Below are 228,088 nucleotides of genomic sequence, written 5' to 3'. Positions count from 1 at the left end.
CCTGATGTCAGATCCGTACGGCGACGGGCGAACCGCGTCAGCCGCCACCTATCCCTGTGGCGGCTGCGGCGCCCGCGTGGAGTTCGCGCCCGGCACGAACGTGCTGCAGTGCCCGTACTGCGGTTTCCGTCAGGAGATCACGGCCAGCAGCAGGCAGGTCCGGGAGATCGCGATCGAGGACCTGGACGTGCTGGCCCGCAAGCCGGTCGGGCAGCTCGCGCCGTACACATTGGTCTGCCAGCGCTGCGCGGCGAGCACGGAGACGACCGAAACCGCGGGGTTGTGCCAGTTCTGCGGCTCACCGCTGGTGATGGACGCGGCCGCGACCGGTCAGATCATCCCGGAGGGCGTGCTGCCGTTCGAGGTCGACCACAACGGCATCCGGGAGGCGCTGGGCAAGTGGGTGTCGTCGCGGTGGTTCGCGCCGTCGGCGTTCAAGAAGGTGGCCGCGGCGGAGTCGACCAAGGGCACCTACGTGCCACATTGGACGTTCGACGCGGAGGCGTTCTCGGCCTACAGCGGTCAGCAAGGGCGGCATTACTGGGTGACGGAGACCGACGGCGAAGGGCGGACGAAACGGGTCCGCCGGACGCGCTGGCACCACGTGCGGGGTGAGGTCTCCAGCGGGTTCGACGACGTCCTCGTGCCGGCCAGCACCGTGCTACCGGTCAACCGGGTGGACGCGCTGGGCCCGTGGCCGCTGCCCGAGGCCGGGCCCTACCAGCCCCAGTACCTCGCCGGTTACCACGCGCTGCGGTACGACGTGGAACCCGAGAGCGGCCTCGACGAGGCCAAGTCGCGGATGTCGCGGGAGATCCACGAGGAGTGCCGACGGGACATCGGTGGTGACGAGCAGCGGGTCGAGCGGGTCGACACCGACTTCAGCAACATCACCTTCAAGCTGATGTTGCTGCCGGTCTGGGTCGCGACGTACATGTACGCGGGCCGCAGCTGGCAGCTTCTGGTCAATGGCCGGACCGGCGAGGTCCAGGGCGAACGCCCGTGGAGCAAGGTGAAGGTCACGCTCGCGATCCTGCTCGCGGTGATCGTCGTGGCGGCCCTGGCGGTCCTGTACTTCAACGGCCACCACACCGGCGGGTCCAAGACGACGAAGCACCACTGAGGAGCTCGCCCACCGGAATTCGAATTGAACTACCGAACCACTCGGTTTGCAGGCAAGATCTGCTAACGTCCGCGACATGAACGAGCACCACCGGCCGCAAGAGGTTTGCACATCACCTGCCCAGAGCACGGACCGGGGGCTGCCACCGCCTTCAGCATTTCAGTCCGCCGGACAGGTGGACCGCGTGTGGAAAAAGGGCCGGTTCGTTCCGTTGCTCGCCGCCGTTTTCGTGTTCTTGTTCCTGCTTTTCTCCTGCTGGCTCACTCTCGGTGCTGCGGTCCACCGCCCCAAGGGAACCGGCTTTTGGGTCGTTGCGGACGTCGTCCTGGCGGCGATCACCGCCTGCTGCATCGCGGCGGCTTTCCGGCGACGGGTCACCTTGACCTCGAACGACCTGCTCGTGCGGACGTTGTTCCGGACCCGGGTGTTGCCGCTGGGCGATATAACCGAATTGCGCATCGCACGGCACCGGTCGCGCGCACGTTTCCGCTCGACCCGCGTCCGCACGGACACCTACGACCATTCACCGAACGAATTCCCCTTGTTGAAGTTCGTGAGGTTCCTGCTGCGACGACTGCACCCCGGGCAGGTGCGGATCGAAACCTCGCGAGGCGGACGGACCTGCAAAACCAAATCCTTCGGCTGGCGTCCCTGGGAAGCGATGCAAGAGATCGCAAAAGCCGCGAAAGCCGCCGGAAGCCCGATCGATCTGCACGCCACCGGACAGGGTCCGGCGGGGATCGAATGGATGTCAGAGCGCGTGCGCGACGCGCGTGACCGCATGTGAACAGAACGGGTTTGCACCGCAGCTCACGCGGGGATCTGCAAGCGGCCTGCGCTGGTTTCGGAACTGGACGACGGCTCTGGCCGGAGAGTCGGCGGGCCCCCAGCACACGCCCCGGCTGCCTCCGCTGCCGCTACCCGATCTGACCGGCGATCTCCCGCAGGTGCGGCACCAGCTTTTGCAGCGCCCGCCCCCGATGCGAATCCGCGTCCTTCTCCTCCGCGGAAAGCTCCGCAGACGTCCGCGTCTCGCCTTCCGGCACGAAGATCGGGTCGTAGCCGAAGCCGTTCGTGCCGCGCTCCTCGCGGATGATCGTGCCGGGCCACTCGCCGCGCACGACGGTCTCGGTGCCGTCCGCCCGCACCAGCGCGCAGGCGGACACGAAAGCGGCACCGCGGCGCTCGTCCGGCACGTCGTGGATCTGGCCGAGCAGCAGGTCCAGGTTGGCCTGGTCGTCGCCGTGCCCGCCGGACCAGCGGGCGGAGAGCACGCCGGGCATCCGGTTCAGCGCGTCCACTTCCAGGCCGGAGTCGTCGGCCACCGCGGGCAGGCCGGTGGCGCGGGCCGCGTCCGCTGCCTTCGCGAGCGCGTTCGCCTCGAAGGTCGCGCCCGTCTCGGGGGCTTCCGGGAACTCCGGAACCGCGTCCAGGCCGACGACCTCGATGCCGGTGACACCGGCGGCTTCCAGGATCCGCCGCAGCTCCACCAGCTTCTTCGCGTTGCGGGTGGCCAGCAGGACGCGGCTCACCGGGAGCTCCCGGGCAGTTCGCCGGGGTACGGCGCGGCCAGCGCCTCGGCCTGCTTGCGGGCCAGCTCGCCGCAGCCGTGCAGCGCGTAGTCGATCATCGTGTCCATCGTGGACCGGGTGAACGTGGCGCCCTCACCGGTGCCCTGCACCTCGACCAGGGTGCCGTGGTCGGTGGCGACCACGTTCATGTCCACCTCGGCGCGCGAGTCCTCCTCGTACGGCAGGTCCAGCCGCACCCGGCCGTCCACCACGCCGACGCTGACCGCCGCGATCGAGCACGACAGCGGCTTCGGGTCGGAGAGCCTGCGCGCCGAGCTCAGCCAGGTGATCGCGTCCGCCAGCGCCACGTAAGCGCCGGTGATCGCGGCCGTGCGGGTGCCGCCGTCGGCCTGGATCACGTCGCAGTCCAGCGCGATCGTGTTCTCGCCCAGCGCGGCCATGTCGATGCAGGCGCGCAGCGAGCGCCCGACCAGGCGGCTGATCTCGTGCGTGCGGCCGCCGATGCGGCCCTTCACCGACTCGCGCTGGCCGCGGGTGTTCGTCGCGGACGGCAGCATCGCGTATTCCGCGGTCACCCAACCCAGGCCGGAACCGCTGCGCCAGCGCGGCACGCCCTCCTGCACGCTCGCCGCGCACAGCACGCGGGTCCGCCCGAACTCCACCAGCACAGACCCGGCGGGCCAAATCTGGTAGCCGCGGGTGATCTGCACCTCTCGGAGCGCGTCGTCGCTCCGCCCGTCCGCTCTAGCCACGATCCCCACCCTAAGAGGACACGCGCGGCCGGTGGTCACGCCCCTACCAGTCGACGGTGCGCCAGTCCACGACCTTCGGCCGCGACGCGGTCTCCAGGAAGTCCTTCAGCGCCGCGGCCAGCACGCCCACCGCGACTCCGCTGCCCGCGGGGAACTCGATGTCCTCGCTGGTCAAGCCAGGGGATTCCGGGTCGCCCTCGAGCACCGCGAAGTCGTGATCGACGTCGAAGTGGCTCAGGTAGCCGTAGCCGCCATCCACCGCCGCGATGACGTCGTGGTCGAGCATCCCGGTGCTCTCGTCGGCCAGTTCGCGGTGCTCGTGCCAGATCGAGGCCGGGCCCGCGTTCGGCTCGGACAGGCGGCGGATCAGCTCGTCGACCTCGCCGGGCTCGGTGATGGTGAGCCCGTCACCGGCGTTCGCGTCGGTCTTCGACGCGATCGGCCAGACCGCCGTGATCGTCATTAGTTCCTCCAAGGACTCATCCCGCGCAGATGCTGCTCGTGTCGACGGTCGCCCGGGCGAGCGGTTGCACGGCTACGAGCCGGCCGGGACGCGCTCACACCTGGTAGCTGCGGGCGGCCTCGACCACCTCGACCGGACCGTCGAACTCCGCGGTCGCTTCCCGCAGGATCTCCCCCGCGTCGGTCCACGGCTGCAGGTGGGTCAGCAGCAGCTTGCGCACCCCGGCCTGCTTCGCGACCCGGCCCGCCTGCGCGCCGGACAGGTGCACGCCGTCCGGGCGGTCCGGCGCGTCCGGCCAGGACGCCTCCGCCAGCAGCACGTCCGCGTCGCGGGCCAGCTCGCCCAGCTCCGCGCACGGGCCGGTGTCGCCGGTGTAGGCGAGCACCCGGTCCTCGCTCCGCACCCGGAAACCCCAGGACGGGCACAGGTGATCCATCGGCAGCGCGGTGACCTCGAACGCGCCGGCACGCATCGGCTCGTCCACACCGCCGAACTCGAACACGTCGGACAGGTCGGTGTCGCCGAGCTCCGCGGAGCTCGGCGCGTACAGCCGGGCCAGCCGGTCCGCGGCCTCCGGCGGCCCGAACACCGGCAGCCGGTGCTCCCTCGCATCGAACGGCGGATCCGGGTGGTAGCGCCGCAGCACCGTCAACCCGCCGAAATCCGCGCAGTGGTCCGGATGCAGGTGCGTCAGGAACAGGCCGTCCAGCGCGAACGGGTCGGCGAAGCGTTGCAGCGTGCCGATGCTGCCGCTGCCCAGGTCGAGCACGATCCGCGAACCGGCGGACTCGACGAGGTAACCGGAGGCGGGCGAATCCGGCCGCGGGAGGCTGCCGGAGCACCCGAGAATCGTCAGCTTCACGAGACCGAGCCTGACATGGCGAACGACCGCACGGACCCGGTCGCCGACATCGGCCCCAGAAAGCGGCGGGCCAGCTTGGCGAACCGGTCCGGCTCGCCGGTGGCCAGGAACTCGTGCTCGGCATCGCCGGCCGTGCTGAGCAGGTCGTTCTCGGTGAGCACCCGCACCACGTCCTTGGCGGTCTCTTCCGCGCTGGAGACCAGCGTGACCTGCTCGCCCATCGCCAGCTGCAGCACGCCGGTCAGCAGCGGGTAGTGCGTGCAGCCGAGCACCAGCGTGTCCACGTCGTCCTGCTGCAACGGGTCCAGGTAGCCCTGCGCGAGGCCGAGGACCTGGCGTCCGCTGGTGATGCCGCGGTCGACGAACTCGGCGAACCGGGGGCAGGCGGCGGTGCTCAACCGCACTTGCGGGGCGGCGGTGAAGGCGTCCTCGTAGGCGCGCGAGCGGATCGTGGCCTGGGTGCCGATCACACCGACCCGGTTGTTGCGGGTGGTGGCCACCGCGCGGCGGACCGCGGGCAGCACGACTTCCACGACCGGGATGTCGTAGCGCTCGCGGGCGTCGCGCAGGCAGGCCGACGAGGCCGTGTTGCAGGCGATCACGAGTGCCTTCACGCCGTCCGCCACCAGCGCGTCGGTGATCGCGAGGGTGCGGGCGCGGATGTCGGCCAGCGGCTTCGGGCCGTAGGGGGCGTTCGCGGTGTCACCGACGTAGCGCACGGATTCGCCGGGAAGCTGGTCCATGACCGCGCGGGCGACGGTAAGCCCGCCCGCGCCGGAGTCGAAGATCCCGATCGGCGCGTTGCTCACGCGGACAGTGTGCCAGGCGAGGCGGGCTTGTCCGGACGACGAGTGTTGCGGGACACCAGCCACGCCGCGAGCAGCCCGCCGAGCGCGCCGCACAGGTGGCCCTCCCAGGAGATGCCGGGCTGGCCGGGCAGCACGCCCCACAACATGCCGCCCCAGTAGAAGAACAGCACCGCGGCCACCAGGATCTGCCCGACGCTGCCCAGGAAGAAGCCGCGGACCAGCAGGAACACCATCCACCCGAAGGCGACGCCGGAGGCGCCGACGTGCGTGGGCGGCGCCCCGATCAGCCAGGTGCCGAGGCCGCCGACGATCCACACCGTGGCGGTGACCGCGATGAACTGGCGTGCACCGTTGGCCAGCACCAGCCAGCCCAGCACCAGCAGCGGCAGCGTGTTCGAGATGAGGTGCGCCCAGCCCGCGTGCAGCAGCGGCGCCCACACGATCCCGTCCAGGCCGTCGACCGCGCGAGGCACGATGCCGTTGTCGTCGAGGCTGGTGGCCGGGGTCAGCTGGTCCGCGAACTCGACCGCGTAGAGCACCGCGATCAGGAAAGCCATCTGGACCGCCGCGCGCAGCGGCTGCTGCGGCAGCACCCGGGGCCGTTGCCGTGCCGGCTGGTTCGTCACCCTTCCGAGATTACCCGGATGACTCGGGTACGACCCCGGGTCGACAGCGGCGAACGTTAAGCTCCCGGCGACCGGAAGCCGTTCGCAGGAGGTGGCGATGACCGCGCGAGCCGAGTTCGCGGTGCGCGCGAACGCTTCCGTCGGCCTGAGCCCCACCTGGGACGTCGGCACCGACACCCTGCTGTGGACCGACCTGCGCGCGCACTCCGCGCATCGCTACGCGCCGGACGACACCGATCACGCCATGGACGTCCCCCAGCAGATCAGCGCGGCCAAACCGCGGACGCGCGGCGGGCTGCTGCTGCACTTCGACGAGGGCATCGCGCTGTTCGATGCGGACGGCAAGAGCCGCACCTGGCTCACCTTCTGGGCTCGGGAAGGCGTGCGCGCCGGGGAGAGCACCATCGACACGCGCGGGCGGCTGTGGGCGAACACGGTCCCCGAACAGCACGGCGGCGACGGCTGGCTGGTGCGGGTCGACGCGCGTGGCGCCGCCCACGTCGTGCTGCGCGGTGTGGCCGCGGGCAACGGCTTGGCGTTCAGCCCGGACGACACCCGGCTCTACTTCGTCGACAGCGCGACGCACCGGGTGGACGTGCTCGGTTTCGACGCGCAGTCCGGCGAGGCGGGCGGCCGCCGCCCGCTGCTGGCGATCGACGGCGAACCGGGCGGGTTGTGCACCGACGCGGACGGCTGCCTCTGGATCACCGTGCGGGACCGCGGTGAGGTTCGGCGGTACGCGCCCAGCGGCGAGCTCGACCGCACGATCCAGCTACCCGCGCAGCGCCCGACCAGCTGCTGCTTAGGCGGCGCGGACCTGACCGACCTGTACGTCACGACCGCCCGCGAAGGACTCGCCTCCCCCGGCGAAGCCGACGGCGCCGTGCTGGTCGTGCCGGGCGTGGGCAACGGGCTGCGCTCGTACTCCTTCACCGGCTGATCACAGGTCCACCACCAGCCGCGGCGACCGCGCGGGACACGCAGGCGAAAATCCGCCCCTGCTCGGCGCCGATGTCGTCCCGGTGCTCGGGCTCGCCTTCGACGACGGTGAGTTCGCAACTGCCGCAGACGCCTTCGCGGCAACCGGACGCCACGGGATGCCCGGAGTGGTTCAGCGCGTCCAGCAACGTCTCGTCCGCCGCGACCTCGACGGTTCGCCCGGAGCGGGCGCACGCCACCTCGAACGCGGTGTTCGGCGGGAAGGTCTTGGCCACCGGCCGGAAACGTTCCGCGTGCAACCGCTGCGCGGGAAACGCGGCCTCGGCAGCAGCGATCATCGACGTGGGTCCGCAGCAGTAGATCAGCGCACGCGGACCGAGTTCCCCGGCCAGCGCCGCGAAATCGGGTCGGCACTGATCTTCCGTGGCGACGATGCGCACCCGATCGCCGTGGTCGCGGCGAAGTTCGTCGGCGAACGGCATGGCCGCCACCGACCGTCCCACGTAGACCAGCGTCGCCGAGGACCCCGCCGCCACGGCCGCCCGCAGCATCGGCAGGATCGGCGTGATCCCGATCCCGCCCGCGACGAACAGGTGCTCCGGCGCGTCCCGGAGCGGAAAATGGTTGCGCGGCAACGAAATGTCCAGCGTGCGGCCCTGCCGGAGGAACCGGTGCACGTACTCCGAACCGCCTCGGCTGAGCCGGTCGTGCCGGACCGCGATGCGGTAGTGCTCCCGGTCGGCGGGATCACCGCAGAGCGAGTACTGCCGGGTCAGCCAGTTCGGCAACGCCAGATCGATGTGCGCTCCCGGCTCCCAGGGCGCCAACGGGGCGCTCGCACCGCGCAGGACGAGCGCGGCGACGTCCTCGGCCACCGGGTCGATGCGATCGAGGATCGCTTGCTGCATCGGGAAAATCCTCGTGGTCAGTACAGCTGGCGGTAGGCGGCTTCGAGCCGGTCGTTCAACACCTGGGGATCGGCTCCGAGCTCGGCGGCGACGATCTCGCCCGCGGACGGGATCTCGTTGGCCAGCGCCTGGCTGGCCGGATCCCACAGCCGGGAGCGCAGCAGCGCCCGCCCGCAGTGGAAGAACACCTGCTGCACCTCGACGATCAGCGCGAACATCGGGTCCTTGCCCTCGACCTGCATCCGCGCGAGCACGTCGGGTTCGTCGGTGGCGTAACCGCGGCCGTTGATCCGCAGCACTTCCCGCACGCCGGGGATCAGCAACAGCAACCCGATCCCGTCGTTGTCCGCCAGGTTCCGGAACGAGTCGGCGATCTTGTTGCCTGGCCGGTCCGGGATCGCCAGCGTGTGTTCGTCCAGCACCTTCACGAAACCCGGGTAGTCACCGCGGGGTGAGCAGTCCGGCAGCCCCGCCGCGTCCGCGGTGGCCAGCGACAGGAACGGGCAGTGCGCGATGAACCGGTGCGCGTGCTCGGCGATGCGGGTGCCGGACTTCGCGACCTTGAGGCCGTCGTCGGGCTCGCCGATCCGGGCGCGGATCTCGTCCAGCGGCACTCGGCGGAATCGCTCGCGGGCGCGGGTCACGACCGGAGCCGATCAGCTCGCACCGTTCGATAACTAGTTCCTTCGCAGTTCATGGCACTATTATGAGCAATTGCTCAGTTCCCGGTCTACTCGCTTTCACGGCCCGGCAGGAGGTGCCATGACATCCGGCGAGCGCAGGCTCCGGCCCCGCAAACAGCCCCGCCAGGTCCGCGCCGAACTCACCCGGCGACGCATCCTCGCCGCGGCTGCTCACGTTTTCGCCGAACACGGTTACGCCGCGGGCACCACGAACCGCATCGCCGAGCGGGCGCGGATCTCGATCGGCTCGCTGTACCAGTACTACCCGAACAAGGACGCCATCCTCGCCGAGCTGATGAGCAGGCACCTCGACGACGGAGCGGCCGCGCTGCGGCGCCAGGACGAGCAGCTGCCCGAGTCGTTCGAGGAGATCGTCCGGGGGTTCGTGCGCACGGCGATCGACAACCACCGCGAGGATCCGCGGCTGCTGCGCCTGCTGCTCGAACAAGCACCGCGCTCCCAGCAGCTGCTGGAACGGATCTCGCAGCACGAGCGGGAAAGGGTGGCGGGCGTGCGGGAACTGCTCGACGGGCATCCCGAGGTCCGGGTGGACGACACCGGCACGGCCGCCCGGCTGCTGGTGTCCACGATCGAGTTCGTCGTGCACCACCTCGTCGCCGCGCCCGACCCGATCGACGCCGAGCGGCTCGAGGACGAGCTCGTCGCCATGCTCACCCGCTACCTCACGGCCGCCGACTGACGACCTCGTCAACGGCGGAGCGGCTGGGCAGCGCTCGAGCACCGGGCACGGCGAAAACGCAAGGCCCACCCGAGCGGATCGGGTGGGCCTTGCGAAGAAATGCGGGCGGCGGGATCAGGCCCAGAGCTGGCCGTCCAGGCGTTGCGCCGCCTCGTCGAGGGTGCCGCCGTAGGCGCCGGTGGACAGGTACTTCCACCCGGCGTCGGCCACGACGAAGACGATGTCCGCGGACTCCCCGGCCGCGGCCGCCTTCTCGCCGATGGTCAACGCCGCGTGCACCACGCCGCCGGTGGAGATCCCGGCGAAGATGCCCTCGGACTCCAGCAGTTGCCGGGTGCGCCGCAGCGCGTCGTAGGACCCGACGGAGAACCGGCGGGACAGCACGCTCTCGTCGTAGAGCTCGGGCACGAACCCCTCATCGAGGTTGCGCAGCCCGTACACCAGCTCGCCGTAGCGCGGCTCGGCCGCCACGATCTGCACCCCGGGCTTGTGCTCGTGCAGGTAGCGCCCCACGCCGACGAGCGTGCCCGTGGTGCCGAGCCCCGCAACGAAGTGCGTGAGGCCCGGCATGTCCCGCAGGATCTCCGGCCCGGTCCCCCGGTAGTGCGCGTCCGCGTTCGCGGAGTTGCCGTACTGGTAGAGCATCACCCAGTCCGGGTTCTGCTGGGCGAGCTCCTTGGCGACCGCGACCGCCTGGTTCGAGCCGCCCGCGGCGGGCGAGGACACGATCCGCGCGCCGAACGCCTGCAGGATCTGCCTGCGCTCCTCGGAGGTGTTCTCCGGCATCACGCAGACCAGGCCGTAGCCCTTGAGCTTGGCGGCCATCGCCAGCGAGATGCCGGTGTTGCCGGAGGTCGGCTCCAGGATGGTGCAGCCGGTGGTGAGCCGGCCTTCCTTCTCCGCCGCCTCGATCATGGACAGCGCGACGCGGTCTTTGACCGAACCGGTCGGGTTGCGGTCCTCCAGCTTCGCCCACAGCCGCACGTCCGGTGCGGGTGACAGGTGCGGCAACCCGACCAGCGGGGTGTCGCCGAGCGCGTCGAGCAATGAGTCGTAGCGGGCCACGACGTTCGCCTCCGCCTCAGCGCATGCCGCCGGCCACGGCCGGCAGGATCGTCACGCTGTCCCCGTCGGCCACGCTGGCTTCCAGGCCACCGGAGAACCGCACGTCCTCGTCGTTGACGTAGACGTTCACGAAGCGGTGCAGCGAGCCCTCCTTGACCAGCCGGTCCTTGAGGCCGCTGTGCTTGCTGTCCAGGTCGTTGATGACCTCGGCGACCGTGTTGCCGCTGGCCTCCACCGACTTCTGGCCATCGGTGTGGGTGCGCAGGATGGTGGGGATCGAGACGTTGATTGCCATGGGGGTACCTCCCTGTCCACAGGAACTACTGAACGGAACTTGCACACGCCCGCTCGCCGAATGACTGCGGCGAGCGCGGCTCAGCCGCGGTCGGGCACCTCGTCGGTGCCGGTGTGGGCGAACATGTAGGACTCCACGATCTCCACCGGCTCCTCGGTCACCACGCCGTCGAGGATGCGGTACGAGCGCAACTCGTGGGTCTCCGGGTCCCTGGTGGACACGAGAACGTAGTGCGCATTGGGTTCCAAGGCGTAGGACACGTCGGTGCGCGACGGGTACGCCTCGGTCGCGGTGTGCGAGTGGTAGATGACGACCGGCTCCTCATCCGCCTGGTCCATCTCCCGCCACACCTTGAGCTGCTCGCTCGAATCGAAGCGGTAGAACGTCGGCGAGCGCTCCGCGTTGATCATCTCGACGAACCGCTCGGGCCGGTCCGACCCGTCCGGGCCGGCAATGACGCCGCACGCCTCGTCCGGGTGGTCCCGTCGAGCGTGCGCGACCATCGCGTCGACGAGGTCGCGTCGAATCACCAGCACAAGCACCATCCTACTATGTGGGGCACCGGTGTCCCACGATCCGGGAGGCCACGCCCCCGGCCGGTGCCGTTCGGCGGGATCAACGTCCGCCAACCATGGTTCATTCCCGCGCCGAGGGGTAGGTGCGCGTGTAGGAAGTCACCTCGCCCACCGGTTCCGCGGCCAGCACCGCGCGCACGATGGCGTGCTGCACGACGTCGGCCGCGGCGGCGCAGACCTCGTCGAGCAGCCGCGCCTCGGCACCGGCCAGCCGCTGATCGGAATCCCGTTCCCTGGACGCCGCGGGGGAACCGGTCGACAGCGCGAACACGGTGTCCCCATCGGACATCCCGTGCGCCGGCCGGATCGCGCGCGCCAGCCCGTCGTGCCCGGCGACCGCGATCCGGTGGCACTGCGGTTTGGTCAGCGCGAGGTCGGTGGCGACGACTCCGATGGTGGTGTTCACCGGGCGCTGCGCCGTCCCGTGCCGCGACGGCCGGGGGCCGAGCCGCTTGCCCGCCGCGATCTCGTCGGTGGATGGGGCGCGCAGGCCCGGATGCGGGTTCCAGGGCAACCCGGTCTCCGGGTCGATCACCGAGCCCGAGGAGTTCACGGCCATCAACGCGCCGACGGTGACCTCGCTGCCCAGCACGTCACTGGTGAACACCGCGCTGGCGGAACCGGTGCCGCCCTTGAGCGAGCCCGCGACCGCGCCGGTTCCGGCGCCGACGTTGCCCTCCCGAGCCTCGGTGGCCGAGGCCGCATCGCAGGCGCGGTGGCCGAAGGCGGCGTCCGGCCGGTTGCCCCAGTCGCCCATCGGCAGGTCGAACAGCACCGCCGCCGGGACGACCGGAACGACCTCGTGCGGCTCGGTGCCCACCGGGAAACCGTGCTCGCGTTCGCCGAGCCAGCGCATCGCGCCATCGGCGGCGGCCAGCCCGTAGGCGCTGCCGCCGGTGAGCACGATCGCGTGCGCCTGCTGCACCGCGTGGGTCGGTTCGAGCACATCGGTCTCGCGGGTGCCGGGGCCGCCGCCGCGCACGTCGACCGCCGCGGACGCGCCGCCCGCGGTGAGCACCACGCTGGTACCGGTCGCCCACTGCTCGTCGAGCCGCTGCTCGTGCCCCACGAGCACGCCGCGCACGTCGGTGATCGAGTTCCGCGCTCCTGATCGCATGCGGTGACCCTGCCCGATCTGCACCGCGGCTTCACCCCCGGCTTTCCCGAGTGAACGGACTGTTCGTCCCACTAGATTGGGCAAACGGTCCGTTCACTCTTCGCGAACCCCGGCTCTGCCGCTCTGGCGAACACCCGCGCACCACTCGCCCTGCGCGAAGTGGACCGAGTGAACGGCCTGTTGGTCCGGCTAGATTGGTCCAACGGTCCGTTCACTCCTGGAGGAAACGGCTCAGGAGGTGAGGGTTTCGACCAGGGAGTCCTGGACCCAGGTGAGCCACTGGTAGACGCCCAGGTGCTCGCGGCGCAGGTCGTCCTCCGGCGGCTCCTCGGGCATGTCCTCCTGCACGTCGAGGGCGGTGCCCAGTGCCAGCCGCACGTCGTTGATCGCGCTGAGCCAGTTGTCGGCCTGCTCACCGCTGAGCACCACCCGGCCGCCGTCGCGCGGGCAGGTCTCCAGCACCACCGCGGCGGTGCCGGTCTTGCGGTCCAGCAGCTCCGGCTCGTACAGCGAGCGCATCGCCCCGGCGGCCGCGGGCTTCTCCTCGTCGGTCTCGCCGGTTTCCGGGTCGCGCCGGTAGAAGTCCGGCAGCAGCCGCTCCAGCACCCGGTCCTCGGGCGGGGTGGACGGGCCGGTGCGGATGCCGGTGAGCTCGGCCAGCTCGTCCTGCGGGGCCTCGTCGGCCCGGGCGTCGAGCATGTCCTTGATCTGCCCGACCAGGCCGCGGATCACCGCCGCTTCCTGCTGGGACAGTTCGGCGACGACGTGCCCGTTCTTGCGCGTCCAGCCGTTCACTTGAGATCACGAGTCTTTCTGCATCGTCGCCCACAGGCCGTTGGCGTGCAGCTTCGCCACATCGCCCTCGACCTTCTCCTTCGTGCCCGAGGACACCGCGGCCCGTCCCTTGTGGTGCACGTCGAGCATCAGCTTGGTCGCGTGGTCCCGGCTGTAACCGAAGATCTTCTGCAGCACGTAGGTCACGTAGGACATCAGGTTCACCGGGTCGTTCCACACCACGGTCACCCACGGTTTGTCCTCGTTGCCGAGTTCGTTCGGCTGCGCGCGCTCCAGTTCAGCGGGCGAAGTCATGTCCCCATGTTCGCACGTGTGCGCGGGAACCGTGTCGACCGCACGGGCACACCCGGCCCGACCTGTGCGGGAGCCGCGCGGGCGGCACGTAGCCTCTGATCCATGACGGCCGCATCCAGTACCGCACTGCGCACCGATCACTACGAGCTGACCATGCTGGCCAGTGCCCTGCGCGACGGGACCGCCGAGCGGCGTTGCGTGTTCGAGGTGTTCACCCGGCGATTGCCGGACGGGCGCCGGTACGGCGTGCTCGGCGGGATGCAGCGGGTGCTGGACGCGATCGAGAACTTCCGCTTCGACGAGGCCGAGCTGACGCGGCTCGCGGAGGCCGGGGTGGTCGACGAGACCACGCTGGACTGGCTGCGCAACTACCGGTTCCAGGGCGATGTGGACGGTTATCCCGAGGGCGAGCTGTACTTCCCCGGTTCGCCGCTGCTGACCGTGCGCGGCACGTTCGCGGAAGCGGTGCTGCTGGAGACGGTGGTGCTGTCGATCCTCAACCACGACAGCGCGATCGCCGCCGCGGCCGCGCGGATGGTCTCGGCGGCCAACGGGCGCCGGATCATCGAGATGGGATCCCGCCGCACGCACGAGGAATCCGCGGTGGCCGCCGCACGCGCCGCCTACCTGGCAGGGTTCTCCGGGACGTCGAACCTGGAGGCCGGTCGCCGCTACCGCATTCCCACCATGGGGACCTCGGCGCATTCGTTCACGCTGCTGCACGACTCCGAGCGTGCCGCGTTCGAGTCGCAGATCGCCGCTCTTGGCGCGGACACGACACTCCTGGTGGACACCTACGACATTTCCCGCGGGATCGCGACGGCCGTGGAGGTCGCGGGTTCCGGTCTCGGCGCGGTCCGGATCGACTCCGGTGACGTGGGCGTGCTGGCGCGGCAGGCGCGGGAGCAGCTGGATTCGCTGGGCGCGACCGGAACCCGCGTGGTCGTCTCCGGTGACCTGGACGAGTACGCGATCGCCTCGCTGCGCGCGGAACCGGTCGACGGCTACGGCGTGGGCACTTCGCTGGTGACCGGTTCGGGGGCGCCGACGGCGGGCATGGTCTACAAGCTCACCGAGGTCGAGGGCCGCCCGGTCGCCAAGCGCTCGTCGAGCAAGGAGTCCCGCGGCGGCAGCAAATCCGCGCTGCGCAGGCACAAGAACACCGGTACCGCGATCGAGGAGGAGGTGTACCGGACCGGGGCGGGCTTCGCCGCGCCGCAGCCGGGCCCGCACGACCGCGAGGTGCCGATTCCGCTGGTGCGCGGCGGGAAACAGGTCGATGACCTGCCCACGCTGGAGGACAATCGGGAGCGCCTGCGGCACGCACTGGTGAGCCTGCCGTGGGAGGGGCTGAAGCTTTCCGGTGGCGAACCGGCGATTCCGACCGTCTTTCCGGAGAGCTGATCCCCCCGCGAGCCGAGTGGAGGAGCACGGATGAGCACTGCGCTGCTGATCGTCGATGTGCAGCTCGACTTCTGCGAGGGCGGGGCGCTCGGGGTGTCCGGCGGGGCCGGTGTCGCCGCGGCGATTTCCCGCCATGCCGCGGAGAACGAGTACGCGCACGTGGTCGCCACCCGCGATTACCACATCGATCCCGGGGATCACTTCAGCTCGCGGCCGGACTACGTGCGGTCCTGGCCGGTGCACTGCGTCGCGGGCACCGCCGGCGCGGCGTTCCACCCGGAGCTGGAGGTGGGGCCGGTGCGCGCGGTGTTCTCCAAGGGGCAGTACAGCGCCGGATACTCCGGTTTCGAGGGGAAAGATCGGCTTGGCACGCCGCTGCGCGATTGGCTCGGTGAACGCGGAGTGGACGCCGTCGATGTGGTCGGCATCGCCACCGACCACTGCGTGCGCGCCACCGCGCTGGACGCCGCGAAAGCGGGCCTGACCACGACGGTCCTGCTGTCGCTGACCGCAGGAGTCGCACCGGCCACAGTGGACACAGCTGTTCGCGACCTGCGCGCGGCGGGAGTGGCGCTGACGGGGACGCCGGTGGTGGCGTGAGGCCGGGACATCAGCAGCGGCACCGCTACAACTCGGGAAATCCCGGGGGCAGCGGGTCGAGTTCCGCGACGAGCGGCGCTCGCCGGTCCCGGTACTCCGCGCACAACGCCCGAAAACCGAGGGCACGTCCGACCGGGGCGAGCACCCCGAACAGCAAGCGCTGCACCGGCCACGGCGGTGCGGCGAACCGGACGATGTCGGCGTATTCGGCGGAGGTCACCGCATGCTGCAGCAGGCCGGGCTTGCCGTTCGAATCGGTCCTGCCGTCTTGGGCCAGCCCGTACAACTGCCGGAACACGGCCTGCTCGAAGCGATCCACCCGGCCCTGCATCCGGATCACGATCCGCGTCGGGCCGGAGTCGCCGTTCCAGAAGTAGTGCCGGGTGCCCGCTTCGGCGAGCACGCTCTCGCCCACTTCTTCGAGAATCCGCGACCGGCCGCCTGCTCGAATGCCCAGCTTGCCGCTGACCAGCACGAACCTCTCGTCGGCCGTCGGATGGTAGTGCTCGCCGACCACGGTGCCGCCGGGCTCCAGGTACAGGTCCCAGATGAGCACGGACCCGTCGCCTTCGTCGTTGCCCCGCCGGATGACGACGCGCTCACCGCAGACCGGGTTGTCGTAGACCTCTTTCGACCGGACGACCATCCGTCCCCTCCTCGATCCCGCCCCTCCTCGATCCCGGCTGGTCAGCGCTTCACCGCGAACGCCAGCCCGTCGGCGAACGGGAGGATGCTCAGGTCCACCCGCTCGTCCTCCCGGATCTTCTCGTTGAACGCGCGGATCGCCGTGGTCTCGCTGTCCTGTTCGGCCTCGTCGAGCACGGCGCCGTGCCACAGCACGTTGTCCACCAAGATCAGTCCGCCGGGCCGGACCAGGCGCAACGCGATCTCGTAGTAGTCCGCGTAGCCCTCCTTGTCGGCGTCGATGAAGACCAGGTCGAAGGAGCCGCGCCGGTCCGCGCGCCCGGCGAGTCCGGTGAGGACCCCGACGGCGTCACCGACCCGCAGGTCGACCTTGTCCTCGACGCCGGCCCGGCGGGCGTGCGCCAGGGCGATCGAGCTGGCCTCCGAGCTGATGTCGCAGGAGAGCACGCTGCCGCCGGCGGGCAACGCGCGTGCGATGGAGATCGTGCTGTACCCGGTGAACGTGCCCACTTCCAGCACGCGGGAAGCACCGAGCGCTCGCACCAGGACCCCGAGGAACTGGCCTTCCTCCGGCGAGACCTGCATGATCGCGCCGGGCATCTGCTCCGTCTCCTCCCGCAGCGCGGCCAGCGCCGCGGGTTCCCGCAAGGACATTTCGGCGATGTAGTCCTGGAGCGCGGACGTCACTTCGACCTGTACTCGCACAGGGCGACTCCTTCGATGTTCGCGGACCGCGCACCGAATCGGACGATGCCGCGGGCGCGCCAAGGCCCCGCGAATCGCTTCGGCGCGGATCATCGGAATGCACCCGGAAACCCCCATGGCACGGGTGATGCCGCCGATGTTAGCGGCGGCAAATCGAAGATCGTAATGTGATTCAGGACACTGCCGCAATTTTTCGACAAGAACTCCTTGCGTCCGGGCATCGGATCCGTCCGGTTGCCGTTCACCGCTTCAGAGCAATTATTCACCTGCACAGCGGAAGCCGCCGGAAAATCCACCGCGCGCACGTGAGCCGTTAGCACCAAACGACAACCGATCGGCCCCGGTGCGAATGTGAAATCGGAGCGCGAAGCGGTCGCGGAGCCGCATTTCGCTTGACACACCGGATGCCCCGCCCCAAACTCGGCAGCACACCGGACATCTCGGGATGTGCGGGACTGGGGAAGGAATCAGGGCCGCGCGGTCCACCGCGGAACGCAGCGCAGCGCCGTGTGCGATCGATCGACACTTCTGGCCCGACCGCGTGGCGAAGCGCCACCCAATTCACGCTTCCGCCGTTTTCGCACGCTCGTACACGGAGGGAACGATCCTTGGTAGACGCAGTGATCGTCGCAGACCTCAACGAACCGTCGGACATCCACGGAATGCACAGCGGCGAAGGCCTGGCCCGCTGGAAAGTGCTGGCTCGCAGGGGCAGTTTGTTCGGCTACTGGGAGGCGGTCGAGTGGTCCGCACTACCGCCGGGCGGGGTGAGCGGAGAACATATTCATTCGCGCACCGAAGAGTTGTACTTCATCGTCTCCGGCGACGGAGAGATGACGCTCAACGGACGGACGCACCAGGTCCGGCCGGGCCACCTCATCGTGAACGGCCTGGGCACCCGCCACGGCTTGCGCAACACCGGTGACGAGGAACTGGTCTGGCTGGTCATCGAAGTCTCGGGACCGCACACCGCGGCGGTGCTCGACACCCCGCGAGAAACACCCCGACACGAGCCGGAGAGGACAGCAATGAGCGACGCCGTGGTCATCGATCTGCGCCAGGCAGGCCAAGTGGACACCACCGAGCACCTGACCGGTCCGCTGCGGCTCGCGCGGCTGGTGCGCCTGCGCCCCGGAGAGCCGCTGGAGCTTTCCGCCGACGCCGAAGAGCACACCGTCTACACCATCGGCGGCCAGGGACGCGCACGCGGATCCTCGGAAACGGTCGCGCTCCGCTCCGGAGTGGGCCTGACGCTGCCGCTCGGCGGAACGGTTTCCATCGAAGCCGCGTCCCAGCGGGACCCGCTGGAACTGTTCGTCGTGAGCCTCGACGTCCCCGGCGCCGAGGGAGGCCGGCAATGATCGTCACCGACTCGCGCGGACTGGTGCTGACCGCCGACGAGCGCACCGGCGTGATCAGATCGCGCTGCCTGGCTCGGCGCGGAATGCTCTACAGCGAATGCGAAGCCGTGGACTACTTGCTGCTGGCGCCCGGCGCCGCGCAGGACGCGCGCGGGCAGTCCGGTGTCGAGCTGGCCGTGCTGGTGCTCGGCGGGAGCGGCGAGCTGTCCGATACCCGGCGGGACCGGCCCGCACCCCTGCGTCCCGGGGCGCTGGTGCTCGCGCCCGCGGGTTCGGGCACGGTGTTGCGCAACACCGGCGAGGTCGAATTGGAACTGCTGCTGATCGCGGTGTTCCCGGAGTCGGTGACCGGCCGGTTGCCGATCCGGAAACCCGTGGAACGGCCCGCGGGGGCCGGGGATGGGTAGCGGAATCCCCGGAGCGCGAAACGTCGACCACGTCGCCTTCACCGTGCCCGATCTGCGGCGGGCGGTCGACTTCTTCGTGGACGTGCTGGGTGCCGAAACGATCTACTGGGAAGGTCCGGTCCAGGACCTGGCCGGTGACTGGATGACTCGCAAGCTCAACGTGCACGAACGAGCGACGGCCCGGATCGCGATGCTGCGGCTGGGCCCCACCACGAACCTGGAACTGTTCGAGTACACGGCCCCGGACCAGCAGCGCCGGATACCGGAGAACAGCGACCACGGCGGTCACCACCTGGCCATTTACGTCGACGACGTGGACGTCGCCGCCGAATACCTGCGGAACCAGCCGGGAGTGCGGTTGCAGGGCGAACCGGAAACGATCGAAGAAGGCCCGCTCGCCGGGAACAGGTGGATGTACTTCACCGCGCCGTGGGGAATGCAGCTGGAAGTGGTCGACATGCCCGCGGGAATGCCCTACGAACAGCGCACCGCCGCACGCAAATACGGACCGGCCCCACGCTGGGACAACAGGGCCGAGCAAAACCGCGACGCGATCCCGAGCAGCGCCGACGCGAATGCGGCCGACGATCCGCACCCGTCCCGGAACACCGGCGCGAACCTGACAGAGAAGGAGCGTTAGATGACGCCGACCGCAACGGAATCGTTCGCGCCGTGGCGGGATCGATCCGAAGCATCCCGCAACCGCTGGACCGTAACGGCGACCCGGCCCGTCAGCTACGACGTCGCGCTCTGCGACGGCATTCTCGATCCCGCGAATCCGGCGCTGCTGCGGGCCGTTCCGCGCGGCGTGTCGCCAACGGCGCGACGACTCCTCGTGATTGATTCCGAGGTGCACCGGCACTACGGCCGTTCGTTCGCCGACTACTTCGAGCGACATTCGATCCCATCCGCCACCTGCGTGCTGAATTGCGACGAGACGACGAAGCACTGGGGCAACGTGCGCACCGTGCTGCAAGCGCTCGATCGGTTCGGCATCGACCGCCGGAACGAGCCGATCGTCGCGGCGGGTGGCGGTGTGCTGCTGGACGTCGTCGGTTTCGCCGGCAGCCTGTACCGCCGGGGCACGCCGGTGGTGCGGGTGCCCACGACGCTGATCGGTCTCGTCGACGCGGGCATCGGAGTGAAGACCGGCGTCAACTTCGACGAGCACAAGAACCGGATCGGGACCTATCACGCGGCCGATCGCGTCGTGCTGGATCCGGCGTTCCTGCGAACCGTCGACCGCAGGCATCTCAGCAACGGGCTGGCCGAGATCCTCAAGATGGCGCTGATCGGGGATCGCCGGCTGTTCGACCTGCTGGACTGGCACGGTGCCGGGCTCCTCGCTGCCAAGTTCCAGCGCGACGGCCGGCACCGGGAAGCCGCGACCGAAGTTCTCGAACGGTCCATCGGCGGCATGTTGGACGAATTGCAGCCGAACCTGTGGGAGAGCTCGCTGGAACGCGTCGTCGACTACGGTCATTCGTTCAGCCCGACGCTGGAGATGCGGGCGTTGCCGGAACTGCTGCACGGCGAAGCGGTGAGCATCGACATGGCCTTGAGCACGCTGCTCGCCGAAGCGCGAGGTCTGGTCACCGCTACCGAACGGAGCCGCGTGCTGCGGCTCATGCGCGCGCTGGAACTGCCGATCTCGCACCCGCTGTGCACCAGCGAGCTGCTGATCTCGGCGCTGGGCGACACCACCCGACACCGCGGCGGCAGGCAGCGGTTGCCGCTTCCCGTCGGCATCGGGGCCGCCCGGTTCGTCGACGACGTCGACGAGCGGGAACTCGAGGTGGCGGGCGAGTCGCTGGCTGAGCTGGCGAAGAACGGCTGATGCGCGGCCACGCGGCGATGCCCGGCCCCGCGACCGGTGCGGTGCGATGCGCCACCAGGGCGATCGCACCGCACCGGTACGGGCCGGTCCCATCAGTCCGGCAGCCGCACGGATTGGGCGTGCCGGAACACGTCGCGCGGATCGAACCGCTTCTTCACCTGCTGCAGCCGCTCGTAGTTCTCCTTGTAGTAGAGCCGGTACCAGGGCACTTGCGACTGGTTGTGCTCCGCGGAGTTCAAGTCCACGTCCGGGTAGTTCACGTAGCAGCCGTCCGTGAGCTCGTTCGGCACCGGCACCCCGCCGGTGTCCCGGTACAGGTCCGCGTAGAACCGGCGCAACCAGGTCAGGTGCTCGTCGTCATCCGCCGGGTCGTCCCACAGCACTTGCCAGTAGAGCTTGAAGTACGAACTCCGGTGCGCGAACGCGGTCGCGGACTCGGGCACCGCGTTGACCTGGGCGCCGAAGCCCTGCAGGTGCATGGTGGCGGTCGAGTTGTCGATGTCGGTGCTGGTGAGGCTCTGGTACATGGTCGCGACGTGCTTGTCCGGGAAGTTGCCGCGCATGTACCCGGATTTGTAATCGGCGCGCAACGTCGGATTGTTCAGGTCGACGTTGTTGGTGCCCAGGAAGCGCGTCGCCTGCAGCCACGGCAAGCGCTGCGCTTCGTAGCACCCGGGCATCGCGTTGTACTCCCCCATCGACGCGGTCATCGGTTGGAGCGGTGCACCGACCCCGTCCGTGATCGCGTCGAGGTATTCCGCTAGCAGGTCGTCCGCCCCCGGAAGATCGGCTTCCACCTGGGTGATCAAGCCGATCTGCCCGTTCGACCGGTGGTTGAGCACGGCCAGCCCGAACAGACCTGCGGCCCGGCTGCCCGGCCGGGAGTTGCGCACGTGCCAGTCGGCGTAGTTGTTCACGAGCCGGGTGAAGCCTGCTTCGGTGATCTCGTCCCAGGACAGCGCGGCTGCGCTGAGCAGCACGTGCCGCGGTGGGCGCGGCAGGATCTCGCCGGGTTCGCGGCCGGTCGCGCCGGGACTGCGGAACCAATAGCGGGTGATCACGCCGAAATTGCCGCCGCCACCGCCGGTGTGCGCCCACCACAGGTCCCGGTTGGGGTCGTCTTCCTCCCTCGTGGCCACTACCCGGCGGACCTCACCGCCTTCGCCGACCACGACGACCTCGACCGCGTAGAGGTGGTCGACGATCAAACCGTGCCGCCGGGCCAGCGCGCCCCATCCACCGCCGGAAACGTGTCCCCCGACACCGACCGAGTAGCAGAGGCCGCCGGGGAGGGTGACACCCCACCGCTCGTAGAGCTTCTCGTACACGTTGAGCAGGTTCGAACCCGCTTCGACGGCGACGGCGTTCATGGCCGGGTCGTAGTACACGGCGTCGAGGTGCTTCATGTTGATCACGACATCGACGTCGCTGTTGTAGACGAAGTCCTCGAAGCAGTGCCCGGCACCGTTCACCGTCATCCGCTTGCCGTCGCGGACGGCTTCCTGCACCACCGGTGCGACCTGCTCCACGGACTCGACCAGGACAACGGATTCCGGAGTCCCCGACCACCGCTGGTTGTACCCGCTGGTCAGGTCCGGGTATTGCCGCGCTTCTTTTGAAATTGTTGCCATTGCAGGAATACCTCTTCAGTCCAGTGCAGCGACCCCCAGGGCGCTGCGCGCGAGAATTGCCGACGAGCTCGCCCGTGAACCGCGGTGCTCAGGCCGCGCAGGCCCGGAACGCGATCAGGCCCCCAGAGCCTTGGGCCCGTACTCGGCCGGTGGTGCGGTTTCGGGCGCACCCCGGCTCGATGGAACTCGCCCCAGTAGTGATGACCCAGTGATGCCCAGTGCTAGTGATGCCCCCGTGCCGCTGACCCAGCAGCAGCGCTGACTTCTCCCACGAACCCCCGGTTCTCCGCACCGTTGCACGGTCGGCGGAGCCCGCTGCGCACCGGCCGTCGGATCAGGCCGCCCAGCCCCCGTCCACGGGGATCGAGGCACCGGTGATGTGGCGCCCACCGGCACCGGACAGGTGCACGACGGTGTTCGCGATGTCTTCCACCACGCCGTAGTGCCCCAGCGCGGTGATGGCGCGCTGCCCGTCGGCCCCTTCGGAATCCGCCGGGTTCATGTCCGTGTCCGTAGGCCCCGGGTGCACCACGTTGACCGTGATCCCGCGGGGGCCGAGTTCCCGGGCTAGCGCCTTGGCGAAACCGGTGAGCCCGGACTTGCTCAAGGTGTACAGGCTCACGCCGGGGAACGGCACCCGTTCCACGAACGAGGTTCCGATGTGGATGATCCGGCCGCCGCCGGACATGTGCCGCACCGCGGCCTGCGTCGTCAGGAAGGCGGTCCGCACGTGCACCGCGATGGCCTGGTCGAACTGCTCCAGCGTGACGTCCTCGATCAACCCGTAGGGGAAGATGCCGGCGCAGTTGACCAGGATGTCGAGTCCGCCGAGGCGGTCGGCGGCCTCGTCGACCGCGACGCGGGCGGAGTCCGCGTCCATCCCGTCCAGCGGCAGGGCCGCCCCGCGCACCCCCGAAGCCTCGATGTCGCGCACGACGGAATGCGCTTTGTCCTTCGAACCCGAGTACGTGATCGCCACGTCCGCGCCGTTCGACGCGAGACCGCTCGCCGCTCCGGCCCCGATGCCCCTGCTCCCGCCGACCACGAGTGCCTTCTTGCCCGCGAGCTCCGCCATCGTTCCCCCATCGATTGTTCTGTATCGGTCGATACAGAAGTAGTCTGACGTCACCACTGGTGGCCGTCAAGCAGAATTTGCGGCAGGAAGCCGCGACACCGGCCGGGGAGGGCACGAGATGACCGAACGCGGACGACCGCGGGCCTTCGACCGGGAGGTCGCGCTGCACAAGGCGATGGAGGTCTTCTGGGCCAGCGGGTACGAGGGGACTTCCATCGGCGACCTCACCGCCGCGATGGGGATCAACGCACCGAGCCTGTACGCGACGTTCGGCAGCAAGGAGGGACTGTTCCGGTCCGCGACCGAGCGGTACAACACCGTCGAGGGCCGCGCCGCGAACGACGCCCTGCACCGGGCTGCGACCGCGCGGCTGGCGGTGGAGTCCATGCTGCGCAGCTACGCGCGGTCCTACACCGACCCGGCGACTCCGCGGGGCTGCATGATCGTGCTGGCTGCGAACGTCGGCACCGCCCGCAACGCCGGTGTTCGCGAGCACCTCGCCGGGCTGCGCCGCGAAGTGCTCGCGACGCTGCGGCAACGCCTGGAACGCGGCATCGCCGAAGGCGACGTTCGGGCGGACACCGACACCGCATCGGTCGCGACCTTCTACGCGACGGTGCTGCAAGGGCTGTCCATTCAGGCGAAGGACGGCGCGTCCCTGGCGGACCTGGAAGGCGTGATCGATCACGCCATGAGCGCCTGGCCGGCGGCGCCTTCCTGACCCGCCGGGAACGGCGCAGTGCTGCGAGTGCCGGGCAGGCGGCGTAGCAGCCGCTTGCCTGCGGCCACACCCATCCATGCGTCACCGCCGACTCGCGCCGGTGTGTGCCCCGCAGCCTTGACGTGGCCGCGCGGTAACGTCGGAGAGTGCCTGGTTCTGTTCCGCAGTGGTCCGATCCGGACGTGTTCGCGCCCGACGACTCCGACGATCTTCCGCCGGAGATCGCCGCTGATCTCGCGAAGCAGGGCAGGCCGCAGCAGGCTCAGCACCGGAACGAGCCGAGCACCGCGAAACCACCGGAGCAGGTACCTGAGCTGGCCGAGCTGCTGGAGATCGCGGTCCGCTCGGTCGGCGGCACCGAGCGCGAGGGCCAGGCGCGGATGGCCGACGCCGTGGAGCACTCCATCGGATCCGGTGAGCACTTGGCCGTGCAGGCCGGAACCGGCACCGGCAAATCCCTCGCCTACCTGGTTCCCGCGATCCGGCACGCCGTCACCGCGGCCACCACGGTGGTGATCTCCACCGCGACGATCGCGCTGCAGCGCCAGCTGGTGGACCGCGACCTGCCGCGGCTGGCGACCGCGCTGGCCGAGGCGCTGGGGCGGCCGCCGACGTTCGCGATCCTCAAAGGCCGCCGCAACTACCTGTGCCTGAACCGGATCCACGGCAACGCCCCGGAAGAACCCGACGAAGGCGCGCTGTTCGACCCGTTCGCCGCCTCCGCACTGGAACGGCAGGTCAAGCGGCTGCGGGAGTGGGCGACCGAGACCGAATCCGGCGACCGGGACGAACTCGTGCCGGGCGTGACCGATCAGGCGTGGCGGCAGGTTTCGGTGACCGCGAAGGAATGCCTCGGGGTGCAGCGCTGCCCCGTCGGCACCGACTGCTTCGCCGAACGCGCCCGCGGTGAAGCGGGCCGGGCCGACGTGGTCGTGACCAACCACGCGCTGCTGGCGATCGACGCGCTCGACGACCGGCCGGTGCTGCCCGAGCACGACGTGGTCATGGTCGACGAGGCGCACGACCTGGTCGACCGGGTGACCTCGGCCGCCACCGGAGAACTCACCGGAGGCCAGGCGAAACTCGCCGCGCGGCGCTGCGGGCGCGCGATCGACCAGAGCATCGCCGACCGGCTCGACGAGGCGGCCGAAGGACTCGAAACCGTGCTGGAGGACGCGCCTGCGGAGCGGCTGGAGGCGATGCCGGAAGCGCTCGGCGGGGCGCTCACGGCGTTGCGCGACGCGGGCGCGGCGTGCATGACCGCGCTCGGGCCGGAGCGCAAGGAGGACGTCGAAGGCAGCACGGCCCGCAGGCTCGCGCTGGCGTTGACCGAGGAGCTGCACGACACCGCGGTTCGGTTGCTGGACGCCTTCGACGAACCGGAGGGCCAGCGCCGCGACGTGGTTTGGATCAGCGCCGAGCCGAACCGGCCGCGAGCGGTGAAGGTGGCCCCGCTCGGCGTCGGCGGGCTGCTGCGGGAGCGGCTGTTCGGGCAGCGCACGACGGTGCTGACCTCGGCGACGCTGGCGCTCGGCGGGTCCTTCGACACGCTGGCCCGGCAGTGGGGCCTGCCGCCGGAGCGCCAGGCGGCCGCGGCCGAGGACATGGCCAGCCGCAAGGAAGCACCCTCCGACAGCTCCAGCACCGCCTGGACCGGGCTGGACGTCGGCTCACCGTTCGAGCACCGGCGCAGCGGCATCCTCTACATCGCGCGGCACCTGCCGCCGCCGGGCAAAGCCGGGCTGCCGGACGAGTACCTGGACGAGCTCACCGAGCTGGTGCAGGCCGCGGGTGGCCGCACGCTCGGGCTGTTCTCCTCGATGCGCGCGGCCAAGCAGGCGTCCGAACAGCTGCGGGAGCGGCTGTCGACGCCGGTGCTGTGCCAGGGCGAGGACAACACCGCGCAGCTGGTGGCGAAGTTCTCCGAATCACCGGAAACCTCGCTGTTCGGCACGTTGTCGCTGTGGCAGGGCGTGGACGTGCCCGGTGACTCGCTGCAACTCGTGGTGATGGACCGCATCCCGTTCCCGCGGCCGGACGACCCGCTCGCCTCGGCGCGGCAGAAGGCGGTGTCCGCGCACGGCGGCAACGGGTTCATCACCGTCGCCGGGACGCACGCGGCGCTGCTGCTGGCCCAAGGCGCCGGGCGGCTGCTGCGGTCCGTGCACGACCGCGGCGTCATCGCGGTCCTCGACCCGCGGCTGGCGACCGCCCGCTACGGCAGCTTCCTGCGCGCCTCGCTGCCGCCGTTCTGGGCCACCTACGACCCGCAGGTGGTCCGCGGCGCACTGGGCAGGCTGAACGCGGCGGCCTCCGGCTGACGGTGCAGGAGCGGTCGCTCTCGACGTATGCGCTCCAGTCCGACGTGGAATGACGTTGACCATGCCTGCAAAACCTTCGCTGTCCGGCAAGCGCGCAGGCCGCCGAGTCGGGGTGCCGCGGTTCAAGAAAACACCCTAAGACGAACACGGTGCGTTTGTGGTCGGTCACGTTCCGTATGGTGTGGTCATGGTCGTGCGGGTGTTCTACGTCGATGACTCCGGGGCGCAGCAGTCGGGGATGAACGTGTTCGGCTGGGTGGAACTAGAGCTGCGGACGTGGAGTCAGGTGCTGCGGGGCTGGCTGGACTGGCGGCAGGAGTTGTACCGCTCGATCGGATTGGCCACGGACTTTGAGTTGCATGCGACAGATTTCGTGGGAGGTCGTTCGCGTCCGACGGGTACGGACTGGGACGCGGTGAAGGCGAACCGGTCGAGTGTGATGCGGGAGGCGTTGTCGACCGTGGCGCGGCTGGAGGGGTTGGAGGCTGGCGCGGTGTTTCTGCGGACGCCATCGGGAGTCAAACATAAGGCGGCGAAGGCGGACGCTTATGCGCGGCTGGTGCGGTATCTGGATGCGCGGTTGACCGCGGCCGGCGAGCTGGGCTTGATCATGATGGACGGGGACGGCAATGATCACTCGTACCGGACTGCGCATCGGGAATTGAAGCTGGCTACGCGCTCGGTGATCGAAGATCCGCTGTTTCATCACTCGCACCACAGCCAGTGGGTGCAAATGGCTGATCTGGTGGCGTACACGGCTTACATGCGGGTGGCGCGTGTTGAGCGCAAAGCTCATACGTGGGGTTGGTACGAGCTGCTGTCTCCCTGCGCCCGCACCGGGCCGGAGCCGCTGGATCTTGGGGGCCCCGAAGGCTGACCAACCTGAACGCTGGCGGGCCCTGAAAAGTAAGCTGGACCCGCTACCCCAAGCACATGGGACGGGTCCGCACCGACGACTATACACGGTAACCGTGGTCGGCACTAGGCGCCCTGCTGTGACGTCCGCATCCGCTGGTCAGGACTGGCAGAGTGTCCGTCACCGTCGATCTCGACGCCGGGTTTCGGTGGTCGCCTTCGATCGGAGACCGCGCACCGCACCGCGCTGGGAGGTTGCGGTTCAGGCCGGGCCGGTCGCGGCGCGGATCTCGGTGATGACCTGGTCGAGTTTGTTGAGGACGAACAGTTCGGTGGAGCCGTCCGCGCAGTCGATCCGCAGTCGGGTGCGCAGGCCGCCGTTGTACGCGGCGCGCAGGTTCAGGGTGCGCGGCTGCTTGCCGACCTCGGTGATCGCCGCCAGCGGGATGCTCCGGTATTCGCCACCGGTGTTGGCGTCGAAGGCGTGCGGGCAGAACAGCACTCGCCGGTTCGTCAGGTACAGCCTGCCGCCGGCGGCGCGGGAATTGCTCTGCGTCCGGTTCGCCCAGCGGCGCCAGGTGACGATCTCGCCGTCATCGGTGGGAGCGACGTTGCCGGGTAGTTGCGCGGTCACGACTTCCCCTTTCGGGACTCGGGTAGGGCCGGGCGCGATCTTCGCGGCAGCCGGGGAATGCGGGCAAGCCCGGCACCGCCCGGTTGTGGAGTGTCCACAATGGGACGGAACACTTTCTGTTCCGCAGGCCGAGCCGGGTAGGTTGACGCCGGACCGCGATCGGTGAGGAGTCGTCGTGCCTGGACAACGCACTGCCCCGGCCACCGAGCTGGCCCGGACCGTGGTGTTCGCGGCGTTCATCGCCGTGCTCGGCCTGTTCCCCGGGTTCTACCTCGGCGGCGCCGCGGTGCCGGTGGTGCTGCAGAACATGGGGCCGCTGCTGGCGGGCAGCATCCTCGGTGCCCGCCGCGGAGGCGCATCGGTGCTGCTGTTCCTGGGACTCGTGGTGATCGGGTTGCCGCTGCTGTCGGGTGGCCGCGGCGGCATCGCGCCGTTCGCCGGGCCGAGCGGCGGGTTCCTGCTGGGCTGGCTGCTGTCGGCGTTCGTGGTGGGGCTGATCGTGCAGCGGGCGACGCCGCGTCCGGGGCTCGCGGTGCTGCTGCTGGCGAACCTGGCCGGGGTGGCGGTGGACTACCTGGTCGGCATTCCGTACTGGGCCGCGTTCACCGGTGATCTCGGTGCGGCCGCGGTGCAATCGCTGGTGTTCGTGCCGGGTGACGCGGTGAAGCTGGTGCTGGTTTCGCTGGTCGCGGTGGCGGTGCACCGGGCGTTGCCCGCTTCGCTGAGCGGTCCTCCGGCTGCGCAGGGCGGTTCCCGGACGGCGCGGGAATGACCCTGCCGATCCTCGGGCGCCGACTCACCGCCGGCGTGTCGTGCGGTGCGGACGTTCTCGACGGCGCCGAGATCATGCGGCGCGCGCAGGGCGCGGCGGGCGAACTCGCCGGAGTCGATCGGGTGGCCGTCGACGACCCCGACCCGCTGCACCGGCTGTGCTGGCTGCTGGGCGCGGACCTCGCCGGAGCAGCGACGCTGATCGTCGACCCGGATTGGCCGCGGCCGCAGGACGTGCTGGACGAGGCGAAACCGGGCCGGGTGGTCCGCGGCCTGCCGATTCCGGGCGAGCCGCCGGAAACGCCGCGCGGCGACGAGCTGACCTGGTTCTACCTGCCCACCACTTCCGGCAGCAGCGGCACGCCGAAAGTGCTGGCGCGATCCCGGAAGTCCTGGCTGCGCAGCTTCACCGCGCTCGACGCACCGTTGCGCGACGACGATTCCGTGCTGATCCCGGGGCCGTTGAGTTCCTCGCTGTACCTGTTCGGCACGCTGCACGCGCTGCACCAGGACCGCGATGTCCGCCTGCTGCGGCGCTGGTCCGCGCGCACCGCCGCGCAGGAGTGCCTGCACGCGACGGTCGTGCACGTTGTCCCCGCGATGCTCGCCGAGCTGCTTTCGGTGTGGGAGCGGCATCCCGAGCTGCGTGCCTCCTGTGCGCTGCGGCTGATCGTCTGCGGCGGGGCCGACCTGGCGCCCGAGCTGGAGACGCGGCTGCACGCGCTGCTGCCGGGCTGCGAACTGCTGGAGTACTACGGCTCCGCGGAGACCTCGCTGATCGCGCTGCGCCGCGGCGAGCATCGGCTGCGGCCGGTGGTGGACGTGGAAATCCTTGATGCGCAAGGAAATCCGGCCAGTGAAGGCGAATTGCGGGTGCGCTCGGAGCTGGCCTTCGACGGCTACCTGCGGCAAGGCGTGCTGGAAGCCCCGGAATCGGACCGGATCAGCGTCGGCGACCGCGCCGTCCGGCACGACGACGGCGGGCTGAGCGTGCTCGGTCGCTGCAGCGCCACGATCAGCACCGGCGGGACGCTGGTGGCCGCCGAAGAGGTCGAGTCCGCGCTGCGCGGCCGGGGCGTCCGCGAGGTGCTGGTGGCCGGGACGCCGCACCCCCGCCTCGGCGCGCTCGTCACGGCGGTCGTCGAGGTCGATCCGGCCGCGCCCGCGACGCGGGAGGAGCTGCGCGCCCGGGTTCGCGAGCTGGAGCCCGTCAAGCGCCCGCGGCGCTGGCTGACCGTGCCCGAGCTGCCGCGCACCGGCTCCGGGAAACCCGCGCGCGGCGTGCTGGACGAGTGGCTGCGCAACGGCGCGCCGCAAGCCGAGGTCTTGCGCCCGAGCACCCCTTCGCAGGAACGACCGTGACCGACCGGACACCCGTGATCATCGCCGCGCGCCGCAGCCCGATCGGAGAAGTCGGTGGCGTGCTGCGCAATGTGGCGACCGATCAGCTCGCCGCTCCGGTGCTGCGCGCCGCGCTCACCGATTCCGGGCTGGACACCGTGGACGACGTGCTGCTCGGCAACGCGCTCGGGCCGGGCGGGAATCCGGCGCGGGTCGCCGCGCTGCGCGCCGGGTTCGGGTTCGAGGTGCCCGGCATGACGGTGGATCGGCAGTGCGCCAGCGGGCTCAGCGCGATCCTCACCGCTGCGGCGCTGCTGCGCGCCGGGGTCGGCGATCGGTTCCTGGCCGGTGGCGTGGAGAGCCCGTCGACCGCGCCGTGGCGGGCGTGGCGACCGCGCACCGCCGGTGAGCCACCGCGGTTCTACTCGCGCGCCCCGTTCGCCCCGGCCGACATCGGCGACCCGGACATGGGCCCGGCCGCCGACCTGGTCGCCGCCGAGGCGGGCGTTTCCCGCCGGCGCCAGGACGATTTCGCGGCGCGCAGCCACGCCCGCGCGATCGCGGCGCAGGATTCCGGCCGTTTCGACGCCGAACTCGTCGAGGTCGGCGCCGCGCGCGACGAACGCCCGCGGCGCAACTTCACCGCGCAGCGGCTGAGCCGGTTCCGCCCCGCGTTCACCCCGGACGGCACGGCCACCGCCGCGAACTCGTGCGGCGTCAGCGACGGGGCGGCCGCAGTGCTGCTCACCACCGAGGACGAGCGCCGCGGACTCGGCGTGCCCGGCCTGCGGCTGGCCGCCGAACGGACCGCGGGCGTGGACCCGAACCGGCTCGGGCTCGGCGCGGTACCCGCCTTGCAGGCCGTGCTGCAGGACCGGCCGGAGCTGGTGGAGTTCACCGAAGCCTTCGCCGGGCAGGTGCTGGCGTGCGCGGACGCGGCCGGGCTGGACGAGCGCACGATCAGCCCGGACGGCGGCGCCGTCGCGCTCGGGCACCCCTGGGGAGCGTCCGGCGCGGTCCTGGTGGTGCGATTGTTCAGCCGCATGGTGCGCGAGAACGGGCCGCGCACCGGAGTGGCGGCCCTGTCCTCCGGCGGCGGGCTGGGCGTGGCGACCGCGTGGGAGCGAGTGGATTGATCGAGTTCGAGGACGTCGCGCACTCCTACGGCGAGCACTCCGTGCTCACCGGCGTCGACCTGCGGCTGCGCGAGCCGCGGGTGGCGTTCGTCGGTGCGAACGGCTCCGGCAAGTCCACCCTGGCGCGGATGGTCAACGGGCTGGTCACGCCCACGCGGGGCCGCGTGCTGGTGGACGGGCAGGACCCGGCGAAGAACGGGCGCGCGGTGCGCAAGCGCGTCGGATTCGTGTTCACCGACCCGGACAGCCAGATCGTGATGCCGACCGCCGGTGAGGACGTCGCGTTCTCGTTGCGGCGCCGCGGAATTCCGAAAGCGGAGCGGGAGCGGCGCGCGGCCGAAGTACTCGCGCAGCACGGCCTCGGCGGGTACGAGCAGCACCCGGCGCACCAGCTCTCCGGCGGGCAGAAGCAGCTGCTGGCGCTGTGCTCGATGCTGGTGCTGGAACCGGACGTGCTGGTCTGCGACGAGCCGACGACGCTGCTCGACCTGCGCAACAAGCGGCACTTCATGGAGTTGCTGCGGGAATTGCCGCAGCAGGTGCTGCTGGTCACGCACGACCTGCACCTGCTGGAGGACTTCGAGCGGGTGGTGGTGCTCGACCGGGGACAGGTGGCCGCCGACGACTCGCCGGACGCGGCGTTGGCGCGGTATCGGGAGCTGGCCGGATGAACCCGCTCGGGCTGTACGAGCCGGGAACGACCCCGCTGCACCGGGTTCCGGCGGGCGTGAAGTTCCTGGCGCTGCTGGCGCTCGCGATGCTGATCTTCGTGTTCGCCGCGCCGACTCCGCTCGGAGTGCTCGCGGGCGCGGTGCTGCTCGGCTACCTCGTCGCCCGGGTTTCGCCGGGACGCTGCTGGCGGCTGGCTCGGTTCCTGCTCCCGCTGCTGGCGGTGATCTTCGCGTTGCAGTGGTGGCTGCTGGGGCTGGATCAGGCGATCGTGGTGGCGCTACGGCTGTTCGCGGCGCTGGCGGCGGCGAACCTGTTCACCCTGACCACCCGGGTCGACGACATGGTGGGCGCCGTCGAGCGCGGGTTGCGCCCGCTGCGGCGGTTCGGCGTCCGGCCGGAGCGGGCCGGACTGCTGGTGGGGCTGACGATGCAGGCCATCGCGGTGCTCTCGACCATCGCGGCGGAGACCCGCGAAGCCCAGCGCGCTCGCGACGCGGACCGTTCGGTCTCCGCCTTCGCCATCCCGTTCCTGGTGCGCACCCTGCGCCACGCCGACGAACTCGGGGAAGCGCTCGCGGCGCGGGGCGTCGGCGACGACTGATCGGGTCGGCTCAGCCGTGCAGGAGGTCGCTCGGGCCGGACGGGTCGTCGTCGCGCACCGGCTCGCAGGACAGCGACTCCGGGAAGCCCGCGTGGGCGAGCCGGGTGAGTTCGTGCTTGCACGCGGCGCTGGTGGGTTCCTCGCTCACCAGCTCCGTGTCGAACGCGCCGCCCAGCACCGCCACGGACGCTCCCACTGCGCACAGCGCCACGGCCGGAACGACGTTACGCAACCTCACGAGCATTCCTCTTCTTGTACGCCTTCGAGCTTCCACCGGGATGCTACGCGGAGTCGCGGGGCGCGGTCCGTGCCGCTGAGCGCGGTCCGGCGCCGCCAGGACTTTCGCCTCTGTCGGCGGGGCGGCGGCGACCGCAGGCTGGGGGTTGCCGGGAAACCGGCGGATCCGCCCGAGAGCGATCTGGCCTTGACGACTCAAGAGCCGCCGAAGACCTTGCAACCGCAAAGGTTGCCCGAGCTCTCGGGCGGGTTCTCGCGGGCGCGAATCCCACCGCTGCCCGGTTGCGCGAGCAACCGGATCAGGCCGGGAAAGTCGCTTCGCCGTTCTGACCATTCGCTTCGCGCACGCGCCGGAATCGACCGCGGCCGCTGAATCCCTCGCGACCGGACGGTTCCCCGCGTTTTCGGGGTTTCGACGCCCGGAGCGACGCAGCCCCAGCTTCCGCCGCGGCTCCTGTGCGCCGCACCGCCCGAACCGGGGCCCGAAGTGAGCGGAACCGGCCGTTTCCGGAATACTCCCCTTCTGCACCGACGAAAACCGATCCCCCGCCGCACGGCGGGGGATCGGTTTCGAGTACCGGGCTCAGCCACGCACGAGGACCTGCGGGCCGTTGTCATCATCGGTGGTCGGTTCGCACATCAGCGGACCCGGGTCACCCTGGTCGGCGAGCCGCTGGAGCTCGGCCGAACACTGCTGGGCCGTGTCGAAGTGCCCCACCACTTCTTCGGCGACGGCGGTGCCCGCACCGAGCACGGACATTCCCGCCGCGCACAAGGCCAGGGTGGCAACGGTCTTGCGGATACGCATGAGTGGTTCCTTCCGCTCGAAATCTGATTACGTTGGGAAGACTATTCGCGGCCGGGCAGACGAGCGGGCACTGTCGGCATGACACGGGGAAACCCCTCAATTCATTTCCCACGGGATTTCCCCGAAGGAGTGCCACGCACCCGACGAATCCGCCTGGATGCAGGTACCGCATCCGGCGGAAATGCGCGGAGAACCCGCCCGGCACGCGGCCATCCGGGAACGAGGCCGCCCCGGGCGGGCAGTAACGCCGAATTCGCTCCTCGGCGGGTTCACCGGGAATGACGGATGTGCGCGGCGGCCACGTCGCCGGACGAGTCCGCCGCTTCAGCCCTCCGGTCGTTCTCGCAGCGGCGCTTCGGGCTCGACCTCCACCATCGTCAGGTGCGAACCCCGCGGGGTGCCGACGATCGCGGTGATCGCGGCCGCCACGTCGGACGGGCGCAGGAAGTAGGGGTGCCGCGCGAGTCCCCAGTGCACCCAGTCCTCCAGCACCGCGGTTGCGACCTCGTCCTTCCAGGTGGTGCCCATCGCGGTCTTCGTCGGCCCGGGACGCACCAGCGACGTGCGCACGCCGGTGCCTTCCAGCTCCATCCGCATCGTCTGCACCATCGCCTCCAGCCCGGCCTTCGCGGGCACGTAGCCGCCCATCCGCGGGCGGTGGGTGCGCGCCACGTCGGAGCTGATGAACACGAAATCGCCGCGCTGCCGCCGCACCATCGACGGCACGATCGCCGCCGCCAACCGCTGCGGGCCGCCGAGGTGCACTTCGACCTGGCTGGCGAAGGTCTCCGGGTCCTGCTCGTGGATCAGCGCGGCGTCGATGTCGCCCGCGCCGGAGACGACCGTCTCCACCGGACCCAGCGAGTCCTCGACGGCGGCGACGAAGTTCTGCACCGACTCGGTGTCGGCGACGTCGAGCGGTTCGGCGATCGCCTCTCCCCCGCCCGCGCGGATCGTCGCGGCGATCTCCTCGCACAGCTGCACCCGCCTGGCGCCGAGCGCGACGGGGTGCCCGGCGGTCGCCAGCGCCTGCGCGGTGGCCGTGCCGATGCCGGAGGACGCCCCGGCCACGATGGCCGGGCGCCGCTGCGGATGGGGATCGAATCTCGGCATGTCACGCCTTCTTCCGTTCCGGTGGTGCGGTTCCGGAGCGAACGGCATGTTCGCCCGATCTGTTCGGACGAACGGTCCGTTCACTGCTCGCGGCTTCCCAGGTGAACGGACTGTTGGTCCCGCTAGATTGGACGAACGGTCCGTTCGCTCACTGCTCCCGCGGGGGCGCGGGTGGTGCGGAGAGCCCCAGTCCTGGCCCGAGGCCGGTGAGCGCGTGCCGGGCGAGCGGGACGTCGACGCCCAGCTCCCGCGCCAGCTCGATCGCGAACCGCAGGTCCTTCTCCCCCAGCGCGCGGACGTGCTCGAAGATCCCCGCCCACGGGTCGCCGTCGGCCAGCGGCGCGGCCGTGTCGCGGTGCATGATCGCGCCTGGTCCACCGGTGATCCCGTCGGTGTGCCGCACGACCCGGCCGAGTTCGACCAGGTCCAGCCCGGCCGCTTCGGCGAGCCGCTGCGCTTCCGCGGCCGCGGTGAACGATGCGAAGTGCAGCAGGTTCCTGGCGAGTTTCATCCTGGTTCCCGCGCCGATCGGGCCCGCGTGCACGACCTGCCCGCCCATCCGGCCGAACGGTTCGGCGCAGGTGGCGAAGGCGGTTTCGGGGCCGCCGACCATGATCGCCAAGCTGCCGTCCGCAGCTCCCATCGGACCGCCGCTGACCGGCGCGTCCACCAGCGCGACGCCGTGCTCGGCGGCCTGTTCGGCCAGCTCCGCAGGGGTACCGGGGGCGATCGTGGAGTGCACCGCGACGACGAGTCCGTCGCGGGCCGCGGGCAGCACCTCGGCGAGGACCGAACGCACCTGGTCGTCGTCGCGGACCATGACGCACAGCAGATCCACCTGCGCCGCCAGTTCCGCCACGTCCCGCGCGACCTTCGCTCCCGCCGCGCGCAATTGCGCCACCGGCTCGGAGGCGATGTCGAAGACCAGCAGGCCACCGGGGCGGTCCACGAGCCTGGTGGCCATCGCCTTGCCGATGTTGCCGAGACCGGCGAACCCGACCGCGCTCATCGGATCACCTGACCGCCGTCGACGTTGAAGATCTGCCCGGTCACCCACGACGCCTCCTCGGACAGCAGGAACAGGCAGGCGCCGACCATGTCCGCCGGTTGCCCGATCCGCTTGATCGCCAGCCCGCGCACCAGGTCCGCGGCCGCTTCCCCGACCTGGTTGCGGGTGGCTGCGGTATCGGTCGGTCCCGGCGCGATGGCGTTGACGCGGATGTTCATGCCGCCGAGTTCGTGCGCGAGCTGCTGCGTCAGCCCGTTCACGCCCGCCTTCGCCAGCCCGTAGAAACCGGAGTAGAGCCAGGCCGCGGTGGAGCTCTGGTTCACGATCGCGCCGCCGCCGCGCCGCTGCATGTGCGGGTGCACCGCGCGGGTCACCACCAGCGCGCCGTCCATGTTCACGCTCATGAACTTGCGGTAGTAGTCCCAGTCCACGGTCAGCAGCAGGTCGAACTCCATGTCGCCGTAGATCGCGGCGTTGTTGACCAGCAGGTCGATGCCGCCGAGCTCCTCGGTCGCGCGCGCCGCCAGTTCGGCGGCCGAATCCGGGGAGGAGACGTCGGTGCGCACGAACATCGCTCTCCCGCCGTCGCTCTCGATGGACTTGGCGCAGGTTCGCCCGGCGTCGGCGTTGAGGTCGGCGATCACCACCGATGCGCCGTGGGCCGCGAGCGCTTGCGCGTAGGCCGCTCCGATGCCCTGCGCCGCGCCGGTGACGATGGCGACCTTGCCGTCGAACCGCTTTCCCATGCCCGCTCCCGTCATCCCGGTCGGCGAACCGCCGGCGGCCTCGCCGCCGAATTCCCCGGCGGTCCCTCTGACTCCGCCATCGAATTCCCGGGCGGTCACGCCGGCTCCGCCAAGTAACCCGCCGGCGGTCACGCCGGTTCCGCCAAGTAACCCGCCGGCGGTCACGCCGGTTCCGCCAGCAGCTTGGTCTCCAAGTACTCCTCGAACCCGGCCACACCCATCTCGCGTCCGATGCCGGATTGCTTGTACCCGCCGAACGGCGCGTCCGGGCTGAACCAGAGCCCGCCGTTGACGGCCAGCGTCCCGGTGCGAACCCGGGCGGCGACGTTGCGCGCGCGCTCGATCGAGCCGCTGTCGACCGACCCGGACAGCCCGTACGGCGAGTCGTTGGCGATCCGCACCGCGTCGTCGTCGCCGTCGTGCGCCAGCACGACCAGCACCGGCCCGAAGATCTCCTCGCGGGCCACGCGGTTTTCGTTGTGCAGCCCGGAAATGACGGTCGGTTCGATCCAGAACCCCGCGTCCTTGCCCGCCGGAATCCCGCCGCCGGTGGCGAACGTGCCGCCTTCCTCGGTGGCGAGCCGCAGGTAGTCCAAGACCCTGTCGCGCTGGGCCTGCGAGATCACCGGCCCGCAGATCGTGCCCGCATCGCGCGGATCGCCCGCGCCGATCTTGCGCATCGTGCGTGCGGCGATCTCCACCGCCTCGTCGTAGCGGTCCCGCGGAACGACGAGCCGGGTCGTCAGCGCGCATCCTTGCCCGGCGTGCACGCAGACCCCGAAGGCGGTCGCGCCGACCGCGGCGCCGAGGTCGGCGTCGTCGAGCACGATCGCGGCGGATTTTCCGCCCAGTTCCAGGAAAACCTTCGCCAGCGTGGTGGATGCGGCGGCCATGATCGCGCGCCCGGTGGCCGTGGATCCGGTGAACGAAACGAGATCCACCCTCGGATCGGTGGTCAGCAGCGCCGCGACCGCGTCGTCGTGCGGTGTCACGACGTTGAACACGCCGGGCGGGATGTCGGTCCGCTCGGCCACCAGCCGTCCGAGTTCGGCACCCACCCACGGCGTGTCCGGCGCCGGTTTCAGCACGACTGTGTTGCCCGCGGCCAGCGCCGGGCCGACCTTGGCCAGGTTGACCTGGTTCGGGAAGTTCCACGGCGTGATCGCCGCGACCACGCCCACCGGCTCGCGGTGGATGGTGCGCCGGGTGGCGATCCCCATCGGCTCGGCGACTCCCAGGTCGGTGTGCCACGGGTAGCCCTCGGCCATGTCGACCGTCCACTTGAGACTTTCCACCGGCACGTCGTACTGCGGCCCCGCGGTCAGGAACGCGGGCGCACCCGCTTCTTCCGTCGTCAGCGCGCGCATCGCCGCGCCGTGCTCGACCAATGCCGAGTGCAGCTGGCGCAAGCAACGGATGCGGAATTCCGGGGAGGTGGCCCACTCGCCGAAGTCGAATGCGCGGCGCGCGGCGCCGATCGCGTCGTCGACGTCGTCGGCCGTGGCGCTGGGCGCCCTCCCGATCTCGACGCCTTCGGCAGGGTTCAGCACGGGATGGCTCCGCCCGCCGGAACCGGCAGTGAGCCTGCCGTCGATGAGTTGCCGCGGCTGCGGCGAGCCGAGGTCCGACACTGCGCCGAGGCTCACCGCGCCCCCTCCTCGACCACCGGCGGCCACACCGTGGACGGCAGGTCCGCGGGCCGGTAGTGCCCGGGCTGCGACTTGCTGTCGGTCTTCATCCGCTCCAGCAGCCCCGGCGTCGCCTTCCCGGATTCGGCCAGGCTGAGGAAGGTCCGCGCGGCGGCGCCCAGGTCGAACCAGTCGCGCTGCCACTCGAACCGGCCGTTGCCCGCGGAGTCCTGGCCGTAGCCGAACCAGCTGCCGCCGATGCCCGGCACCTCGTACTCGCGGCCGTGGTCGTCGGTGATCCCGGCGCGCTGCTTCCAGAAACCGATCACCATGCCGTTCGACTCGTCCATGACGGTGGCCACGTAGTCGTAGTGCCACCCGTCGAGCCCGGCCATCTCGGTGCCGAGCGCGTACTGCCGGATCTCCTCGCGCCCCACCGCCATGAAGTGCTCGTCCGGCGAGTACATCCAGCCGTAGGTGGCGTCTTCGGCGTAGTGGTCGGCCAGCGGTTTCCAGTCGCGGCGGCGTTCGGCCTCGCGGTTGGCGTCCAGCCAGCGCTGCCAGAACCGTTCCATCTCGGTGCGGGTGAAGCCGCCCATCGGACCCCTCCAGCCTGTGCTCGCGCCGGCGTGAGCATCGAGTGAACGGACCGTTCGCCCGATCCATTGGGACGAGCGGTCCGTTCGCTCACGGGCGGACAGTTGATTGGACAGGTGTCCATTATGCGTGCGGGCCCGGCCCCGCACAAGGGATCAGGCGATGCCGAGGCGGGCCGCGTGCCGCCCCAGGAAGGCCACCACCTCGTCGGCGGGCTTGTCCGGCAAGCCCCAGATCGCTTCGGTGACACCGGCCTGCGCCCACTCCCCGAGCAGTTCAGGAGTGGGTTTCGCGGTCGCGAGCACGTGGATCTCCGGCGCACCGGGACGTCCCGCCGCGGCCCAGGCCGCGCGCAGCCGGTCCGCGTTCGCGCGCACGTCCCGCTCAGCGGGAGTGGTCATCCAGCCGTCCGCGTGCGCGGCGATCCAGGCGAACGTCTTCGGCCCCGCACCCGCCCCGATCAGCAGCGGGACGTGCGCCTGCGCAGGCTTCGGGTAGGCCCACGACGGTCCGAAGTGGACGAACTCGCCGGAGTAGGAAGCCTCCTGCTGCGTCCACAGCGCCCGCATCGCCTCGACGTGCTCGCGCAGCGCGGTGCGCCGCCTGCCTGCCGGGACGTGGTGGTCGGCGAGCTCGTCGGTGTTCCAGCCGAAGCCCGCACCGATCGTGACCCGGCCGCCGGAGAGCCAGTCCAGCGAAGCGATCGTCTTCGCCAGCGTGATCGGGTCGGACTCCACCGGCAGCGCCACCGCCGTGGCCAGCCGGATCCGGGAGGTCACCGCCGCGGCCGCGCTCAGCCCGACCCACGGATCGAGCGTGCGCAGGTAGCGGTCGTCGGGCAGCTCCGCGCCGCCGGTGCCGGGATGCGCGGCCTCCCGCTTGATCGGGATGTGGGTGTGCTCCGGGACGTAGAAGGTGTCGAACCCGGCCTCTTCGGCGGCTTTCGCGGCCCGGTCCGGGGTGATCCCGCGGTCGCTGGTGAACAGCACTATGCCGTGTCGCAAGGGAATTCCTTTCCGCAGCAGCAGCCGGAACCCGGTGGCGAGGCCCATCGGGAGGCGACGGATCGACGGCGATTGTCATAGGTGCTTCAATGACCCTAGCAAGCGTCTGGTGGCTGCCCAAGGAAACGACTTGGCACCGCCCGGAAACCGGAGCAGTCAGCAAACCGGTCCGACCGGAACGAACGCACCGCGCGGAAGGGAGTCAGCGTGCCCGAGGTCCTACCCCCGTCCGCCATCCCGGAGCAGGCCGAGCAGTTCGACGTCGTCGTGGTGGGCTTCGGCATCGCGGGCGGCTGCGCCGCGCTGGAAGCCGCGCGCGCGGGTGCGCGGGTGCTGCTGCTGGAACGCGCCGCGACGCACGGCGGCACAACGGCCATGGCGGGCGGGCACTTCTACCTCGGCGGTGGTACCGCGGTGCAGCGGGCCACCGGGCACGAGGACTCGCCGGAGGAGATGTACAAGTACCTGCTGGCCGTGTCCCGCGATCCGGAGCCGGACAAGATCCGCGCCTACTGCGACGGCTCGGTGGCGCACTTCGACTGGCTGGAGTCGCTCGGTGTCCACTTCGAGCGCTCCTACTTCGCCGAGAAGGCGGTGATCCAGCCCGGCACCGAAGGGCTGATGTACACCGGGAACGAGCAGGTCTGGCCGTTCCGCGAACAGGCCGTTGCGGCACCGCGCGGGCACAAGGTCCCGGTGCCCGGCGACACCGAGGGCGCCAAGCTGGTGATGGACCTGCTGCGCGAGCAGATCGAGCAGGCGGGGGTGCAGGTCCGCTTCGACACCGGCGCGACCGCGCTGGTGCAGCAGGAGGACGGCCGCGTGCTCGGGCTGGCTTGGCGGCGGTTCTCCGAAACGGGCCTGGTCCGGGCGTCCGCGGTGGTGCTCGCCGCCGGCGGGTTCGTGATGAACGAGCGGATGGTCGCCGAGCACACCCCCGCGCTGGGAGCCAAGCTGTTCACGCTCGGCTCCAGCTACGACGACGGGACCGCGATCAAGCTGGGCGAGGCAGCGGGCGCCGAGCTCAAGCACATGGCGCAGCCGTTCATCACCGCGCCGTTCTACCCGCCCGGTCAGCTGGCGACCGGGTTGATCGTCAACAAGCTCGGCGAGCGGTTCGTCGCCGAGGACTCCTACCACGCGCGAACCAGCTATCACGTGCTGGCGCAGCCCGATTCGACGGCTTACCTGATCGTCGACGTCGAGCACGAGGCGAAGCCGAAGGACCCGCTGGTTCCGCTGCTGGACGGCTTCGAGACGGTCGAGGAGATGGAGTCCGGGCTCGACCTGCCGTCCGGTTCGCTGGTGAAGACGCTGACCCGCTACAACGAGCACGCCGCGCGCGGCGAGGACCCGGACTTCCACAAGAGCCCGAAGTGGCTGGCGGCCCAGGACACCGGCCCGTGGGCGGTCTTCGACCTGCGGTTGGGGCACGCGCTGTACGCGGGGTTCACCTTGGGCGGGATGCGGACCACCGTCGATGCGCAGGTGCAGCGCGCGGACGGCTCGGTCGTGCCCGGCCTTTACGCCGCAGGGGCCTGCGCGTCCAACATCGCGCAGGACGGCAACGGCTACTGTTCCGGCGTCCAGCTGGGCGAAGGCTCGTTCTTCGGCCGCCGCGCCGGGCTGCACGCCGCGGGCTCGGCGTGAGCCCGGAGGTGCAGCTTGCGAGGCGGTCCGCATGACTCTTAGCGCGAAAGGCACGCGGCTCAACCGCAGGGGCCTGGAGACGCGGCGCACGCTGCTGAAAGTCGCCATCCGCTGCCTGGCCGACGGTTCGGAAGGCGTGAGCGCGAACCTGATCGCCCGCGAGGCGGGCGTCACCTGGGGCACCGTGCAGCACCAGTTCGGCGACGCCGACGGGTTGTGGGCCGCCGTGCTGGCGCACATCTCCGAACGCAGCGATCCGCTGCTGCCGCCGCAGCACGCCGCGCTGCCGGACCGGGTCGGCGCGGTCGTCGACATGCTGTGGCGGGCGCTGGATTCCGCCGGTGCGCGCGCGATCCACCACCTGCGGCTGGCGCTGCCGCGCGACCGCGGCGAGTTGGAAGCCGAGTTCCCCCGCACCGCCGAAGCGCTCGCCGCCTGGGACGCCAGCTGGAACGAAGCCTGCGAGCGCGCCTTCGACGGGCTCGCCGTGGACAAGGTCAAGCTGCGCCGGGTGCGGGCGCTGCTGCCCGGCGCGATGCGCGGGCTGCACGGCGAGCAGGACCTGAGCACCTACCTGGACATCGACGACGCGAAGCGCGGTCTCAGCGACGCGGTGACCGCCTACTTGTCCTGAATCCGCCCCCGATCCGCCTGCGCCCGGCGTGCCCGGGCCGAGTCGATGTAGGAGAAGACCGGTGCAGCACACACCTGATTCGTTCGACGTGGTCGTGGTCGGTTCCGGCGGTGGCGCGCTGGCCGGCGCCTACCTCGCCGCCAAGGCGGGGTTGTCGACCGCCGTTCTCGAGCGCACGGCGCGGGTCGGCGGCACGTCCGCGTACTCCGGCGGTGCGTGCTGGCTGCCGGGTTCCGAGGTGCAGCAGCGCGCCGGGCTGGCCGATTCGACCGACTCCGCGCGCACCTACCTGGGAAGCCTGCTCGACGCGCCGGACTCCGGCCGGGTCGAAGCGTTCCTGGCCGAGTCGCCGCGGCTGGTCAAGGCGTTCGAGGCCGATCCGGCGCTGGAGTTCGAGTGGATCCCGTTCCCGGAGTACTTCGACGCGCCGGGCCGGGTCGGGCTCGGGCGGTCGATCCAGCCCGTCGACATCCGCCGGGACGAGCTGCCTGCCGAGGTCGCCGAGCTGGTCCGGCCGCCGGTGGAACGCGACCGCGCAGGCAGGCCGGGGCGGAGCAAGCTCAGCGGCGGGCAAGCGCTGATCGCCCGGCTGCTCACCGCGTTCGTGCGCGCGGGCGGAACTGTCCTAACAGGACACAACGTCGTCGGTTTCCACCAGGAGCGCGGGCGAGTGGCCGGTGTCGACGCGGTGGTGGACGGCGGATCCGTCCGGATCGCGGCCGAGCGCGGAATCCTCGTGGCAGCAGGCGGTTTCGAGGGCGACGCGCAGCTGCGCGACGAGCACGGCGTGCCGGGTGACGCGCGGTGGACGATGGCTCCGGCGGGCACGAACCGCGGCGAGCCGATCTTCGCCGCGGCCCGGCTGGGTGCGGCCACCGACCTGCTCGACCAGGGCTGGTTCTGCCCCGGCTTGGCGCAGCCGGACGGCGGCGGCTCGTTCGCGCTGGGCTTCCGCGGCGGGATCATGGTCGACGCGACCGGCCGCCGCTACGCCAACGAATGCCTCCCCTACGACCGGTTCGGGCGCGCCATGGCCGCCGCTGCCGAACGCATCCCGTCGTGGTTCGTGTTCGACTCCCGCGAAGGCGGCGGCCTTCCCGCGATCGCCATGCCGGAGGGCGACCCGGAGGAGCACGTGCGGGCCGGAATCCGGTTCCGCGCGGACACGATCGCCGAACTCGCCGCGGACATCGGCGTCCCCGCGCAGGCCTTGACCGGCACCGTCGAGCGCTTCAACGAGTTCGCCGCCGCCGGGGCGGACGCGGACTTCCACCGCGGCGAGGACGAATACGACGCGTTCTTCGCGGGCGGCGAACCGCTGGTCGCGATCGACCAGCCGCCGTACTACGCGGCGAAGTTCGTGCTCTCGGACTTGGGAACCAAGGGTGGTCTGGTCACCGATTCCCGCGGCCGGGTGCTGCGCGGTGACGGCAGCGCGATCGGCGGCCTGTACGCGGCCGGGAACTCATCGGCCTCGATGACCGGGGCCGTCTACCCCGCGCCCGGCGTCCCGCTCGGCACGGCGATGGTGTTCGCGTCGCTGGCGGTCGCGGACATGGCGGAGTCTTGATCGGGCGGGTCCGCTGAGCGGTTCGGCCCGGCATTTCCAGAATGAAGTTCCCCGGAACCCATGATTCGGCAAGTTCGCCCTGGAAACATATTCGCCTTTTCGGCGGTACGCGCACCCCCGTGCGGCCCAATCCGCGGATTCCGATACATTGCGCGCTCATCCAGCGAGTTAGGACGCAACGTGGACGAGCCGCATCTGGACGATCCGGATCGTTGGGCGATGCTCGGGGTGCACTGGCACGGATCGGCCGAGATCAGACCCGAAACCTCTTCTGATCCTGCCGAGGTACCGGCCGGGAACCTGCCGGAGATCGAGCCGCGCTGCCTGCGCAGCCCCGATGAAGCCATCGACTGGGTGGATGAGCTGACCCGCACGTACGCGCATCGCTACGAGGTCCGGATCCCGTACGCCGACCCGCCGCACAACGTCGGCACGGTCGCGGACGAGGCGCATTTGGAACGGGATCGCGCGGCGGATGCGCCAGTGCTCCAGCGCGGCGACAGCCTCCGCCGCGATTTCGTGCTCGCGCACACCGAACCCGAACCGGGCTTACCGCGGCAGTTGACATACCGAGTCCACCTCCGGGTGGAAGCGGTGCTCGGACCGTGCAGGCAGACCAAGCACGAAGCGGAGGAGGCCGGTCAGCGCAAACCCCAGAGCTGGTGAAAGAAGCCCTGCACGTAAGGATCTTCGAGAGCACGCACCTCGGCCGGTGAACCCGCGGCGATGGTGCGGCCATCGCGCATGAAGACGATTTGATCGGCGGCTCCGGTCTCGATGAGCAGCGCGACGTCGTGGGTGATGGCCAGCACCGCAGCTCCGGAATCGGCGTAGGCGCGCAGATTGGCCCACACCTCGTAGGCGGTGCCGAGATCGAGGGACGAACTGGGCTCGTCCACGATGAGCAGATCGGGATCGGGCAGCAACGCCGCGGCCAGCGCGGCCCGCTGGATCTGCCCGCTGGAATGCTGATCCGGATGCAGATCGAGTGCCTCGGCCGGATAAAGCGCCGCCGCGCAGGCATCCTCGACGCTCCGGCCGCCATGCAGCCGTTGCCGCTCGAATAGTTGCGCGCCAACGGTTTTCTCCGCCGCGAACGCCTCGACCCCGAATTGCGGCACCAGGCCAACGGTTCCGGCACGGAGCTTTCGCCACTGCTGCTCGTCCCGCACTGCCGTCCCGTTGATGCACACGTCCCCGGTACTGCGCGCGACCGCGGGGAGCAGACCCGTCAGCGCCGCGGCCACCATGGATTTGCCGCAGCCGGATTCGCCGAGCAGCGCGGTGATCCGGCCCGCGGGCACCACGAGGTGCACCGAGTCCAGGACCGTCTCGTTCCACCGGCCCGTGTCGACGTGCACGGTCAGATCGCTCAGCTCAGCGGTCCGCATCCGACTCCCTCCAGCGCTCGATCCGCGACCTCAACCGTCGAAGCGGCCGTCTTTGGCGGCGTTGATGAAGTCGCTGAACGCTTTCGCGGACACCTCCAGCACCGGCGACCGCGCACCGAGCTTGCTGTCCCGGACCAACCGGGCGTCCGCGACCTCGACACAGTTGTTGCCCTGCCCGCTCCGGCTCGATTTCCGCCAATGAATACCTGCGCTCATGGTGCGACTCCTTCGTACGGGTGGCTTGCAATCTCCAGGATGCTAGTGGGCAAGCGCCTGTATTCCGAGAACGAATGCGCCTGCGCCGATAAGCCGTCGGGTACTTGGTGGGCTCGTCGGCCGTTCGCCGGAATGGGTGAAGGCAGTCGAATCCGGTCGGCTCCAGACCCCGAAGCTCCACATGCTCACCAAGATCGCCGGCGCGCTCGACATCAGCGACCTCGCCGAGCTGACCGGCAACGGAGAAGCAGTCTCGATCTCCAGGTACGCGATAGGCCCCGCGCACGGCGCGCTCAACGACGTGCGGGCGGCTTTGATGGACTACCGACTCAGCTCGGATACGCGCCCGGTGGACCTGGCGCACCTGCGTGAGCGGCTTGCTGCAGCGTGGCATCTTCGCCACTCGTCACCGGACCACCGGACACAGGTCGGTGCCGTTCTGCCGAATCTCATTCGCGATGCGCAACGTGCTGTGCGGGCGCGATGGGGAGAAGAACGACGCAACGCACGACGGGTCTTGGCGGGCGTCTATCAGTTGGCGGATTTCTACGTTGCCTACCAACCCGATCCTGAGCTGGTGTGGCTCGTCGCTGATAGAGCGGTCACCGAGGGACAGGACGCTGACGACCCGTACGCGATGGCGGCGGGCGCATGGGCACTGGTGCAAGCGCTGCGCGAGTCCGGGCGTTGGGACGGGGCGATCTCGGTCGCACATGACGGTGCCGCTCAGCTTGAGCCCTACGTGGAGTCGGCGGCTGCTGACTGGCGCGGGATGGTCGGTGCGCTACGGGCGGAAAACGCCCTTACATGCGCCCGGAAAGGGCGGCATGGGGACGCCTGGCGGTATTGGGAGTCCGCGTACGAGATCGCCCGGAAACTTGGTCCGGGCTATCGCCACGTCCAATCCAGCTTCAGCCTCCCGATCATGCAAGCAACTGCCTTGAGCCTCGGAGTGGATCTGCGCCGCACATTGGGTGCGCTCTGGACATAATCTTCAATGCCGAAAGACGCTATTCGCGGTTCAGCACCGCGCTGCGAGCGGTTCCGCCAATGCCCCGATTGCCTGCGAATCCCATGACGAACGCGAAAAAGCTCCGCCCTGTTCGCAGGGCAGAGAAGACCCCGCCCTGCAAGCAGGGCGGTGACCCGGGCGAGCGGTTCTCCCCGTCGCTGCCGCCCGGGTCGGCCGGTCGGCACCTGCCAGCAACCTCCCCCGACAGGAGGTGCCGACCGCCTCCGCTCCTCGTCGATCAACAGCGCCGCGGCGAGGGTCGTACGAGCCGCAAGACAGCGAGTAGGAGTGCCCGGCCGGAGCCCGGGGCGGCCGGGCGGTACCGACTGCGCACAGGATCGATGTAGCCGGGTAGCAACACGGGCCCGATGCTCTCCGAGCACGCGGCGTGGGGCGACTAGAGTTGCGGCGCCAGCTGTCCGCCCACCCGACGCTTCCGGAGATGGCCGCGTGTCTGATCGGTTCGTTCACCTGCACGTGCACACCGAGTTCTCGATGCTCGACGGTGCTGCCAAGCACGACGCGCTGTTCGCCGAGGTCGCCCGGCTGGAACAGCCCGCGGTGGCGATGACCGACCACGGCAACATGTTCGGCGCGCACTCGTTCTACGAGCACGCCACCAAGACCGGCATCAAGCCGATCATCGGCATCGAGGCGTACGTCGCTCCGGAGAGCCGCTTCCACAAGAAGCCGGTGTTCTGGGGCAGCAGGGCCGTGACCGGCAAGAAGGCGTCCGGGGACGAAGAGGGCGGCGACGTCTCGGGCGCCGGTGCCTACACGCACATGACGATGCTCGCGCAGAATTCGACCGGGCTGCGCAATCTTTTCAAATTGTCTTCGCTGGCCTCCACCCAAGGATTCTTCCGCAAACCGCGAATGGACAAGGAACTGATCGCGGAACATTCCGAGGGAATCATCGCGACGAGCGGGTGCTTGGCCGGTGAGGTGCTGACCCGGCTCCGGATCGGCCAGAAGCAAGAAGCGATTCAGGCCGCCTCGGACTACAAGGACATTTTCGGCGCGGATCGTTTCTTCATCGAGGTCATGGACCACGGCATCCAGATGGAGCGCAACATCCGCGCCGATCTGGTCGACATCGCCCGGCAACTCGATTTGCGCACGGTGGCGACCAATGACAGCCACTACGTGACCGCCGATCAGGCCGGGCAGCACGATGCGTTGCTGTGCCTGCAAACCCGGTCGATGCTGGCCGACACCGACCGGTTCAAGTTCCAGGGCGATGGCTACCACATCAAGTCGTCCTCGGAGATGCGCGAGTACTGGGACACCGAGGTGCCCGGCGCGGCCGACAGCACGCTGCGGATCACCGACATGGTCGAGGGCTACGAAGACGCGTTCGCCGAGGCCAACCGGATGCCGCAGGCGAAGATCCAGGCCGGTCGCACCGACGTCGAGGTGCTGCGCGACGAGGTCGAGGAATTCATCCCCACCCGGTATCCGGACGGGTTCACCCAGGAATACCGCGACCAGCTCGAATGGGAGCTCAAGGTCATCACCGAGAAGGGGTACAGCTCGTACTTCCTGGTCGTCGGCGACATGATCCGGTGGGCCAAGAACAACGGCATCCGGGTGGGGCCGGGTCGCGGCTCGGCGGCGGGCGCGCTGCTGTCGTACGTGCTGCACATCATCGACATCGACCCGCTCCAGCACGGCCTGCTGTTCGAGCGGTTCCTCAACCCCGAGCGGGACTCGCCGCCGGACATTGACATCGACTTCGACGAGCGCAGGCGCGACGAGGTCATCGCCTACGCCAAGGAGAAGTACGGCGAGGAGTACTTCGCCAAGGTCATCACCTACGGCACGATTAAGACGAAGGCGGCGTTCAAGGACGCCGCCCGCGTGCACCTCGGCCAGCCCGGTTTCCAGCTCGCCGACCAGTTCAGCAAGGCGCTGCCCGCGCCGATCGCGGCCAAGGACATCCCGCTGTCCGGGATCGTCGACCCGGAGCACGAGCGCTACCAGGAGGCCGCCGAGGTCCGCTCGCTGATCGAGAACGACCAGCAGATCGGCAAGATCTTCGACACCGCGCGCGGTCTGGAAGGCCTGATCCGCAACGCAGGCGTGCACGCCTGCGCGCACATCATCTCCCGCGAGCCGCTGCTGGACGTGCTGCCGCTGTGGAAGCGCGACGACGGCGAGATCATCACCGGGTGGGACGGGCCGCAGTGCGAGGCGGTCGGCCTGCTCAAGATCGATATCCTCGGCCTGGTCAACATGACCACGATCGACGACACCGTGCGGATGGTGCGGGCCAACCACGGCACCGAGATCGAACCGCTGGACATCCCGCTGGACGACGAAGCCGCCTACGAGATGCTGGGCCGCGGCGAGAGCCTCGGCGTGTTCCAGCTCGAAGGCGGCGGGATGCAGTCGCTGCTCAAGCGCATGACGCCGACCCGGTTCGGCGACATCGTCGCCTGCGTCGCGCTGTACCGGCCGGGTCCCATGGACGTCAACTCGCACCTGGAATACGCCGACCGCAAGAACAACAAGAAGCCGGTCGAGCCGATCCACCCCGACCTCGACAAGCCGCTGGAAGGCGTGCTGGGCGACACCTACGGCCTGATCGTCTACCAGGAGCAGGTCATGGCGATCGCGCAGACCGTGGCCGGCTACAGCCTCGGGCAAGCCGACCTGCTGCGGCGGGCGATGGGCAAGAAGAAGAAGTCGGTGCTGGACCAGGAGTTCGAGCGCTTCCAGGCCGGGATGGTCGAGCGCGGGTACCGCAAGGAGGCCATCGACCAGCTCTGGGCGACGGTGCTGCCCTTCGCCGGTTACGCGTTCAACAAATCGCACGCCGCCGCCTACGGCCTGGTGACCTACTGGACCGCCTACCTCAAGGCGCACTACCCGGCCGAGTACATGGCCGCGCTGCTGACCGCCAACGCGCACAACAAGGACAAGACCGGCGTCTACCTGTCCGAGTGCCGCCGGATGGGCATCCGCGTGCTGCCGCCGGACGTGAACGAGTCCGAGGTCGGGCACGCCGCCGTGGAGGGCCGCATCCGCTTCGGACTCGGTGCGATCCGCAACGTCGGCGCGAATGTGGTCGAGTCGATCATCAAGACGCGCCAGGAGAAGGGCCGCTTCAGCTCGTTCACCGACTTCCTCGACAAGATCGAGATCACCGCGTGCAACAAGCGGGTCATCGAGTCGCTGATCAAGGCCGGTGCCTTCGACTCGCTCGGGCAGACGCGGATGGCGCTGACCCAGCACCACGAGGCGGCGGTCGACGCCGTGATCGGTCTCAAGCGCCAAGAGGCGATGGGCCAGTTCGACCTGTTCGGCGGCGGCGACGACACCGCGAGCGCCGACGACACCTCACCGCTGGCGCACCTGCAGTTCACCGAGGAGGAATGGCCGCGCAAGCAGCTGCTGGCCTACGAGCGCGAAATGCTCGGCCTGTACGTCTCGGCGCACCCGCTGGACGGGGCCGAGCGCTTGTTGCGGCCGTACCAGGACACCAGCATCGCCGAACTCGTCGGCGGTGAACGCGAGCCCGGCAGCGGCAAGGAAGAGGCCAAGATCGCCGGAATGATCTCGGGGATCCAGCGGCGGCTGAACAAGAACGGGCAGCCGTGGGCGATCGTCACGCTGGAGGACTTCGACGCCAGCGTCGAGGTGCTGTTCTTCCCGAAGTCCTACGAGATGTTCTCCGAGAGCCTGGTGGAGGACAACGCGCTCGCGGTCAAGGGCCGGGTCAACGAGCGCGAGGGCGAGATCAGCGTGTTCGCCTCGGACGCGCTGCCGGTGGACATCACCGCGGCCGAGCACAAGCCGGGCTCCGAGCCGCCGCTGGTGCTGCGCGCCGACTACAAGAAGATCAGCAAGGACACGGTCGCGGAGCTGCGCAACACGCTGGGCGCCTACCACGGCGACACCCCGGTGCACGTCCAATTGGGCACCACCCGGCTGGAACTGCCGGAGTGGCCGGTGAAGATCTGCACCGAGCTCGTCTCCGAGCTCAAGTCGGTGCGCGGCATCGCGATCGAGCGCGCGGGATCGGCGTGACGAGCCGACCACCGTGGCGGCTCCGTACGCGATCTTGCCCGGTGTTCCCCACCCGCTTTTCCGAGCGAACGGCCCGTTCGTCCAATCTATTCGGACCAACGGTCCGTTCACTCCAGGAGACCGGGTGAGTGAACGGACTGTTCGTCCAATCTAGTGGGACCAGCAGGCCGTTCACTCGTCGAGCGCGATTGGCGGACGGGCGCCGCGGGCGGCGCTCACTTCTCGTTGAGCAGGAGTGCCTGCGTCGGGCAGTAGGCGACCGCGCGGCGCACGTCGGCGTGCTGATCGGCGGCGGGGTGTTCGTCGAGGATTTCGACCGAGCCGTGCTTGGGAACCCGGAAGACCTCCGGGGCCTCCAGCTCGCACATCGCGTGCCCCTGGCACAGGTCCGCATCGACGCCGATCTCCATCAGCTCCTCCTGCGGCGGTAGCGCACGGTGCACGGCCGCGCGAGCTGCACGACCATCTTGCTGTGGTCGTTGCGGTAGCTGTCCGCGGGCTGCGCCAGCTCGAACTCGTACTCCCGCAGCAGCGCCGAGAAGATCGCCTTGAGCTGGATCATCGCGAAGTTCGCCCCCACGCAGCGATGCCGCCCGGCGCCGAACGGGATCCACGTCCACCGGTTGACGATGTCCTCCTGGCGCGATTCGGCGTAGCGGTGCGGGTCGAAGGCGTCCGGGTCGGGGAAGTCCTCCGGGATCCGGTTCGAGATCGCCGGTGTGGCGCCGACCAGGTCGTCCTCGCCGATCCGGTGACCGCGCACCGCGAACTCGTCCTTGGCCACCCGCAGCAGCAGGATCAGCGGCGGGTGCAGCCGCAGCGCCTCCTTGATCGAGGACTCCAGGTGCGGGATCTCGCGCAACGCCTGGAAGCTGATCTCGGAGCCGTCCGCGTACAGCTCGTCGAGTTCCTTGACCACAGTGGACATAACGGCCGGGTGGCGCAACAGCTCGATCAGGGTCCAGGCCGCGGTGCCCGAGCTGGTGTGGTGCCCGGCGAACATCATCGAGATGAACATGCCGGTGATCTCGTCCGCGGAGAACCGCGATTCGCCGGCCTCGTCCTTGACCGACATGAGCACGTCGAGCATGTCCCGGTCGGATTTCTCCGGCCGCGGCCCGGAAGCGCGCTTGGCCATCACGCCCTGCACGAGTGCGACCAGTCCCTCGCGGGCCTCGTCGCGGCGGCGGAAGCTTTCGATCGGCGCATAGGGGTCCACAAAGGACAACGCGTCGGTACCGCGTTCCAGCTCGTGGTAGAGCGTGGCGAACCGGCTGTCCAGCTCTTCGCGGAACTTGCGCCCGATCAGGCAGGCCGACGAGGTGTAGATGGTCAGTTCCGCGAACCAGTCCAGCAGGTCGATTTCGCCTTCGTCGCCCCAATCCGCGAGCATCCGGGCGACCTCGTCGGCGATCGTCGCGGCGTGCCCCTTCAGCTGCTCGCCGCGCAACGCCTGGTTGTGCAGCATCTCCTTGCGCCGCTCGGGCGGGGCGTCGAAGACCACGCCCGCGCCGAAGATCGGCTTCATGAACGGGTACGCCTCGCCCTGGTCGAGCTCTTCGTCCGCGGAGCGGAAGAAGAACTCGTTGGCCTGCGCTCCGGACAGCAGCACCACCCGGCGGTCCGCGAGCCGGAAGGCGCCCACGTCGCCGCATTCGCTCCGTACCCGGTTGAGCAGTCCGATCGGGTCGGTGCGCAGTTCTTCGAGGTGGCCGTGCCGGCCGGATTCGCCGGACACCAGCGGTGGCTCGGACAACGTCATGATCAACCTTTCCGGAGTCGGCGCGGTCGCACGGTCACGGGCAAGGTGGCGAATCCGCGCACATTGCTGGAATGCACTCGCTGCGCGGCTTCGGCGTCGATGTCGTAATCACGCACGCGGTGCACCAGCTGCGTCAGCGCGATCCGGGCTTCCAGCCGGGCGAGGTGCGCGCCCAGGCAGAAGTGCGTGCCGCTGCCGAAGCTGACCAGCTGCCGCCCGGTGTCCCGGTCGAGGTCGTAGCGATCGGGATCGGCGAAGGCGCGTCCGTCCCGGTTGGCCGAGCCGACCAGCAGCAGCACGCAGTCCCCGCTGGGCACCGTGCGCCCGTGGAAGTGCAGGTCCTCCGTCGCGGTGCGCGCGAGGACCTGGGTGGAGGTGTCGTAGCGCAGCGTCTCCTCGACCCAGTCCGGCACCCGCTGCGGGTCGGCCATCGGTTTGGCCAGCTGCTCCGGGTTCCGCCACGCCCAGTAGACGGCGTTGCCGAGCAGCTTCGTGGTGGTCTCGTTCCCGGCGACGACCATCAGGACCAGGAACCCGACGATCTCCTCATCGGTGAGCCGGTCGCCGTCGATCTCGGCCGCCAGCAGCGCGGAAGTGAGGTCGTCGGTCGGGCGCCGCCTGCGCTCGGCGAGCATGTCGACGTAGTACTGCACCAGTTCCAACGCGGCCGCCACCGCAGGTTCCGGCACGTCCGGTACGCCCTCTTCCCGGTGCATCACGGTGTCGGCGAGGTCGCGCAGCGCGTCGCGGTCGGACTCCGGCACGCCCAGCAGCTCGCAGATCACGTCCATCGGGAGCTTGCCCGCGAAGTCCGCGATGAAGTCGAACTCGCCGCGCTCGATCGCCGGTTGCAGGTGCAGCCGGGTCAGCTCCTCGATGCGGGGCTCCAGGCTCTTGACCCGGCGCGGCGTGAATCCCTTGGACACCAGCGAACGCATCCGGTGGTGCCGGGGATCGTCCATCGCCAGGAACGACATCGTCTTGTGCGCGTGCGGGCCGTAGGCCGCGGGGTCCAGCGTCACCCCGTTGGCGTTGGACAACCGCTCCTTGTCCCGGAAGGCCGCGACGACGTCCTCGTACCGGGACAGCGCCCAGAAACCGCGCTCCGCGTTGCGGTAGAGCGGCGCCTCGTCCCGCAGCCGCGCGCAGATCGGGTACGGGTCCTCGTGGAACTCGTAGTCGTAGGGACTGAACGTGACGGGCACGGCGGCTCCGGTGTTCGTCATGGGGTTCGCTCCACGGGTTCAGGGCCCACGGGGTCAGGAGGGCGGACGGTCCTCGACCCGGCTTGTTCCGTCCCGGGCCGTGCGCACTGGCTCAAGCGGTCGCCGGAGCGGGGAGGATATACCGGACACTTGTCCAGACAGTACTACAGCCAGATTGCGCCGAACAACCGCGAACACGCGGGAAACGGCGGGACAGCACGGGTTTCGCGCTCCAACGACGTTCTGGACAACTGAACAGACGCGTGACTACAGTGCGGTGCGCGCTGGCTCCCCAGCGTTGACCGGGCACCGCCGCCGGCCACCCCGGGGCCGCCGAGGAGGACTCGTCGTGACCGACAAGCCCACGGCCAAGAAGCGACCGACGCAGCTCGATTCGCCGCTGGTGCCGAAGATGATGCGGATCATGTCCCGGATGCACGTGCGCGTGTATCGCGCGACGGGCGGGCGCATCGGCGGGACCTGGCGCGTCGGCAGCGCACTGCGCAGCGGGGTGCCGACCTGCTTGCTCACCACCACCGGGCGCAAGAGCGGACAGCAGCGGACCAATCCCCTGCTGTACATGCGCGACGGCGACCGGGTGGTGCTGGTCGCCTCGCAGGGCGGACTGCCGCGGCACCCGAGCTGGTACCACAACATCACCGCCGACCCGGAGGTGACGATCCAGATCGGCAAGCAGGTGCTGCGGATGCGCGCGCACGAGGCGGACGAGGCCGAACGCGCCGAACTGTGGCCGAAGCTGCTCGAGGTGTACTCGGACTTCAACTCCTACCAGTCCTGGACCGAGCGCACGATCCCCATCATCGTCTGCGAACCACTGGACTGAGTTCCTGTCGTTGAGCTCGTTGCGTGGCGAAAGCGGCTCACGCCGCTTGAACAAGCCCGAACTCGATTTCCAAGACAGGCACTCAGGCGTCCACAACGGACCGGACCGCGGAGGAGCGTCCATGGAATCCCGGCGCGCACAAGGGCTCGACGTGATGCAGCAGGTCTACGGCTGGGAGGTGCAGGACGGCCCCGGCGACTTCTTCGGGACCACAGTGGACCACCTGTTCGCGGACATCTGGTCGCGGCCGGGCCTGAGCCTGCGCGACCGGCGGCTGCTACTGCTCGGCGCGCTGACCGCGCAGGGCCTCGACGACGTGGCCGACATCCAGGTGCGGGCCGCGCTCGGCAACGCCGAACTCGACGCCGACCAGCTCCGGGAGATCGCGCTTTTCCTGACGCACTACGTCGGCTGGCCGCTGGGCACGAAACTCAACACGGTCGTCGAAAAGGCGATCGGCGAGCACGACCGCTCGTAGCGCGGAGATCCACGCCGATCCCGCGGGCGGGCACCGCCGATCGCCGATCCGGGCCGGCGCAATCGGGCGTTTCCGCACGGCGCATCGGCGAGCAGTGGAAGATCAGCGGGATCGACGTGCGCTGAACCGTGGGGTCAGGATTTTCCCTGCAACACGAGTTCGGCCGTTTTGGTGAGCCGGTCGGCGACTTTGCTGTAGGAGGTGTAACCCATTCCGGCGTGCACCATGGCACCGGACCAGGCGAATTCCAGCGCGTTCAGGACATCCGGTTCGTTGCGTTCGCCGAGCGCGGTTTCCAGCCGCGTGCGGATTTCCAGCCCGATCCGCGCCCGCAAGTGCTGGACGTCCGGGTCGTCGCCGAGCAGCGCGGTGGTGCTGGCCACCGCGAGTTCCGGCTCGTCGGAAACCACCAACGCGATTTCCCGCAGCACTTCGACCACCCGCCGGGCGGGCTCCTGCGGCTGTTCGGGAACCGGTTCCAAGGATTGCAGCCGCCGCCAGAACACCTCGGCGATCAAGTGGTTCTTCGAGGAGAAGTAGGTGTACGCCGTGGCCGGCGCGACACCGGCGCGGGAAGCGACGTTGCGCACGGTCAACCCTGCGTAGCCCGATGCCCGCAGCTCGTCGACCGCGGCGGTGGTCAGCCGCCGGACGGTGTCGAGCTGCCGGGAGTTCAACCGGCGCCGGGTGGATTCGTTCGCGAGGTTTTCAGACACATGTCCAGACGCTACTGCACGCCTGCACCGGCGACAACAACGGGATGGAACCACCTGGCGGCGAGCATTCGGATGAAACCTTTCGCATAACACTGGACACGTGTCCATCAACGGGTTTACCGTACTGCTGCGAACAATTCTCCGAACGACAATTCCACCACGCGGTACGCGGTGCGGGACCACGGATCACCGCGCGCCGCAACTCCTCGGAGGCTCCGGTTGGACTCCCGTTTCGACGAGCTGGAACGCGCCGAACTCGCCGTGCTGCTGCCCGAACTGCTGCTGGCGGGGCAGCTGATCGACCGCTCCGCCATGGCGTGGTGCATCGCCGCGTTCGGGCGCGAAGGAATGACCCGGATCGCGATCGAAGAATGGATGGCGGCCAGCCCGATCTACACCCGGAGGATGCAGCGCGCGCTGCGCTACGAGGGCGACGACGTGATCACCATCTTCAAGGGGCTGCAACTCGACATCGGCGCGCCGCCGCAGTTCATGGACTTCCGCTACACCGTGCGCGACCCGTGGCACGGCGAGTTCCACCTGGACCACTGCGGAGCGCTGATGGACGTCGAGCCGATGGGCGAACGCTACGTGCGGTCGATGTGCCACGACATCGAGGACCCCACGTTCGACGCGACCGCGGTGGCCACCAACCCGAGGGCGCAGGTGCGCCCGATCCACCGGCCGCCGCGCGAGCCGGTCGACCGGCACCCGCACTGCGCGTGGACGGTGACCATCGACTCCGAGCATCCGCCGGTCGCCGAATCCGACGGGTGCCGCGCGCTGCGCGGCTGCCGGGCGGCGACCACCGAACTCGGCGCGATCGATCCGGACGACGACGGTTCGGCGGACTACTCCGGGCCGCTGCGCAGTGATCTGGTGTTCCGGGAGTTCTCCAGATCGGCGCTGGTGCGGATGGCCGACGAGGTCTGCCTGCAAATGCACCTGCTGTGCCTCGGTTTCGCGCGTTCGGTCCACAGCAGACTCGGAGCGGACGAGGCGCGGCAGCTGTGCGCCAAGCAGCTGCTCGGCATCGCGGGCATATCCGCCGAACGGTTGCACCGGGCGCTGCGACTACCGGACGGCATCGAGGGCGCGCTGCGCGTTCTCGCGCTGCACCCGCTGCTCAACCCCGCGGCCTACGTCAACGCGCACGTCGGCGACGGACTGACCGTCCACAACGGACCTGCGCACGAGGACGGTGCCTGGATCTCCTTTTGCGGCCCGGAAAACACCGCGCCGCTGCAAGCGATCGTGCGAGCCGTCGACCCGCGCCTGGACGTGGTCGTCGAAGGTTCGGACACCGACTGGTCCGCGCGGGTGCTGCGCCGCGCCGAACCGGCGGCGGAGTTCGACGAGGTCGCGGTCACCCGCGTCAGCACCGGCTCCACCTTCCGGTTCCAGCCGCGCAAATCCATCCCGATCACACCCGTGAGCTGACGAGCGGCCTGCTCGCCCGCTCCAGTTGGTCGAGCGGCCCGTTCACCCCACCACATCGCCGCCACTGGAAGGGAACGATCGGCAATGCCGGGAACGCTGTTCAACCTCTCCACGGTCTTCGACACGGTCGCGCGAACCGTTCCCGAGCAGGAAGTGCTGGTGTGGCGCGACCGGCGACTGCGGTACCGGGACGTCAACGCCCGCGCCGACGGTGTCGCCAACTACCTCGTGTCGCGCGGATTGGGCTGCTGGAGCGAGCGCGGTGAACTGCCAGGCCACGAATCCCACCAGAGCCACATCGGCCTGTACCTGCGCAACGGCAACGAATACCTGGAGAGCATGGTCGCCGCCTACCGCGCCCGCGCGGTGCCGTTCAACGTCAATTACCGCTATGTCGCCGAGGAACTGCACTACCTGCTCGCGGACGCGGGCACTCGCGGGCTGATCTACCACGCGGAGTTCGCCCCGCAGGTCGCGGCGCTGCGCGACCGGCTCCCAGGGCCGGACGTACTGCTCCAGGTCGCCGACGACAGCGGAAACGACTTAGTGCCCGGCGCCATCGACTACGAAGAAGCCGTGCGCACCCGCGCCCCCGATCGGATGCCGGACCCCGGTGGCGAGGACGCCTACGCCATCTACACCGGCGGCACCACCGGGATGCCGAAGGCGGTGCTGTGGCGCCAGCACGACATCTACCTGCGGGCGATGGGCGGCACGCCGTTCGGGACGAAGCAGCCGTACTCCTGCTACGAGGAGATCGCCGCCGCTGCCCGAGACGCAGCCGGCGGCCTCACCTTCCTCATGACGGCCCCGTTCATCCACGGTGCCGCCCAGTGGTCGGCCTTCCACATGATCACCACCGGCGGCAAGATCGTGCTGCCCGCCGACAACACGCGGCTGGACTGGGACGACGCGCTGCACGTCGCCGCGCGGGAGCGGGTGGTGAGCCTGCCCGTGATCGGCGATGCGATGACCCGGCCGATGCTGGACGCGATCGAGCGCGGCGGCCACGACCTCTCCGAGCTCGCGGCGGTGAACAACGGCGGCGCACCGCTGACGCCCGCCGTGCGCACCCGGGTGCTGGAAGTGCTGCCGGACGTGCTGCTGCTGGACGCGGTCGGCTCGTCGGAGACCGGCATCCAGATGAACCACGTCTCGGCCGCCGACGCCGAAGCCGACACCGCGGTCTTCGCGCCGGACGAGACCACCACGGTCATCGATGACGATCTCGCCGGGGAACTGCGGCCGGGCGGTGGTGAAGGATGGCTGGCCAGCAAGGGCCTCGTGCCGCTCGGATACCTGGGCGACGCAGCGAAGACCGCGCGCTCGTTCCCGGTGATCGGAGGGCAGCGCTACAGCGTGCCGGGCGATCGCGCGGTGCTGCGCGCGGACGGTCGGATCGAACTACTGGGGCGGGCCGGGCTGGTCATCAACTCCGGCGGCGAGAAGATCTTCGCCGAAGAGGTCGAACGCGCCGTCGCGGCACATCCCGCCGTGCAGGACGTGGTGGTCGTCGGAAGGCCCTCGGCCCGCTGGGGCAGCGAAGTCGTCGCCCTCGTCCAGCTCGACCCGGCCGCAGGCACCACCGACGCGGACCTGCGCGCCGAATGCGGCAACCACATCGCGCGCTACAAGCAGCCCAAGATGTTCCTGCGCGTGCCGGAAATCGTGCGCTCGCCCGCCGGGAAGGCGGACTACCGGTGGGCGCGCGAACAAGCCGCGGCAGGCTCGCCCGCAACCGGCACCGGCTGAGGTGGGCTCACCGCCACTGCCCCAGCACCGTGACGGTTCCGGGATCGACCTCGGTGAACCCGGCATCGCGCACCGCCGCGACACCGTCGCGCCGCCACGCCGCCCCGGGATCGCCGCCGGGGTCCAAGCGCGCCCACGTCCGGGCGTCGGCGGTGCGCACGGCGCACGGCAGCCCGGCGGCGAACCAGGACTCGAGTTCGTCGTCCCGCCCGGAACCGTGCAGCAACGCGGCCAGGAACATCGTCGCGTGCCCCACCTGCGCAGCAGCTTTGCCCGCGCTCATCGGGACTTCCGGGTTCAGCCACAGCACCGGCGCACCGGCGGGCGGCGGCCCCGGCTCATCCACCTCCAGCTCGCTACCGGAGATCTGCAGCCGGGTGAGTTCCTTCGGCATGTCCGCGACCCGCGTCGGCAGGAATGCGCGCACCTCGGCACCGCCGACCTCGAAGGTGCGGCCCGGCAGCTCCTGCACCGCGGCCCAATGCGAACCGCGAGCTCGCCGCGCCACCTTGCGGATGCGCCCGGAGATCCAGCGGTGCACCGGCTCGTGCCACTCCCCGCCCGTCTTCGAGCGCTCGTCCAGGCACACGCCGAGCGCGGCCGCGGCCGCGGCTTCCAGCAGCGCCGTGCGCGGCGGCGGATCGTTGCGCTCGATCCGCAGCACCATCGGCATCAGCACGACCTGCTCGGGATCTTCGTCCGAGGTGTCGGCGGTCGACTCGGTCGGCATCGCCAGCCACGAGGCGTACCTGGTCAGCAGCGGATCGAACACAGCGGCGTCGAGCACGTCCCCGATTGTCCGCTGCGCACGGGACGGCCGGGGCCGGGGGCACCGGACTTAGCGCTCGGCGGCCGCTTTCAGGCCGCGGAGGGTTTCGCGCATGCCCTCGCGGAAGGACTCGGCGAACTTCTCGCGACCGCCCGCGATCCCGTACATCGGCCGCATCAGCCAATGCCGCGTCGCGGACGTGTCCCGCTGTTCGGTCACGACAGTGCCCGCGCCGTCCGTGCTGAGCACGTAACGCCACAGCGTGTTGTGCAAACCGGTGCGGAACGAGAACTCCTGCGCGGGCTCGGCCCGTTCCACGACGTTCGGCATCGGCACGGTCAGCGGTCCGAGGCGGTTGAAACCGGTGAACCGGGCGCCGGGGACCGCGCGTCGTTCCGCACCGCGCCAGGCGCAGCGGCGCAGGTTCGGGCTCCACTCCGGCATCCGCGTGACGTCCGCGAGCAGCGCCCACACCAAGTCGGGTGCGGCCTCGATGCGGATCGATTCCTCGTCCACGGTTCCTCCCAAGCGCTGATTCGCCACCACCTGATCTCCTCAACGAAGCCACCCGGTCGCCGGTTGCGCATGCGGCGGATGCAGCAGCGGCACTGCTGGCGCGGCCGCAGGTGCGGGAGCGGATCACCGTGGGCGAAGTGAGCTGGACCGCCGTCGTCGAGGAATCGCTGCGCTGGCAGCCACCGCTGGCCAACCTGCCGATGCGCTTCGCCACCGAGGACATCGACCTGCCCGGCGGCGGCACGATCGCCCCAGGTGAACCGATCATGGCCGGTTTGCTGGCAGCGAACCGGCACCCGGACCACCACACCGATGCCGACGAATTCGACCCCGGCAGACAACCCGACGCGCGCCTCGCGTTCGGGCACGGGCCGCACTACTGCCTCGGTGCCCCGCTGGCGCGGCTCGAAGCGGAAGTCGCGCTACCGGCGATCTTCGCGCGGTTCCCGGACATCACCGGCACGGCGAAACCCGCCCGGCCGGCGATTCGTTCATCTCGAACGGCCACCGCACGCTGCCCGCGATCCTGCGGCCGTGAGCCGCGCCTTCCGCTGGAGGCGGATTGCGCGGAGCCGGCCCGGTACGCCCGAGGTGCTCACGCCTCCAGCGGAACGCGGCGCAGCACACCGTCCTCGGCGTCGGCGACCTCCACCTCGGCGCGCGTCACGCCCAGCACGAACAGCACCGCGTCCAGGAACGGGTGCGACAGCGCGGTGTCGGCCACCTCGCGCAGCGCCGGTTTCGCGTTGAACGCCACGCCGAGCCCGGCCGCGGAGAGCATGTCGATGTCGTTCGCACCGTCCCCGACCGCCACGCACTGCCCGTTCGGCACTCCGAACTCGTCGGCGAACCGCTGCAACGCGCGGGCCTTGCCCGGCCGGTCCACGATCTCGCCGAGCACCCGGCCGGTGAGCTTGCCGTCCACGACCTCCAGCTCGTTCGCCGCGCTGAAGTCCAGCCCCAGCTCGTCCACCAGGTGATCGACGATCTGGCTGAACCCGCCGGAGACGACGCCGGTGTGGAAACCCAGCCTGCGCAGCGTGCGCACCGTCGTGCGGGCACCGGGAGTGAGCTCCAGCTCGGCGGCCACCTCGTCCAGCACCGAGGCGGGCAGGCCCGCCAGCACCTTGCAGCGCTCCCGCAGCGACTCGGCGAAGTCCAGCTCGCCGCGCATCGCGCGCTCGGTGACCTCGCGGACGGCTTGCTCGCAGCCGGCCTTCGCGGCCAGCATCTCGATGACTTCGCCCTGGATCAGCGTGGAATCCACGTCGAACACGACCAGCCGTTTCGCGCGGCGGGTCAGCCCGGCGCGTTCCACCGCCACATCGACGCCGAGGCCTGCGGAGAGGTCGCCCATCGCGGTGGTCAGCGCCGCACCGGTCTGCTCGCTCAGGTCCGGCGCGGTGACCTGCAACTCCAGCCCCGTCACCGGGTAGTCCGCGACCCGCCGGATGCCGTCGATGTTCACGCCCAGCTCGGCGAGCCTGCGGGAGACCTCGGTGAAGCTGCGCGCCGAAACCGGATGCCCGAGCACGACCACGACGTGCGTGGACTCCAGCTTCGCCGGATCGCCGTCGCGCGCGCCGATCTCCACGTCGACGCTCATGCCGACGGTGGCCATCGCCTGCTCCACGGCCTCCTGCAGGTGCTCGGGGTCGCGCTCGGTGGAGACCAGCACCCCGAGCACGAGCCTGCCGCGGATCACGACCTGCTCGACGTCGACGATGTCCACCCCGTGCGCGGTGAGGGCGGCGAACAGCACGGACGTGACGCCCGGCTTGTCCTTCCCGGTCACTGTGATCAACACGGTGGTGGGGTTCGGCGTGCTCACGGCTGCCGGCACTCCTTTCCGGTGGGAACACGAGAAACCCCGGCGAGCCTCAGCGGCCCGCCGGGGTTTCGTCAGCTGAGCCAGTCCGACCCTTGCACAGGTGTGCGGTCCGGGACTAGCGCGCACATCACGTTGCTTTTTCGCGCTACTTCTCCCTGGAGTCGCGGTCGCCGCCCTGCTCCGGCGGGACGATGGCCTGCGCGGCCTTCTCCGTCGGGGCCGCCGCGTGCGACAGCGGTTTGCCGGTGAGGCCCACGTGGCCCTCCAGCCGCATCCGCTCCGCGACGTGCGGGTAGTGCAGCTCGAACGCCGGGCGCTCGGACCGGATCCGGGGCAGTTCGGTGAAGTTGTGCCGCGGCGGCGGGCACGAGGTGGCCCACTCCAGCGAGTTGCCGTAACCCCACGGGTCGTCGACCGAGACGATCTCGCCGTAGCGGTAGCTCTTGAACACGTTCCACAGGAACGGAAGCATCGAGGCGCCGAGGATGAACGCGCCCACCGTGGAGAGCATGTTCAGCCCGGTGAACCCGTCGGATTCCAGGTAGTCCGCGTAGCGCCGCACCATGCCCTCGTTGCCCAGCCAGTGCTGCACCAGGAACGTGGTGTGGAAGCCGATGAAGGTGAGCCAGAAGTGCAGCTTGCCCAGCCGCTCGTCCATCATCCGGCCGGTCATCTTCGGGAACCAGAAGTAGATCCCGGCGAAGGTCGCGAACACGATCGTGCCGTAGAGCACGTAGTGGAAGTGCGCCACCACGAAGTAGGTGTCCGAGACGTGGAAGTCCAGCGGCGGCGCGGCCAGCAGCACACCGGTCAGGCCGCCGAACAGGAACGTCACCAGGAAGCCGATGCTGAAGATCATCGGTGATTCGAAGGTCAACTGGCCGCGCCACATGGTGCCGATCCAGTTGAAGAACTTCATGCCGGTCGGGATGGCGATCAGGAACGTGGTGAACGAGAAGAACGGCAGCAGCACCGCGCCGGTCGCGTACATGTGGTGCGCCCACACCACCACCGACAGCGCCGCGATGCCCAGCGTCGCGTACACCAGGCCGTTGTAGCCGAACAGCGGCTTGCGGCTGAACACCGGGAAGATCTCCGAGACGATGCCGAAGAACGGCAGCGCCACGATGTAGACCTCGGGGTGCCCGAAGAACCAGAACAGGTGCTGGTACAGGATCGTCCCGCCGTTGGCCGGGTCGAACACGTGCGCACCCAGGTGCCGGTCGGCCATCAGGCCCATCAGCGCCGCGGTCAGGATCGGGAACGCCAGCAGGATCAGGATGCTGGTCACCAGGATGTTCCAGGTGAAGATCGGCATCCGGAACATGGTCATGCCGGGCGCGCGCAGGCACACCACCGTGGTGACCATGTTGACGCCGCCGAGAATGGTGCCCAGCCCGGAGACCACCAGCCCGGCGATCCAGAAGTCGGCACCGTGGCCCGGCGAGTGCATCGCGTCGGACAGCGGCGTGTAGGCGAACCAGCCGAAGTCGGCCGCACCGCCGGGCAGCAGGAAGCCGCTGACGACCATCAGCCCACCGAACAGGTAAAGCCAGTAGGAGAAGGCGTTCAGCCGCGGGAACGCCACGTCCGGCGAGCCGATCTGCAGCGGCAGGATCACGTTCGCGAAGCCGAACAGGATCGGCGTCGCGTACAGCAGCAGCATGATCGTGCCGTGCATCGTGAACAGCTGGTTGTACTGCTCCTGGGACAGGAACTGCAGCCCCGGCGTGGCCAGCTCCCCGCGGATCAGCATCGCCATCAGCCCGCCCACGATGAAGAAGGCGATCGAGGTGACGAGGTAGAGGATGCCGATCTGCTTGTGGTCGGTGGTGCGGAGCATCCGCGCCAGGAACGACCCCTTGACCGTTTTGCGCACCGGATAGGGGCGCGTGGCTATCGGCTCTGGCGCGACGGCCGTCACGGTGCCTCCTGCACAGTTCCTCGTGATTGCGCGGACCCGCCTGCGGGACCGCCCGACCCGGTCGGGTCGGCGCATCGTCGGCGGCGCGCCGGGTGACGACCTCGCGGCCTGCGCCCGGAACGATCGCTGCCGTCTGCGGATAGTAGTCCGGCCTTCGGGTGGTCCTGCGGCCGGGCCGTAGCCACCCTAGTCATCGCCGCGGGCGTGGTCATCGGCGTGAGATCGAACCGACACCCACACCCGCGGTGGACGCCCGGCCCCCGCGGCGGTCGATAGCCTGGCGGTGGACAAGGCCCGGCCGAGCCCGGCGACCCGCGCGGGCGGGCCGCGACGACCAACACCTTGGGAGGGCGAGTGCACCGGAGCACGATCATCGGCGCGCTGCTGACCTGCGGTCTCGCGCTCGGTGGCTGCGCGGGCGAGCAGCCCGGCCCGCCGCCTCCGGCGCCGGGAGACGCCGCCGGGGCCACCTCGCCCGAAGATGAGGCCGCCGAGGACGACCCGGCCGCCGACGACGCCGAGCACACCGCGACCGACCGGGACTTCGCGCAACAGCTGCGCACCCACCACCAGCAGGTGCTCGACGTGGCTGCGATGGCGCGGAGCAACGGCGCCGGACCGGCGCTGACCGGGTTCGCCGAGCAGGTGAGCAGGCAGCGGCAGGTCGAGCTCGGCGAACTGGACACCTGGTTGTCGGCCACGCAAGGACGGCAGTCCGGCAGCGCACCGGAGGACTCCGGCGGCCCGCACTCCCGTCTGCCCGGCGAGCTGAGCCCGGAGCTGCTGCAGCGACTGCGGGACTCGCAGGGCCCGGAGTTCGAGCGCTCGTTCACCGAGGCGATGGGCGGGCTCTACGACGGGGCGGCGCAGATCGCGCAGGCCGAGCTGGACGAGGGCTCGGCCGCGCAGATGCGCTCGCTCGCCGAGGACCTGCTGGCCCGCCACGACGCGGAACTGGCGCAGCTCAACGCCCTGTGAGCCCCGCCCGTTCCGGAGTGCGCGATCTCCGCGCCCCACAGGTCGGTCGAACGGCCCCGCCACTTGCGAACCGGTGCGCCGTGGTGGTCCGAGCGATGGGCTCTTTCGCCCCGCCGGGCCTCCACTCGGGAAGTTCCGCATTCGGAAGGCTGCGCCGGAAAGGTCCGCGGGGGATCTACCGAAAGTAAGCTACTGGCAGTAGGCTACTTCGGAGTAGGTGTTCCGCTCGAGCGCAGGGAGTGCGTATGCCGCCGAAGATGTCCGGCAAAGTCGTCCTGATCACCGGTGCCGCCCGCGGCATCGGCGCGCAGACCGCCAGGGAACTCGCCCGGCGCGGCGCGACCCTGTCGCTGATCGGACTCGAACCCGGCGAGCTCGAAGCCGTCGCGGAAGAACTCGGCGAAGGCCACACCTGGTTCGAGGCCGACGTCACCGACCCCGACTCGCTGCAGGCCGCGGTGGAGGCCACCGCGACCGCGCACGGCCGGATCGACGCGGTGATCGCGAACGCCGGGCTCGCCCCGTTCGGCACCGTGCGCAGCGGGGACCCGCATTCGTTCACCAAGACCATCGACGTGAACCTCAACGGCGTGTTCCACACCGCGCGGCTCGCGCTGCCGCACGTCATCGAGCAGCGCGGCTACATCCTCGTGGTGTCCTCGCTGTCCGCGTTCGCACCGATCGGCGGGATGGCCGCCTACACCGCCAGCAAGGCGGGTGCCGAGGCGCTGGCCAGCGCACTGGCCAGCGAGGTCGGCCACCTCGGTGTCGCGGTGGGCAGCGCGCACCCGTCGTGGATCGACACCGACCTGGTGCGGGACGCCTCCGCGGACCTGCCCAGCTTCCGCCGGATGCGCCAGCGGCTGCCGTGGCCGATGCACGCGACGACCACCGTCGAGCAGTGCGGCACCGCCTTCGCCGACGCGGTGCAGCGGCGCGCCCGGCGGGTCTACGTGCCGCGTCCGATCATGCTGATGCACTGGCTGCGCAACCTGCCCGCGTCGAAGCTGGTGACGAGGCTGATGGCGCCCACGGTGCGCAAGCTCATGCCGCAGATGGAGCGCGAGGTCGCCTCCCTCGGGCGCTCGCTGAGCGAGCGCAACCAGACGTTGCAGGGTTCGCCGAAGCAGGACGCAGCGGAGCACAGCCGGGGCTGAGCGCGCACTCGAAGCCGCTGCGAAGGCTCGGTTCGCTGTTCGCCCGGTCAGCGGCGGAGCCGCTCCGGCAACCGTGCACGCAACCGGCACCGCCGCGGAGGTTCCGCTACCCGACCAGCTACGCGAACGGGAAACCGGTGGCCGGGCACGGGTGCGGCCGGCTCGGCCACCGGCGTCAGGGCCGCCGGGCGGGCTCGCGCACGGCCCGGTGCGGCGGGATCGGAGTGCGCGCGCCCGGCGTCCGCACCGGCAGGTCGCCGGTGCCGGGGTTGCGCGGTGCCGACGCGTTCGGCGCTGCCGCGGGCCGCGCCGCTGCGGACGGTGCCAGCTCAGGGCTCGGCGCCACCTTCGAGGCCGGGCCCACCTTCGAGGTCGGCCCCGCCTTTGAGGTCGGCGCTGCCTTCGAGGTCGTCGCTGCCGCTCGGCCGGGTGCCGCCGCAGGGCTCGAGGCCGGCGCTGCCACGCCGCTCGCCGCCATCGAGTCGGGTACCGCGGGCCTGGCCGCTGCCGCAGACACCGCCGTTGCGCTCGACACCGCCATAGGCCGCGACGCCACGGACCGCGGCGCAGCCACGGACCGGGGCGCACCCACGCGGACGGTCGGCGAACCGCCGGGGCTGCTCGGCGCGGCTCGCCGCCTCGCGGGCGTGCGCTCGTGCTCGATCTTCTCGATGATCCGCCACACCGTCTGCGTGGTCTCCGGCTCGGCCGGGCGGTGCGAGGGCCCCGGCAGCGGCTCGTACCCGCTCCACCACGGGGTGCACACCAGCAGTCCGCCCAACGTGGCGCCGAGGGTGTTGAGCACGACGTCGTCGGTCGATGCGACCCGGCCGGGGATGGCGAAGAACTGCACGGTCTCGATCACCAGCGCGGTCAGCAACCCGCCGATGACGATCTTGCCGAGGCCGTCGAACCAGCGCACCCGCAGCGGCACCAGCACCGCCACCGGCACCAGCAGCACCAGGTTCCCGGCGAGCTGCACCCACGGCTCGGAGTTGCCGGACCCGGCGGTCAGCGCGGTGTACAGGTCGTCGCCGACCTCCATCTTCACCTGGTCGGCGATCTCCGGCTGCGGGTAGAACACCAGGAAGCCGGTGAGCAGCACCGCGAACACCAGCAGCGCGTCGATCAGCGGGTCGCGCAGCGGCGAGACGGACCGCAGCCGGTTGCTGCGCACCGTCCCGGACAGCGCCGCCACCAGCACCGCCGACGGGAACAAGACTGTGAACGCCGGGATGAAACCGTCGAAGGCCAAAATAATCTGCTGCACTGTGCCGCTCTTCCTCTGGCCACTGCCAGCGCCGCAACGAACGTGTCCGGCAGGCGACCGCGCGCGAGGCGGTCACCTTCTGCGCTTGCCGCGCAAGGAATCGGCGGTCGGCATTGACCGATCCAGAAGGGCCCCGAACGAAGGGCCGGGCATCTGCGACACCCGGCCCTCTCGTTCGCGCGGAATCAGCTCGCCGGGACCTGCAGCAGGTCGGCGATGGTGCCCTGCGGAGCACCCTGGATGACGCCGACCGAAGCGGCGTCCTGCAGGCCCTTCACCGCGTCGGCCGGAGTGGCGCCCTGGTTGGCTTCCAGGAACAGCGCGGCGGCACCGGCGACGTGCGGGCTGGCCATCGAGGTCCCGTCCATCGCCTCGGAACCGCCGCCGGGGACGGTGGAGGTGATGCCGACACCGGGCGCGTAGCCCTCGACGGTCTGGCCGAAGTTGGTGAACTCGGCCGAGCCGTCCTGCTCGCCGGAGGCGGCCGTGGTGAACACGCCCTCGGCGCTGGCCGGGGAGGTGTTCTCCGCGTCCTGGCCCTCGTTGCCCGCCGCGACGGCGAGGAACACGCCCTGGTTGACCAGGCCGGTGGCGGCCTCGTCCAGCGCCGGGTCCTTGCTGCCGCCCAGCGACATGTTCGCCACCGACGGGCCGTTGGCGTTCTGCGCGACCCAGTCCATGCCCGCGATGATGTCGTCGGTGGTGCCGCTGCCGTCGTCGCCGAGGACCTTCACGCCGACCACGTTGGCCTGCTTGGCCACGCCGTAGGTCTTCGAGCCGACGGTGCCCGCGGTGTGCGTGCCGTGCCCCTGCACGTCCGAACCGTCGCCACCGGTCGCGTCGAAGCCGACCTTCGCCCGGCCTTCGAAGTCCGGGTGCCCGGCGTCGATGCCGGTGTCGATGATGTAGGCGGTGGTGCCCTGGCCGGTCTGCGCCGGGGCGTAGTTGCCGTCCAGCGGCAGCGCGGGCTGGTCCAGCCGGTCCAGGCCCCACGACTCGGCCGCGCCGGCGTGCGGGTTCTCCACCTGGATGCGGAAGGTCTGCGAGACGCCTTCGACGGACTTGTTCTTGCGCACGTCCTGCAGCTGCTGCGGGCCGAGCTTCGCGGAGAAGCCGTTGAGGGTGTTGTTGTAGACGTGCTTGGTCTGCACCCCGAGGTCCTTCGCGACCTGGGCCGCGTCCACCCCCGGCTTGAGGTTCACCACGAACGAGTCGCCCGCACCGGCGGCGTTGGCCGTGTGCATGGTCAGCGGGGCCAGTTCCTCCTGCGGCGCACCTTGGGCGGGGACCGTCGCCAGCAGCAGCGCCGCGGCCGACACGCCGGCCCCGGCACCGAACAGCATTTTCTTCACGAGATTCCCTCCGTCGCGAACCGCCCGAGTTTCCCGGCCGGCGGGGCCGCCCGGCTGCGGGCCGATTCCGTTGAATTGACTTCGGATAGATCCGAAGATATCGGCCTGATCGGGCCCGGCCAGGCCGCTGGCTAGAACCCGCCATAGCCCTGCGACGTGCGGCTACCCTCACGAACTCCAGGTTGACAGGGGTCAACTGGGGTTTTCCCGAATGCTGTGCGGGCTTATCCCGGAGTTTGCCATTGCCAGAAACGATTGATCGTTGCCAGAATTCCCATCAACGGTGCGCGCGACGTGTTCTTCGGCACATGCGAAAGCGCGGGAAAAACGTGGAGAACATCGGTTGAATCCGCGGTGCTCCGGCAGATCCCGGAGCACCGCGGGCCGGCGGCTTCAGTCCCGCTTGCGGCGGAAGAACCGCAGGACCGGGTCGTAGTGCCGGTCGGCGGCGCGCTCCTTGAGCGGGATGAGCGCGTTGTCGGTGATCTGGATGTGCTCGGGGCACACGTCGGTGCAGCAGCGGGTGATGTTGCACAGGCCGAGCCCGTGCTCGTCGCGGGCCTCGCTGGCCCGGTTCGGCCCGCCGCGTTCGCGGCTGTCCAGCGGGTGCATCTCCAGCTCGGCGCCCCGCATCAGGAACCGGGGCCCGGAGAACGCCTCCTTGTTCTCCGCGTGGTCGCGGATCACGTGGCAGGTGTCCTGGCACAGGAAGCACTCGATGCACTTGCGGAACTCCTGCGAGCGCTGCACGTCGACCTGCTGCATCCGGTACTCACCGGGTTCGAGGTCCGCAGGCGGCTGGAACGCGGGCACCTCGCGGGCTTTGACGTAGTTGTACGAGACGTCGCAGACCAGGTCCTTGATCACCGGGAACGTCCGCATCGGCGTCACGGTGATCACCTCGTCGCGGGCGAAGGTGGACAGCCGCGTCATGCACAGCAGCTTCGGCTTGCCGTTGATCTCCGCGGAGCAGGAACCGCACTTGCCCGCCTTGCAGTTCCAGCGCACCGCCAGGTCCGGGCATTCGGTGGCCTGCAACCGGTGCACCAGGTCCAGCACCACCTCGCCCTCTTCGGCTTCGACGGTGTGCTCGCGCAGCTCGCCGCCCTCGGCGTCGCCGTGCCACACCCGCAAGTGCGCCTGGTAACCCATAGCCGTAACCCTTCCTCAGCCGTTCGCGGCCGCCCGATTCCTCAGCCGTCGGCGGCCCGATTAGTCAGCCGTTGGCGGCAGCCAACTCTTCTTCCGTGAAGTACTTGCCGAGCTCCTCGGTCGCGAACAGCTCCAGCAGGTCCTGGCGGACCGGGAGCTGCCGCTGCTCGCGCACGTCAACACCCCGATCGGCCATCGAGCACACCAGCAGCGCGCGGCGCCACGCCGATTCCATCGACGGGTGGTCGTCGCGGGTGTGCCCGCCGCGGCTCTCGGTGCGCAGCAGCGCGGCGCGGGCGACGCATTCGCTGACCAGCAGCATGTTGCGCAGGTCCAGCGCCAGGTGCCAGCCCGGATTGAACTGCCGGTTGCCCTCCACGGCCAGGTTCGCGGCCCGCTCCCGCAGGTCGTGCAGCCGCTGCAGCGCGGACTGCATCCGCTCCTCGACCCGGATGATGCCGACCAGGTCGTTCATCACCTGTTGCAGCTCGGCGTGCAAGGTGTACGGGTTCTGCGCGGCGTCGTGCTCCGCGGCCACGTCGAACGGCCGCTCCGCCCGCCGGGCCGCATCGTCCACATCGGACGAACGGATTTCCGGGAACACCCCGCCCGCCAGGTATTCGACGGCGCCGAGCCCCGCGCGGCGGCCGAACACCAGCAGGTCGGACAGCGAGTTGCCGCCCAGCCGGTTCGAGCCGTGCATCCCGCCCGCGACCTCACCGGCCGCGAACAACCCCGGCACGCCGGATGCCGCGGTGTCCGGGTCCACCTCCACGCCGCCCATCACGTAGTGGCAGGTCGGCCCGACCTCCATCATCTCGCCGGTGATGTCCACATCGGCCAGCTCGCGGAACTGGTGGTGCATCGACGGCAGCCGCCTGGTGATCTCGTCCGGGGTCAGCCTGCTGGCGATGTCCAGGTACACCCCGCCGTGCTCGGAGCCGCGGCCCTGCTGGATCTCGCTGTTGATGGCACGGGCGACCTCGTCGCGGGGCAGCAGCTCCGGCGGGCGGCGGTTGGTGTCCGGGTCGGAGTACCAGCGGTCGGCCTCGGCCTCGTCGTCGGCGTAGGAGTCCTTGAACACGTCCGGGATGTAGTCGAACATGAAGCGCCGGTTCTCGGAGTTGCGCAGCACTCCGCCGTCGCCGCGCACCGACTCGGTGACCAGGATCCCCTTCACGCTCGGCGGCCAGACCATGCCGGTCGGGTGGAACTGCACGAACTCCATGTTGATCAGCGACGCGCCCGCGCGCAGCGCCAGCGCGTGCCCGTCGCCGGTGTACTCCCACGAGTTCGAGGTGACCTTGAACGACTTGCCGATGCCGCCGGTCGCCATGATCACCACCGGCGCGCGGAACAGCGCGTACCGGCCCGTTTCCCGCCAGTACGCGAACGCCCCGGCGATGCGTCCGTCCGGGGCGTCCTTGAGCAGCTCGGTCACCGTGCACTCCTGGAAGACCTTCAGCTGCGCCTCGTAGTCGCCGTGCGCGGCGTAGTCGTCCTGTTGCAACGAGACGATCTTCTGCTGCAGCGTGCGGATCAGCTCCAGCCCGGTGCGGTCCCCGACGTGCGCCAGCCGCGGGTACTCGTGCCCGCCGAAGTTGCGCTGGCTGATCTTGCCGTCGGCGGTGCGGTCGAACAGCGCGCCGTAGGTCTCCAGCTCCCAGACCCGGTCCGGGGCCTCCTTCGCGTGCAGCTCCGCCATCCGCCAGTTGTTCAGGAACTTCCCGCCGCGCATGGTGTCGCGGAAGTGCACCTGCCAGTCGTCGCGGGAGTTCACGTTGCCCATCGAGGCAGCGATGCCGCCTTCGGCCATCACCGTGTGCGCCTTGCCGAACAACGACTTGCACACCACCGCCGTGCGCAGCCCGCGCATCCGGGTCTCGATGGCCGCGCGCAGCCCGGCTCCGCCCGCGCCGATCACGATGACGTCGTAGTCGTGCCGTTCGATCTCCATCCGCGCCCTCTCAGTTGAACAATCTCAGGTCGCCGATCGCGCCACTGGCGATCAGCAGCACGTACAGGTCGACCACCGCCACCGACACCAGCGATGCCCAGGCCAACTGCATGTGCCTGCCGTTGAGCCAGGTGGCCTTGGTCCACAGCCAGTAGCGCACGGGGTGCCGGGAGAAGTGGTTGATCCGCCCGCCGACCAGGTGCCTGCACGAGTGGCAGGACAGCGTGTAGGCCCACAGCAGCACCACGTTGACGACCATGAGCAGGGTGCCGAGCCCGGCGCCGAACCCGCCGTCCGCGCCGCGGAACGCGATCGCGGTGTCGTAGGTGAGCACGGCCGCCACCAGCAGCGCGGCGTAGAAGAAGTAGCGATGCGCGTTCTGCAGCTTCAGCGGGAACCGCGTCTCACCCGTGTAGTAGCTGTGCGGCTCGGTGACCGCGCACGCCGGCGGCGCCGCCCAGAACGAGCGGTAGTACGCCTTGCGGTAGTAGTAGCAGGTCAGCCGGAAACCGAGCACGAACGGCAGCACGAACACCGGCGGCGGCAGGAACGGCCCGAGTGCCGGGAACCACTGGCCCCAGTGGCTGGCGCCCGGCACGCACGCCGCGCTCAGGCACGGTGAGTAGAACGGCGCGAGGTAGTGGTACTCGGGCACCCAGTAGTAGTCGTTCATGAACGCGCGGATCGCGCCGTAGATCACGAACAGGCCCAGCGCGACGGCCGTGACCAGCGGTTGCAGCCACCACCGGTCGGTGCGCCGGGTGCGGGGCTCGGTGCGGCCGGGCGGGCGGGATGGCTCGACGCTGGACGGGTCGGTACCGGGGAGTGCGGACATTGCTGACCTCGTTGTCGGTGTCCGGTGAGTGGTCGGTGCCCCAGTGCCCGCGCCCTAATGCGGCTGCCAGCCTCCGACACCTTCGTCGTCGGAGTCCTGCCACAGCGAGCGGTCGTAGGGCGTGTCCGGGACGAGCACGGTGTCGCCGGGGGTGGTTTCCGTGCGCGGCGCGGGCAATGCCGACAGCTCGGAGAGGTCGATCTCGAGCCGTTCGACATCGTTGCTCAACCTGCGCACCGCCGCAGCGTTTCCGTAGCGGGTGCGCAGCACTCCGACGCTGCTGCGCAGCTGACCTAGGAGGCGCTGCGCATCGCTCAGTTCGGTGCTCGAAGCCATGGGCGCGAACCTCTCGTGCGGTGGTGGGCGCATCGACCTGTTCGAGAGTGCCGCGCAGTCAAGATTGTGACAAGAGCCACAAGCGCTTCCCGCGCAATTTCCCTCGACCGAGCCGGGGCCGGTAACTCAAGCAGCGCTGCCCCGCGGGGACCAGTAGTGCAGCCCAGGCCCAGAGTCGCGGGTGCGCGGACGTCTCAGGTCTCGGACACGGTTTTGGGGAAGCCGATCCAGAGGGTGTCGCGGGCGCGGGTCAGGGCGACGAGTTGTGCGCGTTCGCCGCGCTCGTGCTGGTCGCGCAGCCGGTCGTCGCCGTTGTCCCCGGCGGGTAGTTCGGGCACGAAAACCGCGCGGAATTCCAGTCCTTTCGCGCGGAACACGGTGCCGACCTTGACCTTGCCGTCGCGTTCGCCGACGTGCTCTTCCAGGTCGGCGACCGCGATGCCCGCCGTGCGCAGCACCGCGCGCCAGCGCTTGGCTTCGGACTTGCCGAAGGTGAGCACCGCGATGTCGTCCGGTGCCACCTCGCCGAGGCCGCGCAACGCGCACACCACCGCCTGCTCGTGCTCGTCCGGCGGCCCGCGCCACGGCACGACCTCGCCGCCGCGCAAGGTCGCAACGGCCTCGCGCAAGGAGAAACCGGCCGCGCCGTCGAGGTCGTCGACCTGGTTCGAGGCGTCGAACCGCTTGGCCCAATCCAGGATCCGGGAGGCGTTGCGGTAGTTGTTGCGCAGCACCTCGCCGCGCCCGCGGATCGGGATCCCGGCATCGGACAGCCGCCAGCCACCCGCGTAGATCTGCTGCTGCCCGTCCCCGACGAGCAGCAGCCGGTTCGGCCCGTCGCCTGCCATCGAGCGCAGCAGGCGCAGGCCGGTGAGCGTGATGTCCTGGACCTCGTCGACGACGACGGCGGCGGGCGGCTGGTCCAGCGGCCGGTGCTCCAGCTCGGCGTACGCCTCGGCCAGCAGGTCGTTGAAGTCGTGCAGGCCCTTCTCGCGCAGGTATTCCTCGTACTGCGCGTAGAGCCGCCACACCAGGTCGCGGTCGCCGCCGCGGTCGACCCGCATTCCCCGGCCGGTGCGCTGCACCGCCTGGTACTCCTGCGGGTCGCGCAGGCCGCGGCCCTTGATCACCCGGTCGATCTCGTCGCGCCAGTAGTCCGGCCGCGGGTTCAGCTCGCTCAGCCTGCCGTCCTTGCCGATCTTGCCCCACGCCCGGTAGAAGCAGCTCAGCACCGCGCCCTGCGGCACGCTGCGGTTGCGGCCGCGGTCCCGCAGCAACCGGCTCGCCCAGCTGTGCAGCGTGCTGAACTCGGCCCGCTCGGCCAGTTCCGGCGCGAGCCTGCGGAACAGCCGCTGCTGGATCGGCGGCAGGTTGCGCGCGTAGGTGGTGAACAGCAGCGGACCGGTGCTGCGCCTGCCCAGGTGCACCAGCCGGTGCAGCGCCACCACGGACTTGCCGGTGCCCGCGGGGCCGCTGATGCGCGCCGGGCCGCTGTAGTCGCGGCGCACCATCGCCGACTGCGAGTCGTCCAGGAACGTCAGCCACGACTCGAAGGGACCGTCCAGTGCGGCGTCGAACCGGTCGCGGGCGAGTTCGGACAGGTCGAACAGCTCGGCGCCATCGGCGGGCTCGGCGTCGGATTCCTCGCACGGCGTCAGTTCGACGAAATCGTCGCTCGCGGCCAGGTGCGCGGCCAGCGACTCGGCGTCGCGCTTGGTCAGCCGCCGCTCGCCGCGCTCCAGCAATCGGCCCAGCACGGACTCGGACACCGTGAGGTGGTGGCCGATGGAGCGCTTCGACATCTCCCGGCCTTCGGGCAGCACGACCACCGGCCGCACGACGGCTTCGCTGACCGTGCCTGCGGCCACGCGCAAGCCGAGGAACACGTCCGCGGCCGCGCGCAAGGCTTTCCGGGTTTCGTCGAGTTCCGGTTCCGCGTCCCGGACTGCGACCGCGAGCACGCCTTGCGGCCCGATCAGCAGCAAGTCGGCGCGGCCCGGCGGAGTGGCCGGGAAGTCCTTGTGCGCGTAGGTGCGCCAGCCGCGCCTGCTCTCCACCAGGAATCGGGCCAGCACCCGGCGTTTCCAGCGCGGCAACGCCGGAAATCCGGCGATGGCCCGCTCGGCCGCGCGGCGCAGGCGTTCTTCCCGGTGATTCGTGCTCGGCAATTCGCACCCCCTGCAGCGTTGATGATCAACGCTAGCGGGGCGCGTGGACGCCGGTCAGCGCTCGCCGGAGTGGATCACCCGATCGCCGGAGGGCACCTCGGCGGAAAAGGGCCGCACACCACCCGTCCGGGCCTTACGGACGATCGCGATTGCGCCATTCGCTCGGCGAGTTGCGGCCAATGGCCCATTGGTTCGGCACGATCCGTGCTGCCGACGGCGCACCGCTGCGGCGATTCGATGTGCACGGGCCCACGGAAGTGTGGTCGGAAACGACGGTCAGAAGCCGTGCACCTGCCGGCGGGCGGTTCGGTAGGCGTGCCGGACGGCTTCGCCCTGGTAGATCTTCTCCGCCGCGCAATGCTCCGAGTTCAACGGCCACTCCGGTGGAGCCGCCGATCCGGAAGCAGCCCACGCGGCCTGCTTCGCCGCGCCGAGCGCCACGTATTCCGCGCTGCGCGGCACTTCCACCGGGACGCCGAACAGCGACGGCGCCACCGCTCGCACCGCCGCTGACTCGCTGGCGCCGCCGATCAACAGCACCCGGCGCACCTGCACTCCCGTGCGGCGCAGCGACTCGATGCCGTCGGCGAGCCCGCACAGCATTCCTTCGACGGCGGCGCGCGCGAGGTTCTCCGGCGTCATGTTCGCGCCGCGCAGACCGGTGAGCGTGCCTGCAGCGGCGGGCAGGTCGGGCGTGCGCTCCCCTTCCAGGTAAGGCAGCAGGCTCAGCCCGCCCGCACCGGGCTGCGCTTCGAGCGCGAGCCGGTCCAGGCCCGCCAGGTCGGTGCCGAGCATCTCCGCGGTCCCGGTCAGCACGCGGGCCGCGTTCAGCGTGCACACCAGCGGGAGGAACCTGCCGGTGGCGTCGCAGAAACCGGCCACTTCCCCGGTTTCGTCCGCGCCGGGCTGCTCGGCGACGGCGAACGCGGTGCCGGAAGTTCCCAGCGACACCACCACGTCACCCGGACCGGCACCGAGTCCCAGCGCCCCGGCCATGTTGTCGCCGGTGCCCGCGCCGATCACCGCCCCGTCCAGCGAGCCGAAACCGGTGACCCGGCCCGCCGATTCCGCAGGACCCAGCACGTCCGGAAGCTGCGGCGTGCGGCCGCCCATCGCCTCGGTGAGCAGTTCCGGCAGCCAGCGGCCGGTGGACGGCGCGAAGTAGCCGGTGCCGGAGGCGTCCCCGCGGTCGGTGCAGGCCCGCTGCGGACGCCCGGCGAACAGCCAGCTGACCCAGTCGTGCGGCAGCAGCACCTGCGCGACCCGATCGGCGTGGTGCGGTTCTTGCTCGGCCAGCCAGGCCAGCTTGGTGAGCGTGAAGCTGGCGACCGGCACCAGCCCGGTGCGTTCGGCCAGCTCGGCGGCGCCGTAGCGCTCGATCAGCGCGCGGGCCTGCGGCGCGGAACGGGTGTCGTTCCACAGCAAGGCGTCCCGCACCGGGCTGCCCGCCTCGTCCAGCGCGACCATGCCGTGCTGCTGACCGGCCACCGACAGCGCTTCGATCGGGCCGGGCGCGTCCGCGGCGGCCTGCTCGACGGCTTCCCGGGCGGCCCGCCACCACGCCCACGGGTCGACCTCGGTGCCGACGGGGTGCACGGCTTTGCCGGTGGCGAGGACCTCGCCGTCTTCGGCGTCGGCCACCACGGCCTTCGTCGACTGGGTAGAGCTGTCGATGCCGAGAACGAGCACGGTTGGCCTCTCGAAGATCTCCCGGTCCGCGCGCGGACCATTCAGTGTTTGCAGCCGCCCGCGGACCGTCAGGGTTTGCGGCCCAGCCCGCCGAGCACCAGGTTCTGGCCGGGTTCGAGGGCGTGCATCGAGGGCCCGTCCGGCCACCAGTCTGCCGCGCGGACGAAGCCCGGCGGAACGATCTCGGTGCCGTCCAGCAGCGCGGTGATCTCCGCGGCGGTGCGGAACCGGCCGGAGCCCAGCAGCCGCAGGGCCGCGTCTTCCAGTTCACCGGCCACTTCCGCGGCAGGCTCACCGGGTTCGGGCCGATGCAGATGGCTCACCGCGACGTAAGAACCCGAAGGCACGGTTCCGAGGCAGCGCGCCACGGTGCCCCACGGATCCTGCTCGTCGTGCAGGTGGTGCAGCGAAGCGGCGTGCAGCACCGCCACCGGCCGGGACAAGTCGATGTTGCGCGCCACCACGGGGTGCGCGAACAGCTCCTCGGTCCGGGTGAAGTCGGCCAGCGCGAAGTGCGTGTGGTCGTTGTCCGCCAGCAGCGCCTTGCCGTGCGAATGCACCATCGGGTCGTGGTCGATGTAGACGACCACCGCCTCCGGATTGGCGCGCTGAACCACCTGGTGGGTGTTCTCGTCGGTCGGCAATCCGGAGCCGCAGTCCAGGAACTGGTCGATCCCGGCGACCACGGCCAGATAGCGCACCACGCGGATGAACCACTGCCGGTTGTCCCGCGCCGCGAGGTGCGCGGTGGGCGACAAGCGCCGGATCTCGTCCACTACCGCGCGGTCGACCGCGTAGTTGTCCTTGCCGCCGAGCATCGCGTCGTAGCAGCGCGCCACGCCCGGGTTGCCGGTGTCCAGCCGGCTCGTGTCGAGCGGGCCGGTTCGCTGCAGCGCAGCGCTGGGCCGGTCGGGCATCCAACACCTCGCAGCGCTTTACGACACCAAGACTGTCGCAAGCAGTATAGGCACGCCGATCGCCCGTTCCGAACAAGTGGGCGCTATCGAACCCTGATCAGCGCGCCCGCAGCCAGCTAAGCTCGATCTCAATCAGACGTGAGAGGGAGCACAGGTTGCACGTCCAGATCAACCTCAACGGCACCGAACAACGACACGAGATCGCCGATCGCACGCTGCTGGTGCACCACCTGCGGGAGAACTGCGGCCTCACCGGCACGAGCACCGGTTGCGACACCACGTCCTGCGGTGCGTGCACCGTGCTGCTGGACGGCGAGTCGGTCAAGTCGTGCACGGTGCTGGCAGCGCAGGCCGACGGGCACCAGGTCACCACCATCGAAGGGCTCGCGGACGGCGACGAGCTGCACCCGGTGCAGCGCGCCTTCCAGCAGCACCACGGCCTGCAGTGCGGTTTCTGCACGCCGGGCATGGTGCTGGCGTCGGTCTCGCTGCTGCAGGAGAACCCGGCGCCGACCGAGCGGCAGGTCCGCGACGGCCTCGAGGGGAACCTGTGCCGGTGCACCGGATACCAGGGCATCGTCGAGTCGGTGCTGGCCGCCGCTGAGGAGGGCGATCGATGATCCCCGGTTCGTTCACCTACCACCGCGCGGAGTCCGTGGACGACGCGCTGTCCCTGCTGGCCGAGCACGGCGAGGACACGAAGCTGCTCGCGGGCGGGCATTCGCTGCTGCCGCTGATGAAGCTGCGGCTGGCGGCGCCGGAAGTCGTCGTCGACCTGACCGCGTTGCGGGACCTCTCGTTCGTCGAGGACGCGGGCGACGCGGTGCGGATCGGCGCACTGACCCGGCACCACGACCTCGCGAACTCGGATCTGCTGACGCGCGAGGTGCCGCTGCTGGCGCACGCGGCGGGCACGATCGGCGATCCGCAGGTGCGCCACCGCGGCACCATCGGCGGCTCGATCGCGCACGGCGACGCGGCAGCGGACCTGCCCGCGGTGGCGTTGGCACTGGACGCGGCGCTGGTGCTGCGCGGGCCGGACGGGAACCGCGAGGTCGCGGCGAGCGAGTTCTTCGTCGACTTCTTCGAAACCGCGCTGGAGCCGGGCGAAATCCTCACCGAGATCCGGGTGCCGAAGCACTCCGGCGGCTGGGACTTCCAGAAGTTCACCCGCCGCGCCATCGACTGGGCGGTGGTCGGCGTGGCCGTGGCCGGGGACGCGGTCGCGCTGGTGAACATGGGCCCGACGCCGATGCGCGCGAGCGCGGTCGAGTCCGCGCTGGCCGCGGGCGCCTCCCCCGCCGATGCGGCCGAGCACGCGGCCGAGGGCACCTCGCCCGCCGACGAGCCCGAAGCTTCCGCCGAGTACCGGCGGCACCTGGCGAAGGTCCTGGTCCGCCGCGCGCTGGAGCACTCCCGCAGCTGACCTGTCGCCCCGCCGGGAACGGCTCGGCGGGGCGGGGTGCACCTGAAACCCGGCATCGAGCCGGTCAGCGGCCGGCGGACGTCCTGCCGGGCCGCAGGCCCGCTCCGCTGGGTCAGGCCGGGCCGTCGATGGTCAGCTCGCAGGTGACCGGTTCGCCGGGCTGTCCTCGTTCGGTCACCCGTTCCTTGCCTTCGACCAGCACCTCGCAGGTCAGGGCCGAAGCGGGCGAATCCGGCGTGACGACGAACTTCGCCGGACCGCCCATCGGCGCCCACTTCTCCCGGTGCGGCACGCCGACCGGCTCCGGCGCCTGATCCTTGGAGTCCGAAGTGGACTTCTGCACGGTGCCGCTTTCCCCGGCAGGTCCCGATACTTTCAACTCCACCTCGTAGGCGGTTTGCTCCGGAGGATTGCTGCCGCACGCGGTGAGGCCGACGAGGGCGAGTGCAGGTACGGCCAACACGAGTGAACGTTTCAAGGGATGAGCTCCTTCACGCCGAGGGCGGTCGATCCGTCGGACGACGAAGGTATTGATCACCCCGCGAGGCGCGGATCTGCCGGACGGCCGGTTTCGGCCGGAAACCTCCGCCTATCGGCCGAGGATCTTCGACTGCCAGGCCCACGCCGCGATCTCCACCCGATTCCGTACGTCCAATTTGGACTGGACGCTCGCCAGGTGGGTCTTGACCGTGCCGACCGAGAGGAACAGCTGCTCGGCGATCTCGGCGTTGGTGGCCCCGGTGGCGACCAGCCGGGCGACGTCGAGCTCGCGCGCCGACAGCGGATTGGGCAGGTCCGCGGGCGGTTCAGCCGCGGAGCGGTTGCGCAGCAACTTCACCGTGATCGCCGGGCTGACGAGCGCGTCGCCCGAGGCCGCCGCCCGCACGGCCTCGAGCAGCAGCGCCGCGCTCGCGGTCTTGAGCACGAAACCGCTGGCGCCGCCGTTGAGCGCGCGGTGCACGTACTCGTCGTCCTCGAAGGTCGTGACGACCACGACCTTGGGCGGATCGACCGCGCCCGGGACGTTGATCCGCTGCAAGGCGTCCAAGCCGTCCAGCCGGGGCATCCGGATGTCCATCAGCACCACGTCCGGCCGGAGCCGCTCGATCTGCTCCAGCGCCTCCACACCGTCGGAGGCCTTGCCGACCACCGCGATGTCGTCCTCGGCCGAGAGGATCATCTCGAAACCGGTGCGGACCATGGTCTGGTCGTCCGCGATGAGCATGCTGATCGTCACGCTGTACCTCCGTTCGACGGCAGCGGCATCCGGGCTTCGAGCGCCCAGCCGCCCTCCGCGCAGGGCCCGTCCTCGAACTCGCCGCCGACTTCGGCGACGCGGTCGCGCAGACCGCGCAGACCGAAGCCGCTCCCGGGCATCTTGCCAACCGCACCGTCGTCGCCGACGCGCACCAGCAGCTCGGAATCCGCGCGCTGGACGTCGATCCGCACGGTCGTCACGTGCTGGCCGTGCTTGCGGACGTTGGTGAGTCCTTCCAGGACGATCCGGTGCGCGGTGGAACCGATCGCGGGCGGGATCCCCTCGGTCGAACCGCGCAGCGCCAGCCGCGCGTCCGGCCCCAGCTCGCGGTTGAACCGCTCGACCATGGTGGCGATCTCGTCGATGGTGGCCAGCGGCGCAGTGGTCGGACCGTCCTCGGCGCGCAGCAGGCCGACCATGCGGTGCAGCGATTCCATCGCTTCGGTACCGGCTTCGGCGATGCCGTCCAAAGTGTCCAGTGCTTGCTGCGGTGACCGGGCGGCGATCGCCTGCGCGCCGCGCGCCTGCACCACCATGCCCGTCACGTAGTGGCCGACGAAGTCGTGCAGGTCGCGGGCGAACTCGGTGCGCTGGAGCAGCCGTTCGTGCTCGATCTCGCGCAGCCGCGCCCGGCGGGCCAGTCGCGCGGCCAGGCCGATCGTGCAGGACAGCACCACGCAGCACAGCAGCAGGAACGCGATCACCAGCTCGGTCAGCTTGCCGCGTCCGATCGCGGGTTGCGCCACGACCACCGGGATCACGACCACCGCCGCGGCCGCCACCCAGCGCTTCTCCGCCCGCCACACCACCAGCCCGAGCAGGATCAGCAGCGCGGCCGTCGGGGTGAGCACCGCCAGCGCGGCGTCGGGACGATCTTGCGACTCCCCGGGCCGGTACGCGGTGTAGTACACGGCGGCCACGATCACGGCGACGGCGATCGTGACCCCGGGCAGCGAGCGAGCGCCGGCCCGCGGAGCGATCAGCAGGGCCACCGCGGCGATCGGCCCGGTCGACATGATCACCGCGGGCGGCCACCTCGCACCGTCGAAGCCCTCGTAGATCACGTGCTCCAACAGCATCAGCGCCGGCGTAGCCAGCACGATGCCGAACAGCCAGAGCGCCGACTGCCACGCGGACTTACCGGGGAACAGCACGAGCCCGCATCCTAGACAGCCGATCTCCGCCGTTTGCATCAGCCGAAAGGCAGAGCGCTTCGCCGCGAAACCGGTCGGCGGACGGAGGTGGACCGCGCCCACGACCGGACAGGCTCCTGGACATGAGCCACAACAGCCGACCAGCGAGCACGGTCGGGACAACCGCGAATCCCGGTCCGGCCATCGCGGTCGAAGCGGTCGACCTCGTCAAGACCTACGGCACCGGCCGGACCGAAGTGCGCGCGTTGGACCACCTCTCCATCCGATTCCCCGCATGCGGTTTCAGCGCGGTGATGGGGCCTTCGGGCTCCGGCAAATCGACGTTGTTGCAGTGCGCGGCGGGTCTGGACACCCCGACCGGTGGGAGTGTGCTGCTCGGCGGCGTCGACCTGGCCACGTTGCGGGACGACGAGCTCACCCGGGTCCGGCGGGAGCGGATCGGGTTCGTGTTCCAGCAGTACAACCTGCTTCCCGAACTCACCGCGGAGGAGAACATCGTGCTGCCGGTCCAGCTCGCCGGACGCAGGCCGCAACGCGGCGCGGTCGGCGAGCTGGCCGAACGACTGGGACTGTCGGGCCGCTTGATGCACCGGCCCGCGGAGATGTCCGGTGGGCAGCAGCAACGGGTTGCGCTGGCCCGCGCGCTGCTCACCCGGCCCGAGGTCGTCTTCGCCGATGAACCGACCGGGAACCTGGACACGCGGGCGAGCGAAGAGATCCTGGGCCTGCTGCAAGCGTCGGTGCGCGAACTCGGGCAGACCGTCGTGATGGTGACCCACGATCCGATAGCCGCCTCGTACGCCGACGGTGTCGTGCTGGTCGCGGACGGGCAGGTGGTCGACACGCTCGTCCGGCCCGACGCCTCCCGGATCGCGCACTCGATGCGGCTGCTGGGGCAGGACCGATGAGCGCCGTCGTTCCGCACCTGCGTGCCGTCCGGCGGACTCCGGCGCGGTTGGTGCTGTGCGGGCTGACGATCGCCTTGGCCGCCTTGTTCATCACCGGCACGCTGCTCGGCCGGGACATGGCGATGCGCACGATCACCAGTGAGCTGACCTCGATCCCGGATGCGGCGTCCGCGGTCGTGCAGTCCCCGTCCGGATACGGCCCCGCGCAGCTGGACCGGATCGAGGACTTTCCCGGCGTGACCGAGGCGACCGGCCGGGTGAGCGGATCGGGCCTGGTCGGGAGCGTGGAGGTCGAACTGACCGCCGATCCGGGGCAGGGGCCGCTGAGCCGGGTCCAGGTCGAGGCCGGCACGTATCCGCGTGCTCCGGGAGAGGTGGCGGTGTCCGAGCGCGCCGCCGAGCGGCTGGGCTTGCACGTCGGCGACGCGGTCGATTTCGCCGTGCAGGACGGCGGGGCGCCGCACTCGTTGACGGTGACCGCACTCGTGGATTCCCCGTCAGCGGACGGAGTTGCGCTTTACGCCCCGGATCGGGAAGTGCTCACCCGCACCGCTGCGGAACTGTCGCGGGTAGACCTCACCGGGGACGTGCCCGCGATCATGCAGAGTGCCCAGCCGACGGCGATGACCGTGCTCTCCGCCGCGGACGCGCGGCAGGCCGAAGTGCGCCAGAGCCAGGACACGGTCGACCGGGTTTCCGTGCTGCTCAGCGCGTTCGTGGTGCTGGCGGCGCTCGCGTCGATCATGGTCGCGGTATCCGCCTTCCGGATCGTCTTCGCGCAGCGCATCCGGCACCTCGCCATGCTGCGTGCGCTGGGCGCCACCCGCGGTGGGCTGCGTCGGGCGCTGGTCGCTGAGGGCGCGAGCACCGCATTGATCGCGGGTGCAGCCGGGACCGCGCTGGCCGTCGGGATCAGCAGGCTCGTGCCGCTGGTCGCACCGGTCGCAGCGGCCTCTCCCTCCCCGCTGATGCTGGGGTCGGTGCTGGTGGGAGTCGTGGTCGCGGTCGTCCTCGCCGTGCTGGCCCCGGCCCGCGACGCGGCGCGGGTGTCCCCGCTGGAAGCGCTGCGGTCGACGACCCGGCCGAGCGAGCACAAGGCCGGGACGGCGACCCGGACCGTGGTCGGTGCCGCGCTGCTGGCGGTGGGGGTGCTGCTGATGGCCCTCGCGGTTTCCCAGGGACTGCTTTCGCGCTATCGCCCGGCCGGGAGCACCGAAGATCTCGTGCTGTTCGGGGTGCTGGCCGCCGCCGCGTGGTTCGGCGCGTACCTGGCGTTCGCGCCGCGTCTGGTGCGCCCGGTGCTCGCCGGAGCGCACCGCTCGGTGCGGCGGCTCGGCCCGGTCGCGACGTTGGCCGTGCGCAGCGCGGGAGGTATGCCGCGCCGGGCGGCGGCGGTGTCCTCGGTGGTGGCGCTGGCCGCGACGCTGCTCATCGCGGCGCTCACCGCCGGGGAAACCATGCGCGAGCACAACGAGGCGAGTTCGGCCGCGGAGTACACCGCGGGCATCGAGGTACGAGCCCCCGAAGGGGCAACACTGCCCGCTGACCTGCCCGGGGCGCTCTCGGCCGATCCCGCGGTGGGCACGGTCGTCCCGTATCGCGCCGTTCGGTTGCAGCTGGGTGCCCCGGGCGGATCGACGAACTTGGAAGTCTCGGACCTGCCGATCACCCAGCTGCCCAGGTCGGCGGACATTGTGGCCGGTGACGGGTCACTGCACGACCTCGGACCGGGAACGCTCGCGGTCTCCGACGGCTTCGCGAGCAAGAACCGGGTCGGCGTCGGCGATTCGGTCCTGCTCGGCGATCGCAGAATCCGGGTCGCGGCAGTGGTCGTCGGGCAGCGCATCGGCGGCTCGCAGGTCCTTGCGCACTCATCGGACCTCAACGCCCTCGGGATCGACCCGGCGCCTACCGGGGTCATGATCGACGCGGGCGGCAGGGGCATGGCAGCGGCGCAGTCCGCGGTCGGCGCCCACACCGGCAACAGCCCGGAACTGGAGATCAGCGTGCTCGACGACCTCCGCGCCGAGCAGTCCGGCCTGGTCCGGCAGGTCACCGGCAGCGCGTTGGCACTGATCGCGCTGACCGTGTTCGTCGCCATCGTCGGGGTCGGTACCACCGCGACCTTGTCGGTACTCGAGCGCGGCCGGGAAAGCGGCGTCTTGCGCGCGGTGGGCCTGTCCCGCAACGGCTTGCTCACCGTCCGGATCGGCGAGTCCGCCATGCACGGCGTGCTCGGAGTGGTCTTCGGGCTGCCGCACGGCGTCCTGCTGGGTGCACTGCTGATCACCGCACTGGTTCCGGAGGCGCCACTGGCGATACCGGTCCTCGCGTTGCCCGCGGTTTGCGGCGGACTCGTCGCGGTGGCCGCGGCGGCGGGCTTCCTGCCGTCCCGCCGCGCCAGCAGGACACCTCCGGCCACGGCGACCAGGGAAACCTGAGTCCGTCCGCCCGGAGGGTGCGTACGGCTGCTTCGGGGCTCGTCGAATCAGCAGTACCAGGGTTCGCCGATGGGCGATCCATCCGGTCGGCGGCGGAACCGCTCCAACGATGACCACGCGAGCAACGGCACCGTCGCTCGTGGCGGTTTCCTCGCGGGGACAGCGGTTTCGCCGCGCGGAGCCCGAAGGGCTCTGAGCCGTTCCACAGGCCGATCGGCCAGCGACTCCGGCCGACCGGACGACCGGGGATGACCGCGCGGTCGAGGTGTGTCCCCACCGGCTGCTGCGAACGTTCTCCTCGATCGAATTCCGCGCCAGGATCCTGCTCCACCACGGCGCGCACATCGACCGAGGGGAATGGACAAGTGCACCAAGGACGCACACCGGCGGGGAACCCGGTTCTGGTCGGCAACGGACTGGCGAAGCAGTACGGCGAGCACTGGGCACTGGGCGGCGCGGACATCGCGGTCCAGGCCGGTGAAGTGCTGGCGATCGTGGGGCCGTCCGGGTCCGGCAAGACCACGATGCTGCACGTGCTCGCCGGGATCCTGCGCCCGGACCGCGGGGAGGTCAGCCTCGAGGGGCGCCGCATCGACCAGCTCACCGAAACCAAGCGCAGCGAATTGCGCAGGCACGAGTTCGGCTTCGTGTTCCAGCAAGGCATGCTCGTCGGTGAGCTGACCGCCGAGGAGAACGTGGCGCTGCCGCTGCTGCTCGGCGGCACCGACCGGCGCAAGGCCACCGGCACCGCCCGCGAATGGCTGGCCGGGCTGGGCCTGACCGGCATGGAGCAGCGCCTGCCCGGCCAGCTGTCCGGCGGGCAGGCGCAGCGCGTGGCGATCGCGCGGGCGATGGCGCACCAGCCGAAGGTGATCTTCGCGGACGAGCCGACCGGCGCGCTGGACACCCGCACCGGCGAAGCGACGATGAGCGCGCTCGCGGGCAGCGCGAGCCGTTCCGGAGCCGCGGTCATCGTGGTCACCCACGACCGTGAGCTGGCCGCCCGGTGCGGCCGCGTGGTGGAGATCCGCGACGGGCTCATCGCGAACAACGTGCCCGCGCGCGACGGGGCGGTGGCCGGATGAACCCCGTGCAGCTGGCCTTGCGGGTGCTGCGGCACGACTCCCGCACCCGCACTTCGGCAATCCTCACCGCCCTGGGCGTGACGGTGGCGACCGCGCTGGTGCTGATCCTCACGGCACTGCCGCACGCCGCGCACGCGCGCACCGAACGCTCGTCCTGGCAATACGGGCACCCGGGCGTCTCCGACACCGGAGGGGTGGAGCTGGCCTCGCAGGACTACGTGCGGGGCGAATTCATCACCAGGCTGGACGTCTCCGGCGCCACCGGCGGCGGGAACGCCCCGAAGTACCCGGCTCCCGGCGAGGTGCTGCTGTCCCCGGCGCTCGCGCAGAAAGCTGGAGAACTGCCGGACAACGCGCTGGCCGATCGCTTCCCCGAGCGCATCGCGGGCACGATCGACCCGCAGCAGCTGCGCTACCCGGAACAGCTCGTCGCGATCGTCGGGCACCCGAAGGGCGCTCTGGACGAAGCCACCGCGATCGCGCATGGCGCTTCGCTGGTGGAAGTCGAGGCGTCGTCCGAGGACTGGCTGTTGCAGCCGATGGCGTGGTTCGGCCTGTTCGTGCTCGCCGCTCCCAGCCTGGTGCTGGTCGCATCGGCCTCGCGGCTGACCGCGGCACGCCGGGAACGCCGGATGGCCTCGTTGCAGATGGCGGGCGCGACACCGTCCCAAGTGGTCTCGACGGTGGCCGCGGAAACCGGGCTCGCCGCCGTCGCCGGAACCGTGGCGGGGCTGCTGTTCATCTGGCCGCTGCGGTATCTGATCGCCATGATTCCCTGGGGCAACGGCACCTGGTTCCTCAGCGACATCACTCCGTCGGCGTCGGCGATGCTCGGCGTGGCGATCGGCGTTCCCGCGCTGGTGGTGGCCTCGTCGGTGCTGGGCACCCGGCGGGCCGTGCGCTCGCCGCTGAGCGCGGCCACCCAGCAGCAGCGCAGCAGGCCCAAGGCGTGGCGGCTGCTGATCATCGCCGTGGTCGCCGGGCTGTTCGTGTTCGGCATGACGAAGTACGACGAGGGCGCGGGGTTCCTGGTGCTCGTCGTCCCGATCGCCGCGATCATCTGGTCGTTCTCGCTGATCGGCCCGTGGATCACCGCCACCATCGGCCGGCTGTTCAGCAAGCTGTGGCGCCGTCCTTCGGTGCTGCTGGCGGGCAGGCGGCTCATCAGCGATCCGAAGGGTGCCTACCGGTCGACCTCCGGGATGGTGCTCGCGGTGTTCATCGGGTCGATCGCGCTGACGGCGTTGCCCGCGATGACCGCGAGCGCCAAATCCTTGGGCAGCACGGACAAGGCCGGCGTGATCCTCGCGGACGTGCCCGGCAGTCAAGCGCCCGAGCTGCGGCAACGTCTCGACGCCGAGCTGGCGCAGCAGGGCGTGCAGGCCACCGCCGCCGGCTACGAGCAGGTCAGCATCGAGGGGCCCGGCGGCGCGGTCACCAACGGTCTGCTCATCGACTGCCAGGCGGCTCGCGAGGTGACCTCGTACCAGCCCTCGTGCGCGGGGCCGCCCGGCATCCATACGCCGATCGATGTGCCGAAGTCGGATCTCACCGTCACCCCGGCCATCTTGGCTTCCAACGGCGAGCCGCCCGCCACCCCGGTGCCGCAAGGAACTCCGGTCAGCCATGAGCCGAATCTGCAGACGGTGATCATCGATCGGAGCGCCGTGCCCGCGCTGGCGGGCTCGACGCAGACCACGCTGTCCGTGCTGCCACCCACCGAAGCCGACCGGGCGAAGGTGCGCACCGCCATGGCGCGAGTGGCCCCCGGCGCGGACATCGAGTCGATCGAGTCGCGCAACGTCGCAGGACAGGTCATGACCGGGGACCTGCACCGGATCACGGTGATCGGGTTGTCGATCGCGTCGGTGCTCGCGGCGGGCAGCGCGGCGATCACGGCCGCGGGTTCGGTCATCGATCGGCGACGCACGCTGGGCGCGCTGGTCGCCGCCGGAACGCAGAGCAAGGTGCTGGTCCGCGCCCTGCACACCGAGGCGGCGCTACCGGCGCTGGTCGCGGCGGGCATGGCGACCGCGGCAGGTGCCGGGGTCAGCCTCGGGTTGCTCAACGTCATGGGGCAGAGCACCACGCTGACGCTCTCGATCCTGGCCCCGATCGTGCTCGGCCTGCTGGTGGCGGCGCTGGCGGCGGCGGCGAGCGGGCTGATGCTGCGCAAGATCATCGCGGAGCCGCTCGCCGACGAGTAGCGGAATCCGCGAGCGGGGAACTCGACGACGGCGGCAAGCGCACCCTGCGCCTGCCGCCGTCGCTCGTGCACCTGACGTGGCCCGTTCGGCGACCGCCCGGCCCGGCCCCGTTGTCGTAGATTCGAGGCATGGCACCGGTCGAGCTCGGCGACGACTTCGTGACCGCCCCGGTCGCGACCTACGCGAAGCTGCGCGAGCAGGGTTCGGTGCACCGCGCGATCACCCCGGACGGCGCCGCGGTGTGGCTGGTGACCCGCTACGAGGACGTGCGCGCGGCGCTGGCCGATCCCCGGTTGTCGCTGGACAAGGCACACGCGCGGGACGGCTACCAGGGCTTCGCGCTACCGCCCGCGCTGGACGCGAACCTGCTGAACATGGACGCCCCGCGGCACACCAGGCTGCGCCGGATCACCGCGCAGGCGTTCCGGGTGCACCACCTGCGGCCGCAGGTCGCCGCACTCGCCGAAGAACTGATCGACGAGTTCGCCGACTCCGGACACGCCGACCTGATGACGGCCTACGCGGGACCGCTGCCGATCGCGGTGATCTGCGAACTGCTCGGAGTCCCCACCACCGACCGTCCCGATTTCCGCGCGTGGACCGACGAAATGCTCGCGCCGAGCAGCAGGCGCTCCGCCGCGGACGCGCTCGACTCGCTGCACCGCTTCCTGGTGGAGCTCGTCGCGGCCAAGCGCGCCGACCCGGGCGGCGACCTGATCAGCAACCTGCTCGCGCAGCGCGACCAGGAGCGGCTGACCGAGGACGAGCTGACCTCCACCGCGTTCCTGATGCTCTTCGCCGGGTACGAGAACACGGTGAACCTGCTGGGCAACGGCATGGCGGTACTGCTGTCGCACCCCGACCAGCTGGGCACGCTGCGCGCCGACCCGCCGCTGCTGCGCTCCGCGGTCGACGAGCTGCTGCGCTTCGACCCACCGCCGCAGACGGCGATCCGCCGCTTCCCGATCTCGGACGTGCGGATCGGCGGAGTCACCGTGCCCGCGGGAGAAACGGTGCTGCTGTCGCTGGTCTCGGCGCACCACGACCCCGAGGTGTTCACCGCCCCGGACATGCTGGATGTGACCCGCGGCGACAACCCGCACCTGGCGTTCGGCAACGGCCCGCACTTCTGCCTGGGCGCCCCGCTGGCCCGGATGGAAGCCGAGATCGGGTTCGAGACCCTGCTGCGGCGATTGCCGGACCTCGCGCTGGCGGTGCCGCCGGATCAGCTGCCGTGGCGTGCGTCGTTCCGCAACCGCGGGCTGCTGGAACTGCCGGTCGCGTTCACCGCGAGGTGAGCGGGCGATGGCGGGCATCTTCATCGGCACTTCGGGCTGGCTCTACCCGCCGTGGCGCGGCACGTTCTACCCGCGCGGTCTGCCGCAGCGCCGCGAGCTGGAATACCTGGCCGGGCAGCTCGGCTCCGCCGAGATCAACGGCTCCTTCTACTCGCTGCAACGACCGGAGCGCTACCGCTGGTGGGCCGAGCAGGCCCCGGACGACTTCGTGTTCGCGGTCAAGGGCAGCCGGTTCATCACGCACATGAAGCGGCTGCGCGACGTCGAGGTGCCGCTGGCGAACTTCTTCGCTTCCGGTGTTCTGGCACTCGGCGGAAAACTCGGCCCGCTGCTGTGGCAGCTGCCCGCCACGACGCGGTTCGATCCGGAACGACTGGCGGAATTCTTCGACCTGCTCCCGCGCAGCACGGCCGCTGCCGCGGAACTCGCGGGCGGACACGACGAACGACTCCGCGGCCGCGCGCTGACCGAGACCGACGCCGACCGCCCGCTGCGCCACGCGCTGGAGGCCCGCCACCCCAGCTTCGCCACCGCGGAGTGCGTCGATCTGCTGCGCGCGCACGACATCGCGCTGGTCACCGCCGACACCGCCGGAACGTGGCCGCGCATGGACGACGTGACCAGCGACTTCTGCTACGTGCGGCTGCACGGCGCCGAGGAGCTCTACGCCAGCGGCTACACCGCCGAGGCGCTGGACGAGTGGGCGGATCTGGTGCGCGCCTGGCACGCGGGGAAGAGCCCGGCGACTCCGCACACCGCCGCCGATCCCGCGCCGCGCAAGGATTCCGGCCGCGACGTGCACGTCTACTTCGACAACGACATCAAGGCGCACGCGCCGTTCGACGCGCAGGGCTTGATGCGGCGCTGTGGCGTCACGACGTCATGATCCGCTACTTGGCGGCACCGGCCGCCGGTAGGTCGCCGTATGTTCCGCGCGAATGCATCTGACGTGAGGAACACCCATGGATTTCGGCGTTTTCCTGCCGATCGGGAACAACGGCTGGCTGATCTCGGAGAACGCACCGCAGTACATGCCGTCGTTCGAGCTGAACAAGAACGTGGCGCTGGAGGCGGAGCGACAGGGGTTCGCGTTCGCGCTGTCCATGATCAAGCTGCGCGGTTTCGGCGGCAGGACGGAGTTCTGGGACCACAACCTGGAATCGTTCACGATGATGGCCGGGCTGGCCGCGGTGACCGAGCGGATCCGGCTCTACGCCTCGACGGCGGTGCTCACGCTGCCGCCCGCGATGGTGGCGCGGATGGCCACGACGATCGACTCGATCGCGCCCGGCCGCTTCGGGGTCAACATCGTCTCCGGCTGGGCCAAGAACGAGTACGACCAGATGGGCCTGTGGCCGGGCGACGAGTACTTCGAGCGGCGCTACGACTACTCGACCGAATACGTCCGGGTGCTGCGCGAACTCTGGACCACCGGAGTGTCCAACTTGGACGGTGAGTTCTTCGGCATGAGCGACTGCCGCCTGGAACCGCGCCCGTCCGGGCACGTGGACGTGGTCTGCGCGGGCCAGTCGGATCGCGGGATGCGGATGACCGCGGAGGTCGGCGACTACAACTTCGTGCTCACCCCGGGCGTCAACGCCCCGGAGAACTACGCGGAACCGGTGCAGCGGCTCGCGGCCGCGGCCGAGCGGACCGGCCGGGACGTGGGTTCGCTGCCGCTGTTCATGCTCATCATGGCCGAGACCGACGAAGAAGCCTGGGCGAAGTGGCGCTCCTACCACGCCGGCGCGGACCTGGAAGCTCTCGGCTACATGGCCGACGAGGGCGCCAAGGACGCCTCCGCGCCGGAGGGCGGCACGGCGAAGACGATCAACCTGCCGGAAGGCGCGATCAACCTCAACATGGGCACCCTGGTCGGCTCGCACGAGACGATCGCCCGCCAGCTCGACAAGGTGACCTCGATGCCGGGCGTGCGCGGGGTGATGTTCACCTTCGACGAGTTCGAGAAGGGCGTGCACGACTTCGGCCAGAAGGTGCGGCCGCTGCTCGGCTGAGCCGGCCGCACTGCTGCGGCGGGGCACAGCCGTCGCCCCGCACGATCGCGGCAGCGCGTTGACAGCGCTGCGCCGGACGCTGCATAGTTCCACCTCCAGTAGCCGTTACTTCCGGTAACAGGAGGTTTTGCGATGGTTCGGCGGGTCGTTTCCCGGGACGGTACGTCGCTGGCCGTCGTCGAATCCGGCCCGCGAACCGCGCCGACGCTGGTGTGCGTGCACGGCTATCCGGACAACCGCTCGCTGTGGGACGGCGTCGTGCAGTCGCTGCAAGACCGGTTCCACGTCGTCACCTACGACGTGCGCGGCGCGGGCGAGTCGGACAAGCCGCATCGGGACAGCGCCTACCTGCTCGACCGGCTCGCGGAGGACCTGACGGCGGTGCTGGACGCCGTCAGCCCGGACCATCCGGTGCACCTGCTCGCGCACGACTGGGGCTCGATCCAGACCTGGCACGCGATCACCGGTGACGACCTGCGCGGACGGGTCGCCTCGTACACCTCGATCTCCGGCCCGTGCCTGGACCACGCCGCGCGGTGGATGCGGTCCCGCGTGCGGGCCGGGCTGCCCGCGCTGCGCGAGCTGGTGGCGCAGCTGGCTTCCTCCGGCTACATCGGCTTCTTCCAGATTCCCAAGCTGCCGGAGCTGGCTTGGCGCAGCGGCCTCACCCAACGCCTCGTCCGCGCGCTCGACCGGTCGGCGAGCGCGCCCGAGCTGCCGGACGCGATCCACGGCTTGGCTCTGTACCGGGCGAACATGCTCCGCCGCTTCGCCCGTCCCGAGCCGCGGCGCACCGACGTCCCGGTGCAGGTGATCGCGCCGAGCGCGGACCGGTTCGTGCACCCGCCGGTGCAGACCGGCATCGCGGAGTGGGTGCCGGACCTGCGCGTTCACCGGGTTCCCGGCGGGCACTGGCTGCCGCGCAGCCGCCCGGAGACGGTGGCCGGATACGCCGCCGAGCTGGTCGAGCAGGCCGCCTCCCGCTGATCCCCGCCGCCGAGCCGGCGCGTGCGCGTGAGCCGCGGAAAGAACGTGGTTGCCTGCGACCGGGCGACTTTCATCGGCACATCGGCTGTTATATCTTCCTGTGTGTTCGTTTTAAAGAACACAGGGAGGGCTCGATGATGTTGCTCCAGCGCGCGCTGCACGGCATCGGAAGAGCGTGGGAAACCCAGCACGAGCTGCACGAACGGCGGCTGGTCGCGCGGCGGCCGTGGCAGCGCGACTACCTGCACTGGAGCCGGGACGGCGAGAACTGGTCGCTGCACGGCACATTGCTCCCACCGCGGTCGGCGCAGCCGGGCACGACGCGATCGGGCTGGTGCTGCTGCACGCATCCCCGCCGCAGGCCATGAACCCGTCGACGCGGCGGTTTCCGGTGTGCGCCGGGACCGGTTGCTACGCTCCGCGCGTCGAACTGCATTGCGAGCACGGTGCGCGGGAGGGATTGTGACGCAGGCCCAAGGCGATCCGGTGTCGCGCTCGACGGGCCGCGCGATCGGCGCGCACGTCAAGCGCATCCGCAGCGCCCGCGGCCTCACCAGTGCCGAGCTGGCCCGTCGCGCAGGCATCAGCAAAGCGGCGCTTTCCAGCATCGAAGCCGGCAGCGGCAACCCCACGATCGGCACCTTGGACGCGCTGGCGGTGGCGCTGGCGCTGCCGCTGGCCGACCTCGTGAGCTTCCAAAGCACCGAAACGTCCGTGAAAGTGCCCGGCACGCCCGGCGATCCGGACGGCCCCACGCGCGAACTGCTGCGGCGCCTGCACGGCAGCTACTCGGTCGAGATCTGGCGGCTCCGGATCCCGGCCGAACACGAAACGACGGGTGCGCCGCACGCGCCCGGAACGATCGAAAGCCTCATCGTGGCCTCGGGTGAGCTCCGCGCGGGCGCGAACGCCGATCTCGCGGATCTCGCTCCCGGTGATTGCCTGTCCTTCCCCGGCGATCAGCCGCACACGTACTCGACCGGTGCGGACCCGGCCGACATCACCGTCGTGATCGCCTCGCCGTTGCACGTGGACAGCGCCGCGCGGCAATGACCGTCACCGTTCCCGCAGCACTGCGAGGACGGCATCGGCGACACCGCGTGGATTCGCGCCGGAGAGCAGATGCGGTCCCGTCAGCCGAACCGTGCTGCACGAACCCCGGGTGTGCCGCTGCCAGGCCTCCGGCTGCTGCATCCCGCCGTCCTCGGAAGCGGCGAGCACGCGAACGTCCCCGTCCACCACCAGCCGCCGGGTCAGCTCGATGAATCCCTGCGAAAGCAGCAGATCACTCCGGATCAGCGCGTGCGCCTGCGCGGCGACGGCGGGGTCCTGCCCCAGCTCCGCAGGCGGACCGCCGCCGAGCCGGGACAGGATCGCGGCGGCGCCGTCGAGCGAATCGATGCCCGCGAGATCGATGTCGTCGCGAGTGCGCGGAGCCGGATTGGACGCGGCGATCAGGCAGGTCCCCACGCCGCGCTCGGCGAGCAGCGCCAGGCCGATGTAGGCGCCCAGGCTCTCGCCGTAAACCACCCCCACCGAGTGCGGAACCTGCGCTTGCACGTCCCGGAGAGCCCGTTCAGCCGAGGTCAGCGCGGGTTCCCGGTACCGGCGTCCGCGGCCGGGCAACTCGACTCCGCAGATCTCCACCCCGGCCCCCAGCGCCCGGCGGAGTCGGCGGAAGTAGCCCGCGCCGCAGCAGGCAGGTGGGATGAGCGCGACAGCCGGAAGCCGACCGGCCGGCGTCACGCCGCGGCCTCCTGCGCGCGGTTCTCCAGCAGGCGCCCGAACGCGGCCGCGACGACGATCAGCACCCCGCCCACGATCTGCATGAGCATCAGCCCCTCCCCGCGCAGGACGATCGCGAAGAACGCCGCGAAGACCGGCTCGGTGGACATGATGATGGCGACCCGCGTGGCGCTGGTCCGGCGAGCCGCGAACAGCTGCGCCGCGAACGCGAACGCGGTGCCCAGCACGCCGAGGTACGCGATCAGCACCCACACCCCCGGCGTGATCGCGGAAACCTGCTCGGTCAGCAGCGGACCGAACAGCGGCGACACCAGAAGGCTCAGCGCGGCGACCACGACGACCTCGACCAGCGTCACCGACAGCACGTTGAAGTCGCGATGGCTCGAGGTCCGCCCGAACGAGAAGATCTGGTAAGCGCGCACCAGAGCCGCCGCCAGGATCAGCCCATCGCCCGGCCGCACCGCGAACGGCGCCCCGGAGCTCCCCAGCGTCAACGCTGCGCACCCGAGCAGCGCTACGGCCGATAGCGCGTAGATCGCGGGCCGCTGCCGCACTCCGCCGAACACCCTGCTGTAGAGCGGCACCAGGATCACCGACAGGGTGATCAGGAACCCCGCGTTGGCAGCGCTGGTGTAGGCCACCCCGGACGTCTCCAGCAGCAGGATCGTGAACAGCAGCGCGCCGTAGAGCAGCCCGTGGCGCAGTTCGCGCCGATTCAAACGGACCCGCGCGAGAACCGCGTAGACCAGCAGCGGCAACGCGGCCGCGGCGAACCGCAGCGCGAGGAAGTTGGGGAAGGACAGGCCGGTGGCGTTGACGGCCTGCATCACGGCGTAGGACGACCCCCACACCGCCGCGACGCCGACGACCGCGAGATCCCCGGCCGATGCGGAACGGCCGAGCCGGGCCGCCCACGCTTCGTTACCGCCGGTCCGCCCCTTCGCGGTAGCGCGCGGAGTAGCCAACCTTGAGCCGTCCCTTCTTCACCTTGGCCGAGCGGACCACCAGATCGGCGAGTTCGTCCAGGTGCGAAACGTGCGTGCCGGCGCACTCGTCCAGCGAGAACTCGCCGATCCGCACGTAGCGGCGCCCGTCCGCCCAGTACGCCTCGACCGGCAGGTCCTTGTCGATCACGGCGTGCACATCGGCCTGCACCGTGGCGACGAACTCCTCGGCGTCTTCCAATGCCGTGCCCGCCTCGAACTCGATGCGGGCCTGGCCGGGAAAGTGATTGCTGACGATGTGCCGGTAATCCCGCGCGCGCACGGCCGCATCCACCAGGTGACCCGCGGTGTGCAGGGCGGCGTGCTCGAGCCGGGCGGCCCGGTCCACCGCGACGGAAACCCGCTCGCCCACCGCGGGCAGCTCCCCGGCAGGCAGCTCGGGCACGAGCGCGACCAGCGGCTGGTCGTGCTGCACCCGGACGACCGAGGCCGCTGCCCCGTTCAGCGTCGCGATGTCCGCCGGCTGGCCGCCGCCCTGGGGATGCACGATGTTGTCCCGGACGGCGAGACAGCGCTGCTCGTCGTGCAGCGCGCCGGCGATGACGGTGGTGCTGACCTCGGTCGCGTAGGTGTCGTCCAGGTACACGGCGAGTTGATGAACCACGGGATCGTTCATTTCACCGATCGTACCGTATGGTCTAACGGTCGCGCGGCGCTTCGCAGCACCGGGCCGGGCCGCGTCAAGAAGCGGTTCGAGTCCGGAACGGCGTCCCGCGCAGCGTCCGGGTGGCGATCCGGTTGTGCCCGTAGCGGTCTTCGCCGCGCGCCACGACGGCCCCGTAGTTCTCCAGCGGAATGCTCCCGCCGTACTCCTGCACCGAGTCGGTGTCCGGATAGACGCGGACCTTGGTCGGCACATATCGGGAGGCGAAGCCCATGCGATAGTTCTTGCCCTCGCTCGTGTTCGGCAGCGAAGCGTGCATCAGCGTCGACCAGAAGATGACGCACTGGCCCTTCTCCATCACCAGCGAGAAGGCGTCGGATTCGTTGGGCGTCCAGTCCGGATCGATCTGCAGCTGCCGGTAATCGTATCCGAAGAACCCCCGCGCGATCCCGTCCTTCTGCTCGGCATTGATGCGGGACTCGCTGTAGTCCATGCGCTTCGTCTCGTCGTAGTTCATCTTGTTCTGGGAACCCGGGATGATCTGCAGGCAGCCGTTCTCCCGGGTCGACTCGGTGAACGCGGTCCACACCGTGATCGTGCCCGCCCCGAAGTCGTCCTCGGACTCGCCGGGCCAGAGGATCTGCGGCTTTCCGCTCGCGTTGGCGAAGGTGTCCGCCTGGTGCCAGTCGGTTCCCTCGTCGCCCGGGTACTTGGGGAAGAACTCGGTGCGCCAGCAGAGGATGTCCGGCCCCAGCACCGAGGCGACGCGATCGACGATGCGCGCGTTGCAGACGTGCTGCGCGAGCAGGTCGATGTCCAGGTGGCGGTCGTAGTTCGCGATGTTCGTTCCGCCGGAACTGGCGTCTTCCGGGTAGGCCGCGTGCGATCGGTCCAGCGTCTGCCTGCGGACCGTCCGCCACATCTCGTCCATTTCTTCGGGGGTGTAGACGGTGATCGGGCCGATGTAGCCGTTCCGCTGGAAGAACTCCTCGTCCGCAGCGGACAGCGAGTGGTCGATGTCGAGGTTCTCGGTCACGGCAATCTCCTACCGGTGCGCTGGTCGATCGACGGAACGTCGGTTTGCGACGGCCTCGTGCAGCGGGGCCTCGTAGGTTTCCCGCGCTTCCAGGGCGACCCCGAAGGAATCGCTCAGGAACCTGTTGAGCTTGGCGAAGGTGAGCGAATGCGCACCGACGTCCAGGAAATTGTCGGAGGCGGTGATTTCGGGATCATCCAGTTCGGCGCGGAGCCACTCCACGACCGATCGTTCGATTTTCGCGGCATCGGACTTCATGGCATCGGCTTGCACGGCGCCCTCCGGAACATCTGCTCGAGTGCTGCGCGGTCGATCTTTCCGTTGTCTGTTCGCGGGATCGTTTCCAGGCGGGTGAACGCTTCCGGGATCATGTAGGCGGGCAGCCGGTCCGCGAGGGCCTGCCGCCACCTTCTGCGGGGCAGTTCGGTGCTGCCTGCGGTGAGGTATCCGCACGCGAGCCGGGTTCCGCCGTCCCCGCGCAGCGCGACGCAGACCGCCGCGGAGACCTCCGGGACGGTTTGCAGCGCGCGCTCGACCTCACCCAGTTCGATGCGGTGCCCGCGAATCTTCACCTGGTCGTCGTTGCGGCCCACGTACACCAGCCCGTCGTCTTCCCACCGCACAAGGTCGCCGCTGCGGTAGAACACCCGTCCGGACGCGGCGGTGAACTTCTCCGCGGTGAGCTCCGGCCGGCCGAGGTAGCCCGCCACCACCTGCGGCCCGGACAGCAGCAGCTCTCCCGCGTTGCCCGGCGTTACCGGCTGGTCGTGCTCATCGACGACGCGGGCGGCGAATCCTGGCAGCGGCTCGCCGATGTTCTGCCCGTTGCATTCGATGTCGTTCAGGGATATCCGGCGGATCGTGGCGTGCACGGTGACCTCCGTGATTCCGTACATGTTGTACAGCACTGCCGGCGAGATTTCCCGGAACTTCGCGAGCAGGCCCGCTTGCAGCCGCTCCCCGCCGAACACCACGTACCGGATTCGCAGGCTCCCGGGATTTCCCGCGCACAGTTCCGGCGACAGCTCCCGGAAAGCCGTCGGTGTCTGGCTCAGCACGGATATCCCCTCGCGCCGGATCAGTTCCGCGCACCGGTGCGGATCCCGGACGGTCCAGCCGTCCGGGATCACCGCGGTTCCTCCGGTGCTCAACGCGCCCCACAATTCCCACACCGAAAAGTCGAAAGCGGGCGAGTGGAACACCAGCCACCGGTCGGCCAACCCGACGTCGAACCAGGGCGCGACCGCATCGAACAACGCGGTCAGGTTCCGCTGCGAAACCGGGACACCTTTCGGCACGCCCGTGGTCCCCGAGGTGTAGATGACGTAGGCCGTACCCGCCGTCGGCCGTCGGGAGCCCGGTCGCAGCTCGAGCGCGTACTTCCCGCACAGCAGCGGTGCAGCCGAGTCGTCCCCGGCCAGGGTCAGGACGGCCTGCGGAGCGGCATCCGCGATGATCCGCTCGTTCCGCGCGGAAGGACCGGAACGAGCCAGCGGAAGGTAAGCCCCGCCGAGCAGCCAGACCGCGACGAACGCGATAGTGGAATCGATGCCGGAAGGAATGTCCACCGCGATCAGCCCCGCTGGATCGACGTCCGCGCGAAGCAGTTCGTCGGCCAGGTCCTGAGCGTTCTCGTACAGCTCGTTGTAGGTGAGTTCCGCGCCACCCGAATCCCGTACGGCGACCGCGTCCGAGAACCTGGCGGCGATCGAGGTGAACCTTTCGATCACTGCGCGCCCACTCGCGTTCCGATGAAGCACCGCACCCCCAAATTTCGACCCCCGGTACAACTCGTCAAGCTACCCGCGCCCTACCAGACCGCACACCACCAACAGCGTGAATGCGGAATCCGTCGAACCACCGAACAATTGCGCGTCGCGCCGCAACATTTCCGCATTCCTGGAAACAACCGGGGCGGATCGATCTCGACGCCCGCAGCCAAGTCGGGATTCTCGACAACGGCTCGGCCGTCCGGAGAATTTCTCGCCCAACGTCTTGTTCGACTCCAGTGGAGCGGCGCCTTTTCCGTCTCGGCGGCCAAGTCGGTCTGCGCCGAAGGACCGCGATCGTGCGGCGTCCCTACGCCGCCCTGAACTCCTACAGCAAGAGCCTCGCCCACGCCTGCGGCCCGCACGGCGTGCGCGTGACCGCGGTCATGCCCGGCGTCATCGAGACCGGCGCCGTCGAAGCCAGCCTGCTGCACGAAGCCGAAACCACCGGCCGCGACCTGGACACCATCCGCAAGGAGTTCCACCGGCGCCTTGCCGCCCCGCTCGGCCGCCCCGGGCAGCCGGAGGAACCGCAGAACTGATCGCCTTCCTCGCCTCCTACCTCACCGGCGTCGCCATCTCTGTCGACGGAGGCATGCTGCCAACCGTCCGACGCAGACTCGGCGCCCGTCCTGCGAGCGCTGCTCGAGTCGTGGCAGGGCCGGGGTGGCGTTCATACGAGGGCTGCTGGACCCAAGTCGCGCGGCCCGCGGTCCGCTGCGGGCTGCCGACGCCGGCACCAATAAGCCGGGCACCGGGATCAACCGCACCGACCAGGCCCGGACCTGCACAAGGCCACCCCCGCCCACGCCCACGCTGAGGACCTGAGCACGGCACCTTGGGTTAGCTAGAAAGACAAAAAGACCAGCGGCCAAACAAAACCGCTGGTCAGATCAGGGTCAGAACCCTTGGTGGAGCTGACGGGATTCGAACCCGTGACCCCTTGACTGCCAGTCAAGTGCGCTACCAGCTGCGCCACAGCCCCTTGTTCGGTTGGTGCGGTTTCCCGGGGGTTTGATGTCCCGTTCACCGCGTGCCTGCATACCGTACAACAGCCCGCCGAGGCCCCGAGCACGGGGGGCCGACTTGATCACCCGGAGGTCGGCGCGAGTGCTTCCGCGGCCACTCGTAGGTCGTTGACCAGCCCTTCCAGTTCCGTCTCGGAGTCGTCGGCGCGCAGCACGGCCGACGGGTGGATGGTGGCGAGCGCGCGGGCCGGGCCGTGACGGTGGCCGGCGAGTGCCGACTCGGGCAGATCGACGAGGCGGCCGCGGGAGCGGGTGAGCCGGAACGTCGTGCCGAGCAGGGTTTGCGCGGCGGTGGCGCCCAAGCACACCACCAGGTCCGGGTCAACGACGCGGAGTTCGGCGGCCAGCCACGGCCAGCAGGCCGCCACCTCGCTGCGGTTGGGTTTCTGGTGGATGCGGCGCTTGCCGCGCTGCCGGGAGAACTTGAAGTGCTTGGTGGCGTTGGTGACGTAGGCATCGTCGCGGTCGATTCCCGCGCGTTCCAGGGCACGGTCGAGCAGGCCGCCAGCCGGGCCGCTGAATGGTTGTCCCTTGCGGTCCTCCTGGTCACCGGGTTGTTCGCCGACGAGTACCAGCCGCGCGGATTCCGAACCGCTGCCGAACACGGCTTGCGTGGCGTCCCGGTGCAGAGCGCAGCCCGCGCACGACTGCACCGCTTTTCGCAGGCCGGGCAGTCGTGCGCGGGCGGGGACGTACGGTTCGGCGCTCATCGGCGCTTCAACCCGCCCTCCCGTGTTCGCTGGGCAGTCCGCGGGTGTTGGCGGCGCGGACGAATTCGGCGCGCGGGTCGTGCAGTTCGCCGAGCGCCACGGTCTGCCGCCGCAGCGGCAGCTCCATCAGCCAGTCGCCGAGGATCCGGAGCTTGCGCGAGGCGGTCGGGATCTTCGCCAGGTGGTAGACGCGGTGCAGCAGCCACGCGGGCAGGCCCTTGAGCTTGATCCCGTACACCTCGGCGGCACCTTGGAACAGGCCCAGTCCGGCGACGGACCCTGCGTAGCGGTGCCGGTAGTCGCGCAGCTCGTGCCCGCGCAGCAGCGCCAGGACGTTGTCCGCGAGCGTGTTCGCCTGCCGCACCGCGTGCTGGGCCGACGGGCCGCACAGCGCGTCCGGATCGTCGCTGGTCAAGTCCGGCACGGCGGCGCAGTCACCGGCTGCGAAGACATCGTGGGTGCCGCTGACCTGGAGTTTCGTGGTGCACGAGACCCGGCCCTTGCTGTCCCGGGGCAGGTCGGAGTCCTCCAGCATCGGATGCGGTTTGACCCCGGCGGTCCAGGCGATGGTGTCCGCGTCGAACTCGTCGCCGTCGGAGAGCACCACGTGCCCGCCTTCCAGCGTTTTCGCGGTGGTGTTCAGCTTCACCTCGATGCCGCGCTCCTCCAGGCGGCGCCGGGTGTACTCCCCCATCGGCGCGCTGACCTCGGGCATGATCCGGTCCATCGCCTCGACCATGATCCACCGCATGTCCTCGGGGCGCAGCGAGCGGTAGTGCTTGACCGCCTCGCGGGCCATGCTCTCCAGCTCCGCGATGGCCTCGATGCCCGCGTAGCCGCCGCCGATGAACATGAACGTCAGCAGCCGCCTGCGCAGCTTCACGTCCGAGGTGCTGGCCGCGATGTCCAGCCGGGAAAGCACGTGGTTGCGCAGGTAGATGGCCTCGCCGATGGTCTTGAAGCCCACGCCGCGCTCCCCGAGCCCGGGGATCGGCAGCGCGCGGGAGATCGAGCCGGGCACCACGACCAGCACGTCGTAGGTCAAGTGCTCCTCGGAGCCGTCGGCCAGCGTCGCGGTCAGTTCGCGTTGTTCGTGGTCGATGCAGGTGACCTGCGCGGTGAGCACCTCGCTGCGGCGCAGCGTCTCGCGCAGCGGCACCACGACGTGCCGGGGTTCGATGGAGCCTGCCGCGGCTTCCGGCAGGAACGGCTGGTAGGTCATGTGCGACTGCGGGTCGATCAGCGTCACCCGGGCCTCGCCGTCGGCGAGCTGCTTCTGCAGCCGCAGCGCGATGTTCAGCCCGGCGTGGCCGCCGCCGACGATCACTATGCGCGGCTTGCCGGTCGGAACCGATCGCAACGACGGGGATTGCGGCTGCGGCCCACTAGCCATGAAGCTGGCCTCCTCTCGCACCCTCGCGGGTCCGGCGCGGGTCCACCTCCCGGTCCGGGTGCCGTCGCAGGTATTCCTGCTCCAGTTCGAACTCCCGCGCGGTGTGCTCGCGCAGGGCGTCCGGTGCGCCGTGCAGGAACGTGTCGTGCCGAGTGCTGTGCAGTCGCGCCAGCTCGCGGAGCAGGTCCTGCTCCTGGAGCCGGTGGCCGGGAACGCCGGTGCACATGGCGATCACGCCGCGGTGCGCTGCTGCGGAGTCATCCGCTTCGCGATCAGGTCCTGCCGTTCGCGCTCGCCGAGACCGCCCCAGACCCCGTAGGGCTCCTGCGCGGCCAAGGCGTGCTCACGGCAGGCCAGCATCACCGGGCAGCGCCGGCAGATCTGCTTGGCCTGCTCCTCCCGGTTGCTGCGGGCGCTGCCGCGTTCGTTCTCGGGGTGGAAGAACTTGCTGGTGCTCAGGTCCCGGCAGGCCGCCTGCAGCTGCCACTCCCAGGTCTCGGCCACCGGCTTGGGCAGCCGCATCGTCGCCGTCATTCGTGCTCACCCACCTAGCCACGGATTCCGGCGCCGCGGTCGTCAGCGCCAACGACGACATACCCCGATCGGGGTGGGTGGACACATCAGTCCAGCAGCTCGTCGACCCGCCGCGCGTAGGCGGTGACGGGGTAGGCGGGCTCGAACCCGCAGGCTTCGGAGAACCGTTCGGCGGCACCGCCTTCCTCGCCGTGCCCGGCGATCAGCCGGGCGCCGCGCGCGTAGAGCTCGTCGACGACCTCGGTCGCCAGCGAGCTGCCCGCGCCCCGGCGCCTGCGGCCCGGCCGCACCACCACGTGTTCGACGAGCCCGATGCCCCGCTCGGTGAACCCTTGTGCGAATCCGGCGAGCCGGTCCGCCTCCGCATCCCGCAGCACCCGCAGCACGCAGCGCGGATCGTCCACCCGGTGCCCGAGCGAGCGGGCCAGGCGCTGCTCGCCGGAACCGCTCAGCCCGGCGTCGTCGGCGATCAGCTCGGCGATGCCGCGCAGGTCGCCGTCCAGCGCGGGCTCGGTGGACACCGTCACCGTCGTCCGAGAACGGTGCAGCTGAGCCATGTTCTCCTGCACGGCGCGCCATCCGGCGTCGTCGGCGATGCCTTCGATCTCGACGACGGTGGACGGCGAGGCGTAGACCACCGCTTCGGAACGCCCCGCATCGGCGAACGACTGCTCCAGCCGGAGCAGCGTCGTGGCTACCTCGGCCAGCGTCCCCCACAGCCCGCAGGCGTGATTCGCGCTGGTCAGCGGGTTTTCCGGGTTGAGCACCGCGTTCGCCGCGCCGATGCGGCCGATCCGGCCGTAGCGGATCGCACCGGAGGCCAGTTGCGCGGTCTCCACCAGTCCGGCCAGGTCACGCGCTTGCCGCGGGTCGAGCAGCGCTTCGTCGTCGGGATCGTGCAGCGGGTCCACGCCTTCCATTGTGGAGGCCACCGGAATGCGGCTCGCCTGCGACATTAAGGTGACGCGCGCTCGCGGCCCTCGAAATCGCGCCGGAAAGCTCTAATGTCGAACGAGCACTGCGTGCTGAAGTCGGGGAGTACAACGTGACCGGGACACACGATCACGGCCGGGAGCGCCTGCGCCGCGAAGCCGATGCGCAATTGCGTGCCCGCCCACCGTTGCCCACGTGGCAGAAGCGGGTGCTCGAACGGTTCGCCGTGGAACACGGCACCGGCTGGTACACGCTGCTGAACCAGTTCGCGCCGCACACCCCGGACAACCGGCCGGACGTGGTGCTGGTCGGCCCTGGCGGCGTGCTGGTGGTGCTGCTGCGCGACGACGAGCCGCATTGGGAAGCGACCCGCGCGGCGTTCGTGTGGACCGCGGAGCTGCTCGCGGGCCTGGCGACGCCGCACGGCCTGCTCACCGAGGCGGCGCTGCGCGCGGTCGTGGTGCACCCGGCGGGCTATTCGGAGACCGGCAACCGCGGCGAGCACACGGCGATCACCGAGTCCGAATTGGACCGGGTGCTGCTGCCCGCGGAGACCGCGCTGGACCCGGCGGACGCGCTGGCCGCGGCCCGGCACCTGGACACCCGCACGTTCGACCTGACCCCGATCGCCTGGAACCCGCACCGCATCCCGCGGCCGCGCGGCGCCGGGCAGCTGGGTTCCTCGGGCCGCGACTCCGGGTTGTTCGAGGTGCGGCAGCTGCGCCAGGAGCGGCTCGACGCGGCGGTGCGCGGCCCGTTCCAGGATTGGCGGCTGTTCCTGGACGACGTGCAGCTCGGCGCGGTGCGCAGGCAGTACAGCGGCCCGGCGCGGATCACCGGTCCCGCGGGCACCGGCAAGTCGGTGCTGGCGCTGCACCGGCTGGCGTACCTGGCGCGGCGCAGCACCGGCGAGTTGCTGTTCACCACGCACTTGAGCGGCCTGCCGAAGCTGGTGCGCGAGCAGTTCCACGCGCTGGCACCGCAGGTGGCGCACCGGGTCCAGTTCCGCAACCTGCACTCCTGGGCGCGGGAACTGCTCGCCGAACGCGGCCGCGAGACCACTGTGGACGATCGCGCGGTGGAGGCGGCGTTCACCGCGGTCTGGGAGCGTTCCGGGCGCCGCGGTCCGCTGGCCAACGCGCGTCCGTCCCGGCTCTACTGGAAGGACGAGATAGACCGGGTGATCAAGGGCCGCGGCCTGGGCACCCTGGAGGCGTACCGGGCCGCGCCGCGGCGCGGCCGGGGCGGTCGGCTAAGCACCGGTTTCCGGGCGCACGTCTGGGAATTCTACTGCGAGTACGAGCGCGAGCTGTGCGAGCGCGGGATCTACGACCACAACGACGTGCTGATCCGGGCGCTGGACGAGCTGGGCCGGGAACCGTTGCCGCGCAACTATTCCGCGGTCGTGGTCGACGAGGTGCAGGACCTCGCGCTGGTCGGGCTGCGGCTGGTGCACGCGATCAGCGGCTCCGGGCCGAACCAGCTGCTGCTTGTTGGCGACGGGCAGCAGCAGGTCTTCGCCGGTGGCTGGCGGCTTTCCGAGGCCGGGATCTCGCTGCGCGGGCGGGGCGAAGTGCTTCGGCGCAACTACCGCAACCGGGCGGCGATCGTGGAGGCCGCTTCCGAACTGGACGCGGTGAACCGCTTCGACGACCTCGACGGCGGGCCTGCCGTGAACCTCCGCAGGGCGCTGCCGGTGCTCTCCGGCGGGCAGGTCGTGCGGTGGAACGGCACCGAACAGCACGAGGCGGTGCTGAGCGCGCTGCGCGAACTCGACGAGACCGCGGAGACCGCGTTGCTCACCCGCACCAACGCGGCCGCCCAGGAGTGGGTGGAAGTGTTGCGCCGCAACGGATTTCCGGTGGTCCGGCTGGAGGACTGGGACGGCTCGCCGGACGGCGGCATCCGGGTGGGCACGCTGCACCGGGCCAAGGGCAGCGAGTTCCGCGCGGTGTTCCTGCCCGACGAGCGCCGTCCCATCTCCTACCACCGGGACGAGTTGGAAACCTTGCAGCGCCAGCTGCTCGTCGCCGCGACCCGCGCCAGGGACCACCTCTGGATCGGCGCGTTGGAGCAGGAGGACGAGTGACCCGGCGGAACGCTCAGCGCGGTCCGCGTTTGGGCACGTGACCAAGGCTGCGGGAGTGCGCTTGCGTCGCCTGCACCCACTGCTTGACCGATGGGCGGGAAAGCAGCACCAGCAGCGTGATCACGACCAATCCCATCACCACCCAACCGACGAGACCGGCGACACCGGGACCGTCGGTGTGCACGCGGGCCGCGCGGGTGGCTCCGAACGCGACGATGAGCGCCGTGCCCGTCGCAGCCAGCTTCATCGGCGCGGGATTCGGGAACTTCGAGTGCAGCAGCGCCGCGGCGCCGAGGCCGTAGAGCACTCCGACGCCCGCGATGATGAAGGCCAGCAGGAGCACGACGATCTCTCCGCCGCCGCTCGCGCCGCTCCAGCCGACGATGAGGGTGTAGGCCGCCAGGCCGAACAGGGCCAGCGCGATCGCGCCGCCGAACACGGTCGCGACGAGCACGGGCACGGGCCGGGCGGACGGCTGGGCCAGAGCTTGCTGCTGCGGCGTCTGCTGCTGCGGCGGCACTGCTCCACCCGGTTGCTGGTTCTGCCACTGAGGTTGCTGCACGATCCGGCACGCTATCCCGCGAACGCTCGCTGCAACCGCGTTTCCGCGAAATCCGGTGCGCGGAAGCGGGCGCGCCGAACCGAGGCGCATCCGCTCTCCGACCGACTCGGAGCGTCGTCGCTAGCATCGGCGGGCGACGTCGCACCTAACCGTCCACAGTGGTCACAACGTGCATCGGCCGGTGTGGTGACCGATCCGCGACGAACCGGGCGGCCTTCCCCGCCCGAAACGGAGGCAAGCATGATCGTGGGCACGTCGAAGGGCTCCGTGCGCGGGCGGCGGTGCGGTTCCGGCCATGCGTTCTCCGCGATCCCCTACGCCGCGCCGCCCACCGCCCGTTTCGCCGCGCCGCAACCGCACCCCGGCTGGGACGGAGTGCGGGACGCGACCCGCCCGGGTCCGACGGCTCCGATGCCCGAGCACCGGCTCGGCCGGCTCGACATGCGCCCGTTCCTGGGCCCGGGATGGGTGCGCGGCGACGACCACCTCACGGTGAACGTGTGGACCCCGGACGCGGCGACCCGCGGGCTACCGGTGATGGTCTTCGTGCACGGCGGCGGTTTCGTGGCCGGGTCGGCGCGGGGATCGCTCTACGACGGCGAATCGTTCGCCCGCGACGGCGTGGTGCTGGTGACGCTGAACTACCGCCTCGGCGTGCCGGGCTGGCTCTCGGTGCCGGGACGGCCGGACAACCGCGGTTTGCTCGACGTGCTGATGGCCCTGCAATGGGTGCAGGAAGAGATCAGCGCCTTCGGCGGGGATCCGGACAACGTGACGCTGTTCGGTCAGTCCGCGGGCGCGATGATCACCGCGGCGGCCCTCGCCGATCCGGCCGCACGCGGGCTTTTCCGCCGCGCGATCAGCCAGAGCGGCTCGGGTACCGGCTCGTTCGCCCCGGCGCAGGCAGAACTCCTGAGCTCGGCGCTGGCCCGCGATCTCGGAGTCCGGCGGGACGACATCCCGGAGATCCCGGATGAGCGCCTGCTGGCTGCGCTGGGCGCTTTGGCGCCGGTGGACCCTCGGGTGCATGGGCGGGCTGATCCGTTCCTCGGCATCTCCCGGCTCGGGCCGGTGCTGGAACGGCCGCCCGCGGAGGTTCTCGCCACCGGAGCCGGGTGCGACGTCGATCTGATCGTCGGCACCACCGAGGAGGAGGCCAACCTCTACCTGGCCGACCAGAGGTCCACAATGGACGATGTGCGAGTGGTTGCGGCGCAAGCACATCCCGACCCGGATCGGCTGATCGCCGCCTACCGCGAGCAACGACCGGGCGCCTCCGCGGGCGAACTCCGCTCGGCGATCTGGAGCGACGGCGTGTTCGGCGCGGGCAGCCGCAGCCTCGCCGACGCGCACTCCGCGCACCCGGCAGCGACCTACCGCTACGAGTTCGCCTGGCCGTCCCCGGCGCTGGAGGGGCAGCTGGGCGCGTCGCACGGCGTCGAGCTGCCGTTCGTGTTCGACCGCGCGCACGACCCCGAGCTGCACGGCCCCGAGAAGCTGCTGGGCGAGCCGGAAGCACCGGCGGAACTGGCCCGGGCGATGCACTCGGCGTGGATTTCCTTCGCCACGAACGGAGATCCCGGATGGCCGCAGCACGTGCCCCCGCAACGGCGCACCATGCGCTTCGCCGAAGAATCCGCAGTGGTAAACGATCCGCGTCCGGTCGAGCGCGCCGCCTGGTACGTGCCGAGCTGAGCACCGCCCGCCCTTCCATTGTCGAGGCGATGAGCCGCGGGACCGCCGCGCCGTGCCCGGTGGAAGCGGGAATCATCGATCCGGAGCTGCTCGGCGAAACCCGTGTAACCGATCGGACGGGCACCGTCGAGAACTGGCTCCGCGAAGGTCTCGAGAACGGTTACGCACTGGTCGACTGAACGCCCGAACCGCAGCACAACCAGGGTCCACCAGCGCATTCGCGCTGTGGGAGAGTACGCCCGTGCCCACCGACGAAACGCCTTCAGCGCCTGCCCGCGACGCACTGGAGAACGCGGAACAGCTGGTGTCGGCGGCCGGTGCGCACGCGCGTCCGTTGCGCGAGATCATCGCGCTGCTGACGGAAGGCCCGCACACGCTGGCGTCGCTGGTCCGGCTCTCCGCGGTATCCCGCCGCGGCGTCGAGGCGGTGCTGGAAGCGGTCGGCCCCGACCTGATCACCGGCGAAGACGGCATCCGCCTGCGTCCGGATCGCGCGGAAAGCTACCGGGAGCGGTTCGGCTACCAGCAGTTGCGGCGAGTCCGGCTGGCCGATCCGCTGGCGCCCGCGCTGGAACGGCACCGATCGACGATCGACGAGATGGATCGCCTGATCGCGGCGGCTCCGCGGGGACGGCAAGCGCTGGACCACGTTTCGGCGACCGCGGAAACGGTGGTGCGGCGCGCGTTGTGGCTGGACGCGACGTTCGACCTGTCCGGTGCGCAGTTGCTCTGCGCGGGCGATCACGACCTGACGTCGCTGGCGGTGGCGCAGGTGAACACCGGTGTCGCGATCACCGTCGTCGACGTGGACGAGCGGATCCTGGAGTTCATCGACGAGCAGGCGCGGCGGCGCGGGCTGAACATCCGCTGCCTGTTCGCGGATTTCCGGTTCGGTTTCCCGAGCGCTGCCAAGGAATCCGCGGACCTGCTGATCACCGATCCGCCTTACACGCCCGAGGGCGTGGCGTTGTTCCTCTCCCGCGGCCTGGCGTCGCTCCGGGACCGCGAGCTGGGACGGCTGGTGCTGGCCTACGGCTTCGGGGAGCGGCAGCCGACGCTGGGGTTGAAGGTCCAGCGGGCGATCCAGGAATTGCACCTGGTCTACGAAGCGATCCTGCCGGACTTCAACAGCTACGCTGGCGCCCAGGCCGTGGGCAGCGCCAGCGACCTGTACGTGTGCAGGCCGACCTCGCGGACGTGGAAGGCGTTCGACGCCCCGGCGCGGTCGTCCGCACCGAACATCTACACCCATGGCGCGCAATCCCTGGAAGGAGCGAACGCCGCACTCGACGAGCCGACGATCGAAGCACTGCGCACGGCCGCCACCGGCGAGCAGGACCTGCCGCTCGCGGTGCTGGCCGACGGGTGGCAGCCCTCGTTCGGCAACATCGGCTACGTGCGGCTCGGCACGCTGATGTCGAGCGGGCTGCCCGCCGCGATCACCAGGCAGCCCTCGTTCGCCGTCGCAGCCGACCTCTCCGCCGACCCCGGTCCGTGGTTGCTGCGCGTCTTGCTGGCGGTCAACGCCGAACGAGTCGTCCTGCTGGTGCCCGGCGAGCACCCCGACGTCGCAGGCGAAACGGCTCGGCGGGAGTTGGGCGACCTCATCGCGGACAAGTACGCGCTGCGATTCCGCCGCAACGAGCCGGATTCCCGCTACGCGCTCGTCGAAGCCGCACTGGTAGGCACTCCTTCCGCGCGGCTGACCCGCCAGTTGCTGGACCGGGCGCACGGCAAGGTCGGCAACGTGTGGCGCGACGGGCTGGTCCGGTTCAGCCGCGACTCGGCGCGAGGGCCGATGACGAAGAACGCGGCGCGGGAACGCATCCAGCTCACCGCACGGCGCCCCGATCTGCTCGATGCCACGCTGATCGAACTCCCGCGCGGCCGAATCCGAGAGCTCTGCGAAGAAGCGGCGGCATCGCTGGAGAACCGCGAGCCGTCACAACCCTGACGTTGCCTTGTCAACCGCCCGCATTGTTCAGCGACCATGGCGGTACGGACGACGCCCACGTCGATCGGAAAAGGCGAACACGGTGCGGACACGCCGGACTCCGATTTCGCCACCGGCTCCAGGCAGCTGCCAGTTCCGACCACTGTGGACCCTCGAAACGCCATTTTCCCTGTTCATTGACCGAAAACAGTCGACATACCTGCCGAGTGCGCGACCGCGGGCCGACAAGGACCAGACGCCAGCCAACGCAAACACCGCCGGAGGCTGGTCCACGACCAAGCCACCAACAACAAAACGGTGCGGAGCCGACAAAAGCCGACCACCGCACCGTGGGGGCCTGCGGGGGCTCGGCCCCCGCAACTAACACGACAGGCACCGGCGAACCCGCAGCCGCGGTGAGCAGCATCCGCCACCACCGGAGGCTGGTCCACGACCAAGCCACCAACAACAAAACGGTGCGGAGCCGACAAAAGCCGACCACCGCACCGTGGGGGCCTGCGGGGGCTCGGCCCCCGCAACTAACACGACAGGCACCGGCGAACCCGCAGCCGCGGTGAGCAGCATCCGCCGCCTCGTGGAGGTGCCGGGAATCGAACCCGGGTCCTCCGTCGCTTCACCAAGACTTCTCCGTGCGCAGTCCGCTATGCCGCTACTTGGCTCCCTCGGTCTCGCGAACTAGCCGAGGTGACGAGCCCAGTCGCTGTTGGATGTCCCACCAGGCCCCGCGACCGGTCCTGATGGTGCAGCCTCCTTGTCGATGCCGGATTCCGGGTCGGAGGCGTACCCGGTCCGACAGAGTTGCTCCTCGCTCAGGCAGCGAGGGCGAACTCGCGCTGACTCTTGTCGGCGCTTATTTGTTCACGGCGACGCTTTCGGTGGTCTCCCGCCTGCACCGGCACGCTTCTCTTGGATCAACTCACGGAGTCGAAACCGTTCACCCCCTTGTCGGCTGCCATCGAGCGCAGCCGTACCGTTCATTCACTTCCAGGCCGCTCGGGCCTTCCCACAGCATAACGTGTGGCCCTCGGCAGATCATTCCAATATCCCCGAACCTCGTCACGCCTGGTCAGCGCCGTCGACGCCGAGCAGCCGGGCCGGATTGCGCAGCAGCGCCGCACGCAGGAAGTCGGTGCCCAGGCGGTCGTCGGCCCCGGCCCAGCCCGCGATCGCCGCGAGCTGCTCCGCGTACGGGTACGGGATGTTCGGGAAGTCCGTGCCGAGCACCACGCGGTCGCGTACGGCGGCCAGTTGCGCCGACCAGTCAGCCGGCAACGGTGCGAACTGCTCGGTGAAGGCCACCCCGACCATCGTGGTGTCGAGGTGCACCCGCTCGTAGCGGTGCACCAAGTCCAACGCCGCGCCGTACTCGGGCATTCCGGCATGAGCGAGGACCGCGGTCAGCGACGGATGCCTGCGCAGCACCTCGCCGAACACGTCCAGCCCGGTGTGCGCACCGCGCAGCGGGCCGTGCCCGCAGTGCACCACGACCGGCACGCCGGCTTCGGCGAGCCTGCCCCAGCATTCGTCGAGCAGCGGGTCGCGCGGGTCGAACCCGCCGACTTGAACGTGCACCTTGACGCAGCGGGCCCCGGAATCGAGCGCGGCGCTCAGCGAGCGGGCCATGCCCGGCTCCGGGTAGAGGGTGGCCGTGGGCACCGCACCGGGCGTGCGCGCACCGAAATCCAGCGCCCACTCGTTCAGCCACTCCGCCATGCCGGTCTTGTGCGGGTACACCAGCGGCGCGAACGTCGTGACGCCGAGTTCGCCGAGCAGCCGCAGCCTGGTCGGCTCGTCGTGCCGGTAGTGGATCGGCCAGTCCATGCCGTAGTGCGTGCCTGCCTGGTCGAAGTAGGCCCACACCTTCTGCAGCACGCGTTCCGGCAGGAAGTGCGTGTGCAGATCGACCAGGCCGGGGATGCCGAGCTCGGCCAGCCACGGCCGCACTTGCGCGTCGGTCTCCGGTCCCGTCAGTTCCGGCCCAGTCACGTCCGGCCCAGTCACGTCCGACCCAGTCACGTCCGACCTCGTCACACGCGGCCCTTGCGCACTCGGCCGACGTGCCGCGCCATCTCCCGCTCGGCGTCCCGCTTGGCCATGTCACGCCGCTTGTCGTGCGCCTTCTTGCCGCGCGCGAGGGCGAGTTCGACCTTGGCCTTGCCGTCGGAGAAGTACATCGACAGCGGGACCATGCTCAGCCCGGTCTCCTTGATCTTGCCGAGCAGCCGGTCGATCTCCCAGCCGTGCAGCAGCAGCTTGCGGGACCTGCGCGGCTCGTGGTTCGTCCAGGTCCCCTCGGTGTACTCGGGGATGTGCGCGTTGCGCAGCCACACTTCGCCCTCGTCCACGGTGGCGAACGCGTCCACCAGCGACGCCTTGCCCTGCCGCAGGCTTTTCACCTCGGTACCGGTCAGCACGATGCCGGTCTCGTAGGTGTCCAGCACCGACCAGTCGTGCCGCGCCTTGCGGTTCTGGGCGATGAGCTTGCGGCCGCGTTCCTTCACCATGCTTCGACTCTAAGCCAGCTGGTCAAACCCATTTCCTAGAGCCGCACGTACAGCCGCAGCGTGACGTAACCGGTGGTCGCCGAGATCGCCGCCGCCACCAGCAGCATGATCGGGGAAACCGCGCCGATGTCGGCGTAGCCGATCTCCGGGATGATGCCGGTGCCGAACACCGGCCCCATGACCCTGTCGATGAACGCCGCCTTCGATATCAGCAGTCCGACGACCGCCAACACCGCGCCGAGCAACCCGGACACCATCGCTTCCAGCAAGAACGGCAACTGGGTGTACCAGCGCGTGGCCCCGACCAAGCGCATGATGCCGGTTTCCGTTCTCCGGTTGAACGCCGAGAGCTGAATCGTGTTGGAGATCAGCAGCAACGCGCCGAGCGCCTGCACCAGCGCGACCGAGAACGTCGCGTTGCGGATCCCGTTGAGCACGTTGAACAGCCGGTCCAGGTACTCGGCCTGGTCGACGACGCTGTCCACGCCGGGCTTGCCCTCGAACTTCTGCTGGATCGCGCCGAACCGCTCGGGGTCGCTGAGCTTGATCCGCAGCGAGGCGGGCATGGCTTCCTTGCGCGCCACGTCCCGCAGCTCCTGCATGTTCTCGAACGCCTTCTGGAAGTTCGCGAACGCCTGGTCCCGGTTCTCGTACTTGACCGACTGGACACCGGACGACTGGGTCAGCTCGCCCTTGAGCCCGGCGCACGGCTGCTGCGTGCAGCTGCTGTCGTTGGCGCTGATGTCGTCGGTCAGGAACACCACGACCTCGACCCGGTCCTGGTAGACGTCCTGCATCCGGTCGATCAGCCGGACCACCAGCAGACCCCCGCCGAGCAGGCCGACCGAGATGGCCGTGGTGAGGATCATGGCGATGGTCATCGTGACGTTGCGCCGAAGGCCGTTGATGACCTCGCTGAATACGAAGCTCGCGCGCATCTTGGAGTGTGCTTCCTGGCTGGGTTCGGGGGTGCGGGACGGGTCAGCGGCCGACGCCGTAGACGCCGCGGGCGTCGTCGCGGATCACTCGGCCGACGCTGAGTTCGACGACGCGGCGCCGCATGGAGTCAACGATCGAATGGTCGTGCGTTGCCATCAGCACTGTGGTGCCGGTGCGGTTGATCCGCTCCAGCAGCAGCATGATGTCTTGACTCGTATCGGGGTCGAGGTTGCCCGTCGGTTCGTCGCACAGCAGGACCAGCGGACGGTTCACGAAGGCGCGGGCGATCGCCACGCGCTGCTGCTCCCCACCGGAGAGCTCGTGCGGCATCCGGTCCGCCTTGCCGTCCAGGCCCACCAGCTGCAGCACTTCCGGCACCACCTTGCGAATGGTGTGCCGGGGCTTGCCGATGACCTCCAGCGCGAACGCCACGTTCTCCGCGACGGTCTTGTTGTTCAGCAGGCGGAAGTCCTGGAACACGCACCCGATGCGCTGGCGCAGCCGCGGGACGCGGCGGCGTGGGAGTTTCGCGACGTTCCAGTCGGCCACGAACACCCGGCCCCGGGAAGGCACTTCCTCGCGCAGCAGCAGCCGCAGGAAGGTCGACTTCCCCGAGCCGGAGGGGCCGATGAGGAACACGAACTCGCCTCTGTCGACGCCGACGGAAACATCGTCGAGCGCGGGGCGGGTCGAGGTCTTGTAGCCCTTGGACACGTGCTCAAGCCGGATCACGGGCGGTGAGTTTACCTGCGACCGTTCGGGGGATTACGGCTCACCCGGGCCAGTCCGCGAGCACCCCGAGATCGGGGTTCCCACCGCAGGTCAGCGCTTGATCATCGGCCCGGTGGGCGATCGGCTCGGTTCACCCGCAAGGGCGGCGGGCCGCTCGGCCCGGCGGCGTCGGTCAGGCCGCGGCTTCCTGCTGGCGGCGCCAGCGGATGCCCGATTCCAGGAACCCGTCGATCTGGCCTTCCAGCACCGCCTCCGGGTTGCCGACCTCGTGCTCGGTGCGCAGGTCCTTGACCATCTGGTACGGGTGCAGCACGTAGGAGCGCATCTGGTTGCCCCAGCTCGACCCGCTGTCCTTGAGCGCGTTGAGCTCGGCGCGCTCCTCCTCCCGCTTGCGGGCCAGCAGCTTGGACTGCAGCACCCGCAGCGCGGCGGCCTTGTTCTGCAGCTGCGACTTCTCGTTCTGGCAGGAGACCACGATGCCGGTCGGCTGGTGGGTGATCCGCACGGCCGAGTCGGTGGTGTTCACGCTCTGCCCGCCGGGGCCGGAGGAGCGGTAGACGTCGACCCGGATGTCCTTCTCCGAAACTTCGACGTGGTCGGTCTCCTCCACCACCGGCAGCACTTCGACCCCGGCGAACGAGGTCTGGCGGCGGCCCTGGTTGTCGAACGGGGAGATCCGCACCAGCCGGTGGGTGCCCTGCTCCACCGACAGCGTGCCGTAGGCGTAGGGGGCGTTGACGCGGAAGGTCGCGGATTTGACGCCGGCTTCTTCGGCGTAGGAGGTGTCGTAGACCTCGACCGGGTAGTCGTGCCGCTCGGCCCAGCGCACGTACATCCGCATCAGCATCTCGGCGAAGTCCGCCGCGTCGATGCCGCCTGCTTCGGCGCGGACCGTGACCATCGCGGAGCGTTCGTCGTACTCGCCGGACAGCAGGGTGCGGACCTCGAGGGCATCGAGTTCCTTCTTGAGCCGGTTCCGCTCCTCGTCGGCTTCGGCGACGCTGGCCTGGTCGCCCTCGTCCTCACCGAGCTGGTAGAGCACCTCCAGGTCTTCCACCCGCTGGCGCAGGTCGGTCACCTTGCGCAGCTCGTTCTGCCGGTGCACCAGCTGGCTGCTGACCTGCTGCGCGTGCTCGACGTCGTCCCACAGGTCCGGCTTGGCGGCCTCGGCCTCCAGTTCGGCGATCTGCGCGCGCACTGCGTCCAGGTCCATGACGCTCTCGATGCCTTCGAGCGTGGTGGCCAGTTCCTTGAGGTCTGCGGCGACGTCGGGATTCACGGTGTTCAAGGGTACTTCACCAGCGGGCTCCGGCCCACGAGGACGGGCCCCGCGGCACCGGAAACGATTCCCCGGCCCACCGCGGGCCGGGGCTGCGGCTCATTCCGGAATGGCGTCGAGCAGTTTGATGATGGCTCGGTTGTGCGCGACGGTGAAGTCGGCCGCCGCCTTCTCGTACGGGTCGTCGGCGGCCTTGGCGGCGTTCTTCGCCTCGTCCAGCTTCGCGGTGTACTGCGCGCGGGCGGATTCGACGAGGGCGGTGCGCTGCTTGGCCGTCAACTGCCCGGCGTGCACCAGGCGCAGGATGAGCGGGCTGCGGACGTTGTCCGGCCCGGGTTCGGTGTTCAGCCAGGATTTGAAGGCGCGCTTGCCCGCGGCGGTGATCGCGTACTGCTGGCTGGAGCGGGGGCCTTGCTTGCCGAGCCGCAGCAGTCCGGACTCGGTTAGCGCGGGCAGTTCCCGGTACACCTGGCTGCGGGTCACGCTGAAGAAACCACCGAAGCGTTCGGTGGCGGCAGCGACGAGCTGCCCCCCGGTCTTCGGGCCGTCGTGCAGCAGCCCCAGCAGGGCGGCGGATGTCGCGTTCAGCTCAGTCACGAGTCCCACGGTGCCACGGCCCTCCTAGGCTGTCCACAATGGTCGGCCGTTCTGTCCACTGTGGTTGCAGCGGACTGCTCCGGGTGGACCAGCGGCCGTCTGCGGTGCGTGAGCGGATGCCTCCGTCCTGGCGTGCTCCAGGGCACATCGCTCTGCCAGAAAGGCGAACGGGGCGCCCGCCTGCTCGTTCCGGAGCCTGTGCGAAGAGTCCGCAGCGGCCTCCGTCGCTACCTGATCGTGCGGTCTACCTGCACGAAACGGTGCGGTTGAGCGCCAAATAGGACGGTCACTGCGCGTTACTCGACATGCTGTGCCGACTGATCGTCGTTCCGGCGGTCGTGTTCGGACGGAGGTCGAGGATGTGGCGCGGCGGCGGACTGCTCGGATTTTTCAGTTGTGTGCGCAAAAAATTTCGCTCCAGGCGTCACGTGTGCGCGGTGTGCACCCGCCCGATGCGCCCGCTGCCGGGTGTGGCGCCTGCGGATCGCCTGTGTTCCCCCGCGTGCGCCAAGATCTGGGCGCGCTCCACCCGATCTCCTTGACTCCCAACACTTTCCTCGCACTCGCACCGTCCTCTTACGCCACAAGCACCGCTCCCTTCCAACCCCCATACCCCAGAACACACCCCCACATGCCCGAATCCACAACCCGCGCCCCACGCGAGACCCATCGACTTACCGATGAGCCCGCAGCAACCCACCTCACACCGCGATGCGAAGCGAGCCCCGCAGGCCCACACAAGACACGCCAAGTCGAAGCGACCACGACTGCGACTCGACCGCCCCGCACATTGCTGGTCGCTCCCCAGGCCCCGTACTCGAAACGCAAGGAGCCAACGCGCCGCAACCACCGCACCGTGGGGGCCTACGGGGGCTCGGCCCCCGTACAAACACCGCCCCAAACGGGAAGAGGCCCCCGCCAACAGGCGAGGGCCTCAAACACACTACTCGTAGCGGGGACAGGATTCGAACCTGCGACCTCTGGGTTATGAGCCCAGCGAGCTACCGAACTGCTCCACCCCGCGCCGTCTTTCGTTGTTGTGCCGCTAACTCTACACCCCGGCGAACTCCCCCAACGCCCACCCCCTCCAAACCAGTCCCTGCCCTCTGGACACCCACACCACTCGCATCTCCACCGCAGCTCACACCCCTCCCACACCAAAACCCGCGGCACCAAACCACGCTGCGAAAGCGAGCCCCACAGCCCCACACACAACACACCGCAGAGGAAAACGAAGACGACTCGACCGCCCCGCACATTGCTGGTCGCTCCCCAGGCCCCGTACTCGAAACGCAAGGAGCCAACGCCCCGCAACCACCGCACCGTGGGGGCCTACGGGGGCTCGGCCCCCGTACAAACAACGCCCCAAACGGGAAGAGGCCCCCGCCAGTTGGCGGGGGCCTCAAACACACTCCTCGTAGCGGGGACAGGATTCGAACCTGCGACCTCTGGGTTATGAGCCCAGCGAGCTACCGAACTGCTCCACCCCGCGCCGTCTTTCGTTGTGCCATCAGCTTACGCGACGGCTCGTCGGGTGAAGAACCGGGGGGTGGGTCGCGTCGCGCGGCGACCCACCCCCCGGTCTCAGCCGCCGTTGCCCTGGAGTTGCTCGAACCGGGCGATGGCTTGGTTGAGCTGCTGGAACGAGGTGCCGAGGTCGCCGAGGTTGCCGGACTGCTGCGCGGAGCGGACCTGTTCGAGCGCGCCGCGGATGTCCGAGACGGCCTGCTGCAGCTCGGGTGTTGCTTGCTGCCCGGGCTGCCCGGGCGGTTGCTGCTGCTCGGGCGGTCGTTGCTGCTCCTGTCCGGGGCCGGTGGCGTCGCCCGCGCCTGCGCCGAAGATCTGTTCCAGTGCCTTCGGCAGGGTTTCGGCGAAGCCGACGTCGCCGCCGAACGAGACGAGCACCCGCGCGAGCTGCGGGTAGGAGTCCTGCTCGTTGCGCTGGATGTAGATCGGTTCGACGTAGAGCAGCCCACCGGCGACGGGCAGCGTGAGCAGGTTCCCGAAGATGGGGCGGACGTTGGGGTTGTTGAACAGGGTGCGGTTCTCGGTGACCTCCGGGGTGGATTCCATCTGGTTCTGGACCTGGTTCGGCCCGGCGGTCTGGGTGTTGGTGGGCAGTCGCAGCACGGTGAGCTTGCCGTAGTCGCGCGGGTCGGAGGAGGCCGAGACCCAGGCGGCCATGTTCTGCCTGCGCAGCGCGGTGAGCGCGCTGGTGAGCTGGAACTTCGGCCGGTCTTGGCCGGGGACTTGGGCGACGACGTAGTACGGCGGCTGCTGGTTGCCTTGCGCGGCGGAGCCGCCTTGCCCGTTGCTGGTGGGGTCCGGCGGGACTTCCCAGAAGGTCTGGGTGGAGTAGAAGTCCGCCGGGTTGTCCACGTGGTATTCGGTCAGCAGGCTGCGCTGGACCTTGAACAGGTCTTCGGGGTAGCGGAAGTGCCTGCGCAGTTCGGGGCTGATCTCGCTGGAGGGTTTGACGGTTCCGGGGAACACGCCTTGCCAGGCCTTGAGCACCGGGTCCTGGTCGTCGACGGAGTACAGGTCGACGCTGCCGTCGTAGGCGTCGACGGTCGCCTTCACCGAGTTGCGGATGTAGTTGATCTGCTGGTTCGGCTGGCGCTGCACCCCGGGCAGCGTGTCGTTGGTGGCTTCGCCGAGTTCGGTGAGTTCGGAGTACGGGTAGTTGTTCAGCGTGGTGTAGCCGTCGACGATCCACTTGATCCGGCCGTTGACCACTGCCGGGTAAGGGTCGCCGTCGACCTTCAGCCAGGGCGCGGCCTTCTGCACCCGGTCGCGCGGGTTCCGCTCGTAGATGATCTTCGAGTTGTCTCCGATGGCCTGGTTGAACAGGATGTTCCGCTCGGTGTAGTGCGCGGCGAAGATCAGCCGGTTGAACCAGTTCCCCAGCGGCACGCCGCCCTTGCCCTGGTAGGTGTAGGCGCTGCGGTCGGTGTCGTACTCCCGCGGCGCGTCGCCCGGGTCGCCGCCGACGATGGCGTAGGTCGACGCGAGTTCGCCGAAGTAGCTGCGCGGCTGGTCCACGGGGATCTCGCCGCGGCCGCCGTTGGCCACGTCGCTGACCGAGAACACCGGGTAGCCGCCCTGGGTGCGGCCTTCCTGGTAGGTCGAGTCGACACGGTCGGCCGGCGCGCTGACGAACCCGTTGCCGTGCGTGTAGACCATGTGCTGGTTGATCCAGGACTGCTGGTTGGCGGCCAGCCCGTTGGTGTTGATCTCACGCAGCGCGACCAGGTAGTCCTGCAGCTGCCCGTCCGGGCCGCGGTAGCGGTCCACGTCCAGCTTGTCCGGGAATCCGTAGAAGTTGTACTGCTGGGTGAGCTGGGTGAACGTGTCGGACAGCACGCTCGGGTCCAGCAGCCGGATGTTCGGGATGGTGCCGGGGTCGTCGGCGACCTGCTGCGGCTGCAGGTTCGTCACCCCCGGGTAGTCCTTGACGTCGACGTTTTCCGGGCCGATCTTGAAGGCGTTGCGGGTGGCGTCGATGTTGCGCTTGATCGACTCGGCTTCGCGCTGGTTGGCGTTCGGTTTCACGGAGAACTGCTCGAGCAGCGCGGGCCCGACCGCGCCGACCAGCACGCTGGAGAGCACCAGCAGCACCGTGGCCAGCGCCGGGATCCGCAGGTCGCGCAGGAACACCGCGGCGAAGAAGGCGCAGGCGCAGAACACCGCGATGCACAGCAGGATCAGCTTGGCGGGCATCAGCGCGTTCAGGTCGGTGTAGGTGGCACCGGTGAACAGCGAGTTGCGCTGGGACAGCAGCAGGTCGTAGCGGTCGAAGAAGTAGTCGACGGCCTTGAGCAGCACGAAGATCCCGGCGAGCACGGCCAGCTGCACGCGGGTGGGCGCGGCGAGCTGCCCGGCACGTCCCGCCAGCCGGACGCCGCCGAAGATGTAGTGCGTGACCAGCGCGCCGAGGAACGCGACGGTGACGGCGACGAAGCTCCACGACAGCAGCCACCGGTAGAACGGCAGCTCGAAGGTGTAGAAGCTGATGTCGTGGCCGAACTGCGGGTCGGTCTTGCCGAACGGGACGCTGTGCAGGAACAGCTGCACGGTCTGCCAGTCGGCCTGCGCCGCGAGCCCGCCGAGCACGGCCACCGCGACCGGGATGCCGATGGCGAACAGCTTCGGCCGCGCGCTGATCACCGTGCGGTACCGGGCGAGCGGATCTTCCGGGCCGCTGACCGGGACGAACACCGGGCGGGTGCGGTAGGCGATCCAGAGGTTCAGCAGCAGCACCGCACCGAGGAAGACCGCGGCGGCCGCGCCGAGCGCGACGCGGGTGAGCACCTGGGTGGTGAACACGCCGCGGTAGCCGACTTCGCTGAACCAGAGCCAGTCGACGTAGGCACCGACCAGGCTGGACCAGATCAGCAGCGCCACCAGCACGATCCCGCCGATGATCAGCAGGATCCGGCTGCGCCGGGACAGTTTCGGCATTCCAACCGGGGGCCGCATGGCCACAGCGCACACTCCAGGCGACGATCGACGGGCCGGCGGGGTGCACGGACCCCGCATGATGTTCAACTCTACGACGTCGCCGGGGGTTTCCCGGAGCGCACTCGGATTCCGGCGAATCCGGCATCTCGCCCGCAGGTCACGGCGGCTGCGCCGCGCCTGCGGTCCGGCTGCGACGATGACCGGCATGTCAGCCGCTTCCGGCGAGGAGCTCGCCGCCGCCCTGCCCGGTTCCGCCCGCGAGATCGAGGAGTTCGTGGCCGCCGCGGGCTGGGATCAGCCCGCGCAGATCTTCGCGCTGGTGCCGACCGCCCAGCTGCTGGCCAACGAGCCGAACCTGGCCGAGGAACTGGATCCGGAAGCCCCGCTGACGCCGATCGCGCAGGACTCGCTGCCCGCCGAGGACCTCGGCGACGCGCTGTCCCGGGTCGCCTGGCCCGAGCAGGTCGCCGGGTGCGCGCTGGTGCAGGAGATCGTGGTGCTGCCGCCGGAGGCCGAGGCGGAACTGCCCTCCGACGACGAGCAGGCGCGCGAGACGGCGGCCGAACATCCGGACCGGCAGGAGGCGCGGCTGGTCGCGGCGGTGCTGCGGGACGGCGGTGAGACCTGCGTGCTGCGGCTGCGCGTGGCCGAGGAGGGCGAGCTGATCCAGGATCCGTCGCTGGCCCCGAACCTCCTCCGGGCGCTGCATGAAACCTTCGCCGCCTGACCTTCCGCCGACGCGCCAGTGCTTCGCCCGATCACCGCGAACGCATGCGGAGTGAGCGGACCGTTCGTCCGAGTAGATTCGGCGAAAGTTCCGTTCACTCCGAACGATCAGGCTTGTCCCCGCGGCTCGGGATCGAGCCGACACGCCCGCGGCTCACTTGATCAGCGCATCGACGTGCCGAGTGAGCGGACCGCTGGTCCTAATAGATTGGGCGAGCGGTCCGTTCACTCCTGGTGAACGGTGGTCAGCAGCTCGGGGGTACGCCGCCTGCGCGGATGGTGTCGAGTGCCTTGGTGGCCTCGTCGAGAGTGCCCGCCCGAACCAGCTGCAGTCCGTCCGGAGCCTGCGACTTCGCCTCCGCGCAGTTGCCCGCGGGCACCATGAAGATCGTCGCGCCGGCTTCCCGGGCCATCGTCATCTTGAACGGGATGCCGCCGATCGGTCCGACCTGGCCGGTGTCGGTGATCTCGCCGGTGCCCGCCACGAACTTCCCGCCGTTTAGCTCGCCCGGCGTCAGCTTGTCCACGATGGCCAGCGAGAACATCAGTCCGGCCGAGGGCCCGCCGACGTCGGCGAGGCTGATGTCGATGCGGAACGGCACGTCCGGCTGCCCGCTGGCCGCGACCCCGAGGAACCCGTTCGGCCGCCCGTCCGGCGCCGGGGCGAGCGGCACCGGCACGGTGCGCGGCGCTTCGTCGCCGTGCCGGAACGTCAGCTGCACCGCCTGGCCCGGCGGGCTGCCACCCACCGCCGCCTGCAGCGCGGCCGCGTCGGTGATCGGCCGCCCGTTGACCGACAGGATCTGGTCCCCGGCGTCGAGCACCGCGTCCGCGGGGCTGCCCTTGACGACCTGGCCGGCGACGACCTTCGTCGGATAGCCGAGGTGGCGCAGCGCCGCGGTCTCCGCGGAGGTCTGCGAGTCGTTGAACGCCTCGGTGTTCTCCTGCTCGATCTGCTGCTCGGTCTTGGTCGGCGGGTAGTAGACCTCCCGCGGCGCCAGCGCGTAACGGCCGCTGACCCACATCCCCAGCGCGCCGAGCAGCGAGAGGTGATCGGCGACCGACACCGTGGTCATGTTCAGGTTCCCGGCCGTCGGGTAGGTGCGCTGCCCGTCGATGTTGATCACGGGCGTGCCGCCGTCCTCGCCGAGCGTGTTGTACGTCGGCCCCGGTCCGAGCGCCACGTAGGGCACCCGGACGAAGCCGCCGAGCAGCCCGAATGCGACGACGAGGACGACGCTGATCAATAAGGTCCAGGTACGACGGGTCACGAGCCGACAGCGTACGTGTTCGCCGTGCGCGAGATTCCCGCCGCCGGGTGCGCCGCCGATCAAGCCACGAGCTGCGAACATCCGCCGAACCGGGCAGGTGAGCGCCTTATCCGCGCACGCCCCGCCCGCGTACGGTGGAAGCATGAGTGACACGCCGTTCGGGTTCAGCCCGCAGGATCCCGACGACGACCGCGACAAGCGCGACTCGTCGGAAGGGCGCTCCGAGGGTGGCGCCGGCGATTCCGGGCAGCAGTCCGGCTTCGGGTTCGGCTTCGGCTCGCTGCCCGGCGGTTCGGGCGGACCGGGCGGGATGCCGAACTTCGACATGGGCCAGCTCGGGCAGATGCTCACCCAGCTCGGCCAGGCGCTGAGCCACTCCGGGCAGCCAGGTGGTTCCGGTTCCGGGCCGGTCAACTACGACCTGGCCAAGCAGCTCGCGGTGCAGCAGTTGCACAACAACCAGCGCACCGAGCGGCCCAGCCAGCAGCAGGTGAAGGGCATCGAGGACGCGATGCACCTGGCCGAGCTGTGGACGGATCCGATGACGGCGCTGCCCGCCGGAGTGCGCTCGGTCAAGTCCTGGTCGTCGGTGGACTGGGTGGAGCAGACGCTGCCGACCTGGCAGCGGCTGTGCGACCCGGTGGCCCAGCGGGTGTCGAGCGCCTGGCTGGAGGCGTTGCCGGAGGAGGCCAAGCAGGCGGCGGGGCCGCTGCTGTCCATGCTCGGGCAGATGGGCGGACTCGGGTTCGGTTCGCAGCTGGGCAACAGCCTCGCCGAGCTCGGCGCCGAGGTGCTCACCTCCACCGACGTCGGCCTGCCGCTGGCGCCGGAGGGCACCGCCGCGCTGCTGCCCGCGAACGTGCAGCGCTTCGTCGAGGGGCTGGACCGCCCGCTCGAAGAGGTCACCTTGTTCCTGGCCGCGCGGGAGGCCGCGCACCACCGGCTGTTCAGCCACGTGCCGTGGCTGCGGCAGCGGCTGCTGGCCACCGTCGAGGAGTACGCGCGCGGCATCCAGGTCGACACCTCCTCGCTGGAGGACATGGCCAGCAAGATCGACCCGACGGATCCCAGCTCGATGCAGGAGCTGATGGGGTCCGGGATGCTCGAGCCGAAGAACACCCCGGAGCAGCAGGCCGCGCTGACCCGGCTGGAGACGCTGCTCGCGCTGGTCGAGGGCTGGGTGGACGTGGTCGTCTCGGACGCGGTCAGCGACCGGCTGCCGGGAGCGGACGCGTTGCGCGAGACGATCCGCCGCAGGCGCGCCAGCGGCGGGCCCGCCGAGCAGACCTTCGCCACGCTGATCGGCCTGGAGCTGCGGCCGCGGCGGCTGCGGGACGCGGCGAACCTGTGGCGGCTGATGACCGAGCGGCACGGCGTGGACAGCCGGGACCGGGTTTGGGACCACCCCGACCTGCTGCCGAGCGCGGCCGACCTGGACGAGCCGTTGGACTTCGCCGATCGCTGGGGCGCGAGTTCCGACCTGGACGACCCGATCGCCGCGATCAAGCGCGCCGAGGCGGCCGAACAGGACGAGGCGAAGCAGGACGAAGCGGGCCAGGACGGCGGCGAGCAGGGCGAGAACGACCAGCAGGGCCGGGACGACCAGCAGGACAAGTGACGGCCGCGTCGCCCGCACACAAACCGGCGCCGCGGAGTGAACGGCCTGTTCGTCCCACTAGCTTGGTCGAACGGTCCGTTCGCTCGGAAAGCGCGGGGCGCCGTTGTGGCTGCGGCGCCGGCATCAGTCCACCGGATCGCCGTCCAAGGTCAGGTCCAGGTTCGCCGCGGCGGAGAGCCCTTCCAGGTAGCCCACGGCGCGCTCGGTCTTCGGGTAGCGGTTGACCCACTTCCAGAAGTCCGCGCCGTGCCCGGGAACCAGCAGGTGCGTGAGTTCGTGCACCAGCACGTAGTCCAGCACCCAGCTCGGCACGTCGCGCAGCCGGTTGCTGATCCGGATGGTCTTGGAACTCGGCGTGCACGAGGCCCAGCGGGTGCGCATCGGCGGCACCCAGCGGATCGAGCGCGGCTCGGCGCGATCGTCCAAGTACTGCTCGGAGAGTTCGCGGCAGCGCTGCACCAGCGCCTCGTCCGACTCCCGCGCCGGTGACCGGCGGCGGGTTTCGCTGCGTTGCAGGCGGCTGAGCATCTCGGCCACCCATTTCTTCTCTTCTGCCCGGCTCATCCGTGCCGGGAGCAGCACCACGACCTTGTCGCCATCCCGATACGCGCTGACGGTCTGGCGGCGGCGTTTGCTGCGGCGCACCTCGACCTGCGGTTCTGCCACGAGATCCGACCCTAGCGACCGACACCGACAGCGGGACACGGCTGTGAGCATTTCCGCAGCGCCTACTCGGCGTGATCCCCTAAAGCGTTACTCCATTCGCCCGAACATGCGATCACCGTAATGCAGTGCTAGCGATTCGATCGCCGGTACGGTTCCCTGCGCGGCCCGGACCGGGCGGACCGGCGGCGCGAGGCGCCGCTGCCAGCACGACACGAAGGAGAGCGCCGTGGCCGAGACCTACAACGGTTACTGCGTGAAGTGCCGGGAGAAGCGGGACTTCTCCGGCGAGATCACGGAGACCAACGGCCGCCGGATGGCCAAGGGCACCTGCCCGGTGTGCGGCACCCGCATGACCCGCATCTTGGGCAAGTCGTCCTGAGCGCCTGCCGCCCGAGCTCGGCGCAGCTGGTCGGTCGGCTCGCGTAGGGCGTCGGCGCCGGCATCGCGAGACGACGGCGCAGAGCCCGCGGCGGCGCCGGTCGCGCACCTGGTGGGAGCGACCGGCACGAGCACCACCGCAGCAAGCGTGGTTCCCGAGGCACGAATCGTCACCCACGGCAGGCCGTCGATCTTGCCGCCGCGGCCGCAACGGGCGGCGGCAAGATCGACAGCCGGGCCGGCGGGCGGTTCCGGCGCGATCGAGATCCCCACAAGCCCTCGGTGAACCACTACGATGTGCTCCGGCCCCCCGACACTCGACAACTTTTCGTTCCTCGGGACGGTTCTGCTGCGCTGCGCAAAGGAGCCTTCGTGACCGACATCCCCCGCCGGGCGGCGCAACGCACCGCCAAACTCGCGAGCCTCCCGCTTGGCGTGGCCGGGCGGGTGGCCGCCGGCTGGGGCAAGCGGCTCACCGGGCACACCTCGGAAGAGATCAACGCGGAACTCTCCGCGCGCACCGCCGAGCAGCTGTTCGCCGTGCTCGGCCAGCTCAAGGGCGGTGCGATGAAGTTCGGCCAGGCGTTGAGCGTGTTCGAGGCCGCCGTGCCGGACGAGATGGCCGAGCCGTACCGGGAGGCGCTGACCAAGCTGCAGTCCGCCGCTCCCCCGATGTCCGGGGACAGCGTGCGGCGCGTGCTCGACACCCAGCTCGGGCGTGCCTGGCGGGACCGGTTCGCCGAGTTCGACGACGAGCCCGCCGCCGCTGCCAGCATCGGCCAGGTGCACCGCGCCGTCTGGCACGACGGCCGGGACGTGGCGGTGAAGGTGCAGTATCCCGGAGCGGCGGAGGCACTGCGTTCGGACCTGCGCCAGTTGAGCAGGTTCTCCCGGTTGTTCCAGTCGCTGGCGCCGGGCGCGGAGATCAAGCCGCTGCTGGCGGAGCTGCAAGACCGGATGGTCGAAGAGCTGGACTACCGCACCGAGGCCGCCAACCAGCGCGCGTTCGCCACCGCGTTCGCCGGCGACGACCTGGTCCGGGTGCCGAAGGTGCTGGCCAGCGCCCCGCAGGTGCTGATCACCGAGTGGGTCACCGGGAAGCCGTTCGCCGAGATCATCGCCGACGGTACGCAGCAGGAGCGCAACGAGGCGGGACGGCTGCTGGCCGAGTTCCACTTCTCCTCGCCGCAGCGTTCCGGGCTGCTGCACGCCGATCCGCATCCCGGCAATTTCCTGCTGGGCGAGGACGGCCGGTTAATCGTGATCGACTTCGGCGCGGTCGCCCGGCTGGCCGACGGCCTGCCGCCGGTGCTGGGGCGGATGATGCGGCTGGCACTGGAGGATCGGGCGGACGACCTGCTGAGGCTGCTGCGCGAGGACCGGTTCGTGCAGACCGACAGCGCGCTGCGCGCCGAAGACGTGATCGCCTACCTGGGCCCGTTCGTGGACCCGGTGCGCACCGAGCGGTTCCACTTCAGCCGCGAGTGGATGCAGCGGCAGGCCGAGCGGGTCGGTGATCTGCGCAGCCCGGACTTCCGCACCGGCCGGTCGTTGAACCTGCCCCCGGACTACTTGCTGATCCACCGGGTCACGCTCGGGGCGACGGGCATCCTGTGCCAGCTCGACTCGGAGTTCGCCGCGCGCGAGATCATCACGCGCTGGCAGCCCGGTTTCGCGGCCGAGCCCGCGCAGGACTGAGCCGACCGCAACCGCCTGCCTGCGGCGCCGGCCGGTGCGGCTACCGGCGACGGACGGCCGCGCCGGACCTCAACCGGCGGGTTTGCCGCCCACGTGGACCGTGTCGGCGACCAGGTAGTACACGTCGTCGCGACCGCCCACGTAGTGCGGGCCGTCCGGGTCGAGCAGCGCGTCGACCGCGTCGAGATCTTGCTGCGCGACCCGGCCCTCCGCGCCGCGGCGCAACCACTCCAGGCGTTCCAGGACGGCCGTGAACGCCGGACCGGACACCGGCGCGGGCCGGTCCACCAGCTGCGTCCAGGAACGCACCCGCTCGAGACCGGCCTCGGCCAGCGCGCGGGACCAGCCGAACGGCATCCGCACCGAGCCGCCCATGTCCGCCCGCATCTCGCGGAACCACTCGGCCCGGGCCGCGGCCAGCCGCAGCTCCAGGCCCGGTTCGGCCAGCCCCACGTCCCACGGCAACGCCCGCGGTTCGAGCCCGGACTCCACGATCGCCAGCTGGCCGCCCGGCCGCACCAGACTCGCCAGCCGCCGCAGACCGGCGACCTGGTCCGGCAGGTGGTGCACCGCGCGGGAGGCGAACACCAGGTCGGCCACACCGACCTGGGACAGGTCACCCGCAGCTACATCGACGGCGACCGAGCGCACCGCGACGCCGGAGCCCGCCGCGGCGGCCGCGTTGCGTTCGCCCTCCGCCAGCAGCTCCGGCGCCGAATCGACCAGCACGACCGTGCCGCCGGTGTCCCACAGCGCATCCGCGAACGCCGCCGACATGCCGCCCGCCCCGGAACCCACGTCGATCACCGAACGGTCCTGCTTGCGCAACAGCGCCCGCGCCAGCTCCGCGGATTCCGGTGCGAGCAGTTCGTCCCGTTCCCGCAGCGACGCGATCTTGTCGTTCCAGTCGATTCCGTCGTGCGAATGCGAATGACCCATGATCGCGCACTTTACGGCCAAGCCGCGCGTTGTCGTGCGCGGTCCGCGCGTTTCTGCGCGAACCGCGCCAACTTGCGCCACCAGCGCCCCGCGGTGCACGCGCGGATCATCCGGGCCTGCCGCGCTTCCCGCAGGAGGTCGTGTTTTCGGGATCTCGCCAGTTCTTCTGGAATGAGCATCGTGATCGCTTCTTTCGAGTGGGTGATGGCTCGGTGGGATCCGGTGAGTGCGTCGTGGGGGTTCATGCCGCCTGCTCCTGTTCGTCCCGCTGCGCGCCGGAAGTCTCCGGTGCGGCCTGCTGCTGATCTGCGGTCCGGTTCCCGGAGGATTGCTGCGCGGAAACCGATCGCCGCGCCGGCTCGGCGGCGTTCTTGCGGGGGCGGCCGCGGGGTCGCTTGCGCGCGACGACCGCGCCGCGCTCGAAGATCTCCCCGCCCCACACGCCCCAGGGCTCGCCCCGGGACAACGCGCCCTCCAAGCAGGGCTGCTTGATCGGGCAGTCCGCGCACAGCGCCTTGGCCCGCTCCAGCTCCGCGGGGGCCTCGGCGAACCACAGGTCGGGGTCGCGACGGCAGGGCACCTGCTCGGCCTGCCCGCTGGCGTCGAGCAGCGCGCCGATGGCGCCACCGCCTTCGCCGTCCGTCCCGCTGCATATCGGGACGCTCGTGCTGAACATCTTTCCTCCTACCTGCCCGGGCAGTGCGGCTGCCCGCGCGGACGGTGGGGAATTCCCCAGAACATCGGCATTTGCTTCGAGGTGGGTGCGCACAAAAAGGCCGCGGACCCGGCTGGTGCGGGTCCGCGGCCTTCGAAAAAGCCCTGGAGGGCGGTCCTAGATCAGTGGATCGAGGAACGACTCCATGCGAACCGGCACGGAACGGTCGGCAACCGGCAGTGCCACGTCGATCAGACGCGGCAGGGTGCGAACGCGGTCATAGCCGAGCCAGGCCGGAAATTCCTGGAACAGCGCGGTACCCCCGGACATGGGGTGGCCAGGGGTACCGAGCGTCTGCAAGCTCTTCATCACTGCCACCTCCTTCCGGGTCGACGCCGGGTTCCGGACACCTCGGCTGCGCGATATGCAGAGTATGGGGCCCGCGAAGCGGCCCGCAACCGATTTTTCGAAGTTCCGCCGATCGCGGAAAAAATGCTGTTCAGCGCAACCGGAGCGCGCTCGGGCGGATCAGCTTCGGGTGTGCTCGCCCTGCACCAGGGCGAGCACGTCGGCGCCGAACTTGCGGACCTTGGTCGCTCCGATGCCGGAGATCGCCACCAGCGCGGCCTCGTCCGGCGGGCGCTGCTCGGCGATCGCGGTCAGCGTCGCGTCGGTGAACACGACGTAGGCGGGCACGCTCAGCTGCCGGGCGCGTTCGCCGCGCCAGGCGCGCAGCCGCTCCAGCAAGGTCTCGTCCACATCGGACGGGCAGTCCGCGCAGCGGCCGAGCTTGATGTCCATCGTGCTCACCAGCACCGCCGTGCAGCTGCGGCAGCGCGGCTGGGACCGGTTGCGCGGCGCGGCGGCCGCCGCCGAACGGGTCTTCGCGGGCAGCGCCGCCGGATGCCCGTCCGGGACCTGGCCGTACAGGAACCGGCTCCGGCGCCGGTAGCGGCGGCCGTCCGCGGCGCGGGCCAGCGCCCAGGACAGGTGCAGGTGCTCGCGGGCGCGGGTGACGCCGACGTAGAACAGCCGCCGCTCCTCCTCGATCGCGGAGTCGTCCTCGGCGTGCTGGATCGGCAGCGTGCCCTCGACCAGCCCGGCCAGGAACACCGCATCCCACTCCAAGCCCTTCGCTGCGTGCAGCGAGGCGAGCGTGACGCCTTCGACGGTCGGCGGGTGCTGCGACTCCGCGCGGGCCTCCAGCTCGGCGACGTAGCGCGGCAGGCCCGCATCGGGAACCGACGAAGCCAGCTCCTCGGCCAATTCGACCAGCGAGATCAACGATTCCCAGCGCTCGCGGGCCGAACCGCCCGGCGGGGGCTCCTCGGTCAACCCGACCTCGCCGAGCACCGAGCGCACCGCGGCGGGCAGGTCCGCACCAGCGTCGGACCGGTTCTCGGCGGTGCGCAGCGCGACCATCGCCTGGCGCACCTCGTTGCGGGCGAAGAACCGCTCACCGCCGCGGACCTGGTACGGGATCTCGGCGTCGGACAGCGCCTTCTCGTAGACCTCGGACTGCGCGTTGACGCGGAACAGGATGGCGATCTCGGACAGCGCCACGCCGCGGCCCGCCAGCTCGGCGATCCTGCGGGCGAGCGCTTCGGCTTCCGCGGGCTCGTGGTCGTACTCGGCGAACTCCGGTTCCGGGCCGTCCGCGCGCTGGCCGACGAGCCTGAGCCGCGTTCCGGCGGGGCGTTCGCGGGCCGCGCCGATCACGCTGTTCGCCAGCGAGACCACCTGCGGAGTGGAGCGGTAGTCGCGTTCCAGGCGGACCACGGTCGCTTCCGGGAACCGCTTCGGGAAGCCCACCAGCCACTTCGGGGACGCTCCGGCGAAGGAGTAGATCGTCTGGTTCGCGTCACCGACCACGGTCAGGTCGTCGCGCGGACCCAGCCACCCGTCCAGCACGCGCTGCTGCAACGGGTTCACGTCCTGGTACTCGTCCACGACGAACGAGCGGTACCGGGAGCGGAACTCCTCGGCGACGTCCGGGTGCTCCTCCAGGATCGCCGCGGTGTGCAGCAGCAGGTCGTCGAAGTCCAGCATCCGGGCTTCGTTCTTGAGCTGCTCGTAGGCCGCGAAGACCTTGGCCAGCTGGTGCGGCGCGACCGGCACGTCCCGCCCGGCCCGCGCGGCCGCGGTGGCGTAGCCGTCCGGTCCGACCAGGCCCGCCTTGGACCATTCGATCTCACTTGCCAGGTCGCGCACCGACTCCTTCTCGGTGGACAGGCCGACCCGGTTCGCGGCCTGCACGACCAGGCGGAACTTGTTGTCCACCAGCGGCCAAACCTGGGTGTCGTGCACCCGCGGCCAGAAGTAGCGCAACTGCCGGAACGCGGCCGCGTGGAACGTCTGCGCCTGCACTCCTGCGGCGCCGAGCCCGCGCAACCGGGTGCGCATCTCACCTGCGGCGCGGGCGGTGAACGTCACGGCGAGCACCTGCTGCGGCACGACCAGGCCGCGCTGCACCAGGTACGCGATGCGGTGCGTGATCGTGCGGGTCTTGCCGGTGCCCGCGCCCGCCAGCACGCAGACCGGGCCGCGTGGTGCGGTGACCGCTGCCCGCTGCTCCGGATCCAGACCTTCCAGGAGTCGCGGTTGATCGGCCATGCCGGGCATCCTCGCAGAACCGCGCGACCGACCGGCGGCAACCCTCGCGGCGCGTTTCGCGCACCGTTGCTGAGCTGGGAGTTCGCCGCCTTCTCCGTGCTGCGGCCGCTCCGGGACGACTGCGCCCGATCAGTCCGTCCAGAAGGCCCAGCCGCGCAGCATCCGATGCGCGATGGAGACGCTGGGCGGCAGCCGCAGGCCCGGGATGATGCCGTCCTCGGTGTTCATGGCGGCCTGCACGTCCGAGCGGGACACCCAGCGGGCCTCCTCGATCTCGCCGTCCGCGGGCCGTAACGGCTGCGCCGGGTCGGCCACGGCGGAGAACCCGAGCATCAGCGAGCGCGGGAACGGCCACGGCTGGCTGGCCAGGTAGCGCACCCGGTCGGCGTGCACCCCGACCTCCTCGGCCACTTCGCGCTGCACGCAGGCTTCCAGCGACTCGCCGACCTCGACGAACCCGGCGATCACCGAGAACCGCTGCGGCGGCCAGCTCGGCTGGCGCGCCAGCAGCACCTGGTCGGCGCCGTCGTGCACCAGGCAGATCACCGCCGGGTCGGTGCGCGGGTACTCCTCCCGGTCGCAGCCGGAGCAGCGCCGCGCCCAGCCGGCCTTGACCCGGTTCGTCGCCGCGCCGCACACCGCGCAGTAGCGGGAGTGGTCGTGCCAGTTCAGCAGGCCGACGGCGGTGGTGAGCAGGCCCGCATCGGTGTCGTCGAGCAGCGCGCCCGCGACCCGCAGGTCCTTCCAGCCTTCCTGCGCTCCGTCGCGTTCGGTGCGCAGCGCCCAGTAGGTGGTGCCTTGCTGGCTGCCGAGCAGCACCGCGTGCGGGATCGGCTGCTCGCCGAAGGCGGCCGCCTCCTCGAAGACCAGCCCGCCGTCCGGCGTGACCTGGGTGCGGCCCTTGCCGTCGACGAGCAGCACCTTGCCGGAGGCCCACAGCTCGGCGGGCGGGACCTCCCGCAGCAGCTCGGTGCGGTCCACAGTGGAACGGGACAGCAGCGGCGCGGCGTCCAGCTGGAAACCGCCCCCATCGTGGTGCTGCGCGGGGGATTGCGCGCATGCGCCGGTCACGGCAGCACCACCCCGCCCAGTGCGCGCAACTGGTCGCCGATCTTGTTCGCGTCGCCGACGATCACGCCGGTGAACGCGGTCGGCGCGTAGTGCAGCGCCGCCTCGGCGACCTGTTCGGCGGTGACCGCGCGCAACCGGTCCGGATGCGCGGTGAGCCAGCGGTGGTCCAGCCCGGAAGCGGCCAGCGTGGACAACATCGATGCCATCCCGGACTGCGAGGAGGTGGAGGTCAGCAGCCCGCCGATGGCGTACTGCCTGGCCGATTCGACCTCCGAGGTGCTCGGCGGGACCAGCGCGAGCCTGCCCAGCTCGTAGCGGGTCTCCAGCAGCGCGGCCGCGGTGACCTCGCTGGCGGTGTCCGCGTCGACCAGGATCGTGCCCGCACCGCGGGTGAACTCGAAGGAGGAGTGCGCGCCGTAGGTGTAGCCCTTGTCCTCCCGGATGTTCTCCACCAGCCGGGACGAGAAGTAGCCGCCGAAGCACAGGTTCGCGATCTGCAACGCCGGGTAGCGCTCGTCGGTCCGGTGCAGGCCCTGCGCGGACAGCCGCAGCTGCGACTGCACCGCGCCTTCGCGGTGCACCAGCCGCACGTCGCCGCCGCGCAGCTCGGGCAGGTCCGGCAGCTCGCGGGCCCGCGCATCGGAATCCCAGCCGCCGAGGATCCGCGCGACCTCACCGATCACCGAATCCGGGTCGATGTCGCCCGCCAGCACCAGCACCGACCCGCGCGGCAGCACGGCCTGGGCGTGCAGCGCGCGCACGTCCTCCGCGGTGACCTGGGCGACGTCCTCGGCCTCCGGAACTTCGCGGACGAACGGGTGATCGCCGTAGCGGACCCGCTGCAGCTCCTCGCGCGCGATCACGCGCGGTTGCGAGCGGGCCACGGCGATCCGCTCGACCAGGCGGTCGCGTTCACCGGCGACCTCCTGCTCGGTGTAGGCCGCGCCGGTCAGGGCGTCGGCGAGCACGTCCAGCAGCGTGTCCAGCCCGCTGGACAGGGCGCTGCCCGCGAGGCTCAGCCGCTCCGGGTCGACCACCGCGTGCAGCTCACCGCCCACCCGGGCCAGGTCGGTGTCGACCTTGACCCGGTCGCGGGTGGCCGTGCCGGTCAGCAGCGTCTCGGCCAGCACTTCCGCGCGGGCCGGGTGCATCGCGTCGTCCCCGGCGAAGGGGATGCGGAGCCTGGCTTCGACCAGCGGCACCGCACCGTGCCGGACGGCGATCACGCGCAGCCCGTTCGCCAGCTCGGTGTCGACGACCTCCGGCGAACGCAGCGGGCGCGGCTCGGCCAGCGGCGGCAGCGGGCGCGGCCCCGCCTCGGTGCGGCCGATCTCTTCGGCGCTGCGGTGGGTTGCCTGCGTCATGCCGCACCTCCGGCGGAGTTCGAGTCGTTGGCGGGCCGCACCCGCAGCAGCGCGCGGGTGTCCGGGCGCAGCGCCTTCGCGGCGGCGGCGACCTGGTCGGCGCGGACCTCGGCGATGCGCCGCGGCAGCTCGGCGACCAGTTCGGCGCGGCCGTGCACCAGCTCGGCGCTGCCCAGGTCGAGCGTGCGCGACACGACGCGGTCGTTCTCGCGGTGCAGCGAGGCGGCCCAGCGGGCGGTCACCCGGGCGAGCTCGTCCTCGGTCGGACCGTGCTCGGCCAGGTTCTCCAGTTCGCGGTCCACGGCGTCCACCACGCGCTCCTCCTCGACATCCGGGGTGTGGATGGCGGTGAGCGTGAAGGTGTCCGGATCCCGGGCGTCCAGCGGCGCGCCCATCAGCCCGCAGCCCGCGTGCACGTCCACCACCAGCGGCTCCTGGTAGACCATGCGCTGCTGCAGCCGGGCGGCGTCGCCGTCGGTGAGCACCGCGGAGAGCACGATGTTGGCCAGGTACTGGTCGAGCTCGCCGACCGGGTCCGGCAGCCGGTGGCCGAACGCGATCGCGGGCAGCGGCGCGTGCGGGTCGACGTGTTCGCCGACGAGCTCCTCGGTGGGGAACGGCTCGGCGAACGACGGGCGCGGGCGCACCTCGCGGGCCGGGACGTCGCCGAAGTGGCGGTGCACCAGCTCGATCGCGTGCTCGGCGTCGAAGTCCCCCGAGATGGTCAGCACGGCGTTGCCGGGCGCGTAGAAGGTGTCGAAGAACGCCGCGCAGTCGTCGACGGTGGCCTTCTCCAGGTCGGTGAAGTCCCCGTAACCGTTGTGCGCGTTGGCGAACGTGGAGTACAGCACCGGCGGCAGCAGGATCCACGGGAAGCCGCCGTAGGGCCGGTTGAGGACGTTGAGCCGGATCTCCTCCTTGACCACGTCCACCTGGTTGCGCAGGTTCTCCTCGGTGAGCTTCGGCGCGCGCATCCGGTCGGCTTCCAAGAACAGCGCCCGCTCCAGCGCCGCCGCGGGCAGCACCTGGAAGTAGTCGGTGTAGTCCTGATGCGTCGAACCGTTGAACACACCGCCGGAGCCCTGCACGTGCCGGAAGTGCGCGAGCTTCTCCAGGCTCTCGCTGCCCTGGAACATCAGGTGCTCGAACAGGTGCGCGAAGCCGGTGCGGCCCTCCGGTTCGGAGCGGAAGCCCACGTCGTAGTGCACGCTGACGCCGACCACGGGGGCCTGCCCGGAAGCGCCCTGCGCCGAGTCCGGCGCGAGCACCACGCGCAGCCCGTTGGGCAGGGTGAGGCGCTGCAGTTGGGGTTCGACCATGTCCCGCAGCTTACGTCCGCGCGGTCACGGCGCGTCACGCCCCCGTTGCCTCTCCGCTCGTGCTTCGGCCGGCCGCGGCGTTGCGCGCGGTGCGCTCCGGCCGCTGCCGCCCGTGCCCCGGAAGTTCAACGGAACGGCTGGTCAGCGAGTCGCGGGCGGTTCAAGGCCGATAGGCCGCCGCGCCCTTGGGCGGCATCCGCTCGCACCGCCTGATCAAACCCTGATCGAGTGGCGCGGGTGCGTGTCGGCCCGCCCGGCCCCGGAACGGGCGGTCACATCGCCCAGCCGCCCGGGCCCGCGGGACGAGTCGTCGGCCGACCCCTCGCAATCCCGCCGGCTCACAACGGACAGAACGGGACCCAACGCCCGATCCCGCCCGGCCGACGGTCTCGCATCGATCGAGTTCGTGCGATCCCCGATCGGATGGACGCTAAGCTCCCACCCGCGATCAACGAGGTGCGATCGCGCCGCGCGGCCAGTCGTTTGGAGTCCAGCCATGACGCAGCCACCGCCGCAACGACCCGGTGCGCCATCCGGCCGCAGGCAACAGCCGGACCCGCGCTCGGCAGGCGGTAAGCGGCGGTCCGGCAACACGGGGCTGATCGTCGGGCTGGTCATCGTGGGGATCTTCCTGCTCGGCTTCGGCACGGTCGGCGTGGGCGCCATCGCCCTCAACACCGGCACCACCGGCGGCGACCGGCCGGTCACGCACGAGCCGAGCGATCTACCCGCCCCGGCCTCCAGCACCGAACCTTCCGACGAGGAAACGACCTCCAGGCGGCCCGTTCGCCCGCGCCAACCCGATCACGCGTACGCGAGCGCTCCGCGCCCGGTTTCCGCACTGGCCGAGAACCCGATCAACATAGCGGGCAACGGCGCCGTCGACGCGCCTTGCCCGTTGCCGCCGTTCGCCACCGACACCGCAGCGCAGGACGCGTTCTACCAAGCCGCGGCGCCCTGCCTGATGCAGGCGTGGGCGCCCGCGCTGCGCGCGGCGAACCTGCCCGCGCGAACGCCTTCGGTGGTGACCACCGCAACCGACCTGAACACCCCGTGCGGCCACCGCACCTGGGACCAGACGGCGATGTACTGCCCCAGCGACAACACCATCTACATGACTTCGCGCTACTACGCGGAGAAGGAGAACCGCGTCGAAGGCGGCGCCTACCTCGGGCAGTTCGCGCACGAATTCGGGCACGCGATCCAGGCGATGAGCGGGATCAACCCGGCCTACCTCGACGCCTCCAAGGCCGCAGGCGGCAGCAGTCCCGCCGGGCTCGAGCTGACCCGGCGCTCCGAGCTGCAAGCGACCTGCTTCGAGGGAATGGCGCTGGCCGCGCTGCAGAACGGCGGCGTGCGCAACGACCTCGTGCTACCCGCGCTGGCCGATTCCCGGGCGCGCGGCGACGAGTACAACGAGCAGCCCGACCACGGCCGCATCGCCACGAACACCAGGTGGATCGACCGGGGATTCAGCGGCAACGAGGTGACCGCGTGCAACACCTGGGCCGCCGCACCATCCGATGTGGACTGATCAGGCGGGTTCCGGGCGGCGCAGCAGCAACGCGTAACCGCCGCCCGCCACCGCGGCCAGCGTGCCCAGCACCCAGCTGATCCGGGTGCTCGGCCCGCCGTCACCCGTCGCGTCGCCCGCGCGGAACGCGCGATCGCCGCGCTTCGGGACCTGCACCTGGAATTCCTGCCCGCGGTTGTGCCCGCAACCGTCCAGCCGCAGCCGCCGCACTTCCCCGTCCACGCGGACCTCGACGAGATCGCCCTGCGTGGCCCTGCCGCACGGCACCGACTCGACGACCTTGGCCTGCGCGGTGCGCCCGCCGGGCAGGCCGCTTTCCGACAGCCGCCACCAGGAGAAAGCCACCACGCCGAGGCCGAGCAGTCCCAGCACAACCAGGATCAGCCCCACCGATGCCGAACCACCTCGTCGCCCCACGGTGTGATCGTCCCAGAACGCCGGGTGGCGTGTTCGCGCACCGGCCCGCTCACGGTCCGGCCGGGGTTCACGGTTCGGCCGGGGTGACCTTCTTGACGTAGAGCAACCGGTCGCCGTCCTCGATCGCATCGGCTTCCGGAGCGTCCACCCGGTACAGCTCGTCGCCGCGGACAACGCCGAGCACGATGTCCGACAGGTGCCGCGGCGAACCGCCGACCTCCGACGGCTCCACCTCGCGTTCGGCGATCGCCAGCCCCACGTCCGGGGTGAGCAGGTCCTCGAACATCTCCACCACCGACGGCGTGGTGGTCGCCATGCCCAGCAGCCTGCCCGCGGTCTCGCTGGAGACCACCACCGAGTCCGCACCGGACTGCCGCAGCAGGTGCACGTTCTCGGCTTCCCGCACGGCGGCCACGATCTGCGCCTTCGGCGCCAGTTCGCGGGCGGTGAGCGTCACCAGCACCGCGGTGTCGTCGCGCGCGGGCGCGATCACGACCGCGCGCGCCCGCGGCAAGCCCGCCACGCGCAACACGTCCGAGCGGGTTCCCGAACCGTTCACCGTCACCAGGCCCAGCGAGGACGCCGTCTCCAGCGCGGCGTGGTCGGTGTCCACGACCACGATCCGCCCCGGGTCGGCCCCGTCGCCGAGCAGCGCCGTGACCGCGGAGCGGCCCTTCGTCCCGTAGCCGATGACGACCACGTGGTCGCGCACCTTGGACCTCCAACGTTGGATCTTCAGCGCCTGCCGGGAGCGTTCGGTGAGCACTTCGAGGGTGGTGCCGACCAGCACGATCAGGAACAGCACCCGCAGCGGCGTGATGACCAGCACGTTCACCAGCCGCGCCAGCGGGCTGATCGGGGTGATGTCCCCGTAGCCGGTCGTGGACAGCGAAACCGTGGCGTAGTAGACGACGTCGAGCAGGCTCAGCTCGCCGCCCGCGGAGTCCCGGTACCCGTCGCGTCCCAAGTAGACGATCAGCACGGTGGCCGCCAGCGCCAGGATCGCGCCGATGATCCGGCGCACGATGGAACGCCCGGGGCTGACCCGCGCTTCCGGCATCCGGATCACGCCGACGAGGGTGTGGTCCGGGCGGTCGGTGAGCCGGTCGCCGGTCTCCTCGCGCGCCCGCGCGTTGATCAGCGAGGCGGGCGAGATGCGGCCGCGCCCGCTCACCACGCGCCCACCCGGCCTGCGGCCGTCGCAGGTCCGCCTGCGGCCGTCGCGCGTTCGCTCACCACTCCCCCGATTCCGGCTCGTTCGCCGTGGTCGCGTCGGACCCGCAGAACATAACCCGGGCGCACCCGGCCGAACCAACGCCGGTCGGCAACCGCGCCGGAGACCGTTGCGGCGCCCGCGACAACCCGGACGGACCGGGCGAACGGGAGCCGGATCCCGGAAAGCTGCGGGGCATTGTCCGCCGCGGCCGCCCGTGCGAGGCTGCCGGGCATGTCCGCGAAACGTTCGGTCCGCGTGCTCTCCGGAGCCCTCGCCACGATGGGCGCGCTGCACTTCCTGCGCCCGAAGCCGTTCGACGGGATCGTCCCGCGATCGCTGCCGGGTTCCGCCCGCACCTGGACCTACGTGTCCGGGGCGGCCGAGCTGGGCTGCGCGGCCGCCGTGGCGCACCCGCGCACTCGGCGGGCCGGGGCGCTGGTGACCGCCGGGTTGTTCGTCGGCGTGTTCCCGGCCAACCTGCGGATGGCCGCCGACTTCCGCCGGAAACCGTTGCCACTGCGGCTGATCGCCTACGGCAGGCTGCCGCTGCAGATCCCGCTCGTGGCCTGGGCGCTGCGGGTCCGCCGCGAGGCGGGCGAGTAAGCACGGTCACCCGCGAGGTTTACGATCTTCGAGTGCAGGAACTTGAGCACGCCGCAGCAGCACTCGGCTGGCACGGGCAGGTCGTTTCCGACGTGGCAGCGCTCGGGTCCAGATTCGCCGCCGTGACCCGCGTCCGGCCGGACGTGCACCGGTGGCGGTGTGCGCACGGCTGGACCCCGGAGAACGATCCGGCCTGGTTCCGCTCCTGGTCGCAGCCCAACATGCACGATCACCTGCCGGTCGCCGCGATCGACATCGTCGGAATCCTCGTTCCGGTGCGCAAGGCCAAGCACGGGATGCGGGCCTGCGGAACGCTGATGACGCTGGCGCCGTGCAGCGTGGTGCTGCCGCCCCGGCACCCGTACCGCCCGTGGCCGATGACCGAAATGGACTACTACGGCGTCGGAGTCGTGCAGGACAACGGCCCGGAACCGTCCGAGGTGCTGCTGCAGCCGGAGGACCGCTCCGCCGAGTTCGGCGCCCCGTTGTTCGGCCGCTGGTTGCAGGAAGTCCTGTATTCGCTGATGTTGCAGCGCGGCCAGCAGAGCCCGGCGTCCTGACCCGATTCGCGGACGGCTCAGGCGAGGACGTACTCGCGCCAGTTGAGCCCTTCGGGGTTCCAGCTCAGCCCGCGGCCGTTCTTGATCGAGCGCAACGCCTGCACGGTGTGCGGCCAGCGCCGGGCCACGTTCGCCGCGGCCACCGGCGTCATCAGGTCGCTGGTGCGCTGGTGCCTGCCGGGGCCGAGGAAGGCGACGCCATCCGGCGTGGACAGGATGTCGGTGAGCGTGACCTGCCCGGACAGCGCTGACTTCTCCACGCTGATCAGGGAGTCCGGCTGCACGTCCGACGGCCAGCTGCGGCGGTCCAGGTCGGCGGCGACGGGCGTTTCGCAGTTGCCGCAGCGGCACTCGAACTCACCCGCCCAGCCGTGCCTGGTCCAGGACCACACGACCGCGCCGCCGCGGTCCAGGTCGGTCAGCGCCGAGACGTGCGGCCACGCGGCGACGACGGCGCCGAGCACGGTCCGCTGGGTCGGCGGATCGGCGCCGGGGCCGGTGAACGACCAGGTGCCCTCGGCGTCCCGGGCCACCCGCACCAGGGGCGCGCGCAGCGACAGCACATCGGTGTCCACGAGGACTTCCGCTTCCGGCGGCGTATTGAGCTTCCACTGGTTCTGCTCCATCAGGAAGCATGTTGATCCGCCCGAATGGCCCTAGACAAGATCCACCACTCGAAGGTGTGGACATGGGAAAAGATCGCAACGACTTCGGCGTGCCACTGCCCGTCTTGGAACCCGGGGTTCGCTTTTTCAAGCGGTGCAGCCGCTTTCCAGCCCGAGCAGCCGACACCGCGGGGTCTCAGGCGTCGGTGGATGCTCGCGGGACGGACGTGATCAGCTCGCGGAGGCCGTCGGCATCCAGCAGGTCGGCGGGCCGCAGCGTCCGGTCGTGCCGCACGTAGTGGAACGCGGCGCGGACTTCTTCCAGCGGTGCGCCGGAAAGCGACGACCAGGCGAGCCGGTACGCGGCGAGCTGCACGGCCAGCGCGGGCAGCCGGTCGTCGTCCGGCACGCCGCCGGTCTTCCAGTCCAGCACGGTCCAGCCGCCGTCCGGGTCGGCGAACACGGCGTCCATCCGCCCGCGCACGACGACGCCTTCCACCTGGGTCTCGAACGGCACCTCCACCTTGTGCGGGGTGCGTCCGGCCCACGATCCGCTGCGGAACGCGGCCTTGAGCTGTTCGAGGTCGTCCTGCGGAGAGGCCGTTTCGTCGCCCGCGCCGGGAAGTTCGTCCACGTCGATCAGCGCGCTGCTGCCGAACCGGTGCTCCAGCCACTCGTGGAACGCGGTGCCGCGCCGCGCCATCGGGTTCGGCGGCAGCGGCAGCGGGCGGCGCAGCTTGCGGGCGAGGGTTTCCGGGTCGTCGGCGAGTTCGACTAGGCGGCTCACCGACAGGTTGCCGGGTAGCGCCACCTGGTCGCGGCGCCGCGCGGCGGCTTCGCGTTCGGCCAGCAGGACGTCGACGTCGCGCGCCCAGTTGAGCTCGTCTTCCGGGATCTCTTCGCCCGGGATGTCTTCGCCCGGACTGTGTTCGTCCAGGGCTTGCCCGTCCGGGGCTTGCCCGTCCAGGGCTTGCCCGTCCAGGCCCTGTCCGTCCGGGCCCTGTTCGTCCGGGCTGTGTCCGTCGGAGGCTTGTCCGTCCGGGATGCCCGATGCTTCGGGCAGGTCCTCTTCGCGCGGCACTTCTTCCGCGGCCCCGGGTTCCGCGGCAGGCACGCTTTCATCCACAGTGGACTCCGAAGCCGCGGCGGCCATCGCAGCGCGGACCATGTCGGCACCCGCGGACACGGCACTTCGCCGAGCACCCAGCGGATCCGCGGGCCATTCGACCGAACGCACCGTCTCGGCCAGCGGATTCTCCGCGTCCTCCGGCGGTTCGTCGGCCCATTGCGCGAGTTCGCCGACGTCGGACCCGCGCAACACGTGCGCGAGTTCGGTGAAGAAGTCCGACGGTCCCTTCGGCTTCTTCGCGCCTTCGGCCCACCAGTGCGCGGAAAGCAGCAGCACCCGCTCCGAGCGGGTCAACGCCACGTAGAACAGCCGCCGCTCCTCGGTGAGGCGGCGGTCCTCGAACTCGCCGTCGTGCCGCTTGAGCTCGTCGAGGATCTCCTTGCGGTCCATTCCGGACAGACGATCCAGGTTCAGCGCGGGCAGATCCTGCGCGTCACCGCGCAACTGCGACGGCAGCTCGGTCACCGACGTCAGCCACGACGCCGAATGCCTGCGCCCCGGGAAGACCTGGTGCACCAGGTGCGGCACCGCGACGATCTCCCACTCCAGGCCCTTCGCGGCGTGCGTGGTCAACACCTGCACGCGGTCCTCGGCCACCTCGACCTCGCCCGGTTCGAGCCCGTCCTCGGCGCGTTCGGCGGCGGCGAGGTAGTCCAGCAGCGCGGGCAGCGTCGCGGAAGGACTGGCGGTGGCGAATTCGGTGACCACGTCGGCGAACGCGTCCAGGTGGATGCGCCCGGAACCGTCCGGGCGGGCCAGCGCCTCGATGTCCAGCAGCAGGGTGCGCTCCACATCGGCGACCAGCTCCGGCAGCGGCTGTTCGAGGCGGCGGCGCAGCGCCACGAGTTCCTTGCCCAGCCGGCGGATCCGCTCGTAGCCGGCCGCGGAGTAGTTCTCCGGGCCGCCGGGATCGTCCAGCGCGTCCACCAGGCCCGCCTGCTCGGACTGCTCGCCGGGCAGCGCGCCGCTGACGACCTCGGACGGGTCGTCACCTTCGGCCGCCTGCGCGCCCGGTCCGAGGCTGCGCGCCCGGTCCCACAGCGCGGCGATGTCCGCCGCGCCGAGCCGCCAGCGCGAGCCGGTCAGCAGCCGCATCGCCGCGGTGCCCGCCAACGGGTCCACAAGCATCCGCAGCGCGCTCGTCAGATCCCGGACCTCGGGCTCGTCCAGCAGCCCGCCGAGACCGACGACCTCGACGGGCAGTCCGCGCTCGCGCAACGCGGTGGCGAGCCCTGCCATGTCCGAACGGCGGCGCACCAGCACCGCCGCGGTCGGCGGCTCGCCGCTTGCGTCCAGCGCCGCGTGCCACTGCTCGGCGATCCGGTCGGCCACCCACTCGCGCTCGGCCCGCACGTCCTGCACCAGGGCGGCGCGGATGTCGCCGGGGTCGGCGCCGTCGCGGGCGCGCAGCTCGTCGACTTCCAGCCCGGCCTTGCGCAGCGGTTCGGCGGCCGCGTTGGCCAGGCTCAGCACCTCCGGCGGGTTGCGGAAGCTGGTCAGCAGGCCGTAGCGGTGCGCGGGCGCGCCATCGCCGCGCGGGAAATCCGTGCTGAACCGGGGCAGGTTGGCCGCGCTGGCACCGCGCCAGCCGTAGATCGCCTGCGCCGGGTCGCCGACCGCGGTCACCGGCAGCGGATCGCCGACCTGCCCGAACAGCGCCCGCAGCAGAACCCGCTGCGCGTGCCCGGTGTCCTGGTACTCGTCCAGCAGGACCGCGCCGAACCGGGCGCGCTCGCCCGCGGCGACCTCGGGGTGCTCGGCGGCCAGCCGCGCGGCCAGGGACATCTGGTCGGCGAAGTCCATCGCCGCCTCGCGCCTCTTGTGCTGCGCGTAGGAATCCAGCAGCGGCAGCAGCGCGGCCCGCAACCGCTGCGCGGCGACGATCTTGGTGAGGTCCTGCGGCAGCTCGGCCTTCTGCCGCTTCGCCCGCGGGGCGTTCTCGATCAGCGCGCACAGCTTCTCGGCGTGCTCGCGCAGCGCATCGGGGCGGACCAGGTGCTCGGCCAGCTCACCGGCCAGCGCCAGCACATGGCCGGTGACCGTGGAGGGCACCTTCTCGGTGTCCAGGTCCTCGGTCCACGTCGCCACCACCCGGTGCGCGAGCTGCCACGACGCGGTTCCGGTGAGCAGCCGGGCACCGGGTTCCACCGGCACCCGCAGCCCGTGCTCGCCGACCAACCGGCCCGCGTAGGCGTGGTAGGTCAGCACGGTCGGTTCCTCGGCGAGCACCGCGGTGCGCAGCTGCCCGCTCGGGTCGACCTCGTCGAGCAGCCCGGAGCCGGCCAGCCGCCGCAGCCTCGCCCGCACCCGGTCGGCGAGCTGCCTGGCGGCCTTGCGGGTGAAGGTGAGGCCGAGCACGTGCTCCGGCGTGACGATCCGGTTCGCCACCAGCCAAACCACCCGGGCGGCCATCGTCTCGGTCTTGCCCGCGCCCGCGCCCGCGACGACCAGCGCGGGTTCGGCGGGCGCGGCGATCACCGCGGCCTGCTCCGGAGTCGGCGGGTGCAGCCCGAGCCCCTGGGCGATGCGCTGCGGGCTGAGCTGTTCACCGTGCATGCGCCGTGTGTAGCACGCCGCTCCGACGGCACCGATTCACCGGTCAGCACCACTCCCCGACCGAGCAGCGCGGTTCCCCGGCCGACGCGGTTCCCCGGCAGGCAACGCGGTGCAACGCGTTTCTCCGGCCAGCCAACGCGGTTCCTTAGCCGCCCACGCCGTTCCCCGGCCAGCCAACACCGTTAACCGGTCGACCAACGCCGCTCTCCGGCCGACCAACAACGCTCACCCGTCGACCAGCACGACATCCTTCGATCTTCATCTTCTCAGCGGCGAAGCCGCTGACGGGCGACCATGCAAGCAACCGAACCACCGGCGGGTTCTCAGCGGCTTCCTCGCGAGGACAGCGATTTCGCCGCGTATGGGCATACGTCAGAAATCGATCCCGCAGCGAGGAAGCCGCTGAGGTTCCGCTACCCGACCACCTATGCAGACCGAGATCGAAGATCTCAACGGCGCTTCTTGGCGGGGACTGGCTTCAGTTGCCGCTCGCACTCGCAATTGCTGTCGTAGATCGCTTCCGCGGTGATCGTCGGGCCGTCGTTGAGCCCGGTCACGATGGTCTCGCCGCGGCGCGACTCGGTGAGCCAGATCTGGTTCTCGTCGGTGAACGCGACCTCGTCCTCGGTGAGCCCCATGGCCGCGCGCAGCGTGCCCGCCAGCCACGCGGCGACTTCTTCGGGGGAGTGCATCACCTCGTCCGGATCGAGCATCCGCCGCTCCGGCGCGGTCAGCGCGTTCGAGAGCGTGGATCGCTCCACGTATCCGTGGTGGTGCAGGCCGTTCGCGTGCTGCGGCATGTCTCCCCTTTCTTGGCCGAACCCTCCCCAACGTAGCCGCACGCCGCGCCCGCGATCGAGCACCCGGGCCATCCCGGCTACGGACCGGGGCATTCCAGTTCGAGCGCGGCGCTGATGTGCTGGTGCGCCCGGGCGGTGGTGAGCAGCTCGGCGAGCCAGCGGCTGGAGAGCCCTTCGACCAGAACCGTCAGCCGCTCGGCCGCGGGCTCCGGGTCCACTCCGGGATCGACGCTGCCGTCCTGCTGACCTTCCGCGACGAGGCTAACGACCGTGCTCCGCCACGTCCGGCTCGCCGCGTCGACGGCCGCGCGCAGGCTCGGGTCGAACACGGCGGCGGCGCGGAATTCGTTCCACACCGCCGAGTTCGTCCGCACCTGGGCGGTGTCCTGGAACTCGCTGGTGAGCTGGTGCTCGAGCCGGGCGCGGCCGGGCAGGCCGTCCGGTGCCCGGGTGTAGCCGCCCGCGCGCTCGTCGACGAACTCCATGGTCGCGGCGAGCAGGCCCGCCCGGCTGGTGAAGTGGTAGTACAGCAGCGTCGTCGACACTTCCGCTTCGGCCGCGACGGCGTCGACGCGCAGCCCGCGGATGCCGCTGCTCGCGATCACCCGGCAGGTGGCTTCGAGCAGCAGTGCCTGCCGATCGGCGGTGCTGAGCCTGGTTCTGCGGCTCATCGCCGTGGCTGCTGCTGGGTGGCGCAGTGGATACCGCCGCCACCTTCGGCGATGTGATCGATGCGGACTCCTACGACCTCGCGTCCCGGGTACAGCTCCCGGAGGATACCGGCGGCCCGGTCGTCCGCGGCCCGGTCGCCGAAGGCCGGCGCGATCACGGCGCCGCCGGCCACGTAGTAGTTGATGTAGGAGCCGAAGAAGTCCTCGCCGTGCCTGCCGATCGCGCCCGGATCGGGCCGCGGCAGGTCGACGATCTCCGGTTCCCGGCCCGCCGCGTCCGTGGTGCTCGTCAGCACGGCGCGAGCCTGGTGGTACTGCTCCGAGTCCGCTGGCCCGGGCCGGTCGAGCAGCATCGTTCCCGGCGAGGTGCAGCGAACCAGACCGTCCACATGGGAATCGGTGATGTCCGCGCCGCGCACGCCGGGGAACCAGATGACCTTCCGCGCGCCGAACGCGGCCTTGAGGCCGGATTCCAGTTCTGCGCGGGACCGCCCCGGATTCCGGTTGTCGTTGACGATGGAGCTCTCGGTCGCCAGTAACGTGGCATCGCCGTCGACTTCCAGTGCGCCGCCCTCGGTGACCAGCGGAGCCGGGATGCGCGGGATTCCGTAGTGCTCGAGCAGCCGCCGCGCCACCTTCCCGTCCGCGGGGTGGCGCTGCTTGCCGCCCCAGCCGTTGAAGCGCGTGTCCACACCGGCCAATCCCGACTCGGTGCGCACGAACGTCGGACCGGTGTCGCGCAGCCACAGGTCGTCGACCGGAACGGGCAGCACTTCGACGGCGCCGCCGCAGGCACGACGCGCGTCGTCGGCTTCGTCCGGACGCGCGAGCAGCACGACGGGCTCGAAGCGGGCGATGGCGCGTGCCAATCCGGCGATGTCGCCGCGCACGCTCGGCAGGTCACGTCCCCACGGCGCGTACCGCGACGGCCAGCCCATGAAGGTCCGCTCGTGCGGCGTTTCCTCGGCAGGCATCCGGGTTTCCCCGGCAGGCACCCGGCTTTCTTCGGCAGGCACCCGGGTGGTCGCGGACGTTCCGGTGCTCGCAGCACCGGTTCCGGGACCTGCGAACGAAGCGCAGGCGGCCCCAAGCCAGCCCAGTGCGCAGCGACGGCTCAGCATGATCAGCACTCCCTACTTACTGAAAACTCAGTAAGTAAACTTACACGCAGGGCTCACCCGCGGAAAGGAACGCGCGATCGCGCGGCCCGGAGCTCACTGCCCGACCTGGCGCCCCTCGGGATGTACCGGGCAGCTCGGCCGGGCCGGGCAGCGTGGGCAGTCGGAGTTCTCGGTGGCGAGGAACGCAGGGCCGACGCTGGAGGCCGCGGCGTCGTGCACCACGTCCAGCCACACGCGCAAGCGGTCCTCGTCCAGGCCCGGCTGCTCTCGTTCGGTCCATTGCCCGTCCCGGGAGGACTTGGCGACGTAGAGCAGGCGGGCACCGCCCGGCTGCGGCCCGCCACCGGCATCGGGCCGGTCACCGTCGTCCGTGAACGCGCCAGCGTCCGAGAACGCCCCCAGCGCCGCCGCGAGCTGGTAGACCGCCAGCTGCGGGTGCTCCTGCGCCTCGTTGCCGCTGACCGGCGACTTGCTCGTCTTGATGTCCACCACGACGGGCCGCCCGCCCGGGTCCGCCTCCAGCCGGTCGACGCGGCCGCGCAGCCGCAGCTTCGGGCCGCCTTCCCGCCCGGGGACGGTCAGGTCCAGGTCGCGTTCCACGCCCACCTGGGTCAGCTCGTCCCGGGAGGTCGCCAGCCAGCCCAGGAACGCTTCGACCATGCCTTCCACCCGCCGGCGTTCGTGCCGGGAGAACCACGGCGCACCGGCGTCCACGTGCTTCCACGCCTCGTCCAGCGCGCGGCGCAGCTGCTCGCGATCGGCGCCTTCGGCGGCGGTCTGCACCAGGGCGTGCACCAGCGAGCCGGTGATCGAGGCGAGTTCGGCGGCGTCCTCACCGCCGTGGCGCTGCACCATCCAGCGCAGCGGACACTTCGCCAGCACGTCCACTGTGGATGGTGAGACGCGGACGGCTTCGTCCTCGGTGATCAGCGGCTCGGCCGTGGACGTCTCCGGCAGGCCGTACCAGGCGTCCGGGTGCGCGCCGGGCACGCCCGCCGCGGCCAGCCGGGCCAGCTGCGCGGCGGCCCGCTCCCGGCGGCCGGGCTTGGCCTCGCCGTCGCAGACCACGCGGCGCAGCTCCGCGACGAGTTCGGCCAGCACCAATCCCCGCTGCGGGCGCAGCATCGGACGCTGCTCCTGTTCCCCGGTCGCGACGCCCTCGAGCTCGTCGAGGAAGCGGGAGGGCTGCTCGTCCTCCCCGCGCACCGCGCTGACCAGCAGCGAACTCCGCGCGCGGCCTGCGGCCACCAGCAGCAGGCGGCGCTCCTCGGCCAGCAGCGGCGCGGTCGCCGACACCCCGCCGTCCACCCCGGAGGCAACGTCCACCAGCCGCTCGGTGCCCAGCAGTGAACCGCGCAGCCGCAGGTCCGGCCAAACCCCTTCCTGCACCCCGGGAATCGCCACGACTTCCCACTCGCGCCCGCCGGAGGCGTGCGCGGTCAGCACCGCGACCGCGTCCCCGGCCGGGGCGGAGGGCGCCAGCGAGCTGCCCGCGATCTGCTGCCGCCGCAACTCGTCCACGAAGCCGGTGATGTCCGAGCCGGGCAGCCGGTCCGCGTACTCCGCGGCCGCCTCGAACAGCGCCACCACCGCGTCCAGGTCCCGATCCGCCTGCGCGCCCGCGATACCGCCGCGCTCGGACAGCGTCAGCCAGCGCTGCTCCAGGCCGCTGGCCTTCCATACGCGCCACAGCGCCTCTTCGACGCCTTGGTGGGCCACCTCGCGCGCGGTCGCGAGCAGCGCGGCCAGCCGCCGGGCCGGGCGCGCGGCCTCCTCTTCCAGCCCGGCGAGGCGGTCGCCGTCGTGCAGCACCTCCACCAGCAGCTCACCGCTGGAGCGCTGGCCGCTCGCCGCGGTCTCCAGCCTGCGCAGCCCGCGCCGCAACTTCCGCAGCGCCAACGGGTCCACCCCGCCGAGCGAGGACGACAGCAGCGCCTCCGCGGTGTCCGGATCCAGCGACTCCGGCCGCGCCGCGCACCGCAGCAGTGTCAACAGTGGACGGACGGCGGTGCGCTGGCCGAGCGGCACGTCGTCCACCGGCAGCACCAGCGGAACCCCGGCCGCCAGCAGCGCCCGCCGCAGCACCGGCAGCGACTGCCCGGTGGAGCGCACGATCACCGCCATGTCCGACCACGGCACCCCGTCCAGCAGGTGCGCCCGGCGCAACTGGTCGGCCACCCACGCAGCTTCCTGCGCCTGCGAGCCCAGCAGCCGCACCTGCACCGAACCGCTCGAACCCGCGGGGTTCAGCTCGCGCTGCGGACCCGCGCCGGGCAGCCCCGCGGCCAGCCTGCCGACCGCGGTGTGCACGGCCGCGGACATCCGCCTGCCCGCGGTGAGCACTTCGGTGCGGTCCGGCTCGGACTCGGTCAGGCAGCGGGAATCCGCGCCGCGGAAGGAGAAGATGGCCTGATCGGGATCGCCCGCGAGCACGAACTCCCGCGCACCCCCGGCGAGCCTGCTGATCAGCCGGTACTGCTGCGGGTCGAGGTGCTGCCCGTCGTCCACCAGCAGGTGGCGCACCCGGGACTGCTCATCGGCGAGCAGGCCGGAATCCCCGCCGAACGCGCCGAGCGCGCTGTTGACCAGCGCCGCGGCCTCCAGCGCGCCATCGCCGAGGGACACCGTCCGCTCGTACTGCACGCCGAAGCGTCCGGCGGCGACCCACTCAGGGCGGTCGTGCTGCGAGCCGAGCGCGATCAGGCGCTCCGGAGGGATGTCGCGTTCGGAAGCGCGGGTGAGCAGGTCGCGCAGTTCCCCGGCGAAGCCCTCCAGCGGCAGCGCGCCGTGCAACGGCTCCGGCCAGTTCCCGGCGCCGTCCTCGATGTCGCCGTCCAGCAGGTCGCGCACCCAGGCGTCGTACTGCGGGCCGCTGAGCATCCGCGGCGGCGGCTCCTCCGCCCGCAGCGCTTGCGCCCGCAGCACCGCGTAGGCGTAGGAGTGCACCGTGCGCACCAGCGGTTCCTGCGCGGTGCGCAGCCCGGCGCCATCGGTGAGCCGTTCGGTGATCGCCGCGCGCATCCGCGAAGCCGCCGCCCGGCCCGAGGTCAGCACCAGCACGTTCTCCGGCGGCACCGCGCGGTTCCGGATCCGCTCGGCCGCGGCCTCGGCCAGCAACGTGCTCTTCCCGGTCCCCGGTCCGCCGAGAACGCGCAGGAATCCGCCGTCGTTGTCCAGCACCCGGCGCGCGGGCTCGTCCCACTGCGGCGCGCGAGCACCACCGGAGCGCCGGACCAGCATCGGGGCGCTATCCGGGGGCTTCGCAGGAGACGATTTCGGGGCGGTCACGGCCCGATGGAACCACGAGCCACCGACACCGATCACCCGACCCGCGGCGCCGCCCGGGAAAAAGGGCAATTTCCCATTGTGCCGCGGATCACTTCCGCGTTTTCCGATGTGGACCGAACAATTCGCTGGCCAGGTCCGATACAGGCCGGGAAAGAGGTGGCGCATCGACCGGCCGATGGGAGCAGATCCCTCTTACTTTTGGTGGTACGAACCAATTTCGGATTCTGCGAAGGTGCGCGGTGCCACGGACCCCGCCGTGGCCGACGATCTCTCCCCGAAGGAGGACCAGTGGGCAAGCTCGGCAAGCACCTGCTCACCCTGGCAGGCACCGGTGTCGCCGTCACCTGCGCCGCGGCGCTGAGCGCGGGCCCCGCGCTGAGCGCGCAGCAGGCCCCGGCACCGGCGGCGGAAAGCCCGGTCGCCGCCTCGCCGTACCTCTACAACGGCTGGGGCTCCCCGCCGTCACCGTCCGAGGTGCAAAAGGCCAGCGGCATCAAGGACTTCACGCTCGGGTTCATCCTTTCCGACGGCGGCTGCAACCCGGCATGGGACGGCACCAGGCCGCTGGACGGCCAGGACAAGGCCACCGTCGAGGAGATCCGCGCGGGCGGCGGTGACGTCATCCCGTCGATCGGCGGCTGGAGCGGCAACAAGCTCGGCGAGGCGTGCACCGACGCGCAGTCGCTGGCCGGGGCCTACCAGAAGGTGATCGACGCCTACGGCCTCAAGGCCATCGACATCGACATCGAATCCACCGAGGTGGAAAACCCCGAGTCGCGAAACCGCGTGATCGAGGCGCTGAAGATCACCAAGGAGGCCAACCCCGGGCTCAAGACCGTCGTCACCTTCGGCACCACCACGACCGGCCCGAACGAGAACGGCAAGGCGATGATCGCCAAGGCCGCGGAGATCGGCGCGGAGATCGACGTGTGGACGCAGATGCCGTTCGACTTCAACGGCAGCGACATGGCCCAGGACACGATCACCACCACCGACGCGCTCAAGGACCTGCTCAAGCAGTCGTTCGGCTACGACGACGCCGCCGCCTACGCGCACGCGGGCATCTCGTCGATGAACGGCAACACCGACCAGCAGGGCGAGCACGTGGACGTGGCGGCGTTCCAGAAGATGGCCGACTACGCCAAGCAGAACGGGCTCGGCCGGTTCACCTTCTGGTCGGTCAACCGGGACCGGCCGTGCACCGGCGGCGGAGCCGACAGCTGCGGCGGCGCCGAGCAGCAGCCGTGGGAGTTCTCCGGAATCGTGGCCGGTTTCGCCGGCTGAACGACGCCGGACGGACCGCGAGCCGCGCGCCGCGGTCCGTCCGGAACCCACTGCCGTTCCCGCGCTCAGCACGAAGCCCCCCGGCGCATCCCCGAACTTCCAGCGGTATTTCCAGGTCCGGGCCCCGCATTCGTCGATTCCACGTGCCGATCACCGGTCGACGACAGCGCGATCCCGGAGCCGTTGCGCCGACCGGAGCAGCACGCGTTCCCGCGGACAAGCAGTTGATCTTCGTGTGCTAACCTCGCGAAGGTTTCGTGCGGACAACGGCGGATGGGGGCATGGCGGAAAACCCGGCGTTCGAGCAACCGGCGTTCGATCACCCGGCAGCACCAGTTCCGTTCGCCGCACCCCGCGAACCCGTGTCGCGGCCCGCGCCCGCGTTCCGCGCCGCCGAGACCCCGCGTCGCACGTCGCCGCGGGCACCGGCACCGCGAACACGGGTGGGACGTAGTGCAGAAGTTGGACGACTGGCGCAAAGGCCGCCGCAGCCTCCGCGACCGGCTCTACGGCGTGGTGCTGATCCCCGGCATCGCGCTGCTGGTGCTGTGGTCGATCGTCAGCGGCCTGACCCTCTACGACGGTTTCCACCTGCGCGGCATCGCCTCCGGTGTGCGGGACGTGTCGCTGCCCGCGATGCGGGTGCTGGCTTCCGCGCAGAAGGAACGCACCCTCAGCTCGCTGGAGCTCACCGCCCGCGGCTCCACCGGTGAACGCCTTGCGCGGCAACGGGAAACGACCGATCGCGCGCTGGCGAAGATGCGGGCCACCGCGGATCCGGCGGCGGCCCCCGCGGGCGTGCGCGAGCGGATGCGCGCGCTCGACGGCGTGATCCGCGAGCTGCCCGCGGTGCGCGCGCAGGTCGACGGCGGGCAGACCGACCGGGCACGGGTCCACGCCTACTACGACGGGTTCCTCGACACCGGCTCCGCCCTGTTCGAAGCGCAGGCGCGGTTGTTCCCGGACGCGGCGGTCTCCCGCAGCGGAATGCGGGCCAGCGAGCTGTTCACCGCCGCGGACCGGATGGCGCGAGCTGCGTCGCTGGCCTCCGACGGTCTCCGCGCGGACCTGTTCACCGAGCCCGACCACCTGGCGTTCGCGCAGTTCACCGGGTCCTACCACCTGGAGTTGGAGAGCGCGGCCCGGAACTTGGCACCGGCGCAGGCCGGCCACTACGCCGACATCCTCGCGACGCCGCACTTCCGGCACCTGGTGGATCTGGAGAACCGGATCGTCGCGCGCGGCGCGTGGACGCCCGCGGGCAGCGGCGAGGACGCCACCCCGCCCGAGATCGACGTGGCGGACTGGCTGACCACCAGCGATCTGGTCGCCGACGACCTCAGCTCGCTGGCTTCCGCGCAGGCCCAGCGCACCGCCGCGGACGGGTTGGCCGCGGGCGACCGCAGGCTCGGCCAGGTGGCGGTGGGCAGCGTCGCCGCGCTGGTCGTCATGCTGCTGGCGACCTTGGTGGCGCTGCGGGTCTCGCGCAGCCTTTCCCGGCGGTTGAACGGCCTGCGGGACGACGCGCTGGTGCTCGCCGACGGGCAGCTGCCGGAGATCGTGGCCCGGCTGCGCCGCGGCGAGCGGGTGGACATCGCCCACGAGGTCGCGCGGCTGGATTACGGCCGCGACGAGATCGGGCAGGTCGCCGAGGCGTTCAACACCGCTCAGCGCACCGCGGTCGGCGCGGCGGTGCGGGAATCGCAGGCGCGCGAAGGCGTGCACACCGTGTTCCTCGGCATCGCCGGGCGCAGCCAAGCGCTCGTGCACCGGATGCTGACCATGATCGACCGGCTGGAGCGGGAGGAGACCGATCCGGACCGGATGACGCTGCTGTTCGGCCTGGACCACCTGGCCACCCGCGCCCGGCGCAACGCGGAGAACCTGATCATCCTCGGCGGCGGGCAGCCCGGCCGCCGCTGGTCCCGGCCGATCGAGCTGGCCGACGTGCTGCGCAGCGCGGTCGCCGAGACCAAGCACTACGCGCGGGTGCACGTGCAGAAACCGCCGGAGCTGGCGCTGCACGGCGATTCGGTCGCCGACACCGTGCACCTGCTGGCCGAGCTGCTGGACAACGCGACCGCGTTCTCCCCGCCGGATTCGCGGGTCGGCGTGCGCACGCACACCTCGGCGCACGGTGTGGTCGCCGAGGTCGAGGACCGCGGGCTCGGCATGTCCGACGAGGACCGGGACGCGGCGAACGCGATGCTCGCCGACCCGCCGGAGTTCGACGCGATGGCGCTGCGCTCGGACAGCAGGCTCGGGCTGTTCGTCGTCGCTCGGCTCGCCGCCCGGCACGGCATCGCGGTGGAGCTGCGGACTTCCGCGTACGGCGGTGTGCGAGCGGTCGTGCTGCTGCCGTCGAAGCTGATCGTGGAGCCGGTGGAGCAGGAACCCGGCGAGGTGCGCACGGCGCAGCTTCCGCGGGTGCGCGCGGAGAACGCGCCGCTGGAACCCGTCGAGGCCGGTCCTGCCGCGCTGGAGCCACCGGAGGGTCCGGTCGCGCCCGGCGACCCTGCCGCCGACGACGGCACCGCTTCCGGCGACGAATTCGCCTGGCCCGCCGAACCGGGTTCGACGCAGCTCCAGGCCGCCGAGACTCCGGCCGAAGCGCCGGAAAAACCGGTCGAAGAAGCACAACCTTTTTCACCAGCCACCGACAGTGTCGAAAACCGGTTCCGCACGGGCTCGGACATCAGCAGTTCATCCGACGTCACGCCTTCGGAGGACGACTACCCGGCAACGCAGAGCTACCGTGCGGACGGTGAGGAACCGAGCGGTTCCGGAGCGCCGGGGCACGCGGAACCGGCTTCCGGCGGCGACGAGGACTCCGGGATCAACAAGGACGCCGGGATCAACGAGGATCCCGGGATCACCGAGGACACCGGGCTCGAAGCGGCATGGCCGACCGAGGACCCCACCGAAGGCACCGCCACCGGGGACGCCGCCGCGGATGATGCGCCGCGCGTTCCGCCGGAGTCCCCGGAGGAGACCACCGACGAATCGTTCGCCTGGCCGCTGGAGGAGGACGCGAGCGGCACCGGCGAGGCGATCACCGACCCGACCGGCCACGCCCCGGTCGGCCGGGACGAGCCGAGCAGCACCGACCGAACCGACGACACCGCGCGGCCCGAGGAGCAGGACCGGCCGGTCCCCCTGCCCCGACGCCGCAAGCAGGCCAACATCGCCCCCGAACTGGTCCGCGACCATCCCACCGAGGACGACCGGGAACGCAGCGACGCCCCGGACCGTTCCGCGGAGGAGGTGTGGACGTTGATGTCGGCCATCCAGCGCGGCACCGACCGCGGCCGCCGAGCCGATCCGCGCGGTCCGGACGCCGACGCCGAGAGCCACCGCAACGATCCCGGCAGCAACGATCCGGGTAGCAACGACCCCGGCAGCAACGACGATTGAGGGAGAGCCTGTGCAGAACACGAGCGCGCCGACCGAGCTGGGCCGGCTGCTCGACGACCTCGTCGGAAGTGTCGCGGGCACGCGGCACGCGGTCGTGCTGTCCACGGACGGCCTGGTCGTGGAAGCCTCCCCGGAACTATCCGATGTGGACGCCGAAGCGCTGTCCGCGACGGCTTCCGCGCTGCACGGCCTGGCCCGCGGTACCGGCACTCGGTTCAGCGGCGGCTCGATCCGGCAGACCGTGGTCGAGATGGACCACGCCTTCCTGTTCGTCACCGCCGCGAACGCCGGTACCTGCGTGGCGGTGCTCGGCGACGAGCACGCCGACGTCGGGCGGATCGCCTACGAGATCAACCTGTTCGTGCAGCGGGCGGGCGCGGCCATCGCGTCCGCGCCCCGCTCCCGCCTCGACCCGGCGGCGGCGTCATGATCACGCGGCAGTGCACGACGGGCGGCTGGCGGGACAGCGCCGCCGGACCGCTGGTGCGGCCGTACGCGATGACGCGGGGCCGCACTCGTGCGGACGAGATCGAGCTGCACCGGACGACGCTGGTCGTGGCGACCGGCGACCCGCCGCGCACGGCCGGTCCGACGCCGCGGCACGCGGCTGAGCCGGTCCCGTCGGACGCGGCCGATCCCACCCCGGACGCGGCGGATTCGGCCCCACCGCACGCGGCCGATTCGGCAGAGTGGAGCGCGGATCACGAGCGGATCCTGCGGCTGTGCCGCAAGCCAGCTTCGATCGGCGATCTCGCGGCCGCGCTGGAGGTGCCGGTGATGGTCGCGACGGTGCTGGTGGCGGATCTGCTGCACAGCGGCGAACTCGCGGTTCCGCTCGCGCCGACGCGCGAGCCGGACCAGGCGCTGCTGCAAGCCGTCCTGGACGGCATCCGGCGGCTTTGAACGGTTGATCACGGTGCTCCGCGGGCAGCCGCGCGAAGCGGCCTGCTGGCGTCGGAGAACCACCGCCTCGGCAACCGCGGGTTCCACGACACGGCCGGTCCGCGGGCTGGGAAACTGCCCGCGTGAACGAGGAAACGCTCGAAACGGTGCGCGCCGTGGTCGCTTCGATCCCGCCCGGCTCGGTGCTGGCCTACGGCGACGTCGCCGAGCTCGCCGGGCTGCGCTCGGCCCGCCTGGTGGGCCGGATCCTCGCCGAGGACGGCGCCGACCTGCCATGGCACCGGGTGCTGCGCTCGAACGGAACCCCGGCCGATCACCTGCGTCAGGAGCAGCTGACCCGGCTGCGGGCCGAGGGCGTGCTGGCCGACGGAGCGCGGATCGACATGCGCCGGTACCGCTGGGGAGCCGACTGACCTGCCCGGCTGGAGCCGGCTCGCGCAGGTTGCGACTCCGCCTGGTCCGGTCCGCCTGCCCGGCCGGATCGCTCAGCGGCGGCGATCCGGAAGTTCGTCGGCGATCAGCCGCACCAGCGCGGCCGTGCGCGCCCGCTCCGGCGTCGAGCAGGGCAGTCCGGCGCGGGTGATCGGTGCCGCGGTCACCTGCCCCACGCAGGCGATGAACACCTTCTCCCGCAAGGCGGTCAACAACCGTTCACCGCGTCCGGTCCGCTCCGCCCGCATCAGGAAGTTCGTCGCTGCGGGCGCGCTGGTGAACGGCAGCGCGTCGATCTCTCCGGCGATCACCGCGTCGATCAGCGCGTCCAGCGCGGGCAGGTCGGCCGGGTCCTCCCAGCGGTACACCACGATCGGCAGCACTTCGGCGCCCGCAGCGCGCAGCTTCTCCCGGAATTCGCTCATCGGATCGCCGTGCAGCTGCACGACCACGCGCTTGCCCTCGACACCGCGGAGCAGCAGGTGCTCCAGCGTCTCCGGCATCTCCTCGGACGGCGCGGTCCACGATTCCCGCAGCCCGGCACCGCGGATCGCGCCGCTGGCCTTGGCACCGCGGGCGAGCAGTTCCGCCTCGCCCAAGTGCTGCTTGAGACGTTCGCCCATACCGCGCCGCTCGGCGGCCTCCAGCCAGCCGCGGAATCCCGAGCCGGTCACCGCGACCACGTAGTGCACGGGCTCGGCCAGCACGGCATCGGTGGCCGCGATCAGCTCGCCGTCGTCCGGTGCGGGAACCGTGTGCATCGCGGCCCCGTAGCGCACCGCCGCGCCGCGCCGCTGCAGCAACGAACCCAGTTCGGCGGCCTTGCGCTCGGCGGTGATCCCCACGGTGAACCCGTGCAGCGGACGTTCCTCGGAGCTCGCTTCCATCGCCCCATCCTCACACCCCGCTGGACCGATCAGCCCACCCGCACCTACCGGGAATCCGGGTGTCAGAGGACTTCGAGGACCATCTGGGACGCGTGTTCCAGCCCCGCCAGCGACTGCGTCGTGGAACGCGGGTGCAGCGCGTGCACCGCGAGCCGGAACAGCAGCGCGCGCAGCAGCGCCTGCGGCCAATCCGTCAGGTGCGACCAGCGCTCCACGATCGCCGCATCCGATCCGCCCCAGGACAACGCATCGATCACCGCGACCGCGGCGGCCCACTCGGCGGGTCGCCAGAACGGCGTGAAGTCGATGACGCCGGGCGGAGCGTTGCCCGCGAACAGCACGTTGCCGAACAGGTCGCCGTGCACCACCTGCGGTCGCAGCTGCGTCTTCCGCCTCGACGCCGCAAGCACGTCGTAGAGCCGGCCGCCCTTGTCCAGCGGCAGCGGGTAGTCCTCCTCGCCCCACGACATCCGGTCCGCCAGCGAGTAGATGTCCTGCCGCGCGTCCAGGAACCTCGGCCGGGTCAGCACGTTGCTGGCGGTGTGCAGCCGCAGCGACGCGGCCACGACCTCGTCGTGCCGCGGCTCCGGGCGCCCGGCGATGTCCCGGCTGGCCGACCAGCCGGACACCACCCAGCGGCCGTCGGTGGATCGCACCGGGCGACCGACCCGCACCTCTTCCGGTTCCAGCAGGTCCAGGGTCTGCGCCGTCCACGCCGCCTCGGCGGTGTTCGCCGCGGGTTTGAGCACGACCTCGCCGCAACGCCAGGCGACGGCGCCGTCGACGAGTTCGGCGTCCTCGCCGCGGGCACCGAACGCCGCGCGCACGTGCGTCGGGGGCGGCTCCGGTGTTGCAGTCACGGCGCAGACGCTACCTCCCGCGTCCCCCGATCGGCGGGCGACGCTCCGGGAGCGTGATCAGGTCGATGACCAACGGCCCGGCACGCGAACGGCCCGGCACCACGTTGGGCGCCGGGCCGTCGCGGACGGGATTCCGTTCGGCCGAGCGGCAGCACCGCTGCTCGCTCCGACCCTTCGGCGGCACCGGGCAACCGGCACCGCTTCCGAAAACCCTCGATCAGTAGGTCGGCAGGCTCTGGTCCACCTCGTTGGCCCAGCCGAGCACGCCGCCGCCGACGTGCACCGCGTCCGAGAAACCTGCCTTGTGCAGCGCCGAGAGCGCCTCCGCGGAACGCCCGCCGGACTTGCAGTGCAACACGATCTGCTTGTCCTGCGGCAGTTCGGACAGCGCCTCGCCGGAGAGGATGCGGTCCTTCGGGATCAGCGTCGAGCCGTCGATCTTGACGATCTCGTACTCGTGCGGCTCCCGGACGTCGACCAACTGGAACTCGTCACCGCGGTCGAACTTGTCCTTGAGCTCGCGCGGGGTGATCGTGCTGTTCACCGCCGCCTGCTGCGCGTCGTCCGAGACCACGCCGCAGAACGCCTCGTAGTCGATCAGCTCGTTGATCGGCTCCGCGTTCGGGTCCTTGCGGATCTTGACGGTGCGGTAGCTCATCTCCAGCCCGTCGTAGATCATCAGGCGGCCCAGCAGGCTCTCGCCGATGCCGGTGATGAGCTTGATCGCCTCGGTGCTCATGACCGAGCCGATGGACGCGCACAGCACGCCGAGCACGCCGCCTTCGGCGCAGGACGGCACCATCCCGGGCGGCGGCGGCTCCGGGTACAGGTCGCGGTAGTTCGGGCCGTACTTGTCCCAGAACACGCTGACCTGGCCCTCGAACCGGAAGATCGAACCCCACACGTAGGGCTTGCCGGACAGCACCGCCGCGTCGTTGACCAGGTACCGGGTGGCGAAGTTGTCGGTGCCGTCCAGGATCAGGTCGTAGTCGGCGAAGATGTCCAGCGCGTTGTCCGAGGACAGGTGCACCTGGTGCAGGTTCACCTGGACGAACGGGTTGATCTCGGCGATCGAGTCGCGCGCCGACTCCGCCTTCGGCCGCCCCAGGTCGGACTGGCCGTGGATCACCTGGCGGTGCAGGTTCGACTCGTCGACGTGGTCGAACTCCACGATGCCGATGGTGCCGACCCCGGCCGCGGCCAGGTACAGCATCGCCGGGCTGCCGAGCCCGCCTGCTCCGATGATCAGGACCCGCGCGTTCTTCAGCCGCTTCTGCCCGGCCATCCCGACGTCCGGGATGATCAGGTGGCGGCTGTAGCGGGCGACCTCTTCCTTGGTCAGCTCCGCGGCCGGTTCCACCAGCGGCGGTAGCGTTGCCTGGGCTGCATCGCCGGACATTCCCAGCTCCTCCTCAGTGTTCTCACCTCGCCGCGGCGCCGCTTTCGCGCGCGCCGGGCGAGCGTTCGCGCCGCGGTCGGGCACGCCGACCCGCTCGGCCGGCTCGTTTTCGGTCGGCGAGTTCATTGCTCGGCCAGGTCGTCGAGCGGGCCGGGCCGATCCGTCGCGAAAGGTGCAACGCGAGTCCGGCCGGTGCTCTTCCCGGCTCCCGGAACACTCCCAGAATCCGAGAGGGCGCAGACCGCCGGAGCGGCCGAAATCACGGTCCGGGCGGCCCGCCCACCGGGAACGGCCAGGCGTTGGGCTTGCAGACGAAGCCGTTCGCGGGGATCTCGGTGCCCTGCGGCACCGCTTTGTTCAGCTCGCGCAGCTCGTTGTTCGAGGTGCTGAAGGTCTGCTGCATCATCACCGGCGCCAGCCCGCCCTGCTGCCCGCACGGCACGTGCCCGTTGCCGAAGACGTGGCCGACCTCGTGGTTGATCGCATAGCGGCGGTACGTGCCGATGTCGCCCTCGAACGCCACCGCGCCCCGGACCCACCGCGCGGCGTTGATGTAGACGCGGTCGCCGATGCGGCAGGAAGTGTCGAACGGCAGGCCGTTGCCGTAGCCGCAGATCTCCCGCGCGGTGTTCTGGCTCACCAGCGTGACCCGGAAGTCCGGCGAGCTCGCGCCGTCCACCCGCTCCAGCGCGACTCCCCCGTTCTGTCCGCCGCTTTCCGAGCTCCCGGCCTCCGGGTGGGTCCAGCTCCGCGGGTCGGCCAAGGTCTGCTGGGTGAGCTGGGCGAAGGTGTCGTTGCCCTCGGCCAGCCGGACGCCGACCTCCGCTTCGACGGTGTAGCGGTAGAGCTCGCCGGAGCCGACGCGCGGCGCGGTTCCGGGCAGCACCTCGTAGGTGCGGCCGCCGATCTCCGGTACCGGCGCACCGGGCGGCAGCTCCGCGGAGAACATGTTCGGGTCGTAGGTCTGCCCGGGCGGCGCTTCGGTGACCACCGGCGCCTCCGCAACGTTCGGCGCCTGCGCTCGGGAGCCGTCGGCGGGCCCGGCGCCCGGGTCGGCGACCTGGAACACCGCGAGGGCGGTGATCACGATCAGCAGCGGTACCGCGTAAATGCGCCAGCCCTGGAACGACCACCGCCGGTTCCGCGTGCGGCGCGCGGGCGCGTCGTCGGCTTCGTCCTCGAGGCCGTCGAAGTCGTCGGATTCCGGCAACGGCCGCCACGACGCGGCGAGCGGCTCGTCTCTTCCGGGCGCGTCCGTTCCCGGTGCGCGCTGCGGACTCTCGGCGTCCCGCGACGCTCCCGAGCGTCCTGCGGCACTGTTTCGTGGTCGTCTCGGGCGCGGCACGGCTCCAGCGTCCCACAAGGACGCGATCCCCGATCGAGACCATGGCCTGCGGTGTCCGGTACGCCCGCAAAGATCACCCGATTCGGGATCGGCGGTCACCAACGGTGCGCATCGATCTCGTCGAGCATCCCGAGCACCGCCTTGGCGAGCACCCGCGGACGCTCCATCTGCGCCACATGGCCGGTTCGCGGCAGCACCAGCAGCCGCCCGCGCGGCAGGTCCCGCGCGGTCCGCGGCGCCTTGCGGATGCCGAGCACCCGGTCCTCGCGGCCCCACACCACCAGGCTCGGCGCCGAAACCTGCGGCAGCAGCAGCCACGGGGAACGCCACGGCGGCAGCAGCCAGGTGCGCATCAGCTCGGTCGTGGTGCGCCCGAGCGCGACCTCCGCCCACGCGAGTCCGGCGCGCTCCCGGAACTCCTCGACCGCGACCTCGATGTGGCTCGGCGGCACGGCCTCCGGCTCGGCGAAGCACAGCCGCAGCAACTGCCGCGTCCGCTCGTGCGCGGGCATGGCGGCCAGCTTGCGGCGCACCACCGGGCCGAGCAGCGGCAACCGGGTCAGCGGCAGCCGCGGGTCGGACATCCGCCGCGGGTCCGGCCGCAGGTCCGGCACGGCCGGGGACACCAAGGTCAGCGACGCGACCAGGTCCGGCCTGCGGACCGCGACCAGCACCGCGACCGCACCGCCGAAGGAGTTGCCCAGCAGGTGCACCGCACCGGCGCCGAGCTCTTCCAGCAGCCGGATCACGACGTGCGCGTGCTGCTCACCGGTGTAGTCGAACCAGCCGGGCGGTTCGGAGCGGCCGAAGCCGGGCAGGTCGACCGCGATGCCGCGCAACCGCACCGACAGCAGCTCGGCCAGGTCCGTCCAGTTCGTCGCCGACCCGGCCAGCCCGTGCAGGTACACCGCGGTCTCGGCGCGGGAAGGCGACCCGGCGGTTTCGCGCAGATGAACCGTGACCGGTCCGTGCCGGGTGGACAGTCGCACCCGGCGGCCGGGTGCGAGCGCTCCGGACAGCTCGCCGTCCGTCCCGGGCCGCATCGGCACCCTGGTCAGCTCCGGTCGCGGGGTCGCCGCCCGATCGCGCTGTGTTCCGGCACGCATGAACCCAGCATGGCCCCGTGCGGGGATTGGCCGCCGGATGAGGTCGAAGGCATCCTTTACCGGCGAGTAAAGTTGTGCTTCGCGAATCGGAGACCCCGATCAGGCCGCAGAAGGGGTGGAGGCAGGCATGACGGAGACCGCGCAGCCGAGTCGAGGAGTCCGGCTGCCCCGGGACGCACGCCGGGCGCAACTGCTCACGGCTGCTCAGCACGTGTTCGTCACCAACGGCTATCACGCGGCGGCGATGGACGACATCGCCGAGCACGCGGGTGTCAGCAAGCCGGTCCTCTACCAGCACTTCCCCGGCAAGCTGGAGCTGTACCTGGCGCTGGTCGAAACGCACGGCGGCGAACTGGTGCGCCGGGTGCGGGAATCGATCGAGTCCAATCCGGACAACAAGCACCGGGTGCGGGCCGCGGTTGGCGCGCTGTTCGAGTTCGTCGACGCCGAGGGGCAGGCGTTCCGGCTGGTCTTCGAGTCCGACCTGCGCGGCGAACCGGCGGTTGACCGCGCCGTGGACGGCGCGCTTTCGGCATGCGTGGACGCGGTGGCCGAGGCCGTCACCGCGGACGCGGGGCTGGAACCGGAACGGGCGCGGCTGCTGGCGTTCGGCCTGGTGGGGCTCAGCCAGGTCACGGCCCGCTACTGGCTGGACGAGACGAGCTCGGTGCAGCGCGACGAGGCGATCGGGCTGATCTCCACGCTGGCGTGGAAGGGCCTGGCGGGCTTCCCGCTGCAGAACCCCTGATCAGGTGCGGCCGGTGGCGGCGCGCAGCTGGTGCTCCGCTTCCGGCCCCGCGGCGATCCGCGGCATCCGCACGAAGAACACGAGTCCGAGCAGCGCCCAGAAAACCAGGACGATCCATTCGTAGGGCCACACCAGCCCGCTGGGCATCCCCGGCAGGAACAGCACGGCCAGCCCGAAGCTGAGCGCGGCGGCCAGCCCGCCGACGGTCCGCCCGCCGCGCACCCGGAACGGCCGCGGCATGTCCGGTTCCCGGTGGCGCAGCGCCAGGAAACCGGCCGCGACGGCCAGGTAGGCGAGGATGATCGCGAAGCTGCCCGAGTTCAGCAGCCAGGTCAGCGCCTGCTCCCCGAACAGCGGCGCGAACAGCGACAGGGCGCCGATGAACAGCACGGCGTTGCCCGGGGTGCGGAACCGGGGGTGCAGCCTGCCGAACCACTGCGGCAGCATCCCGGAGTTCGCCATCGCGTAGAGCAGCCTGCTCGCTCCGATCAGGAAACCGTTCCAGCTGCTGAGGATTCCCGCGATGCCGCCGAGCACCAGGACGTTGCCCATCGTGCGGCTGTGCCACAACTGCGTCATCGCGTCGCCCACGGCCAGTTCGGAGTTCCCCAGCGCGGAAGCGGGCAGCGCGGTACCCGCGGTGAGCACGACCAGCACGTACCAGGCGGTCGCCAGTCCGACCGAGATCACCAGCAGCTTGCCGATCTGCTGCACCGGCAGCTTGATCTCCGCGGCGGACTGCGGGATGACGTCGAACCCGACCATCAGGAACGGCACCGCCACCAGCACGCTGAAGACCCCGCCGAGCCCTCCCGAGACCAGCGGCCGCAGGTTCCCGGTCTCCCCGCCGACGGCCGCGCCGAGCAGCAGCGTCGCCCCGACCGCGAGCAGGAACAGCACGGTGATGCTCTGGAACACCGCCGCGGGCCGCACCCCGACGTAGTTGAGCAACGTCATGATCACCGCACCGCCGATGCCGACGGCGACCCAGACGGCGAACACGTCGTCCCCGGCCACCGACCACAGCTTCCCGGTCAGCACGCCGGGGAAGATGTACTGCACGCTCTGCGGCAACGCCACGGCCTCGAAGGCGACGACCGAGACGTAACCGAGCACCAAGGTCCACGACGTCACGAACCCGGCGCGGCCGCCGAGCCCGCGCAGCACGTAGTTGTGCGCACCGCCGGCGGCAGGCATGGCGGAGACCAGTTCGGCGTAGGTGAGGCCGACCAGCCCGATCACCGCGCCGCCGGCGAGGAACGCCACCGCGGCGCCGAGCGGCCCGGCGGTGGCGACGAAATCCCCGGTTTTGACGACCCACCCGAAGCCGATCATGGCGCCGAACGCGACGGCGAGCACGTCGGCCCTTCCCAGCACGCGGGTGAACGACTGGTCCTCGTTGCTGCTCAAATCCGCTCCCCTGCCGACGGTGGTGCGGGGATTCTTGTTGCGACGGCAGCACCGGCGCGAGCCGCCGTTCAGCCCTGCGGCACTACGCCGAACAGAGCAGCAACTCTCTCAGGTGCGTCGTGCGCACGAAAAGCTCCGAGTGAACGGACCGCCGGTCCCAATGGATTGGGCCGAGAGTCCGTTCACTCGGAAACTGCGGCGGCGAACGGACCGCTGGGGCGGTGCGACGGGCTGACGGTTCGATCACGTCTTGGCGGTGCGTCCTCTGCTCAGGAGCGGGTGGCGGTGTCGAGGAGCTCGGTGATCCGGTCGGCGACCTCGTCGGTGCGCTCCAGCGGCAGCATGTGGCCCGCACCGGCGTAGAGCAGCAGCTCCGCGTCCGGCAACGCGTCGGCGATCCGCCGGGCGTGCGGCAGCGGGCAGAGCCGGTCGGCCAGGCCCGCCAGCACTACCACTGGGATGTTGCGCAGCGCCGCGAGCGCGTGCGTGCGCTCGTGCTCGGCGAGCGAGGCGCGGAACGCGGCCATGTTCGCGGGATTGCAGTCGGCCACCCAGCGTGCGGTGGCGGCGATGTCGCGCCGCTGCGGCCGCGAGCCGAACAGCAGCCACCGCATCCCCGGCCGCAGCGGCGCCGGGTACTTGCTCACCCGCTTTCCGCGCGCTTCGGCCAATTGCGCCCGCACCAGCAGCTCGCCGCGGTGCACGGTCCGGGCCACCGGGCGGGGCAGCCCGAGCGGCGGCGCGACCAGGTCGCCGCTGGAGGTGGCGACCAACGCCGCCGCGGCCACCCGCTCGGCGAACAGCTCGGGGTGGCGCTCGGCCAGCGCCATGATCGTCATGCCGCCCATGGAGTGCCCGGCCAGCACGACCGGGCCGGTCGGCACCCGCTCGGCGATGAGTTCTGCGAGGTCGTCGGCGCACCGCGCGACGGAGGCCGCCCCGGCGGGCGCCGCGTCGGAGTCGCCGTGCCCGCGCAGGTCGTACCGCAGCACGCGGACTTCCGAGGCCGTGGTGACCGCGGGCACGACCCGGTCCCAGATCTCCGAGCTGAGCGTCCAGCCGTGCACCAGCACGAGGGTGATCGGGGCGTCGGGCGCGCCTTCTTCCCGCAGGCGCAGCTTCGTCCCGTCACCCGCGGTGAAGTACTTCTCGACGGCGGGGCCGATGGTGGTGGTCATCGCGTTCCTGTTCGGCTAGGGCGGTTCCGGCCGCCGCCGGGCGCGGCGGCGGCCGGATCGGGGCTGCACGGCCGCGGGTCGATGGCGCGGCCGCCGGGACGGGATCAGCGGATCAGGTGCGCCCGCTTCCACCAGCTCATTCCGGGCTTTCCGACCAGCCCGGCCTCGCCCAGGAAGCTCATGATCTTCTCCCCGCCCCAGTGCAGCGTCTCCTGGAAGTGCGGGTTCGCCCACGCGGCGGCGTGCCCGTCGCGCGGGCGGATCCCGACGGACTTGTAGACCCGCGGGTTGATCAGGCTGAAGCAGACCGCGTAGGAGACGAACGCCGTCATGTACTGGTGGTAGGCCCGCTCGGCGGCGTTGCACTCGGCCATCCGCCTGGTGACCTCTTCGCGGGCGAAGGTGACGTGCCGGGCCTCCTCCAGCACGTGGATCCGGTTGACCATGCGCACCAGCGGTTGCACCTGCTCGTCGTACATCTGGTCGCGCTGGAAGCGGTCCAGGACCTCCTCGGCGACCAGGATCGAAGCGAACGCGGACGGCCCCTTCAGCAGGGCGGGCAGGATGCGGCCGCCCTGGCGCAGCAGCGGCACCGGCCCGTAGGCGGGCGCGCCGATGCGGTCCACCGCCTTGGCGAACATCGTGGAGTGCCTGCACTCGTCGGCGACTTCGGTCAGCGCGTACTGGGCGTGGCTGGTGCGCGGATCGGAGTTGTAGAACTCCTTGAGCAGCATCTGCATCAGCAGCACCTCGAACCAGAGGCCGTTCGAGGCGATGCTGGCGAACTCGTGCTTGGTCAGTTCGACGCGCTGCTGCTCGTCGAGCCGATCCCACAGGTGCGTGCCGTAGAGGCTGCAGCGCTTGAACGGGATGTACGGCGCGTCCTCGGCCAGGGGCGCGTCCCAGTCGATGTCCACGTCGGGGTCGTAGCTGTTCTTCGCCGACGACTTCAGCAGCCGGGCAGCGGTCTTCTCCCGGTCGTTGACCTGCAAGGTCCTGGTCATGGAAGTGCTCCTGTTCCGGTCGCGGGGTCTGCCGGTCGCGGTCGGTCGCCGCCCCGCGGCGTTGCATGTTACTTCGAGTAACAGCTAACTTGGGTAGCGTGAGCCAACGCACCCGGCCTGTCAAGGCCGCCTCCGAAGAGCCCGACCGCGGCGACGCCCGCCGCGAGCGCTGGCGCGAACACCGCCAGGCCCGGCGCGCCGAGTTCGTCGAGGCCACCGTCCGCGCCATCGCCGAGCACGGCGCCGAAGTCGGCATGGACGACATCGCCGCCACGGCCGGGGTCAGCAAACCCGTGCTGTACCGGCACTTCCACGACAAGAGCGACCTGTACCTGGCCGTCGGGCAGTGGGGCACCGAGCTGCTGATGCGCCGCCTCACGCCCGAACTCGCCAGGGACGGCAGCCCGAACCAGCGGATCCGGCGGCTGATCAGCACCTACCTCGGCGTGATCGAGCAGTACCCGGACCTGTACCGGTTCGTCGTGCGGCGCACCTTCGCCGACAAGCCGGTGCGCGACGACCCGGTCCTCGCGGAGAAGACCGAGATCGCCAATTCGCTCTCGCGGCTGCTCGGGCAGTACATGCGCGCGCTCGGGCTGGACTCCGGCGGCGTGGAGGCGTGGAGCCACGGGCTGGTCGGCATGGTGCAGGCCAGCGGTGACTGGTGGCTCGAACGGCAGTCGATGAGCCGGGAGGACCTCACCGGCTACCTGTCGCGGATCATCTGGCACGCCATCGACGGCGTGCTGCGCTCCGGCGGGATCGTGATCGACCCGGACGAGCCGCTGGAGCTGGTGGAGCTGGACACCCAGCTGCACCTGGTCGAGGACGAGGACGACGACCGCAACACCGGAAGTTGAGATCAGGAGCAGCCGTGACCGAGCTTACCGAGCCCGCCCAGCAGCGAACCGACCAGCAGCAGGCCGACCACGACGACGAGGACTACCGGGGCGCTGCGGTGATCTTCACCGCGGAGCGCGAGGTGGCGGTGGAAGTGGTGCTGCGCGGGCACTTCCAGCCCATCGACGGCCGCTTCCACTGGTACGGCCGACTGTCCGCGGACGAGGGCGTCACCGAGCTCGCGGGCGGGCGCAAGACGGACGTGGTGCTGCGGACCAGGCAAGGCCAGGCGGTGGGCACGCTGTCCGACCCGGACCCGTGGAACCGGTTCCGGATCTCGGGGCTCGGCAAGCCCCCGTTCGAGATCCCGGATTCGGCGGACTGAACCGCCTGGGCGCAACGAGCCCGAAAAGCACCGTGCCCCCACTCGCGAGTGGGGGCACGGTCTTGCTCACTGGACGCCGAAACCGACCCGCTGCGACTCGGCGGGACCGATCTCGACGTAGGCCAGCTTGGCCGACGGCACCAGGTAGCGGCGCCCCTTCTGATCGGCCAGCGCCAGCACCCCGTCGGACGTCTTCAGCGCGTCGGCGACCAGCGACTCGACCTCGGCCTGGGACTGACCGCTGGCGACGGTGAGCTCGCGCGGGCTGTCCACGACGCCGATCTTGACCTCCACGCTTGACCTCCGTAGCTCGCTGCTGATGGTTACGCCACGAAAGGCTATCCCAGGCCCGCCCGACCGGGCCTGCACCCGGGGCGAACAGGCGTTACGCCCGGCGAGCGAGCGCTCTACACCGACCGCGTACGGCAGAACCAGCTCGAAGACAGGCACTTCAGCCCAGGCCGAGGCGGGACATTCGTTTGGTGTGGTTGTTCTGCAACCGGCGGAACAGCGTGGCGATACCGGTGAGGTCGCCGGAGCCGGTGATGATCAACTCGGCCAGCGCGTCCCGCTCGGCGACCACCCGCTGCGCCTGCGTGACCGCCTCGCCCAGCAGCCTCCTGCCCCACAAGGTCAGCTTGTCCCGCAGCGAGCGGTCGTGCTCGCAGGCGGCCAGCACCTCCCGCTCGGCGAACGCGGAATGCCCGGTGTCGGCGAGCACGGTCAGCACCAGCTCGCGGGTGGACGGGTCCAGCCACTCCGCGACCTCGCGGTAGAAGTCCGCAGCGAGCCCGTCGCCGACGTACGCCTTGACCAGCGACTCCAGCCAGGAGTGCGGAGCGGTGGAGGCGTTGAACTCGTCGAACGGTTCGACGAACGGGCGCATCACCTCGGCGGTCACCACACCGCGGCGCGCCAGCGTCTCGTCCAGCATCCGGTAGTGCCCGATCTCGGCCGCGGCCATGCTGGCCAGCGCCGCCCGCCCGGACAGCGTGGGCGCCGTGCGGGCGTCTTCGGCCAGCCGGTCGAACGCGGACAGCTCGCCGTAGGCGAGGGCGGCCAGCAGGTCGACGACCCCCTCGGAGTACTTGGGTTCGGCCGGGTCGGCGTCGGAATCGGTCTCCGCGGCGGAGGCGTCGGCCGCGTCCGCGGCGGACACGTCGGCCGCATTCGCGGTGGAGGCGTCGGCCGAGCGGGGATCAGTCATACCCCGAAGCCTAAGCGCTCGTCGCCACCGGATGTGGATCGGTGGCGCGGCGCCGAGCGGGCCCGACCGCGCGCGTCGGCCCGCCGGACGTGGTGGCCACCGGCACGTTGCCAACCGGGAACGCGGTGGTACCAGGTATCCTGGCGGTCGCAGAAGCCAATAGGCATCAGGCAACCGGCAGCGGACCCCTCTCCTCGCACGGAGTCGCAGGCTTTCGCCAAGCGGGCCACGGTCCCACCCCGTGCAGCGGCCGGTCGCCCGGAGACGGACAAGTGCGGGAGTCCCCGGGCGTTACCTGTGCCGGATAGACCGGCGGCAGGGGGCGCGGAGCGAGTTCCGCGCCGTGATGCCGACCGAAACCAGCAGCGGGACCACCGCTGATCGAACAGGGGCGCGCACCATCACATCGGTGACCACGAGCACGAGGAACGCGATAGTCGCGACCGGCCGCGCAGTGGACGCGGCCACCGTGCCGGAGGGCGTCGCCGCCATGCCGGCCGAACCGGCCGGGCGAGAGCGCGCCGGTATTTGAGAGAGGCGATCACTCTGACCCTCAACAACGAACTGGCCGAACAGGCCACCGACGAACCGTCGACCCAGCACGGCACCGAGGACGCGCACGCTTTCGAGCACAGCGAGACCGGCGCCCCCGACGAGGAGGCCGCGCCGCTGCACGCGGAGAGCAGCGCCCCCGACACCCCGACCTTCGCCGAGCTGGACGTGCACCCGGAGATCGTGCGCGCGCTGAGCGAGGCGAACATCGAGCACACCTTCGCGATCCAGGAACTGACGCTGCCGCTGGCACTGCGCGGCGAAGACCTGATCGGGCAGGCCCGCACCGGCACCGGCAAGACGCTCGGCTTCGGCGTCCCGCTGCTGCAGCGGCTGCAGGTGCCCGGCGACGGGACTCCGCAGGCGCTGGTCGTGGTGCCGACGCGCGAGCTGTGCGTGCAGGTGGCGCGGGACCTCACCGACGCGGGCAAGCACCTGGGCATCCGCACCCTGGCGGTCTACGGCGGGCGGCCGTACGAGCAGCAGATCGAGGGCCTCAAGGCGGGCGTCGACCTGGTCATCGGCACTCCCGGCCGGTTGCTGGACCTCGCCGAGCAGCAGCAGCTGGTGCTGGGCAAGGTCAACGGGCTGGTGCTGGACGAGGCCGACGAGATGCTCGACCTCGGCTTCCTGCCGGACATCGAGCGGATCCTGCACATGGTGCCGGAGCAGCGCCAGACGATGCTGTTCTCGGCGACCATGCCGGGCCCGATCCTCACGCTCGCTCGCACGTTCCTGAACAAGCCGACGCACATCCGCGCCGAGCAGGCCGACGCGGGCGCCATCCACGAGCGCACCAAGCAGTTCGTCTACCGCGCGCACGCGATGGACAAGACCGAGCTGCTCGCCCGGGCGCTGCAAGCCGAGGACCGCGGGCTCACGATGATCTTCACGCGGACCAAGCGGACCGCGCAGAAGCTCTCCGACGAGCTGGTCGAGCGCGGGTTCGCGGCCGCGTCGGTGCACGGCGACCTCGGGCAGGGCGCCCGCGAGCAGGCGCTGCGGGCGTTCCGCTCCGGCAAGGTCGACACGCTGGTCGCCACCGACGTCGCCGCCCGCGGCATCGACGTGGCCGCGGTGACGCACGTGGTCAACCTGCAGTGCCCGGACGACGAGAAGACCTACGTGCACCGCATCGGCCGCACCGGCCGCGCCGGGCGCGAGGGCGTGGCGATCACGCTGGTCGACTGGGACGAGGAATCCCGCTGGAAGCTGATCAGCGACACGCTCGGCCTGGACAAGCCGGAGCCGGTGGAGACCTACTCGACCTCGGCGCACCTCTACGCCGACCTGGGCATCCCCACGGACGCGAGCGGGCGGCTGCCGCTGTCCAAGCGCACCCGCGACGGCCTGGCGGCCGAGCCGGACGAGGACGCCAAGCGCAAGCGCAAACCGCGCAGGCGCACCCGCGGCGGCTCCGGCGGTGAGCAGGGCGAGTCCGGCTCGGAGAACCGCCCCGCGGGCCGCAGCAGGCAGCGCAGGCGCACCCGCGGCGGCGTGAGCGTCGAAACCGGCAGCCAGCCCGCCGAATCCGGCGGTGACGCCGAGAAGACCGCTGGCCCGCGCAAGCGGCGGCGCAGGCGCCGCGGCGGTGGCGGCGGTTCGGCGGGCAACACCGACTCCGCCGCGGAATGACCCGACGGTGCGCCGCGTCGTCTCGCTGAGACCGGTCCGCCGGTAGGCGCTGACGACACGGCGCCGCGAGGTGTCATCGCCCGCCCATCCCGGCCGGCCGCGAACGGCCGATCCTGCGGCGGGCGCTTGGCCGAGCGGACCGACCGGGTGGCTAGGCTCGGCGGGCGAGCACCGAGATGCGGGCCCGATCGCCGGAATGCGGCCCGGTCACCGGGATGCGGCCCAGTCACCGGACTACAGCCCAGTCACCGGAACTACAGGGAGTGCAGTGGTACGGCCGGAACGGCGGACGCGGTCCGACCTCGTCGCGGTGGCGCTGATCCTGGTGGCGGTGGTCGTCGCAGGCCTGGTCGTGTGGCTGCGCAGCGACGCCCGCGCCACCGACTCCGAACCCGCCCAGCGCTCCATCCAGCGCGCCGCCGAGCCCGCGGAGGTTCCCGCCGCGCTGCGCGAAGCCTGGCGCGCCCCGAGCCCGGCAACCCCGCAACCGGTGGTCGCCGGTCCCGCAGCGGTCAGCGCCGAAGGCGGCGAGGTGCTCGGCCACGACCCCGCCACCGGTGCGGTCCGCTGGCGCTACGCGCGGGACCTGCCGCTGTGCACGGTCGGGTCCGAGTGGAACCGGGCGATCGCGGTGTACCGCAAGGAAGCCAACTGCAGCGAGGTCAGCACGTTGCAGGGCAGCACCGGGGTGCGCGGACCCGCCCGCAACTCCGATGCCGAGTTCGGCACCCGGCTGCTCAGCGACGGCACCTACGTCACCGCCACCGGGCAGCGGGTGCTGGGCACCTGGCGTTCCGACCTGGTGCGGACTCAGCAGTACGGGATCATGCCCGCGCTGAAGAACGCCAACAACAACATCCGCCGCCCGGACTGCAGCTACCCCTCCACCGCCGTCGGCAACGGCCGCATCGCGGTGATCGAGGACTGCCCGACCGACGTGCACAAGCGGCTGACCGTGCTCAAGGCGCACCCGCAGGACAACGAGCAGCCGGAGGAGGTCTTCAGCACCGTCCTCGGCGGCTCCGAGGCCACGGCGGTGTCGGTCACCGGGAACCGGACCGCGGTGTTCCTGCGCGACACCGGGCAGCTCGTGGTCTACAACAACGCCACCGGCAGCGTGCAGTCCCAGTCCCCGATGCCTGCGGACGCTCCCGTCCCCGCGGACGGGGTGGAGCCGGTGTCGCCGGACAAGGTGTGGACGGTCGCCGTGCGCCCGGACGTGCCGCAGCGGGAGCGGACCGCGCGTGCGCTCGCGGCCGCGTTGAGCCGCTTCGACCCGCGGATCACCGAGCAGTCCGTGCTCGCCGGGCTGGCCGCCGCCACTCCGGAACAGCCGTACCGGGTGAGCACGCTGAACGACGAGCAGTACGAGCAGGTCGAGGACAAGGTGCGCGGCATCGGCGGGGCTTCGGTCAGCGGGATGCGGTACTGGCACACCGGGACCGGCACGGTCGCGTTAGACTCGGCCACGCTCGAACCGCTGTGGACGGTCCCGGACACGCTCGGGCCGGGTGCGCTGTTCGGCGGCAAGCTGCTCGTGCCCGTCCGCGACGGGCTCGCCGTGGTGGATCGCAACACCGGGGCCCGCGAGCGGACGATCCCGATCGACCGGCAGGGCTGGCAAGGCCCGGTGCGCGTCGACTCGGTTGGTTCAACGCTGCTCGAACAGCGGGGCCCCACACTCGTCGCACTGCGCTGAGCAGTCCGCGGGCCGAGCAGTCCCCGGGCTGAGCGGCATCCGGGGTGAGCAGCGTCCGGGGTGAGCAGCGTCCGGGCTGAGCGGCATCCGGGCCGAGCGGCACCCGGCACGCAGCCCTACAGCCACCACCAGAACCACAGGGACCCGAGCACCACAACCAGCACGCCGGAGATCGCCGCAGCACCGGTGCGATCGCGCCTGTGGTCACCCACGGCCTGCAAGAACACCGCGACCACGCCGCCGATCACGTGGCCGCTGATCGTCCCGATGCCCGGGCCGGTCCAGCCGTGCTGACCCGCCCAGATCTGCATTCCGATCAGGCTCAGCGCCAGCACCACGAAGCCGTAGGCCAGCGATCCGCTGATGCCGCGCAGGAACGTCCCGAACCGGGTCGGCCGGGCGACCGGAGCGCGGCGGGCGTGCTTGGGCTCGTCGTCCGGCGGTTGCGGCGGAGGCGGGCTCTGCGGCTCCGCGGGGGCGGTTTCCCGGCGAGTCGCCGCGAGCCGCGGCTGTTCCGGCGGCGTTTCCGGTGCGGATGGCTGAGCGGGCTGCTGCGACGCGGGTCCCACGCGCCTGGGGCGCGGACTCACGGCGCGTTCCGGCCAGGTGCCCACCTTGCCGCCCTCGGGCCGGCGGGCCTGGTGCAGCGCCTGCGGCGCCCGGCGGTGCTTACCACCGAAGTCGCCGGTCGCCGGGTTCCCCGGCCGTCCGCTCGGTTCCATCTGGTTCCCCTGGTCCGTCACTCGGCCAACCCGGCCCACGGTGTCGCCGCGGATGCCGCCTGCTGCCCTTCCGGGCAGTGCGCCCGGAAATCGCACCAGGAGCACTGCCTACCGGGTCTCGGCGGGAAGGTGTCCGCTCCGCGGTGCCCGGCCTCGAACGCGCCGGAGGCCGCGTCGAGTTCCCCGGCCCGCTGCTGAGCCCATTCCACGTGCCGCCCGAGAGACTCCTCGCTGTGCTGCCAAGCCGCCACCGACCCGGTCGGCAGGTGGTGCAACTCCACTCGCCCGGTGGGCGCGCGCAGCGTCTTGCGCGCTGCGGTCGCGTACAGGGCCAGCGCGGGCGAATCGCGCGCGTCGGCCTCGGTGAGCTGCCTGCGGCCGGTCTTGTAGTCGACGATGACGAGCTCGCCGTCCCTGCGGTCGATCCGGTCCACCCGGCCCTCGGCGATGATCGTGCCGGTGGCGGCGGAGACCCATCGCTCCACCGCCACCGGCGCGGCGTCGGTTCGCTCGGCGTAGCCGGAGACCCAGTGCTGCGCCCGCTCGCGGTAGTCGGCGGCCTGCGCGGCATCGGCGAAGCCGTCGTTCTTCCAGCACTTGCGCACCAGCGCAGCCGCCCGTTCCGGGCTGCGCTGCTGCGCGGGCAGGTCGAAGAAGATCCGCAACGCGTTGTGCACGGCAGCGCCGAGCGTGCTGGCGGCCTTGGCACCCGCGCGTGGCGGCGCGGGCCGGTCCAGATAAGCCATCCGGAACTTGCGGGGGCAACTCGCCCAGGTCGCCAGCTTCGCCGGGGTGACCCGGACTAGCTTGCTGGGAATGCCTTCGAGGCCGAGCTGGTCCTGCACGTGCCCCACATTACGCAGCATTGCCGCGATGCCGGGATTCCCCCCGTGACGCGCGAAAAACTCACTCGGTCGGCCCGTTCGGCGGTACCGGTACGGCCGAACACGCCTTTCTGGCGCCGTTCGCACTGCGCCATTCGGCGCAACCGTCCGACTACCGTTTCTGCAGGAGCCGACGAAACCCGGGGCAAGCGTCTCGGAGCGCGGAACGAGCTCCGAGACCAGCCCTCAGAACGAGCGGCCGAAGATTCGGCTTCCGGTGCACTTGGCGGCCAGGCGCTCCAGCGATTCCGGCGCGGTCGTCTCCTGCCCGATCCGGATCGTCTTGTTCGTGCCGTGGTAGTCGCTGCTCCCGGTCGGCACCAGGTCCAGCTCCGCCGCGAGACCGCGCAGCTGCGCCCGCGTCGGCTCGTCCTGATCCGGATGATCGACTTCCACGCCGGTCAACCCGTGCGCGGCCAGCTCGCCGACCATCTCGGCGTTGATCACCGGCCCGCGCGCCCGCGCGAACGGGTGCGCCAGCACGGTGGCTCCGCCCGCTTCGCGGATCATCTCGATCGCACGCAGCACCGGCGTATCGGTGCGCGGCAGGTAGTACCGGCCGCCGCTGCCGAGGTACCGCGCGAACGCCTCGTCCACGCTGCCCGCCATGTCCGCGCGCACCAGCGCCCGAGCCAGGTGCGGCCGCCCGCCCGGGGAGTCCGGCGGCAACCCGGCCATCAGCTCGTCGGGGTCCACCGGGAAGCCGTCGTCGGCCATCCGCACCGCCATCTGCCGCAGCCGGTCGCGCCGCTGGGCGCGCAGCCGGGCCTGTTCGACGACGAGCGCGTGCGAGGCCGGGTCGAACAGGTAGGCCAGCAGGTGCACCGTCACCGCCCGGCCGTTGCCGTCCGGGCAGGTGCAGGACAGCTCGGCACCCGGCACCACCCGCAGCCGCGTGCCCGCCACCGCGTCCGCCGCTTCGTCCCACCCGGCGGTCGTGTCGTGATCGGTGAGCGCGATGACGTCCAGTCCGGCGGCGAGCGCGCACGCGACCAGCTCCGCCGGCGTGTCGGTGCCGTCGGACTCGGTGGAGTGGGTGTGCAGGTCGATGCGCACGCTTGGCCTTTCCGCTCGGGAGCCCGGCTACGGGAATCGTGGGAACACTTCCCGTCCCAGTCTCGCCGATGGCTCCACCGCACCGGGCCGCAGCCCTCGCCCTCGGGGTCCGCGCACGCGAAACCGGGGCCGCGGGAAACCCGCGGCCCCGGTGGGGCACGACTCAGCTGGGGAGTTTGGCCTTGCGCTTGCCGACCGCGGCGCGGCGGGCTTTGAGCATCGAGAACCGCTCCTGCTGCGCCTTCTTCTCCCCGAACACCAGGTAGGAGATCGCGTCCTCCACCTCGTCCGGGTTCGGCACGTAGCTGATCCGGTTGAGCGCCTGGATCTGACCGGCCGACTCGACCACCAGCGTGCCGTAGCCGAACATGCGCCCGGCCAGCGAGCGCTGGAACGTCAGGTCGGTGACCTTGCCGATCGGCATCATCGCCACGTTGGTGGTGAAGATCCCCTCGGCGATCAGGAAGCGCTTGTCGGTGACGACGATCCGCTCCACGTACCAGTCCAGGACCTGGTAGGTGAACCGCAGCAGCACGACCAGGCCCAGGTACCAGAGGACGTTGATCGGGATGCGCATCTCCGGCGAGCCGTCCTGCGGGAACAGCCCGGAGACCAGCACCAGACCGATGAGCAGCCCGACCGCCTCGAACAGTTCCCAGACCAAGCTGGCCCAGTGCCTGCGGAGCCGGATGACCCGTCGCTCGGTTTCGAGCAGGTACTCGTCGGGATCTCTCGGCGCGAACACGTCAACCGCCTCTCAGCGCTACACGAAGACGTTCTGCATGAACAGGATGACCGACTCCGCGGCTCCCTGGAGGCTGCCGCCGACCCCCTTCACCACGCCACCGGCCTGCGTTGGGGCGGCGAACAGGAAATAGAGGAGGAAGGCGACCCCGGCCCATGTCAGGATCTTTTTGACGTTCACTGCGATGCACCCCGTCCGAAACTGCCTGTGATCAAAGTGGCGCCTGCCGATCTGTTGTACCGCACTCGGCGCCGCTAGGGCAGCCATGTACCGCGCTTGGGGCAGCGGAAGACCGCTCGGCGCGGATCAGCTACCGTCCGTGTCGGTGATCGTAGCGAAAGAGCCCTACATCCGTTGCGTGGGAGCCGTGGTGCACGCCGCGGACGGACGATTGTTGCTGGTACAGCGGGCGAACGAGCCCGCGCGGGGGAAGTGGTCGCTGCCGGGTGGGCGCGTGGAGAGCGGAGAAACCGATCATTCGGCGGTACGGCGCGAGGTCGCCGAGGAAACCGGACTCTCCGTGATCGTCGGTGCGCTGCTCGGGCGCGTGGTCCGGCCCGGCCGCGGTGCCGGCTACGAGATCTTCGACTACGCCTGCCGAACCGGCGAGACCGCTCTTTTCCCTGGTGACGACGCTGCCGACGCGATGTGGGCGGATGGTGCGACGTTCGCCACAATGCGCGCCGACGGGCTGCTGACCGAAGGTCTGGCGGACGCGTTGCGGTCTTGGAGCAGCCTTCCGCGGGAGATCCCTCCCGAGTGATCTCGGCATTTCCGGCATTTCGTCGAACCGTGATCGTGATCTGCGATTTTCACCCGTTTCGCCGTGCCGGGGGCGTGTCGTATCGCACCGCTTACCACCCCCGACCGCTCGATCGACACCGGGTATGGTGAGTCGCTGGCCGGTGCGAGCAAGCGGCGACCGGCCGATCCCCGGCAGGAGTCCACGGCCAGGAGGAGGTGAGGGATCGTGAGCGGCAGTGCCGATAGCGCGCTTCCGAGTAGTACCAACCGCATCCCCGCCTGGGAGGCCATCCGAGACTAGGCCGGTTCCAGGCGCCGGACCCAGGGGTCGCAGGCGCCGGCGGGGATGCGCGATCCGGGATGTGATCTCGCCCAGGCCCGAACCCCCGCCGTTGGAGGTCCCGCCGTGCCCAGCCTGCCTTCGCTCGTCCGGCGCAATCGCGGTGCGCGCAACCACCGCCGCAACCCTGCGGCTCCGGTCGCCGAGTCGGCCTACATGGTCGACTGCGGCGTCTACGTCGACGGCGCCCGGTTGCCCGGGAACTGGACGCACGCCGCGGCGATCGAGGAAGTCCGCAGGCGCGACTCCGGTTTCGTCTGGATCGGGCTGCACGAACCGGACGAAACCCAGCTGGGCGTGCTCGCCGAGACCTTCGGCCTGCACGAGCTCGCGGTCGAGGACGCGGTGCACGCGCATCAGCGCCCGAAGCTGGAGCGCTACGACAGCACGCTGTTCATGGTGCTCAAGACCGTCCGCTACATCGCGAACGAGAAGCTGACCGCGAACAGCGAGATCGTCGAGAGCGGCGAGCTGATGGCCTTCGTCGGCCGCGACTTCGTGATCACCGTGCGGCACGGCAAGCACGCCGGGCTCGCGGCCGTCCGCAAGCAGCTGGAGGCCGATCCGGAGCAGCTCGCGCTGGGTCCGGCAGCGGTGCTGCACGGCATCTCGGACTACGTGGTGGACAGCTACCTGGAGGTCACCGAGGCCATCCAGGACGACATCGACGAGATGGAAGCCGCGGTGTTCGCGCCCCGCACCAAGATCGAGGCCGAGCAGATCTACCTGATGAAGCGCGAGGTCATGGAGCTGCGGCGGGCGGTGATGCCGCTGGCGAAACCGCTGCAGCGGCTGGCCGAGGGCTACACCCCGGCGGTGCCGGAGCAGGTGCGCTCGTACTTCCGCAACGTCGAGGACCACCTGACCACGGTCTCCGAGCGGGTCGCGTCCTTCGACGAGCTGCTGACCACGCTGGTCGACGCCACGCTGGCCAAGATCACGCTGCAGCAGAACACCGACATGCGCAAGATCTCCGCGTGGGTCGCGATCATCTCCACGCCGACGATGATCGCCGGGATCTACGGGATGAACTTCGAAACCATGCCCGAGCTGCAGTGGGCTTTCGGCTATCCGGTGACGCTGCTGGTCATGATGATCGCCTGCGTGGTGCTGTTCAAGATCTTCCGCAGGAACAGGTGGTTGTGACCGTGTGTTGTAACGTGTTGAGCCGTCCGTGCGATGTACTGGACGGTGCCGCACCACCTCAGGTGCGCACGGTCATCGGAAATGCACAGCCGTCGGGTGCGCCATGAGGGGCACCCGGTCATGAGACGGACGCAGTCCCCGGGTGCGCACGGTCCCGATCTTCATCGATCAACCGCCGCTGGGCGCCCTGCCGAGATTCCCCCGCCGTGCCGTTGGGAGGTAGCCGTGTCGATCACTTCGCGCGTCAATGGGCCGCGCCGGGACGCGATGGGATCGCGTGCGTTCGCCCGCCGCCGGCTGCCGCTGGGCGGCTCCGGCAAGGCGCGCCCCGGTCGAAGTCCCGTGCCGCGCCGGGTCCGAAAACCCGGCGCGATGTGGGACGCGACGCCCGTTTTCGCCGCGCACGCCCGAGCTGCGCGCGCCTGAGCCGCGCACGCCGGGATCGCGCTGATCCCGCGGCGGCAGCGCCCCACATCGTGAGCCGCAAGTTCGATTCGATCGTCTCGCTCACGCTGCCGGGAGGCACCGTCATGACTCGTCTCGCCACCAACAAGCTGACCCTGCTGTTCGCGCTGATCATGGGCTGGATCTTTACCCTGTTCGTGATCATCTCGCAGCAGCTCTGAGGGCCCACGACGCGGCCGGAGTCCGTCCGGGTGAGCCGTCCCGCCTGCCCGGCTCACCCGTTGCGCGGACGCCGCCGGTCGGCGCGCTGATTCCGGGTTAGAAACCCCGCACCGAAACTCGCTGCGCAAGGAGTGGTGCGGATGTTCGTCCCCAAGCGTCCCGGCGGCGCCCTGCTCGCGCCCGTGCTGATCGTCCTGTGCACGGCCGTGCCCGCGCAGGCGCACCCGCGGATTCCTGCGGATGCCCGGATCGTCGAGCTCACCAACCAGGCCAGGGCGGCGGCGGGCTGCGGCCCGCTCGTCCCCGATCCGCGGCTGATGGGCACGGCAGGCGATCACGCCGGTGACATGGCCGGGCACGACTACTTCGCGCATTCCCGGCCGTTGAGCCGGCTGCTGCACCTGCTGCCCGGCGCCGGGCGGGTCGGCGAGAACATCGCCGCGGGCCGCGGGGCCGCGGACGGCACGTTCCAGCAGTGGATGAACAGCCCCGGCCATCGCGCGAACATCGAGGACTGCGCCTACACCAGCATCGGCGTCGGCCACGGCTACTCGCCGCACAGCCGCTACGGCCACTACTGGGTCCAGCAGTTCGCAGGCCCCTGACCCCGCCGCGCTACTGCGAAGGTTGCGGGCGCATCGCCAGCCGGGCCAGCAGGTTGCGGCCCTGTTCGGCGTGCCGGGGTTGGGCGAGCACGTCGTAGCGGCCCGCGACGAGCTGGCTGGCGGAGGAGAAGTCGCGGCGGCCGCGCATCGAGGCGTAACCGGCGGCGGCGAACACCAGCCCCACCAGCACACCGCCGCCCAGCCCCACCAGCACGGAGCCGAGCAGGTTGCCGCCGGAGGTGGCCGACCAGGCCACCAGCAGCCCGAAGAACAACCCGATCCACGCGCCGGAGGCCGCGCCGCTGCTGAGCACCCGCGTCCAGTTCAGCCGCCCGGTGATCCGTTCGACCAGCATCAGGTCCACGCCGACGATCGTGACGTCCTGCACCGGGAAATCGCTCTGCACCAGGTGGTCGACCGCGCGCTGCGCTTCTTCGTAGGTGCCGTAGGAACCGATCGGCCACCCCGTGGGCGGGGTCGGCATGTTCGGTGAACCCGGCGCCGACCGGGCCGGGCCGGAAAACGGGTAGGACACCGCTGACACCTCCGTGGAGCGCACAACCTGCCGGGACGCGGAGACGCCGGTCGTCCGCAGGGGTTCTGCCACCGACCGTTTCGTGCCCCGTTGTCCCTTGACCCCAGGCTACCCGGTCACCCCGGGGTGGAGATCGACTCGGGGCGTGGTGCCCGCAACGACCACGGTGCGATCGGCGCGCGCCCGCCGGTGACCGTGCGCAGTGCGCGGCCGGCCGCCTTCCGGTCGGTCCACCAGGAGTAGCCGAGCACGGCGAGGATGAACGGAACCACGTCGCCGACGGCGAAGTCGCCCGCCTGCTCGATGCCGGGCACCCCGGAGAGGCCGCCGACCAGCAGGCTCAGCGAGTTGTTCGCCACGTGCAGGCCGATCGCGGCCTCCAGTCCGCCGGTGCGCACGGTCAGCCAGCACATCGCGCCCGCCATCACCAGCAACTCGCACCACACCAGCGGGTCGGTGTAGCCGTGCCCGCCGAGGAACAGCACGGAGGTGAGCACGATCGCCGGCCACGGCGTGCGGAACCAGGCGGTGAAGGTCTGCAGCAGGAAACCGCGGAAGACGAACTCCTCGGCGGCGCTTTGGAACGGGACCAGTAGCAGCGCCAGGATCGCCACCCGCGCGTAGGCCCACCAGCCGGGGAAGCCAGGTCCGGTGGGCGTGCCGGTGATCCAGCTGATCAGCCCGGCAACGCCGAACGCCACCGCGAGCACGAGCGCGGCGCGCAGCAGGCACTCGCCCAGCCACGGCCACCGCAACCGGCCTTCCACCCCGGCGAGTTCGCCCATCGGCCGCTGCTGCACCCACTTCGTGGTCAGCAGCACCGGCGGAAGCAGTGCGACCAACGCGCCGAACGACACCACCAGCAGCACGAAATCGTCCTGCAGGACCTTGTCGATGACCGCGGGGTCGGCCAGCAGGATCGCCGCGTGCGTCTGCTCGAAGCCGAGCGGGAACAGCGTGAACAGCACGAGCAAGGTCATCGCCGCGATCAGCGCGACGAAGGCGAACAGCACCGCCACGAGCAGCGCGACCAACGGCCGCCACCAGGTGTGCGCGGTGTTGCGCGCGAGCAGGTGGTACGGGGTGCCGGGGGCGGCCGAGGGCCGCACGGTCTGCTGCTGCGAGAAAGCGCTCACGCCGATGATCGTAATGGTCAGGACTCCGCCGCCGGGGTCGGCGCGCTCGCCCGGACGTCGGCGGGCGGCGCGCTTTCGCCTTCGGAGCGTTCCGGCCGTGGGCGGGGACGCAGCAGGTCGGCACTGGACAGCAGCACCATCTGCGCGTAGGCCGCGACGAGCGTGGTCGGCAGCAGCCAGCCGGTATCACCGAACCTCGGGATCACCACCAGCACCGCCACCGCGAAAACAGCCGCCGACAACACCGCAGCCAGCAACCGGCCGGAGGCGCGGTACCCCAACGCGGCAAGCCAGGTCAGCACTACGGCAACCCCGGCCACACCGGTCGGCCCGAGCCGGAAACCGGCGTTCGCCGCCCACAGCAACACCGCCACCAACGCCGCTGCGACGAAGCAGGCGGGAACCCAGCGGCCGAGGCCGTGCCCGTGGCTCATCAGCCGGTAGCCGAGCCACAGCGCGAAGACCGCCGCTAGCAGGAACGCCACCGCGGAAACCGCGGTGAGCTGGAACGGGGCGAAGCCGAACGGTGCGTGGACGTAGCCCCGGCCCGGGAGGATCGCGCAACCTGGCGAGGATCGCAGCGGTAGGGGCGAGCAGTGTCCGGCAACGCCCGGAACCGCTCCGCCGATCCCGGTCAAGCCCACCGCGCCCGCGCCCAGGAACGCCACCAGCGCGGCCCTGCGGGGTGCGGCGATCGCCAGCACCACGGCCATCAGGAGCGGTTTGACCAGCGTCATCGCCCACCGGCCGAGGAACCGCAGCACTCCGGTGCTACCCGGGCGCACGGCGCGGTAGGCGATCAGGCCGGAACGGATCGCGATCGAGGCCGTCCGGCGCTCGCCCAGATCGCCGACCCGTTGGCGGCCCACGGCGTACCGCCGCACGTCGTTGCCGAGCCGCTGCGGCTCCGGCACGTCCGGTTCCTGACGCTCACCCGGATCGGCGCCGGTTGCGACGGTGCCGACGAACGGCAGCTCGCGCGCGGCGATGGTCCAGTGCAGCCGTTCGTTGACCAGCGCCTTGGTGGAGGTCAGGGCGTGCTCCTGGTCCGGGGCGTCGAACAGCGCGGTCAGCTCGGCGCGGACCTGATCGGCGTGCTTGCTCCACAACTCGCCGAGGAAGTCCCGCCAGCCCTCGGATTCCGCAGCCTCGCCGAGCTCCTGGCGGGTCGGCGTGGTGACGATCGCGCGGAACCGCTCGGCCAGGCCGCTGGCGCCGAGGTCGGCGTTGTGCCGCACCAGCCGTTGCGGTGCCACCAGCAGCTCGGTCAGCGCGGATGCGGCGTCCAGTCGGCCCCACATCCAGTCGTTGGCCCGCCAGCGCGCGGACAGGAACGCGCCGAAGTTGCCGAGGTCCCCGCCGCGCACCTTGTCCGCCACGCGCAACTCGCTCGCGCCGCCGCGCGCGAGCGCCTCGAACGGCAACGCGGACGGTGCATCGCTGACCACGCGCAAGAAGTTGATGTGGTCGCCGGGCACCCGGCCCACGTCCAGCGGAGCGGTCAGCACGACCAGCGCGCGCAGCGTCTCGGGCCGCCGGTCGGTGCGTTCGAGCAGGTCGTAGCCGCACTGCGCGGGCGCTTCGACGTGCGCGCGCGGCGGCACCGCGGTGCTGATCCGGTCGGCGATGCCGTGCAGCACGGCGTTCGCCTCGGCCACCGCGTCGACGCCGTCCGGGTCGTGCGGCACCGCATCGGCACCCGATGAGTCCACTATGGACATCAGTTCGCCCGCGAAGTCCTCCAGCGCCCGCTGGAACCGCTTGCCGTGGCGCACCTCCGCCAGCACCGCGCCCAGCAGCGGCCGCACCGGCGACGGCAGGTGGCGCTGCAGCCGGTCGCGGCGCTCGGCCACCCGCTGGACCCAGTCCGCCAGCTCGCCGGCGGCCACGATCGGTTCCATCCGCGCACCGTTGATCCAGTACCGGTCCGCGTGGCCCTCCAGCACCTCGCCGAACGTGCGCAGCCGGTACAGCGCCGTCTTGCACGCGCTGAGCACCGGCAGCTGCTCCCGGTCGGCCCAGCGTTCGGCATCCCGCGCCCAATCCAGGCATTCCTGCACGCCCGAGAGCAGGCCGCGCACGTCGTCGAAGACCGCGCCCGGCTCAGCGGCGGCGCGGCGCGCCAGCCCGCCGGAGAGCTCGCGGTCCAGTCGCGTGCCCGCCTGCGGGGACCAACCGGCCAGCGGATCCCCGACCACCGGCGGCAGCAGCTTGCCGTCCTCGGTGCCCGCCGGTTCGGCGAGCAGCCGCAGCACCGCCTGGGCATCCAGCTCCGCGCGCACGACCGCGTTCTGCGCTTGCACCTCCGCCGCCTGCGCCAGCAGCACACCTTGCCGCGCAACGGGTTCCGCGGCCAGCAGTGGCGCGAAAACGGACCGCCGCCGCAGCTCGGTGCGCTGCACCGCCCGGTTGTGCCACTCCAGCGCGTCCAGATCCGCCAGCAGCGACTCCTGCGACATCCGCGCGCGCAGCGCCGTGGAAGCCACCGGCAGCGCGAGCTGACTGCCCCGCCCTTCCGGAGCCACTTCCGGCTCCGGGTTCAGGTACAGCAGCCAGCGCGTGCTGGGCCGCTCGGTGGGCACCGCGGCCATCTCGCGGATCGCGGCGGTCACCGGGATGTTGTCCAGCACCCCGCCGTCGATCACCCGGAACGCGCGGGAATCGGTGGCGGTTTCGGAGAACACGCCGAACATGTCCGGCTCGCCCGGCGGCGCGGCCCCGGTTCCGGAATGCACCTGCGCAGGCTCGAACGCGAACGGGAACGACGAGGTGGCGCGCGCGGCCTCGGCCAGCTGCAGCGCGGTGGCCGGGAAGTCCTTGCCGGTGCCGAAGTCCGACAGCGGCTGCCCGGACCTGCCCCGGTGCCGGAAGTGGAACGAGGCGGTGCGGCGCTGCTCGAGCAGCGACCCGGACCGGGCGTCGAAGTGCCGCTCCAGCACCGGGTCCAGCAGCGTCGCCGTCAGCAGCAGGTCCAGCCGGTCGCCGAGGTCGCGGGCCTGCTCCGCGGGCGGGACCCGCTCGGTGATCAGGCGGGCCAGTTCGGCGCGGAAGTAGGCGTCGCCCGCCAGCAGCGAGTCCGGCCGCGGCTGCCAGAAGCGCGGCACCGCCCGGGACATCGCCTCCAGGTCGGCCAACCGCACCCACAGCCCGCGCATGTCCGCGAACGGCATCCCGTAGACGATCGATGCGGACAGCAGCGTGGCGTTCAACCCGCCCGCGGAGGCGCCCGCGAGCACGTCCACCGAGACCTGGTCGTAGCCGGCCAGACCGGCCAGCTTCGCCCACGGGTGCTCGCGGGGCTCGGCGGTGGCGCGGCGCAGCTCGTCGATCTCCGCGACGGCGCCGCCGATCCACACCGCCAGGCTCGCCCCGCCGCGCATCGCCAGCGCGAGCCGGAGTTCGCGCTCGTTCTCGGTGTGCCGCTCGCGCCCCGCCGCCGGATGCGCGCCGCCGCCGTCCATGCCGCCGCCCCTCGGTCGATCCGGTCCGAGCCGGCAGCGGCGGACCCGCGGCCACCCCCGACGACCCGTTGATCACAACCTACCGCGCTTCGGCGGCGACGAGGTACGTCCGCACGGGCGGAACTCGCGAGATCCCGCGCAGCCCGCACGCGCGGAATCAGCTCTCCGGCGGCGTCCAGGGATCCTGCCGGGACATCCCGGCGGCGCGGCCCTTGCCCGCGATCACCAGCGCCATCTTGCGGGACGCCTCGTCGATCATCTCGTCGCCGAGCATCGCCGCACCGCGCTTGCCACCGGCTTCCGAGGTGTGCCACTCGTAGGCGTCCAGGATGTTCTCGGCGTGGTCGTAGTCCTCCTGCCGCGGCGAGAACAGCTCGTTCACCGCGTCCACCTGCGCCGGGTGCAGCACCCACTTGCCGTCGAAGCCCAGCGCCGCCGACCGGCCGCCGACCCGCCGCAGCCCCTCCAGGTCCTTGATCGCCAGGTACGGACCGTCGATCGCCTGGATGTCGTGCGCCCGCGCGGCCATCAGCAGCCGCATCAGGGTGTAGTGGTAGGCGTCGCCGACGTCGTAGCCGGGCGGCTGCTCACCGACGACCAGCGAGCGCATGTTGATCGAGGCCATGAAGTCCGCGGGCCCGAAGATCAACGCCTCCATCCGCGGCGTCGCGCCCGCGATGGCGTCCACCTCGACCAGCCCGCGGGCGTCCTCGATCTGCGCCTCGACGCCGATCCGGCCGGGCTCCAGCCCGTTCGCCCGCTCGATCTGGGACAGCGTCAGGTCCAGCCAGCGCACCTGCTCGGCGCCCTGCACCTTCGGCAGCATGATCGTGTCCAGGTTCGCCCCGGCGCCCTCCACGACCTCGATCACGTCCCGGTAGGTCCATTCCGTGCTGAGGTCGTTGACCCGCACCGACCGGATCTTGCCGTCCCAGCCGCCCTCGTTGAGCGCGTCCACCACCCGGCCGCGGGCTTCGGCCTTCGCCAGCGGCGCGACCGCGTCCTCCAGGTCCAGGAAGAACGAGTCCACCGCCAGACCGCGCGCCTTGTCGATCATCTTCGCGCTCGAACCGGGAACGGCCAGGCAACTGCGGCGGGAACGCTGATCCACGAAAACCTCCTCGTCGAGCACGGCATCCGGTATCTATCACGCGCGGCGGCCGCCGGAGGTGTGACGAACGTCTTGGTGCCCGTCCCGGACCGCCACGACATGCGCTCGGATCTCGCTGCGACTGCCCGTGCCCGCCGGGCCGACTAGCCTGATCAGCGTGGCAGCCACCGACAGGGTGTACGCGGCGCGAGTCGCCGGACTCGCCGTGTTCGGGCCGGACGGCGAGTCGATCGGGCGGGTGCGCGACGTGGTGGCCGGGCTGCGGATCGGCAGCCAGCCGCCGCGAGTGCTCGGCCTGGTCATGGAGATGGCCCCGCGCAGGCGGATCTTCGTGCCGATGCTGCGGGTGACCCGGATCGAGCCGAACGCGGTCACCCTCGCCACCGGCTCGGTCAACATGCGCCACTTCCACCAGCGCCCCAACGAAGTCCTGGTGCTCGGCCAGCTGCTCGACGCGAAGGTCACGGTGGCCGCCTCCGGCGCAGCGGCCGTGCTGGTGGACGCCGCGCTGGAGCAGACCCGCACGCGGGACTGGCGGATCAGCAGGCTCGCGGTGCGGGAACGCTCCGGGCGGCTGGGACGGCGCGGAGCGGTGCAGGTGCTGGAGTGGGACCAGGTCAGCGGCCTCGCCGTGGCCGAGCTCAGCGGCCGTCCGCAGGGCGTCGAGCAGCTGCTGACGATGCTGGACACGATGCGCGCCGTGGACGTCGCCAGCACGCTGCACGAACTGCCCGCCAAACGGCGCTACGAGGTCGCCGAGGCGCTCGACGACGAACGGCTCGCCGACGTCGTGGAGGAGATGCCCGAGGACGACCAGAAGGACCTGCTGACCCACCTCGGCGAAGACCGGGCCGCGGACGTGCTCGAGGCGATGAGCCCGGACGACGCCGCCGACCTGCTCGCCGAACTGTCCGAAGGGGACAAGAACCGGCTGCTGGAGCTGATGGAGCCCGCCGAGTCCGCGCCGGTCAAACGGCTCCTGGCGTACTCGTCGGACACCGCGGGCGGGCTGATGACCCCGGAAGCGGTCGTGGTCGGGCCGGACGCCACGATCGCCGAGGCGCTGGCGATGGTGCGCAACGCCGAGCTGCCGGTGGCGCTGGCCAGCATGGTCTTCGTCTGCCGCCCGCCGTCGGCCACGCCGACCGGGCGCTACCTGGGCTGCGTGCACATCCAGCGGCTGCTCCGCGAACCACCGTCCACTTTGGTCGCCGGGGCGCTGGACACCGGGCTGGCGAGCCTGCCGCCGACGGCCTCGCTGGCCGAGGTCACTCGCTACTTCGCCGCCTACAACCTGGTTTGCGGCCCGGTGCTGGACGACCAGGAGCACCTGATCGGCGCGGTCACCGTGGACGACGTGCTCGACCACCTGCTGCCGGAGAACTGGCGGGAGAGCGGGCTGCCGGACCGCGACGATCCCGCCGCGCCGGGTGATCCGCGAACCGGCGCCGCGGCGGCGCGGAGAGCGAGCGACGATGCCTGAACTGCTGCCCCGCCGCCGGCTGGACCAGCCGCGGATGCCGCGCCGGTTCGCCGTGCGGTTCGACCCGGAAGTCTTCGGGCAGGTCTCCGAGCGCATCGCCCGGTTCCTGGGCACCGGGAAGTTCCTGTTCTGGATGACCGTGTTCGTGACCACCTGGATCGCGATGAACCTGTTCGCGGTCGGGCTGGCGTGGGACCCGTACCCGTTCATCCTGCTCAACCTGGCGTTCTCCACGCAGGCGTCGTACGCGGCGCCGCTGATCCTGCTGGCGCAGAACCGGCAGGACGACCGGGACCGGGTCTCGCTGGAGGAGGACCGGGCGCGGGCCGAGCAGACCAAGGCCGACACCGAGTACCTGGCCCGCGAACTCGCCGCGCTGCGCCTGGCCGTCGGCGAGGTGGCCACCCGGGACTACCTGCGCGGCGAGCTGGACCGGCTGCGCGACGAACTGCCCGGCACGGAGAGCGCGGGCGCGCGCCGCCGCCGGGAATCCGCGGAGGGCGCGGGCGAGCGCGACGACGTGCCCTGATGGGGCTCTTCGCCGCGCGCCCGGCCGGCACCGCCAGGTGCAGCACCGCTCGCACCAATTCAGCAGCGCGCGGGCGCCTGCGACGATCGGCGGTCGATCATGCCTGGGCGCGCTGCCCGGGCGGGGCCGGGACGCCACCGGCGGCGAGCTTCTCGCAGATCCGGGCGAACTGTTCCAGCTCCTGCGGCTCGGTCACCGAGAGGAAGTACTGCATCACCCCGGCGAGCTGCGTGTCGGCTGCAGACCGTAATCGGTGTTCACCGGCCTCGCTGATCACCGCGAGCACTCCCCTGCCGTCCGAATCCACCCGGACCCGGTGCACCAGCCCGATCCGCTCCAGCCGGTCCACCAGCCTGGTCACCCCGGACCGGGACAGCAGAACCGCGTCCGCCAGCTCGGTCATTCGCAATCGCCGCTCCGGCGCCTCGGCCAGTGCGCGCAGCACGTCGTAGGCCGCGAGCGTGAGCCGCTGCTGGGCGATCAGGTCCCCTTCCAGGCACCGCGTGACGCGGGCGTGGGCGCGCAGGAAGGCGCGGTAGGCCGTCATCTCGCCACTAGTGGGTAATCGGTCAAGACCTATCTCGGTCACGATGCGTAATACTACGGAGGGCAGTCAGATGAATGCGAAGCGCCCCCGTGTTTGTTCATGTCAGCACGTCGGAGCCGGTGCCTGGAATAATCCAGCGCACGGGACCGCTGCGGCGAGCGCAAGCACGTCGAACCCGGGCGCGACGATCGCCGGGCCGGCCGCCGGGCGGTCACGCCCCGCGCACCCCTCGCCCGCCCCCATGGGGCTACCGGTCCGTAACATCACTTTCCGGTCAGTAGCATGAGGGGCAACCAGTCCCCGCAGGAAGGGTCGGTGTCACCGCAACCGTGACCAGCACGTACTCCGCTCCCACGGAAGAGGCCGTCCGCCAGGCCCTCGGCAAGGTCGATGACCCCGAGATCCACAAGCCGATCACCGAACTCGGCATGGTCAAGTCGGTCACCGTCGGCGAGGACGGCAAGGTGGACGTCGAGGTCTACTTGACCGTCCAGGGCTGCCCGATGCGGGAAACCATCACGCAGCGCGTCGACCAGGCCGTGCGCGAGGTCGACGGGGTGCGCGAGGTGACCGTCGAGCTCGACGTGATGAGCGACGAGCAGCGCTCCGAACTGCGCAAGCAGCTGCGCGGCGACTCCGAGGAACCGCGCATCCCGTTCGCCGAGCCCGGCTCGATGACCCGGGTGTACTGCGTGGCCTCCGGCAAGGGCGGCGTCGGCAAGTCCAGCGTGACGGTCAACCTGGCCGCCTCGATGGCCGCGCGCGGGCTGTCGGTCGGCGTGGTCGACGCCGACATCTACGGGCACTCGGTGCCCCGGATGCTGGGTTCGGACGGCAAGCCCACCCAGGTGGACAAGATGATCATGCCGCCGCAGGCGCACGGCGTGAAGGTGATCTCAATCGGGATGTTCACCCCGGGCAACACGCCGGTCGTGTGGCGCGGGCCGATGCTGCACCGTGCGCTGCAGCAGTTCCTCTCGGACGTGTTCTGGGGCGACCTGGACGTGCTGCTGCTGGACCTGCCGCCCGGCACCGGCGACGTCGCGCTGTCCACCGCCCAGCTGATCCCGAACGCCGAGATCCTGGTGGTGACCACGCCGCAGCAGGCAGCCGCCGAGGTCGCCGAGCGCGCCGGGGCGATCGCGATGCAGACGCGGCAGCGGCTCGCCGGGGTCGTGGAGAACATGTCCTGGATGGAGCTGCCCGACGGGCAGCGCATGGAGGTCTTCGGCAGCGGCGGCGGGCAGATCGTGGCGGACTCGCTGACCCGCTCGATCGGCCACGATGTCCCGCTGCTGGGCCAGGTCCCGCTGGACACCCGGCTGCGGGAGTCCGGGGACAGCGGGACTCCGCTGGTCATCGAGGCGCCGGACGCGCCGTCGTCGAAGGTGCTCGCCGACGTCGCCAAGCGGCTGTCCACCCGCGCCCGCGGCCTGGCGGGCCAGCTGCTGTCCGTCTCCCCCGCTTGATCGCCGCGAGTGGGCGGACCGTTCGGCCAATCCAGCCGGACCAACAGTCCGTTCACTCGATCAGCAACTCCGGGTTCCGCGAGTGGGCGGACCGTTCGTCCGAACCAGCCGGGCCAGCGGTCCGTTCACTCCGGGCGCGGATCAGATCGAGCGGGCGACGGCGAGCAGGCCGTCGCCGACCGGCAGCGCCACTGGCACGAGGCCCTCGTCGGCGCGGATGGCCTGGGTGAGTTCGCGCAGCGCCGCCGCCCGCGAATCGTGCCGGTCCGCGGTCTCGGGCGGGTTGGTGCCTGCGAACACGATCGCCCCGCCGGGCCGCAGCAGCCGCGACCCGGCCTCCAGGTACATCGGATATCCGCTCGGCGCCGCGTCGACGAACATCAGGTCGTAGGCGCCCTCCGCGAGCCGCGGCAGCACCTGATCGGCGAGGCCCGTGATGAACCGGGTGCGCGACCGCGGCACCCCGTCGGCCGCGAGCGCTTCGCGCGCGATGCGCTGCGCGGTCGGGTCGAGATCGATCGAGGTCAGCAGTCCGCTCGGGGCCATGCCCGCGAGCAACCAGCGAGCCGAGTCGCCGGTGCCGGTGCCCACTTCGACGACCGCCTTCGCGCGCAGCACCGCGGCCAGGAAGCGCAGCGCGGCGCCGGTCGATGAGTCGATGAGCGCGCCGTCGGCGGCCACGGCCGCGGCCTCGGATTCCTCGGCGACGGCCTGCCGCCCGGCGGCGTCGCCGAGCAGCCTGCCCGGCCGGTCCAGCGGACCGGGATCGATCGACGTCTCGGGTATCACGGGTAACAAGATTATCTCTGAAGGGCATTCAGTTGTGCGGAACGAGCACATCGTTAGCCGCCCGTTTCTTCCCCGCACCCGCCACTCGCTGGGCCGATCGAGTGAAAACCGGTTTCTCAGGATGCTCTCAGGGCGCTTTCATACCTGCCTCACCCGCGCGCGAAACAGTGGTGCATGACGGGCCGATGTCCCGTGCACACGCCGGCGATCCCGCCGGTACCCCGCCAACAACGCTGCAGCTCGGGAACAACGTCGATGCTCCGCTCGTTCTCCGGATGCAACCGCCGCAGGAGGTGGCTTCTCGTCCGATGCCAACACAGTCGATGAGTCCGGCTCAGCACGCCGAACAACACGCCGGCACCGCGCCCGTGACCGAGACGGGGCCCGTCACCGAGACGGCACCAGCCACCGAGACGACCTGGACGCCGCCGTCCTGGGACGAGGTGGTCCGGGAGCACGCCGACCGGATCTACCGGCTGGCATACCGGCTCACCGGCAACCAGCACGACGCCGAGGACATCACCCAGGAAACCTTCATCCGCGTCTTCCGGTCGCTGGCCTCCTACAAGCCGGGCACCTTCGAGGGCTGGTTGCACCGGATCACCACGAACCTGTTCCTGGACATGGCGCGGCGCCGGTCCCGGCTGCGGATGGAAGGTCTGCCGGAGGACACCGACCGGCTGCCCAGCAGCGGGCCCAGCCCGGAGCAGGTCTTCCACGACACCCACCTCGACCCGGACCTGCAGGCCGCGCTGGACGAGCTGCCGCCGGAGTTCCGCGCCGCCGTGGTGCTCTGCGACGTGGAAGGGCTCTCCTACGAGGAGATCGGCACCACCCTCGGGGTGAAGCTGGGTACGGTGCGCAGCAGGATCCACCGCGGACGGCAGATGTTGAAAGCGACCCTGGAAGCGCGTCGCGCGCACGCTCGGGAGGACTCGGCATGACAGGACGGCGAGGGTGGGGTCTGCCCGAGCAGCACCTCGCGCTGGACGCGCTCGTGGCGTTCGTGGACGGCGAACTCAGCGCCAACGCCCACGACCGCGCGGCCGCCCACCTCGCCAGGTGCCCGGCTTGCGCGGCCGACGCCACCGCACAACGGCAAGCGCGGGCCGCGGTGCAGTCCGCGGGCGCGCCGTCGGTTTCCCCCGGCTTGCTGCAGGCCCTGCAATCCATCCCCTCGAACGCGGAACTGCCCGCGCAACCGGACGGCCTGGCGCTGACCGAGGACGGCCAGCTGGTCACCGTCGACCCCAGTGCCCGGCGCGGACGCTTCGGATCCGGCGCGGCGCTGGGTTCGAGCACGCCGCTGGGCGGCGGTCAGCAACCGCTGGGTTCGAGCACGCCGCTCGGCGAAACCGGTCTCGACTCCCGCGGGCAGGCACGGCCCGGGCGCGGCAGGCGAACCGGGGCGGGCGTGGTGTTCTCCAGCCTCGTGCTCGGAGCGCTGGCACTGGTCAGCATGCCGGACGAGCAGGGGCCACCGCCCGCGGTCGGGCCGCTGCCGCACCCCGGCGGCGCCTACGACTCCGCGCTGATCCCGGCTTCGACCGGGCTGCGCACCCCGCCCCCTCCGCCGGCGCCCAGCTTGGCCGCGGTTCCCGGGCCCGGTACCTCCAGCATTCCGGCCGGCCGACCGGCGATGTCGGCTTCCGTCCAGCCTTGACCCCGCCCGCGGTGCCGAGCACCGCGCTCCTACGCGGATTTCACCGCCTCCGAGGCACGATCGAGTCGGGCACCTGTGCCGCTGCGCGCAGCGCCGTGCCGGTGTGATCCACTCGCACGGGTGCCGATCTGTCGACGACTTCGCAGGCCCGGGGAGCGATGAGCGAGCAGCCGAGGAAACCCGCGCAGGGATCCGATCCGGCGCGGCCCGACCAGGCTCGGCCGCACGACCAGGACGGCGGGACGTTCCAGCGAGCGGACGGGCGGGCCGACGGCCGCCCCGCCGAGAACTCCGGGCACGGGCAGTGGCCGGACCCGACCGCGCAGAACTCCGCCGCGGCTGAGCACGCAGGCAACCCGGACGCGACCGCGCAGCAGCCCCCGGCGATCGATCCGGCTTCGGCCGAGTCGCAACCGCAGCGGCTCGGCGTCCGGCCGGTCCAGCACCCGGAGGTCGACTCGGCGCAGGCCGCCGCGTTCGGCAGGCCGGCGGGCGTCACCGGCGGCTTCGACCCGGAGCGCACCGATCAGCTACCGGCGACCGGTGCCGTTCCCCCTGGCCCCTCCCCGGCTTTGTCGCAGGCGTTCGGCCGACCCCGGGGCACCGCGAGTTCGCTGCAGCGGGAACCGGGCGAGTCGGCGCCTTCCCCGTCCGCCGAGCAGCCGCCCACGTTCTGGAGCGAACGCGGCGAGCACGATCCCTGGCGCAACCCCTCGGCAGGTGCGGTGATGGGGCCGCCCGCGGTCGCCGAGGGCTCCGATGATTCCGACTCGGACCCGGCTCCCGGTCCGCTGCTGAGCGCGCGGGAGATCCTGTTCGGCCGCCGGGTGCGCCCGCGCGCGCTGGCCGCGCTGGGCGGTGTCGCGGTGCTGCTGGCCGTCGTCGGCGGCTTCGTCGGCCGGATCACCGCCGAGGAGGGCAATCCGCTGACCAATCCGGACGTGACGTTGTCCGAGGTGCAGCCGGGCGCGGACCGCCCGGCAGGCGCCGTGTCCGGGGTGGCGAAGCGGATCGTGCCCGCTGTGGTGTCGGTCGAGGTGCACGTCGGCGCGCAGGGCGGCTCCGGTTCCGGCGTGGTGATCGACGGCGACGGCTACGTCGTCACCAACAACCACGTCGTGTCGATGGCCGCGGACACCCCGAACGCGACCGTCTCCACGGTCTTCAGCGACGGCACCCGGGTGCCCGCGCGGATCGTCGGGCGCGACGTCAAGACCGACCTGGCGGTGATCAAGGTCGACGTGGCCAACCCGACGGTGGCGCAGCTGGGCAACTCGGGAAGTCTCGCGGTGGGCGATCAGGTCATCGCCGTGGGCTCGCCGCTCGGGCTGGCCAGCACCGTCACCACCGGCATCGTCAGTTCGGTGCACCGCCCGGTGCGGCTGGCCGGGGAGGGCAGCGACACCAACGCGGTCGTCGATGCGATCCAGACCGACGCGGCGATCAACCCCGGCAACTCCGGTGGCGCGCTGGTGGACGGCAACGGCGCGGTGGTCGGCATCAACAGCGGGATCCGCACGCTCGGCGAGAGTGGCGGTGAGGGCGGTTCGATCGGCCTCGGCTTCGCGATCCCGATCGACGACGTGCGCCGGATCGCGCAGGAGCTGATCCGCACCGGCAAGGCCAGCCACGCCGATCTCGGGGTGAACCCGAAGTCGGTCAGCGACGGCGTCACCGACGGTGCCCAGGTGCAGAACGTGCGGGACGGCAGCGCCGCCGCGGGCGCGGGCATCGGCGAGGGTGATGTGATCATCAAGGTCGGCGACCGCAAGGTCAGCACGGCCGACGAGCTGATCGTGGCCGTCGACCGGCACCGGGTCGGCGAGACGGTCCCGGTGACGGTGGTCCGGCAGGGGCGTGAGCTGGTGCTGAACGTGGTGCTGCGCTGAACGGCCGCGAAGCTGGGAAAAGTGGCGTTTCCACCGCCGTCCCCCGGGTGGGTAGGCTGGCGGCGGCGCACCGTCGCGAGGTGGCCCGTGCGCGGCGGAGCCGCTCGCGGCCGGGTCACTCGCGGGTCCGCTGCGCAACCCGGTTGCGCGTTCGTTGTTGAAGCACTCTTGAGGCGAAGGGTGATCCGAGGTGTTCGAGAGCATCGGCTGGGGTGAGATCCTGGTCCTCATCGTTGCCGGCCTGTTCATCCTCGGCCCGGAACGGTTGCCGCAGGGCGCGGCCTGGCTGGGGCGCACCATCCGCCAGGTCAAGGAGTACGCGACGGGCGCCCGCGATCAGCTGCGCTCCGAACTCGGTCCGGAGTTCGACGAGTTGCGCAAGCCGCTGGAGGATCTGCGCGGCATCCGCGACTTCAATCCGCGCACGGCGGTGAGCAAGCACCTGTTCGACGGGGAGAATCCGCTGGATCCGCCGCTCAACGGCAACGGCAACGGCTCCAGTTCCGGTTCCAGCACGGCCAAGCCGCAACCGCAGCGCCCGCTGGACCCGGGCGAACGGCCGCCTTACGACCCGGACGCCACCTGATCGACTGCGCTGGCTGCTGATCCGGAGCACGCAACCAGCACCGCAACGGGATTCCTACGAAACCGACTGCAGTTCGGGTTGAGACGGCTCGGCCGGTTGCGGCTTCCGCGCCCGCAGCACGGCGACCCCGGCCAGCACCAGCCAGCACGCGAGCACCAGCGTCATCCCAGGCCATCCCCACTGCGCATAGGCCATTCCGCCGAGCACTCCGCCGACGCTGCTGCCGCCGTAGTAGGCGAACTGGTACATCGCGGACGCCTGCCCCCGCGCCGACGGCGACGCCAGGAACCCGACCCAGCCGCTGGCCACCGAGTGCGCGGCGAAGAATCCGCCGGTGAACACCACGAGCCCGATCAGGATCACGACGATGTTCCCGGCGAGCAGCAGCGCCAGCCCGGCCAGCGCGGTGCCGAGCCCGGTCAGCAGCACCGGCTTGCGCCCCCACCGGTCGGCGAGCCGTCCCGCTATCGCGGAGGTCACCGTGCCCGCCGCGTAAGCCAGGAACGCCAGCGCGGCCAGCGCGGGCGGCACCGACAGCGGCGGCGCGATCAAGCGGAAGCCGAGCACGTTGTAGACCGCCACGAACGAACCCATGCCCAGCGCGGCCACCGCGAACGGCGCGCGCAGCGCGGGATCGGTCGCCGCGGCGCGCACGCCGGTCAGCAGCGGGCGCCAGCGGAACTCCTGCCTGCGCTGGTGCCGCTCGGTCGGCAGCAGCAGCACGAACGCCACGGTGCACACCCCGGCGAGCAGCGCCACCGCGATCAGCCCGCCGGTCCAGCCGCCGAAGTCGCCCGCGACGCCGCCGAGCAGCCGTCCGGACATGCCGCCGATGGTGGTGCCCGCGACGTAGAGGCCCATCGTGGTGCCGAGATCACGGCCACCGGTCTCGTCGGCCAGGTACGCGGTGGCGACAGCGGCGATGCCCGCCACCGCGGCGCCTTGCACGAAGCGCAGCACGACCAGCAGCGGGAAGTTCGCCAGCCACGGCAGCGCCAACCCGATCACCTCGGCCACCAGCAGTGAGGTGACCATGACGCGGCGGCGCCCGAAGACCTCGGACAGCGTGCCGAGCGGTACCGCGGCCACCGCCAGCCCCAGCGTGCCCGCCGAGACCAGCAGCGCGACCGTTCCCGGCGCGAGCGAGAACGCCTCGGAGAACTGCGGCAGCACCGGTTGCGGCGCGTACAGCAGGGCGAACAGGGCGAGCGCGCCGACCAGCAGCGCCAGTCGGATGCGCCGGATGCGGCTCACGTCGGTTCCACTCACGACAGCGACCGTAAGCAGGGCTAATCAATGCGTCCAATGCACGAGTGACCGACAATCCATGCTGTGCCGCATGAATCGAGCGTTCCCCGGGAAGCCGCCCAGCTCGCCGCGCATCTGGCGCCGACGCTGGACCTGCTGCGCACCGTCGCCGCGGAGGGGCAACTCACACGCGCGGCCGAGCGGCTCGGCCAGCCGCAGCCCACGGTCAGCCGCGCACTGGCCCGGCTCGCCGAGCACCTCGGCACACCGGTCGTGGCCAAGCAGGGACGCGGCGTGGTCCTCACCCGCGCCGGAGCGCTGCTGACCGAAGCGGCCGAGGAGGCGATGCACGAGCTGGAGAACCGCTGCCGGGCGGTGGTCGAAGAACTCGACCCGCAGCGCGGGCAGGTCGTGCTCGGTTTCCAGCACACCATGGGCCGCGCGCTGATCCCGCAGCTGCTCAGCGAGTTCCGCGAGCACCACCCGAGCGTCCGGTTCGGCCTGGCGCAGGGCTCGCGGGACGACATGCTGGCGCGGATGCGCACCGGCCGGGTCGACCTCTGCCTGGTCTCCCCGGTCCCGTCCGGTGCGGAGTTCGAGGCCGCCGAGGTCACCAGGGAGGAACTGGTCGCCGTGGTCTTCGCCGGGCACCGGCTGGCCGGGCGGGACGACATCCGCCTGGCCGAGCTGGCCGACGACGACTTCGTCGGGCTGCGCCCCGGATACGGGCTGCGCCGCATCGTCACCGACCTCGCCGAAGCGGCCGGTTTCACGCCGCGGTTCGCGTGGGAGGGCGAGGAGGTCGACACCGCGCGCGGCCTGGTCGCGGCCGGGCTCGGTGTGACGCTGCTGCCGAAGGCGCTCTCCGGCGCCGCGCCGGGCACCTCCGAGATCTCGCTGCACCCGGCGGCGCACCGCACCATCGGCGTGGTCTGGCCGGCGCGGCGCCCGCTACCGCCGGCGGTCCGGGCGTTCCGCGATCACGTGGCCGGGCGGTAGCGCACCGCCCGGCCCCGACGGTGTTCAGGAAGCCAGGGAAGCAGCTAGCTCCACGAGGCTGCGCGCGGCGAAACCGGTCGCGCCGGGCACCACCTCGGCGTAGGGCTTGTCCGCCCGGCCCGGACCGGCGATGTCCAGGTGCGCCCACGGCACGCCACCGGTGAACTCGCGCAGGAACAGCGCCGCGGTGACGCCGCCCGGCCCTTGCGGGGCTTGCCGCACGTCGCCGAGTTCTCCTTGCACGTCCGCGGCGTGGTCCTCCAGCAGCGGCATCGGCCACCACGCCTCGCCGACCCGCTCGCCCGCGTCCCGCACCCGCTGCTGCAGTTCCGGCTCGGTGGCGAACAGTCCGCCGGTGCGCAGTCCGAGCGCGACCTTCATCGCGCCGGTCAGCGTCGCCACGTCGACGATCAGGTCCGGTTCGTGCTTGTGCACCGCGTAGGCCAGCGCGTCCGCGAGGACCATGCGGCCCTCGGCGTCGGTGTTGGAGACCTCGGTGGTCTTGCCGCCGTAGTGCCGCACCACGTCGCCCGGCCGGTAGCTGCTGCCGGAGACGTGGTTCTCCGCGGACGGCACCAATGCCGTCACCCGCACCGGGATGTTCAACCGCGCGATCGACAGCAGCGCGCCGATCACCGCGCCGCCACCGGCCATGTCGGTGCGCATCATGTGCATCCCGTCCGCGGGCTTGAGCGACAGACCGCCGGTGTCGAAGGTGATGCCCTTGCCGACCAGCACCAGGTGCGGACCGGACTTGATCCCCTCGGGCCGCCAGGTCAGCTCCAGCAGCCGGGGCGGGCTCACGGATCCGCCGCCGACCGCCAGCACGCCGCCGAAACCCTTGTCCGCCAACCACTTCTCGTCGCGGACGGCGGCCGTCAGGCCGGGCAGCGACCCGGCGAGCTCGGCGGCCGCACCGGTCAACCACGCGGGGTTCTTCACGTTGGAGGGCGTGTTGGCCAGGTCCCGCGCCAATGCGGTGGCGGCGGCCCACTCGTGCGCCTGCGCGACGGCCTCGCGCAATCCCGCCGGATCCGTGCCTTCGGGGACCACCAGCAGAGCTTTGCGCAGCCGGGGCGCGGTGGGCTTGCCGGTGACCCGGAACCGGTAGTCGCCCAGCGACAACCCGAGCGTCAACGCGGCGACGAGTTCCGCGTCGGCGTCCGCGGGCAACCGCACTTGGAGGTATTCGGCCTCGGTCGCGTCGCCGAGGTCTTCGGGATCGTCCTCGCCGGAGCCTTCACCGAGCCGTTCGCGCGCCGCGCGCGCCAGCGCCGCACCGATGGTGCGCCACTGATCACCGGAACCGGCGCCGACGGTCCAGCCGAACCGCCCGTCCGGCAGCGGAATCGTGCGCACGTCGCCCGCGGAAGCCGTCACTCCCAACGCTTCGAGCGTCGCGGTGTCCACTCCCCACGGTTCGGCGGCCGCAGCCAGGTCCGGGCCAGCCAAATCCGGGCCAACAGCACCGTCGAAGACCGGCACCGCCGCGGGCACGCCGTCCCGCCAGCGGGTCACGACGTCCACTTCGACCAGTGCCGTCGGGATCACCGGGAGCACCGCGTGCTCCCGCGACCGCGAAGAATCGAACACCGAGGAATCGGGCACGGATGGCATTCCTTCCTTGCAACGGGGCGGCCGGTGCGGCCCGCCCCACGGACGACGGCCCCGGCATCGCTGGAATGCCGGGGCCGGACCACGACGATCGGGGGCACGCCGGAGGTTTCGCGGCGGCCTCAGCCGGTGGCCGATTCCAGGGCGTCGCCCAGGTTCTTGGCCTCCTCCAGCGACATCTCGACGACGAGCCGCCCACCGCCCTCAAGGGGGACGCGCATCACGATCCCGCGTCCCTCCTTCGTCACTTCGAGGGGACCGTCACCGGTCCGGGGCTTCATGGCCGCCATAGCGTGCTCCCTCCGTGAACTCTTCCCACCCGCTGATCGCCACAATCAGCCGGGTCCTGGTCCATTCTCCCCCATCCGGAACCAGCCGCGAAACCGAGCCGATCAACTCGTGTCGCTGTTGCGCTGGTCGAATGCCTGCGCCGGGTGGCAGACTCAGCCTCCGTGCAGGCATGTTCAGCACTCCCCGGCTTACCGCGCGATGCGCCTTCGGCTAGCGTCGTGCGGCCATGGCGGCGAATTCGGCGGATCGTCCCTTCGGGACCGCTCGCGCCACGCGCCGTCGCCGGACCGGCACCACCAGTGCATGAGTCCACTGTGGAGGAGGCTGCCGCCGATCCGGCGCGGCACAGCTCATCGCGACGAAAGGGCGAGAAGTGTCCGATGTACTGCTGACCCAGGACAACGACGGCGTGCGGTCGCTGACGATGAACCGGCCGGAGTCGTTCAACGCGCTCAACGTGGAGCTCAAGGTCGCGCTGACCGCCGCGTTGCGGGAAGCCGCCGCGGACGACTCGATCCGCGCGGTGGTGCTCGCGGGCGCCGGCCGGTCGTTCTGCGCAGGGCAGGACCTCAAGGAGCACATCGCGCTGCTGGAAGCCGACGACCCGAGTCCACTGCGGACGGTCGAGGAGCACTACAACCCGCTGATCCGGGCGGTGGCGACGATGCCGAAACCGATCATCGCGGCGGTCGGCGGCAGCGCGGCGGGCGCGGGGGCTTCGCTGGCGTTCGCCTGCGACCTGCGGATCGCATCGGCCGACGCGAAGTTCCTGATGGCCTTCGCCAACGTGGGGCTGTCCACCGACACCGGGGCGTCGTGGACGCTGCCGCGGCTGATCGGCTACGGGCGGGCGATGGAGCTGCTGCTGCTGGCCGAACCGGTGGGCGCCGACGAGGCGTTGCGGATCGGCATGGTCAACCGGGTCGTCGACGCCGGGCAGGCCACCGAAGCGGCAGGCGAGCTCGCCGCGCGGATGGCTACCGGACCGACCAGCGCGTACGCCCGGATCAAGGAGACGATGCGCGCCGCGGCCGCCGAAGGACTCGACGAAGCCCTCGACGTCGAGGCGGGCGCCCAGATCGAAGCCGGCCGGACCGCCGATCACCGCGAGGCCGTCTCGGCGTTCGTGGCCAAGCGCAACCCCGACTTCACCGGCCACTGATCCCACCCGGCGCCGAGTGAACGGCCTGCTCGCCTGGCTAGATTGGGCGGGCGGTCCGTTCACTCACGACGAACAGCTCACTCCGGGGCGGTCGCGCGCCAGCAGCCGGCGAGGTGGTCGTCGACCATCCCGGTCGCCTGCATCAGCGCGTAGCAGGTCGTGGGGCCGACGAACACGAAACCGCGGCGCTTGAGCTCCTTGGCCATCGCCTTCGACTCCGGCGTGATCGCCGGGACGTCGTCCGACTTCTTCGGCCGCGCCCGGGAATCCTGCGGCGCGAACGACCACAGCAGCTCGTCCAGCGGGCGGTCCAGCTCCAGCACCGCGCCCGCGTTCCGGATCGCCGCGTCGATCTTGGCCCGGTTGCGCACGATGCCCGCGTCGGCCAGCAACCGCTGCCGGTCGTCCGGACCGAACTCGGCGACCCGCCGCGGGTCGAACTCGGCGAACGCGCGGCGGAACGCCTCGCGCTTGCGCAGGATCGTCAGCCAGGCCAGCCCGGACTGGAAGGCTTCCAGCGTGATCCGCTCGAACAGCGCCGCCTCGCCGCGCAGCGGGACGCCCCATTCGGAGTCGTGGTACTCGGCGTAGTCCGGCTGGTTCGCTCCCCACGGGCAGCGCGCCCGGCCGTCCGAACCGATCACGACCGCGCCCGGCTCAGCCATCGCGCCGATGCTCCACGCAGAACACCGCGAACCGGTCCAGCGACTTGCGCAGCCCCCATGCGAACGCGGGCCGGACCACCGGCCACGCCGGTCCGGTCCCGGCCGGCAGCGACAAGTCCTCCCACCACACGAACGTCGAGCGGTCGTCGTCACCGCGGGAGATCACCCGGAAACCGCCCTCGCCGGAGATCAGCCGCCCGGTGTGCCGGACGCGGCAGCACAACGGCTCGCGCATCTCGACGATCTCCATCGTGTCCAGGAAACCGAGCCCGTAGAAGCCGGTGAACGCGGCCAGCTGCGAACCGGGACCGCCGTCACCGCGGACGACGTGCACCGAGGTCCCCAGCATCCATTCGCCTTGGCGCGGCCAGTCCGTCGCGGCCGCCCACACCGCCTCCGGCGGCGCCGGGACCGGCACTTCCAGCCGCAACTGCGCTCTGCCCACCGGACTCACTCCTCCCGATCCGCCGACCGGGCATCGCGCAGCTCCTCGCCGGCCACGTCGAGCTGCCGCTGCAGGACCGCGATCCGGCCGCGCAGGTCGTCGACCTCGCCCGCCAGGCGGTCCATCGCCCAATCCACCTCGGCTGCCTTGTACCCGCGGGCGACCTGCTGGAACCGCAGCGCCCGCACATCGGCGCCTTCCACGTCGGTGGCGGGCAGCCGGGTCGGCGTGGAGCCGGGGGGCAACGCCTCCAACTGCTCACCGCGGCCGAAGACCAGGGTCGCCAGCAGGTAGATCACCGCGGCGACCACGAGCACGACGAGGAGGTAGATCAGCGCACTAGCCACGGCACCGATCGTGGCACGGACGCCCGACGGCCGAGCAGCCAGCTCGCACGCCGCTCATGCCTGCGCGGTCGGCTGCACCGGGACGGACCTGTTCTCCAGCACGCCTTCGATGGCGGAGGTGAACTCGCGCCAGGCGCGCCGCTCGTCGTGCAACGCCTCCGTCCCGGACTGGGTGAGCCGGTAGGTGCGGCGCTGCCTGCCGCCGACGGTGCTCCAAACGCTGTGCACGTATCCGGCGCGTTCCAGCCTGCGCAACGCCGGGTAGACGGTTCCCGTGGGCAGGTCCAGCGCACCGCCGCTGCGGTGCTGCAACGCCTCGATGATCGCGTAGCCGTGCAACTGCCTGCCGTCGAGCGTTGCCAGCAGCAAGGCATCCAGGTGGCCGCGGAGCGCATCAGCCTTCACGAGTAGTGACTCTACGGTGATTCGGAACCACTGTCATCGGCCGGGCGCAAGGGGCTGTTGGTCCTTTCCCGATTCGACACGAGGTGAATTGACTCACTAATCATAAGTAGGTGGGCAGCGATCGATCGCCCATCGTGGCCGGTGGACCGCACCGGCAGCCCGTTCGTGGGTGATCACTGCGCCGAATGAGTGGATCGATTCACGACCCTGCTCGATCACCGGGGAAAGCGCCCCACACTTCGGATCACCAGGCACGCCCAGCGGACGCGTGCCCGCGAGGAGGCAAGGAGCTCGGTGTGCGCGACGACAGCGAACGAAACGCCCCCGGTCCGACCGACGGCCGCGAGGTCGTCCTGCCCGCACCGCGTCCCCGGCCGGACGCCGCGGGAGCGGACGCGGACCGCAACGGTGCCCGCCCGGACCTCGCCGAACTGCGCGCCCGGATAGCGGAGCTGGTCGAAGCCGTGCACCGGATGCCGGAAACCGGCTTGGAACTCGACGAGGCGTGGTGGCGCATCGACGAGCTCGCCAGGGAGGTCGCCCGCAGGCACCCGAGCGCGCCGCGGGTTCGGTCGCGCTGGCTGCGGCTGGCACCGCTGCTGCGCGAACTGGGCCCGGAGCTGCCCATCGCGCACACCGGCAAGCTGGTCGAAGACGCTTTCTGAGTCCGGTCGCACTCGCGGCCGAGCGCCTCCGGCGGACCGGCTACCCCCACGGCCACGCGGGCGCCCGACCGCAGGTCACGCCAGCGCCCGCAGCACCTCGGCGGGTGGCCGCGTCCCGGCGATCGAAGCCACCATCTCCAGCACCCGCCGCGTCTCGGCGACCTGGTGCGCGCGGAACACCCGCGCCCCGCCCCACGCGGCGACCGCGGTTGCCGCCAAGGTGCCCTCCAGCCGCTCGGACACCTCGGCACCGAGGGTTTCGCCGACGAAGTCCTTGTTCGACATAGCCATCAGCACCGGCCAGCCGGTGGCGGTCAGCTCGTCCACCCGGCGCACCAGCTCCAGCCCGTGCCAGGTGTTCTTGCCGAAGTCGTGCGTCGGGTCGACCAGCACTCCGGCGGGCGGCACGCCCGCCGCCACCGCGTGCTCGGCGCGCTCGACGAGCTCGCCGACCACCTCGGCGACGACGTCGGTGTAGCGCACCCGGTAGGGATCGGTGCGCGGCGGCAGGCCGCCGGTGTGCGAGCACACCATGCCGACGCCGAACTCCGCGGCGACCCGCACCAGCTGCGGATCCGCACCGGCCCAGGTGTCGTTGAGCAGGTCCGCGCCCGCCTCGCACACCTGGCGGGCGACCTCGCCGCGCCAGGTGTCGACGCTGATCACCAGGTCCGGGTGGCGCTCGCGGACCGCGGCCACGAACGGCACCACCCGGCGCGACTCCTCCGCGGCGTCCACCGGTTCGCCCTGCGCACCGGCCCGGACGCCGCCGATGTCGACGATGTCGGCGCCGTCGGCGATCGCGGTGTCCACGGCGTCCAGCGCGGACTGCGCATCGAAGGTGCTGCCACCGTCGAAGAACGAGTCGCGGGTGCGGTTGACGATGGCCATGACCAGCGGCCGATCCCCGGTCACGTCCTTGTCCCCGAAGCGCAGCGCGGGAAGTGCCTTCATGTCACCGATACTGGCACGCTCGGCGGACGGCCGGACCGGCCGCGGTCAACCGGCGCAGGCGTCCAGCGCCGCGTCGACGTCGGTGACGACGGTGAGCGAGTCCAGCGCGCGCTGCGAAGCGAACCCGTCGGCGACCAGGCCGCGGACCCAGTCGAGCATCCCGCGGTAGTGGCCGTCCGGGTCCAGCAGCACGACCGGCTTCGCGTGCATCCCGATGTAGCGCGAGGTCCACACCTCGAACAGCTCCTCGCAGGTGCCGATGCCGCCGGGCAGCGTCAGGAACGCCGAGGCGTGCGCGTCCATCAGCCCCTTGCGCTCCCGCATGGTGTCCACGACCAGCAGCTCGTCCGCGTCGTCGTCGGCGACCTCCTGATCCACCAGTGCGCGCGGGATGACCCCGACCGAGCGGGCGCCGCCCGCGCGGGCCGCCCGGGCGACCTCGCCCATCATCGACACCCGGCCGCCGCCGGAGACCAGCGTCCAGTTCCGCTTGGCGACCCCGCTGCCCACCTCGGCTGCGAGGTCCAAGTGCCGCTGGTCCACCGGCCCGGACGCGCAGTACACGCAGACCGCGACGTCCTCCCCGATGGCGTCCCCGGCGGCGTCCTGCTCGCTCAATGCGTCTCCTCCCACGCTCGGTATGCCTCCTGCACGATCTCCACGGCGTCGTCGACGTCGTCGGTCAGGTGCAGCAGGGCGAGGTCCTTGTCCCCGATCTTGCCGGAGGCGTGCATGGTGTCCCGCACCCAGTCGTAGAGGCCCTGCCAGTACGACTTGCCGAACAGCACTACGGGGAACTTGGTGACCTTCTTGGTCTGCACCAGGGTCAGCGACTCGAACAGCTCGTCCATCGTGCCGAAACCGCCGGGCAGGCAGATGAATCCTTGGGCGTACTTGATGAACATGGTCTTGCGCGCGAAGAAGTAGCGGAAGTTCACGCCCAGGTCCACCCACGGGTTGAGGCCCTGCTCGAAGGGCAGCTCGATGCCCAGCCCGATGGACAGCCCGCCCGCTTCGGACGCGCCCCGGTTCGCCGCTTCCATGGTACCGGGGCCGCCGCCGGTGATCACCGCGCAGCCGATCTCGGCCAGTGCCTTGCCCAGCTGCTCGCCCACCTCGTACTCGGGGTGCTCGCGGGGCGTGCGCGCGGAGCCGAACACCGTCACCGCGCGCGGCACCTCGGCCAGCGCGCCGAAACCTTCGACGAACTCGGACTGGATCCGCAGCACCCGCCACGGATCGGTGTGCACCCAGTCGGTCGGGCCGCGGGAGTCGAGCAGGCGCTGATCGGTGGTGCCGGGATCCTGCAATCGGGAGCGGCGCAGCACCACCGGCCCGCGTCGCTTCTCCTGCGGGCGCTCCGCGCCGTTGGGTGAGCCCTGGATGGTCATGGCATTGAGGGTATGCAGCGGCGGCGAACGCCGGGTTCCACGGCAGTGACCACGGCGTGGCGCCGCGCGCCCTGCGGCACGAGAGCCTTGTTGACCAGTGCATACGGGCTGAACGGAACCTGCGCCCGGAGTACCGTGAGCAGTGCGACGGCTCCGGTGGAGCCGGGGCTTTCGCGTCCTCGCCGATCGAGGTTGGGAGCCCGCCATGCTCGTCGAACTCATCATCGGGATCGCGCTGCTCGTGGCGCTGTGCACCGCCTCCAGCGTCCGGATCATCAAGCAGTACGAGCGCGGAGTGGTGTTCCGCTTCGGGCGGGTGCTGTCGGCGCCGCGCGAGCCGGGGCTGACCGCGATCGTGCCGGGCGTCGACCGGCTGCAGAAGGTGAACCTGCAGATCGTGACCATGCCGGTGCCCGCGCAGGAAGGCATCACCAGGGACAACGTGACGGTGCGGGTGGACGCGGTGGTCTACTTCAACGTCACCGACCCGACCCGTGCGGTGGTCAACGTCGAGGACTACCTGTTCGCCATGGGCCAGGTCGCGCAGACCTCGCTGCGCTCGATCATCGGCAAGAGCGACCTGGACGAGCTGCTGGCCAACCGGGAGAAGCTCAACCAGGGCCTCGAAGTCATGATCGACAGCCCGGCGCTGGGCTGGGGCGTGCACATCGACCGGGTGGAGATCAAGGACGTCTCGCTGCCGGAGACGATGAAGCGCTCCATCGCGCGGCAGGCCGAGGCGGAACGCGAGCGGCGTTCCCGGATCATCTCCGCCGACGGCGAGTACCAGGCTTCGCGCAAGCTCTCCGACGCCGCGAACGTCATGTCCGGCAGTCCCGAGGCGTTGCAGCTGCGGCTGCTGGAGACGGTGGTGGAGGTCGCCGCGGAGAAGAACTCGACGCTGGTCCTGCCGTTCCCCGTGGAGCTGCTGCGGTTCGTGGAGAACGTGCAGGGCGGCGCGACCGGCAAACCCGCCGAGAAATCCGCTGAACAGCCGCCGTCGGAGGCGCCGCAGCAGGCGCGGACGCCGGAACCGCGCGCCCCGGTGGAAGAACCGGCCGAGTTGGACGGCATTCCGCAGGTCTCCGAACCGCTCGCGGCACCTGACGTGGAGGGCTTGCCGCACGTGCACGACGGCCGCGTCGGCGACTCCTGACGCTGCTCAGCTCAAGAACCGGGTGAGCACGTCCGCGCAATGCCGGACGTCGGCAGCCGGGACGTGCTCCTGCTGGGTGTGCGCCAGCGTCGGCGACCCCGGCCCGAAGTTCACCGCGGGGAGTCCGCGCGCGGCGAAGCGGGCCACGTCGGTCCAGCCGAGCTTGGCGATCGGCTGCCCGCCCGCGGCTTCGACCAGCTCGGCCGCGGCCGGGGAGTTCAGCCCGGGCAGCGCCCCGCCGGAGGCGTCGACCACGGTCACGTCGAACCCGGCGAAGACCTCGCGGACGTGCGCTTCGGCTTCGGCCAGCGACTTGTCCGGGGCGAAGCGGTGGTTCACCGCGACCACGCAGGAGTCCGGCACGACGTTGCCCGCGACGCCGCCTTCGATGCGCACGGCCTGCAGGCCCTCGTGGTACTGCAGCCCGTCGATGACCGGCTCCCGCGGCGTGTAGTCCAGCAACCGCCGCAGGATCGGCTCCGCCGCGTGGATGGCGTTGTCTCCCATCCAGGCGCGCGCGGCGTGCGCGCGAGTGCCGCTGGTGCGGACCTCCACGCGCAGCGTTCCCTGGCAACCGGCTTCGATGCCGGCGTTCGACGGCTCGCCGACGATGGCGAGGTCCCCGGCCAGCCACTCCGGCAGGTCGCGTTCGATGCGGTTGAGCCCGTTGCGCTCGGCGGCGACCTCTTCGCAGTCGTAGAACACGAAGGTCAGGTCGTACCGCGGCGCGGTCAGCTGCGCGGCCAGGTGCAGCAGCACCGCGTCGCCGCCCTTCATGTCCACCGCGCCGCAGCCGTGCAGCACCTCGTCCGCGCCCGAACCGGTGCGGTGCAGCGGCAGGTTGTCGTTGATCGGCACGGTGTCCAGGTGCCCGGCCAGCACGATCCGCGACGCCCTGCCGAGGTCGGTGCGCGCGAGCACGGCCTCTCCGCTGCGCACCACTTCCAGGTGCGGGGCCTGCGCTTGCAGCGCGCGCTGCACGGCATCGGCGATGGCGCGCTCCTCGCCGGAGACGCTGGGGATGTCGACCAGCGCGGCGGTCAGCTCGACCGGTTCGGCGCTCAGATCCAGGGAGTCGGTCACGCTGGCAGGTTACCGGCAGGGAACGCGTGACACCGACCACTCCGCGGAGTCCATAGAGGACGTGCGGCGCATCGGTTTTCCGTTGCTGCGCCGGGAAATCACTCGATCACTCTCGGTATCGATGAGCGCGGAAGACCTCACCCCTGGGCGGCACCTGGGGCCGCCGCCGATTACCGTTTCCGGCATGAGCGGCACCGAGACCCCCGACCCGCAGAACACCGGCGCGCACGGCGTCGGCCTGGCCACCGTGACCGACGACGGAACCGTGCTCGACACCTGGTTCCCCATCGTCAAGCTCGGCTCGACCGGCGAGGCAGGCAGCACCGAGCTGGATCCGGCGGAGACGGCCGAGGCGCTCGGAGCAGCCGGCGCTGCGCTGACCGGCCGGGACGACGCCCGCCAAGTCGAGGTCGTCGCGGTTCGCACCGAGATCTCCCGGCTCGCCGACGCCCCGATCGACGCGCACGACATCTACCTGCGGCTGCACCTGCTGTCGCACCGCCTGGTCCGGCCGCACGGGCAGAGCATGGACGGCATCTTCGGGTTGCTGTCCAACGTGGTGTGGACCAACCACGGCCCCTGCCCCGTCGAAGGCTTCGAGCAGACCCGGCTGCGGCTGCGCTCGCGCGGCCAGGTCACCGTGCACAGCGTCGACAAGTTCCCGCGCATGATCGACTACGTGGCCCCGTCCGGGGTGCGCATCGGCGATGCCGACCGGGTCCGGCTCGGCGCGCACCTGGCCAGCGGCACGACCGTGATGCACGAGGGCTTCGTCAACTACAACGCGGGCACCCTCGGCGCCTCGATGATCGAAGGCCGGGTCTCGGCCGGCGTGGTCGTCGGCGACGGCTCCGACCTCGGTGGCGGCGCCTCGGTGATGGGCACCCTCTCCGGCGGTGGCAAGGAGGTCATCTCGGTCGGCGAGCGCTGCCTGATCGGCGCCAACGGCGGGGTGGGGATCTCGCTCGGGGACGACTGCGTCGTCGAGGCCGGCCTGTACGTCACCGCCGCCACCAAGATCAGCCTGCCGGACGGGACGCTGACCAAGGCCACCGAGCTGTCCGGCTCCGACGGCCTGCTGTTCCTGCGCAACTCCACCACCGGTGCGGTCGAGGTGCGGCCGCGTTCCGGCGGCAAGGTCGAGCTGAACGCGGCGCTGCACGCGAACGACTGAGCCCGCCCGCTCGCCGAAATCACGGCGAACACCGCGTCGGAATGGCCGACACTGGTGGTATGAACCGCACCTCCCCGGCCCTGCCGCCCGAACCCGCGGTGGCAGGGCGGGACGCACCGGTCGCCGAGCACGTTCGCGCCGCGCTCCACACGCGGCTGCGCGGGTTGCTGGCGCACGATCCCGGCACCCGGCTCGGCGAAGATCCCGAAGAACTGCACCAGATGCGGGTGTCGGTGCGGCGGATGCGCGCGGTGCTGCGGTCGGCCCGACCGTTCCTGGACACGAGCTGGTCGGAGCCGTTGCGCGCGGAACTCGGCGCGCTCGGCCGGGCGCTGGGTCCGGTCCGCGATCTGGACGTGCTGCTGGAGCGGCTGCGCCAGGACGCCGCCGAACTGGACACCGCCGAGCGGTCCGCCGCGGCCCGGCTCATCTCCGGGCTGGAGGTCGAGCACGGCGAGGCGCGGTTCGAGATGCTCGCGGTGCTCGATGGCGACCGCTACGAAGCACTGGTCAACGCGCTGCGCGAGGCCGTGCGAGCGCCGCTGCCGACCGCGGGAACCGGCGCGCACGGACGGCGCGAACTCCGCGCCCTGGTCGCCGAGCAGTACCGCAAGCTGCGGCGTGCCGTCGATGCGGCCGGGCGGGAACCGAGCGACGAACGGCTGCACGAGCTGCGGATCCTCGGCAAGCGCCTGCGCTACACCGCCGAGCTGGCCGAGCCGGTGCTGGGCAAGCAGATGAAGAAGCTGCTCAGCGCGGCGAAGGACTTCCAGGACGTGCTCGGTGCGCACCAGGACGCCTGCGTGGCCCAGCAGCGGGTGCGCGACCTGCTCGCGGGACTCGGCGAGCAGGTCGACCCGGCGGTGACGTTCGTGGCCGGACGGCTCGTGGAGCGGGAGAACGCCCGACGCTTCGCCCAACGCGAAAAGTGGTGGGCGGCGTGGCGCGACCTGCGCGCCGCGGCCGCGAAGGTGTGAGCGCGTCTCAGCCCGCGGCGAGGCGATCCGCCGCGGCCTGCACGCGCTCGTCCGTGGCCGTCAGGCCGATCCGCACGTGCCGCTGCCCACCAGGGCCGTAGAAGGTACCGGGAGCGACCAGGATCCCGCGCTCGGCGAACCAGTCCACCGTTTCCCAAGCGTCCGCGCCGCGGCTCGCCCACAGGTACAGACCGGCCTGGGAAAGTTCGATCTCGAATCCGGCCTTCTCCAACGCCGGGCGCAGCACCGCGCGGCGGTGCGCGTAGCGCTCCCGCTGCGCACGCACGTGTTCGTCGTCGTCGAGCGCCGCGGTCACCGCCTGCTGCACCGGGCGCGGCATGATCATGCCTGCGTGCTTGCGCAGCTCCAGCAGCCGGCCGACCAACCCCGGGTCACCGGTGATGAACCCGGCGCGGTAACCGGCCAGGTTCGACGACTTCGACAGCGAGTGCACCGCGAGCACGCCGGTGAACTCCGCGCACACCGACGGGTGCAGCACCGAAACCGGCTCGGCCTCCCAGCCCAGCGCCAGGTAGCACTCGTCGGAAGCCACCACGGCGCCGACCGCGCGGGCCGCGCGCACCGACTCCGCCAGCGCGGCGGCGTCGAGCACCCGGCCGGTCGGGTTCGACGGGGAGTTCAGCCACAGCAGCGAAGTGCCCTCGGGCGGCGCCTGTCCCGGAGCCAGCCGGACCACTTCGGCACCGGCGATCCTGGCCCCGACCTCGTAGGTCGGGTAGGCCAGGTCCGGGATCGCCACGATCTCGCCCGGCCGCACGCCCAGCAGCGTGGGCAACCAGGCGACCAGCTCCTTCGAGCCGATCGTCGGCAGCACCGCTTCCTCGGGAACGGTCACGCCGTGCCGCCGGGACAGCGCCGCCGCGGCCGCGCGGCGCAGCTCCGGCGTCCCGTGCGTGGCCGGGTAGCCGGGGACATCGGAAACCGAGGCCAGCGCCGCGCGCAGCGGCTCCGGCACCGGATCGACCGGCGTGCCCACCGACAGGTCCACCAGGCCACCGGCGTGCGCCTTGGCGCGCGCGGTGGCCGCGGCGAGCGAATCCCATGGGAAGTCCGGCAGCTCCGGGCCGCGCCGGTGCGGCGGCCCGCCCGCCGGAGTCGGCTCGGCGGTCATTCTCCCTGCGGGGGCAGGCTGGTGACCGGCTCGACGTCCTTGTTGATCTTGCCGACCTTGGCGGCACCGCCGGGCGAACCGAGCTCGTCGAAGAAGTCGACGTTGGCCTTGGTGTAAGCACCCCACTCGTCCGGCACGTCGTCCTCGTAGTAGATGGCCTCCACCGGGCAAACCGGTTCGCAAGCACCGCAGTCGACGCACTCATCGGGGTGGATGTAGAGCATCCGTCCGCCCTCGTAGATGCAGTCGACCGGGCATTCTTCGATGCAGCCCTTGTCGAGCACGTCGACGCAGGGCTCGGCGATCACGTAGGTCACGGTTGCTCTCCTGCTTGTTCCGATCCGGGCCAGACGTTCCCACCCGGCTGCTGACAGTATCCCCCGTGCCCGGTTCGGGAGACTAAGCGGTCCCACAGCGCGGGCACCGTTTTCGACCATACGACGGGGAGTACTAGGCGGTAAACGTCGCAAGATCGCGCGTCCGCAGGCGGGTGCGGCGGCCCGTCACACGCCTCGCGGCAGGCCGTCGTCGCTGGTGAAAACAGGGGCTCCGCACCGCGCGGACGCGTCGCGAGCGCGCGGATTCACCGCAGTGGCATGCCCGCGAGTGCTGTTCGACACACCCGCGCAGCGGCCTTCACCACCTGGCCACCTTCACCGCCCGGCGGCCTGCTTGCCGAGCACGATGCCGAGCATCAGCGCCGAGGGCAGCGTGCCCGAGAAGACCAGCAGCAACGTCCGCCAGTCATCGCCGAGCAGCATCACGTCACCGCCCGGCCCGAACAGCCCGAACACGAAGATCGTGGCGAACCACAGCACCAGAGGCGCGCCCGCGACGCTCCGGCGCGGTGCGAGCCGGCCGCAAGCCGCGACCAGCAGCGGAGTCGTCACCGCGGCCACCGCCGTGGTGATCGGGAACTGCACCTCGCCGATCCAGGACGGCAGGTAGAACAGCTCCACCAGCGCCAGCAGCACCGTGTCCAGCAGCAGGAACCCGAACAGCACCCGGTCGAAGAGGGTCACCGCGACTCCACCGGTTCCGCTCCGCTGACGCCGAGCCCGCCGAACAGGTCCCGCTCGCTGCCCTGCGGATCACCGGTGGCCAGCACGTAGTGCTCGGTGCTGGAAAGCGGCTGCGCGACCCCGTTCGACAGCGCGTAGGCGCCCACGCCCGCGCCGTTGTCCCACTCGTCCAGCCACAGCTCGACCTGCGTGCGGTGCGCGCGCAACGCGCGGATCTTGGCAGCGAGCTGGTCCTCGATGTCGATCACAGTGCTGATCGACTCGTCCGCAACGCTGGGAAGTTCGTCGACCGATGGGCGCTCGAACGGCAACGCCTCGACATCGGCCAACGCCTTCAACCCGGCCTCGAGGCGGCCGCGCGATGGCACCGCGTGGAACACCCGCAGCACGTCCGGGACCTGCTCGGCAGCGGCCATGGTGATCTCGTGCGCGCGGACGTGATCGGGGTGCCCGTAGCCGCCGTCTGCGGCGTAGGTGGCCACGACTTGGGGCCGGACTTCGCGGAGGATCTCGGCCAGCGAGCCGGCCTGCGCATCGCGATCACCGGCCGCGAACGCCCGCGGATGCGCAGCGGGCAGCGCGCCGGCCCGGCCCGGTTCCTCCCACAGCATCCCGGAGTCCCGCCAACGCCCTATCCCGCCGAGGAACCGGTGGTCGGCCACCCGCAGCGCCGCGCAGGCCGCCCGCAGCTCGCCGACGCGGTAGCCGCCGAGCTGGTCCGCCCGATCGGAGGCCAGCCCGCGCAAGCTCTCCGGAATGACCTCGCCCTCTTCCCCGAGCGTGCAAGTCACCACGGTGACCTGCACCCCGCGCGCCGCGTAGCGAGCGATCGTCCCGCCGGTCCAGAGGGTCTCGTCGTCCGGATGCGCGTGTACCAGCAACAACCCGGGTGGAGCCGTCAGCGTCACGGCGCCAGCCTAAACGGCCCGGCGCGCTGGTCGAACGCCGCCCGGCGATTGTCAATCACCTTCGATCAACTTCATTCGATCAGGCGGCGAGATCACTTGATATTAATAGCCGTCGTTCTCGCTGGGCGTTCCCCGCCACTGCGCGGCGGTGGAGAACGGCCCGGCCAGCCCGTTGCCCTGCTGCACCCCGCGCACTTCCCGGCCGGACACCAGGACCTGCGCCTGCTGGTACAGCGGCAACGCCACCGCCCGCGACCACAGCACCGACTCGACCTTCGCCGAAGCCTCCGGGAACGGCATCGCACCGCTGAGCGCCGCCTCGATCGTCGGCTGCAGCAACGGATCGCAGAACCCGGTCGGGTTGAACGGGAACGGCTGCTCGTCCGAGTCGACGCCCGGGCAGCCGTAGGAGGCGGCCATCATCGCCGCCGGATCACCATCGGCCGGACGCGGAGCAACCGCCATGTCCACCTGGCTCGCCCCCGGCTCCGCGGACAGCGGGTTCTTCGGCAGCATCTCGCCGAACAGCTGATCGCCGGTCGGGGTGACCACGGTCGCCTGCACGTCCTGCGCACGCAGCTGCGCGGCCGCCGCCTCGGCGATCTTGATGTACTGCTCGTGCTCGAACGGCGCGGCGATCACCAGGTTCAGCGGCCGGCCGTCCTTCATCCACGCGCCCGCGACGTGCTCGTACCCGGCATCGGTCAACGACTGCTGCAGCCGCTCCGGATCCGGGCGGTCGGCGAACGCGCCCGGCGGCTCGGTCGGCTTGTAGCCCGGTTCCGACGGGGCCAGCACCTGCGCGTGCGCCGGCAACTGGTCACCAGGACCCCCGCCGGTGCCCACATCGATCAGCGCCTGCCGGTCCAGGCCCGCGAGCACCCCGTTCCGCACGCGCTCATCCGCCAGCTGCGCGCTCGTCGGCCGCAGCAGCACCTGCATCGTCGCCGGCCGGGGAACCGTGCTGACCTGCACCGACGAACCCATTTCACGCAGCGAGGCCATCGTCGCCGCATCCGCGCCGAACACCGCCAAGTGACTGTCCCCGCTGCGCAGCGCGGCGACCTGAGCGGCCTGATCGCTGGCGCGCAGCACGATCCGGTCGGAAACCGCGGGCGGGCCCCAGAAGCGGTCGTTGCGCTCCAGGATGATCTCACCGCGCTGCTTGTCCACCTGCTTGATCGCGAACGGACCACCGGAGGCGGGGTAACCGCTGTCCAGCGCGGTCGCCCAGCCGCGCGGCGCGTCCCGCAGCAGATGCGCGGGCAGCAGGTTCGTGAACAGGCTCTGCCAGCCCGGGTACGGGCGCTCGAAGCTCACGTCCACGGTCTTGCCGCCGTCGCGCGAGGCGACATCGTCGATCAACTGGTAACCGGCCGGGTCGGACACCCCGGGCTGCGAGCGCAACTGCTCCCACAGGTACAAGAAGTCCTCAGCGGCGATCGGCGCACCGTCGGACCAGGCGGCTTCCTTGCGGATGCGGTAGCGCACCGTGAACTTGTCCGCGCCCGGAACGACCTCGGCCGACTCCATCAGCGTGCTGTCCAGCCGCCTGCTGCCGTCCGCGGCCGGCCGGAACACCGACGGCAGCATCAGGCTGGACAACGCCGAACTGGTCGGCGACAGGTCGGCCAGCGCGTGCGGGTTGAAGCCGCCCTCGAGCGAATCCACCCCGACGACCACCTCCGTCGGCATCGGCTGCCGCGCAGGCGGCGGACCCGGCGCGGGCGGTTCGACCAGCGGCGGCGGTGGTGCGTTGGTGCAAGCCGCCACCATGCTCCCGATCGCAACCAGCAGACAGATCACGGTGCGCGGCCGTCGACCCTGGTGCACGCTGCCGAACCTCCCCTCGTTCCCCAGGCCGTCTCGCGGGCGGCGCGATGCGCCCCATCGGGGGACGCGCGGAAAGACTCATGGTTCCGCGCGTCCGCACCTCATTCGACACCGGGGTGGGACCGCTGGGCGTCCGTTCAGCCTCGCAGCCGGGATTCCCCGCGGCTCAGCCCTGGTCCCGCGCCTTCGCGCGCGAACGCTCGCGGCCGCGGGTGGTGGCGTCCAGCACCACCTTGCGGACCCGGACCGCCGACGGACCGACCTCGACGCACTCGTCGGCGGAGCAGAACTCCAGCGCCTCTTCCAGGCCCAGCGTGCGCGGGCGGGCCAGCCGCTCCAGCTCCTCACCCGCGGCCGAGCGCATGTTCGTGAGCTTCTTCTCCTTGGTGACGTTGATGTCGAGGTCCTCGGCGCGCGGGTTCTCCCCCACGACCATGCCCTCGTACACCTCGGCACCCGGCTCCACGAAGAACGTGCCGCGGTCCGCGAGCTGCAGCATCGCGTAGGTGGTCACCGGCCCGGAGCGGTCCGCGACCAGCGAGCCGCTGTTGCGCGTGCGCAACTCGCCCACCCACGGGAAGTAGCCCTCGAAGACGTGGTTCGCGATGCCGGTGCCGCGGGTCTCGGTGAGGAAGTCGGTGCGGAAACCGATCAGCCCGCGGGCCGGGATCACGTAGTCCAGCTTGATCCGACCGGTGCCGTGGCCGTCCACGGTCTCCATCCGGCCCTTGCGCGCGGCCAGCAGCTGGGTGAGCGCGCCCATGTACTCCTCGGGAGCGTCGATGGTCAGCCGCTCGAACGGCTCGCACAGCTGGCCGTCGATGGTCTTGGTGACCACCTGCGGTTTGCCGACGGTGAGCTCGAAGCCCTCCCGGCGCATGTTCTCCACCAGCACCGCCAGCGCGAGCTCGCCGCGGCCCTGCACCTCCCAGGTGTCCGGGCGCTCGGTCGGCACCACGTTCATGCTGACGTTGCCGATCAGCTCCGCGTCCAGCCGGCTCTTGACCTGCCGCGCAGTGACCTTGGTTCCGCCGTTGCGGCCGGTCAGCGGGGACGTGTTCACGCCGAAGGTCATCGAGATGGCCGGGTCGTCCACGGTGATCCGCGGCAGCGGCTGCGGGTCGTCGGGAGCGGCGAGGGTGTCGCCGATGGTGATGTCCGGGATGCCTGCGATCGCCACCAGGTCGCCCGCGTACGCCTCGGTCGCCGGGACCCGGTCCAGGTTCTGGGTGACCAGCAGTTCGGTGATCCGGACCTTCTGCACCGTGCCGTCCTCGCGGCACCAGCCGACCGTTTCGCCCTTGCGCAAGGTGCCCGCGTGGATGCGGCACAGCGCGATGCGCCCCAGGAAGGAGGAGGCGTCGAGGTTGGTCACCAGCGCCCGCAGCGGAGCTTCGACGTCGCCGATCGGCGCGGGCACGTGCGACATCAGCGTGTCGAACAGCGAGTCGAGGTTCTCGTCGGCGGGCAGCTCACCATCCACCGGCGCGGTGCGGCTCGCCCGGCCTGCGCGCGCCGACGCGTAGATCACCGGCAGGTCGAGGATCGCGTCCATGTCGACGGCGCCCTCGCCGTCGTCGAGCTCGGAGGCCAGTTCCAGCAGCAGGTCGTGGACTTCCTCGACGACCTCGGAGCAGCGCGCGTCCGGGCGGTCGACCTTGTTCACCACCAGGATCACCGGCAGCTTCGCCGCCAGCGTCTTGCGCAGCACGAAGCGGGTCTGCGGCAGCGGGCCTTCGCTCGCGTCGACGAGCAGGACCACGCCGTCGACCATGGACAGCCCGCGTTCGACCTCACCGCCGAAGTCGGCGTGCCCCGGGGTGTCGACCACGTTGATCGTGACCGGGCCGTCCTCGGTCGTGCGCCGCAGGGACGTGTTCTTCGCGAGAATGGTGATGCCCTTCTCGCGCTCCAGGTCGTTGGAGTCCATCACCCGGTCGACCAGCTCGGCGCGCTCGGTGAACGCACCGGACTGGCGCAGCATGGCGTCCACCAAGGTGGTCTTGCCGTGGTCGACGTGCGCGACGATCGCGATGTTGCGCAGATCGGTGCGGACCTGCTGGTTCGGTTCGGCGACGCTGGTGGCGGGCACGCGAGCTCTCCTGATTCGGCAAGGATCTGGGTCGGGCAGTCGCAGCCGCGTCGACCTCGTTGCCGCGGCTGCTGTGCCGCCGCTGCGCACGCGCACGTCACCGGGCTCGGGCCGGGGCGGCCGGCTCCGCTCGGCGGAACGCGGCCGAAGGCGCTCGGCGCTGGTGCAAGGCCCGGCGCGCTGTCGACTAGCGGCCACACCCAGCGTAGGGCACCTGCCGACGCGAACGGGCGGCAGGTGTCGAGAGCAACAGTCCCCCGGCCGACATCAAGTTCGCACCGGCCGACCGGCGGCACCTACGCTGACGCCGTCCGATCCGGCTGCCGGGTGGTCACAGGCAGGGGAAAGACCAGACGTGGGCAAGAAAACGATCAAGGTCAAGCGGAAATGCTGCCATTCGCAACCGCCGTGCAAGCAGTGCCCGATCGTGGTATTGCGAGAAGCACTCAAGGATGCAAAGGCAGCCGAGGTCAAGAAGGCCCAGAAAAAGGCAAAGAAACAGTCAAAGGACAAGAAAAAGTCAGATTGACCCGCCGCCGCGGCGCGGACCGCGGTGGCTGCCTGCGAAATCCGTTATTCGGCCGCCGGAGCGAACTGGTCGGCGAACTTCGCCATCTCCGGCACGGTCCGGTAGGACTGGAACTCGATCACCTCGTGCCTGGCGAGTTTGCGCAGCTCGAAGGGGTCCGTGGCGAGTATGGCCTCCAGCCTGCCGCGGGACATCGCACGTGCGATGAGCACACCGCCGGTCAGCGGCATACCGGGTTCGGGGGTCCGGTGCCCGGTGGCGATGAAGTCTCCGGCCTCGTAATGCCGTGAAACCCACTCGTAGTGATCCACCAAAGCGCCGTCGATGTCGGCTTGCGGAGCGGTGTAGTTCAGCAATACGACGAACATGATTCCACGATAGTCCTTCCCGACGGCCGTTGCCGATACCTTTCTGGTAACGTGCCGCACGTGCACGAAATGTCGCGTACCGGCCGCATCCGCGTATGCATGCGCCATGCAGAAGCAGGCCATGCAGACGCTCGGGTTTGCGCTGCCTGCGCACGCGTGGGCAACTGGTGGGCCGCCGAAGGGCGGCCCCGGCTCGTCGTGCACTGAAGTCAGCACGCGCATCGGTCGCCACCAGGCGACCGGCGCGGTGCGGCGGACCCGGGTGGCGGCCCCGACCATCGGGAGAGATCGTGACCCGCTTGTCCGGCATCACCCCGTCCGGCCACATCCACTTGGGCAACCACCTCGGCGCGATCCGCCGGTGGGCCGCCGAAAGCGAGCCGGACGACCTCTACTTCGTCTCCGACCTGCACGCCATGACGCTGCCGTACCGGCCGGAACGGCTGCGCGCGCTCACCCGCGAGAACCTCGCGGTGCTGCTGGCCGCCGGGATCGATCCGGGGTCGGTGTTCGTGCAGTCCGACCTGGTCGGCGAGCTGGGAGCGCTGAACTGGGTGCTGGAGTGCACCTGCGGCTACGGCGAGGCCGCACGGATGATCCAGTTCAAGGAGAAGGCGGCCGAGCAGGACTCCGCACGGCTCGGGCTGCTGACCTACCCGGTGCTGATGGCCGCGGACATCCTGCTGCAGGGCGCTTCCGAGGTACCGGTGGGCAACGACCAGAACCAGCACGTCGAGCTGGCGAGGACGCTGGCCCGCCGGTTCAACGCCTCCTACGGGGAGGTGTTCACGGTGCCCGCGGCCGCGGTGCCCCGGGCGGCTGCCGGCGTGCGGGATCTTGCGGATCCCGGCCGCAAGATGGCCAAGTCGGCGCAGCAGCAGAACGGTGTCGTGTTCGTGCTGGACGAGCCGGACGTGGTGCAGCGCAAGATCAACCGGGCGAAGACCGACGACCTGCGCGACGTGCGGTACGAGCCGGAGCAGCGGCCGGGGTTGGCGAACCTGATCGAGATCTTGGCGGTCTGCACCGGCGTCAGCCCTTACGCCGCGGCTCGGACGGCGACGACGTACGCGCAGCTCAAGGATGCGGTGGCGGAGGCCGTGCTCGAGGAACTGCGGCCGGTGCGCGAGCGCGCGCGAGAGTTGCTCGACGACCCCGGCGAACTCGAGCGGGTCCGCGAGAAGGGCGCGCGGCAGGCCGCGGAACGGGCCAGCAGCAGGCTCGATGCTGCGTTGCGAGTCGCCGGGCTGCGATGACGCGAAAGCGGGCGGGCCGACATCGGCATCGGTCCGCCCGCTTCGTTCACCAGTTCGAGTGCAATGGGGCTCGGATGGTGGCGAAGCGCTGATCGGCGGCGCCAGTCTGGATCTCATGAACAGGCTTTCGACGGCCATCGCCGACTTCCAGGCACAACAGACAGAGCCGACTTCCAGGCACAACAGACAGAGCCGATTTCCCGGCACAACAGACAGAGCCGACTTCGGGCGCAACGCACAGAGCAGCAGGCCCGAACCGATCTTGCGCGGCCGAGTACCGCAGCACGCGCCGCGGCTGTCAGGCCAACAGCTCCCGCAGGGAGTGCAGCAAGACGCGGTCAGCTTCCAGCCAGTCCAGCGCGGCAAGCTCGGCGGCGGATGCCCAACGCACCTCCCGGTGTTCCACGGCCCGGGGTTCGGCGGTCGGGTCCGCGGGCTCGGCAGTGTGCACGCGCAGCAACATCCCGTTGTGCAGCGGAACGTCGGTGCCCACCCGGCCGGTCGGGACCACGCCGATGCCGAGTTCCTCTTCGCATTCCCGGATGACCGCGTCGCGTTCGCCTTCCCCCGGTTCGACCCGGCCACCCGGCAGTTCCCAACGTCCGGCGTCGCGGGCCGGGTAACGCCGTTGCTGCACCAGAAGCCGCCCGTCGTGCACCAGCGCGGTGCCGACCACGATCGGCCGCTGCGCCCACGACTCGGCGAGCTCGCGGACAGCGCGGAAGCGGTACGCCAGCACTGCTTGCGCTACCCGGCGGCCCACCAGCACGTCGACCGTCCGTCCCAACACCCCCAACGGGCTCTTCCACCGCAGGCAGTCGGTCAACGACGTGGATCGACCGCCGCCCGACCCCCCGATCTCGGCGAGCACGCTGTCGTGCCGCATCTCCCGGAGAGGACCAGCGATGAGCACGGAATCCAGTTCGTCGGCAGCCGCCCGCACGACCCTGCTGCGCAGGCTCGGCCAACCGACCGCGAGCCGGAACGACAGATCATCGCCGGGCACGAGGAGCTCGGCGGCCGTCGTGCTCACCCGCCCCCGGACGCCCAGCGCACGCAGGCCGTCCTCGGCCGTGCGGGTGTGCCGCAAGGCCGCTGCCACTGTCCTCGGCGGGGCATCGACCGACCCCTTGCTCCGCATCGTCGACACGTGGCGACATCCTGCCGCACCGCTGTCCCCGCTCCGGAAGCCGGCTGCCGCGCTCGTCGCGTTCGCCAGGCGACGGGTTCTTCCGGTCGCGCGGGACACCGGCCTGGCACGGACGGTGTGGCTACTGTTGCCGAAGGGCTGGCGAAGGTCGTACGGCTGGTCGCCACCGACGCACGGTAAAAGCCGACGCGCCGACGGCCGATCGCGACCTACGCTGCCGCAATGGACTACGAGTTCGACGATGACCTGCGGCGGGTCGACCGGGACGCGGTGTGGAACTTCCTCACGACCGAGGCGTACTGGGGCAACAACCGCACCCGCGAGCAGTTCGATCGCCAGCTGGACGGCGCGTGGCGCGTCGTCGCCGCGTACGAGCGCCCGGGCGGCCGGCTGCTCGGGTTCGCCCGAGCCTTCTCCGATGGAGTGCTCAGCGCATACCTGGCGGACGTGTTCGTACTGGCCGAAGCGCGCGGGCACGGCATCGGTGCTGGGCTCGTGCGGACGATGGTCGAAGACGGTCCGGGCGGGAACTTCCGGTGGATGCTGCACACCTCGGATGCGCACGAGCTGTACCGGCGATTCGGGTTCGACGAACCGAACTCCGACTTCATGGAACGGCCCAGGCGGTGAGCGAGCCCGGTCGGGCACCCACCCGTCACCCGACGACGGCCACGCCCTCGGAATCGAGCACCAATCCGGCCCGCTCGCCCACAGCCGGTGCCTCGGCGGTTTGCGCGACTGCCTCCACCTGACCGACCTCCGGGACCGACACGGCGAGCCGGAAATGATCGCGCCGGTACACCCGTTCCCGCACGGTCCCGGTCACCGCGACGTCCCGGTCTCGGTCGTCCACCGGTCGCCGCGCACGCACCCCGGTCGCACGCAGCCCCAACTGCACTTCGCCGTCGTCCGCCCGCACTGCCACCGACCCCAACGCGCACGACGCCACACCGTCCCGGACGCGCGCGGAAAGAAAGTTGCAACAGCCCAGGAACTCCGCGACTTCGATACTGACCGGTCGCCGCCACAGCAGGTCCGGCGTGTCCACCTGGGTGATCGTGCCGCGGATCATGACCGCTACCCGGTCGGCGAGCGTGAACGCCTCGTCGTGATCGTGCGTGACGACCAGTCCCGTCGAGGGTTCCCTGCCGAGCAGCGCGGCGAGGTCGACGGCGAGCCGTTCGCGCAACATCCGGTCCAGTGCCGACAGGGGCTCGTCCAGCAACAACAGCTCGGGGTCGGCGGCCAACGCGCGGGCCAGCGCGACCCGCTGCGCCTCTCCACCGGAGAGCTCGGTGACGCGGCGGCCTTCGCAACCGGCGAGCCCGACGAGTTCCAGCAGCTCGGCCACTCGCGCGCCGCGTTCGGCCCGCGCGACGCCGCGCATCCGCAACGCGAAGCCCACGTTGCCGGCGACGTCGCGGTGCGGGAACAACTGCCCGTCCTGGAAGACCAGGCCGAACCCGCGCCGGTGCACCGGCACCCTGGCGAGATCCCGGCCGTCCCACCGGATCTGGCCGGCAGCCGGCTCCTCCAGCCCGGCGACGGCCCGCAACAACGTCGACTTGCCACAACCGGACGGACCGAGCAATGCCAGCACTTCCCCGTCGCGCAACGCCAGGGAAACATCGCGCACCGCTTCTACCGCCCCGAAACGCACGGTGAGACCGCGCAGTTCCAGCCCCATCAGAATTCCTCCACCGCGTCGGTGCGGATCCGCAACCGTTCGACGAGTACGACCGCCAGCACGGTGACGATCATGAGCAAGGTGCAAGCCGCGTACGCCATCTGCGTGTTCAGCTCGCCCGGCCTGCCCAGCAGCCGCCCGATCGCGACCGGCAACGTCGGCGCGTCCGGCCGGGCGAGAAAGCTGGTCGCCCCGAACTCGCCGAGTGCGACCACGAATCCGAACCCGGCCGCGCCCAGCACGGACCGCGCCGCCAACGGCACGTCCACCTCCCGGTGCACCCGCCAAGGCCCGGCCCCGAGCGTCGCCGCCGCCTGCCGAAGCCGGTCGTCGATGGACCGCAGCACCGGCAACACCATGCGGATCACGAGCGGCGTCACCACGAGAGCTTGCGCGAACGGCACCAGCAGCGGCGAAGTCCGCAGGTCGCCGGGCAACAGGTGCAGCGTGATCAGGTATCCGAAACCGACGGTCACCGCGGAGACTCCGAGCGGCACCATCAGCACCACGTCAAGGGACTCGGCGAGCGCGCGCCGCCGCACGGCGACCAGCACGAACGACGCCAGCAATCCGAGCAGCAACGCCATCCAGGTCGCGTCGACGGCCGTGCGCACCGAGTTCAACCCGGCCTCGAGGCCGGTGACTTCCAACGTCCCCTGCTGCCCGGTGCCCAGCAGCGCCCGATATCCCGCCAGGCCCCAACCATCCCTTGTGGACACCGAGCGCACCAGCAAGCCGGCGATCGGCGCCAGCAATCCGCAAACCACCAGGCCCGCCGCCCCCACCACGAGCCACTGCGCGCCTTGCGGACGGCGCGCAGTGCCCGCTGCGGACCGCAGGCGCAACGCGGTTTCCCTGCGGCGCCGCGCGAACGAGGCCGCTAGCAACGCCGTCACGACCGCCGCCAGCTGCAACAGCGACAGCGCCGCCGCACCCGGCAGGTCCAGCAACTGCACCGTGCGCAGGTATATCTCGGTCTCCAAGGTCCGGTACTGCCCGCCGCCCAGCACCAGCACCACACCGAAACTCGTGGCGCAGAAGAGGAAAACCACGGCGGCCGCGGACCCCAGCGCAGGCAGCAGCGCGGGCAACGTGACCGAGGTGAACGCCCGCAGCTTCGACGCTCCCAGCGATCGGGCCGCGTCTTCGGCCCGACGGTCGAGGTGGCTCCACAACCCGCTCACCGTGCGCGCCACGACCGCGACGTTGAAGAAGGCGTTGGCGAGCACGATCGGCAGAACCGCACCGGAATCGACGTCGAACAGCGCGCGAAAGGCCATGCCGACCACGATCGTCGGCAACACGAACGGCACCGTCACGACCGCACGCAGCACCGCACGGCCCGGGATCAACGAACGAGCCAGCACGTACGCCAACGGCACGCCCGCGATCAGCGCCACCGCTGTGGACGCCGCTGCCTGTCCGAGCGTGAACGCCACCAACCGCCAGGTCGACGCCTCCGCCAGCACCTCGCCGACGTTCCCGTGCAGCCCCATTCCGATGATCGCTGCCACCGGCCATGCGAAGAACAGCCCGAGGAATCCGAGCACGACGCTCGCGGCTGCCGGGACCGCCAGCCGGTTGTGCGGGCTCATCCGCGAACCAAGGTTCGCCACTGCTGGACCCAGCGGTCCCGATTCCGCTCCACTTCGGACGCGGGCAGCTCGGCCGGTCGCGGCGGCAGCGGTGCGCTGGCCGACCAGTTCGGTGGCAGCGGCACCCCGTCCACCGCCGGGTAGACGTACATCTGTTCCGGCGCTTGGCGCTGGAACTCCCGCGACAGCAGGAAGTCGACCAACTGACCAGCGCCCTGCGGGTCCTTCGCCCCGGCCAGCACGCCCGCGTACTCGACCTGCCGGTAGCAGGTGTCCAGCAGCGCCTTGGTGCGCGGCTTGCCGTCGTCGCCGACCTCCGCGGCCGGCGACGAGGCGTAGGACAGCACGATGGGGCGTGGCCCGTGTTCGGCGGCAGCGGAGAAGTCCTGGTTGTAGACCTCCTCCCAACCGGAGGAGAGCTTGACGTCGTTCGCCGCGAGTTCCCGCCAGTACTGCTGCCATCCCGGGTCGCCGAACGCAGCGACCGTCCCGAGCAGGAAGGCCAAGCCGGGCGAGGACGTCGTCGGATCCGGAACGGCTGTCAGGCCGCGGTAGCGCGGTTCGGTGAGGTCTCGCAGCGTCGCGGGCTCCGGCATCCGGTGCGCGGCGAACCACTCGGTGTCGATGTTCACGCACACGTCCGCCACATCCACCGCGGTGAGGCGGTTTTGCCGGTCCTGGGCGTAGCGATGCGGTCCCTGGTCGGCATCGGCGGCCCGGTACGGCGCGAACACGCCTTCCCGCAGCGTGCGGGACGCGAAGGTCGAGTCCACGCCGTAGGCGACGTCCCCGAGCGGCGCTGCCTTGGACAGCACCAGCTTGTTGGCGAGCTCACCGGCGTCGCCGCTGGTGCGGACTTCGACGTGGATTCCGGAACGCTGCTCGAATTCCGCCAGCAGCCGGGGATCCACCACGAACGAGTCGTGCGCGACCAAGGTCACCGTGCGCTGCGCGGGCTCCTGGCCGACCAGGAGCGAACATCCGGCGGTCAACGTGATCACGGCGACCGCCGCGACCCACCGGACCAACGCGGTCCATCGCAACGAGCGGTGCTGCGAGGAAGGGGACAGTGATAAGCGGGGCAACGATCCTCCCGAACGGCGAGCCGATATCGGCCACGCGACGTCGAGCGGATCGCGGTACCTCCCTGCGCCGGCATGATCCGGTTCAGGTGCGGACGGTCGAGGGGAAGAGCCCCTCCTCTCAGCCCAGCGCGCTGGACTCCCGTGGCGCGAGCAGTCTACGTGCCGATCACGCCAACGGATGCCCGAAGGTCGCATCCGGCGCGATCAAGTACCACCATGTGGGCATGACCGGACTATTGAACGACACGCAGGTTTCCGAGGCGCTGCGAAGCCTGCCGGAGTGGGAGCAGGACGGCACCCGGCTGTCCCGGACCGTCGAGTTCGACAGCTTCCCGCAGGCCATCCAGGGCGTGAACCGGATCGCGGAGATCGCCGAGAACGAGGGCCACCACCCCGACTTCGACGTGCGGTGGCGGAAGGTGACGTTCTACTGCAGCACGCATTCCGAAGGCGGCATCACCGCCAAGGACGTGTCCATGGCCGAGGAGATCGACGGAGTCGTCGACGCGCTCTCCCAAACCTGAGCTTCGTCAACCGCGCGCGAGTTCGGCTGCTTCGGTGGCGCAGCCCCAGGACAGCGCCACCCCGCAGCTGCCGTGACCGTAGTTGTGCACGATCTTCGCACCGCCGAATCGCTCCACCTCGACCCGAACCGCGTCCCTGCCGGGACGCAGCCCGACCTTCTCCTCCAACACGACGGCCCCGGACAGCAGCGGGTCAACTCGCGCACAACGGCGAAGAATGCCGTCGGTCGTCCCGCCCTCGGCGGTCCGGGACCAGTCGTGTTCCACGGCGGTGCTGCCGAGCACGACGTGGCCGCCGTGCGGCATGACGGCGACGGGCTCCTCGCCCTGTCCGATTTCCACGAAGTACTCGTCGATCCCGGGATTGCGGACCACGACCTGCTGACCGCGCACCGGGCGGACACCGGGGTCACCGATGAGTTCGTGCGCGCCGACTCCCGTGCAGTTGACCACGACGCTCGCTTCCTCCGCCGCTTCCGCCAGCGAGGACACCGGGCTGTGCAGTAATTCCCCGCCGGCCGCGCGGAAACGTTCGGTGAGGTGGTCCAGGTAGCGCGGCATGTCGATCAGCGGAACGGTCCCGCGGTAGCCGCTGACGAAACCTTCCGGTAGTTCGTCGGGCCGGCAGCGGCGCAGATCCGGCAGCAGTTCCGCCTCGGGTGGCACCTGGTCTCCCAGGTCGAAGCGCGCGGCCATCCGCCCGTACTCGAGGTGCACGCCGGTCGCCGGGTCCGCGGCGAGTTCGACGAACCGGTGGTACGAGGTGGTGACCCAGCCCAGCACCCGGTCGGCAGGTTGCAGCAGCGCCGGTCCCCACATCGCGCCGGCGGCTGCGGAGGTCGTCGCGCGCGGGTGTTCCGACGTGCGAATGCGCACCGGGGTTCCGGTTTCCGCGAGCGTGACCGCAGTGCTCAACCCGGCCACGCCGGCACCGATGACCAGCACAGATTCCTCGAGCGGCATGCTCGGCACGCTAGCAGCGCCGCCGGATGGCGGTGGTTTTCAGCTGATGTGCGCTCGCCGGAACGCTTCGGCGTCGAACGTGCCGCCGAGTTCGGGAGCGAGCGCGGTCCGCGCGATGTCGCGGAACGCGGCTGAAGCCGTCGCGCCGTGCGGCAACGCCCCGGCCAACGGTGCCGCGCTGACTTCCGGCAGATCGGCCAGGTTGCACCGCGTGGCCAAGTCCGGCTCACGCGGCCAGTCGCCGATCACCACACCGGAGCACCGCAACCCGCGCGTGCGCAACGCCTCCGCGGTGAGCGCGGCGACGTTCAACGCCCCGAGGCCGGCGTGCGTCACGACCAGTACCGGAGCTTCCAGTTCGGAGGCGATGTCGGCGATCGTGCCGCCTTCGTCGTCGAAGCGGACCAGCAGTCCGCCTGCGCCTTCGATGAGCACGAGATCGTGCGTGCCGGCGAGTTCCCGCGCTGCATCCGCGACGGCGCTGGGCCGCACTGGCTCCGCACCGGCCCGGCGCGCCGCCGTCGCCGGAGCCAGCGGTTCCGGATACCTGCCGAGTTCGACGGTGGTGACCGGCCCCGTCAACGCTCGCACCTGCGCGAGATCACCGTCTTCGCCGGGTTCGACCCCGGTCTGCGCGGGTTTGACAACTGCTGTGCTCCCCGGCGCGAGCGCGGCGACCGCGGCGGTGACCGCGGTCTTGCCGATCTCCGTGCCGGTTCCGGTGACGATCAGGAACATCTTCAGCCTTCCCGAGCCGCGGCGAGAGCGGCCGCGCAGATAGCGGCGAGGTCGTCGTCCCCGGTCACGTACGGCGGCATCGTGTAGATCAGCTTCCGGAACGGCCGCAGCCACACCCCGCTGCGCAGCGCCGCGCTGCTCGCGGCGGACATGTCCACGTCGTGATCGAGCTCGACGACTCCGATCGCTCCGAGCACCCGGACGTCGACCACTCCCGGCAGGTCCCAGGCGGGAGCGAGTCCGCTGGTGAGCCCGCGCTCGATGCGCTTCACCTCGGCCTTCCAGTCCTGCCCGAGCAGCAGATCGGTCGACGCCCGGGCCACCGCGGCGGCCAGCGGGTTGCCCATGAACGTCGGCCCGTGCGCCAGAACCGGAACGGACCCGCCGGAGATCCCTTCGGCGATGCGCGGCGTGCACAGCGTTCCGGCCATCGTCAGGTACCCACCGGTGAGCGCTTTGCCCAGGCACAGCACGTCCGGGCTGACCCCGGCGTGGTCGGCGGCGAATAGCTCGCCGGTGCGCCCGAACCCGGTGGCGATCTCGTCGAAGATCAGCAGCACGTCGTGCTCGTCGGCGAGTTCCCGCAGCACCCGCAGGTACTCCGGGGAGTGGAACCGCATTCCTCCTGCGCCCTGCACCACGGGTTCCACGATCACCGCGGCGACGTCTTCGGCGTGCCGGGCGAACTGCTCGGCGAGGTGATCGGCATAGGCCGGGTCGAATTCCGCGGGCGGTGCTTCCGCGAAGATCTGCGGCGGTAGCGCGGAGCCCCACAAGTGGTGCATCCCGCCTTCCGGGTCGCACACCGACATCGGGTGCCAGGTGTCACCGTGGTACCCGCCGCGCCAGGTCAGCAGCCGCCGCTTGTGCGCGCGCCCCGTGGAGCGCTGGTACTGCAGGCACATCTTGATCGCGACTTCCACCGACACCGAGCCGGAGTCGGCCAGGAACACGTGCCGCAGCGGTTCCGGGGTGATCCGGACCAGCCGTTCGGCCAGTTCGATCGCGGGTTCGTGGGTGAGGCCGCCGAACATCACGTGGCTCATCCGGTCGAGCTGCCCGCGCACCGCATCGTCGAGCACGGGGTGCCGGTAGCCGTGGATCGCGGCCCACCACGAAGACATGCCGTCGATGAGTTCGCCGACCCCGTCGACCGGTTCGGCCAGCCGCAACCGCACACCTTCCGCGGAGTCCACCAGCAGCGGCTCGGTCGTCGCGGGCATCGCGCCGTAGGGATGCCAAACGTGTTCCCGGTCCAGGTCGAGCAGGGTTCGATGGGACTGCATGCGCCGCATGATTCCGCAGTCCGGGCGCGCGGGCGGACGCCGCCCCGGTAGCGCCGGCTCGGGCCCGTGCTCGCCGCCGGATCGCTGTGGCGCGTCGATCGGATCGACCGCGATGCCGAGTGACAGCCCCGCGCGGGTGCGGTTGATCACCGCCTCCCGCAGTTCACCCGGAACTCCACGCCGGGTTTCTGCGCGGATTCGCGGATTAGTCTTCCAGAATGGTGATCGTGCCGGTGCCCCCGCAGTTACCGCAACCCTTGCCGTTGCAGTCTCCGCAGATGGACGTGATGAGCTGCATGCGCCCAACATAAAGCGGCCGGTAACGCGGTGCGAATCACGAGGGTATTAGGTTCCTGGTGCGCAGCCCCCGATGCGCGCGCTGCGCGACCGGCCGGGCCGAACATTTCACTCGGACGAGCTGAAATGCCGGCGATATTCCCCGTGAATTTGCCGATCGACGCGTGACGTGACCCCGATCGGGGGTCAACCGATCGACAATGAACCGGTCGGGTTGCGCCGCGAAACCGAATTGCCGCGGGACGCGCCACCGCGAAACTCCAGCGGCCTCACACGTTGAAGCGGAACATCTACCCCATATGCTCTGACCTGCAAAGATGAGATGTCGATCTTTCCGGGTCAGCACAGAACCAGCACGGGTCAGCACATGTCAGCTCGCAACTGCCTTGAGCGCTGGCCGTAGAGCATCCTGCATGACCGTCCGGAACCTCTCCGGGGCGTCCGGGGTCAGGTGCCCGTAGGTATCAGCCGTGACCTTGATCGAGCGGTGCCCAAGCCACCGGGACACCTCCAGCAGCGGCACGCCCCCACCAAGCGCAGTCGAGGCGAAGAAGTGTCGTAGGGAATGCGGGGTGAACAAGGGCTTCACCTTCCCGTCTACCAACACGGTCAGGCCAGCAGCCTCCAGAGCCTTCCGCCAGTGGTAGCCATACGTCGTAGCGGTAGGCATGGTTCCTTTGCCTCGCTCACGTGGGGCAAAGAGAACCTGAAACCCTTCCACATCTGTCACACCCCACTGATCAATATGAGCTTCGATCTCAGCGGACAGGAAGGGCGGTAGCGGAACGTCCCGGTACTCATCCTCCGTCCGATGCTTCAGCGGGACCAACCGTGTCCGGCAATCACCTTGATTGGCCTTGGAACTAACCTGCCGCCGCGACCGCAGGAAGTCTCCCCTGTCGCAGTCAACCGAGAAGCCCAGCGCCTCACTGATCCGGAGACCAGCACCCGCCATCAGCCAGATACTCAGCGCATACTGACCGCTGATGTTCCGCGCAATCGCGTGCACCTGCTCCAGTGTAGGGATCTCATCCTCACCTACCGCGCTGGTCCCCCTGCGAGGCAACGTGACCCCTTCACAGGGGCTGTCGGCAATCCTCTTCTCACGAATGGCGGCCCGCATCATCGCTCGTAGCGGATTAAGCCGGTCGCTGATAGTCGAAGCAGCCAGTCCAGAGCGGTGCATCTTGTTTACCAAGCTCTGTACGTCCGACGCGGTAAGACCCGAGAGCGTCTTACGTCCAATATTCGGAACTAGCCACTTCTCAATGAACCCTTCGTAGTTCCTCCGAGTGGACTCGCCTACGATGATCTGTCCTAGCCATTGCTCGGCCCAGGCCCGAAGCGTAATCGCTCCCCGTTTCGGATCAAGGTAGACGCCTTCATTCTTGTCGTTCTCAACCTTCGAGGCGTACGCATCTGCCTCCTTCTTCCTTGGGAACGACTTCTCACGCTGCTTCGCAGTCCGCCCACCCGGTTCCCGATAACGGACAGTCCAAGGGTGCCCGCACTTCGGACCCTCACACGGCGGATCAGTTCTTTTCGGGTAGCCATCTCTGCACTTCTGCCAAACAGTAGCCATTTAGCTTTCATCCTTCATTGAAGCAAGAATCTCCTGAGCCTTACCAGTAAGCTTTCCTCCGGCTCTGCCCTTCACAGCCGTAAGAAGTCCTTGAGTTCGGGCGGATTTGAGGTGGGCACGTATCGTTTCCGGCCGCCTACCGGCAAGTTCTGCAAGGTTCGTTGTCACGGGCTGAAATCCCAGTTGGACAAACTCAACGTAGAGGTATGCCAAGAACGACAGATACTCGTCAGTGACCCCTTCTTTCGAAGCATCCTTTAGCGTAGAGGAGACCTCATCCAGCATTGCTTGAGTTAGCTCAAAGGAACCTTCTGATTTTGAGACCTCTCGCCATTCCTCAGCAGCTTTCTTGAAGTCCAGCTTCCTGAGCACGGTTGAGGACAGCCCTCCGGCTAGCTCCTCGTCGCTAGCCCCAGGGTGGGGGCGAATTGCCAGATACCAGGGTCCTCCTTGGTCTACGTCTTTCGGCCATTCCATGCTCACCTGCCAGGGCCAAATATCTTGTGCGATGCCTACCCGTGGTGGCTGCCTGCGGCTGTTCTCCTCCTCCATGGCTCGCACCGTAGACCGCCATACCTAGGTTGGTCAAGCATGGAAGTAACGACCGCACACGTCTTGACACCCCTAGGTTGGGCATGTCTGGTGGGGGCAGCTCCGGGACACGCCCGGATAGGTAGAGGAGGAGAACAGGCAATGACCAGCCGACTTATGACCGTGGAGGACGTGGCCGAACACCTGGGTGTGGCTCCAAAAACCGTCTATCAGAACTGGAAAATGTGGCAGCTCAAAGGAGTCCGTATCGGTGGCGGAACGAGCGGAGCGCTGAGGTTCAGGTTGAGGGATGTTGAGCGCTTGGCGCAGGAGTGGGAGACCGGCGACTGATGGGCGCCACTAAGAGCAAGATCAGGAGTGCTGTTTGTGCCTGGCCCCCGTGCGGACGGCCATTTTCCTATACATCGAAGGGCGGTCGCCCACCACGAACCTGTAGCCCAAA

Annotated in this window: 220 protein-coding genes, 3 tRNA genes, 1 other RNA gene, 1 pseudogene and 1 riboswitch; of the genes and pseudogenes, 88 read left to right on the top strand and 137 right to left on the bottom strand. The window is 70.7% G+C overall.

Annotation, left to right across the window (positions count from 1 at the left end):
- Positions 1-4: 4 nt before the first annotated feature.
- Positions 5-1,123, top strand: a complete 1,119-nt coding sequence (locus V1457_RS13120) for a hypothetical protein (protein WP_338603969.1) — start codon at positions 5-7, stop codon at positions 1,121-1,123.
- 76 nt (positions 1,124-1,199) lie between these two features.
- Complete coding sequence (locus tag V1457_RS13115) at positions 1,200-1,910, top strand: hypothetical protein (protein WP_338603966.1); 711 nt, start codon at positions 1,200-1,202, stop codon at positions 1,908-1,910.
- Positions 1,911-2,040: 130 nt separating this feature from the next.
- Here the strand turns inward: V1457_RS13115 and rdgB are convergent, their stop codons facing one another.
- The 6 genes from rdgB to V1457_RS13085 form a co-directional block, all read right to left on the bottom strand.
- A complete protein-coding gene (gene rdgB / locus V1457_RS13110; protein WP_338603963.1) occupies positions 2,041-2,655 on the bottom strand; it encodes an RdgB/HAM1 family non-canonical purine NTP pyrophosphatase in 615 nt (204 codons plus the stop codon).
- Entirely contained in the window at positions 2,652-3,407 is a 756-nt protein-coding gene (rph, locus tag V1457_RS13105; protein ID WP_200072739.1) for a ribonuclease PH, read from the bottom strand. Before rph ends, rdgB begins: the two co-directional genes overlap by 4 nt.
- Before the next feature lie 43 nt (positions 3,408-3,450).
- Positions 3,451-3,870: an Imm1 family immunity protein gene (locus V1457_RS13100; protein ID WP_338603960.1), complete on the bottom strand. Its 420-nt coding sequence runs from the start codon at positions 3,868-3,870 to the stop codon at positions 3,451-3,453.
- 94 nt (positions 3,871-3,964) lie between these two features.
- Complete coding sequence (locus V1457_RS13095) at positions 3,965-4,732, bottom strand: MBL fold metallo-hydrolase (protein WP_200072737.1); 768 nt, start codon at positions 4,730-4,732, stop codon at positions 3,965-3,967.
- Complete coding sequence (murI, locus tag V1457_RS13090; protein ID WP_200072736.1) at positions 4,729-5,541, bottom strand: glutamate racemase; 813 nt, start codon at positions 5,539-5,541, stop codon at positions 4,729-4,731. Before murI ends, V1457_RS13095 begins: the two co-directional genes overlap by 4 nt.
- Positions 5,538-6,134 carry a rhomboid family intramembrane serine protease gene (locus tag V1457_RS13085; protein ID WP_200072782.1) on the bottom strand — a complete coding sequence of 199 codons (597 nt, stop codon included), beginning with the start codon at positions 6,132-6,134 and terminating at the stop codon, positions 5,538-5,540. The genes murI and V1457_RS13085 overlap by 4 nt, the downstream gene beginning before the upstream one ends.
- 130 nt (positions 6,135-6,264) lie before the next feature.
- Between V1457_RS13085 and V1457_RS13080 the strand changes: the two genes are divergently transcribed.
- On the top strand, positions 6,265-7,107 hold the full coding sequence (locus V1457_RS13080) for an SMP-30/gluconolactonase/LRE family protein (RefSeq protein ID WP_338603955.1): 843 nt from the start codon (positions 6,265-6,267) through the stop codon (positions 7,105-7,107).
- Here the strand turns inward: V1457_RS13080 and V1457_RS13075 are convergent.
- Together V1457_RS13075 and V1457_RS13070 are read right to left on the bottom strand one after the other, a co-directional pair.
- Complete coding sequence (locus V1457_RS13075; protein WP_338603952.1) at positions 7,097-8,014, bottom strand: PDR/VanB family oxidoreductase; 918 nt, start codon at positions 8,012-8,014, stop codon at positions 7,097-7,099. The two genes, V1457_RS13080 and V1457_RS13075, sit on opposite strands and share 11 nt — an antisense overlap.
- A gap of 17 nt (positions 8,015-8,031) precedes the next feature.
- Positions 8,032-8,658: an MSMEG_1061 family FMN-dependent PPOX-type flavoprotein gene (locus V1457_RS13070; RefSeq protein ID WP_338603949.1), complete on the bottom strand. Its 627-nt coding sequence runs from the start codon at positions 8,656-8,658 to the stop codon at positions 8,032-8,034.
- 118 nt (positions 8,659-8,776) lie between these two features.
- Between V1457_RS13070 and V1457_RS13065 the strand changes: the two genes are divergently transcribed.
- Positions 8,777-9,397: a TetR/AcrR family transcriptional regulator gene (locus V1457_RS13065; RefSeq protein ID WP_338603946.1), complete on the top strand. Its 621-nt coding sequence runs from the start codon at positions 8,777-8,779 to the stop codon at positions 9,395-9,397.
- 114 nt (positions 9,398-9,511) lie between these two features.
- On the opposite strand, the gene V1457_RS13060 is transcribed toward V1457_RS13065, so the two are convergent.
- From V1457_RS13060 to clpS, 6 genes are all read right to left on the bottom strand, one after another.
- Positions 9,512-10,462: a PLP-dependent cysteine synthase family protein gene (locus tag V1457_RS13060; protein ID WP_200072731.1), complete on the bottom strand. Its 951-nt coding sequence runs from the start codon at positions 10,460-10,462 to the stop codon at positions 9,512-9,514.
- Between the two features lie 16 nt (positions 10,463-10,478).
- Positions 10,479-10,757: a MoaD/ThiS family protein gene (locus tag V1457_RS13055; RefSeq protein WP_200072730.1), complete on the bottom strand. Its 279-nt coding sequence runs from the start codon at positions 10,755-10,757 to the stop codon at positions 10,479-10,481.
- A gap of 80 nt (positions 10,758-10,837) precedes the next feature.
- Positions 10,838-11,293, bottom strand: a complete 456-nt coding sequence (locus V1457_RS13050; protein ID WP_295143081.1) for a M67 family metallopeptidase — start codon at positions 11,291-11,293, stop codon at positions 10,838-10,840.
- Between the two features lie 100 nt (positions 11,294-11,393).
- Positions 11,394-12,449, bottom strand: a complete 1,056-nt coding sequence (locus V1457_RS13045) for a P1 family peptidase (protein ID WP_338603941.1) — start codon at positions 12,447-12,449, stop codon at positions 11,394-11,396.
- A 231-nt stretch (positions 12,450-12,680) separates the two neighbouring features.
- Positions 12,681-13,244 carry a DUF2017 domain-containing protein gene (locus tag V1457_RS13040; RefSeq protein ID WP_200072727.1) on the bottom strand — a complete coding sequence of 188 codons (564 nt, stop codon included), beginning with the start codon at positions 13,242-13,244 and terminating at the stop codon, positions 12,681-12,683.
- Positions 13,245-13,250: 6 nt separating this feature from the next.
- Complete coding sequence (gene clpS / locus V1457_RS13035; protein ID WP_200072726.1) at positions 13,251-13,538, bottom strand: ATP-dependent Clp protease adapter ClpS; 288 nt, start codon at positions 13,536-13,538, stop codon at positions 13,251-13,253.
- Positions 13,539-13,640: 102 nt separating this feature from the next.
- Between clpS and V1457_RS13030 the strand changes: the two genes are divergently transcribed.
- Complete coding sequence (locus V1457_RS13030) at positions 13,641-14,942, top strand: nicotinate phosphoribosyltransferase (RefSeq protein WP_338603937.1); 1,302 nt, start codon at positions 13,641-13,643, stop codon at positions 14,940-14,942.
- Between the two features lie 30 nt (positions 14,943-14,972).
- The gene (locus tag V1457_RS13025; protein ID WP_338603935.1) at positions 14,973-15,542 is read left to right on the top strand and encodes an isochorismatase family protein; all 570 of its coding nucleotides are present in this window, start codon (positions 14,973-14,975) and stop codon (positions 15,540-15,542) included.
- A 25-nt stretch (positions 15,543-15,567) separates the two neighbouring features.
- Here V1457_RS13025 and V1457_RS13020 read toward each other — a convergent pair whose 3' ends face one another.
- Complete coding sequence (locus V1457_RS13020) at positions 15,568-16,188, bottom strand: cupin domain-containing protein (protein ID WP_338603932.1); 621 nt, start codon at positions 16,186-16,188, stop codon at positions 15,568-15,570.
- 41 nt (positions 16,189-16,229) lie between these two features.
- Positions 16,230-16,892 (bottom strand): O-methyltransferase, encoded by a 663-nt coding sequence (locus tag V1457_RS13015; protein WP_295144836.1) that lies wholly within the window; start codon positions 16,890-16,892, stop codon positions 16,230-16,232.
- A 509-nt stretch (positions 16,893-17,401) separates the two neighbouring features.
- On the opposite strand from V1457_RS13015, the gene V1457_RS13010 reads away from it, so the two are divergent.
- The 4 genes from V1457_RS13010 to V1457_RS12995 are packed head-to-tail and all read left to right on the top strand — an operon-like array spanning position 17,402 to position 20,497.
- Entirely contained in the window at positions 17,402-18,253 is an 852-nt protein-coding gene (locus V1457_RS13010; protein ID WP_338603927.1) for a cupin domain-containing protein, read from the top strand.
- Positions 18,250-18,660 (top strand): cupin domain-containing protein, encoded by a 411-nt coding sequence (locus tag V1457_RS13005; protein WP_295144841.1) that lies wholly within the window; start codon positions 18,250-18,252, stop codon positions 18,658-18,660. Before V1457_RS13010 ends, V1457_RS13005 begins: the two co-directional genes overlap by 4 nt.
- Entirely contained in the window at positions 18,653-19,300 is a 648-nt protein-coding gene (locus V1457_RS13000) for a VOC family protein (protein WP_338603924.1), read from the top strand. The genes V1457_RS13005 and V1457_RS13000 overlap by 8 nt, the downstream gene beginning before the upstream one ends.
- Entirely contained in the window at positions 19,301-20,497 is a 1,197-nt protein-coding gene (locus V1457_RS12995) for a sedoheptulose 7-phosphate cyclase (RefSeq protein WP_338603921.1), read from the top strand.
- Between the two features lie 92 nt (positions 20,498-20,589).
- On the opposite strand, the gene V1457_RS12990 is transcribed toward V1457_RS12995, so the two are convergent.
- Positions 20,590-22,128 (bottom strand): FAD-binding protein, encoded by a 1,539-nt coding sequence (locus V1457_RS12990; RefSeq protein WP_338603918.1) that lies wholly within the window; start codon positions 22,126-22,128, stop codon positions 20,590-20,592.
- Positions 22,129-22,462: 334 nt separating this feature from the next.
- On the bottom strand, positions 22,463-23,203 hold the full coding sequence (locus tag V1457_RS12985) for an SDR family NAD(P)-dependent oxidoreductase (protein WP_200072717.1): 741 nt from the start codon (positions 23,201-23,203) through the stop codon (positions 22,463-22,465).
- A gap of 118 nt (positions 23,204-23,321) precedes the next feature.
- Between V1457_RS12985 and V1457_RS12980 the strand changes: the two genes are divergently transcribed.
- The 3 genes from V1457_RS12980 (at position 23,322) to V1457_RS12970 (ending at position 27,122) form a co-directional block, all read left to right on the top strand.
- The gene (locus tag V1457_RS12980; protein ID WP_200072716.1) at positions 23,322-23,924 is read left to right on the top strand and encodes a TetR/AcrR family transcriptional regulator; all 603 of its coding nucleotides are present in this window, start codon (positions 23,322-23,324) and stop codon (positions 23,922-23,924) included.
- Positions 23,925-24,070: 146 nt separating this feature from the next.
- Positions 24,071-26,245, top strand: a complete 2,175-nt coding sequence (locus tag V1457_RS12975; RefSeq protein WP_407074765.1) for an ATP-dependent DNA helicase — start codon at positions 24,071-24,073, stop codon at positions 26,243-26,245.
- A 187-nt stretch (positions 26,246-26,432) separates the two neighbouring features.
- Positions 26,433-27,122 carry a DUF3800 domain-containing protein gene (locus tag V1457_RS12970; RefSeq protein ID WP_295139383.1) on the top strand — a complete coding sequence of 230 codons (690 nt, stop codon included), beginning with the start codon at positions 26,433-26,435 and terminating at the stop codon, positions 27,120-27,122.
- Between the two features lie 240 nt (positions 27,123-27,362).
- On the opposite strand, the gene V1457_RS12965 is transcribed toward V1457_RS12970, so the two are convergent.
- On the bottom strand, positions 27,363-27,734 hold the full coding sequence (locus V1457_RS12965) for a GRAM domain-containing protein (RefSeq protein ID WP_295139385.1): 372 nt from the start codon (positions 27,732-27,734) through the stop codon (positions 27,363-27,365).
- A gap of 175 nt (positions 27,735-27,909) precedes the next feature.
- Here V1457_RS12965 and V1457_RS12960 point away from each other — a divergent pair, with 175 nt between their 5' ends.
- The 5 genes from V1457_RS12960 to V1457_RS12940 are packed head-to-tail and all read left to right on the top strand — an operon-like array spanning position 27,910 to position 32,255.
- Complete coding sequence (locus tag V1457_RS12960; RefSeq protein ID WP_338603909.1) at positions 27,910-28,506, top strand: biotin transporter BioY; 597 nt, start codon at positions 27,910-27,912, stop codon at positions 28,504-28,506.
- Entirely contained in the window at positions 28,503-29,867 is a 1,365-nt protein-coding gene (locus V1457_RS12955; RefSeq protein WP_338603906.1) for a fatty acid--CoA ligase family protein, read from the top strand. The genes V1457_RS12960 and V1457_RS12955 overlap by 4 nt, the downstream gene beginning before the upstream one ends.
- Positions 29,864-30,982: a thiolase family protein gene (locus tag V1457_RS12950; RefSeq protein WP_338603903.1), complete on the top strand. Its 1,119-nt coding sequence runs from the start codon at positions 29,864-29,866 to the stop codon at positions 30,980-30,982. Before V1457_RS12955 ends, V1457_RS12950 begins: the two co-directional genes overlap by 4 nt.
- Positions 30,979-31,653 (top strand): ABC transporter ATP-binding protein, encoded by a 675-nt coding sequence (locus tag V1457_RS12945; protein WP_338603900.1) that lies wholly within the window; start codon positions 30,979-30,981, stop codon positions 31,651-31,653. The genes V1457_RS12950 and V1457_RS12945 overlap by 4 nt, the downstream gene beginning before the upstream one ends.
- Entirely contained in the window at positions 31,650-32,255 is a 606-nt protein-coding gene (locus V1457_RS12940; RefSeq protein WP_338603897.1) for an energy-coupling factor transporter transmembrane protein EcfT, read from the top strand. Before V1457_RS12945 ends, V1457_RS12940 begins: the two co-directional genes overlap by 4 nt.
- A 10-nt stretch (positions 32,256-32,265) precedes the next feature.
- Here the strand turns inward: V1457_RS12940 and V1457_RS12935 are convergent, their stop codons facing one another.
- The 8 genes from V1457_RS12935 to V1457_RS12900 all read right to left on the bottom strand — a co-directional run bounded on the left by V1457_RS12935 (position 32,266) and on the right by V1457_RS12900 (position 39,397).
- Entirely contained in the window at positions 32,266-32,493 is a 228-nt protein-coding gene (locus V1457_RS12935; RefSeq protein WP_200072709.1) for a hypothetical protein, read from the bottom strand.
- A gap of 582 nt (positions 32,494-33,075) precedes the next feature.
- Positions 33,076-33,300, bottom strand: a complete 225-nt coding sequence (locus tag V1457_RS12930) for a hypothetical protein (protein ID WP_338603893.1) — start codon at positions 33,298-33,300, stop codon at positions 33,076-33,078.
- A gap of 324 nt (positions 33,301-33,624) precedes the next feature.
- Entirely contained in the window at positions 33,625-34,413 is a 789-nt protein-coding gene (locus V1457_RS12925; protein WP_200072707.1) for an SDR family oxidoreductase, read from the bottom strand.
- 148 nt (positions 34,414-34,561) lie between these two features.
- Complete coding sequence (locus V1457_RS12920) at positions 34,562-35,422, bottom strand: NAD(P)-dependent oxidoreductase (RefSeq protein WP_338603887.1); 861 nt, start codon at positions 35,420-35,422, stop codon at positions 34,562-34,564.
- Entirely contained in the window at positions 35,419-36,267 is an 849-nt protein-coding gene (locus V1457_RS12915) for an SDR family oxidoreductase (RefSeq protein ID WP_338603884.1), read from the bottom strand. The genes V1457_RS12920 and V1457_RS12915 overlap by 4 nt, the downstream gene beginning before the upstream one ends.
- A gap of 62 nt (positions 36,268-36,329) precedes the next feature.
- Entirely contained in the window at positions 36,330-37,814 is a 1,485-nt protein-coding gene (locus tag V1457_RS12910; protein WP_338603881.1) for an aldehyde dehydrogenase, read from the bottom strand.
- Positions 37,811-38,395, bottom strand: coding sequence for a nuclear transport factor 2 family protein (locus V1457_RS12905; RefSeq protein ID WP_338603878.1), 585 nt, complete (start codon positions 38,393-38,395; stop codon positions 37,811-37,813). Before V1457_RS12905 ends, V1457_RS12910 begins: the two co-directional genes overlap by 4 nt.
- 153 nt (positions 38,396-38,548) lie before the next feature.
- Complete coding sequence (locus tag V1457_RS12900) at positions 38,549-39,397, bottom strand: LLM class F420-dependent oxidoreductase (RefSeq protein WP_200072703.1); 849 nt, start codon at positions 39,395-39,397, stop codon at positions 38,549-38,551.
- Between the two features lie 207 nt (positions 39,398-39,604).
- Here V1457_RS12900 and V1457_RS12895 point away from each other — a divergent pair, with 207 nt between their 5' ends.
- The 4 genes from V1457_RS12895 (at position 39,605) to V1457_RS12880 (ending at position 43,917) form a co-directional block, all read left to right on the top strand.
- Positions 39,605-41,047 carry an FAD-binding protein gene (locus V1457_RS12895; protein ID WP_200072702.1) on the top strand — a complete coding sequence of 481 codons (1,443 nt, stop codon included), beginning with the start codon at positions 39,605-39,607 and terminating at the stop codon, positions 41,045-41,047.
- A 31-nt stretch (positions 41,048-41,078) separates the two neighbouring features.
- Positions 41,079-41,681, top strand: a complete 603-nt coding sequence (locus V1457_RS12890; RefSeq protein ID WP_200072701.1) for a TetR/AcrR family transcriptional regulator — start codon at positions 41,079-41,081, stop codon at positions 41,679-41,681.
- Positions 41,682-41,742: 61 nt separating this feature from the next.
- The gene (locus V1457_RS12885; RefSeq protein WP_338603870.1) at positions 41,743-43,251 is read left to right on the top strand and encodes an FAD-dependent oxidoreductase; all 1,509 of its coding nucleotides are present in this window, start codon (positions 41,743-41,745) and stop codon (positions 43,249-43,251) included.
- Positions 43,252-43,431: 180 nt separating this feature from the next.
- A complete protein-coding gene (locus V1457_RS12880; protein WP_338603867.1) occupies positions 43,432-43,917 on the top strand; it encodes a hypothetical protein in 486 nt (161 codons plus the stop codon).
- Here V1457_RS12880 and V1457_RS12875 read toward each other — a convergent pair.
- Together V1457_RS12875 and V1457_RS12870 are read right to left on the bottom strand one after the other, a co-directional pair.
- Positions 43,893-44,567 (bottom strand): ATP-binding cassette domain-containing protein, encoded by a 675-nt coding sequence (locus tag V1457_RS12875; RefSeq protein ID WP_338603864.1) that lies wholly within the window; start codon positions 44,565-44,567, stop codon positions 43,893-43,895. The two genes, V1457_RS12880 and V1457_RS12875, sit on opposite strands and share 25 nt — an antisense overlap.
- A gap of 105 nt (positions 44,568-44,672) precedes the next feature.
- The gene (locus V1457_RS12870; RefSeq protein WP_338603861.1) at positions 44,673-44,858 is read right to left on the bottom strand and encodes a DUF397 domain-containing protein; all 186 of its coding nucleotides are present in this window, start codon (positions 44,856-44,858) and stop codon (positions 44,673-44,675) included.
- 181 nt (positions 44,859-45,039) lie between these two features.
- Between V1457_RS12870 and V1457_RS12865 the strand changes: the two genes are divergently transcribed.
- Together V1457_RS12865 and dnaE are read left to right on the top strand one after the other, a co-directional pair.
- Complete coding sequence (locus V1457_RS12865; protein ID WP_338603858.1) at positions 45,040-45,849, top strand: hypothetical protein; 810 nt, start codon at positions 45,040-45,042, stop codon at positions 45,847-45,849.
- A 471-nt stretch (positions 45,850-46,320) separates the two neighbouring features.
- Positions 46,321-49,902, top strand: coding sequence for a DNA polymerase III subunit alpha (gene dnaE / locus V1457_RS12860; RefSeq protein WP_338603855.1), 3,582 nt, complete (start codon positions 46,321-46,323; stop codon positions 49,900-49,902).
- 215 nt (positions 49,903-50,117) lie between these two features.
- Here the strand turns inward: dnaE and V1457_RS12855 are convergent, their stop codons facing one another.
- From V1457_RS12855 to V1457_RS12845, 3 genes are read right to left on the bottom strand one after another with little or no spacing between them, the layout of a single operon-like run.
- A complete protein-coding gene (locus tag V1457_RS12855; RefSeq protein WP_338603852.1) occupies positions 50,118-50,312 on the bottom strand; it encodes a ferredoxin in 195 nt (64 codons plus the stop codon).
- A complete protein-coding gene (locus V1457_RS12850) occupies positions 50,312-51,664 on the bottom strand; it encodes a cytochrome P450 (protein ID WP_338603849.1) in 1,353 nt (450 codons plus the stop codon). The genes V1457_RS12855 and V1457_RS12850 overlap by 1 nt, the downstream gene beginning before the upstream one ends.
- A 2-nt stretch (positions 51,665-51,666) precedes the next feature.
- A complete protein-coding gene (locus V1457_RS12845) occupies positions 51,667-52,890 on the bottom strand; it encodes a cytochrome P450 (protein WP_338603846.1) in 1,224 nt (407 codons plus the stop codon).
- Positions 52,891-53,218: 328 nt separating this feature from the next.
- On the opposite strand from V1457_RS12845, the gene V1457_RS12840 reads away from it, so the two are divergent.
- Entirely contained in the window at positions 53,219-53,713 is a 495-nt protein-coding gene (locus V1457_RS12840) for a nitroreductase family deazaflavin-dependent oxidoreductase (protein ID WP_338603843.1), read from the top strand.
- A 121-nt stretch (positions 53,714-53,834) separates the two neighbouring features.
- Positions 53,835-54,191 carry a carboxymuconolactone decarboxylase family protein gene (locus V1457_RS12835; RefSeq protein ID WP_338603840.1) on the top strand — a complete coding sequence of 119 codons (357 nt, stop codon included), beginning with the start codon at positions 53,835-53,837 and terminating at the stop codon, positions 54,189-54,191.
- Positions 54,192-54,325: 134 nt separating this feature from the next.
- Here the strand turns inward: V1457_RS12835 and V1457_RS12830 are convergent, their stop codons facing one another.
- The gene (locus V1457_RS12830) at positions 54,326-54,907 is read right to left on the bottom strand and encodes a TetR/AcrR family transcriptional regulator (RefSeq protein ID WP_295139663.1); all 582 of its coding nucleotides are present in this window, start codon (positions 54,905-54,907) and stop codon (positions 54,326-54,328) included.
- Between the two features lie 219 nt (positions 54,908-55,126).
- Between V1457_RS12830 and V1457_RS12825 the strand changes: the two genes are divergently transcribed.
- Both V1457_RS12825 and V1457_RS12820 read left to right on the top strand, forming a co-directional pair.
- The gene (locus V1457_RS12825; RefSeq protein WP_338603835.1) at positions 55,127-56,347 is read left to right on the top strand and encodes a hypothetical protein; all 1,221 of its coding nucleotides are present in this window, start codon (positions 55,127-55,129) and stop codon (positions 56,345-56,347) included.
- Positions 56,348-56,431: 84 nt separating this feature from the next.
- Positions 56,432-58,099, top strand: coding sequence for an acyl-CoA synthetase (locus tag V1457_RS12820; RefSeq protein ID WP_338603833.1), 1,668 nt, complete (start codon positions 56,432-56,434; stop codon positions 58,097-58,099).
- Positions 58,100-58,106: 7 nt separating this feature from the next.
- Here the strand turns inward: V1457_RS12820 and V1457_RS12815 are convergent, their stop codons facing one another.
- Positions 58,107-58,829, bottom strand: coding sequence for a peptidyl-tRNA hydrolase (locus V1457_RS12815; protein WP_338604975.1), 723 nt, complete (start codon positions 58,827-58,829; stop codon positions 58,107-58,109).
- Between the two features lie 108 nt (positions 58,830-58,937).
- Positions 58,938-59,411: an SRPBCC family protein gene (locus V1457_RS12810; RefSeq protein WP_295144114.1), complete on the bottom strand. Its 474-nt coding sequence runs from the start codon at positions 59,409-59,411 to the stop codon at positions 58,938-58,940.
- On the opposite strand from V1457_RS12810, the pseudogene V1457_RS30605 reads away from it, so the two are divergent.
- A pseudogene (locus V1457_RS30605) lies at positions 59,351-59,818 on the top strand (cytochrome P450); the annotation flags it as partial. The gene V1457_RS12810 and the pseudogene V1457_RS30605 overlap by 61 nt on opposite strands.
- Before the next feature lie 161 nt (positions 59,819-59,979).
- On the opposite strand, the gene serB reads toward V1457_RS30605, so the two are convergent.
- Both serB and ctaD read right to left on the bottom strand, forming a co-directional pair.
- Positions 59,980-61,215, bottom strand: a complete 1,236-nt coding sequence (gene serB / locus V1457_RS12805; protein WP_295144112.1) for a phosphoserine phosphatase SerB — start codon at positions 61,213-61,215, stop codon at positions 59,980-59,982.
- Positions 61,216-61,360: 145 nt separating this feature from the next.
- Positions 61,361-63,139: a cytochrome c oxidase subunit I gene (gene ctaD / locus V1457_RS12800; RefSeq protein ID WP_295144109.1), complete on the bottom strand. Its 1,779-nt coding sequence runs from the start codon at positions 63,137-63,139 to the stop codon at positions 61,361-61,363.
- Positions 63,140-63,493: 354 nt separating this feature from the next.
- Between ctaD and V1457_RS12795 the strand changes: the two genes are divergently transcribed.
- Together V1457_RS12795 and V1457_RS12790 are read left to right on the top strand one after the other, a co-directional pair.
- Entirely contained in the window at positions 63,494-64,117 is a 624-nt protein-coding gene (locus V1457_RS12795) for a DUF305 domain-containing protein (protein WP_200072684.1), read from the top strand.
- Positions 64,118-64,362: 245 nt separating this feature from the next.
- The gene (locus tag V1457_RS12790) at positions 64,363-65,274 is read left to right on the top strand and encodes an SDR family oxidoreductase (protein WP_338603823.1); all 912 of its coding nucleotides are present in this window, start codon (positions 64,363-64,365) and stop codon (positions 65,272-65,274) included.
- Positions 65,275-65,449: 175 nt separating this feature from the next.
- Here V1457_RS12790 and V1457_RS12785 read toward each other — a convergent pair whose 3' ends face one another.
- The 9 genes from V1457_RS12785 to V1457_RS12745 form a co-directional block, all read right to left on the bottom strand.
- Positions 65,450-66,544, bottom strand: coding sequence for a VanZ family protein (locus V1457_RS12785; protein ID WP_338603821.1), 1,095 nt, complete (start codon positions 66,542-66,544; stop codon positions 65,450-65,452).
- 185 nt (positions 66,545-66,729) lie between these two features.
- Positions 66,730-67,887 (bottom strand): S8 family serine peptidase, encoded by a 1,158-nt coding sequence (locus tag V1457_RS12780; protein ID WP_338604971.1) that lies wholly within the window; start codon positions 67,885-67,887, stop codon positions 66,730-66,732.
- A 402-nt stretch (positions 67,888-68,289) separates the two neighbouring features.
- On the bottom strand, positions 68,290-69,048 hold the full coding sequence (locus V1457_RS12775) for a succinate dehydrogenase/fumarate reductase iron-sulfur subunit (protein WP_338603818.1): 759 nt from the start codon (positions 69,046-69,048) through the stop codon (positions 68,290-68,292).
- Positions 69,049-69,112: 64 nt separating this feature from the next.
- Positions 69,113-71,005: a fumarate reductase/succinate dehydrogenase flavoprotein subunit gene (locus V1457_RS12770; protein ID WP_338603815.1), complete on the bottom strand. Its 1,893-nt coding sequence runs from the start codon at positions 71,003-71,005 to the stop codon at positions 69,113-69,115.
- A 10-nt stretch (positions 71,006-71,015) separates the two neighbouring features.
- Entirely contained in the window at positions 71,016-71,840 is an 825-nt protein-coding gene (locus V1457_RS12765) for a hypothetical protein (protein WP_338603812.1), read from the bottom strand.
- A 54-nt stretch (positions 71,841-71,894) separates the two neighbouring features.
- A complete protein-coding gene (locus tag V1457_RS12760; protein ID WP_200072677.1) occupies positions 71,895-72,176 on the bottom strand; it encodes a hypothetical protein in 282 nt (93 codons plus the stop codon).
- A gap of 194 nt (positions 72,177-72,370) precedes the next feature.
- Positions 72,371-74,344: an ATP-dependent helicase gene (locus tag V1457_RS12755; RefSeq protein WP_338603809.1), complete on the bottom strand. Its 1,974-nt coding sequence runs from the start codon at positions 74,342-74,344 to the stop codon at positions 72,371-72,373.
- Between the two features lie 276 nt (positions 74,345-74,620).
- Complete coding sequence (gene xylB / locus V1457_RS12750) at positions 74,621-76,033, bottom strand: xylulokinase (RefSeq protein ID WP_338603806.1); 1,413 nt, start codon at positions 76,031-76,033, stop codon at positions 74,621-74,623.
- A gap of 68 nt (positions 76,034-76,101) precedes the next feature.
- Positions 76,102-76,950: an SAM-dependent methyltransferase gene (locus V1457_RS12745; protein WP_338603803.1), complete on the bottom strand. Its 849-nt coding sequence runs from the start codon at positions 76,948-76,950 to the stop codon at positions 76,102-76,104.
- A gap of 155 nt (positions 76,951-77,105) precedes the next feature.
- Here V1457_RS12745 and V1457_RS12740 point away from each other — a divergent pair, with 155 nt between their 5' ends.
- The gene (locus V1457_RS12740; protein ID WP_200072673.1) at positions 77,106-77,570 is read left to right on the top strand and encodes a (2Fe-2S)-binding protein; all 465 of its coding nucleotides are present in this window, start codon (positions 77,106-77,108) and stop codon (positions 77,568-77,570) included.
- The gene (locus tag V1457_RS12735) at positions 77,567-78,376 is read left to right on the top strand and encodes a xanthine dehydrogenase family protein subunit M (protein WP_200072672.1); all 810 of its coding nucleotides are present in this window, start codon (positions 77,567-77,569) and stop codon (positions 78,374-78,376) included. Before V1457_RS12740 ends, V1457_RS12735 begins: the two co-directional genes overlap by 4 nt.
- Positions 78,377-78,488: 112 nt before the next feature.
- Here the strand turns inward: V1457_RS12735 and V1457_RS12730 are convergent, their stop codons facing one another.
- The 3 genes from V1457_RS12730 to V1457_RS12720 all read right to left on the bottom strand — a co-directional run bounded on the left by V1457_RS12730 (position 78,489) and on the right by V1457_RS12720 (position 80,788).
- Positions 78,489-78,854 carry a hypothetical protein gene (locus V1457_RS12730; RefSeq protein ID WP_200072671.1) on the bottom strand — a complete coding sequence of 122 codons (366 nt, stop codon included), beginning with the start codon at positions 78,852-78,854 and terminating at the stop codon, positions 78,489-78,491.
- 111 nt (positions 78,855-78,965) lie between these two features.
- On the bottom strand, positions 78,966-79,601 hold the full coding sequence (locus tag V1457_RS12725; protein ID WP_338604968.1) for a response regulator transcription factor: 636 nt from the start codon (positions 79,599-79,601) through the stop codon (positions 78,966-78,968).
- Positions 79,602-79,609: 8 nt separating this feature from the next.
- On the bottom strand, positions 79,610-80,788 hold the full coding sequence (locus V1457_RS12720; protein WP_200072670.1) for a sensor histidine kinase: 1,179 nt from the start codon (positions 80,786-80,788) through the stop codon (positions 79,610-79,612).
- Between the two features lie 122 nt (positions 80,789-80,910).
- Between V1457_RS12720 and V1457_RS12715 the strand changes: the two genes are divergently transcribed.
- The 10 genes from V1457_RS12715 to V1457_RS12670 all read left to right on the top strand — a co-directional run bounded on the left by V1457_RS12715 (position 80,911) and on the right by V1457_RS12670 (position 92,782).
- The gene (locus V1457_RS12715; protein ID WP_200072669.1) at positions 80,911-81,696 is read left to right on the top strand and encodes an ABC transporter ATP-binding protein; all 786 of its coding nucleotides are present in this window, start codon (positions 80,911-80,913) and stop codon (positions 81,694-81,696) included.
- Entirely contained in the window at positions 81,693-84,137 is a 2,445-nt protein-coding gene (locus tag V1457_RS12710) for an FtsX-like permease family protein (RefSeq protein ID WP_338603793.1), read from the top strand. The genes V1457_RS12715 and V1457_RS12710 overlap by 4 nt, the downstream gene beginning before the upstream one ends.
- A 365-nt stretch (positions 84,138-84,502) precedes the next feature.
- Positions 84,503-85,222: an ABC transporter ATP-binding protein gene (locus V1457_RS12705; RefSeq protein WP_338603790.1), complete on the top strand. Its 720-nt coding sequence runs from the start codon at positions 84,503-84,505 to the stop codon at positions 85,220-85,222.
- Complete coding sequence (locus V1457_RS12700) at positions 85,219-87,429, top strand: ABC transporter permease (RefSeq protein WP_338603787.1); 2,211 nt, start codon at positions 85,219-85,221, stop codon at positions 87,427-87,429. The genes V1457_RS12705 and V1457_RS12700 overlap by 4 nt, the downstream gene beginning before the upstream one ends.
- A gap of 128 nt (positions 87,430-87,557) precedes the next feature.
- Positions 87,558-88,727 (top strand): cytochrome P450, encoded by a 1,170-nt coding sequence (locus V1457_RS12695; protein WP_338603784.1) that lies wholly within the window; start codon positions 87,558-87,560, stop codon positions 88,725-88,727.
- Between the two features lie 7 nt (positions 88,728-88,734).
- A complete protein-coding gene (locus V1457_RS12690; RefSeq protein WP_200072665.1) occupies positions 88,735-89,613 on the top strand; it encodes a DUF72 domain-containing protein in 879 nt (292 codons plus the stop codon).
- A gap of 76 nt (positions 89,614-89,689) precedes the next feature.
- Positions 89,690-90,742 (top strand): pyrimidine utilization protein A, encoded by a 1,053-nt coding sequence (rutA, locus tag V1457_RS12685; RefSeq protein WP_338603780.1) that lies wholly within the window; start codon positions 89,690-89,692, stop codon positions 90,740-90,742.
- A 132-nt stretch (positions 90,743-90,874) separates the two neighbouring features.
- Positions 90,875-91,729, top strand: a complete 855-nt coding sequence (locus tag V1457_RS12680; protein WP_338603777.1) for an alpha/beta fold hydrolase — start codon at positions 90,875-90,877, stop codon at positions 91,727-91,729.
- 134 nt (positions 91,730-91,863) lie between these two features.
- Entirely contained in the window at positions 91,864-92,097 is a 234-nt protein-coding gene (locus V1457_RS12675; protein ID WP_295140141.1) for a hypothetical protein, read from the top strand.
- 118 nt (positions 92,098-92,215) lie between these two features.
- Positions 92,216-92,782: an XRE family transcriptional regulator gene (locus V1457_RS12670; RefSeq protein ID WP_307850261.1), complete on the top strand. Its 567-nt coding sequence runs from the start codon at positions 92,216-92,218 to the stop codon at positions 92,780-92,782.
- Between the two features lie 3 nt (positions 92,783-92,785).
- On the opposite strand, the gene V1457_RS12665 is transcribed toward V1457_RS12670, so the two are convergent.
- The 6 genes from V1457_RS12665 to V1457_RS12640 all read right to left on the bottom strand — a co-directional run bounded on the left by V1457_RS12665 (position 92,786) and on the right by V1457_RS12640 (position 97,849).
- Positions 92,786-93,475 carry an alpha/beta fold hydrolase gene (locus V1457_RS12665; RefSeq protein ID WP_338603771.1) on the bottom strand — a complete coding sequence of 230 codons (690 nt, stop codon included), beginning with the start codon at positions 93,473-93,475 and terminating at the stop codon, positions 92,786-92,788.
- The gene (locus V1457_RS12660) at positions 93,472-94,440 is read right to left on the bottom strand and encodes a DMT family transporter (protein WP_338603768.1); all 969 of its coding nucleotides are present in this window, start codon (positions 94,438-94,440) and stop codon (positions 93,472-93,474) included. The genes V1457_RS12665 and V1457_RS12660 overlap by 4 nt, the downstream gene beginning before the upstream one ends.
- On the bottom strand, positions 94,397-95,095 hold the full coding sequence (locus tag V1457_RS12655) for a hypothetical protein (protein WP_338603765.1): 699 nt from the start codon (positions 95,093-95,095) through the stop codon (positions 94,397-94,399). Before V1457_RS12655 ends, V1457_RS12660 begins: the two co-directional genes overlap by 44 nt.
- Before the next feature lie 64 nt (positions 95,096-95,159).
- The gene (locus V1457_RS12650; RefSeq protein ID WP_307850260.1) at positions 95,160-96,119 is read right to left on the bottom strand and encodes a chlorinating enzyme; all 960 of its coding nucleotides are present in this window, start codon (positions 96,117-96,119) and stop codon (positions 95,160-95,162) included.
- Positions 96,120-96,128: 9 nt separating this feature from the next.
- The gene (locus V1457_RS12645; RefSeq protein WP_200072659.1) at positions 96,129-96,392 is read right to left on the bottom strand and encodes an acyl carrier protein; all 264 of its coding nucleotides are present in this window, start codon (positions 96,390-96,392) and stop codon (positions 96,129-96,131) included.
- Positions 96,374-97,849: an amino acid adenylation domain-containing protein gene (locus V1457_RS12640; protein WP_200072658.1), complete on the bottom strand. Its 1,476-nt coding sequence runs from the start codon at positions 97,847-97,849 to the stop codon at positions 96,374-96,376. The genes V1457_RS12645 and V1457_RS12640 overlap by 19 nt, the downstream gene beginning before the upstream one ends.
- Positions 97,850-98,187: 338 nt before the next feature.
- Between V1457_RS12640 and V1457_RS12635 the strand changes: the two genes are divergently transcribed.
- The gene (locus V1457_RS12635) at positions 98,188-98,430 is read left to right on the top strand and encodes an SDR family oxidoreductase (protein ID WP_338603758.1); all 243 of its coding nucleotides are present in this window, start codon (positions 98,188-98,190) and stop codon (positions 98,428-98,430) included.
- Positions 98,431-98,797: 367 nt separating this feature from the next.
- Here the strand turns inward: V1457_RS12635 and V1457_RS12630 are convergent.
- The 6 genes from V1457_RS12630 to V1457_RS12605 form a co-directional block, all read right to left on the bottom strand.
- A tRNA-Ala gene (locus V1457_RS12630) sits at positions 98,798-98,873 on the bottom strand.
- A gap of 105 nt (positions 98,874-98,978) precedes the next feature.
- Positions 98,979-99,626, bottom strand: coding sequence for a UdgX family uracil-DNA binding protein (locus V1457_RS12625; protein ID WP_338603755.1), 648 nt, complete (start codon positions 99,624-99,626; stop codon positions 98,979-98,981).
- Positions 99,627-99,633: 7 nt separating this feature from the next.
- Positions 99,634-101,019, bottom strand: coding sequence for an NAD(P)/FAD-dependent oxidoreductase (locus V1457_RS12620; RefSeq protein WP_200072655.1), 1,386 nt, complete (start codon positions 101,017-101,019; stop codon positions 99,634-99,636).
- Positions 101,012-101,245: a DUF6158 family protein gene (locus tag V1457_RS12615; protein WP_233628227.1), complete on the bottom strand. Its 234-nt coding sequence runs from the start codon at positions 101,243-101,245 to the stop codon at positions 101,012-101,014. The genes V1457_RS12620 and V1457_RS12615 overlap by 8 nt, the downstream gene beginning before the upstream one ends.
- Positions 101,246-101,250: 5 nt before the next feature.
- Complete coding sequence (locus V1457_RS12610; protein ID WP_200072654.1) at positions 101,251-101,553, bottom strand: WhiB family transcriptional regulator; 303 nt, start codon at positions 101,551-101,553, stop codon at positions 101,251-101,253.
- 86 nt (positions 101,554-101,639) lie between these two features.
- Positions 101,640-102,509 (bottom strand): GNAT family N-acetyltransferase, encoded by an 870-nt coding sequence (locus V1457_RS12605; protein ID WP_233628209.1) that lies wholly within the window; start codon positions 102,507-102,509, stop codon positions 101,640-101,642.
- A gap of 89 nt (positions 102,510-102,598) precedes the next feature.
- Between V1457_RS12605 and V1457_RS12600 the strand changes: the two genes are divergently transcribed.
- On the top strand, positions 102,599-104,575 hold the full coding sequence (locus tag V1457_RS12600; protein ID WP_338603748.1) for a UvrD-helicase domain-containing protein: 1,977 nt from the start codon (positions 102,599-102,601) through the stop codon (positions 104,573-104,575).
- Between the two features lie 13 nt (positions 104,576-104,588).
- Here the strand turns inward: V1457_RS12600 and V1457_RS12595 are convergent, their stop codons facing one another.
- Positions 104,589-105,137, bottom strand: a complete 549-nt coding sequence (locus tag V1457_RS12595; RefSeq protein ID WP_338603745.1) for a hypothetical protein — start codon at positions 105,135-105,137, stop codon at positions 104,589-104,591.
- A gap of 240 nt (positions 105,138-105,377) precedes the next feature.
- Here V1457_RS12595 and V1457_RS12590 point away from each other — a divergent pair, with 240 nt between their 5' ends.
- The 3 genes from V1457_RS12590 (at position 105,378) to V1457_RS12580 (ending at position 108,786) form a co-directional block, all read left to right on the top strand.
- Positions 105,378-106,832 carry a carboxylesterase family protein gene (locus V1457_RS12590; protein WP_338603742.1) on the top strand — a complete coding sequence of 485 codons (1,455 nt, stop codon included), beginning with the start codon at positions 105,378-105,380 and terminating at the stop codon, positions 106,830-106,832.
- Between the two features lie 29 nt (positions 106,833-106,861).
- Positions 106,862-107,011 (top strand): hypothetical protein, encoded by a 150-nt coding sequence (locus tag V1457_RS12585; RefSeq protein WP_200072650.1) that lies wholly within the window; start codon positions 106,862-106,864, stop codon positions 107,009-107,011.
- A 62-nt stretch (positions 107,012-107,073) separates the two neighbouring features.
- Positions 107,074-108,786 carry a bis-aminopropyl spermidine synthase family protein gene (locus V1457_RS12580; protein ID WP_338603738.1) on the top strand — a complete coding sequence of 571 codons (1,713 nt, stop codon included), beginning with the start codon at positions 107,074-107,076 and terminating at the stop codon, positions 108,784-108,786.
- A gap of 572 nt (positions 108,787-109,358) precedes the next feature.
- On the opposite strand, the gene ssrA is transcribed toward V1457_RS12580, so the two are convergent.
- From ssrA to V1457_RS12530, 10 genes are all read right to left on the bottom strand, one after another.
- Positions 109,359-109,728: a transfer-messenger RNA gene (gene ssrA, locus V1457_RS12575) on the bottom strand.
- Positions 109,729-109,842: 114 nt separating this feature from the next.
- Positions 109,843-110,757, bottom strand: a complete 915-nt coding sequence (locus tag V1457_RS12570; protein WP_200072767.1) for an amidohydrolase family protein — start codon at positions 110,755-110,757, stop codon at positions 109,843-109,845.
- 56 nt (positions 110,758-110,813) lie between these two features.
- On the bottom strand, positions 110,814-111,290 hold the full coding sequence (gene smpB, locus V1457_RS12565; protein ID WP_200072648.1) for an SsrA-binding protein SmpB: 477 nt from the start codon (positions 111,288-111,290) through the stop codon (positions 110,814-110,816).
- Between the two features lie 35 nt (positions 111,291-111,325).
- A complete protein-coding gene (ftsX, locus tag V1457_RS12560) occupies positions 111,326-112,228 on the bottom strand; it encodes a permease-like cell division protein FtsX (RefSeq protein WP_200072647.1) in 903 nt (300 codons plus the stop codon).
- A gap of 43 nt (positions 112,229-112,271) precedes the next feature.
- On the bottom strand, positions 112,272-112,961 hold the full coding sequence (gene ftsE, locus V1457_RS12555; RefSeq protein WP_200072646.1) for a cell division ATP-binding protein FtsE: 690 nt from the start codon (positions 112,959-112,961) through the stop codon (positions 112,272-112,274).
- Between the two features lie 172 nt (positions 112,962-113,133).
- Positions 113,134-114,240: a peptide chain release factor 2 gene (gene prfB, locus V1457_RS12550; protein ID WP_338603730.1), complete on the bottom strand. Its 1,107-nt coding sequence runs from the start codon at positions 114,238-114,240 to the stop codon at positions 113,134-113,136.
- 99 nt (positions 114,241-114,339) lie between these two features.
- On the bottom strand, positions 114,340-114,837 hold the full coding sequence (locus V1457_RS12545) for a PadR family transcriptional regulator (RefSeq protein WP_200072644.1): 498 nt from the start codon (positions 114,835-114,837) through the stop codon (positions 114,340-114,342).
- A 950-nt stretch (positions 114,838-115,787) separates the two neighbouring features.
- Positions 115,788-115,861: transfer RNA gene (locus V1457_RS12540), tRNA-Met, on the bottom strand.
- A 394-nt stretch (positions 115,862-116,255) separates the two neighbouring features.
- A tRNA-Met gene (locus tag V1457_RS12535) sits at positions 116,256-116,329 on the bottom strand.
- 92 nt (positions 116,330-116,421) lie between these two features.
- The gene (locus V1457_RS12530; RefSeq protein ID WP_200072643.1) at positions 116,422-119,316 is read right to left on the bottom strand and encodes a UPF0182 family protein; all 2,895 of its coding nucleotides are present in this window, start codon (positions 119,314-119,316) and stop codon (positions 116,422-116,424) included.
- Positions 119,317-119,503: 187 nt separating this feature from the next.
- Here V1457_RS12530 and V1457_RS12525 point away from each other — a divergent pair, with 187 nt between their 5' ends.
- On the top strand, positions 119,504-120,025 hold the full coding sequence (locus tag V1457_RS12525) for a PPA1309 family protein (RefSeq protein ID WP_200072642.1): 522 nt from the start codon (positions 119,504-119,506) through the stop codon (positions 120,023-120,025).
- 244 nt (positions 120,026-120,269) lie between these two features.
- Here the strand turns inward: V1457_RS12525 and V1457_RS12520 are convergent, their stop codons facing one another.
- A complete protein-coding gene (locus tag V1457_RS12520; protein WP_307850259.1) occupies positions 120,270-121,295 on the bottom strand; it encodes a PDZ domain-containing protein in 1,026 nt (341 codons plus the stop codon).
- A 142-nt stretch (positions 121,296-121,437) separates the two neighbouring features.
- Between V1457_RS12520 and V1457_RS12515 the strand changes: the two genes are divergently transcribed.
- Positions 121,438-122,913, top strand: a complete 1,476-nt coding sequence (locus V1457_RS12515) for a zinc-dependent metalloprotease (RefSeq protein ID WP_200072640.1) — start codon at positions 121,438-121,440, stop codon at positions 122,911-122,913.
- A gap of 123 nt (positions 122,914-123,036) precedes the next feature.
- On the opposite strand, the gene V1457_RS12510 is transcribed toward V1457_RS12515, so the two are convergent.
- The gene (locus V1457_RS12510; RefSeq protein ID WP_200072639.1) at positions 123,037-123,579 is read right to left on the bottom strand and encodes a M48 family metallopeptidase; all 543 of its coding nucleotides are present in this window, start codon (positions 123,577-123,579) and stop codon (positions 123,037-123,039) included.
- Positions 123,580-123,805: 226 nt separating this feature from the next.
- Between V1457_RS12510 and V1457_RS12505 the strand changes: the two genes are divergently transcribed.
- Positions 123,806-123,958 carry a DUF5679 domain-containing protein gene (locus V1457_RS12505; protein WP_200072638.1) on the top strand — a complete coding sequence of 51 codons (153 nt, stop codon included), beginning with the start codon at positions 123,806-123,808 and terminating at the stop codon, positions 123,956-123,958.
- Between the two features lie 371 nt (positions 123,959-124,329).
- Positions 124,330-125,655, top strand: coding sequence for an AarF/ABC1/UbiB kinase family protein (locus tag V1457_RS12500; protein WP_338603720.1), 1,326 nt, complete (start codon positions 124,330-124,332; stop codon positions 125,653-125,655).
- A 69-nt stretch (positions 125,656-125,724) separates the two neighbouring features.
- Here the strand turns inward: V1457_RS12500 and V1457_RS12495 are convergent, their stop codons facing one another.
- The 7 genes from V1457_RS12495 to V1457_RS12465 form a co-directional block, all read right to left on the bottom strand.
- Positions 125,725-126,594: a methyltransferase gene (locus tag V1457_RS12495; RefSeq protein WP_338603713.1), complete on the bottom strand. Its 870-nt coding sequence runs from the start codon at positions 126,592-126,594 to the stop codon at positions 125,725-125,727.
- Positions 126,595-126,835: 241 nt separating this feature from the next.
- Positions 126,836-127,270: a WhiB family transcriptional regulator gene (locus V1457_RS12490; protein ID WP_338603710.1), complete on the bottom strand. Its 435-nt coding sequence runs from the start codon at positions 127,268-127,270 to the stop codon at positions 126,836-126,838.
- Between the two features lie 156 nt (positions 127,271-127,426).
- Positions 127,427-127,618, bottom strand: coding sequence for a hypothetical protein (locus V1457_RS12485; protein WP_200072634.1), 192 nt, complete (start codon positions 127,616-127,618; stop codon positions 127,427-127,429).
- 159 nt (positions 127,619-127,777) lie between these two features.
- Positions 127,778-129,862 carry an ATP-dependent DNA helicase UvrD2 gene (locus tag V1457_RS12480; RefSeq protein WP_338603706.1) on the bottom strand — a complete coding sequence of 695 codons (2,085 nt, stop codon included), beginning with the start codon at positions 129,860-129,862 and terminating at the stop codon, positions 127,778-127,780.
- Positions 129,863-129,991: 129 nt separating this feature from the next.
- Positions 129,992-130,933: an NAD(+) diphosphatase gene (nudC, locus tag V1457_RS12475; protein ID WP_307850256.1), complete on the bottom strand. Its 942-nt coding sequence runs from the start codon at positions 130,931-130,933 to the stop codon at positions 129,992-129,994.
- Positions 130,930-132,297, bottom strand: coding sequence for a pitrilysin family protein (locus tag V1457_RS12470; RefSeq protein ID WP_200072632.1), 1,368 nt, complete (start codon positions 132,295-132,297; stop codon positions 130,930-130,932). Before V1457_RS12470 ends, nudC begins: the two co-directional genes overlap by 4 nt.
- Positions 132,294-133,616, bottom strand: coding sequence for a pitrilysin family protein (locus tag V1457_RS12465; protein WP_338603700.1), 1,323 nt, complete (start codon positions 133,614-133,616; stop codon positions 132,294-132,296). The genes V1457_RS12470 and V1457_RS12465 overlap by 4 nt, the downstream gene beginning before the upstream one ends.
- 496 nt (positions 133,617-134,112) lie before the next feature.
- On the opposite strand from V1457_RS12465, the gene V1457_RS12460 reads away from it, so the two are divergent.
- The gene (locus V1457_RS12460; protein WP_338603697.1) at positions 134,113-135,150 is read left to right on the top strand and encodes a neutral zinc metallopeptidase; all 1,038 of its coding nucleotides are present in this window, start codon (positions 134,113-134,115) and stop codon (positions 135,148-135,150) included.
- Here V1457_RS12460 and V1457_RS12455 read toward each other — a convergent pair whose 3' ends face one another.
- Positions 135,151-135,540 carry a hypothetical protein gene (locus tag V1457_RS12455; protein WP_295141062.1) on the bottom strand — a complete coding sequence of 130 codons (390 nt, stop codon included), beginning with the start codon at positions 135,538-135,540 and terminating at the stop codon, positions 135,151-135,153.
- A gap of 94 nt (positions 135,541-135,634) precedes the next feature.
- Positions 135,635-136,627: a TrkA family potassium uptake protein gene (locus V1457_RS12450; protein ID WP_233628219.1), complete on the bottom strand. Its 993-nt coding sequence runs from the start codon at positions 136,625-136,627 to the stop codon at positions 135,635-135,637.
- 387 nt (positions 136,628-137,014) lie between these two features.
- Between V1457_RS12450 and V1457_RS12445 the strand changes: the two genes are divergently transcribed.
- Both V1457_RS12445 and V1457_RS12440 read left to right on the top strand, forming a co-directional pair.
- Positions 137,015-137,386, top strand: a complete 372-nt coding sequence (locus tag V1457_RS12445; protein ID WP_200072628.1) for a hypothetical protein — start codon at positions 137,015-137,017, stop codon at positions 137,384-137,386.
- Between the two features lie 32 nt (positions 137,387-137,418).
- Complete coding sequence (locus V1457_RS12440; protein WP_200072627.1) at positions 137,419-137,946, top strand: hypothetical protein; 528 nt, start codon at positions 137,419-137,421, stop codon at positions 137,944-137,946.
- Between the two features lie 17 nt (positions 137,947-137,963).
- Here V1457_RS12440 and V1457_RS12435 read toward each other — a convergent pair whose 3' ends face one another.
- The 6 genes from V1457_RS12435 to V1457_RS12410 form a co-directional block, all read right to left on the bottom strand.
- Positions 137,964-138,572, bottom strand: a complete 609-nt coding sequence (locus tag V1457_RS12435) for a hypothetical protein (RefSeq protein ID WP_338603691.1) — start codon at positions 138,570-138,572, stop codon at positions 137,964-137,966.
- A 175-nt stretch (positions 138,573-138,747) separates the two neighbouring features.
- On the bottom strand, positions 138,748-142,236 hold the full coding sequence (locus V1457_RS12430; RefSeq protein WP_338603688.1) for an ATP-dependent DNA helicase: 3,489 nt from the start codon (positions 142,234-142,236) through the stop codon (positions 138,748-138,750).
- Between the two features lie 449 nt (positions 142,237-142,685).
- Positions 142,686-143,036 carry a hypothetical protein gene (locus tag V1457_RS12425; protein WP_200073334.1) on the bottom strand — a complete coding sequence of 117 codons (351 nt, stop codon included), beginning with the start codon at positions 143,034-143,036 and terminating at the stop codon, positions 142,686-142,688.
- Positions 143,037-143,113: 77 nt separating this feature from the next.
- Entirely contained in the window at positions 143,114-143,707 is a 594-nt protein-coding gene (locus tag V1457_RS12420; RefSeq protein ID WP_200073333.1) for a TetR/AcrR family transcriptional regulator, read from the bottom strand.
- Positions 143,704-144,681 carry an agmatine deiminase family protein gene (locus tag V1457_RS12415; protein ID WP_338603681.1) on the bottom strand — a complete coding sequence of 326 codons (978 nt, stop codon included), beginning with the start codon at positions 144,679-144,681 and terminating at the stop codon, positions 143,704-143,706. The genes V1457_RS12420 and V1457_RS12415 overlap by 4 nt, the downstream gene beginning before the upstream one ends.
- A 240-nt stretch (positions 144,682-144,921) precedes the next feature.
- Positions 144,922-148,068, bottom strand: a complete 3,147-nt coding sequence (locus tag V1457_RS12410; protein ID WP_338603678.1) for an ATP-dependent DNA helicase — start codon at positions 148,066-148,068, stop codon at positions 144,922-144,924.
- A 336-nt stretch (positions 148,069-148,404) separates the two neighbouring features.
- Here V1457_RS12410 and V1457_RS12405 point away from each other — a divergent pair, with 336 nt between their 5' ends.
- From V1457_RS12405 to V1457_RS12385, 5 genes are all read left to right on the top strand, one after another.
- A complete protein-coding gene (locus tag V1457_RS12405) occupies positions 148,405-149,400 on the top strand; it encodes a chitinase (protein WP_295146388.1) in 996 nt (331 codons plus the stop codon).
- 453 nt (positions 149,401-149,853) lie between these two features.
- Positions 149,854-152,814 carry a nitrate- and nitrite sensing domain-containing protein gene (locus tag V1457_RS12400; protein ID WP_338603674.1) on the top strand — a complete coding sequence of 987 codons (2,961 nt, stop codon included), beginning with the start codon at positions 149,854-149,856 and terminating at the stop codon, positions 152,812-152,814.
- A gap of 10 nt (positions 152,815-152,824) precedes the next feature.
- The gene (locus V1457_RS12395) at positions 152,825-153,244 is read left to right on the top strand and encodes a roadblock/LC7 domain-containing protein (protein WP_200073329.1); all 420 of its coding nucleotides are present in this window, start codon (positions 152,825-152,827) and stop codon (positions 153,242-153,244) included.
- Positions 153,241-153,717 carry a DUF742 domain-containing protein gene (locus V1457_RS12390; RefSeq protein WP_338603670.1) on the top strand — a complete coding sequence of 159 codons (477 nt, stop codon included), beginning with the start codon at positions 153,241-153,243 and terminating at the stop codon, positions 153,715-153,717. Before V1457_RS12395 ends, V1457_RS12390 begins: the two co-directional genes overlap by 4 nt.
- Positions 153,718-153,839: 122 nt before the next feature.
- Positions 153,840-154,130, top strand: coding sequence for an MGMT family protein (locus V1457_RS12385; RefSeq protein WP_200073327.1), 291 nt, complete (start codon positions 153,840-153,842; stop codon positions 154,128-154,130).
- Positions 154,131-154,202: 72 nt separating this feature from the next.
- Here V1457_RS12385 and V1457_RS12380 read toward each other — a convergent pair whose 3' ends face one another.
- The 5 genes from V1457_RS12380 to V1457_RS12360 form a co-directional block, all read right to left on the bottom strand.
- Positions 154,203-155,036 (bottom strand): uroporphyrinogen-III synthase, encoded by an 834-nt coding sequence (locus V1457_RS12380; RefSeq protein WP_338603667.1) that lies wholly within the window; start codon positions 155,034-155,036, stop codon positions 154,203-154,205.
- Positions 155,037-155,098: 62 nt separating this feature from the next.
- Positions 155,099-155,896: a TIGR02569 family protein gene (locus tag V1457_RS12375; protein WP_200073325.1), complete on the bottom strand. Its 798-nt coding sequence runs from the start codon at positions 155,894-155,896 to the stop codon at positions 155,099-155,101.
- A gap of 217 nt (positions 155,897-156,113) precedes the next feature.
- Positions 156,114-157,295 (bottom strand): adenylyltransferase/sulfurtransferase MoeZ, encoded by a 1,182-nt coding sequence (gene moeZ / locus V1457_RS12370; RefSeq protein ID WP_200073324.1) that lies wholly within the window; start codon positions 157,293-157,295, stop codon positions 156,114-156,116.
- Positions 157,296-157,554: 259 nt separating this feature from the next.
- Positions 157,555-158,505, bottom strand: a complete 951-nt coding sequence (locus V1457_RS12365) for a DUF3152 domain-containing protein (protein ID WP_233628406.1) — start codon at positions 158,503-158,505, stop codon at positions 157,555-157,557.
- Positions 158,506-158,735: 230 nt separating this feature from the next.
- Positions 158,736-159,746: an alpha/beta fold hydrolase gene (locus V1457_RS12360; RefSeq protein ID WP_200073322.1), complete on the bottom strand. Its 1,011-nt coding sequence runs from the start codon at positions 159,744-159,746 to the stop codon at positions 158,736-158,738.
- 127 nt (positions 159,747-159,873) lie between these two features.
- Here V1457_RS12360 and V1457_RS12355 point away from each other — a divergent pair, with 127 nt between their 5' ends.
- Complete coding sequence (locus V1457_RS12355) at positions 159,874-160,494, top strand: TetR/AcrR family transcriptional regulator (RefSeq protein WP_200073321.1); 621 nt, start codon at positions 159,874-159,876, stop codon at positions 160,492-160,494.
- Here V1457_RS12355 and V1457_RS12350 read toward each other — a convergent pair whose 3' ends face one another.
- The 3 genes from V1457_RS12350 to V1457_RS12340 form a co-directional block, all read right to left on the bottom strand.
- Positions 160,495-161,904 (bottom strand): APC family permease, encoded by a 1,410-nt coding sequence (locus V1457_RS12350; RefSeq protein ID WP_200073320.1) that lies wholly within the window; start codon positions 161,902-161,904, stop codon positions 160,495-160,497.
- 269 nt (positions 161,905-162,173) lie between these two features.
- Entirely contained in the window at positions 162,174-163,082 is a 909-nt protein-coding gene (locus tag V1457_RS12345) for an alpha/beta hydrolase (protein WP_338603658.1), read from the bottom strand.
- 104 nt (positions 163,083-163,186) lie between these two features.
- The gene (locus V1457_RS12340; protein ID WP_200073318.1) at positions 163,187-164,086 is read right to left on the bottom strand and encodes a diiron oxygenase; all 900 of its coding nucleotides are present in this window, start codon (positions 164,084-164,086) and stop codon (positions 163,187-163,189) included.
- 98 nt (positions 164,087-164,184) lie between these two features.
- On the opposite strand from V1457_RS12340, the gene V1457_RS12335 reads away from it, so the two are divergent.
- A complete protein-coding gene (locus V1457_RS12335) occupies positions 164,185-164,946 on the top strand; it encodes a TetR/AcrR family transcriptional regulator (protein ID WP_200073317.1) in 762 nt (253 codons plus the stop codon).
- A 14-nt stretch (positions 164,947-164,960) separates the two neighbouring features.
- Complete coding sequence (locus V1457_RS12330; protein WP_200073316.1) at positions 164,961-165,311, top strand: DUF4873 domain-containing protein; 351 nt, start codon at positions 164,961-164,963, stop codon at positions 165,309-165,311.
- Between the two features lie 66 nt (positions 165,312-165,377).
- Here V1457_RS12330 and V1457_RS12325 read toward each other — a convergent pair whose 3' ends face one another.
- Entirely contained in the window at positions 165,378-165,605 is a 228-nt protein-coding gene (locus V1457_RS12325; RefSeq protein WP_200073315.1) for a DUF3107 domain-containing protein, read from the bottom strand.
- Positions 165,606-165,762: 157 nt separating this feature from the next.
- Positions 165,763-166,518 (bottom strand): ferritin-like fold-containing protein, encoded by a 756-nt coding sequence (locus tag V1457_RS12320; RefSeq protein WP_200073314.1) that lies wholly within the window; start codon positions 166,516-166,518, stop codon positions 165,763-165,765.
- A 409-nt stretch (positions 166,519-166,927) separates the two neighbouring features.
- Between V1457_RS12320 and V1457_RS12315 the strand changes: the two genes are divergently transcribed.
- From V1457_RS12315 to V1457_RS12305, 3 genes are all read left to right on the top strand, one after another.
- Positions 166,928-167,050, top strand: a complete 123-nt coding sequence (locus V1457_RS12315; protein ID WP_255520978.1) for a hypothetical protein — start codon at positions 166,928-166,930, stop codon at positions 167,048-167,050.
- Complete coding sequence (locus V1457_RS12310) at positions 167,047-168,705, top strand: DEAD/DEAH box helicase (RefSeq protein ID WP_407074764.1); 1,659 nt, start codon at positions 167,047-167,049, stop codon at positions 168,703-168,705. The genes V1457_RS12315 and V1457_RS12310 overlap by 4 nt, the downstream gene beginning before the upstream one ends.
- 268 nt (positions 168,706-168,973) lie before the next feature.
- Positions 168,974-170,404, top strand: coding sequence for a hypothetical protein (locus V1457_RS12305; protein WP_338603650.1), 1,431 nt, complete (start codon positions 168,974-168,976; stop codon positions 170,402-170,404).
- A gap of 116 nt (positions 170,405-170,520) precedes the next feature.
- On the opposite strand, the gene V1457_RS12300 is transcribed toward V1457_RS12305, so the two are convergent.
- The 5 genes from V1457_RS12300 to V1457_RS12280 form a co-directional block, all read right to left on the bottom strand.
- A complete protein-coding gene (locus V1457_RS12300; RefSeq protein ID WP_338603648.1) occupies positions 170,521-171,126 on the bottom strand; it encodes a hypothetical protein in 606 nt (201 codons plus the stop codon).
- Positions 171,127-171,143: 17 nt separating this feature from the next.
- Entirely contained in the window at positions 171,144-171,992 is an 849-nt protein-coding gene (locus V1457_RS12295; protein ID WP_200073310.1) for a PD-(D/E)XK nuclease family protein, read from the bottom strand.
- 204 nt (positions 171,993-172,196) lie between these two features.
- Positions 172,197-173,066, bottom strand: a complete 870-nt coding sequence (locus tag V1457_RS12290) for a PHP domain-containing protein (protein ID WP_338603643.1) — start codon at positions 173,064-173,066, stop codon at positions 172,197-172,199.
- A 163-nt stretch (positions 173,067-173,229) separates the two neighbouring features.
- A complete protein-coding gene (locus tag V1457_RS12285; protein WP_200073308.1) occupies positions 173,230-173,811 on the bottom strand; it encodes a PH domain-containing protein in 582 nt (193 codons plus the stop codon).
- Positions 173,812-173,829: 18 nt separating this feature from the next.
- Entirely contained in the window at positions 173,830-173,991 is a 162-nt protein-coding gene (locus V1457_RS12280; RefSeq protein WP_200073307.1) for a hypothetical protein, read from the bottom strand.
- 145 nt (positions 173,992-174,136) lie between these two features.
- Here V1457_RS12280 and V1457_RS12275 point away from each other — a divergent pair, with 145 nt between their 5' ends.
- From V1457_RS12275 to V1457_RS12260, 4 genes are all read left to right on the top strand, one after another.
- A complete protein-coding gene (locus V1457_RS12275; protein WP_295148035.1) occupies positions 174,137-174,574 on the top strand; it encodes an NUDIX domain-containing protein in 438 nt (145 codons plus the stop codon).
- A gap of 327 nt (positions 174,575-174,901) precedes the next feature.
- A complete protein-coding gene (gene corA / locus V1457_RS12270; protein WP_407074763.1) occupies positions 174,902-176,041 on the top strand; it encodes a magnesium/cobalt transporter CorA in 1,140 nt (379 codons plus the stop codon).
- A gap of 374 nt (positions 176,042-176,415) precedes the next feature.
- Positions 176,416-176,667, top strand: a complete 252-nt coding sequence (locus V1457_RS12265) for a hypothetical protein (protein ID WP_200073304.1) — start codon at positions 176,416-176,418, stop codon at positions 176,665-176,667.
- A gap of 141 nt (positions 176,668-176,808) precedes the next feature.
- Entirely contained in the window at positions 176,809-177,273 is a 465-nt protein-coding gene (locus V1457_RS12260) for a CAP domain-containing protein (RefSeq protein WP_200073303.1), read from the top strand.
- Between the two features lie 10 nt (positions 177,274-177,283).
- On the opposite strand, the gene V1457_RS12255 is transcribed toward V1457_RS12260, so the two are convergent.
- The 4 genes from V1457_RS12255 to V1457_RS12240 all read right to left on the bottom strand — a co-directional run bounded on the left by V1457_RS12255 (position 177,284) and on the right by V1457_RS12240 (position 183,516).
- Positions 177,284-177,808 carry a general stress protein gene (locus V1457_RS12255; RefSeq protein ID WP_200073302.1) on the bottom strand — a complete coding sequence of 175 codons (525 nt, stop codon included), beginning with the start codon at positions 177,806-177,808 and terminating at the stop codon, positions 177,284-177,286.
- Positions 177,809-177,924: 116 nt separating this feature from the next.
- Entirely contained in the window at positions 177,925-178,944 is a 1,020-nt protein-coding gene (locus V1457_RS12250; protein ID WP_200073301.1) for a CPBP family intramembrane glutamic endopeptidase, read from the bottom strand.
- A 17-nt stretch (positions 178,945-178,961) separates the two neighbouring features.
- Positions 178,962-182,405 (bottom strand): patatin-like protein, encoded by a 3,444-nt coding sequence (locus V1457_RS12245; RefSeq protein WP_338603634.1) that lies wholly within the window; start codon positions 182,403-182,405, stop codon positions 178,962-178,964.
- Between the two features lie 157 nt (positions 182,406-182,562).
- Positions 182,563-183,516, bottom strand: coding sequence for a CoA ester lyase (locus V1457_RS12240; protein ID WP_295147539.1), 954 nt, complete (start codon positions 183,514-183,516; stop codon positions 182,563-182,565).
- Between the two features lie 157 nt (positions 183,517-183,673).
- Between V1457_RS12240 and V1457_RS12235 the strand changes: the two genes are divergently transcribed.
- Together V1457_RS12235 and V1457_RS12230 are read left to right on the top strand one after the other, a co-directional pair.
- Complete coding sequence (locus tag V1457_RS12235) at positions 183,674-184,999, top strand: magnesium transporter MgtE N-terminal domain-containing protein (protein WP_200073299.1); 1,326 nt, start codon at positions 183,674-183,676, stop codon at positions 184,997-184,999.
- The gene (locus V1457_RS12230; protein ID WP_295147543.1) at positions 184,992-185,528 is read left to right on the top strand and encodes a DUF1003 domain-containing protein; all 537 of its coding nucleotides are present in this window, start codon (positions 184,992-184,994) and stop codon (positions 185,526-185,528) included. The genes V1457_RS12235 and V1457_RS12230 overlap by 8 nt, the downstream gene beginning before the upstream one ends.
- A gap of 97 nt (positions 185,529-185,625) precedes the next feature.
- On the opposite strand, the gene V1457_RS12225 is transcribed toward V1457_RS12230, so the two are convergent.
- Complete coding sequence (locus tag V1457_RS12225; RefSeq protein WP_295147546.1) at positions 185,626-186,075, bottom strand: MarR family winged helix-turn-helix transcriptional regulator; 450 nt, start codon at positions 186,073-186,075, stop codon at positions 185,626-185,628.
- Between the two features lie 329 nt (positions 186,076-186,404).
- On the opposite strand from V1457_RS12225, the gene V1457_RS12220 reads away from it, so the two are divergent.
- Positions 186,405-187,544: an Mrp/NBP35 family ATP-binding protein gene (locus tag V1457_RS12220; RefSeq protein ID WP_200073296.1), complete on the top strand. Its 1,140-nt coding sequence runs from the start codon at positions 186,405-186,407 to the stop codon at positions 187,542-187,544.
- 141 nt (positions 187,545-187,685) lie between these two features.
- Here V1457_RS12220 and V1457_RS12215 read toward each other — a convergent pair whose 3' ends face one another.
- Complete coding sequence (locus V1457_RS12215) at positions 187,686-188,333, bottom strand: O-methyltransferase (protein WP_338603624.1); 648 nt, start codon at positions 188,331-188,333, stop codon at positions 187,686-187,688.
- Between the two features lie 308 nt (positions 188,334-188,641).
- Between V1457_RS12215 and sigE the strand changes: the two genes are divergently transcribed.
- The 4 genes from sigE to tatB all read left to right on the top strand — a co-directional run bounded on the left by sigE (position 188,642) and on the right by tatB (position 192,471).
- Positions 188,642-189,277 (top strand): RNA polymerase sigma factor SigE, encoded by a 636-nt coding sequence (gene sigE / locus V1457_RS12210; RefSeq protein WP_233628405.1) that lies wholly within the window; start codon positions 188,642-188,644, stop codon positions 189,275-189,277.
- The gene (locus tag V1457_RS12205) at positions 189,274-189,996 is read left to right on the top strand and encodes a zf-HC2 domain-containing protein (protein ID WP_200073294.1); all 723 of its coding nucleotides are present in this window, start codon (positions 189,274-189,276) and stop codon (positions 189,994-189,996) included. Before sigE ends, V1457_RS12205 begins: the two co-directional genes overlap by 4 nt.
- 158 nt (positions 189,997-190,154) lie before the next feature.
- Complete coding sequence (locus V1457_RS12200) at positions 190,155-191,885, top strand: trypsin-like peptidase domain-containing protein (protein WP_338603617.1); 1,731 nt, start codon at positions 190,155-190,157, stop codon at positions 191,883-191,885.
- 190 nt (positions 191,886-192,075) lie between these two features.
- Entirely contained in the window at positions 192,076-192,471 is a 396-nt protein-coding gene (tatB, locus tag V1457_RS12195; protein WP_200073292.1) for a Sec-independent protein translocase protein TatB, read from the top strand.
- A gap of 54 nt (positions 192,472-192,525) precedes the next feature.
- Here the strand turns inward: tatB and V1457_RS12190 are convergent, their stop codons facing one another.
- On the bottom strand, positions 192,526-193,740 hold the full coding sequence (locus V1457_RS12190; protein ID WP_200073291.1) for an MFS transporter: 1,215 nt from the start codon (positions 193,738-193,740) through the stop codon (positions 192,526-192,528).
- Positions 193,741-193,803: 63 nt separating this feature from the next.
- Between V1457_RS12190 and V1457_RS12185 the strand changes: the two genes are divergently transcribed.
- Complete coding sequence (locus tag V1457_RS12185; protein WP_307850317.1) at positions 193,804-194,718, top strand: LysR substrate-binding domain-containing protein; 915 nt, start codon at positions 193,804-193,806, stop codon at positions 194,716-194,718.
- A gap of 24 nt (positions 194,719-194,742) precedes the next feature.
- On the opposite strand, the gene V1457_RS12180 is transcribed toward V1457_RS12185, so the two are convergent.
- Together V1457_RS12180 and V1457_RS12175 are read right to left on the bottom strand one after the other, a co-directional pair.
- Positions 194,743-196,215 (bottom strand): M17 family metallopeptidase, encoded by a 1,473-nt coding sequence (locus tag V1457_RS12180; protein ID WP_374220982.1) that lies wholly within the window; start codon positions 196,213-196,215, stop codon positions 194,743-194,745.
- Between the two features lie 239 nt (positions 196,216-196,454).
- On the bottom strand, positions 196,455-196,622 hold the full coding sequence (locus V1457_RS12175) for a DUF3117 domain-containing protein (RefSeq protein ID WP_200073288.1): 168 nt from the start codon (positions 196,620-196,622) through the stop codon (positions 196,455-196,457).
- A gap of 374 nt (positions 196,623-196,996) precedes the next feature.
- Between V1457_RS12175 and V1457_RS12170 the strand changes: the two genes are divergently transcribed.
- A complete protein-coding gene (locus V1457_RS12170) occupies positions 196,997-197,785 on the top strand; it encodes an enoyl-CoA hydratase-related protein (protein WP_338603608.1) in 789 nt (262 codons plus the stop codon).
- 77 nt (positions 197,786-197,862) lie between these two features.
- Here V1457_RS12170 and V1457_RS12165 read toward each other — a convergent pair whose 3' ends face one another.
- The 4 genes from V1457_RS12165 to V1457_RS12150 are packed head-to-tail and all read right to left on the bottom strand — an operon-like array spanning position 197,863 to position 199,647.
- Positions 197,863-198,450: a DNA-3-methyladenine glycosylase I gene (locus V1457_RS12165; protein WP_338603605.1), complete on the bottom strand. Its 588-nt coding sequence runs from the start codon at positions 198,448-198,450 to the stop codon at positions 197,863-197,865.
- On the bottom strand, positions 198,443-198,895 hold the full coding sequence (locus tag V1457_RS12160; protein ID WP_295148235.1) for an SRPBCC family protein: 453 nt from the start codon (positions 198,893-198,895) through the stop codon (positions 198,443-198,445). The genes V1457_RS12165 and V1457_RS12160 overlap by 8 nt, the downstream gene beginning before the upstream one ends.
- A 5-nt stretch (positions 198,896-198,900) precedes the next feature.
- Positions 198,901-199,242, bottom strand: a complete 342-nt coding sequence (locus V1457_RS12155) for a DivIVA domain-containing protein (RefSeq protein WP_338603602.1) — start codon at positions 199,240-199,242, stop codon at positions 198,901-198,903.
- A 54-nt stretch (positions 199,243-199,296) separates the two neighbouring features.
- Complete coding sequence (locus tag V1457_RS12150) at positions 199,297-199,647, bottom strand: helix-turn-helix transcriptional regulator (protein WP_338603599.1); 351 nt, start codon at positions 199,645-199,647, stop codon at positions 199,297-199,299.
- 296 nt (positions 199,648-199,943) lie between these two features.
- On the opposite strand from V1457_RS12150, the gene V1457_RS12145 reads away from it, so the two are divergent.
- Complete coding sequence (locus tag V1457_RS12145; protein ID WP_338603596.1) at positions 199,944-200,312, top strand: hypothetical protein; 369 nt, start codon at positions 199,944-199,946, stop codon at positions 200,310-200,312.
- A 75-nt stretch (positions 200,313-200,387) separates the two neighbouring features.
- On the opposite strand, the gene folP is transcribed toward V1457_RS12145, so the two are convergent.
- Genes folP through V1457_RS12130 form a run of 3 tightly spaced genes read right to left on the bottom strand, consistent with a single transcriptional unit; the run spans position 200,388 to position 202,657 of the window.
- The gene (gene folP, locus V1457_RS12140; protein ID WP_338603593.1) at positions 200,388-201,266 is read right to left on the bottom strand and encodes a dihydropteroate synthase; all 879 of its coding nucleotides are present in this window, start codon (positions 201,264-201,266) and stop codon (positions 200,388-200,390) included.
- A 45-nt stretch (positions 201,267-201,311) separates the two neighbouring features.
- Positions 201,312-201,884 (bottom strand): TIGR00730 family Rossman fold protein, encoded by a 573-nt coding sequence (locus V1457_RS12135; RefSeq protein ID WP_233628404.1) that lies wholly within the window; start codon positions 201,882-201,884, stop codon positions 201,312-201,314.
- A complete protein-coding gene (locus tag V1457_RS12130) occupies positions 201,881-202,657 on the bottom strand; it encodes a TIGR00730 family Rossman fold protein (RefSeq protein WP_338603588.1) in 777 nt (258 codons plus the stop codon). Before V1457_RS12130 ends, V1457_RS12135 begins: the two co-directional genes overlap by 4 nt.
- Positions 202,658-202,862: 205 nt before the next feature.
- Between V1457_RS12130 and V1457_RS12125 the strand changes: the two genes are divergently transcribed.
- Positions 202,863-203,813 carry a slipin family protein gene (locus V1457_RS12125; RefSeq protein ID WP_200073280.1) on the top strand — a complete coding sequence of 317 codons (951 nt, stop codon included), beginning with the start codon at positions 202,863-202,865 and terminating at the stop codon, positions 203,811-203,813.
- 6 nt (positions 203,814-203,819) lie between these two features.
- Here the strand turns inward: V1457_RS12125 and dapE are convergent, their stop codons facing one another.
- Positions 203,820-204,896 (bottom strand): succinyl-diaminopimelate desuccinylase, encoded by a 1,077-nt coding sequence (dapE, locus tag V1457_RS12120; RefSeq protein ID WP_200073279.1) that lies wholly within the window; start codon positions 204,894-204,896, stop codon positions 203,820-203,822.
- A 184-nt stretch (positions 204,897-205,080) separates the two neighbouring features.
- Between dapE and dapD the strand changes: the two genes are divergently transcribed.
- Both dapD and V1457_RS12110 read left to right on the top strand, forming a co-directional pair.
- Complete coding sequence (gene dapD, locus V1457_RS12115) at positions 205,081-206,070, top strand: 2,3,4,5-tetrahydropyridine-2,6-dicarboxylate N-succinyltransferase (RefSeq protein ID WP_200073278.1); 990 nt, start codon at positions 205,081-205,083, stop codon at positions 206,068-206,070.
- Positions 206,071-206,129: 59 nt separating this feature from the next.
- Positions 206,130-207,047, top strand: coding sequence for a CHAD domain-containing protein (locus tag V1457_RS12110; protein WP_338603578.1), 918 nt, complete (start codon positions 206,130-206,132; stop codon positions 207,045-207,047).
- Positions 207,048-207,054: 7 nt separating this feature from the next.
- Here the strand turns inward: V1457_RS12110 and dapC are convergent, their stop codons facing one another.
- The 6 genes from dapC to typA form a co-directional block, all read right to left on the bottom strand.
- Positions 207,055-208,179, bottom strand: a complete 1,125-nt coding sequence (gene dapC / locus V1457_RS12105; protein ID WP_338603576.1) for a succinyldiaminopimelate transaminase — start codon at positions 208,177-208,179, stop codon at positions 207,055-207,057.
- Positions 208,176-208,496, bottom strand: coding sequence for a ferredoxin (gene fdxA, locus V1457_RS12100; RefSeq protein ID WP_200073275.1), 321 nt, complete (start codon positions 208,494-208,496; stop codon positions 208,176-208,178). The genes dapC and fdxA overlap by 4 nt, the downstream gene beginning before the upstream one ends.
- A 336-nt stretch (positions 208,497-208,832) precedes the next feature.
- Complete coding sequence (locus V1457_RS12095) at positions 208,833-209,201, bottom strand: hypothetical protein (protein ID WP_200073274.1); 369 nt, start codon at positions 209,199-209,201, stop codon at positions 208,833-208,835.
- A complete protein-coding gene (gene mshB, locus V1457_RS12090) occupies positions 209,198-210,109 on the bottom strand; it encodes an N-acetyl-1-D-myo-inositol-2-amino-2-deoxy-alpha-D-glucopyranoside deacetylase (RefSeq protein ID WP_338603570.1) in 912 nt (303 codons plus the stop codon). The genes V1457_RS12095 and mshB overlap by 4 nt, the downstream gene beginning before the upstream one ends.
- 102 nt (positions 210,110-210,211) lie before the next feature.
- Positions 210,212-211,885, bottom strand: a complete 1,674-nt coding sequence (locus V1457_RS12085; RefSeq protein ID WP_200073272.1) for an ABC transporter family substrate-binding protein — start codon at positions 211,883-211,885, stop codon at positions 210,212-210,214.
- Between the two features lie 223 nt (positions 211,886-212,108).
- Positions 212,109-214,034 carry a translational GTPase TypA gene (gene typA / locus V1457_RS12080; protein ID WP_200073271.1) on the bottom strand — a complete coding sequence of 642 codons (1,926 nt, stop codon included), beginning with the start codon at positions 214,032-214,034 and terminating at the stop codon, positions 212,109-212,111.
- A 355-nt stretch (positions 214,035-214,389) separates the two neighbouring features.
- Here typA and V1457_RS12075 point away from each other — a divergent pair, with 355 nt between their 5' ends.
- On the top strand, positions 214,390-214,563 hold the full coding sequence (locus V1457_RS12075) for a hypothetical protein (RefSeq protein WP_200073270.1): 174 nt from the start codon (positions 214,390-214,392) through the stop codon (positions 214,561-214,563).
- A 44-nt stretch (positions 214,564-214,607) separates the two neighbouring features.
- Here the strand turns inward: V1457_RS12075 and V1457_RS12070 are convergent, their stop codons facing one another.
- Positions 214,608-214,931 carry a YciI family protein gene (locus tag V1457_RS12070; protein ID WP_200073269.1) on the bottom strand — a complete coding sequence of 108 codons (324 nt, stop codon included), beginning with the start codon at positions 214,929-214,931 and terminating at the stop codon, positions 214,608-214,610.
- Between the two features lie 290 nt (positions 214,932-215,221).
- On the opposite strand from V1457_RS12070, the gene trpS reads away from it, so the two are divergent.
- On the top strand, positions 215,222-216,187 hold the full coding sequence (gene trpS / locus V1457_RS12065) for a tryptophan--tRNA ligase (RefSeq protein ID WP_338603563.1): 966 nt from the start codon (positions 215,222-215,224) through the stop codon (positions 216,185-216,187).
- Between the two features lie 298 nt (positions 216,188-216,485).
- Here the strand turns inward: trpS and V1457_RS12060 are convergent, their stop codons facing one another.
- A complete protein-coding gene (locus tag V1457_RS12060) occupies positions 216,486-217,328 on the bottom strand; it encodes an NUDIX domain-containing protein (RefSeq protein ID WP_200073339.1) in 843 nt (280 codons plus the stop codon).
- A gap of 231 nt (positions 217,329-217,559) precedes the next feature.
- On the opposite strand from V1457_RS12060, the gene V1457_RS12055 reads away from it, so the two are divergent.
- Positions 217,560-217,967, top strand: a complete 408-nt coding sequence (locus V1457_RS12055) for a GNAT family N-acetyltransferase (protein WP_295138670.1) — start codon at positions 217,560-217,562, stop codon at positions 217,965-217,967.
- A gap of 25 nt (positions 217,968-217,992) precedes the next feature.
- Here the strand turns inward: V1457_RS12055 and V1457_RS12050 are convergent, their stop codons facing one another.
- Genes V1457_RS12050 through V1457_RS12040 form a run of 3 tightly spaced genes read right to left on the bottom strand, consistent with a single transcriptional unit; the run spans position 217,993 to position 221,647 of the window.
- Positions 217,993-219,024: an ABC transporter ATP-binding protein gene (locus V1457_RS12050; RefSeq protein ID WP_338603558.1), complete on the bottom strand. Its 1,032-nt coding sequence runs from the start codon at positions 219,022-219,024 to the stop codon at positions 217,993-217,995.
- Positions 219,024-220,619 (bottom strand): iron ABC transporter permease, encoded by a 1,596-nt coding sequence (locus V1457_RS12045; protein ID WP_338603555.1) that lies wholly within the window; start codon positions 220,617-220,619, stop codon positions 219,024-219,026. Before V1457_RS12045 ends, V1457_RS12050 begins: the two co-directional genes overlap by 1 nt.
- Positions 220,616-221,647: a thiamine ABC transporter substrate-binding protein gene (locus V1457_RS12040; protein WP_338603552.1), complete on the bottom strand. Its 1,032-nt coding sequence runs from the start codon at positions 221,645-221,647 to the stop codon at positions 220,616-220,618. The genes V1457_RS12045 and V1457_RS12040 overlap by 4 nt, the downstream gene beginning before the upstream one ends.
- A 99-nt stretch (positions 221,648-221,746) precedes the next feature.
- Positions 221,747-221,857: riboswitch (TPP riboswitch) on the bottom strand.
- Positions 221,858-221,928: 71 nt separating this feature from the next.
- Here V1457_RS12040 and V1457_RS12035 point away from each other — a divergent pair.
- The gene (locus V1457_RS12035; RefSeq protein WP_338603549.1) at positions 221,929-222,228 is read left to right on the top strand and encodes a 4a-hydroxytetrahydrobiopterin dehydratase; all 300 of its coding nucleotides are present in this window, start codon (positions 221,929-221,931) and stop codon (positions 222,226-222,228) included.
- Positions 222,229-222,234: 6 nt separating this feature from the next.
- On the opposite strand, the gene V1457_RS12030 is transcribed toward V1457_RS12035, so the two are convergent.
- The 5 genes from V1457_RS12030 to V1457_RS12010 all read right to left on the bottom strand — a co-directional run bounded on the left by V1457_RS12030 (position 222,235) and on the right by V1457_RS12010 (position 227,646).
- Positions 222,235-223,191, bottom strand: coding sequence for an FAD-dependent oxidoreductase (locus V1457_RS12030; protein WP_338603546.1), 957 nt, complete (start codon positions 223,189-223,191; stop codon positions 222,235-222,237).
- Positions 223,192-223,230: 39 nt separating this feature from the next.
- Complete coding sequence (gene bioD, locus V1457_RS12025; RefSeq protein ID WP_338603543.1) at positions 223,231-223,929, bottom strand: dethiobiotin synthase; 699 nt, start codon at positions 223,927-223,929, stop codon at positions 223,231-223,233.
- A 2-nt stretch (positions 223,930-223,931) separates the two neighbouring features.
- A complete protein-coding gene (locus V1457_RS12020) occupies positions 223,932-225,215 on the bottom strand; it encodes an adenosylmethionine--8-amino-7-oxononanoate transaminase (protein ID WP_338603540.1) in 1,284 nt (427 codons plus the stop codon).
- Positions 225,216-225,882: 667 nt separating this feature from the next.
- Positions 225,883-227,094, bottom strand: coding sequence for a tyrosine-type recombinase/integrase (locus tag V1457_RS12015; RefSeq protein WP_338603537.1), 1,212 nt, complete (start codon positions 227,092-227,094; stop codon positions 225,883-225,885).
- Entirely contained in the window at positions 227,095-227,646 is a 552-nt protein-coding gene (locus V1457_RS12010) for a hypothetical protein (protein WP_338603534.1), read from the bottom strand.
- Positions 227,647-227,787: 141 nt separating this feature from the next.
- Here V1457_RS12010 and V1457_RS12005 point away from each other — a divergent pair, with 141 nt between their 5' ends.
- Positions 227,788-227,976: a helix-turn-helix domain-containing protein gene (locus tag V1457_RS12005; protein ID WP_338603531.1), complete on the top strand. Its 189-nt coding sequence runs from the start codon at positions 227,788-227,790 to the stop codon at positions 227,974-227,976.
- Positions 227,977-228,088: the final 112 nt, after the last annotated feature.

The organism is Saccharopolyspora sp. SCSIO 74807 (assembly GCF_037023755.1).
In the GTDB taxonomy this organism is placed as follows: Bacteria; Actinomycetota; Actinomycetes; order Mycobacteriales; family Pseudonocardiaceae; genus Saccharopolyspora_C; species Saccharopolyspora_C galaxeae.
Note: the sequence above shows the minus strand (reverse complement) of the source record. Positions and strands in the feature narration are given on the sequence as shown.

Excerpts from the sequence above, each read along its gene's own strand:
- V1457_RS13120 (WP_338603969.1), top strand. The coding sequence starts at position 5 with ATGTCAGATCCGTACGGCGACGGGCGAACCGCGTCAGCCGCCACCTAT.
- V1457_RS13115 (WP_338603966.1), top strand. The coding sequence starts at position 1,200 with ATGAACGAGCACCACCGGCCGCAAGAGGTTTGCACATCACCTGCCCAG.
- V1457_RS13100 (WP_338603960.1), bottom strand. The coding sequence starts at position 3,870 with ATGACGATCACGGCGGTCTGGCCGATCGCGTCGAAGACCGACGCGAAC.
- V1457_RS13080 (WP_338603955.1), top strand. The coding sequence starts at position 6,265 with ATGACCGCGCGAGCCGAGTTCGCGGTGCGCGCGAACGCTTCCGTCGGC.
- V1457_RS13075 (WP_338603952.1), bottom strand. The coding sequence starts at position 8,014 with ATGCAGCAAGCGATCCTCGATCGCATCGACCCGGTGGCCGAGGACGTC.
- V1457_RS13065 (WP_338603946.1), top strand. The coding sequence starts at position 8,777 with ATGACATCCGGCGAGCGCAGGCTCCGGCCCCGCAAACAGCCCCGCCAG.
- V1457_RS13055 (WP_200072730.1), bottom strand. The coding sequence starts at position 10,757 with ATGGCAATCAACGTCTCGATCCCCACCATCCTGCGCACCCACACCGAT.
- V1457_RS13045 (WP_338603941.1), bottom strand. The coding sequence starts at position 12,449 with ATGCGATCAGGAGCGCGGAACTCGATCACCGACGTGCGCGGCGTGCTC.
- clpS (WP_200072726.1), bottom strand. The coding sequence starts at position 13,538 with ATGACTTCGCCCGCTGAACTGGAGCGCGCGCAGCCGAACGAACTCGGC.
- V1457_RS13030 (WP_338603937.1), top strand. The coding sequence starts at position 13,641 with ATGACGGCCGCATCCAGTACCGCACTGCGCACCGATCACTACGAGCTG.
- V1457_RS13025 (WP_338603935.1), top strand. The coding sequence starts at position 14,973 with ATGAGCACTGCGCTGCTGATCGTCGATGTGCAGCTCGACTTCTGCGAG.
- V1457_RS13020 (WP_338603932.1), bottom strand. The coding sequence starts at position 16,188 with ATGGTCGTCCGGTCGAAAGAGGTCTACGACAACCCGGTCTGCGGTGAG.
- V1457_RS13005 (WP_295144841.1), top strand. The coding sequence starts at position 18,250 with ATGATCGTCACCGACTCGCGCGGACTGGTGCTGACCGCCGACGAGCGC.
- V1457_RS13000 (WP_338603924.1), top strand. The coding sequence starts at position 18,653 with ATGGGTAGCGGAATCCCCGGAGCGCGAAACGTCGACCACGTCGCCTTC.
- V1457_RS12995 (WP_338603921.1), top strand. The coding sequence starts at position 19,301 with ATGACGCCGACCGCAACGGAATCGTTCGCGCCGTGGCGGGATCGATCC.
- V1457_RS12990 (WP_338603918.1), bottom strand. The coding sequence starts at position 22,128 with ATGGCAACAATTTCAAAAGAAGCGCGGCAATACCCGGACCTGACCAGC.
- V1457_RS12985 (WP_200072717.1), bottom strand. The coding sequence starts at position 23,203 with ATGGCGGAGCTCGCGGGCAAGAAGGCACTCGTGGTCGGCGGGAGCAGG.
- V1457_RS12980 (WP_200072716.1), top strand. The coding sequence starts at position 23,322 with ATGACCGAACGCGGACGACCGCGGGCCTTCGACCGGGAGGTCGCGCTG.
- V1457_RS12970 (WP_295139383.1), top strand. The coding sequence starts at position 26,433 with ATGGTCGTGCGGGTGTTCTACGTCGATGACTCCGGGGCGCAGCAGTCG.
- V1457_RS12955 (WP_338603906.1), top strand. The coding sequence starts at position 28,503 with ATGACCCTGCCGATCCTCGGGCGCCGACTCACCGCCGGCGTGTCGTGC.
- V1457_RS12940 (WP_338603897.1), top strand. The coding sequence starts at position 31,650 with ATGAACCCGCTCGGGCTGTACGAGCCGGGAACGACCCCGCTGCACCGG.
- V1457_RS12930 (WP_338603893.1), bottom strand. The coding sequence starts at position 33,300 with ATGCGTATCCGCAAGACCGTTGCCACCCTGGCCTTGTGCGCGGCGGGA.
- V1457_RS12925 (WP_200072707.1), bottom strand. The coding sequence starts at position 34,413 with ATGCCGAGATTCGATCCCCATCCGCAGCGGCGCCCGGCCATCGTGGCC.
- V1457_RS12920 (WP_338603887.1), bottom strand. The coding sequence starts at position 35,422 with ATGAGCGCGGTCGGGTTCGCCGGTCTCGGCAACATCGGCAAGGCGATG.
- V1457_RS12905 (WP_338603878.1), bottom strand. The coding sequence starts at position 38,395 with ATGGGCGGCTTCACCCGCACCGAGATGGAACGGTTCTGGCAGCGCTGG.
- V1457_RS12890 (WP_200072701.1), top strand. The coding sequence starts at position 41,079 with ATGACTCTTAGCGCGAAAGGCACGCGGCTCAACCGCAGGGGCCTGGAG.
- V1457_RS12870 (WP_338603861.1), bottom strand. The coding sequence starts at position 44,858 with ATGAGCGCAGGTATTCATTGGCGGAAATCGAGCCGGAGCGGGCAGGGC.
- V1457_RS12865 (WP_338603858.1), top strand. The coding sequence starts at position 45,040 with ATGCTCACCAAGATCGCCGGCGCGCTCGACATCAGCGACCTCGCCGAG.
- V1457_RS12855 (WP_338603852.1), bottom strand. The coding sequence starts at position 50,312 with ATGGAGATCGGCGTCGATGCGGACCTGTGCCAGGGGCACGCGATGTGC.
- V1457_RS12850 (WP_338603849.1), bottom strand. The coding sequence starts at position 51,664 with ATGACGTTGTCCGAGCCACCGCTGGTGTCCGGCGAATCCGGCCGGCAC.
- V1457_RS12845 (WP_338603846.1), bottom strand. The coding sequence starts at position 52,890 with ATGACGAACACCGGAGCCGCCGTGCCCGTCACGTTCAGTCCCTACGAC.
- V1457_RS12835 (WP_338603840.1), top strand. The coding sequence starts at position 53,835 with ATGGAATCCCGGCGCGCACAAGGGCTCGACGTGATGCAGCAGGTCTAC.
- V1457_RS12820 (WP_338603833.1), top strand. The coding sequence starts at position 56,432 with ATGCCGGGAACGCTGTTCAACCTCTCCACGGTCTTCGACACGGTCGCG.
- V1457_RS12815 (WP_338604975.1), bottom strand. The coding sequence starts at position 58,829 with ATGCCGACCGAGTCGACCGCCGACACCTCGGACGAAGATCCCGAGCAG.
- V1457_RS12790 (WP_338603823.1), top strand. The coding sequence starts at position 64,363 with ATGCCGCCGAAGATGTCCGGCAAAGTCGTCCTGATCACCGGTGCCGCC.
- V1457_RS12780 (WP_338604971.1), bottom strand. The coding sequence starts at position 67,887 with ATGCTGTTCGGTGCCGGGGCCGGCGTGTCGGCCGCGGCGCTGCTGCTG.
- V1457_RS12775 (WP_338603818.1), bottom strand. The coding sequence starts at position 69,048 with ATGGGTTACCAGGCGCACTTGCGGGTGTGGCACGGCGACGCCGAGGGC.
- V1457_RS12770 (WP_338603815.1), bottom strand. The coding sequence starts at position 71,005 with ATGGAGATCGAACGGCACGACTACGACGTCATCGTGATCGGCGCGGGC.
- V1457_RS12765 (WP_338603812.1), bottom strand. The coding sequence starts at position 71,840 with ATGTCCGCACTCCCCGGTACCGACCCGTCCAGCGTCGAGCCATCCCGC.
- V1457_RS12760 (WP_200072677.1), bottom strand. The coding sequence starts at position 72,176 with ATGGCTTCGAGCACCGAACTGAGCGATGCGCAGCGCCTCCTAGGTCAG.
- V1457_RS12745 (WP_338603803.1), bottom strand. The coding sequence starts at position 76,950 with ATGCCCGACCGGCCCAGCGCTGCGCTGCAGCGAACCGGCCCGCTCGAC.
- V1457_RS12735 (WP_200072672.1), top strand. The coding sequence starts at position 77,567 with ATGATCCCCGGTTCGTTCACCTACCACCGCGCGGAGTCCGTGGACGAC.
- V1457_RS12725 (WP_338604968.1), bottom strand. The coding sequence starts at position 79,601 with ATGCTCATCGCGGACGACCAGACCATGGTCCGCACCGGTTTCGAGATG.
- V1457_RS12715 (WP_200072669.1), top strand. The coding sequence starts at position 80,911 with ATGAGCCACAACAGCCGACCAGCGAGCACGGTCGGGACAACCGCGAAT.
- V1457_RS12710 (WP_338603793.1), top strand. The coding sequence starts at position 81,693 with ATGAGCGCCGTCGTTCCGCACCTGCGTGCCGTCCGGCGGACTCCGGCG.
- V1457_RS12700 (WP_338603787.1), top strand. The coding sequence starts at position 85,219 with ATGAACCCCGTGCAGCTGGCCTTGCGGGTGCTGCGGCACGACTCCCGC.
- V1457_RS12695 (WP_338603784.1), top strand. The coding sequence starts at position 87,558 with ATGGCACCGGTCGAGCTCGGCGACGACTTCGTGACCGCCCCGGTCGCG.
- V1457_RS12690 (WP_200072665.1), top strand. The coding sequence starts at position 88,735 with ATGGCGGGCATCTTCATCGGCACTTCGGGCTGGCTCTACCCGCCGTGG.
- rutA (WP_338603780.1), top strand. The coding sequence starts at position 89,690 with ATGGATTTCGGCGTTTTCCTGCCGATCGGGAACAACGGCTGGCTGATC.
- V1457_RS12680 (WP_338603777.1), top strand. The coding sequence starts at position 90,875 with ATGGTTCGGCGGGTCGTTTCCCGGGACGGTACGTCGCTGGCCGTCGTC.
- V1457_RS12675 (WP_295140141.1), top strand. The coding sequence starts at position 91,864 with ATGATGTTGCTCCAGCGCGCGCTGCACGGCATCGGAAGAGCGTGGGAA.
- V1457_RS12655 (WP_338603765.1), bottom strand. The coding sequence starts at position 95,095 with ATGAACGATCCCGTGGTTCATCAACTCGCCGTGTACCTGGACGACACC.
- V1457_RS12625 (WP_338603755.1), bottom strand. The coding sequence starts at position 99,626 with ATGAGCGCCGAACCGTACGTCCCCGCCCGCGCACGACTGCCCGGCCTG.
- V1457_RS12620 (WP_200072655.1), bottom strand. The coding sequence starts at position 101,019 with ATGGCTAGTGGGCCGCAGCCGCAATCCCCGTCGTTGCGATCGGTTCCG.
- V1457_RS12615 (WP_233628227.1), bottom strand. The coding sequence starts at position 101,245 with ATGTGCACCGGCGTTCCCGGCCACCGGCTCCAGGAGCAGGACCTGCTC.
- V1457_RS12610 (WP_200072654.1), bottom strand. The coding sequence starts at position 101,553 with ATGACGGCGACGATGCGGCTGCCCAAGCCGGTGGCCGAGACCTGGGAG.
- V1457_RS12605 (WP_233628209.1), bottom strand. The coding sequence starts at position 102,509 with ATGTCGCAGGCGAGCCGCATTCCGGTGGCCTCCACAATGGAAGGCGTG.
- V1457_RS12590 (WP_338603742.1), top strand. The coding sequence starts at position 105,378 with ATGATCGTGGGCACGTCGAAGGGCTCCGTGCGCGGGCGGCGGTGCGGT.
- V1457_RS12585 (WP_200072650.1), top strand. The coding sequence starts at position 106,862 with ATGAGCCGCGGGACCGCCGCGCCGTGCCCGGTGGAAGCGGGAATCATC.
- smpB (WP_200072648.1), bottom strand. The coding sequence starts at position 111,290 with ATGGTGAAGGAACGCGGCCGCAAGCTCATCGCCCAGAACCGCAAGGCG.
- ftsX (WP_200072647.1), bottom strand. The coding sequence starts at position 112,228 with ATGCGCGCGAGCTTCGTATTCAGCGAGGTCATCAACGGCCTTCGGCGC.
- V1457_RS12530 (WP_200072643.1), bottom strand. The coding sequence starts at position 119,316 with ATGCGGCCCCCGGTTGGAATGCCGAAACTGTCCCGGCGCAGCCGGATC.
- V1457_RS12525 (WP_200072642.1), top strand. The coding sequence starts at position 119,504 with ATGTCAGCCGCTTCCGGCGAGGAGCTCGCCGCCGCCCTGCCCGGTTCC.
- V1457_RS12515 (WP_200072640.1), top strand. The coding sequence starts at position 121,438 with ATGAGTGACACGCCGTTCGGGTTCAGCCCGCAGGATCCCGACGACGAC.
- V1457_RS12495 (WP_338603713.1), bottom strand. The coding sequence starts at position 126,594 with ATGGGTCATTCGCATTCGCACGACGGAATCGACTGGAACGACAAGATC.
- V1457_RS12490 (WP_338603710.1), bottom strand. The coding sequence starts at position 127,270 with ATGTTCAGCACGAGCGTCCCGATATGCAGCGGGACGGACGGCGAAGGC.
- V1457_RS12485 (WP_200072634.1), bottom strand. The coding sequence starts at position 127,618 with ATGAAGAGCTTGCAGACGCTCGGTACCCCTGGCCACCCCATGTCCGGG.
- V1457_RS12480 (WP_338603706.1), bottom strand. The coding sequence starts at position 129,862 with ATGGCCGATCAACCGCGACTCCTGGAAGGTCTGGATCCGGAGCAGCGG.
- V1457_RS12470 (WP_200072632.1), bottom strand. The coding sequence starts at position 132,297 with ATGACGCAGGCAACCCACCGCAGCGCCGAAGAGATCGGCCGCACCGAG.
- V1457_RS12465 (WP_338603700.1), bottom strand. The coding sequence starts at position 133,616 with ATGGTCGAACCCCAACTGCAGCGCCTCACCCTGCCCAACGGGCTGCGC.
- V1457_RS12460 (WP_338603697.1), top strand. The coding sequence starts at position 134,113 with ATGACGCAGCCACCGCCGCAACGACCCGGTGCGCCATCCGGCCGCAGG.
- V1457_RS12450 (WP_233628219.1), bottom strand. The coding sequence starts at position 136,627 with ATGCCGGAAGCGCGGGTCAGCCCCGGGCGTTCCATCGTGCGCCGGATC.
- V1457_RS12445 (WP_200072628.1), top strand. The coding sequence starts at position 137,015 with ATGTCCGCGAAACGTTCGGTCCGCGTGCTCTCCGGAGCCCTCGCCACG.
- V1457_RS12435 (WP_338603691.1), bottom strand. The coding sequence starts at position 138,572 with ATGGAGCAGAACCAGTGGAAGCTCAATACGCCGCCGGAAGCGGAAGTC.
- V1457_RS12430 (WP_338603688.1), bottom strand. The coding sequence starts at position 142,236 with ATGCACGGTGAACAGCTCAGCCCGCAGCGCATCGCCCAGGGGCTCGGG.
- V1457_RS12425 (WP_200073334.1), bottom strand. The coding sequence starts at position 143,036 with ATGCCGCAGCACGCGAACGGCCTGCACCACCACGGATACGTGGAGCGA.
- V1457_RS12420 (WP_200073333.1), bottom strand. The coding sequence starts at position 143,707 with ATGAGCCGCAGAACCAGGCTCAGCACCGCCGATCGGCAGGCACTGCTG.
- V1457_RS12415 (WP_338603681.1), bottom strand. The coding sequence starts at position 144,681 with ATGCCTGCCGAGGAAACGCCGCACGAGCGGACCTTCATGGGCTGGCCG.
- V1457_RS12410 (WP_338603678.1), bottom strand. The coding sequence starts at position 148,068 with ATGCTGGTCCGGCGCTCCGGTGGTGCTCGCGCGCCGCAGTGGGACGAG.
- V1457_RS12390 (WP_338603670.1), top strand. The coding sequence starts at position 153,241 with ATGATCACGCGGCAGTGCACGACGGGCGGCTGGCGGGACAGCGCCGCC.
- V1457_RS12380 (WP_338603667.1), bottom strand. The coding sequence starts at position 155,036 with ATGGAAGCGAGCTCCGAGGAACGTCCGCTGCACGGGTTCACCGTGGGG.
- moeZ (WP_200073324.1), bottom strand. The coding sequence starts at position 157,295 with ATGTCCGGCGATGCAGCCCAGGCAACGCTACCGCCGCTGGTGGAACCG.
- V1457_RS12360 (WP_200073322.1), bottom strand. The coding sequence starts at position 159,746 with ATGCGTGCCGGAACACAGCGCGATCGGGCGGCGACCCCGCGACCGGAG.
- V1457_RS12355 (WP_200073321.1), top strand. The coding sequence starts at position 159,874 with ATGACGGAGACCGCGCAGCCGAGTCGAGGAGTCCGGCTGCCCCGGGAC.
- V1457_RS12345 (WP_338603658.1), bottom strand. The coding sequence starts at position 163,082 with ATGACCACCACCATCGGCCCCGCCGTCGAGAAGTACTTCACCGCGGGT.
- V1457_RS12340 (WP_200073318.1), bottom strand. The coding sequence starts at position 164,086 with ATGACCAGGACCTTGCAGGTCAACGACCGGGAGAAGACCGCTGCCCGG.
- V1457_RS12320 (WP_200073314.1), bottom strand. The coding sequence starts at position 166,518 with ATGACTGATCCCCGCTCGGCCGACGCCTCCACCGCGAATGCGGCCGAC.
- V1457_RS12300 (WP_338603648.1), bottom strand. The coding sequence starts at position 171,126 with ATGGAACCGAGCGGACGGCCGGGGAACCCGGCGACCGGCGACTTCGGT.
- V1457_RS12295 (WP_200073310.1), bottom strand. The coding sequence starts at position 171,992 with ATGCTGCGTAATGTGGGGCACGTGCAGGACCAGCTCGGCCTCGAAGGC.
- corA (WP_407074763.1), top strand. The coding sequence starts at position 174,902 with ATGCGCGATCCGGGATGTGATCTCGCCCAGGCCCGAACCCCCGCCGTT.
- V1457_RS12260 (WP_200073303.1), top strand. The coding sequence starts at position 176,809 with ATGTTCGTCCCCAAGCGTCCCGGCGGCGCCCTGCTCGCGCCCGTGCTG.
- V1457_RS12245 (WP_338603634.1), bottom strand. The coding sequence starts at position 182,405 with ATGGACGGCGGCGGCGCGCATCCGGCGGCGGGGCGCGAGCGGCACACC.
- V1457_RS12230 (WP_295147543.1), top strand. The coding sequence starts at position 184,992 with ATGCCTGAACTGCTGCCCCGCCGCCGGCTGGACCAGCCGCGGATGCCG.
- V1457_RS12225 (WP_295147546.1), bottom strand. The coding sequence starts at position 186,075 with ATGACGGCCTACCGCGCCTTCCTGCGCGCCCACGCCCGCGTCACGCGG.
- sigE (WP_233628405.1), top strand. The coding sequence starts at position 188,642 with ATGCCAACACAGTCGATGAGTCCGGCTCAGCACGCCGAACAACACGCC.
- V1457_RS12205 (WP_200073294.1), top strand. The coding sequence starts at position 189,274 with ATGACAGGACGGCGAGGGTGGGGTCTGCCCGAGCAGCACCTCGCGCTG.
- V1457_RS12200 (WP_338603617.1), top strand. The coding sequence starts at position 190,155 with ATGAGCGAGCAGCCGAGGAAACCCGCGCAGGGATCCGATCCGGCGCGG.
- V1457_RS12175 (WP_200073288.1), bottom strand. The coding sequence starts at position 196,622 with ATGGCGGCCATGAAGCCCCGGACCGGTGACGGTCCCCTCGAAGTGACG.
- V1457_RS12165 (WP_338603605.1), bottom strand. The coding sequence starts at position 198,450 with ATGGCTGAGCCGGGCGCGGTCGTGATCGGTTCGGACGGCCGGGCGCGC.
- folP (WP_338603593.1), bottom strand. The coding sequence starts at position 201,266 with ATGAAGGCACTTCCCGCGCTGCGCTTCGGGGACAAGGACGTGACCGGG.
- V1457_RS12130 (WP_338603588.1), bottom strand. The coding sequence starts at position 202,657 with ATGACCATCCAGGGCTCACCCAACGGCGCGGAGCGCCCGCAGGAGAAG.
- V1457_RS12125 (WP_200073280.1), top strand. The coding sequence starts at position 202,863 with ATGCTCGTCGAACTCATCATCGGGATCGCGCTGCTCGTGGCGCTGTGC.
- dapD (WP_200073278.1), top strand. The coding sequence starts at position 205,081 with ATGAGCGGCACCGAGACCCCCGACCCGCAGAACACCGGCGCGCACGGC.
- V1457_RS12110 (WP_338603578.1), top strand. The coding sequence starts at position 206,130 with ATGAACCGCACCTCCCCGGCCCTGCCGCCCGAACCCGCGGTGGCAGGG.
- dapC (WP_338603576.1), bottom strand. The coding sequence starts at position 208,179 with ATGACCGCCGAGCCGACTCCGGCGGGCGGGCCGCCGCACCGGCGCGGC.
- V1457_RS12085 (WP_200073272.1), bottom strand. The coding sequence starts at position 211,885 with ATGGTGGCGGCTTGCACCAACGCACCACCGCCGCCGCTGGTCGAACCG.
- V1457_RS12070 (WP_200073269.1), bottom strand. The coding sequence starts at position 214,931 with ATGTTCGTCGTATTGCTGAACTACACCGCTCCGCAAGCCGACATCGAC.
- V1457_RS12060 (WP_200073339.1), bottom strand. The coding sequence starts at position 217,328 with ATGCGGAGCAAGGGGTCGGTCGATGCCCCGCCGAGGACAGTGGCAGCG.
- V1457_RS12055 (WP_295138670.1), top strand. The coding sequence starts at position 217,560 with ATGGACTACGAGTTCGACGATGACCTGCGGCGGGTCGACCGGGACGCG.
- V1457_RS12050 (WP_338603558.1), bottom strand. The coding sequence starts at position 219,024 with ATGGGGCTGGAACTGCGCGGTCTCACCGTGCGTTTCGGGGCGGTAGAA.
- V1457_RS12045 (WP_338603555.1), bottom strand. The coding sequence starts at position 220,619 with ATGAGCCCGCACAACCGGCTGGCGGTCCCGGCAGCCGCGAGCGTCGTG.
- V1457_RS12035 (WP_338603549.1), top strand. The coding sequence starts at position 221,929 with ATGACCGGACTATTGAACGACACGCAGGTTTCCGAGGCGCTGCGAAGC.
- V1457_RS12030 (WP_338603546.1), bottom strand. The coding sequence starts at position 223,191 with ATGCCGCTCGAGGAATCTGTGCTGGTCATCGGTGCCGGCGTGGCCGGG.
- bioD (WP_338603543.1), bottom strand. The coding sequence starts at position 223,929 with ATGTTCCTGATCGTCACCGGAACCGGCACGGAGATCGGCAAGACCGCG.
- V1457_RS12020 (WP_338603540.1), bottom strand. The coding sequence starts at position 225,215 with ATGCAGTCCCATCGAACCCTGCTCGACCTGGACCGGGAACACGTTTGG.
- V1457_RS12015 (WP_338603537.1), bottom strand. The coding sequence starts at position 227,094 with ATGGCTACTGTTTGGCAGAAGTGCAGAGATGGCTACCCGAAAAGAACT.
- V1457_RS12010 (WP_338603534.1), bottom strand. The coding sequence starts at position 227,646 with ATGGAGGAGGAGAACAGCCGCAGGCAGCCACCACGGGTAGGCATCGCA.
- V1457_RS12005 (WP_338603531.1), top strand. The coding sequence starts at position 227,788 with ATGACCAGCCGACTTATGACCGTGGAGGACGTGGCCGAACACCTGGGT.